Below are 226,705 nucleotides of genomic sequence, written 5' to 3'. Positions count from 1 at the left end.
GGCAGGAAGGTAGAGGCCGTTGAACAGCGCGCACAGGATAAAGAGCACCGCGCCAGCGGCGCAGACCAGACGGAAGTCATACTGCAGCAGCCAGCTTCCCAGCAGGGCGCCGACAACCGCTCCGGCGCTGTCCTGCATCATGAGTATCGAGAAGAAACGGCCACGATGCTGAGGGCGAATCAGCTTCACCACCAGCGCGGTGCGTGGCGGATCGAACAGCGTGCCCCCGATACCGGAGAGGAAACAGGAGAACCAGAGCAGCCAGGGCTCGTGGGCGACCGCCATGGTGGCAAACCCTGCCGCGCGCAGCAGCATACCGGTCACGATCATCGGCTTAGCGCCAAAGCGGTCAGCGATGGCCCCGCCAAAGACGCCCAGACCCTGCTGGACAAACTGGCGTAACCCCAGGGCAATACCAACCATGAGTGCCGCCCAGCCCATTTGATCGACAAAGCGGATCGAGATGAGCGGAAAAACGACAAAAAAGCCGAGCACGACCAGCATGTTATCGACGAGCAGGAAATATTTACCCAGGCTCCTGGCCTGTGATACGCGGGACATTTTCCCTCCAGGGAAAATAAGAAGGTGAGCACGCTAACATTCTGCGGTGTCGCCGCACGTTTTCCCACCCCCGGAGGTGACAATATTTTTTTATCAAAAGGGTGCTTTGATAGAGAGTTCTCATCGAAAATGGTGAAAAGAGCGCAAAATGGTATGTCACTGTTTTCACAGACGGCGCAGGCGCAGGTATAGTAAAGCTAATGGGTGAGCAGAAGTGACGGGAAGGAGTGGTATCGATGTTTGGCTATCGCAGTAATGTGCCAAAAGTGCGTCTGACAACGGACAGGCTGGTCGTTCGTCTGGTGCACGAGCGTGATGCCTGGCGTCTGGCGGATTATTACGCCGAGAATCGCCAGTTTTTAAAACCCTGGGAACCCGTTCGGGACGAGAGCCATTGTTACCCTTCCGGCTGGCAGGCGCGGCTCAGCATGATCGCGGAATTTCACAAGCAGGGCAGCGCGTTTTATTTTGCGCTGCTGGATCCAGAAGAGAAAGAGATTATCGGGATCGCCAATTTTTCAAACGTGGTGCGGGGATCGTTTCACGCCTGCTACCTTGGCTACTCCATCGGCCAGAAATGGCAGGGGCAGGGGCTGATGTACGAGGCGCTGACGGTGGCGATCCGCTATATGCAACGCACGCAGCACGTCCATCGCATTATGGCGAACTATATGCCGCATAACCAGCGCAGCGGCAATTTGCTGGCGCGTTTAGGGTTTGAGAAAGAGGGTTACGCCAAAGACTATCTGCTGATAGACGGAGAGTGGCGCGACCACGTTCTGACGGCGTTAACCACCCGGGACTGGACCGCAGGTCGTTAAGGAGAAAAGATGAAGTATCAGCTAAACGCTACAGAAGCGCGCGTGATTGGGTGCTTGCTCGAAAAACAGGTCACCACGCCGGAGCAGTATCCGCTCTCCGTCAACGCCGTGACCATGGCCTGCAACCAGAAGACCAACCGCGAGCCGGTGATGAACCTCAGCGAGCATGACGTTCAGGACGTGCTGGATGCACTGGTAAAACGCCACTATCTGCGCACCGTCAGCGGCTTCGGCAACCGCGTGACCAAATACGAGCAGCGCTTCTGTAACTCCGAGTTTGGCGACCTGAAGCTGAGCAGTGCGGAAGTGGCGGTCATCACCACGCTGCTGCTGCGCGGGGCGCAAACCCCGGGCGAACTGCGCACGCGCGCGTCGCGTATGCACGAGTTCAGCGATATGCAGGAAGTCGAGCAGACCCTGGAAGGGCTGGCGGCGCGTGAAAACGGCCCCTATGTGGTGCGTCTGCCGCGCGAGCCGGGCAAGCGTGAAAGCCGCTATATGCACCTCTTCAGCGGTGACGTCGAGGTCGCTAGTGTTGAGAGCGACGCGGGATCTTTAGCAAGCAACGACACGCTTGCCGCGCGCGTGGAGGCGCTTGAAGAAGAGGTCGCTGGGCTGAAACAGCGTCTGGACGCGTTGCTGGCACATTTGGGAGACTAACATTGAAAAAATTACGCATTGGCGCGGTGGGGCTGGGTGGTATCGCGCAAAAAGCCTGGCTTCCGGTTTTAGGGGCAGCGACGGACTGGACCCTGCAAGGGGCATGGTCGCCCACCCGAGAAAAGGCAGAACGGATCTGCGAAACCTGGCGCATCCCTTATGCGGCATCGCTGCAGGATCTGGCCCGCGAGTGCGATGCGGTCTTTGTGCATACGTCGACGGCCACCCACTATCAGGTGGTGAGCGAGTTGCTCAACGCGGGCGTCCACGTCTGCGTGGATAAACCGCTGGCGGAAAATGTTCAGGATGCCGAGCGGCTGATTGAGCTGGCGGCGCGCAAAAAACTGACGCTGATGGTGGGCTTCAACCGCCGCTTCGCGCCGCTTTATCAGCAGCTAAAGGCGCAGTCGGGCACGCTCGCTTCGCTTAGGATGGATAAGCACCGCACCGACAGCGTAGGGCCAAACGATCTGCGCTTTACGCTTCTGGATGACTATCTGCACGTTGTGGATACGGCGCTGTGGCTGAGCAACGGCGAAGCGCTGCTGAAAAGCGGTACCCTGGTGACGAACGACCAGGGGCAGATGGTCTACGCGGAACACCACTTTGCCGTTGAGCATCTTCAGATTACCACCAGCATGCACCGTCGGGCGGGAAGTCAGCGCGAATCGGTGCAGGCGGTGACCGACGGCGCGCTCTATGACATTACGGACATGCGCGAGTGGCGGGAAGAGAAGGGCAACGGCGTGGTGACGCTCCCGGCGCCGGGCTGGCAGAGCACCCTTGAGCAGCGCGGTTTCGCAGGATGCGCCCGCCACTTTATCACCTGCGTGCAAAATCAGACGGTTCCTGAAACGTCCGGCGAGCAGGCCATTATGGCCCAGCGCATTGTGGAAAGGCTCTGGCGCGAGGCCATGAGCGAATAATTCGCTGTAACATCTGCGGATAGTAATTCGTTGAAATCCGGTTAGACTAAGCGCCGCTTGTTGGCTTTGCCGGGCGGCGCTTACGCTTGTCCGGCCTATACATCCGTATGGTTCTGGAAATTCACGTTAATGAACTTATTAAAATCGCTGGCGGCCGTCAGCTCGATGACCATGTTTTCCCGCGTGCTCGGTTTTGCGCGCGACGCCATTGTGGCAAGGGTATTTGGTGCAGGGATGGCCACGGACGCTTTCTTCGTCGCGTTCAAATTGCCGAACCTGCTGCGTCGTATTTTTGCGGAAGGGGCGTTCTCCCAGGCATTCGTTCCAATCCTGGCGGAATATAAAAGCAAGCAGGGTGAGGACGCCACGCGCGTTTTTGTCTCGTATGTCTCCGGCCTGCTGACCCTGGCGCTGGCGGTGGTGACCGTCGTTGGGATGCTGGCCGCGCCCTGGGTGATTATGGTGACCGCGCCCGGTTTTGCCGATACGGCTGACAAATTTGCCCTGACCTCGCAGCTGCTGCGCATTACCTTCCCCTATATTCTGCTCATCTCGCTGGCCTCGCTGGTGGGGGCGATCCTCAATACCTGGAACCGCTTCTCCGTTCCGGCGTTTGCGCCGACGTTTCTCAACGTCAGCATGATCGGTTTTGCCCTGTTCGCCGCGCCGCACTTCAATCCGCCGGTGCTGGCGCTGGCCTGGGCGGTCACCGTCGGCGGCGTGCTGCAGCTGGCGTATCAGTTGCCGCACCTGAAAAAAATCGGCATGCTGGTGCTGCCGCGCATCAATCTCAAAGATGCCGGAGCGATGCGCGTGATTAAGCAGATGGGACCCGCCATTCTCGGCGTCTCCGTCAGCCAGATCTCGCTGATTATCAACACCATCTTTGCCTCTTTCCTGGTGTCCGGCTCGGTGTCGTGGATGTACTACGCCGACCGTCTGATGGAGTTCCCGTCCGGGGTGCTGGGCGTGGCGCTGGGGACCATTCTGCTGCCGTCGCTGTCGAAAAGCTTTGCCAGCGGCAACCATGATGAATATTGCCGCCTGATGGACTGGGGTTTGCGTCTCTGCTTCCTGCTGGCCCTACCCAGCGCGGTGGCGCTGGGTATTCTGGCCAAACCGCTGACGGTATCGCTCTTCCAGTACGGCAAATTCACCGCTTTCGATGCGGCAATGACCCAGCGCGCGCTGATTGCCTACTCGGTCGGACTGATGGGGCTTATCGTAGTTAAAGTGCTGGCACCGGGGTTCTATTCCCGTCAGGACATCAAAACGCCGGTAAAAATTGCTATCGTGACGCTGATTATGACGCAGCTGATGAACCTGGCGTTTATCGGCCCGCTGAAGCATGCCGGCCTGTCGCTGTCTATTGGTCTGGCGGCCTGTCTGAACGCCGGGCTGCTGTACTGGCAGCTGCGCAAGCAGGATATCTTTACGCCGCAGCCGGGCTGGGCGAGCTTCCTGGTGCGTTTGATTATTGCGGTGCTGGTGATGTCTGCGGCATTGCTCGGCATGATGTACGTCATGCCGGAGTGGTCTCAGGGCACCATGCCCTTCCGTCTGATGCGGCTGATGGCCGTGGTGGGCGTCGGGGTGGTGGCGTACTTTGCCACGCTCGCGGTGCTGGGCTTCAAGGTCAAAGAGTTCGCCCGCCGTACGGCATAAACGCCAAAAGGGGAGTTCACCTTAGGGTGCTCCCCACTGCATGATTTGTCGCTGATGCGTCAAATCGAAATCTTTTTAACTCCCGCAATACGCGCCGTCGCTGTCTGGCCGTCCGCACCGTACAGTCCGGTTTCTTTATGCGGTTTCAGTACCTCAAGCGCCTGCTGATTTCGCTCAATCTGACCTTCCAGCAGCCAGCCGTTGTGCTGGTTAAGATCGCGCAGGAGCTGGGTTTTTTCGGTAATGGTCTGCCAGCGCTCAACAATATCGTCATTGGCGCTGCGCTTGGGATCTTGCTCAGCGCGACGCTGTTGCTCAAGATAATCCAGCGTTGCCAGAAGCGAACTTTTGTCTTCAGTAATACGCTGCAGCGCGCTGCCGTTGATGTGGCCGGAAGAGAGATGCTGTTGCTCAGCGTCCATTACCGTTTTCAGGTCGTTCAGGACAACCGTCATTTGGTCCAGTATTTCTGACAGTCGACTCATACGGTTAGTTACTCTGCAAGAAACTCTGAGCTTCCTGAATCAGGGCATCAGCAATCTTGCTGGTATCCATTTTCAGCTCACCGTTACGAATAGCCGTTTTCAACGCTTCAACACGTTCCATATTGATATCGTTGGTGCCTGGCTGCATCAGTTTTGCCTGGGCGTCGCTCAGGGTCACGCTGGTGCTGTTGGACGTTGACGGTTTTTCCAGACGCGTTTTCTGCGCAGGAGCGTCATTCGTTTCGCGAGGCTGTACAGCGCTTACCGGCTTCAGGGCTGATGTACGATCAATGCTCATAGTGTTGTCCTCATCGAGGGTTCGCGGCGTTTGCGCCTGACATCATCATTAATGGAATATTTATCGGCACGCGCCGCGAAATCTTTAAAAAGATTATAGGTTAATCAGAATATTCCCATCAGAATCGACGGTTCCGCTCACCACCTGGCCTGAAGACATTCTGACGCGGGCGTTTTGCGCCACCGCGGCATTGTTTAACGCTTTCCCTTCACTGTTGATGCTAAAGCCCTCTCCGTTGGCCACCACCATCACCTGTTGACCCGCTTTTACCCGCCAGGCCTGGCGCAGCATCGAGAGCTGTATCGGCTGGCCGGGTGCGACATCGCGCAGGCTTACGGCGTCCTGGGCCTGGTTCATTTCCAGCATGGTGCGGGGCGGGAGCTGATCCAGACGCCCACGCTTCAGCGTCACGCTGTTCGGCTGCAGCACGCTGCCGCGCGCAATGGGCACGGCGGCAACAACATAATTGCCCGTCGCCTGAACGGCAACCTGTAAATAGCGTTTTTCACCGGCGCAGCGTGCCAGCACGTTCACATTCCCCCACAGCCGGGTGGTCCCCGTCACGCTGAATGACGGCTGGTCGCAGGTCGGGTAGAGATTCGGCGGCGTGCGCACGGTAACGTTAACCTCATCGCTAAAGCCCGCCAGCTTTTCCGCAAAGAAAGCCGTTAACCGATCCTGCAAGCCTTCAGCCTGCACCAGCGGGCTAAACAGCAAGAAAGTTGCCATCAGGCCACGTTTTAACGTTTGCATCGCAAGTTCCACCGTTTCCAGAGTTGAATGAATTCTACCTGCAGCGGTTTTGCATCAACGGAATAAATAGCGACGCATTTTGCGCTTATTCCGTCGATAGGGGAGACCGGGTGAGATTTAAGCTGTGAACTGAAATTTTGCCATCAGCGGAGGAGACATGCTCGATAAACTCGACGCCGCGTTACGTTTTCAGCAGGAAGCGCTCAATTTACGCGCCCAGCGGCAGGAGATTTTAGCCGCCAACATCGCTAACGCCGATACCCCGGGGTTTCAGGCGCGCGATATTGATTTTTCCAGTGAACTCAAAAAGGTGATGGAGCGTGGACGTGCCGAAGGAACGGGTGTTGCACTTGCCATGACATCCTCTCGCCATATTCCTGCTCAGGCGATGACCGCGCCAGCGACCGATTTACTTTACCGCATTCCCGATCAGCCCTCACTCGACGGTAACACCGTAGATATGGACCGGGAGCGTACGCAGTTTGCCGATAACAGCCTGAAATACCAGACGGGCCTGACCGTACTCGGCGGACAAATCAAAGGCATGATGAACGTCCTGCAGGGGGGGAACTGATAGATGGCCTTGTTGAATATTTTTGATATTGCCGGTTCGGCGTTAACCGCCCAGTCCAAACGTCTGAACGTGGCGGCCAGTAACCTGGCGAATGCCGACAGCGTAACCGGACCCGACGGTCAGCCCTATCGAGCCAAACAGGTTGTCTTTCAGGTCGACGCTGCGCCAGGCGCGGCGACGGGCGGCGTGAAGGTCTCTGATGTGGTTGAGAGCCAGGCGCCGGACAGGCTGGTGTATGAGCCGGGTAACCCGCTCGCGGATGCCAGCGGTTACGTGAAAATGCCGAACGTAGATGTGGTGGGGGAGATGGTGAACTCCATGTCGGCATCCCGCAGCTACCAGGCCAACGTCGAAGTGCTTAATACCGTGAAGAGCATGATGCTCAAAACACTCACTCTCGGCCAGTAAAGGAGACACGCATGTCCATTGCCGTCAATGTGAACGATCCCACGAACACGGGTGTTAACAACACAAAGAGTTCGACAGGGTCTAACTCCCTGACCGGGAGTAATGCCGCCGATCTGCAGGGCAGCTTTCTGACGCTGCTGGTGGCGCAGCTGAAGAATCAGGATCCCACCAACCCAATGCAGAACAACGAACTGACCACGCAGCTTGCGCAGATCAGTACCGTCAGCGGCATTGAGAAGCTCAACACCACCCTCGGTTCCGTCTCCGGCCAGATCGACAGCGCCCAGTCTCTGCAGGCAGCCAGCCTGATTGGCCACGGGGTGATGATCCCGGGCACCACGATTCTGGCGGGTACCAGCACCACCGAAGGCAACACCACAACGACCACCACGCCGTTTGGCGTTGAACTGCAGCAGGCCGCTGACAAAGTGACCGCGACGATCACCGACTCGACCGGCGCCGTGGTTCGCACCATCGACATCGGCGAGCTGAAGGCGGGTGTTCATACCTTTACCTGGGATGGCAGCCTGACCGACGGCACGAAAGCACCAAACGGTTCCTACAAGGTGGCCATCAGCGCCAGCAATGGGACAACCCAGCTGGTGGCGCAGCCGCTGCAGTTCGCGCTGGTTCAGGGCGTGATCAAAGGAAGCGACGGCAACAAACTGGATTTGGGAACCTCGGGTTCCACCACGCTCGACGAAGTTCGGCAGATTATCTAAGCCTTAACACTTATCAGGAGTAAGTCATGGCCTTTTCTCAAGCGGTCAGCGGCCTGAATGCTGCGGCCACCAACCTGGACGTCATTGGCAACAACATCGCCAACTCCGCGACCTATGGTTTTAAATCCGGTTCTGCTTCCTTTGCAGACATGTTTGCCGGTTCCAAAGTGGGCCTGGGCGTGAAGGTTGCGGGCATCACTCAGGACTTTACCGACGGCACCACCACCAACACCGGGCGCGGCCTGGACGTTGCCATCAGCCAGAACGGTTTCTTCCGTATGGTCGATGCAAACGGCTCGGTGTTTTACAGCCGTAACGGCCAGTTCAAGCTGGACGAAAACCGTAACCTGGTAAACATGCAGGGGATGCAATTAACCGGTTATCCGGTGGCCGGGACGCCGTCAACGGTTCAGACCGGTGCGAACCCGCAGGCGATCAATATCCCGACCACGCTGATGGCGGCGAAGTCCACCACCACGGCATCCCAGCAGATTAACCTCAACTCCACCGATACCGCACCGACCACCGCCTTTGATCCGGCTAACCCGGATACCTACAACAAAAAAGGCACCGTCACCGTCTTTGACAGCCAGGGTAATGCGCACAACATGAACCTGTTTTACGTCAAGGATGCGACCCCGGCCAACTCCTGGAAAGTCTATGCCCAGGACGGCAGCGTGGCAGGCAGCACGGCGGCACTGGCCACCACGCTGACCTTTGATAATAACGGTACGTTGACCGGCGGTGGAAACATCAACATCACTACCGGCACCATCCCGGGTGCGACGCCTGCAACCTTCGCCATGAGTTTTGCTAACTCCATGCAGCAGAACACCGGTGCGAACAATATCGTGGCGACCAGCCAGAACGGCTTCAAGCCGGGCGACCTGGTGAGCTATCAGATTAACGATGACGGCACCGTAGTCGGGAACTATTCCAACGAACAGACTCAGGTGCTGGGTCAGATCGTGCTGGCAAACTTTGCCAACAACGAAGGCCTGAAGTCGGAAGGCGATAACGTATGGTCGGCTACCCAGTCCTCCGGCGTGGCGCTGCTGGGCACGGCGGGAAGCGGCAACTTTGGTACGCTGACCAACGGCGCGCTGGAAGCCTCCAACGTGGATCTGAGTAAAGAACTGGTGAACATGATTGTCGCGCAGCGTAACTATCAGTCGAACGCGCAGACCATCAAAACCCAGGACCAGATCCTCAACACGCTGGTTAACCTGCGTTAAGCGGCTAACGGGAAAGCGCAATGGATCACGCAATATATACCGCGATGGGCGCGGCAAGTCAGACGCTCAATCAACAGGCCGTTACCGCCAGCAACCTGGCAAACGCCTCGACGCCGGGCTTTCGCGCTCAGCTTAATGCGCTGCGCGCGGTGCCGGTGGAAGGGCTTTCCCTGCCGACCCGCACGCTGGTGACGGCATCGACCCCTGGCGCAGATATGACGCCTGGGCAGATGGACTACACCTCACGCCCGCTGGACGTTGCCCTGCAGCAGGACGGCTGGCTGGCGGTGCAAACGGCGGACGGTAGCGAAGGCTATACCCGTAACGGGAATATTCAGGTGAGCGCGACGGGCCAGCTGACGATTCAGGGGCATCCGGTGATGGGGGAAGCGGGTCCGCTGACCGTGCCGGAAGGCTCTGAGCTGACCATCGCCGCGGACGGCACTATCTCGGCGCTGAACCCGGGCGATCCGGCCAATACCGTTGCGCCAGTTGGCCGTCTGAAGCTGGTTAAGGCGGAAGCCAAAGACGTGCAGCGTGGCGACGACGGCATGTTCCGCCTGACCCAGGCGGCTCAGGCGACGCGGGGGGCCACGTTACAGCCCGACCCGAGCATCCGCGTGATGTCCGGCGTTCTCGAAGGCAGTAACGTCAAGCCGGTCGAAGCCATGACCGACATGATCGCCAGCGCCCGCCGTTTTGAAATGCAGATGAAGATCATCAGCAGCGTGGATGAAAACGCGGGCAAGGCTAACCAACTTCTGGCTATGAGTTAACAGGACTCCTTATGATCAGTTCTTTATGGATCGCGAAAACTGGCCTGGACGCCCAGCAAACCAATATGGACGTGATTGCCAACAACCTGGCAAACGTGAGCACCAATGGTTTCAAGCGTCAGCGTGCCGTTTTCGAAGATTTGCTTTATCAAACCATCCGCCAGCCGGGCGCGCAGTCTTCTGAACAGACGACGCTGCCTTCCGGCCTGCAGATCGGTACCGGCGTTCGCCCGGTGGCGACCGAGCGTCTGCACAGCCAGGGCAACCTGTCTCAGACCAACAACAGCAAAGACGTGGCAATCAAAGGCCAGGGTTTCTTCCAGGTGCAGCTGCCTGACGGAACCTCTGCCTATACCCGCGACGGCTCGTTCCAGGTCGATCAGAACGGCCAGCTGGTCACCGCGGGCGGTTTCCAGGTGCAGCCTGCGATCACCATCCCGGCGAACGCCCTGAGCATCACCATCGGACGTGACGGCGTGGTGAGCGTAACCCAGCAGGGGCAGGCCGCGCCGGTTCAGGTTGGACAGCTTAACCTGACGACCTTCATGAACGATACCGGTCTGGAAAGCATTGGTGAGAACCTCTATACCGAAACGCAATCCTCCGGTACGCCAAATGAGAGCACCCCGGGCCTGAACGGCGCGGGCCTGCTGTACCAGGGCTATGTAGAAACCTCCAACGTGAACGTGGCGGAAGAGCTGGTGAATATGATCCAGGTCCAGCGCGCGTATGAAATTAACAGTAAAGCAGTGTCGACGACCGACCAGATGCTGCAGAAGCTGACGCAACTCTAAGGTGCAGTCCGGTGCGGTAAACGCCGCGCCGGCTCCCTGTTTTCGAAGATGAAGGCAATGCAAAAAAACGCGGCGTTTCGTTATCCGATACTGACTGTTCTGGCCGTCACCCTCAGCGGGTGTGCTTTGATTCCGTCTAAACCATTGGTCCAGGGTGCGACGACTGCCCAACCCGTTCCTGGCCCCGCGCCAGTGGTAAACGGCTCCATTTTCCAGACCGCGCAGCCGATTAATTACGGTTATCAGCCGCTGTTTGAAGATCGCCGCCCGCGTAATGTCGGCGATACATTGACCATTGTGCTGCAGGAAAACGTCAGCGCGAGCAAGAGCTCGTCGGCGAACGCCAGCCGCGATGGCAAAACGAATTTTGGCTTCGATACCGTCCCGCGCTACCTGCAGGGACTGTTTGGCAACGCGCGAGCAGATGTCGATGCCTCTGGCGGCAATACCTTTAACGGTAAAGGCGGTGCGAACGCCAGCAACACCTTCAGCGGCACGCTGACGGTGACGGTTGACCAGGTGCTGGTTAATGGCAACCTGCACGTTGTGGGTGAAAAACAGATCGCCATTAACCAGGGCACTGAGTTCATTCGCTTCTCGGGCGTGGTTAACCCTCGCACCATCAGCGGCACCAACACCGTTCCGTCCACCCAGGTGGCGGATGCGCGCATTGAGTACGTCGGGAACGGCTATATCAATGAAGCGCAAAATATGGGTTGGCTGCAGCGCTTCTTCCTTAACTTATCGCCGATGTAAGCGAGGTGACCCATGTTTAAATCGATCTTCGCCGTGGCGCTCGCGCTGGTGGCTACCTTTGCCCAGGCTGACCGTATTCGCGATCTCACCAGCGTCCAGGGCGTGCGTGAAAACTCGCTGATTGGCTATGGTCTGGTGGTGGGGCTGGACGGTACCGGTGACCAGACGACCCAGACTCCCTTTACCACCCAAAGCCTGAACAACATGCTTTCCCAGCTCGGCATTACCGTGCCAGCGGGAACTAATATGCAGCTGAAAAACGTGGCGGCAGTAATGGTCACCGCGTCCTACCCGGCGTTTGCGCGCCAGGGACAGACCATTGACGTGGTGGTCTCCTCAATGGGTAACGCAAAAAGCCTGCGAGGCGGTACGCTGCTGATGACCCCGCTGAAAGGCGTCGACAGCCAGGTTTATGCGCTGGCGCAGGGGAACATTCTGGTCGGCGGTGCGGGGGCATCCGCAGGCGGAAGCAGCGTGCAGGTGAACCAGCTCAACGGTGGACGTATTACCAACGGAGCGATCATTGAGCGCGAACTGCCGACCCAGTTTGGTACGGGCAATACCATCAATCTCCAGCTGAATAATGAAGACTTCACGATGGCGCAGCAGATTGCCGATACCATCAACCGCAGCCGCGGCTACGGTAATGCGACGGCACTTGATGCGCGCACCGTGCAGATCCGCACCTCAACCGGCAGCAGCAACCAGGTGCGCATGCTGGCGGATATCCAGAATATGGAAGTGAACGTTCCGGTTCAGGATGCGAAGGTGATCATCAACTCCCGTACCGGCTCGGTGGTCATGAACCGGGAAGTGTCGCTCGACAGCTGCGCCGTGGCGCAGGGGAACCTCTCCGTGACGGTAAACCGCTCCGCGAACGTGAGCCAGCCGAATACGCCATTTGGTGGCGGTCAGACGGTGGTGACGCCGCAAACGCAGATTGATATGCGCCAGAGCGGCGGGTCACTGCAAAGCGTGCGCTCCAGCGCCAACCTGAATAGCGTGGTGCGTGCTCTGAACGCCCTGGGGGCAACGCCGATGGATCTGATGTCCATCCTGCAATCGATGCAAAGCGCGGGCTGCCTGCGCGCCAAACTGGAAATCATCTAATGCTGACCGATAGCAAACTGCTGACCAGTGCAGCCTGGGACGCCCAGTCGCTGAACGAACTGAAAACCAAAGCGGGAAAAGACCCGGCGGCAAACATCCGCCCGGTCGCCCGCCAGGTGGAAGGGATGTTTGTACAGATGATGCTGAAGAGCATGCGTGAAACCCTGCCGAAAGACGGGATGTTCAGCAGCGATTCAACGCGTCTCTACACCAGCATGTACGATCAGCAGATTGCGCAGCAGATGACCGCCGGTAAAGGCCTCGGTCTGGCTGACATGATTGTCAAACAGACCGAAGCGGCGCAGGGCATTCAGCCTCAGGAGCAGCCGCAGCAGGTGCCGATGAAGTTCGACCTGGAAACGGTGACCAGTTATCAGAACCAGGCTCTGACGCAAATGGTGCGTAAAGCCATGCCGAAAGCCACGGGCAGCGGCGATGAGCCGCTCTCGGGTGACAGCAAAGACTTCCTGGCGCAGCTTTCTCTGCCTGCGCGCCTTGCCAGCGAACAGAGCGGAGTGCCCCATCACCTGATTCTGGCCCAGGCCGCGCTGGAGTCAGGCTGGGGGCAGCGCCAGATCCGCAAGGAAAACGGCGAGCCGAGCTTCAACATCTTCGGCGTGAAGGCTACCTCCAGCTGGAAGGGGCCGACAACGGAGATCACCACCACCGAATACGAGAACGGCGCGGCGGTGAAGGTGAAAGCCAAATTCCGCGTCTACAGCTCGTATCTGGAAGCCTTGTCCGATTATGTTGGCCTGCTGAGCCGAAATCCGCGCTATACCGCCGTGACGCAGGCGGCGACGGCGGAGCAGGGCGCTCAGGCGCTGCAAAACGCGGGCTACGCAACTGACCCGAACTATGCCCGCAAGCTCACCAGCATGATCCAGCAGCTGAAATCGATGGGCGAGAAGGTCAGCAAAGCCTATAGCACAGATATTGAAAATCTGTTCTGAAAGTTCTCAAGTCCCGGTGGAGGTTGCCGATAACCTTCATCAGGACTCGTGTCTGAACGTATAAAAGGAACCCCCATGTCCAGTTTGATTAACAGCGCCATGAGTGGCCTCAGTGCTGCGCAGTCGGCACTCAATACCGTCAGTAATAATATTTCAAGCTATAACGTGGCAGGTTACACCCGCCAGACCACGGTGCTGGGCGCTTCTAACAGCACGCTGACCGGCGGTGGCTGGGTGGGTAACGGGGTGTATGTCTCCGGTGTCCAGCGTGAGTATGACGCCTTCATTACCAACCAGCTGCGCGCCGCGCAGACGCAGAGCAGCGGCCTGACGACGCGCTATCAGCAGATGTCAAAAATTGACGACGTGCTCTCCGATACCACCAACTCGCTCTCTACCACCCTGCAGGACTTCTTCAAAAGCCTGCAAACCCTGGTGAGCAACGCCGAAGATCCGGCTGCACGCCAGACGGTGCTGGGTAAAGCGGACGGCCTGGTCAATCAGTTCAAAACCAACGATCAGTATCTGCGTGACCAGGATTCGCAGGTGAATACCGCGATTTCTTCCAGCGTCGATCAGATCAATAACTATGCGAAGCAGATTGCCAATCTGAACGATCAGATTTCCCGTCTGACCGGCGTCGGTGCGGGCGCATCGCCGAACGATCTGCTCGATCAGCGCGATCAGCTTGTTACCGAGCTGAACAAAATCGTGGGTGTGGAAGTCTCCGTTCAGGATAGCGGTACGTACAACATCTCTTTCGGCAACGGTTACAGCCTGGTGCAGGGCAGCAAAGCTAACCAGCTGGCGGCCGTGAAGTCCAGCGCGGATCCGTCCCGTACCACTATCGCCTATGTTGATGACGTGGCGGGAAGTGTCGAGATCCCTGAGAAGATGGTCACTACCGGCTCGTTAGGTGGGTTAATGACGTTCCGCTCTGAAGATCTGGATAAGGCCCGTAATACCCTGAACCAGATGGCGCTGGCCTTTGCTGATGCGATGAACACGCAGCATGAAGCCGGCTTTGATGCGAACGGCGACGCGGGCGGTAAACTGTTCGACTTTGGTTCGCCGGCGGTGCTTTCCAACAGCAAGAACGGCGGTTCTGCCGTTGTCACGGCTTCCGTGGCGGACAGCAAACAGGTTCAGGCAACGGACTATAAGCTGCAGTTTAACGGTACCGACTGGACCATCACCCGTTCCTCGGACAAGACCAGCTTTACGATGAGCCCGGATGCCAGCGGCAATCTGTCGTTTGATGGCCTCAACGTCAACGTAAGCGGTTCGGCAAACGCCAAAGACAGCTTTATCGTGAAGCCGGTTTCCGATGTCATCATGAACATGGATCTGGCGATCAGCGACGAGTCTAAACTGGCCATGGCCTCGGTGCAGAACGACGGCGAAAGTGATAACCGTAACGGCCAAAAACTGCTTGATCTGCAAAACGCGAAAGTAGTGGGTGGGAATAAAACCTTCAATGATGCGTATGCCTCGCTGGTCAGTACCGTCGGAAGCACAACCGCCTCATTGAAAGTAAGCAGTGAAACGAAAGCCAACGTGGAAACGCAGTTAACCAAGCAACAGCAGTCCATCTCAGGGGTAAACCTTGACGAAGAGTATGGCAATTTGCAGCGTTATCAGCAGTATTACCTTGCGAACGCGCAGGTGTTACAAACTGCTAGCACGCTCTTCGACGCAATTATCAATATTCGCTAAGGTTGAGGTGAACAATGCGTATTAGCACCCAGATGATGTACGACCAGAATATGCGGGGGATCACCGATTCCCAGAGCAAATGGCTGAGTTACGGTGAGCAGATGACTACCGGTAAGCGCGTCAATCGTCCATCGGACGATCCTATCGCCGCGTCGCAGGCCATTGTTCTGTCTCAGGCTCAGGCGCAGAATAGTCAATTCGATCTTGCTCGCACCTTTGCCACGCAGAAAGTATCGCTTGAGGAGAGTGTCCTTTCACAGGTTACGACGGCCATTCAGAGCGCTCAGGAAAAAGTCGTCTATGCGAGGAATGGGACATTAAGTGACAGCGATCGGGCATCTCTGGCGACGGACCTGCAAGGCATCCGGGATCAGCTGATGAACCTCGCCAACAGCACTGACGGTAATGGACGATATATCTTCGCAGGCTATAAGACGGAGAATGCCCCTTTTGACCAAACCAGCGGCAATTATATCGGTGGTTCTACTCCGGTTAATCAACAGGTGGATTCTGCGCGAAATATGCAGATCAGCCACACTGGCACAGAGGTATTCGCCACGTTTACCAGCAATGCAACGCCAGAGCCGGGTGGTGGAACACCGGAAAAGAATTTGTTCAAGATACTGGATAACGCTATCACCTCGTTGAATACGCCCGTCGGAGACGATCAAGCAAAGGTCGATCAGGAGAATGCTGCTATTGATGCTGCGAACCGGGGGTTGCGTAACTCGCTTGATAATGTATTAACCGTACGGGCAGACTTGGGTACTAAGCTGAACGAGCTGGATAAACTGAACACGTTGAGTAGCGACCGGTCACTCTCTCAGACCAAACAAATGAGCGACCTTGTGGACGTTGACTGGAATGCGGCAATTTCCTCTTACACTATGCAGCAGGCGGCCTTGCAGGCGTCTTATAAAGCGTTTAGCGATATGCAGGGCATGTCTCTGTTCCAGCTGAACAAATAACATCTTGACCTCTTAGAGCATGTCTTGAAACTGGGCATTTTTTTTATGCAACGTCTGCTGATGCGGAAGCGACACGGGCGCTTTCAATCAGACGGATTGCCAGCGCAATGGCACCGCAGACGGTCGCCAGCGCGACCACACCCGTCCAGCCAGCCAGCGAGTAGATATGGCTGCCCAACGCGGAACCCAGCGCCATCCCGATAAAGACCACCGTAAAGAGCAGGGCGTTGAGACGACCACGCGCCTGCGGTTCAAGGCTGTAAACCAGGTTCTGGTGGGCGACCAGGCTGGACTGCAGGCCCAGGTCGAACCCGACGGCGGAGAGGGCGATCAGCATCAGCTGTCCATGAACGCTCAGCGCGGGCATCAGGAACATCAGGGCGAAAGAGACGGTTACCAGGACTGCACCAAGCTGCGTGACTTTTCCTGCGCCCAGCCTGTCTGCTAAACCGCCTGCCAGCGGCGCGGCTAGCGCACCGGCGGCACCGGCAATCCCAAAACCTCCCGCGACGGCACTGCCAAGGTGATAGCGTTCCAGCAGCATGACCGCAAGCGTTGACCAGAAGGCGCTAAAGGCAATCGACAGGAAACCCTGGGCCAGCGCCGCGCGGCGCAGCGCCGGATAACGACGCCACAGATGTTCCATGGAGCGCATCAGCGCGGGGTAGCTCAGCGTGGAGTGAATCGCAAAACGGGGAAGTACGAACCACATCACCACGCCGATGAACGCAATGCTCGCCGCCGCCAGCTGGTACATGACGCGCCAGCCAAACGCTTCGCCCACCACGCCGCTCACGGTTCTTGATAATAAGATCCCCATCAGCAGACCGGTCATTACCGTGCCCACGGTTTTGCCCTGTTTACCCTCCGGCGCAAGAATGGCCGCCGCAGGGACGATATCCTGTGCCATGGTGGCGGCCATGCCGATGAGCAGGCTTGCCAGCAGCAGAGAGTGGATCTGTCCGGTCAGGCTACAGCCAAGAAGGAACAGCGCCAGCGCCGCGCTCTTTATCAGGATTAACGTTCTGCGGTCGTGGCGATCGCCAAGCGGCAGCAGGAACAGAATACCCAGGGCATATCCCGCCTGGGTGAGCGTTGGGACCATGCCCATGCCTTCGATACTCAGGTGAAGGTCTGCGCCCATCAGCGGCAGCAGAGGCTGGGCATAATAGATAGATGCCACGCTGAAGCCAGCCCCGATCGCCAGCATGAAGATGACCCAGCGGCTCACGGCATGGGCGGCGGTTGTTGTGTTCATAAGATGTTCCTCATTCGTCGTGTGAGGCTATTTTTTATCAGGACGCCTTGCGACGGTAGCGGGCCCGGTGGTAAAACGCTTATACGTTGGACGTATAAATGAAAATGCGATGAAAAGAGCTGAGCGTATAGACAGGGTGGAGTTAATGCGGACGTTCGTTCGTATTGTTGAGGCCGGTTCCCTCTCAGCGGCGGCACGGCAGCTGGCCACAACCCAGGCAACGGTAAGCAGACGGTTGCAGTCGCTTGAGACCATGCTGGGCGTGCGCCTAATGTTGCGCACCACCCACACGACGCGGCTGACGGATGACGGCGAGCGCTGCTATCAGCACGCTCGTCGGGTGATTGACAGCTGGCTGGCGCTGGAAGATGAGGTGGGGCAGACGGAAGATGAGCCTGTAGGCGTGCTGCGGGTGCGGGCACCCCACGCGTTTGGTCAGGATCAGCTGCTGAAACCCGTAACCGAATTTTTGCAACGCTATCCGCAGCTTTCGATTGAGTGGATGCTCAACGATCGGTCGGCGGATTTCCTGGGGGATAACCTCGACTGCGCCATTCGGGTGGGCATGGAAGTCGATCCGGCAACCGTGTCCGTGCTGCTGGCCGAAGTGCCGCGCTCGGTGGTGGCGTCTCCGGCACTGCTGGCCCGCTTCCCGGCGGTGAATACGCCGGAAGATTTGCAACAGCTTCCCTGGATTGCGATCAGCTCATTCTACCAGCGCCACGTAGAGCTTTTTCACGATGCAACTCCTGACGCCGCGCGAGTGGCGATTACCCCACGCCTCAGCACCGACAGCCTGTATGTTGCACGCAATACGGCGCTCACCGGCCTTGGCGTGGCGGTAGTGTCCAGCTGGACGGTACAGGAGGATATTCGGGAAGGGCGGCTGGTACATTTGCTGCCGGAGTGGCAGCCGGCGGCGCTACCGGTGCACCTGGTTTATCCCTGGTCACGCTATTATCCGGCACGCTTGCGGCGTTTTCTTGAGCTAATGCGGCAGGTCATGCCGGAGGTCACCGGGATGAGAACGCCCGTGCAGCAGCCATAAAAAAAGCCGACCCGAAGGTCGGCTTTTTACTTTCAGCGTCGTTATTCGACGGACTGCGGACGGGTTGCCGGTGCAGTTGCCTGATGCGTTGCACTGTGGCCGCCTGCAGCGCCTTTACCGTCGAAGGTGAAGGCCGGGCGCACCCAGTCGCTGTGACGCGGGGCTTCAGGCACGTAATCCGGCGCCGGAGCGCGCGTCATTGGCGCTGTCGCCACGTGGGCAGCGGCCGGTGCAGAAACAACCGGTTCAGGCTTCACTTCTGGCGCTTTCGGTTCTTCAACAACCGGTTCAACCTCAATCTCAACGTCCTGAGCGACTTCTTCAGGTACCGCTTCGACGACGGTTTCAGCGGCCTCTTCCACTGCGGCAACAGGTTCAGCCTCTGCAGCAATTTCTTCAGCTACCGCGACATCTTCTTCAGCGATAAGCTGCGGAGCGGCTTCAACCGGCGCGGCAATCACTTCCGGATGAGCGGTTTCGACATCCACCGGCTGCGGTGCTTCAGCTTCAACAACCTGAGGTTCAACCACGGTTGCCGCTTCTGCCACCACTTCTTCAACCGCGGCGACAGGGGCAATCACCTCTTCGGCTACAGGCTGCTCTTCTACAGCCTGCTCCGGGCGCGCTACCGGGTAGCGGATCCAGACTTTACCGGAGGCCATCTCTGGCGAAGCACAGGCAATGGTCAGCGGCATTGGAGACTGAGTCGGGTAACGCTCGTCACGATAGCGACGACGGCGCTGGCCGCTGACGCGCAGATGACGTGGCGAACGGCGTGAACGGCGCGGCATGCCGGCGTTATCACGGTTTTCACCGTTGTCATCCTGCTCTGCGCTGTTTTCAACGACCGCAGGCAGGTCAACTTTCGCCACCTGCGTACCGGTTGTGCTCTCGCTGGATTCAACCGCGACAAGGGTTGACTCTTCGGCTGCTTCAGAAGCGAAGCGAACTTTCTGAGCAAGCTGGCGCTGCTTGCGGCGCGGCATAACCTGAGTACGTTCTTCCTGCTCGCCGTCCTGCTGTTCAACAGGCTCTTCGCGGTTCAGGTTTTTGACTTCCTGCTGTGCCTGACGCTTCTCGTCGTTACGGCGACGGTTGCGTTCACGGCGCGGCTGCTGGTCGTCACGCTGTTTGCTCTTCTCAGACTCATCGCCCGCCTGCTGGCGAATTTCACGATCTTCAACATTCTGCTGCTGTTTCTCGCGACGGTTGCGACGGTTGTCTTCGCGCTGCTCGCGGCCTTCGCCATTCTCAGAGCGATTGTCACGGTTGTCACGACGGTCATTGCGCTCATTACGGTCGCTGCGGTCGTTACGATCGCGGCGGTTGTTCTGACGCTTACGACGGTCCTGCTGACGCTCTGGCTTGGCCGCTTTTGGCTCTTCTTTCGGCTGCTCTGGCTGAACCTCTTCTTCGCCAGCAAACATCTTCTTCAGCGCGCCAAAGAAGCGGCTCAGCAGACCCGGCTGTTCTGCCGGCTGGGCTTTCGCCACTGCGGCTTCTGGTTTTTGTGCCGCAGGCTTGGCCGCAGGTTTTTCCAGGGCCGCTTCCGGCGGTGCTTCAGGCATGATGAAGGTCGCTAACGCAGGCTGCTCTGGCAGTTTGCGCTCGGCTGGCTCTTCATCGGAAGGCAGGGCCATCTCTTCTTCATGCAGCTTCGGCAGCAGGTAGCTGAGCGTGGACGTCTCTTCGCCTTTACGGACGCGCAGCACGTGATAGTGCGGGGTTTCCATCTGATCGTTTGGCACGATGATGCAGCGAACGCCGCCCTGACGTGCCTCAATGGCGCTGACCGCTGCACGTTTTTCGTTCAGCAGGTAGGAGGCAATCGGCACAGGAACAATCGCGTGAACCTCTTTGGTATTCTCCTTCAGCGCTTCTTCTTCAATCAGACGCAGGATGGAGAGAGACAGAGATTCGTTATCACGCACGGTACCGGTGCCGGAACAGCGCGGACAAACGTGATGGCTGGATTCACCCAGCGACGGGCTCAGACGCTGACGGGACATTTCCAGCAGGCCAAAGCGGGAGATATGGCTAATCTGGATACGCGCGCGATCCTGACGCACCGCTTCACGCAGGCGGTTTTCAACCGCACGCTGGTGGCGAACAGGGGTCATGTCGATGAAGTCGATAACAATCAGACCACCCAGATCGCGCAGGCGGAGCTGGCGGGCGATTTCATCAGCGGCTTCGAGGTTGGTGTTGAAGGCCGTCTCTTCGATGTCACCGCCGCGTGTGGCGCGAGCGGAGTTGATGTCGATAGCGGTCAGCGCTTCAGTGGAGTCGATAACGATAGAGCCGCCGGAAGGCAGGCGCACTTCACGCTGGAAGGCGGACTCAATCTGGGATTCGATCTGGTAGTGGCTGAACAGCGGGATTTCACCGGTGTACAGTTTAATTTTGCTGGTGAAATCCGGACGACCCAGCGCGGCAATGTGCTGGCGAGCCAGCTCAAGTACTTTCGGGTTGTCGATCAGAATCTCGCCGATGTCCTGACGCAGGTAGTCACGGAAGGCACGCACGATCACGTTGCTTTCCTGGTGGATCAGGAACGGAGCAGGGCGGCTTTCTGCAGCTTTCTGGATAGCTTCCCAGTGCTTCAGACGGAAGCTCAGGTCCCACTGCAGCGCTTCGGCTGATTTGCCAACGCCTGCGGTACGCACGATAAGCCCCATGCCGTCCGGCAGCTCAAGGCTTGCCAGCGCTTCCTTCAGCTCGGTACGGTCATCCCCTTCGATACGGCGAGAGATGCCACCCGCACGCGGGTTGTTAGGCATCAGCACCAGATAGCTCCCTGCCAGGCTGATAAAGGTAGTCAGTGCGGCACCTTTGTTGCCACGCTCTTCTTTATCAATCTGAACGATAACTTCCTGACCTTCGCGCAGCACATCTTTGATGTTTGGGCGGCCATGGGCGTTGTAGTTTGCAGGGAAATATTCGCGGGAGATTTCTTTCAGAGGGAGGAAACCATGACGCTCAGCACCGTAATCGACAAATGCAGCTTCAAGGCTTGGTTCAATGCGGGTGATTTTACCTTTGTAAATGTTCGCTTTTTTCTGTTCGTGTCCAGGACTTTCGATATCCAGATCGTACAGGCGCTGCCCATCCACAAGGGCGACACGCAACTCTTCTTGCTGAGTTGCGTTGATTAACATTCTTTTCATCGTAACTTACTCGTTATTCTTACATTGACGACAAAGCTGCGGGCAAGGTGACGCTTTCCGGGGTATGAACCGATGGCCTCGTGTCTGTTCACGTCGCCAACCTCACGGTTGTCGCTCGCTTAAGAGGCGCAGAGTGTCGGTTGCCTGTATTTCATACGGAAACACAGCGCAATTATCAGGGGAATTGCCTGGGTAGAACTCTCCAGAGAACAATCCTTATACCGGGAAGTACTGCAACCCGCAGCCCGCTAACTGCCTGAAAGATCAATACGTCTTACGCCATTGCTGCGTGGATGATCGGTCAGGCAAAATTGGTCATTCCGTCGACATCCTTACGTAACCAGGATTTAACACGGAAAACGGCTTCATTATTCCACTGCTCGCCGGGTTATAGCAAGATGACTTTTACCAATTATCACCCGGTTACTCACAGTTTCTTCACTTCAAGGTGGTGATTGGTTTAATAACCACCAAATCGATTGCGCAAAACGGAAGAGTGCCCGGATAAAAGTAAATATAAGCATAGAAAAATGAGTGGCGCTAATGGCTGACGATATTTAGAATCGCCAACCATGAAAACAGAGACTCCAGCCGTAAAAATGGTTGCTATCGCCGAAGATGACGCGGGGCAACGTATCGACAACTTTTTGCGTACCCAACTGAAAGGGGTACCGAAGAGCATGATTTACCGCATCCTGCGTAAGGGCGAGGTGCGGGTTAACAAAAAACGCGTGAAGCCCGAGTACAAACTCGAGGCGGGCGATGAAGTGCGTATTCCGCCGGTGCGCGTTGCGGAGCGTGAAGAAGAGACCGTTTCGCCGAAGCTACAGAAAGTCGCCGCCCTGAGCGATGTCATCCTGTATGAGGATGATCACATTCTGGTGCTGAATAAACCGTCAGGAACGGCTGTTCATGGCGGTAGCGGTCTGAGCTTCGGCGTGATTGAAGGGCTGCGTGCCCTGCGCCCGGAAGCGCGTTTCCTCGAACTGGTTCACCGTCTCGATCGCGATACCTCCGGCGTGCTGCTGGTGGCGAAAAAGCGTTCCGCGCTGCGCTCTCTGCATGAACAGCTGCGCGAGAAAGGCATGCAGAAAGACTACCTGGCGCTGGTGCGCGGCCAGTGGCAGTCTCATGTAAAAGTGGTACAGGCGCCGCTGCTGAAGAACATTCTGCAAAGCGGTGAGCGTATTGTCCGGGTGAGCCAGGAAGGGAAACCGTCTGAGACGCGTTTCAAAGTTGAAGAACGCTACGAGTTTGCCACGCTGGTGCGCTGCAGCCCGGTGACCGGCCGTACCCACCAGATCCGCGTGCATACGCAGTTTGCAGGGCACCCCATCGCCTTTGATGACCGCTATGGCGACCGCGAGTTTGATAAGCAGCTGGCGGGAACGGGCCTGTCGCGTCTGTTCCTGCATGCGGCAGCGCTGAAGTTTACCCATCCTAATACGGGCGAAGTCATCCGTATTGAAGCGCCGCTGGATGAGCAGTTGAAACGCTGTCTTAAGGTCCTTCGCGGCTGATTTTGCTTTCCTCCCTCTCCCTGTGGGAGAGGGCCGGGGTGAGGGCATCAGGCCGCAGTGTAGTAGGCCCATGCAAGCGAAGCGCCGCTGGGCAAAAATCACATGGCCAGCGGATTACACTCTTCACGCCGTAACATCTGACACAAGGCAATCAGCGGTAACCCTACCAGCGTATTCGGATCCCGTCCGTCCAGCTTGTCGAACAGCGCAATTCCCAGTCCTTCACTTTTAAAGCTCCCCGCGCAGTTCAGCGGCCGTTCCCGGCGCACGTAATCCATTATCTCTTGCTCGCTGAGACGGCGGAAGTGTACGTCGAACGGCTCGCATTCGGTTTGCAGATGGCCTGAGGCGGAGTTATAGAGGGCAAGGCCGGTATAAAAGGTCACGATAGTGCCTCGCGCACGCATCAGCTGCTGGCAGGCGTTCTCCTCCGTATGGGGCTTGCCGGTGATTTCGCCGTCCAGCACGCAAACCTGATCGGAGCCTATAATCAAATGTGAAGGATAGCGTGTGGCCAGCGACTGCGCTTTCTCCTTTGCAAGGCGCGTCACCAGATGACGCGGTGATTCACCCGGCTGTGGCGTCTCATCCACCTCTGGCGCGGCGCATTCAAACGGGATCCCGAGCTTTTCCAGCAGCATTCGGCGGTAGGGAGACGTGGAAGCAAGGACGAGATTTGGCATATTTTTATCACCAGATATAGCGTATCGATGCCAGCCATTTTAAACTACAGGCCGCAATGTGTGCGAATAATTGGCAAAAGGCAGCTCTGGTTGCCTTTTTCTTTGACTCTATGACGTTACAAAGTTAATATGCGCGCCCTATGCAAAAGGTAAAATTACCCCTGACTCTTGATCCGGTTCGTACGGCTCAAAAACGCCTCGATTACGAAGGTATCTATACTTCCGATCAGGCCGAGCGTATTGCCGAATCCGTAGTCAGTGTGGACAGTGATGTAGAATGCTCCATGTCGTTCGCTATCGACAACCAGCGTCTCGCCGTTTTAACCGGTGATGCAAAGGTGACGGTAACGCTCGAGTGTCAGCGTTGCGGGAAACCGTTTGTACAGCATGTTCACACAACGTATTGTTTTAGTCCGGTTCGTTCTGACGAACAGGCTGAAGCACTCCCGGAAGCGTATGAGCCGATTGAGGTTAACGAATTCGGTGAAATCGATCTTCTGGCTCTGGTTGAAGATGAAATCATCCTCACCTTGCCAGTGGTTCCGGTGCATGATTCTGAACACTGTGAAGTGTCCGAGGCGGACATGGTCTTTGGGGAACTGCCTGATGAAGCGCAAAAACCAAACCCATTTGCCGTATTAGCCAGCTTAAAGCGTAAGTAATTGAGGAGTAAGGTCCATGGCCGTACAACAGAATAAACCAACCCGTTCCAAACGTGGCATGCGTCGTTCCCATGACGCGCTGACTGCAGTTACCAGCCTGTCTGTAGACAAGACTTCTGGTGAGAAACACCTGCGTCACCACATCACCGCTGACGGTTTCTACCGCGGCCGCAAGGTTATCACTAAGTAATCACGCGCAAGCGTGATTAGGCTTAGTGAGGATTTCCCCGTGCAAGCGGGGAATTTACCGAACCAGGCTGCGACGATACCTTGACACGTCTAACCCTGGCGTTAGATGTCATGGGGGGAGATTTTGGCCCTTCCGTGACAGTGCCTGCAGCATTGCAGGCACTGAATTCTAATTCGCAACTCACACTTCTTTTAGTCGGCAATCCCGACACAATCACGCCATTACTCGCAAAAGCTGACTTTGAACAACGTTCACGTCTGCAGATTATTCCTGCGCAGTCAGTTATTGCCAGTGATGCCCGACCCTCGCAGGCGATTCGCAATAGTCGTGGCAGCTCGATGCGGATAGCGCTGGAGCTGGTGAAAGAAGGGCGAGCTCAGGCTTGCGTCAGCGCAGGGAATACCGGCGCGCTGATGGGGCTGTCGAAATTGCTGCTCAAACCGATTGACGGTATTGAGCGCCCGGCGCTGGTGACGGTGTTACCGCATCAGCAGAAGGGCAAGACGGTAGTGCTCGATTTGGGCGCTAACGTCGACTGTGATAGTACTATGCTGGCCCAGTTTGCCGTGATGGGATCGGTGCTGGCAGAAGAAGTGGTCGGGATCAACACTCCCCGTGTTGCGTTACTGAACATTGGTGAAGAAGAGACCAAAGGCCTGGACAGCATTCGCGAAGCGGCTGAATTGCTCAAACAGGTTCCCTCCATCAACTATATTGGTTATCTCGAAGCCAATGAGTTGTTGACGGGGAAAACGGATGTTCTGGTGTGCGATGGCTTCACCGGAAACGTCACGTTGAAGACCATGGAAGGGGTCGTGCGCATGTTTCTTTCTCTGCTGAAATCTCAGGGAGAAGGCAAAAAAAGCGCCTGGTGGCTAATTTTATTGAAGCGTTGGTTACAAAAAAGCCTGACGCGGCGATTCAGTCACCTCAACCCCGACCAGTATAATGGCGCCTGTCTGTTAGGATTGCGCGGCATCGTGATTAAGAGTCATGGCGCCGCCAATCAGCGAGCATTTGCTGTCGCGATTGAACAGGCAGTGCAGGCGGTGCAGCGACAAGTCCCTCAGCGGATTGCCGCTCGCCTGGAATCTGTATTAGCTAAAAGTGACTGAGCGTACATGTATACGAAGATTTTAGGTACCGGCAGCTACCTGCCAAAACAAGTGCGTACCAACGCCGATCTGGAAAAAATGGTAGATACGTCTGACGAGTGGATTGTCACGCGCACAGGTATCCGTGAACGTCGTATTGCCGCGCCAGACGAAACCGTGTCGACCATGGGTTACGAAGCCGCACAGCGTGCTATCGAAATGGCGGGTATTGATAAAGAACAGATTGGCCTGATCGTGGTTGCCACGACGTCTGCCACGCACGCTTTCCCAAGCGCAGCGTGCCAGGTGCAGAACATGCTCGGTATTAAAGGCTGCCCGGCGTTTGACGTCGCTGCCGCGTGTGCAGGCTTCACCTATGCGCTGAGCGTTGCCGATCAGTACGTGAAATCCGGTGCCGTTAAATATGCGCTGGTGATCGGTGCTGACGTGCTGGCGCGCACCTGCGATCCTACCGATCGTGGAACGATCATTATTTTTGGTGATGGTGCGGGCGCGGTGCTGCTGGGGCAGTCCGAAGAGCCGGGTATCATCTCTACGCATCTGCATGCTGATGGCAGCTATGGCGAACTGTTGACTCTGCCCAACGCCGATCGCGTGAATCCGGACAACTCAATCTACCTGACCATGGCAGGGAACGAGGTGTTCAAGGTGGCAGTGACTGAGCTTGCGCACATCGTTGATGAAACGCTGGAAGCGAATAACCTTGAGCGCTCCGTGCTTGACTGGCTGGTTCCGCATCAGGCGAACTTGCGTATCATCAGCGCGACCGCGAAAAAGCTGGGCATGTCGATGGATAACGTTGTGGTGACGCTGGATCGTCACGGCAACACCTCTGCGGCGTCGGTACCGTGCGCATTTGATGAAGCGGTACGCGATGGACGAATCAAACGGGGCCAGCTGGTCTTGCTTGAAGCCTTCGGTGGCGGGTTCACCTGGGGTTCCGCGCTGGTTCGTTTCTAGTATAAGGAATAAAAAATGACGCAATTTGCTTTTGTGTTCCCGGGCCAGGGCTCTCAGACCGTTGGGATGTTGTCTGAAATGGCAGCTCACTATCCGGTCATTGAAGAGACTTTCCGTGAAGCTTCTGATGCACTGGGTTATGATTTATGGGCGCTGACCCAGCAGGGTCCGGCCGAAGAACTGAACAAAACCTGGCAGACGCAGCCCGCGCTGCTGACCGCCTCCGTTGCGCTGTGGCGCGTCTGGCAGCAGCAGGGCGGTAAAGCGCCAGCCCTGCTCGCCGGTCATAGCCTGGGTGAATACTCTGCCCTGGTCTGTGCCGGTGTGATCGCGTTCGCTGACGCGGTACGTCTGGTGGAGCTGCGCGGTAAATTCATGCAGGAAGCGGTGCCGGAAGGCACGGGCGGCATGTCTGCCATTATCGGTCTGGATGATGCGTCCATTGCAAAAGCGTGTGAAGAGTCTGCTGAAGGTCAGGTTGTCTCTCCGGTAAACTTCAACTCGCCGGGCCAGGTGGTTATTGCTGGTCATAAAGAGGCGGTTGAACGTGCGGGTGCGGCCTGTAAAGCAGCCGGTGCTAAACGTGCGCTGCCGCTGCCGGTCAGCGTGCCGTCCCACTGTGCACTGATGAAGCCTGCTGCCGAGAAGCTGGCGGTTGAGCTGGAAAAAATGACGTTTAACGCACCGACGATTTCCGTTGTGAACAACGTCGATGTGAAATGCGAAACCGCGCCGGAAGCGATCCGCGATGCGCTGGTTCGCCAGCTCTACAGCCCGGTACAGTGGACCAAAACCGTTGAGTTTATGGCCGCGGAAGGCGTTGAGCATCTGTATGAAGTCGGTCCAGGTAAAGTCCTCACCGGTCTGACAAAACGTATTGTTGACACCCTGACAGCCTCGGCGATTAACGAGCCGGAAGCCATGTCAGCGGCACTCTCGCAATAAAAGAGGAATACCATGAGTTTTGAAGGAAAAATCGCCCTGGTCACTGGCGCAAGCCGCGGTATCGGGCGTGCAATTGCTGAAACACTGGTAGCGCGCGGCGCGAAGGTGATTGGTACAGCAACCAGCGAGAATGGCGCACAGGCCATCAGCGAGTATCTGGGTGCAAACGGTAAAGGTCTGGTACTGAATGTGACTGAACCTGCATCTATCGAATCTGTTCTGGAAAATATTCGCGCAGAGTTTGGCGAAGTGGACATTCTGGTAAACAATGCCGGGATCACTCGCGATAACCTGTTAATGCGAATGAAAGACGACGAGTGGAACGATATCATCGAAACCAACCTGTCATCTGTATTCCGTCTGTCAAAAGCGGTAATGCGCGCTATGATGAAAAAGCGTCATGGTCGTATTATCACTGTCGGTTCTGTGGTTGGTACCATGGGAAATGCTGGTCAGGCTAACTACGCTGCGGCGAAAGCGGGTCTGATCGGTTTCAGTAAGTCGCTGGCGCGTGAAGTTGCGTCCCGCGGTATTACGGTAAACGTTGTTGCTCCGGGCTTTATTGAAACGGACATGACGCGTGCGCTGACGGATGATCAGCGTGCGGGTACGCTGGCGGCAGTTCCGGCGGGTCGTCTTGGCGACCCTAAAGAAATCGCCAGTGCGGTTGCATTTTTAGCCTCTGACGAAGCGGGTTACATCACTGGTGAGACCCTCCACGTCAACGGCGGGATGTACATGGTTTAATCACGATGAAAAATATTTGCGTTATTAGGGCGAATGGCCTCAAAATAACGTAAAATCGTGGTAAGAACTGCCGGGATTTAGTTGCAAATTTTTCAACATTTTATACACTACGAAAACCATCGCGAAAGCGAGTTTTGATAGGAAATTTAAGAGTATGAGCACTATCGAAGAACGCGTTAAGAAAATTATCGGCGAACAGCTGGGCGTTAAGCAGGAAGAAGTTGTGAACTCCGCTTCCTTCGTTGAAGACCTGGGCGCAGATTCTCTTGACACCGTTGAGCTGGTAATGGCTCTGGAAGAAGAGTTTGATACTGAGATTCCGGACGAAGAAGCTGAGAAGATCACCACCGTTCAGGCTGCCATTGATTACATCAACGGTCACCAGGCGTAAGTGAACATCTCCAGGCGGTCATTCGACCGCCTGAGTTTTATCTTTTTTAGTCCCACGAATCTCTTTTTTTATCCCTCCCTGGAGGACAAACGTGTCTAAGCGTCGTGTAGTTGTGACCGGACTTGGCATGTTGTCTCCTGTCGGCAATACCGTAGAGTCCACCTGGAAAGCTCTCCTTGCCGGTCAGAGCGGCATCAGCCTAATCGACCATTTCGATACTAGCGCCTATGCAACGAAATTTGCTGGCTTAGTAAAGGATTTTAACTGTGAAGAGATCATCTCGCGCAAAGAACAGCGCAAGATGGATGCCTTCATTCAATATGGAATTGTCGCTGGCGTTCAGGCCATGCAGGATTCTGGCCTTGAGATTACGGAAGAGAACGCAACCCGTATCGGCGCCGCTATCGGCTCCGGGATTGGCGGTCTTGGCCTGATCGAGGAAAACCATACATCTCTGATGAATGGCGGCCCGCGTAAGATCAGCCCGTTCTTCGTTCCGTCCACGATTGTTAACATGGTGGCGGGTCACCTGACCATTATGTTCGGCCTGCGTGGGCCAAGCATTTCTATCGCGACCGCCTGTACGTCTGGCGTACATAACATCGGCCAGGCCGCGCGCATAATCGCGTACGGCGATGCAGATGCTATGGTTGCGGGCGGTGCTGAAAAAGCCAGTACCCCACTGGGCGTCGGCGGTTTTGGTGCGGCGCGTGCGCTGTCTACCCGCAATGATAACCCGCAGGCGGCGAGCCGTCCGTGGGATAAAGACCGTGACGGCTTCGTGCTGGGCGACGGGGCGGGCATGATCGTACTGGAAGAGTACGAACACGCGAAAAAACGCGGTGCGAAAATTTATGCTGAAGTCGTTGGCTTTGGTATGAGCAGCGATGCGTATCACATGACGTCTCCTCCGGAGAACGGTGCGGGTGCCGCGCTGGCAATGGAAAACGCGATTCGTGATGCGGGTATTACCCCAGCACAAATTGGCTACGTGAACGCGCACGGCACCTCTACGCCTGCAGGCGATAAGGCTGAAGCTCAGGCGGTTAAGTCTATCTTCGGCGAATCTGCCAGCCGCGTTCTGGTGAGCTCGACGAAGTCCATGACCGGTCACCTGTTGGGTGCGGCGGGTGCGGTAGAGTCTATCTACTCTATCCTTGCGCTGCGCGATCAGGCTGTTCCGCCAACCATCAACCTGGATAACCCGGATGAAGGTTGCGATCTGGACTTCGTGCCTCACGAGGCGCGTCAGGTTAGCGGTATGGAGTACACCCTGTGTAACTCCTTCGGCTTCGGCGGCACCAACGGTTCTCTGATCTTCAAAAAGATCTGATCCTGACGTCCCGATAGCATTTAAAAAGGTCCGCTTGCCGGGCCTTTTTTATTAAGCCTAATCTTCTTGTCGGCTGCATGACATCCTGCCAGACTAAACGCCCACGCATAAGGAGCCACCATGTTTTTAATCAATGGCCTTGAGCAGGACACGCTGCCTGCCAGCGACAGGGCGATACAGTTCGGTGATGGTTGCTTTACGACGGCGCGCATTCTGGACGGCGAGGTCTGCCTGCTTGAGGCGCACATTCGACGCCTGCAGCATGGCTGTGAAAAGCTAATGATCCCCTTTACGCTTTGGGACGCACTGCGCCAGGAAATGTGCCAGCTCGCATCCGGGAAGCCCAGCGGCGTACTCAAGGTTATCATCAGCCGCGGCAGCGGTGGTCGGGGTTACAGCGCCGCATCGTGTCTTAGCCCCACGCGTATCCTCTCCGTATCTGCTTATCCTTCACATTACTCGCGCTGGCGAGAAGACGGCGTCACGCTGACGCTGAGCCCGATACGGCTGGGACGAAATCCGATGCTGGCCGGGCTTAAGCATCTCAATCGCCTTGAGCAGGTGCTTATTCGTACTCATCTTGAACAGACGGACGCCGATGAGGCGCTGGTTCTTGACAGCGAAGGGCTCATTACGGAATGCTGTGCGGCTAATTTATTCTGGCGACAGGGGGGAGAGGTGTTTACGCCGTCGCTGGAACAGGCTGGCGTAAATGGGTTGATGCGTCAGTTTTGTCTGGCTCAGCTGGCACGCTCTGGCTTTCGCGTTGTCGAAGTTAGCGCAGGAGAAGCCGCCCTACAGACCGCAGATGAAGTCATCATCTGCAATGCGCTGATGCCTGTTGTACCGGTCCGTGAGTATGGCCAACAACGCTGGTCTTCGCGCGAGCTGTTTCAGTTTTTAGCCCCGATATGTGAGCAAACCAGATAGTCATGAAAAAAATGTTGCGCTTTGTCCTTATCCTCATCGTTGTGCTGGGCGTCGCTGGCGGAGCAGGCGTATGGAAAGTTCGCCAGCTGGCGGACAGCAAGATCCTGATTAAAGACGAAACGATCTTCACCCTGAAAGCGGGAACCGGCCGTCAGGCGCTTGGGGAACAGCTTTATGGCGACAGGATTATTAATCGTCCACGGGTATTCCAGTGGCTATTGCGCGTTGAACCGGAGCTGTCACATTTCAAGGCCGGGACCTATCGCTTTACGCCGGGAATGACCGTCAGAGAGATGCTGCAGCTGCTGGAAAGCGGCAAAGAGGCCCAGTTTCCCCTGCGGTTTGTGGAAGGGATGCGCCTGAGCGATTACCTTAAACAGCTGCGCGATGCGCCGTATATCAAGCATACGCTAAAAGACGATAGCTATCAGACGGTGGCTGAAGCCCTGAAGCTTGAGCATCCTGAATGGGTAGAAGGCTGGTTCTGGCCCGACACCTGGATGTACACGGCAGGCACGTCCGATGTGGCGATCCTGAAGCGGGCGCACAAAAAAATGGTCGCCGCTGTCGATGCCGCCTGGGAAGGCCGAATGGAAGGATTGCCTTACAGCGATCGGAATCAGTTCGTAACCATGGCCTCGATCATCGAGAAAGAGACGGCCGTGGCTGCCGAGCGCGATCGCGTGGCGTCAGTATTTATCAACCGTCTGCGCATCGGCATGCGCCTGCAAACCGATCCTACCGTTATTTACGGCATGGGCGAGAGTTACAGCGGAAAGATTTCGAGGAAAGATCTCGAGACGCCAACGGCGTATAATACCTACGTCATTAACGGCCTGCCGCCAGGCCCGATTGCCACGCCGAGCGAAGCGTCACTCAAAGCCGCCGCGCATCCGGCGAAAACACCGTATCTCTATTTTGTGGCTGATGGAAAAGGGGGGCATACCTTTAACACCAACCTTGCCAGCCACAATCGCTCTGTTCAGGATTATCTGAAGGCACTTAAGGAAAAAAATGCGCAGTAAATATATCGTCATTGAGGGACTCGAAGGGGCGGGTAAAACCACCGCCCGCAACGTGGTGGTGGATACGCTCAACGCGCTTGGCGTGGCGGACATGGTATTTACCCGCGAGCCGGGCGGCACGCAGCTGGCTGAAAAGCTGCGCAGCCTGGTGCTGGATATTAAATCCGTCGGCGACGAGATTATCACTGACAAAGCCGAAGTGCTGATGTTTTACGCGGCACGCGTTCAGCTGGTTGAGACGGTTATCAAGCCTGCCCTGGCCGACGGCAAGTGGGTGATCGGCGATCGTCACGATCTGTCCACTCAGGCGTATCAGGGCGGAGGTCGCGGTATTGACCAGACCATGCTGGCAACGCTGCGTAATGCCGTATTAGGTGATTTTCGCCCCGACCTGACGCTCTATCTGGATGTGACTCCGGAAGTGGGTCTCAAACGCGCCCGCGCGCGCGGCGAGCTCGACCGCATTGAGCAAGAGTCGTTTGATTTCTTTAACCGCACCCGCGCGCGCTATCTTGAGCTGGCCGCGCAGGACAGCTCCATTCGTACCATCGATGCAACGCAATCCCTGGCCGACGTCACGCGTGACATTCAGAAAACCGTGACGCAGTGGGTGCAGGAGCAGCTGGCATGAAATGGTATCCATGGTTGCGCCCGCACTTTGAACAGCTGATCGGCAGCTATCAGGCGGGACGGGGGCATCATGCGTTACTGATTCAGGCCCTGCCGGGAATGGGCGACGATGCGCTGATTTACGCCATCACCCGTTTTCTGATGTGTCAGCAGCCGGAAGGGCACAAGAGCTGTGGCAAATGCCGCGGCTGCCAGCTGATGCAGGCGGGCACGCATCCTGACTACTACACGCTCGAGCCTGAGAAGGGTAAAAGCGCGCTCGGTATTGATGCCGTGCGTGAAGTCAGTGAAAAACTGTATGAACACGCGCGGCTGGGCGGCGCGAAGGTGGTCTGGCTTAAAGACGCTACGCTGCTTACCGAGGCGGCGGCTAACGCCCTGCTTAAAACGCTGGAAGAGCCGCCGGTAAAAACGTGGTTCTTCCTCTCATGCCGCGACCCGGGACGATTACTGGCGACGTTGCGCAGTCGTTGTCGTCTTCATCACCTGGCGGTGCCTCAGGAATCGTGGGCGCTGAGCTGGCTTGCGCGAGAGGTGACAACGTCACCAGAAAGCGCGCTATCCGCGTTACGCCTGAGCAGCGGTGCGCCCGCGGCGGCGCTGGCACTGCTGCAAGCTGACGTCTGGTCAGAGCGTGAAGCGCTTTGCCGGGCCGTTGAAGCAGCGCTGGATAACCATGACTGGCTCAGTTTACTGCCTGCGCTTAACAGCGATCGGGTAGTGGAGCGTCTGCACTGGCTGGCCTCCCTGCTGTTGGATGCGCTTAAAACCCAGCAGGGGGCTACGCTTCTGACCAACCCGGACGCGTGGCCGCTGGTGAATACGCTGGCGAACCGCCTCTCAGGGGCGATTCTGCGCGCGATGCTTCATGAAGTTTGCCAGAGCCGTGAACAGCTTTTAACCGTGACGGGTCTTAATCGAGAGCTTTTACTGACCGACCAGTTACTGCGTATTGAACACTACCTGCAACCCGGCGTTACGCCGCCGGTTTCCCATCTCTGAGAGAGACATTATGTTTTTAGTCGACTCACACTGCCATCTTGATGGCCTGGATTATCAATCTCTGCATAAAAACGTGGATGACGTGCTGGAAAAAGCCGCCGCCCGCGATGTGAAATTCTGCCTTGCGGTGGCGACGACGCTGCCGGGTTATCGCACGATGCGCGAGCTGGTGGGCGTGCGCGATAACGTGGTGTTCTCCTGCGGCGTGCACCCGTTAAATCAGGACGAGGCGTACGACGTTGAGGATCTGCGCCGACTGGCAGCGGAAGAGGGCGTGGTGGCAATGGGCGAGACCGGGCTGGACTATTTTTACACGCCGGAAACCAAACCGCGCCAGCAGGAGTCTTTCCGCAACCATATTCGCATTGGCCGCGAGCTGAACAAGCCGGTTATCGTCCACACTCGCGATGCGCGTGCGGATACCCTGGCGATCCTCCGGGAAGAAAACGTGACGGATTGCGGTGGCGTACTACACTGTTTCACAGAAGACAGAGAAACGGCGGGTAAGCTGCTTGATTTGGGCTTTTATATCTCGTTTTCCGGGATCGTGACGTTCCGTAACGCTGAGCAGCTGCGTGATGCTGCACGTTATGTTCCACTCGATCGCATCCTGGTGGAGACCGATTCTCCGTATCTGGCGCCGGTTCCGCATCGTGGTAAAGAGAATCAGCCCGCGATGACGCGAGACGTGGCGGAGTACATGGCCGTACTGAAGGGCGTCAGCATCGAAGAGCTGGCCCGCGTCACGACGGAAAACTTCTCCACGCTGTTCCATATTGACCCCGCCCGCCTGCAATCTGTCTGATACACCTGTTTTTTTTAGGCTCGTAATTAATAAACAAAGCGAGTAAAGTTCACCGCCTCATTTGGGGCGGTGAGGGTGTATTTAGAAACATCCAGACATGCTTTTTGTAAATAACTGCAAGTTTTTCGACCGCCTTAAGCTGAAACGTGATAGCCGTCAAACAAACTCAGAGGGAATTATTTTACTCTGTGTAATAAATAAAGGGCGCTTAGATGTCCTGTCCACGGCACGGTACTCCCCCCGGGCCAATGCGTGAAAGCGTAAAAAAAGCACAAATACTCAGGAGCACTCTCAATTATGTTTAAGAATGCATTTGCTAACCTGCAAAAGGTCGGTAAATCGCTGATGCTGCCAGTATCCGTACTGCCTATCGCAGGTATCCTGCTGGGTGTCGGTTCTGCAAACTTCAGCTGGCTGCCAGCCGTAGTGTCCCACGTGATGGCCGAAGCAGGCGGTTCTGTCTTTGCTAACATGCCACTGATCTTCGCGATCGGTGTGGCTCTGGGCTTCACCAATAACGACGGCGTATCTGCGCTGGCTGCAGTGGTAGCTTACGGCATCATGGTGAAAACCATGGCTGTGGTTGCGCCGCTGGTTCTGCATTTACCGGCAGAAGAGATTGCCGCGAAACACCTGGCAGACACCGGTGTTCTGGGCGGTATCATCTCCGGTGCGATTGCAGCGTACATGTTCAACCGCTTCTATCGCATCAAGCTGCCTGAGTATCTGGGCTTCTTCGCGGGCAAGCGTTTCGTTCCGATCATCTCTGGTCTGGCAGCGATTTTCACTGGCGTGATCCTGTCCTTCATCTGGCCACCAATCGGTTCCGCTATCCAGACCTTCTCTCAGTGGGCTGCTTACCAGAACCCGGTTGTGGCGTTTGGTATCTACGGCTTCATCGAGCGTTGCCTGGTGCCATTCGGTCTGCACCATATCTGGAACGTTCCATTCCAGATGCAGATTGGTGAATTCACCAACGCGGCAGGCCAGGTATTCCACGGCGATATCCCACGTTACATGGCGGGCGACCCAACTGCAGGTAAACTGTCCGGTGGCTTCCTGTTCAAAATGTACGGTCTGCCGGCTGCTGCGATTGCAATCTGGCACTCTGCTAAACCAGAGAACCGTGCAAAAGTGGGCGGTATCATGATCTCCGCAGCGTTGACCTCGTTCCTGACCGGTATCACCGAGCCGATCGAGTTCTCCTTCATGTTCGTTGCGCCGATCCTGTACGTTATCCACGCGATTCTGGCGGGTCTGGCGTTCCCAATCTGTATCCTGCTGGGTATGCGTGACGGTACGTCCTTCTCTCACGGCCTGATCGACTTTATCGTTCTGTCTGGTAACAGCAGCAAACTGTGGCTGTTCCCAATCGTCGGTGCGTGCTATGCCGTTGTTTACTACACCATCTTCCGCGTGCTGATCAAAGCACTGGACCTGAAAACCCCAGGCCGTGAAGATGCAACAGAAGACAGCAAAGCAGGTGCGACCAGCGAAATGGCGCCAGCACTGGTTGCCGCGTTCGGTGGTAAAGAGAACATCACTAACCTGGACGCGTGTATCACTCGTCTGCGCGTGAGCGTTGCCGACGTAGCCAAAGTAGACCAGCCGGGTCTGAAAAAACTGGGCGCAGCGGGCGTGGTTGTTGCAGGTTCTGGTGTTCAGGCAATCTTCGGTACCAAATCCGATAACCTGAAAACCGAAATGGATGAGTACATCCGCAACAGCTAAGCTGTGACCTGGGGAGACTAAGGCAGCCGAATGGCTGCCTTTTTTATTAGTGCGGTTTGTTGTGCCGGGTGGCGGCTACGCCTTACCCGGCCTACGTGATGAGTAGGCCCGGTAAGCGTAGCGCCACCTGGCTTCTGTCACTCAAAAATCGTAACTCGCGCTCACCGATACGTTCAGCGGCGCGCCATAGACCACATAAGAGCCGACGTAATCGTAGTACTCTTTGTCGAACAGGTTGTTGACGTTCGCCTGAACGGCAAAATCTTTGGTAACCTGATAGCGGCTGAACAGGTTAACCAGCCCGTAGCTGCCTTGCTCTGCGCGGGATTGTCCCGCCGGGCCGCCATCCACATCCGTCCACACTTTGTTCTGCCAGTTTACGCCACCACCCACGGTCAGCGCGGGCAGCATCGGCAGTTGATAACGGGTGAACAGCTTCATGGTGGTGCGCGGCTGATCGGAACTTACCGCGTTGCCGTTCTTATCTTCAGCAATGTAGCGGGTTGCGCCGAAGGTCAGCTGCCAGTTATCGGTTAACGCGCCGTTCAGCTCGAACTCAATCCCTTTACTCACCACGCCGTCCAGCGATTCATAAATTGATTCGCCGCTCGGCATGTAGGTATAGGTATTGCTCGCCACGTTATCCTGTTCAATGCGGAATATGGCCAGCGAGGTGGTCAGGCGGGTATTGAACCAGTCTGCCTTCACACCGGCTTCGTAGCTTTTTCCCGTGGTGGGGTCGAGATAGCGTCCGCTGGCGTCACGCTTGTCCTGCGGCTGGAAGATGGAGGTATAGCTGACGTAGGTCGACCAGTCTTCATTAATGTCGTAGACCAGGCCCGCGTAAGGCGTCACGTCATCTTTGGTACTTTCCAGGCGGGTGTCCGGGGAGCCTGCCGGATTATAGCGAATGTTATAATTGGTATAGCGCGCGCCGAGGATCAGATGCAGCGGATCGGCCAGCGAGAAGCGGGCGGAGGTATACGCTGAGGACTGGCGGATGTCGTCCTGGCTGTAGAGCTTCCACGGCGTCCACTGCGGGTCGGCAATGTTACCATTCCAGTTCTTAAAGTTACCTACGTCAACCATGCCGTACAGCGCATCCGGCATCGTATTGTCATAATGGTTGCGCTGGCGGCTAAAGCTGCCGCCGAACATCATTTCGTGCTGGCGGCCAAAGAGATCGAAATCGCCGCGCAGGAAAGCGTCAACGGCATCCTGTTTACGTTCGCCACGGTTCCAGCCGCCGTATCCCACCATGCCCGCGCCGGTCTCTTTATCCGGATAGCCGGACATATACATCAGCTTGCTGTCGAAGTTGGTCTCCGCGTGCATGCCGTTTACGTGCGCTTCCCAGCCGTTGTCGAAACGCTGGGTCAGGTTAGCGAAGATGCGGGTGCTGTCCTTGTCCGAATAGGCCCAGTCAGGTGCGACGGTCTGGCTACGATCGTAATGGGTTTTGCTCCCGTCGCTGTACCAGGTCGGCAGCCCACCCCAGGTCGGACTGTCGGTGTTGCTTTCCTGATATTCATATCCCACAGAAAGGGTCGTGCTGTCGGTGACGTCCGCATCCATCACGCCGTAGAGGAATTTCTTCCGGTAATGATAGTTATCCACGAAGCTGTCGTTATCCTGATAACCCGTAATCAGGCGGCCCCGCACCTTACCGGACTCCACCAGCGGCGCCTGGAGATCCAGCACGTAGCGCTGCTTGTCCCAGCTGCCGTAGCTGGCCGAGACATTCCCTTTGAATTCATTGCTGTCCGCATGCTTACGCACCATGTTGACGTACGCCGCCGGGTTGCCCGTGCCGGACATCAGGCCGGTTGCGCCGCGCACCACTTCGATACGGTCGTAAATCGCGGTATCGGCAGCGGTATCACCAAAGTTCCACACTTCGCTGATGGAGGTGGGCAGGTCGTCATAGGCGTAGTTACTGACGAAAAATCCGCGCGAGTAAAATACGGTTCGGCCGCTGTCCTGTACCTGCGCCGTTACGCCCGTGGTATTGGTTAACACCTGACCGATGGACTGCAGGTTCTGATCGGCCATGCGCTGCTGGCTAATCACGCTGACGGACTGCGGAATATCGCGGGGAACCAGCAGCAGTTTGGTGCCGGTGGTGGTGGTTTTTACGCTGTAATCTTGCTCCTGGCTTGCGGAAGGATCCTGTGTGTTGTCAAAACCGCCGTCTACGACAACAGTATCTTCGGTTGTTGAATCAGCGAAAGCGGCGGCTGGCGTCAATGCCATAGCAATGCAGGCTGCCAGCAACGAAGGCGTTGCGACAGGCTGATGTTGCCCATCCCTGGTGTGATTAATAAAAGACATGATCAAACCCTTATGAACGGTGAAGGGGGTATGCGTCAGTCCCGCGGTGACGGGCTGGCGTCGTTTTCTATGTTAAAAATGCGCATGAAAATGCAAATGCGAAATATACGCATTGCTATTAATGCTGTAAACAGATGTGTCGACCCGATCTGAAATAATGTTTCAGCCCGTTTAGCTCCGCGAGCGGTCACTCTTCAGTCAGCTGATGGCTATTCAGGAAAGAAATCGAGGGAGGAGGTTGAAAGGACAGGAGAAACTCGCTCATACTCTTGAATTGTGTCACACGCTCATTCAGAGAGTGTGTTTACAGCGGACGCATTGCGCCAGATTAAACAAAAAAGGAAAAGGTCATGGCTGAAGAAACGATTTTCAGTAAAATTATCCGCCGCGAAATTCCGTCGGATATCGTCTATCAGGATGAACTGGTAACGGCTTTCCGGGACATTTCACCTCAGGCCCCGACGCACATCCTTATCATTCCCAATATTCTGATTCCGACTGTAAACGACGTAAAAACCGAGCACGAAGTGGCGTTAGGACGTATGCTGACGGTGGCCGCGAAAATTGCTGAGCAGGAAGGGATTGCAGAAGACGGTTATCGTCTGATCATGAACTGCAACCGTCATGGCGGCCAGGAAGTTTATCATATTCACATGCATCTGCTGGGTGGACGTCCTCTGGGGCCGATGCTGGCACATAAAGGTCTTTGATATGCGTAAAGGGCGTATTGCAGCGCTGCTAATGGCGATGATGATTGTGGGATGCAGCTCGCGTCCGGCGATCCCCGTGAATGATGAACAGACGCTGGTCATGGAATCTTCCGTGCTTGCCGCGGGCATCACGGCGCAACAGCCCGCGTTGACCATCAGTGAAATTAACTCGTCTGCCTCCTCTACGCTCTTTAATGAAAGACACGAACCCGTGACGGTCCACTACCGTTTTTTCTGGTATGACGTAAGAGGTCTCGAAATGCATCCGCTGGAGGCGCCGCGCAGCGTCACCATTCCGGCCCGATCGTCGGTAACGCTTTATGGCAGCGCCAACTATCTGGGTGCGCATAAGGTGAGACTTTATCTTTATCTCTGAGGGGTGAACCTTGATTAAAAACTTGAGCCGCTATGCGCTCGTGACAGCTTTTGCTCTGTTTCTGGCAGGGTGTGTGACCCGAACTGAACAGCCTGCGCCTGTGGAAGAGGCGAAGCCGGGTACGGAACAGCCGACGCAACCCGCGCAGCCGCAGCCAACCGTGCCGTCCGTACCGTCCATTCCGGCACAGCCTGGCCCGATTGAGCACCCGGACCAGACGTCACAGCCTACGCCGCGCGTGCGCCATTATGACTGGAACGGCGCAATGCAGCCGATGGTCGGTAAAATGCTGCAGGCACAGGGCGTGACGGCGGGCAGCGTGCTGCTGGTCGATAGCGTGAACAACCGTACCAACGGTTCGCTGAACGCGGGTGAAGCGACGGAAACGCTGCGCAACGCGCTGGCTAACAACGGCAAGTTTACGCTGGTCTCGGCTCAGCAGCTCGCGGTAGCCAAACAGCAGCTGGGCCTGTCGCCGCAGGATAGCCTGGGTACGCGCAGCAAGGCGATCGGCATCGCCCGTAACGTTGGCGCCCAGTATGTGCTTTACTCTAACGCCACCGGCAACGTGAATACACCAGCCCTGCAGATGCAGCTGATGCTGGTTCAGACAGGCGAAATTATCTGGTCAGGTAAAGGTGCGGTTACGCAACAATGACGGCACGCGTGACGAGATTCTGACGCGCTATTTTCCTCAGTACCGTCTTATCGCGCCGCAGGCCCACTCCGGGCTTGGCGGCGCGAGCTGCATTATCGCGCAGGGCGAGCGTCGCCTGGTCTTGCGGCAACATCACGATCCCGACGCGCCAGCTTCCCACTTCCTCCGTCATTTTCGCGCCCTCAAACGTCTTCCATCAGATCTCGTGCCTGCCCCGCGTTTTTTCAGTCAGGGCTGGATGGCCGTCGACTATCTGGACGGCGACGTTAAAAGCGCGCTGCCGGACACGTCAGAGCTTGCGGCGATGCTGTATCATCTGCACCGGCAGCCGCGTCTGGGATGGCGAATCACGTTATCTCCGCTGCTTGAACGCTACTGGCAGCAGGCTTCGCCTGACAGACGCACGCCAGCGTGGCTGGCTCATCTCAGGCGGTTGCGTAAAACCGGCGAGCCGCAGCCGATTCGGCTCGCGCCGCTGCATATGGATGTTCATGCCGGAAATATTGTCCATACGTCCGCGGGCATCAGACTTATCGACTGGGAATATGCCGGAGATGGCGATGTGGCGCTGGAGCTGGCGGCCGTCTGGTCGGAGAGTGACGCCGCGCGGCAGACGCTTATCAGGAATTACGCCGAGGTGGCACACATTAACGTCGACGCGCTGAGGCGTCAGGTCAAACGCTGGCGACCCTGGGTCGTCATGTTAATGGCGGGCTGGTTTGAAATGCGCTATCGGCAGTCCAGAGACAAACAATTTATTGCGCTGGCAGACGATGCCTGGCGTCAGTTACAAACGAAAGGATAAGAGAGGTGGATGTGGGTCCAGTCATGTTGGATGTAGAAGGGTTTGAGCTGGATGCGGAGGAGCGTGAAATTCTGGCGCATCCGCTGGTGGGTGGCCTGATCCTGTTTACCCGCAACTATCACGATCCGGCGCAGCTGCGCGAGCTGGTGCGTCAGATCCGCGCCGCGTCGCGCAATCATCTGGTGGTCGCCGTCGATCAGGAAGGCGGGCGCGTGCAGCGTTTTCGCGACGGTTTTACCCGCCTGCCCGCAGCCCAGTCTTTTGCCGCGCTGCTCGGAACGGAGGAGGGGGGCACGCTGGCACAGGAGGCCGGTTGGCTGATGGCCAGTGAAATGATTGCCATGGATATCGACATCAGCTTCGCCCCGGTGCTGGATGTAGGGCATATCAGCGCTGCCATCGGCGAGCGCTCATACCATGACGATCCGCGTATTGCGCTCGCCATGGCGACCCGGTTCATTGACGGCATGCACGATGCCGGGATGAAAACCACCGGGAAACACTTCCCGGGGCACGGAGCGGTAACGGCGGATTCCCATAAAGAGACCCCGCGCGATCCGCGCCCGGAAGCGGAAATTCGCGCCAAGGATATGTCTGTATTCAGGTCGCTTATCACCGACAACAGGCTGGATGCCATTATGCCCGCGCACGTGATTTACAGCGACGTTGACCCGCGCCCAGCCAGCGGTTCACCGCACTGGCTGAAAACCGTGCTGCGCCAGGAGCTGGGCTTCAATGGGGTGATCTTCTCTGACGATTTATCGATGGAAGGCGCCGCGATTATGGGCAGCTACGCTGAACGCGGTCAGGCGTCGCTGGATGCGGGTTGCGATATGATCCTGGTCTGCAATAATCGTAAAGGTGCCGTTAGCGTGCTGGATAACCTGTCACCGATCAATGCAGAGCGTGTTACGCAATTGTATCATAAAGGTTCATTTAGCCGTCAGGAGCTGATGGATTCGGCGCGCTGGAAGAAGGTCAACGCCCGGCTTGAAGACCTGAATGAGCGCTGGCAGGCCCATAAAGCCAGCCTGTAAACCCTCCCGGAAGGCGTAGCGTGGTGAGAAGACGATGATCATCTATTTACACGGTTTTGACTCAAACAGTCCTGGTAATCATGAGAAGGTGCTGCAGCTGCAGTTTATCGATCCGGATGTACGGTTGATCAGCTACAGCACGCGCCATCCGAAGCATGATATGCAGCATCTGCTCAAAGAGGTGGACAAGATGCTGCAGCTCAACGTCGACGATCGCCCGCTGATTTGCGGCGTGGGGCTGGGCGGCTACTGGGCGGAGCGGATTGGCTTCCTGTGCGACATTCGCCAGGTGGTATTCAATCCCAACCTTTTCCCGAACGAAAACATGGAAGGCAAAATCGACCGCCCGGAAGAGTATGTCGATATTGCGACCAAGTGCGTCAGCAATTTTCGTGAGAAAAACCGTGACCGCTGCCTGGCGATCCTGTCGCGTAATGATGAGGCGCTCAACAGCCACCGGTCAGCAGAACTGCTGCATCATTACTATGAGATCGTCTGGGACGAAGAACAGACCCACAAGTTCAAAAACATCTCCCCGCACCTGCAGCGTATCAAAGCGTTTAAAACGCTGGGATAACCCCATGCCCACAGGCGTATAAGCCCGGCCGCGAAAGCGTGCCGGGCTTTCTTTTTGTCCAGAATTGTCTACTTTTAAGCCATCAAAACTTGATGCATATCAATTTTGGTATGACCAATGCGCCTGACGTGGTATTCTCAATGCACCTGAATGGTTTCAGTGCTGTAACCTGTTGTTAATTAAGGGTTATTTTCATAACTTTTAATTAACAATTGGTTAATAATTTGAGGGGGTCACGTTGACTACGCCATTGAAAAAGATAGTGATTGTAGGCGGTGGTGCTGGCGGGCTGGAGCTGGCTACGCAGCTGGGTAAGAAGCTGGGTCGCGGTAAAAAAGCCAAAATCACGCTGGTGGATCGTAACCACAGCCACCTGTGGAAACCGCTGCTGCACGAAGTGGCGACCGGCTCTCTGGATGAGGGCGTGGACGCGCTCAGCTATCTGGCGCACGCGCGTAACCATCATTTCCAGTTCCAGCTGGGCTCGGTGGTGGACATCAACCGTGAAAGCAAAACCATTACCCTGGCAGAGCTGCGCGATGAAAAAGGGGAGCTGCTGGTTCCAGAGCGTAAGCTGGCGTATGACACGCTGGTCATGGCGCTGGGCAGTACCTCCAACGATTTCAACACGCCGGGCGTAAAAGAGCACTGTATCTTCCTCGATAACCCGCACCAGGCGCGTCGTTTCCATCAGGAAATGCTGAACCTGTTCCTGAAGTACACCAGCAATATGGGTGCAAACGGTAAGGTGAATATCGCTATTGTCGGCGGCGGGGCAACGGGCGTTGAGCTGTCTGCGGAGCTGCACAATGCGGTGAAGCAGCTGCACAGCTACGGTTACAAAGGGTTAACGAATGACGCGCTGAACGTCACGCTGGTTGAAGCAGGTGAACGCATTCTGCCCGCGCTGCCTCCGCGTATTTCCGGCGCGGCGCACAACGAACTCACCAAGCTGGGCGTGCGGGTGCTGACGCAGACCATGGTGACCAGCGCCGACGAAGGCGGCCTGCACACTAAAGACGGCGAGTACATCAAAGCGGATCTGATGGTCTGGGCGGCGGGCATCAAAGCTCCTGACTTTATGAAAGATATCGGCGGCCTGGAAACCAACCGCATTAATCAGCTAATGACGGAGCCTACGCTGCAAACCACGCGCGATCCTGAGATCTTTGCCATCGGCGACTGTGCCTCCTGCGCCCGTCCTGAGGGGGGATTCGTGCCGCCGCGCGCGCAGGCCGCTCACCAGATGGCAAGCCTGGTGCTGCACAACATTCTGGCGCAGTACAAAGGCAAGCCGATGAAAGCCTATGTCTATAAAGACCACGGTTCACTGGTGTCACTGTCCAACTTCTCCACCGTCGGCAGCCTGATGGGCAACCTGATGCGCGGCTCGATGATGGTAGAAGGGCGCATTGCCCGCTTCGTGTATATCTCCCTGTACCGTATGCACCAGATTGCGCTGCACGGCTACTTCAAAACCGGTCTGATGATGCTGGTGGGCAGAATCAACCGCGTGATCCGCCCGCGTCTGAAGCTGCACTAATCTTTCACTCCCTCCGGGCCCTCCGGAGGGAGTTATTAGCATTTCATGCTGTAGATCACAGATTGAGTGCTTAAGAGTTCTCCTAAATAGAATATATCTCCTCTCAACGCCCGTATTTTGATCCTTTATCTGATTGGCGCAGCGTTGCTTCCATAGCAAAATTGTTACCAATAGCAACAAAGGAGGAAGTCCCGTGAATAAATCAATGTTGGCGGGTATAGGGATTGGCGTCGCGGCTGCGTTAGGTGTGGCTGCCGTTGCCAGTCTCAACGTATTAGATCGCGGCCCGCAGTATGCTCAGGTGGTTTCTGCAACACCGATTAAAGAAACCGTAAAAACCCCTCGCCAGGAGTGCCGTAACGTCTCCGTGACGCATCGTCGTCCGGTGCAGGACGAAAACCGCATCGCCGGTTCTGTTCTGGGGGCGGTAGCGGGTGGCGTAATTGGTCACCAGTTTGGCGGCGGCCGGGGTAAGGATGTCGCGACCGTGGTCGGCGCGCTGGGCGGTGGCTATGCCGGTAACCAGGTGCAGGGCGCGATGCAGGATAACGATACCTACACCACGACTCAGCAACGCTGTAAAACCGTCTATGACAAGTCGGAAAAAATGCTGGGCTATGACGTAACGTACAAAATTGGCGATCAGCAGGGCAAAATCCGCATGGATAAAGACCCGGGCACGCAAATTCCACTGGATGGAAACGGCCAGCTGGTTCTGAATAACAAAGTGTAAAAAAGATGTTCTCTGAATTTAGCTCCTCATGCGCTCAGGCTGAGGAGCTTTTTTTGCTTCAGATTTTCAGTAGCTCAGGCCACAGCCGAAGCGTGGTTTCACTGATATTCTGCAGTTTTTCCAGCGTGGCCCCTTCGCGGGCGCTGATGGACATACCCTGCAAAATGCAGCTCAGGTATTGCGCCAGACGCTGAGGATTGCACTGGGCTGGAATTTCACCACGCTGCTGGCGCTGAGCCAGAAATGCGCAGAGCGTCTCCTCCTGCATGGCATGACGCGATTTCACCGTTTTGGCAATCTCTTTTGACGATGCCGCCAGGGTGGCAGAGGTGTTAATCATAAAGCAGCCCGCAGGCGTATCATTACTGGTGAAGCAGGTGGCGACGGCGGTAAAGTAGTCCCGCAGCGCCTGTTCCACGCTTTTCTCTTCACAAAAAAGCTGGGCTTCGTGTTTCGCCGCAAAGCGGGAAATATACCTGTCCAGCACCGCCCTGAACAGTCCCTCTTTATTGGTGAATTCCGCATACAGCGTTGGCGCTTTGGCTCCGGTCGCTTCGACCAGATCGGAAAGCGAGGTCGCTTCATACCCGTATTGCCAGAAGAGCGTCATGGCCTTATCAAGCGCGGCATCCCTGTCAAACACTTTTGGTCGGCCACGGCTTTTCTTCGCACAACTCGTGACGTCGGTTGTCATTTGCCATTGGTCCTCTGTTGGTTTGGTGAATGATCATTATAAAAATAAACGCAACCCACGACCAGTGCAGATTGCTTAAAAATAAATTAATCATATCTGTATGAAAAACAACATATTTAAAATTTAATTAATGCTCGTTATAAAATTATATTGACGTGTGACATAGATCACACTTATGATTTACCTATCGATCGTTAACTAAATGATTAACGACCTCCAAATTCATCTGCTATAGGTAAACATCATGAAAAACGTAAAAACTCTTATCGCTGCCGCTGTTCTGAGCTCACTCTCTTTCGCAAGCTTTGCTGCTGTACAGGTTCAATCCACCCCTGCCGATCAGCATAAAGTAGGTACAATTTCCGCGTCTGCCGGGACTAACCTGGGTTCCCTGGAAGATCAGCTGGCACAAAAAGCGCAGGAGATGGGTGCAAAATCTTACCGCATCACCTCTGTGACCGGGCCTAACACCCTGCATGGCACCGCCGTCATCTACAAATAAGCGGACATAAAAACCCTCATTTATGCCACTGCAATAAAAAACGCCTTGTACATGTGCAGTAATGCCAATCGTTTAAGTACACTTGAGCGATCCTGCCAGTAAGAGACAATCCGGGTTCAGCCCCTCTGAGCCCGGTTTTTCTATTTCTGAACACGATATGGACTTCGTGGCGGATGCTTTCCCGTCCGCACTGGATACCTTTTCCCCCTCTTTGTATGCGTCCAGCCTGAGCCGTCTGGTCTTAATCTGATGCTTAGGAAAAGTGGTGCCCACCAAATAAGTGGCGTGTATCAAAGTGTTAGATATACGGAAAAATGTGCTCCCGGTAGGCGAAAAGGCTGCCCTGATTATTCTCTTGAGTTTAAGCAGCAGTTCTTTGCTGCCTCCTGCGAATACGGGATACCGGGACGGATTTTATCCCCATATACTGGCGGCAGATAAAATCCCCCTTACGAAAACTGCCGTATATTCTTATCAGACGGCGAACCAGTTTAATATTTATTGCTGTTCGCGAGGGAAGAGCGCGTCGTCCATATTGTTGTTAATGATTGAATTATTATATATGAGCCGGGTATTATCCCTGGTCTTTTTTTTATTTATGGTATGAATATTTACTGTTTTATTTATTTTTAAATCGAATGATATGTATTTTGTAACATTCTGTGATGTGTTACGTAATGGCATGTTATTCAATGGCCTGGGGGTGTATTGTTATTTTAATAAATAGTCATTCTATATCAGGGATATTTGACGATGGCAGGACCGTCAGGCATTATTCAGCAACAGAATACGTTAAACCGTTATTTACTGTATTTTCCACGAAACAAATCTTTTTTACCGGATGTTCACTCTTTTACCGGGGAAGAAGAACTCAGTAAGCCCTATCGTTACACCATCCGCTTTACCAGCCCGGCATCACACATTGCAGTCAACGATGTCCTCAATCAGAGGGCGGAGTTTATTCTGCGTGCCCCAAATCCGAAGGCTGGCTGGCATAAACAGGAGCCCTGGCTGCCGGTGCGCCAGATTAATGGGGTGATCACGTCGTTTGCCCGTTTGAAGTCATCTGCCGATGAAGCCCTTTACGAGTGTGTGCTGGAGCATGATCTGGCGCTGCTGGACCGGAATTACCGTTCGGCCGTATACATGAATGCGACAGTGCCAGAGCTTGTCACGAAGCTGATGAAGGAGAGCGGGCATTTTCAAGGTTACAACATTGATTTTGACCAGTTGAGCCACAGCTACCCCAGCCGTGAAATGATTATTCACTGGAAGGAAACCGATCTCCAGTTTATCCGCCGTCTGCTGGCCGAGGTAGGGATCTGGTTCCGCTTTGAAAACCATGACAAGGTACAAGGCGAAACGGTGGTTGTCTTTGGAGATGGTGGCCGCCGCTATGTCTTCAGCGATAAGAAGCTTCCGTACGTTCGCCATTCCGGCATGACCAGCCATGGAGAATACATTACCGAGCTCGAAGAACAATACGAACTCATTCCCGAAAGCGTGCTGGTGCGTACGTATAACTACCGCAATCCCTTTTCGCCACAGGCGGATAAAACCATTTTCGATAATGATATTCCCGACGGGATAACCCGCGGCAAACAGTATCACTATGCCGATCATTATCTGGAAGACGGCGATTTTTACGGTGAAGAGGCGGAAACAGCCACGTTCTGCGCACGCCTGCGCTATGAGCGCCTGCTGAACAAACAGAGTGTGCTGGGAGGGACAACCAGTGACCCGGCACTGTTGCCGGGTGTGATGTTCCACCTGATAGGGGATATTCCTGACGGGTTTAAACACGGTTTTCTTGTCACCACAATGACGCTATCCGGCAGTCGCGCACAGCACTACCGCGCCATCCTGAAGGGGATCCCTTATCTGAACGGCTACAGCTATCGTCCGGAATATCTGCCGCGACCGGTGATTCCCGGTACGGTACCTGGGCGCGTGGCGGCCATCAATCAAGATCACACTTATGCCGGAGTCGATGCCCAGGGCCGATACCGCGTGAAGTTTGATTTTGACCTCGACGAGAAACGTGACGGATTTGAAAGTGCGCTGATGCGTCTGGGCAGACCGTACGGTGGGGATGTGTTTGGTTTTCATTTCCCGCTGCTGGACGGCACAGAAGTGGCTGTAGCCTTTGAAGGCGGCGATCCGGACCGGCCCTTTATTGCGCACGTCATGCATGACGGCAAGCACCCTGATCTGGTTACAAACCGCAACGACACCCGCAATGTGATCCGCACTGCTGCTTCAAACAAAATCCGCCTGGAGGACCGCCGCGGTCAGGAACACATCAAGATTTCCACGGAGTACGGCAAGAGTCAGGTTAGCGCTGGCCACCTCGTTGACGCGGAGGGAAAACAGCGCGGTGAAGGTGTGGAAGCGCGTACTGACAATCACATGGCGCTCCGTGCCGCGAAAGGAGTGATGATCACTACGGAGGCGCAGCCGCGTGCTGCGGGTAAGCAACTGGATATGACGGCCGCCATTGCGCAGCTGGAGAAAGCGTTGTCGCTGGCAATGACGCTGCAACAAAGCGCACTGACAGCCGGGGCCAGTAATGTGGAAACCGACCGGCAAAGTCAACTGAGCCAGACACTGGCTAACCTTACCGGCGCGGGCCTGCTGACCTATGCCGACAAAGGTCAGGCGCACGTCACGCCGGACAGTCTGCAACTGTCTGCCGGGAAAGATGTGATTATTACGGCAGGCCAGGATACCAGCGTAAACGTGGTGAAAAAGTTCTCGCTGGCCGTCGGGGAAAAATTCTCGCTGTTTGCCCGCAAGCTTGGCATTCAGATGATTGCCGGGGCCGGTGATATCACGACGCAGGCTCAGCGCGGTGCCATGCACATGCTCTCGCAGAATGATTTCACGATGGCGAGTACCGACGGGCAACTGAACGGCAGCGCCAGACAGGGCATACAGCTGGTCTGTGGTGGAGGCGGGATACGCATCAGTCCGAACGGACTGGTCACTATCTTCTCGCCAACGGGAATTGAACTGAAAGGACCCAGTCTGAAGTATGACGGCCCGGAAAGCGCACAGGTCACGGTCCCGCCGTTCAATAAGGGGGCATATAAGCTCCGCTACCAGCTGCATGCCGGAGACGATCCGGAGCAAATTCTCGCAAACAAAAAATTCCGGCTGACCAGCTCGGCCGGAAAAGTGGTGGAAGGCATAACGGACAGCAACGGTCATTCATCGTTACTCGATGCTGATGACCTGGACACCTACAAAATGGAGTTAATGGAATGACGGAAGCCAGACAAAGCCCGTATGCTCCAAGGGTCATATCAGAAGGGGACATTCCTGTACACAAAGATTTGGGTGAGGTGGCCCAGACCCGTCGCGTTGGCGTGCCGCGTCCGATGCCGGGAATTGTGATTCTGGTCCATGGCGTAAACGACGTGGGTGAGGCGTACCAGAATCAGGAGAAGGGCATTCTTGCGGGCCTGAGTAAGCGTCTTAATCGTCAGGATTTTTACGCGCATGAGTGGGGAGAGTACCGCATTACCCGTCCTGGGCGCTCGCCCGTGATCCCGTTTTACTGGGGGTATAAGCCGGTCACCCATGCTGATTATGTTGCAGACCAGAAGCGATACCGGGAAGAGGTTTACAAGCAGGGAGACAATGCACACCTGCCGTTTGATGCTTATCAGGAGGATAACGAGAAGAACAAAGCGGCGCTGGGTAACGACGGCAAAGGTGCGTTTAAGTACCAGAACGATAATTTCAAAAACGCCCTCGATACGAATTTTGCCAAAGGTGGAGGGACGTTTGCCAATGCGACAACCAACATTCCCGATATGCTGGGTCCGGGGGCTGGTGGCGCTGCGCTGGCCGCCGCTGGTTTTGCCTCGCTGCACATGAACGGTGGCGATTACACACACCCCATTTTTCCGAATCCGCACCGCATCTATCAATTCTTTGCCGCGCAGCGGCTGGCGGATCTGATTCTGACGATCCGTCGTAATCCGGTGACGGCAAAGGATGTGATTAACGTGGTGGCACACAGTCAGGGCACGATTATCACCATGCTGGCTAATATGCTGGTTAAAAAAGAAATAATGGATCCAGTGAACTGCGTCATCCTGAATCATTCGCCGTATTCAATGGAGGGGCGTCTCAGTGAAGACGCTCAGCCCGGCCATCACCAGACGGCATTTGCCCGCCAGGAAACGTTTAAACACTTCTGCGCACTGATGGCGACCCAGTACAAAGGCGGAGAACTGTCAGAGGCAGATATGCTGGCGATGGAAGCCAGTTGTGCTTCGCGCAAGTCTTCTGATAACCCGTTACGCGAGGACGCCAGATATCGTCGTGATAATAACGGGAAGGTTTATAACTACTGGTGTCCGCAGGATGGCACGGTATCCCTGCAAAATATCCAGGGATTCGGCTGGCGGGGCATTCCCGATAAGTTAGCTGCTGGCATTCCTAACCTGCGTCAGCGTGTATTCTGCCAGCACCGCTGGGTCGGCCGTCTGGAGACGGAGCCGTTTAAGATGACACCGGAGCGAAAGGGGGATTTCAGTACCACGCCGGTGATGAACGCAGGCTACTCGTACAGCGATGTGGTGATTAACGGCGAAGAGCTGCCGGAGCCGTTTATATTCAAACTCATGGGTCAGGATAACCATCCGGATAATGATCCAAAGACCAGTGATAAACCATACACGGCTTACATCGATCCGGACAGCCCGGATGCTTACATTTCCTATTCGGCTAAAGCCAGTGCCATTTCGCGCACGGCATCGGCTACCTATGCGCTTAGTAACTATCAGCGTATCAGCTGGCAACCGGGTCATGTATTAACGCCGAATGAACTGCAGGTGGAAAGTTTTGACCGGGGGCATGAAGTTATTCGCGGTGAAGTGACGGGAACGAGAGATTTTTCTCAACTGACGCTGACCTGGCTTAAATCCCGTGATGAACTTGAAAAGGAGTGGCAGAAAACCGATCCGGTAGGCTACAGCCAGCATTCTTCTATTGTCGCCAGTGAATTTGCACCGTCGCACGCGATGGCATTCGACCTGGCAATTGGTCAGTGCAAGTCGTTTGACTATCAGGCAGGGAAATTCTGGGAGGGATTGTTACACCGTGCGGACTGGCGTGATCCCCAAAATGGTTATCCTTTCGCTAAAGAATATTACCTAACCGGTAAGCTGGATAACGTGACGACAAAATTTTTCATGAACAAACCAGATGACATTCTGCCAAAAGGTGAGTTCGGTGTGGAAAATCAGTTTAACAACGCGACAACTGTCAAGCCGTCCCGTGACTTAGCTGCCGGGAATCAGGAGGTGACAAATCTACAATGGGATATGCCGAAGCCAAAATCTGACAGTGACCTGGGAATAGCGAAACAAAAATCGTGGTGGGAATCATGACAGGGAGACAGATATGAGTCTGAAATATACAACGGGTATTGCCTTAGCTGCGGTACTGATAGGTTCCGGCTGTCAGGCGAAAGAACCGCCGACTCAGGTAGTTTACCGTTTTGATGACCATCGTTACCTGGAGTTAAAGGGCTGGGACTGTGAAGGTGAACTCTGGTACACCGATACACAACGGGGTATTCACTCTGAGCCTGTCAGTCAGTTTTACCGGATTTACACCAAAAAATTTATTCATCCCTCTGAACGTTATATTGCTATTCCTGCCTGGGATTCTCCTGGGGCTATGGTTTCGAAAGATTATGGACAAACCTGGTATCCTTCTTCGTTTGCTCCCAGAGAAAATGAATCTAATGGTGATTCATCACCTCCTTACGACGATATTATTTCTTTCACCGTCGTCAACGATCAGGGTTTTTTGCAGACCAAACATCGACTGTATATGTCGTCCAAACCGTTTGATGACCCGCGCATTCAGCCCGGTGGTCCTGGGATTGAATACACCGTGGATGATGGTATGGGAGGTAAGGTAAACGGCAAGCTGGAGCCAAGCAATGCTGGCCCAGCCTGGGGGCTGGACTACATAACTAAACAAGGTCTGAAAGAGGATACAGCCCAGTTTAAGGCTAACTATCAGGGCTTACCCGATAAAGTACCGGAAGTGAAAGATTATACCGGCTGGGACCATATGCAATGCAATATGGATGCAGGGAGATAGCCATGAAAGGACTATGTGCAGGTCTGGCTGTCAACGTTTTTTTACAGGCTGCAAGCTGCCAGGCTTCAGAGCCGCCGACGCAGGTGGTTTATCGGTTTGACGATCATCGCTACCTGGAGCTAAAGGACTGGGACTGCGAAGGTGAACTTTGGTATACGGATACGACGCGGGGTATTCACTCACAGCCTTATTTTCAGTTTTACCGAATATTTACCCATGAATTTATTCACCCTTCAGAGCGCTATATTTCAATCCCCAACTGGGAGGTCGATGGATTCCTTGTTTCGAAAGATTATGGCGAAACATGGAGGTCAGTAGGATTTTCCCCATCACCTAATGAATTGAATGGTGATAACAGAGCACCCGCAGAAGATGCTGTGTCTTTCACTGTCGTCAACGATCAGGGTTTTTTGCAAACCAAACACCGGCTGTATATGTCGTCAAAGCCGTTTGATGATCCGCGTCTTGCCGCTGGCGGTCCTGGGATTGAATATACAGTGGATGACGGTATGGGGAACGAAGTTCACAGTAATCTGGAACCTCGTTTCCCCGGCCCCGCCTGGGGGCTGGATTACATCACCAAACAAGGTCTGAAAGAAAATACTGCGCAGTTTAAGACCAACTATCAGGGCTTACCCGACAAAGTACCGGAGGTGAAGGGGTATACGGGCTGGGATCACATGCGCTGTGATATGGACGCAGGAAGGAAGGGAAACTGATGAATGGTGTAATCCGACTGAATGACCCGCTGGTGAGTGGCGGAAAAGTAATTAAAGCGTCCGGCGCAGACTTTATGGGAAAACCTGTGGCCCTGAAAGACGATATGGTGACGTGCCCTGAGCATAAAGGAACGTTCCCTATCAACGAATGTCATCCGACATGGACGATGAACGGCCGGGGCGTGGTCATTGATGGCTGTAAAGCGGTGTGCGGCTGCGCTATTTGCACCACACTCCCCACTGCGGGGGCTGTATGATGAACTGGTGGCTTTATCCTAAGCAGAACGAATTTAAACATGACTTTCCCACCATTGGTGTCTGTGTTGTCTATGTGCTCGTGGTGATTGTTTGTATTGGTATCCGGGCTGTCACCTGGCCGGGTAATAAACATGTTGATTCAGGTTTTCTTATTGATGCCGTGGTAATACCTGTCGCTGCAGTAACCTTTTTAGTACAGGCGTTCTGTATGGCGTATAACGCGAACAGACACTACATAGAAACGCGGTTATTAATCGCGGCACGGCAGGAATACAAGGTTGTCAGCTATGCCAGGAGTAACATCATCCTGGCTGGTTGGTCGATACTGACCCCGCCAAAGGCAACAAAGGAGTTGGCACTGAACATGTTGAAACTGGAGGGGGAGTTTCCGCTGGCCGCCAAAATGCCGTTGAAAATTGACCTGGATAAATCATTCGATTTCACGCGGGTCGGGCAGGCTATTATCTACGTCCTGGAGCCGATGATGGATACACTCTCCCGGTACAGGCAGATTGAAGCGCTTGTATGGGTGCGAGGTGGGAATGAATCCTGTAGCGACGAACTCCGGCGTGTGCTTGAACGTCTCGGGATCTCGACCAAAAAAATCACATTTTTGCCTGAATGCCCGGACTATACGTTAGTCACAGAGTGGATAAAACAAACGAACGGCAATGTCGTTGAACGCCTACTTATCTGTGTAGATTTGCATTCTGAAGAAGGGGAATGCAAGTGGATGGAGAATGCTACCGCACTTCTCCTGACGAATTACTACGTTAAAACGGAAGGAGAAAAACCTGTTTATCTTTATCAACCTATGACGGGAGTTATTGACGTAGAAGGAGCAATACCTGTTTATCTGCGTGCGGAGGCTGTCAGTAAACCCAAACAGCTCTGGTATACCGGTTTATCGCGCACAGAGAAGTATCCGTTGCTGGAAGTGCTGGACGAAAAAAAAGTCGTACCGGATCGACTGGAGCTTGAAACGTCGCTCGGTGAGCATTCTGCAGGGTATCCGTGGCTGGCGCTGGCATCAGATGCAGTAACGTATGCACAGGGCGACCAGTTTGTGGCGGCCTCCGAACATAAAAAGTTATCTATTACGGCGGTATCATCCAGATTAACCCCTCAGCCCGATTATCCGGCAGAAAAAATATACACTCCACCGTGGTCTTCCGCCGGAATATCCGGAGTGATGTTATTTTTCGCTGTTATATTAACTCTGTGTAGTTTAAGCGGTAACGAGGGTAAAGATATTTCTGGCTGGTTCTTGGTTATTCTTTTTTTAATATGTACTGGATTGTTTACGGCTGCAGGGATATTTATTACCTGGCTGCAGGGTGATAAGGCTTACCAGCACATGGGGATGTAATGATGAATGAACTAATTGCTCTCATTTTACCTCATAAATCTGTATTTTATTATGATGGTCTTGCCCTAGGTGCACTGCTTGCGTTAATGGCAGCGTATACTGATTTGTCTTTTTATTTCAGGAATAAAAAGCATTGGTGTGCACATAATAAATTAGAATCATTGAAGGACTCTCCAGAAATCTACCACTTATATATGTCGATACGTATCCCTTCCAGACGGAAATACTATAGTAGTGTGCCACTGAAAGTTTTCACAGATTATAAGGTTTTTTTAATGATATTGATTATGTATCTGGGAGTGACTGTGTTAACTATGTCTTACGTTATATATCATTGATAGATGTAGCTGGCTTTGTGCCTGCTCTCATTGCATGTCTGAAAATGTTAAAGCCTTTATCCTGCCGGAAAAAAGAAAGCACTGACGATACGATCGTTCAGTGCTTTATGTGCCGCCTGAATATCCGTTCAGCTTTAAGACACGTGAGCCTTAAGTGAACGGCATTACTGCACACGTGCAGGGCGTTTTTCTTTCTGATTTACATCGACTGCTGGACAACATCGTGATGCCGAGTGACGTCGGTCGGCATGCCTGACCGGGCCTCCATGGCCCGCTCCATCACCACGCTGTTGGTATTCACATTGGTTTTGAAACTTACCATCGCAGCATTCAGGTTAATGGGCAGCGTCTGCGGATCGTCGCCGATATTTTTCGATAGCGGCTGGTGAATCTCAACCAGCCGCACGCCGCCCGGCTCCTCAGAAACCTTGATCGGCGTATTGATAATATTGACTTTGGTTCCCGGCGTAACGACGTTAAACAGCGTTTTGATATCGTCATCGCGCAGGCGAATACAGCCGGAGCTGACGCGCATGCCGATGCCAAAGTCGGCATTCGTTCCGTGCAGCAGGTAAACGCCGCCGTAGGCCGCCAGGCGGATCGCGTGGTGCCCCATCGGGTTATCCGGGCCAGCCGGAACAACCGCGGGAAGATCGATGCCCTGAGCCTTATAGCGTGCACGAATGTTGGCCGTCGGGGTCCAGGTTGGATTCGCGCGTTTATCCGAGACGGTGGTGACCATCGTCGGCGTCAGCGTATCGCCGCCAAGCTGACCAATACCGATAGGGTAGACGGTCACTTCGTTTTTGCCCGGTGGATAATAGTACAGACGCAGTTCGGCCAGGTTTATCACAATCCCCTCGCGCGGCGCGTCCGGCAGGATAGTCTGTAACGGGATGGTCAGTACGCTGCCCGCGCGCGGGACATACGGGTCGACGCCGGGGTTCGCCTGCAGCAGGGCCAGAAAACCTACGTTGTATTTTTTGGCTATCGCTTCCAGTGAGCCACCATTGTTTTCAACCACATGAAAGCGGTTTTCGCCCACGACCTTGCTGCCGGGCGGGGGAAGGGGCCAGGTATTTGCGCGAGCGGGTAGCGCCACCGCGACGGTGGCTACCAGCGCAACCAGTGTTAACCAGCGAGTAAAACGGGAAGAGGTCATCATCACCATAATCCATGTAAATGTTAAGGTTATTGTTTTATAAGGCGTTAACGGTAATTATGGCGAAGGGGTGTGTCGGGAAGATCGGGTGAAGTGCAAAGAGTTTGTAAATTGTCCCCCGTTAGCGTTGGCTAGCGGGGGAAGGGAATTTATGCGATCGCGTTCTCTTCCAGCTGCCGCATAAAGTTACGCACCCAGTCCATACGGGTTTTGCGCTCCGTCAGCTCCTGGGTAAATTTGAGACGGGTTGGGCCATCCAGACGGAAATGCTGCGGCTGTTTTTGCAGCAGGCCGATCAGCCACATCGGGTTGACGTGATTCTTCTCGGCGAATTCAATCACCCCGCCTTTTTCATTGCCTTCGAGCCTGCGGATCCCAAGCTTTTGCGCCTGCTGGCGCAGCCTCGCGATATCCAGCAGGTTTCGCGCCGCATCGGGCAGCAGGCCAAAGCGGTCAATCAGCTCAACCTTGATCTCTTCCAGCTCGTTTTCCGTCTTCGCGCTGGCGATGCGCTTGTAGAACGACAGTCTTGTATTCACGTCCGGAATGAAATCGTCCGGCAGCAGGGAAGGCATGCGCAATTCGACCTCGGTCTGCTGGCTGGTGAGATCCTCCAGCGACGGCTCGCGCCCTGCCTTCAGGGCATCAACCGCGTTTTCCAGCAGCTCCATATAGAGCGAGAAGCCGATGGTCTCCATCGAGCCGCTCTGGTCCTCACCCAGCAGCTCGCCAGCCCCGCGGATCTCGAGATCGTGCGTCGCCAGCGCAAAGCCTGCGCCGAGGTCTTCCAGCGAGGCGATGGCTTCCAGACGCTTCTGCGCGTCGGTGGTCATTGCTTTCGGATGCGGCGTCAGCAGCCAGGCGTAGGCCTGATGGTGCGAACGCCCGACGCGGCCGCGCAGCTGGTGAAGCTGCGCCAGGCCAAAGTGATCCGCGCGTTCAATGATGATGGTGTTCGCCGTCGGAATGTCGATCCCGGTTTCGATGATGGTGGTGCACACCAGCACGTTAAAGCGCTGGTGGTGGAAGTCGTTCATTACCCGTTCCAGCTCGCGCTCGCGCATCTGCCCGTGGCCGATCGCAATGCGCGCTTCCGGCACCAGCTCCGCCAGCCTGTCGGCGGCTTTCTGGATGTTTTCCACGTCGTTGTAGAGGTAATAGACCTGACCCCCGCGCAGTACTTCACGCAGGATCGCCTCGCGCACTACCAGGTTATCGTACTCGCGGACAAAGGTTTTCACCGCCAGGCGGCGCGCCGGCGGCGTGGCAATAATCGACAGATCGCGCATGCCGCTCATCGCCATGTTCAGGGTTCGCGGGATTGGCGTGGCGGTCAGGGTCAGGATATCGACGTCGGCGCGCATCGCTTTGATGCGTTCTTTATGGCGTACCCCGAAGCGGTGCTCTTCATCGACGATCAGCAGCCCCAGATCTTTCCACTTCACGTCGCTTTGCAGCAGCTTATGGGTGCCGATCAGAATATCGATTTTGCCTTCGCTGGCCTGTTCGAGGATCTGCGTCTGCTCTTTGGCGCTGCGAAAACGCGACAGCATCTCGATGCGCACCGGCCAGTTGGCGAAGCGGTCGCGGAAGTTGTCGAAGTGCTGCTGGGCGAGCAGGGTAGTCGGCACCAGTACCGCCACCTGCTTGTTGTTTTCCACCGCCAGGAAGGCGGCGCGCATTGCCACCTCGGTTTTGCCGAAGCCGACGTCGCCGCAGACTAAGCGGTCCATTGCCAGCGGCTGGCACATGTCGCTCAGCACGGCGTTAATAGCCTGAGCCTGGTCCGGCGTGGTTTCAAACGGGAAGCTGTCGCAGAACAGCTGGTACTGCTCTTTATCATGCTTAAAGGCGAAGCCCTCTTTGGCCGCGCGCTGGGCGTAGATATCCAGCAGCTCGGCCGCCACGTCGCGCACTTTTTCCGCGGCCTTCTGGCGCGCGCGCGCCCAGGCGTCGCCGCCCAGCTTGTGCAGCGGCGCATTCTCTTCGGCACCGCCCGCGTAGCGGCTGATCAGATGCAGGGACGACACCGGGACATACAGTTTGGCGTCGTTGGCGTAGGTCAGCATCAGGTATTCACCCTTAATGCCGCCCGCTTCCAGCGTGGTCATTCCCTGATAGCGCCCAACGCCATGCTCCAGGTGAACAATCGGCTGGCCCGGATGCAGCTCGGCCAGGTTACGGATCAGCGTGTCCGGGTTGATGGTGCGACGGCTGTCCTGACGACGACGCGCGACGCGCTCGCCCAGCAGGTCGCTTTCGCAAATCAGCGCCAGGTTGTTGAGCGTATCAATAAACCCGTGTTCGGCGGCGCCAATCATCAGGTAACGACCGTTTCCGGTCGCTTCGCTCAGGCGCAGGATGCGCTTCGGCGCCACCTTAATGCGTCCCAGCAGCTCACCTAACGCTTCGCGGCGGCCTTCACTCTCAACGGAGAACACTACTGGCCCAGTAAATGGCTCCAGGAACTTGCGCAGATTATCCAGCGGGGATTTCTGCTGCGCCTGAACGGCCAGGTCCGGCAGCGTCCGGAAGGCGAGGTTGGTATTGGCGGCCTTATCGGCGAGCGAGTCGGTTTTCAGCTGCATGCGCGGCCAGCGCTTTAGCTCGGCGTTGAGCTCGTCGGTGCGCAGCCACAGCGCTTCCGGCGGCAGCAGTGGGCGCATCGGATCAACGCCCCGGTTTTCGAAGCGCGCGCGGGTTTCGCTTTCAAAGCGGCTGGCGCTGGCGTCGATGTCGCCGGTGTTCACAATCAGCGTGTTCGCCGGGAAGTAGCTGAACAGGGCGGGCAGCGGCTCGTTAAAGAACAGCGGCTGCCAGTATTCGATCCCGGCAGGAAGCGTCCCTTTGCTGACCTGCTGGTAAATATGTTCCGCGTCGCGCTTGACCTCGAACTTATCGCGCCACTGGCTGCGGAACAGTTCAATAGCGGTTTTGTCCGTGGGGAACTCATGCGCGGGCAGTAAGTTAATGGACTCCACTTCCTCCAGCGTGCGCTGCGTGTCGGCGTCGAATACGCGCAGGCTGTCGATTTCGTCATCGAAGAAGTCCAGACGATACGGCTGGTCGCTGCCCATCGGGTAAAGGTCTAGCAGCGCGCCGCGGGTCGCGTATTCCCCGTGCTCCATCACCTGATCGACATGGCGATAGCCCGCACCGTCAAGCTGCGCGCGCAGGGCATCGCGGGACAGGCGCTGGCCTTTTTTCATCACCAGCGCGTGACCGTGCAGATAGCTGTGCGGACAGACGCGCTGCATCAGGGTATTTACCGGCACAATCAACACGCCGCGCTGCATGGTCGGCAGCTGGTAAAGCGTCGACAGGCGCGAGGAGATGATCTCCTGGTGCGGCGAGAAGCTGTCATACGGCAGCGTTTCCCAGTCGGCCAGGCTGAACACCAGGCTATCGGTGAACTGGCGGATTTCGTCGTGCAGGCGCAGGGCGTTTTGCATATCCGGGGCAACCAGGATCACCGGGCCTGGATGACGCTCGGCGATTTCCGCCACCAGCGTGGCGCACGCCGCGCCGGTGAGTTCGCCCAGCTGGCGCTGGTCGCCCGCTTTGACAGGCAAGGAATAACGATAGTGTTCAGGCATGGCTATGTCAGAGTCTCTTATGGATATACCAACAGTATTGGGGCATATCACTGATACGCAATGTCTTTATTATCCTCGATCGTTTTACATAAGCAAATCGTAACCGCACGGCTGGGCTAAACGCCCCCGAAACGGGGGCGGAGAGGGCATTAACGCGTCGACGGTGACAGGGTCAGCGTAGCGGGAGGTGAGAAGAAAACGTCGCCAAACAGCGCGGTGGAGAGTTTACGCACTCCGAGCCCGGCAAGGGTGCAGATAAGCAGGCTGGCAAACGGGTAGACCAGAATTAAGCCCAGCTCTGCCCAGACCGGCCAGTACGCGGCATTCATCTCGCCAATCAGGAACAGGCTAAAGGCCTCAATCAGGATGCGGTGGGTGGTATAAATCGCAATGGTGTTTGAGCCAATCACGTTCAGCAGATTGTTCGGGTGAACGGCATAGCGCTGCTCAAGGCTATAGAACAGCTTCATGATCAACACAATCGACAGCAATGAGAGCAGCAGCGGAACGTTAGCAAACCACAGCACCACGGAGACGGCGGCGAATGCGCACGTCGCTAGCCAGATGCGGCGCAGGTTGACGCTTTTCATCCACGCCATCAGCGCTGCGCCATACCACGCCCCGAGGCTGTAGTAGATCATGTTGCGGACCACGCTGTTCATTCCCCACCACGGCAGCGGCAGGAAGTTGATCGCGATGCTTGCCAGCGCCAGCAGTCCCAGTACCGGCAGCTTCCAGCGGCTCAGCAGCTTGCACAGCGTGAAGTAGACCACCAGCGCATACAGATACCACAGGCTGGTGCTGGCGGTGAGCATGCCTCGTACAAATCCCGAGAGCGAGTCGGCATAGGCCGCGTTCGACGCGGTGGCAAGCTCACGCTCGGGGGCCAGCCAGGCATTCAGGTGTGTCAGCGCCTGCCATTGCAGAATCCCCCACAGCGCCAGGACCCAGACAATGCTCAGGACCCGTTTGTCGAGGCTGGATCGCCAGTCCACCTCGTCAATATAGCGACGGATCAGATAGCCGGAGATAAAGAAGAAGACCGGCATACGAAACGGTGCGAGATAGAGGTTAAAATAGACCCAGCATTTGGCGAGAAGGCCGGAGAGCGGGTGTTGCAGCCCGATCAGATGCGGGTAAAACGTGATAACCGAGTGATAGATAACCACCAGGCAGATACACAGCCCTTTTATCTGGTTAATCCATAATGCTTTTTGCTTCATTGTTCGCCAGTACCTTATTGCCATAAACGAACGGGCAATTGTTGTAAAACGACGTCAGGATGTAACGGGTAACAGTCTGTATCAGGAGGTTTTTCGGAAAAGGTGGAGGTGGCGAGGCGAACATTCAGACAATAGCACCCTGATTTATCTGAATTTTTCGGAAAAATGATTACCAAAGCTTACGGTTTCAGTCATTTACGCTTAGCGGATTCGCTTATATACTCGTGGGTCTGCTATCAGCAAACAGACGGACTTCATGTATCAACCTGTCGCACTCTTTATAGGCTTACGTTACATGCGTGGGCGCGCCGCGGACCGCTTCGGTCGCTTTGTCTCCTGGCTTTCGACTATTGGCATTACGCTTGGCGTGATGGCTCTGGTGACGGTGCTTTCCGTCATGAATGGCTTCGAGCGCGAGCTGCAAAACAACATCCTGGGGCTGATGCCGCAGGCCGTTCTCTCATCCTCCAACGGGTCGGTTAACCCGCAACAGCTGCCGGAAAGCGCGGCGAAGTTACAGGGCGTCACGCGCGTAGCGCCGTTGACCACCGGCGATGTAGTGCTGCAAAGCGCCCGCAGCGTGGCAGTCGGCGTGATGCTGGGTATCGACCCGGCGCAAAAAGACCCGCTCACGCCCTACCTGGTGAACGTGAAGCAGACCGATCTGGAAGCCGGAAAATACAACGTGATTCTGGGCGAACAGCTTGCCGGACAGCTTGGCGTTAACCGCGGCGACCAGCTGCGCGTGATGGTGCCTTCAGCCAGCCAGTTTACCCCGATGGGGCGTTTGCCAAGCCAGCGCCTGTTTAACGTGATTGGTACCTTTGCTGCCAACAGCGAGGTTGACGGCTACCAGATGCTGGTTAACATCCAGGACGCTTCCCGCCTGATGCGCTACCCGGCAGGGAATATCACCGGCTGGCGCCTGTGGCTCGACGCGCCGCTGAAGGTGGATACCCTCAGCCAGCAAAAACTGCCGGACGGCACCAAATGGCAGGACTGGCGCGAGCGTAAAGGCGAGCTGTTCCAGGCCGTGCGGATGGAAAAAAACATGATGGGGCTGCTGCTGAGCCTGATCGTCGCCGTGGCCGCATTTAACATCATCACCTCGCTGGGCCTGATGGTGATGGAGAAGCAGGGCGAGGTCGCCATCCTGCAAACCCAGGGGCTGACGCCGCGCCAGATCATGGCCGTCTTTATGGTGCAGGGTGCCAGCGCCGGTATCATCGGCGCGCTGCTCGGTGCCGTGCTGGGGGCACTGCTTGCCAGCCAGCTCAACAACCTAATGCCGATTATCGGCGCGCTGCTTGACGGCGCGGCGCTGCCGGTGGCTATCGAGCCGCTGCAGGTGGTCGGTATTGCGCTGGCCGCGATGGCCATTGCGCTGCTTTCTACGCTTTATCCTTCCTGGCGCGCTGCCGCCACTCAACCCGCTGAGGCTTTACGTTATGAATAAGATCCTGTTGCAATGCGACAACCTGTCCAAACGCTATCAGGAAGGCACTGTGCAAACCGACGTGCTGCACAATGTGAGCTTTAGCGTAGGCGAAGGCGAGATGATGGCGATTGTCGGCAGCTCCGGTTCGGGCAAAAGTACGCTGCTGCATCTGCTGGGCGGGCTGGATACCCCAACCAACGGCGACGTGATTTTCTCCGGCCAGCCGATGAGCAAAATGTCCTCAGCGGCGAAGGCCGAGCTGCGCAACCGCGAGCTGGGCTTTATCTACCAGTTCCACCACCTGCTGCCGGATTTCACGGCGCTGGAAAACGTGGCGATGCCGCTGCTGATTGGCAAAAAGAAGCCGGCAGAAATAAACGCCCGCGCCAGCGACATGCTGAAAGCGGTAGGGCTGGGCCATCGCGGTAACCACCGTCCGTCGGAGCTGTCCGGCGGCGAACGCCAGCGCGTGGCGATTGCCCGCGCGCTGGTCAACAACCCGCGTCTGGTGCTGGCGGATGAGCCTACCGGTAACCTGGATGCCCGCAACGCGGACAGTATTTTCCAGCTTCTCGGCGAGCTGAACGCCTCGCAGGGGACCGCGTTCCTGGTGGTGACCCACGATCTGCAGCTGGCAAAACGCATGGGGCGCCAGCTTGAGATGCGCGACGGCCATCTGAACGCGGAACTGACCCTGATGGGAGCAGAGTAATGGCGTCACCGTTATCGTTACTCATCGGTTTACGTTTTAGCCGCGGACGCCGTCGCGGCGGCATGGTGTCGCTGATCTCCGTCATCTCGACCATCGGTATTGCGCTGGGCGTGGCGGTGCTGATTGTCGGCCTGAGCGCCATGAACGGTTTCGAGCGCGAGCTGAATAACCGCATTCTGGCGGTGGTGCCGCACGGAGAGATCGAACCGGTTAACCAGCCGTGGACGAACTGGAGCGATGCGCTCACCAAAGTTGAAAAAGTGCCGGGCATCGCCGCGGCCGCACCCTACATTAACTTTACCGGGCTGGTGGAGAGCGGGGTAAACCTGCGCGCCATTCAGGTGAAAGGGGTGAACCCGGCGCAGGAAGCGCGTCTCAGCGCGCTGCCGAACTATGTGCAAAACGGTGCGTGGGCCAACTTCAGGGCGGGCGAGCAGCAGATCATCATGGGCAAAGGCGTCGCCGATGCCCTGAAGGTGAAGCAGGGCGACTGGGTGTCAATCATGATCCCGAACGCCAGCGCCGACCACAAGCTGCAGCAGCCAAAACGCGTGCGCCTGCACGTTACCGGTATTCTTCAGCTGAGCGGCCAGCTTGACCACAGCTTTGCGATGGTGCCGATGGAGGATGCGCGCCAGTATCTCGACATGGGCGACAGCGTGACGGGCATTGCAATTAAGGTGAACGACGTCTTTAACGCCAACAAACTGGTGCGGGACGCGGGCAGCGTGACCAATAACTATGTCTACATCAAAAGCTGGATCGGCACTTACGGGTATATGTACCGTGATATCCAGATGATCCGCGCCATTATGTATCTGGCGATGGTGCTGGTCATTGGCGTCGCGTGCTTTAATATCGTCTCGACGCTGGTGATGGCGGTCAAGGACAAGAGCGGCGACATCGCCGTGCTGCGTACCCTCGGAGCAAAAGACGGTCTTATTCGCGCCATCTTCGTCTGGTACGGTTTGCTGGCGGGCCTTTTCGGCAGCCTGTGCGGCGTGGCGATCGGCGTGGTGGTTTCCCTGCAGCTGACCCCCATCATCAACGGGATTGAAAAGCTTATTGGTCACCAGTTCCTGTCGGGTGATATCTATTTTATTGACTTCCTGCCGTCTGAGCTGCACTGGCTGGATGTTTTTTATGTGCTGGTTACAGCACTTTTACTGAGTCTGCTGGCAAGCTGGTATCCGGCGCGTCGCGCAAGCCGAATCGATCCGGCGAGGGTATTAAGTGGCCAGTAATTACGTCATGATCTAGCGGCTTTCGGGCCGCCAGGTCAAAAGAGGAATGCACTATGTATTATGGATTTGATATTGGCGGCACCAAGATTGCGCTCGGCGTGTTTGATAAAGACCTCAAGCTGCAGTGGGAAACTCGCGTTCCTACGCCGCGCGAAAGCTACGACGAATTTTTAACCGCCATTGCCGCGATGGTGGCGCAGGCGGATGAACGCTTTGGCGTGAAAGGCAGCGTCGGCATCGGTATTCCGGGGATGCCCGAAACCGACGACGGCACGCTGTACGCCGCCAACGTACCTGCCGCCAGCGGCAAGCCGCTGCGCGCCGATCTCTCCGCCCTCCTTGAACGCGACGTGCGTTTAGATAACGATGCCAACTGCTTTGCGCTCTCCGAGGCCTGGGATGATGAATTCCGTCAGTATCCATTGGTGATGGGACTGATCCTCGGCACCGGCGTCGGCGGGGGAATTGTGATCAACGGTAAGCCTATTACCGGGCTCAGCTACATCACCGGCGAGTTTGGCCATATCCGCCTGCCGGTGGACGCCCTCGAGGTGGTAGGACGTGATTTCCCGCTGACCCGCTGCGGCTGCGGCCAGCACGGCTGTATTGAGAACTACCTCTCCGGCCGCGGGTTTGCATGGCTTTACGAACACTTCTATCATCAGAAACTTGAGGCCCCTCAAATCATTACCCTGTGGGAGCAGGGGGATGCGCAGGCGCGCGAGCACGTCGAGCGCTATCTGGATCTGCTGGCGGTGTGTCTGGGCAATATTCTCACCATCGTCGACCCGGATCTGCTGGCGATCGGGGGAGGGCTCTCAAACTTTACCGCGATTACGGAACGATTGTCCGGGCGTTTGCCCCGACACTTATTGCCGGTTGCCCGCGTGCCGCGTATTGAACGCGCGCGACACGGGGACGCAGGAGGCATGCGCGGAGCCGCATTCCTTCATCTCACCGATTAGTTTACGAGGTTTCTATGCTGTCGCGTCGCCAGGGTCGACTCAGCCGTTTTCGCAAAAACAAACGCCGCTTGCGCGAGCGTCTGCGCCAGCGGATCTTTTTCAGAGACAGAATCATGCCAGAAGCGATGGATAAACCCAGAGTGGTGGTGCTGACCGGGGCGGGGATTTCCGCCGAGTCAGGAATTCGAACCTTCCGCGCGGCGGACGGGCTATGGGAAGAGCACCGCGTGGAGGATGTGGCCACGCCGGAAGGCTTTGCCCGCGACCCGGATCTCGTGCAGGCGTTTTACAACGCCCGCCGCCGTCAGCTGCTCCAGCCTGAGATTGCGCCCAATGCGGCGCATCTGGCTCTGGCGAAGCTGGAAGAGGCGCTCGGCGATCGCTTCCTGCTGGTGACGCAGAATATTGACAACCTGCACGAGCGGGCCGGTAACAAGAACATCATCCACATGCACGGCGAGCTGCTCAAGGTTCGCTGCGCCTGGAGCGGTCAGGTGCTGGACTGGAAAGAGGACGTGCTGCCAGAGGATAAGTGCCACTGCTGCCAGTTCCCGTCGCGCCTGCGTCCGCACGTGGTCTGGTTCGGCGAAATGCCGCTGGGCATGGATGAGATCTACAGCGCGCTGGCGATGGCGGACGTGTTTATCGCCATCGGCACATCCGGCCACGTTTACCCGGCGGCCGGGTTTGTCCATGAAGCGCGACTGCACGGCGCGCATACGGTAGAACTCAATCTTGAGCCAAGCCAGGTGGGCAGCGAGTTTGAAGAGAAACACTACGGGCTGGCAAGTACGGTCGTCCCGGCGTTTGTCGACAAGCTGCTGAAAGGGCTGTAGCGCCAATCGCGTGAAAAGGCACCCGTCCAGCGGGTGCCTGCTTATTTATGAATGGAAGAACGCCAGCGTCTTCTCCAGCGATTTAGCCTGCTCGTCCAGCGAGAGCGCTGCGGCAGAGATCTGCTGAACCAGAGAGGCGTTCTGCTGGGTGGTGCTGTCCATCTGATTAACGGCGGTGCTGACCTGGCTAATCCCCCGATTCTGCTCGTCCAGCGCCTGAACGATGTCGTTAATGACCAGATGCACGTGCGACACGGCTTCAATGACCTGTTTCATCATCACGCCGGTTTCATTGACCAGCGCAACGCCTTTGCTTACTCGGCCTGAGGACTCGGCAATCAGCTGAGAGATCTCTTTTGCCGCGTTAGCGCTTCGCTGGGCAAGGTTACGAACTTCACCTGCAACGACCGCGAAGCCGCGCCCCTGTTCGCCAGCTCGCGCGGCTTCAACGGCCGCATTCAGCGCCAGAATATTGGTCTGGAAGGCGATGCCGTCGACGATGCTGTTAATCTCACCGATCTTGCGCGCGCTCTCGTCAATCTCCCCAATCACCACGACCACGTCGTTCACCAGCGTTTCGCCATGCCCGGCAAGGCTCGCGGCGCGATCGGTCAGCGTGGTCGCCTTGTGGGCGTTGTCGGCATTGTTCTTCACCGTAACCGAAATCTCTTCCATGCTGGCTGCCGTTTCAACAATCGCCGCCGCCTGTTCTTCGGTACGCGAGGCGAGGTCAAGGTTACCCGCCGAAATTTCGCTGGTGCCGCCGTGCACGGAATGGCTGGCTTCGCTGATGTTGCCGACGATGCGCTTGAGCTGCGTCTGCATGGTGTGCAGGGCATAAAAAATGCTGCGGGTATCCCCGGAACGCACCGGGATGATGTTGTTCAACTCTCCCCGCGCAACGGCCAGGGCGATACCGGCGGCTTCAGAAGGTTCACCCCCGACAGGGCGGTCAACTTTGCGGGTAAAGATCTGCGCCATCACCATGCTAACAGCGACGATGCTTAACGCCATCAGGACGACGGCTTTCAGTAAAAATGCGCGCGCTTCAGCCATCACTTCGCTCACCGGAGTGATAATGGCGAGTTTCCACGGCGTCTGGCTATTCCCGACGGCAATGTCCTGCCAGGTGATAAACGCCTCTTCCTTCAGGAGCGGATCGTCGACCCGAGTGACCTCATGACCGGTAATCTGACCGGCGTAAGGCTTGCCTGCGGCGCGCTTGTCCGGACTGGACACCACGCTATTGCCCGCCGAGAGGAGCAGAGCGTAGCCCGTGCCGTTCCACGGTTTAATCGCGCCGATCGTCGATTGCAGCGTGGCGAGCGAGAAGTCAGAGGTGACCGAGCCCAGAAACTGACCGTCCCGCATGATGGGGGCGGCAATAGAGGTAAGCATCACGTCCACGCCGTTGTAGGGATAAATATAGGGCTCGATGATCACCTCTTTTTGCCGCTGTTTCGGCAGCAGATAGTAATCGCCGCTGCCGGGCGTTTCGAGGTCCGTCAGCAGGTGCAGGGCGGGTTTACCAGAGGCATCGCGGTCGACATAGCGGGCATAGCGTCCGGCAGGATCTTCACCGCTCTGACCGGCAAAGGCGGCATCTTTATCGTCAAACGCGTTGGGCTCAAAGGCCATCGACATAGAGAGAAACTGAGGATGCGCCAACAGATAGTGGATGAGCAGCTGGTTCAGGCTCTGGCGATCGGCCACGCCCGCCTCGCGCAGCGCCAGGGCGCTATTACCCATATCCCGGGCGGCCGTCAGGGCGGAATCCAGCTGTTTGCTGACCTGTAGCGATTGCACCTCGGCTATCTGGCGGATATGTTTTTTGGCCAGCACCTCCTGCTGCGCCATCCACTGCCACATCATAAACCCGATCGTTGCCGTAAAACCCACCGTCACGGTGAGGAAAATGGACAATAGCATCAACGTCTTGACTCTTATTTTCGGTCCTCGGACCATGGCGTCTCTCATTCTCTTCTCCCGTAATATTGTGCCTGTCGGGCAGGCACCTATTCCTTATCGGATATTTTTTCCGCTTTCTGTAGATCGCCAGGTCTATTTAATTTAAATTCTGAACATATAAATCCCGTTAATTAGTGTGGATGCTTTTATTTTGTGCATCCAATCAAAATAGTGCTCGATAATACTCGTTATCGTCGTGTAGAAAGAGGATGCTAATAAATATAAAGTGGTAGAGGAGGATGGGATATGTACGGATTTATTGCGCGACAACCCATTTTTAACCCTGAGATGAAGACGGTGGCCTATGAGCTGCTCTTCCGGGATGGGATGACAAACCGATTTCCGGATGTGTCGGCGGAATATGCCACGTCCAGAATGATATCCGATCAGTTTTTATGCGTGCCGTCCCAGCGCATTGCCGGGTCGCATACGTCGTTTATTAATTTCCCGTCCCGGATGGTCATAGACCGCAGCGGAGAAGCGCTGGATAAAGAGAGCGTGGTCATTGAGATCCTTGAAGACGCGGTGCCTGGGGCGGAACTGCTGCAGGCCGTCAGGGAGATGAATGCGCTCGGTTATCAATTTGCGCTTGATGATTTCACCCTTGCTCCAGAATGGGATGCTTTTTTACCCTATATTTCGATACTGAAATTCGACGTCAGAAATTATACCTTAGCGCAAATTAAAGCGTATCTGAAAGAGCATAAACATCTGACCGGGCATATTAAATATCTCGCTGAAAAAATTGAGACTAAAGAGGAATTCAACCAGTACAGGGAAGAGGGATTCTCGCTGTTTCAGGGCTATTTTTTCTGCCGTCCAGAGGTCATTAAATATAAACGGCTATCGCAAAATCAGCTGGCGATTTTTCGGCTGCAAATGGAGGTCGGACGCAATAAGCCTGATTTCCGGATCGTCGAGTCGTTGATTAAAAGCGATCTTACGCTGTCATATAAAATCATGCGCTACATGAAACACACCGCTTTTAAACATATCGGTGCCTGCAACTTCAGCAAGTTGACCCTGAGTGAAGTGCTCCGATACCTCGGGGAAAATCAGCTGAGACGCTTCGTTGCCGTCGTGGTTCTCGCCAGCGCGGGCAACGACACCGTGAGCGAGCTCTACCCGTTGAGTATGATGCGCGGCAAGTTCTGCGAGCTGATCGCACAGACCATGAAAGAACCGGCGCTGGCTGAAAATGCCTTCATGTGCGGCCTGTTTTCACTGCTCGATACCCTCCTTGAGCTGCCGATGGCCGAGTTGATGAAGCAAATTGCGGTGCCGCAGAGCGTGAGCAACGCGCTGTGCCATCAGGAGGGGCGGCTAGCCGATATGGTGAGCCTGTGCCGATACTATGAACAGCAGCAGTGGGACGAGGCGGACAGGGTTCGTCAGGCGCTGGGCCTGTCGGATGAAGAGGTGGTTGAGGCGATGAGAAAGGCGACCATCTGGGCAGGGGAGAATGCGGTCAGCTGATCCTTCCCCACGCCGCGCGGGCGGCGTGGGGAAGAACGCGATACCGTTTATCGGCCCGCTTTTAATTTCTGGTAATACTCTTCGTAGAGGCGGCTGGCGTCACCGACATCGTTCTGCCATTCCCCTTTGCTGATGGTTTCGGCATCCGGGTAGAGCGTTTTATCGTTGGCCACTTCAGGCTTCAGCAGCTTGCGTGCGGCGAGGTTTGGCGTCGGGTAGCCAATCGTCTCGGCAACCTGTTTCGCCACGTCAGGGCGCAGCAGGAAGTTGATCAGCTTCAGGGCGCCATCCACGTTTTTCGCGTTGGCCGGAATCGACAGGCTATCCATCCAGAAGATCCCGCCTTCCTTCGGCCAGACCACCTTAAGCGGCGTACCGGCCTGGCGGGCAACGTACGCCGAGCCATTCCACACCATCCCCAGATTCACTTCGCCTTCCATGTACGGGTTTGCCGGGTTGTCCGAGTTGAAGGCCGCCACGTTAGGCATCAGCTTCTTCAGCTCGTTATACGCCGCTTCGATCTCTTTAGGATCCGTCGTGTTGCCCGAGTAGCCCAGCTTGCGCAGCGCCACCTGGAACACTTCACGCGCGTCGTCGGTCAACAGCAGGCTACTTTTATATTCGGGTTTCCACAGGTCGGCCCAGCCTGTCACCGATTTCGGATCGACGGCATCGCTATTGACGCCAATCGCGGTCGCACCCCAGATATACGGGATGGAGTAGTCGTTATTCGGGTCGAACGGCTTGTTGAGCATCTCCGGATCGAGGTTTGAAAAATTGCTCAGCTTCGTTTTATCGATCTTCTGGATCATGCCCTCTTTGCGCATTTTGTCGACAAAGTAGGTAGAGGGAACGACCAGATCGTACGCGCCGTCCTTGTAGGTTTTCAGCTTGGCGTACATGGTTTCATTCGACTCGTAGGTCGAGTAGATCACCTTGATGCCCGTCTCCCTGGTGAACTGTTCAAGCAGACCTGGCGGCACGTATTCGGTCCAGTTGTAGAAGTAGAGCGTTTTACCGTCATCAGCGTGCGCGGCACCCATGCCGAGCACCAGCGCCGCAGCGGCGAGTATTTTTTTCATTTCATTGTCCCCTGAGATTTTGTTTTATCACGAGCAATAACCTGGCTGGCGATCACCAGAATCAGCGACAGCATCAGCAGAATGGTCGCCAGCGCGTTCACCTCGGGTGAAACGCCGACTTTCACCATCGAATAGATCTTCAACGGCAGAATTTCATAACTCGGTCCGGTGACGAAGGAGGACACGACCACGTCGTCCATCGACAGGGTGAAGCTCAGCAGCCATCCGGCCGCCACGGCGGGCATCGCCAGCGGCAGGATGATTTTGCGCAGGATCGTCATCTCGCTGGCGCCCAGATCTTTTGCCGCCTCCAGCATGCGCACGTCGAATCCTTTCAGGCGCGCGAAGACGGTGACCACCACAAACGGCAGGCAGAAGGTGATATGGGAAAACAGCAGCGACCAGAAGCCCAACTGAACGCCCAGCAGCATAAACAGCACCAGCAGCGAAATTGCCATCACGATGTCCGGCGACATCATCACCACAAACAGCATGCCGCTAACGAACGGCTTGCCGCGAAAGCGGTAACGATACAGCGCCACGGCGGTGAGCGAGCCAATCAGCGTGGCGAAGGTGGCGGAGAAGATCGCCATCGTCAGCGAGTGCTGCGCCGCCTGCAGCAGGCTGTCGTTGTTCATCAGCAGGCTGTACCAGTCGGTGGTAAAGCCCTGCCAGCTGATCCCGAACCGCGAGCTGTTAAACGAGTTCACGATCAAAATGATAATCGGAATATACAGATAGGCGTAAATGGCGGTCATAAAACCGCCGCGAAGCAGTCGACCGATCATTCGAGTTCCACCTTTTTATTCAGCAAGCGTGAGGCGCGCCAGTAGACCAGCAGCATCAGCCCCATGACCACCGTCAGCGTAATGCTGGTCGCGGACCCGAACGGCCAGTCCCGGATGTTAAGGAACTGACTCTTGATCACGTTACCGATCAGCAGGTTTTTCGCCCCGCCCATCAGGTCAGAAACGTAGAACAGTCCCATCGCCGGGAGCATCACCAGCAGACAGCCCGCGATAATGCCCGGCATCGTCAGCGGAATAATGATGCGGATAAACGTCTGCAGCCTGCTGGCGCCCAGATCTTTTGCCGCTTCCAGCAGCGGTTTATCCAGCTTCTCAATGCTGGAGTAGAGCGGCATCACCATAAACGGCAGCAGGATATAGACCAGACCCACAATCACCGCGCTCGGGGTGAACATGATGCGGATCGGCGTATCAATTACCCCTAGCCACAGCAGAAACGCGTTGAGATAGCCCTTGGTGCTGAGGAAGATCTTCAGGCCATAAATACGGATGAGCGAGTTGGTCCAGAAGGGAACAATCAGTAAAAACAGCAGCAGGGGACGCACCTTTTGCTGCAGGCCAGCGAGGAACCAGGCGAAAGGATAACCGAGCACCAGGCAGGCGACGGTAGCAATCAGCGCCATATTGAGCGAGTGCAGCAGCACGTCGAAATAGAGCGGATCGAGCAGGCGCGCGTAGTTGTCCAGCGTAAAGACCAGCGAAACGAAGTTTGCATCGTCGCGGGTCAGGAAGCTGGTGGCGATAATTATCAGGTTGGGTAAAAAGACGAACAGCACAAGCCAACCGACGATCGTGGCAATCACCACATTCTGGAACTTACTTGTGTTCTTCATCAGCCAGCACAACCTCCCAGCTTTCTACCCAGTTGATAACCATTTTCTGGTCGAGAGAGTGGTCGAAGTCAGGGTCGTCTTCGTTAAAGAATTCGCTGACCATCACCGTTTTGCCGTTCTCCAGCTCGACGACAGACTCCAGCGTCATCCCTTTATAGTTGCGCTCGCGGATATAGCCGATTAACCCTTCGGCCTCGGTACTGCCGTGGATTTCATCAACCCGCAGGTCTTCCGGACGCAGCAGAACGTTGAGCTTTTGCCCCTTTTCGACGGGGAAATTGACGGTGATATTGCACTCGCGTCCTTCGACGCTGGCGCGCACGCGCTGGTCGTCCAGACGTTCGATCACCGTGGCGTCGAAGATATTGATCTCGCCAATGAAGCTGGCGACAAACAGGTTTTTCGGCTCTTCGTAGATTTCACGCGGCGTGCCGTCCTGCTCGATTTTGCCGTCGCGCATCACCACGATGCGGTCGGACATGGTCAGGGCTTCTTCCTGATCGTGGGTGACGAAGACAAAGGTAATGCCAAGCTTGCGCTGCAGGGCTTTGAGCTCGTTCTGCATCTGTTTGCGCAGCTTATAGTCGAGCGCGGAGAGGGATTCATCCAGCAGGAGCAGACGCGGCTTGTTGACCACGGCGCGGGCGATAGCCACGCGCTGCTGCTGGCCGCCGGAAAGCTGGTGGGGTTTTCGCTGGGCAAACGTCTCAAGCTGCACCATGCGCAGGGCTTCGGTAACGCGCGGCTCGATCTCGCTTGCCGGGGTTTTTTGCATCCGCAGGCCAAACGCCACGTTTTCAAACACGGTCATGTGCGGGAAGAGGGCATAGCTCTGAAAGACGGTATTGACGTGGCGATCTTCGGCAGGAACCTGGGTAATGTCCTGATTCTCAAGATGGATGTGGCCATTATCGACGCTTTCCAGCCCGGCGATAAGGCGCAGTACGGTTGTTTTGCCGCAGCCGGAGGGGCCAAGCAGCGTCAGAAACTCACCGTCATTGATGGTGAGAGTGAGGTCAGAAATAACGTCTTTACCATCAAAACGTTTACGAATTCGTTCCAGTTGCACCAGCGGCGAACGTGAACGGGATTGTGTATTCAATTTTTGCGCTGTCCCATATAGACGCCTCAGGCAGCAGACTGAAGCGGGGTTTGTGTGTAACCACCTTGGTGACTCGTAATGAGGGCGGACATTCTACGGCAATCCCCCGGAATCGCCAATCCTTGTCACTGATTCATAAGCTACATTTATTAACGCATAACGATATAAACGGAAAATATTCTCGTTTGCGGGATAAAAGTGACCTGACGCAATATTTGCGTTTTGATGCTTATTGATAATGTTGTCACGAAAAGTGAGGGTGACTGCATGGATAAATTACTTGAGCGTTTTTTACAGTACGTTTCGCTGGATACCCAATCTAAGCCGGGTGTTCGCCAGGTGCCGAGCACCGAAGGCCAGTGGAAGCTATTAAACCTGCTTAAAGAGCAGCTTGACGCCATGGGGCTGGTCAACGTCACGCTAAGCGAAAAAGGCACTGTGATGGCAACGCTGCCGGCGAATGTCCAGGGCGACATTCCGGCGATTGGCTTTATCTCCCATGTCGACACCTCTCCGGATTTTAGCGGTAAAAACGTGAACCCGCAGATTGTGGAAAACTACCGCGGCGGCGACATTGCGCTGGGCATTGGCGACGAAGTGCTTTCGCCGGTGATGTTCCCGGTGCTGCACCAGCTGCTCGGCCAGACGCTGATCACCACAGACGGGAAAACGCTGCTGGGGGCGGATGACAAGGCGGGCATCGCGGAGATCGTGACGGCGCTGGCGGTGCTGAAAGAGAAAAATATCCCGCACGGGGATATCCGCGTGGCCTTTACGCCGGACGAAGAGGTGGGCAAGGGGGCGAAGCATTTCGACGTGGAAGCCTTTAACGCGCAGTGGGCCTACACCGTTGACGGTGGCGGCGTCGGTGAGCTGGAGTATGAAAACTTTAACGCGGCGTCGGTGACCATCAAAATTGTCGGCAACAACGTTCACCCCGGCTCGGCGAAAGGCGTGATGGTGAACGCGCTGTCGCTGGCATCCCGCATTCACGCGGAAGTCCCGGCGGAAGAGAGCCCCGAACAGACCGAGGGATATGAAGGTTTTTATCACCTGACCAGCATCAAGGGCACCGTGGACAGCGCGCAGATGCACTACATCATCCGCGATTTCGACCGTAAGGCCTTCGAGGCGCGCAAGCGTAAGATGATGGAGATCGCGAAGAAGGTGGGTAAAGGATTACACCCTGATTGCTATATTGAGCTGATCATTGAAGACAGCTATTACAATATGCGCGAGAAGGTGATGGCGCATCCGCATATTCTCGATATCGCCCAGCAGGCGATGCGCGACTGTGATATTGAACCGCAGCTGAAGCCGATTCGCGGCGGTACCGACGGTTCTCAGCTGTCGTTTATGGGATTGCCGTGCCCGAACCTGTTTACCGGTGGCTATAACTACCACGGCAAGCATGAGTTTGTGACGCTGGAAGGGATGGAAAAAGCGGTGAAGGTGATTGTGCGGATCGCGGAGTTGACCGCGAAGCGGTAAAAAAACGCCCGGTAAGCGTAGCGCCACCGGGCAGAAAGGCAAGGAGTGCCCATGTCAAACTACCGTCGCCATTACGTCCCCGGTGGAACCTGGTTCTTCACCGTCAACCTGCAAAATCGTCAGAGCGATTTGCTTACCCGTCATATCGATAGCCTGCGTTCCGCCGTCTCAACGGTTAAGCGTGCGAAGCCCTTCACCATCAACGCGTGGGTTATTCTGCCTGAACACATGCACTGTATCTGGACCCTACCGGAAGGAGACAGTGATTTTTCTGCTCGCTGGCGGGATATCAAAAAGACGTTCAGCCGCAACATCGACATGCGCCATATCTGGCAACCACGATTCTGGGAACACACTATCCGTAACGAAGAGGACTACCGGCGGCATGTGGATTACATTTACATCAATCCGCTGAAGCACGGCTATGTGGGTAAAGTCATCGACTGGCCGTTTTCAACGTTTCATCGGGACGTGCAGGAGGGATTGTATCCGGTGGATTGGGCCGGCGAGATCGAGGATTTTGCGGCGGGTGAGCGGAAGTGAAAAGCCGGGTGGCGGCTACGCCTTACCCGGCCTACATTCGGATCGTAGGCCCGGTAAGCGGAGCGCCACCGGGCATTACAGAGACTCAGTCCTCAAAGAACCAGTACCCGCTGTTGACCAGCGCGGCCAGCATTGCGAGGAAGGACGGATCTTCCAGCGCATCGCCAAAGGTGTCGGCAGTCAACACCAGATGGCTGGCAATGGCCTCCAGCGCCGGACGGTGCGGAGAGTCAAGCTTCTCGCCGTTAACGAACACCTCCTCGCCGATGCGCAGTACGCGCAACCCGCCCAGACGCGTCAGCTTGTCGCCCTGCTGAAGGGCATCATAAATCTCGTCAGCCTGATAAGGCGGTTCCGGCGGCGCAACGTCCAGCTCATGACGAGACTGGCTGATAAACTCGCCAAACCACTGTTTGAAGTGCTCCGGTTCGTTGATTAGATCCAGCATCATGCCGCGCAGCTTGTCCAGCTCCGCTGGCAGAATATCGGCCGGATGCTCGCGGGCAGGCACGTCAGGATCGCTGTAACGATAGCTGCCCAGCTCGCGTTGCAGAACATAGTCGGCAAATCCGCTGATCATCTCGCGGCCGCTTGGCGCACGGAACCCGACGGAGTAGTTAAGTGAGTTTTCCAGGGAGTAACCCTCGTGCGGGAACCCCGGCGGAATGTAGAGAATATCACCCGGCTCCAGCTCTTCGTCGATAATGCCTTCGAACGGATCGACCTGAAGCAGATCCGGATGCGGGCAGTGCTGCTTCATGGGCACTTTTTCGCCCACGCGCCAGCGGCGGCGACCCGTTCCCTGAATAATAAACACGTCGTACTGGTCCAGGTGCGGACCCACGCCACCGCCCGGCACGGAGAAGGAGATCATCAGATCGTCCATGCGCCAGTCGGGCAGGGCGCGGAACGGGCGCATTAAGGCGGCCGTTGGCTCGTGCCAGTGGTTGACCGCCTGCACCAGCAGAGACCAGTTGTTTTCACCAAGGTGATCGTAGCTTTCGAAAGGACCGTGGCTAACCTGCCATTTCCCGTCCTGGTGGCTGACCAGGCGGCTGTCGACTTCGTTTTCCATGGCCAGACCGGCCAGTTCGTCAGGGGAGATGGGGTCGACAAAATTGCTGAACCCGCGTTTCAGAACCACCGGGCGTTTTTGCCAGTAACGTTCAATAAACTCGGGCCAGTTAAGCGTTAAGTGATAATCCATATTTATTTATTCCGCAGGTTCTTACTGACTCGGATTATAACGGAAGCTCAGGCCCCCGGCTGCGAGATCCTCGCATTTTTCACATAACGGGTTAACTATCGTTCGATGTGGGCTGCTGGCGACCGAAAATGACCTCCATCCGGGCGCCGCCCAGCAAGCTTTCGCTGGTTTCGATTTTTCCGTCGTACTGGTCAACAATCTCGCGGGCAACGGCTAAACCTACGCCCTGGCCTGGGCGTAGCGTATCGGCGCGCTGACCGCGATCGAACACCACGTCACGCTTGTTGCGCGGGATCCCCGGACCATCATCCTCAACGATGATGTGCAGTTCATTTTCCGTCTGACGCGCGGACACTTCCACGAACTCCAGACAGTATTTGCAGGCGTTGTCCAGCATGTTGCCCATCACTTCCATGAAGTCATTTTTTTCCCCGACAAAGCTTATCTCGGGCGAGATATCGAGGCTAATGTTCACCCCTTTACGCTGATACACCTTGTTGAGGGCGGATGTGAGGTTATCCAGAAGCGGGGCGACCGGGTGCAGCTCGCGGCTCAGCAGGGCGCTGCCGGAACGCATGCTGGCGCGGTGCAGGTAATAGCCAATTTGCTGCGAAATGCGGCTGATCTGTTCCAGCATCACCGGCTCGGCATCATCGACGCTCAGCTTTGAACTGCGCATTGAACGCAGGGTGCTTTGCATGACGGCCAGCGGGGTTTTCAGGCTGTGGGTCAGGTCGGTAAGGGTGGTACGGTACTTATCATAGCGTTCGCGTTCGCTTTTCAGCAGGCGATTGAGGTTACGCACCAGGCTGGTGAGCTCGCGGGTCGTTTCCGGATTCAGCTTCTCGCGATGATGTTCTTCCAGCTCACGCACCTCTTTCGCCAGTGATTCAATGGGGCGCAAGCTCCACCATGCCGCCACCCACAGCAGTGGGATCACCAGCAGGAGATTCGCAGCCAGAACGTAGATGAACCAGCTCCAGACCATATAAGAACGCTTGAGCTCGACCGGAATGGTGTCGATCACCACGATGGTTAGCTGAGGCATGTTCAGCGTCGCCGGGTAGAGGTTAATTGCAACGGAGTGCGTCATCTCCGTTTCGGCATCATCCGCGCGGATCTCGTTCAGCTTTTGCTGCAGGGAGCGATCTTCACGTATCAGCGAGCTGGTGGTGTTGAGGTCGGCTTCAATTTCATGAAAACCGTTGGTTTTAAGCCATTCAGGACGAATACTTTTAACCAGCCACGGGATGTCACGCTGCGCCCACAGTAACTTACCCTTCTCGTCATAGATCAGGGCCAGCGTGGGGCTTTGCTGGTTGAGGTTTTCCGGCATTTCGACGGTGATGCGGTTGTTTTCCCACTTCGCCAGGGTATAAAACAGATTGCTTTCGCCACGCAGCAGCCGGAAGGTGGTTTTATCAAAGCTGACGCTGTAGCCCACCAGGGCGACCATGCCGTAGGAAAGCGACAGCACCAGCACCACGGCGGCCGTTGCCAGCAGAAAACGTACCCGCAGCGAAAGGGGCAGAATATGGCGCAGGATCCGTCTCATTTAGCGTAATTCGAACAGGTAGCCCTGGCCACGGACGGTGGTAATCACATCCTGCGGATACTGCGCCTGAATTTTCTTGCGCAAGCGGCCCATCAGCACGTCAATGGTATGGCTCTCGCGCAGCTCCGCATCGGGATAAAGCTGGAGCATTAAGGAATCTTTACTCACCACTTTGCCATTGTTACGGATCAGCGTCTCCATGATGGTGTATTCGAAGGCGGTGAGCTTGATCACTTCATCATTGATGGATAATTCCCGGCGGGAGAGGTCGACCTGGAAAGGCGGGATGGAAATAACCTGTGACGCCAGCCCGCTGTTGCGGCGTAATAGCGCCTGCATGCGTGCCGCCACCTCTTCAATATGAAACGGCTTGGTGACGTAATCATCTGCACCCGCGCTGAGCACCTCAACCTTATCCTGCCAGCCTTCACGGGCGGTCAGCACCAGTACCGGCAGGGAGACATCGTGGCTGCGCCAGCGGCGAATTAACGACAGACCGTCTTCGTCAGGCAACCCTAAATCGACAATGGCGATATCCGGCAGGTGTTCATTGAGATAATAATCGGCTTCTTTTGCATCTTCAGCATCGTCCACCTGATGTCCCATCTCCTGAAGCTGAACCTTCAGGTGATGGCGTAGCAATGCGTTATCCTCAACAACCAGTACGCGCATCATCTCTTCTCCCTAAATAATTGGTATGAATAGTTTAACGCTGATTATGTTGTTGTGGGGATAAACATTGAGTAAACCGGGAAAAAGCATCCCCCTTTTCGGGCGAAAAGGGGGAGAGGGGCGTTATTTCAGCTCGTCGACCATAGTGATGGCGCGGCCAATGTAGTTCGCCGGGGTCATCGCCTTCAGGCGGGTTTTCTCTTCTTCCGGCAGCGCCAGACCGTCGATAAACTGCTTCATGCCTTCGGCGTCAACGCGCTTGCCGCGGGTCAGTTCTTTCAGCTTTTCGTACGGTTTTTCGATGCCGTAACGGCGCATCACGGTCTGGATCGGCTCCGCCAGCACTTCCCAGTTGTGATCCAGCTCGTCCAGCAGACGGTCGCGGTTCACTTCCAGCTTGCTCACGCCTTTCAGGGTGGACTGGTACGCAATCAGCGCGTAGCCAATGCCCACGCCCAGGTTGCGCAGCACGGTGGAGTCGGTCAGGTCGCGCTGCCAGCGGGATACCGGCAGTTTGCTCGCCATATGCTGCAGCACGGCGTTGGCCAGGCCCAGGTTGCCTTCGGAGTTTTCGAAGTCGATGGGGTTCACCTTGTGCGGCATGGTGGAAGAGCCGATTTCACCGGCGATGGTTTTCTGCTTGAAGTGGTTCAGGGCGATGTAGCCCCACACGTCACGATCGAAGTCGATCAGGATGGTGTTGAAGCGCGCGATGCAGTCAAACAGCTCGGCGATATAGTCGTGCGGTTCGATCTGGGTGGTGTACGGGTTCCACTGAATGCCCAGCGAGGTCACGAACTCTTCGCTGAACTGGTGCCAGTCCACTTCCGGATAGGCGGCGATGTGGGCGTTATAGTTACCGACCGCGCCGTTGATTTTGCCGAGAATTTCAACCTGCTCCAGCTGACGGTACTGGCGCTCCATGCGGTACGCGACGTTCGCCATCTCTTTCCCCATGGTGGAAGGGGTGGCTGGCTGGCCATGAGTACGGGAAAGCAGCGGAATGTCGCGGTATTCCACGGACAGCGCTTTCACCGCGTCGATGATTTTACGCCAGTAAGGCAGCACCACCTCTTTGCGCGCGGTAGAGAGCATCAGCGCATGAGACAGGTTGTTGATATCTTCAGAGGTACAGGCGAAGTGAATGAACTCAGACACGGCGTGCAGGGCAGGGACGCTTTCCACTTTTTCTTTCAGGAAATACTCAACCGCCTTCACGTCGTGGTTGGTGGTGCGTTCAATGGTCTTAATGCGCGCGGCGTCTTGTTCGCTAAATTCGGCAACGATTTTATCAAGGTAATCGTTTGCCTTTTCGTCAAAAGCAGGAACTTCCTTGATTGCTGCCTGGGCGGCCAGCTTTTGCAGCCAGCGTACTTCAACCTGAACACGGAACTTCAGCAAACCATATTCGCTGAAGATCCCGCGCAGCGCGCTGACTTTATCGCCGTAGCGTCCATCGACAGGGGATACGGCGGTCAGTGAGGATAATTCCATAATTCGCAACTCCGGGAGGTTAACAATGAGCAAGAATTTGTTTTGCCTGAGTGGTCAGGCGATTACGAGAAAACATTAACTGCAGGCGGCCACCGCCAACCTGGTGCCACAGCACGGCGGCGCGGATCCCTGCCAGCAGGGACGCACGCACTTTTGCCTGCACCTGTGGACTTTGCAGCACGGCAGGGGAGCCGGTGACCTGAATGCGCGGGCCGAGCGGGCTGATGACGTCAACGTAAATACCGGCCATGGCGCTGAGCAGCGTGTCGGACTGCAGGTCAAAATGGTCAAGCTGGCGCTGTAGCCCGGCAATGCGATCGCCCAGGGTATTGAGCGCGCCTTTTGCGGCGCTCAGCTTGCGCTCCAGCACCATCAGGCTCAACGTGTAGCGGGTCAGCTCTGCGTTTAATCCCTGACGGCTGCTGGCGTTAAGCACGCCAAGCAGGGTTTCAAGACCGAGACGAAGATTGGTTTCACTGCCGCCGAACACGCCCAGGGTCGAACCAGGGTTGAGATCGATAACGCTGTTCAGTGAAACGTGCAGGGCGTCAGCGTCGCAATGACCCTGATGCGCAAGCTGTTGCACCAGACGGGCAGACTGGCAAATTCCCGCCAGCGCCAGGGTGATGTCATAGTAGTTCTTCGCCACACGGTCTCCTTTATGTGAGCAATCGTATTAAACAGCAGGCAGCGGCAGGCGCTGTTCAATGATCCCGCCGCCCAGGCAGATTTCGCCGCTGTAGAAGACAGCAGACTGGCCCGGCGTGACGGCGGCAACCGGCTCGTCGAAGCGCACGTCAATGCGATCGTCATCGAGCGCGGTAATGGTGCAAGGAATATCGGTCTGACGGTAGCGTGTTTTCACCGTGCAGCGCAGCGTGCCCTTCAGCGGCTCGCGATCGACCCAGTGCAGCTGCTGCGCGATAAGGCCAACGGACATCAGACGCGGATGATCGTGACCCTGAGCAACAACCAGAATATTGTTTTCGACGTCTTTGTCGACCACGTACCACGGATCTTCGCTACCTTCTTTGGTGCCGCCGATGCCCAGGCCTTTACGCTGGCCTAAGGTGTGGTACATCAGCCCCTGATGCTGGCCAATCTCGTCACCGTCGACGGTGACGATTTTACCCGGCTGTGCGGGCAGGTAGCGGCCGAGGAAATCGCGGAATTTGCGCTCGCCGATGAAGCAGATGCCGGTAGAGTCTTTTTTCTTCGCGGTGATCAGGCCCAGCTCTTCGGCGATTTTACGCACCTGCGGCTTTTCCAGTTCGCCGACCGGGAACAGGCTCTGGGCGATTTGCTCGTGGCTCAGCGTGTAGAGGAAGTAGCTCTGATCTTTGTTGCCGTCCAGACCGCGCAGCAGCTGGCTTTTGCCGTTCACGTCTGCGCGACGCACGTAGTGGCCGGTCGCGATGTAGTCAGCGCCCAGGTCTTCCGCGGCGAATTCCAGGAAGGCCTTAAATTTGATCTCTTTGTTGCACAGGATATCCGGGTTCGGGGTGCGGCCCGCTTTGTACTCTTCAAGGAAGAGTTCAAACACGTTGTCCCAGTATTCTGCGGCAAAGTTAACGGTGTGCAGTTCAATGCCGAGCTTGTCGCAGACGGCCTGCGCGTCAGCGAGATCCGCTGCGGCAGTGCAGTATTCCTCACCATCGTCTTCCTCCCAGTTCTTCATGAACAGGCCCTCCACCTTATAGCCCTGTTGCTGCAACAGGTAGGCGGAAACGGAGGAATCGACACCGCCGGACATGCCGACGATCACTTTTTTTGGGCTATCTGACATTGGAATACTCACGACATTGAACTTCAAGGCGGCGTATTCTATCACGCCCCCCCACCATTGGCACCCTCTGTAAACGGCCAGTTAAATGCGCCGATGACATCCAGCGGCAAGCGGTCGGCGGACTGCCAGCAGCGAATGCTTTCCGCAACCAGCGGCGAGCGCAGGTTTGGCGCGTTCAGGATCTCGTCGGCAGTGACCCACAGGCAGCGGTCGATATCGTCATCCTGCGGCTCTGTGGCGCACGTTTCGCTAAGCTCGACGGCGAATAAGAAGCGCAGGAACGGAGTGCTATCGGGGGCGATCCACTGGTGCATGCGGATGAAGTGCTGGGGCTCTGCGTGAATGCCGGTCTCCTCCCACAGCTCGCGTTTCGCGGCCTGCAGGAGCGTCTCGTTGGCTTCAAGGTGTCCGGCAGGCTGGTTCCACAGCGCTTTGCCGTTAATGCTCTCTTCAACAACAAGGAATTTACCCCGGGCGTGGACCACGCAGGCAACCGTGACATGAGGTTTAAACATAGTGACTCCTTAAGGGGTAACGTCTCGCCATTCACCGTTTGCCAGCGTTTCCAGGGTGTAGCTACCCATAGCGTAGCGAATCAGACGCAGGGTAGGGAAACCGACGTGGGCGGTCATGCGCCGGACCTGACGGTTGCGGCCTTCATAAAGGGTAATTTTGAGCCAGGTGGTCGGAATGGATTTACGTTCGCGAATCGGTGGATTGCGCGGCCACAGCCACGCCGGTTCATTCACGCGTTCAATACCTGCGGGCAGGGTGGGACCGTCGTTCAGCGTCACGCCGCTGCGCAATTTTTCCAGCGCTTCTTCATCCGGCTCGCCTTCGACCTGGACGAAGTAAATTTTGCCGGTGCGTTTCCCCGGCTGCGTGAGCTTCGCCTGTAGGGCGCCGTCGTTGGTCAGGACCAGCAGGCCCTCGCTGTCGCGGTCCAGACGCCCGGCCGCGTAAACCCCCTGAACAGGGATGTAGTCCTTCAGCGTGCTGCGCCCGGCTTCATCGGTAAACTGCGGCAAAACATCATAGGGTTTATTGAATAAAATAACCCGCTTCGGCTGGGTTTCCTGCGGTCGTCTGGCGGCTTGTCGGGAGCTGAATCGCTCAACCCGGTGTTTTGTAAAAGAAGTTTTCTTCATGGTATTTTCAGGCGTTATCAATTGCCGCATTATAGCCTAATAACGAAGACCTTTCATGGCGCAGGACAATCAGGTACTATCGAAGGGCTCATTACAATTTATTAACATAAGATCAGTAACAACCAGAAGCGCTCGAAGGAGAGGTTAATGGAAAGCAAAGTAGTTGTTCCGGCGGAAGGTAAAAAGATCACCCTGCAAAACGGCAAGATTAACGTTCCTCACAATCCGATTATCCCGTTCATCGAAGGTGACGGTATCGGTGTAGACGTTACCCCGGCAATGCTGAAAGTGGTTGATGCCGCTGTTGAGAAAGCCTACAAAGGCGAGCGTAAAATTTCCTGGATGGAAATTTACACCGGTGAGAAATCGACTCAAGTTTATGGCCAGGACGTCTGGCTGCCAGCCGAAACGCTGGACCTGATCCGCGACTACCGCGTTGCTATTAAAGGCCCACTGACCACCCCAGTCGGCGGCGGTATCCGTTCCCTGAACGTGGCGCTGCGCCAGGAGCTGGACCTGTACGTGTGTCTGCGTCCGGTTCGTTACTATCAGGGCACCCCAAGCCCGGTTAAGCACCCTGAACTGACCGACATGGTTATCTTCCGCGAAAACTCAGAAGACATCTACGCGGGTATCGAATGGAAAGCGGACTCTGCAGACGCAGAAAAAGTGATTAAATTCCTGCGCGAAGAGATGGGCGTGAAGAAAATTCGCTTCCCTGAGCATTGCGGTATCGGCATCAAGCCGTGCTCCGAAGAAGGGACCAAGCGTCTGGTGCGTGCGGCGATCGAATATGCGATCACCAACGACCGCGACTCAGTGACCCTGGTGCACAAAGGCAACATCATGAAGTTCACCGAAGGCGCGTTCAAAGACTGGGGCTACCAGTTGGCGACCGAAGAGTTCGGCGGCAAGCTGATTGATGGCGGTCCATGGCAGAAAATTAAGAACCCGAACACCGGCAAAGAGATCGTCATTAAAGACGTGATCGCCGATGCGTTCCTGCAGCAGATCCTGCTGCGTCCTGCCGAATACGATGTGATTGCCTGTATGAACCTGAACGGGGACTACATCTCTGACGCCCTGGCGGCACAGGTTGGCGGTATCGGTATCGCCCCTGGCGCGAACATCGGCGACGAGTGCGCCCTGTTCGAAGCAACTCACGGTACTGCACCAAAATACGCAGGTCAGGACAAAGTAAACCCAGGCTCTATCATCCTGTCCGCAGAGATGATGCTGCGCCATATGGAATGGTTCGAAGCCGCAGACCTGATCGTTAAAGGTATGGAAGGCGCGATCAACGCGAAAACCGTAACTTACGATTTCGAACGTCTGATGGAAGGCGCTAAGCTGCTGAAATGCTCAGAGTTTGGCGACGCGATTATCGCGAACATGTAATCCAGACTCTGGGTTAAACAAGAGCGGGGGCCTGAGGGTTCCCGTTTTTTTTGCCTCTGCCTGCGGGAGACAACACGATGCTAGCCACCGTCCTTATCGCTGTCGTTGCACTCATCCATCTCTACATTCTCGTGCTGGAAATGTTCCTCTGGAATACCAAAACGGGACACAAGGCCTTTAATCTGCGTCCCGACTTTGCGCACGACACCCGCGTGCTGGCGGCGAATCAGGGGCTGTATAACGGCTTTCTGGCGGCGGGCCTGCTCTGGAGCCTCTGGCTCGGCGAAAAGGGCATTCAGGTGGCTATCTTCTTCCTGGCCTGCGTGCTGATCGCCGGGCTCTTTGGCGCAGCCACCGCCAGCCGGAAAATTTTGTATGTGCAGGCTTTACCCGCGCTCGCAGCGCTGCTTGCGTTACTTATCTGAAGCAACGCTTTGGTTGAGGTAACGCGTCCGATATACTCGTGACGTTACCTTCCTGGCTAGAGACGAGACTGCTATGCACAACGATATCCCACTGAAATACTATGACATTACCGATGAATACGCGACGGAAGCCGCAGAGCAGGTAGCGGAGTCAGAGCGCGACGCGCTGGCACACTATTTCCAGCTGCTGCTCACCCGCTTAGCGAATAATGAGGAGATCAGCGAGGAAGCCCAGCAGGAGATGGCCGCAGAGGCCGGGATCCGTGCGGGTCGCATTGATGATGTTGCGAATTTCCTCAATCAGTGGGGAAATGAATAGCCTGCCTCAAAAACCGTTATGCTGATGCTTTGCGATACAGCTCAGCATCACGCTATCGGACCACATGCATTTTTTTCGCAGAATATGCGAAGCAGGCTGGTCGATAAACAGCACGTAAATGACGGCCAGAAAAAAGAGAGCCATTGGGAAAAGTAAGGATAATTTCACATTTTTAACCAAAGTAAGCGTGTATTTCCCGGTAATCTACCGTCTGATTGTGACGACTATATGATTTTGCGTAAAAAATGGAAACGCCAAATTTAAAAAAGATCGCGCCGGGCTTCTGGTTATCGTGCGACACCGGTGAGCCGCTTCGCCAGCTCGCTTCGGGTAAGGGCTTTTGAGAAATACCATCCCTGGATCAGGGCATCGGGATATCTGTCAGCAATAAAGCGATATTGAATTTCATTTTCCACGCCCTCGAAAACAAGCGTTTTGTTTAGCTTCGCGAGGGCATCGCTAAAGATAACAAAGATGTTTTGCTTATAGTGCTCGCTAATGCCATCCACCAGCGACTTATCAATTTTTATCTCATCATATTCAAGCAGCGACAGGCGGGCGAGGTTTGAATTTTGCACGCCAAAATCATCAATTGATATTTTAACGCCGAGCGACGTCAGCTCCTGACAGAATCCCTCAAGGATATCCGCCGCGGAAACGGCTTTCTCGGAAAGCTCCACCTTCATCAGGGAGAGGGGGAGCTGGTTGGCTAAACACTCGCGACGCAAAAGGTGAATAAACTGACCGTCTTCGATTTCCTTGCGCCCAACGTTGAGCGAAACGATCAGCTGATGCTTTATTGCCAGCGGGGCAATTTCTGAAAGCGATTTCCCGATAATATTGCTGTAGTATTTTTTATACAGACCAATTTTCTTAATTAATGGGATAAACAGCTCCGGCGAGACGTCTCCGTGCTTCTGGTCCCGCCATCGCGACAGAACTTCAACGCCCACGATTTTTTGATCGCGAATGCGAATAATGGGCTGGTAATTAACGCTAAGGGTATTGGTTAACACGGCTTTGATCAGCGTGCGTTCCAGTGAAAAACGGTCTTCATAAATACGGAAGATAAATAGCGTTATCGCGAGCCAGATTAAATAAAGAATGACGGCAAGAAACGTAAAGATAAACGGGGGTAAGGAGGCCAGTCCAGCATCGTGATGTTTAACAATCACGCATAAATCCCACAAGGCGCTGCACTGTGTAATAGTCAGGGTGAACAGCGTCGAATGCAGCCAGCTTTGCGGCTGAAGCTCAGGGGCGGCGGCAAAAAAGGTCCGGCCAAAGTCCTTTGTGGTGGCACTCAGAGAATAGCTTGCGGTAACCGGCGTGAATTTATCGTAGGCATAGCGCGAGGTGAAGATAATAATATTATTATAAATGGCCGCATTGCCCGTGAAAAAGTCTTTCTTCGAAAACTGCGCCAGAAGAAAGCCTCTCGGCGTTTTATGCAGTTCTTCAGGAAGCGCTACGGGCGTCGCGAGCTTACCCCAAAAAGCGGTACAAACTATTTTTCCCTTTTCGATAAAGCCGATATCGCCGAAATAGAGGCTGTTGAGCTTTATTTGTCTGTAGCTATCAAGACTGGCTTTATCACATCCCTGCGTCGTAATGCTTTTGAGGCCCAGCGCCACGCTTTCGGACAGGTCTTCTGAATAACGTAATAGGGTACGGGATATTTCGAGCTGTTTGGTTTTCTGCTGGCCGATGATAACCGCATTGACCGCATACAGAGACAGGATGACCAGAAGCGTGGAAACGATCGCAACGGCAATGAGCTTTTTCATTTTCCAGTTATCCTGTCAGCTCCCTGATTTCACAAATCTTAACACAGCCAGGGCAGGGTACAAGCCTGATAGTCACAGCAGGTAATCACATTCAGGTGGGTGAACTCATGCGAAAGTATCAGTTTTTTGAGATAAATCTTAACTAAACTTTTTACATTACTGCAGCAATGCCGGGAGAGCCAAAGCCGCTTTTTCCAGATCTTCCATGCTTGTTTTTTCTATTAAGGAAAACATCGTGCGCAACGTGACGATCCCCCTTCTCAGCGCCCTGTTTCTTTTTCTGGGCGGCATGCTGATTATTAACTGGCAGCTATGGCAGATGGCGAAAGCGAGTAATATCCACGCCGCTACGGTGAGCATCCGAAAAATTGAAAACATTCTTACTGAAGCGGCCAGCGCGGCCAATACGGCGAGGCGCGTTGCGGCTCAAGGATGTACCCCCAGTGGACAGCTGGCGCTGGGGACAGAAGCCGCGCTAAAACCGCATCTGCGCGCCATCATGATCCAGCAGCAGGGTAAAATCATCTGTACTTCACTTCCCGGGAACGGCGTGTTGATTATTCATCCGGAGACGTTACCTGAGGAAAAATTAATGCTGTTAACGGGTAATCGACAGGTGAACGGCATTCCGGTGCTTGTCTTCCAGATGCCCATTGCGGGAGGGCGCGTTATCGTCAGCGTCAGTGACGCGCATTTGCAGGACGTCATCGCGAACGCATCAAACAGCGTTGACCTGGGGCTGGTGGTTGGCGAAAAAGTGCTTACGCGCAACGGTGACGTGACCAGCTGGAAAGCGGCCTCCCGGGCGGGCTCACTTACCTCATCAACGCAATTCCCCTTTAGTCTGGTATGGCAATCACCGGCCTTTTTTAGCCTGACGCGGCTGCTGCAGCAGGGTTGGAGCCTGATACTGCTTATTCTTGCGCTATCGGTGGCGGTAGGCATTTTGATCCGCCGTTACGCGGGCAAAAGCACCTCATTTGAAGACGATTTGCGCAAGGCCATTACGCAGGGAGAGATCGAGCCTTATTACCAGCCGATCGTGAACGGGGACACAGGCGGGTTGTACGGCGTCGAAGTGCTGGCAAGGTGGAAGCATCCAAGGTCAGGCTTTATTCCGCCGGACGTCTTTATTCCGATTGCTGAACGTAGCGGGTTGATTATTCCGCTGACCAAAGGGCTGATGGCGAAAGTTGTTACGCAGCTTAAGCCGCTTTTGCCTAAGCTACCGGACGGGTTTCATATCGGGGTGAACATCAGCGCCAGGCACATCAATGCGCCTTCTTTTATCGGTGACTGTCGCGTTTTCGGCAAGGGATTTCAGGGTAAAGAAGTCAAGCTGGTTCTTGAGGTGACCGAGCGTGAACCGCTGATCGATAATCCTCATCTGGTTGAAAATCTTAACAGGCTGCATAACGCCGGTTTTGTCATCGCCCTGGATGATTTTGGTACAGGCTATTCAGGGCTGTCATGCCTTAATGCGCTCGCCATTGATTATATTAAAATAGATAAAAGCTTTGTGAACCGGGTTTCGGATGAAAAGGACTCGACGATCCTGCTGGACTGCGTCATTGATCTGGCGAAAAAACTCTCATTACGCATTGTGGCTGAGGGCGTAGAAACAAAAGCGCAGCTGGAGTATCTCAACCGTAATGAAATTACGCTGTTGCAGGGTTATTATTTTGGTAAGCCTGTCTCCTATATCGATTTTATTAAAGTCATTTTATCTAAGCCTAGGGAGACCGTAAGTTTATAAAACGAATTTAAGACGAGCTTCTGTAGTATGCTTAAGTGCAATTCATTTTCCTCTTATCCTGAGCTTTGTTACAGTGACAAGAGTTGTCAGCCAGGGATGTCAGGCGTGATAAGGTGGAATAGCTCGTGCATGTGAAAAATACTTTTTACACAACAACCATTACCGTCATTATTGTCTCATTGATCATCTCGCTGTCGATTGCCGTCCAAATTGCCACGTCCAGACAGCAGTCAATCCAGCAAATAAATACCGGCGTCGCTAACCTGAGCCATACCCTCGATGTCTACACCGAGGGGATCATGCGCCAGAGTGAAATGGTAATTACTACCGTTTCCGACATAATCGAAATTTATGGTATGACCCCGCAGCAGGCGACCCATATTCAGCAGATGCTTAATAATCAGGATAATTTTCTTACCCAGATTAATAATGTGGTTGTTTACGATGCCAGGGGAGATATCTTTACCGCACTGCACGAAAGTTTTACCGGGCCACGCAAAGGTTCGGACAGAGAGTTTTTTATCTATCACAAGGAAAATAAAAGTCAGCAGATTTTTATTGGGGAGCCGGTGGTCAGCCGCACCAACGGTAAATGGGTTATCACCATCAGCCGACGCCTTGAAACCCCCGCCGGGGCATTTAACGGCGTCGTGGTCGTGACGCTGGGTATCGAAAATTTTCTGGCGCTCTACGGGCAAATTAATATCGGTCACTCGGGCGTCATCGGCTTAACGACGCAGTCAGGCGTTCTGCTGGTCCGTTATCCCTTTAAGAATACCTATATCGGCACGATTGTTTCTGATTCACCTCTCTTCAGGAAATACCTCAAGGTACAAAATACCGGGATAGCCCGTTCCGTTTCGCGGTTTGATAAAATCGAACGCATTTATGCCTATGAGAAAAACAGCCGCTACGGGCTGGTTACCACCGTGGCCGTCAGCATTGATGAAGCCCTTGAACCCTGGCGCAAGCAGGCGATTCAGCTGGCGGTACTCATTTTCGTGTTCACGGCGATACTCATCGTGGCGTCATACTTCCTGTATTCCGACCTGTCCCGAAAAGCAAGGGACAACAAGGCGCTAAAGATTATTGCCTCAGAAGATGCCTTGACGGGGCTGTACAACCGCCGCATTTTTGATGAAAAAATCCTCTCGGAAATCGCGCGTTGTGCCGCACATGAAGCACCGATTTCGATACTGATCGTGGACGTGGACTACTTCAAAAAATATAACGATAACTATGGTCATCCGGAAGGGGACCGTTGCCTGGCGCTGCTGGGAAATAGCCTCAGGGAGAGCCTGACCCATGATAACCAGATTGTGGCGCGATATGGCGGAGAGGAATTTGCGCTGATATTGCCGGAAACGAATATTCAGGAGGCAATTCGCCTGGCGCAGACGATTATTCGCAGTGTGTTCTCGCTCGAGATCGCCCATGCTTTCAGCCCCTTCGGACGGGTGACGGTAAGCGTCGGAATTTCAACCGCGCGCGCCGTCGACATCGCGGGCAGCCAGCAGAATATCATTATTGCCGCGGACCAGGCGCTCTATCAGGCAAAACGGGCAGGGCGTAACCGCTACGCGTTTGTTGGGGTCTGAGCAAAAAAAAGCCCACTCTACGGTGGGCAAGAAATACTGGAAGCAATGTGAGCAATGTCGTACTGAATACCCGAGTGTTTAACTCAACTATTCGGTGTTGAGAAAGATAATCTTTCTCAACAAAAGATGCAACCCCACAGTTTATGTGCCACGTTATTTTTTAGTGATGAAGAATTGCGCACTCTCTCATTGTGATGCCTATCACAAATTTCCTTTCTGAAATCCTGTGCTATTCTTTTTTGTGTCGTTGATTTAATGACAAAAACCATACAGAGAGGAAAGTTATGGGAATTTTATCCTGGATTATCTTTGGGCTTATTGCGGGTATTCTGGCGAAGTGGATCATGCCGGGCAAAGATGGCGGTGGGTTTATCGTCACCGTAATACTGGGTATTGTCGGCGCGGTAGTTGGTGGCTGGATCAGTACGCTGTTCGGTTTTGGCAAGGTCGATGGCTTTAACTTCGGCAGTTTCGCCGTGGCGGTGATCGGTGCGCTGGTTGTTCTGTTTATCTACAGAAAAATCAAAAGCTAAGGCTTACAGGCGTTGAAAAAGGCTGCCGAATGGCGGCCTTTTTACCTCCTGGCGTTTACCACCAGCCAAGCTGCGTGCCGGCAAATGCCGCGATGGCAACGAGCAGCATAATGACGGTTGTTTTCCGCATTTATGCCCCCGGAGCCGCGTAACCGCCGACAAAAAACCATGCTAAAAAAACCACCGCCGTGATAAATATCACGACCGGGAAGAGGATCCCTATTCTCATACCATCACCTGTTTCGGTTCCAATAACGCCGTAGAGTGTACGGGGTTAATCCATAGTGAGAAAGCGTGTTTTGCTTTTTCCTTTCTTATCCTGATACATCGCGACGTCCGCGGCGCGTAACGCGCTGTCTGGATCGGTTGCGGCGGGGTCCACTTCAATAACGCCGAGACTGGCTCCCGGATAAATAATATGAACGCTGCCCAGCCAGTATTCGCCAGCAATGCAGGCGCTGAGGCGCGTTTTGAGCAGCGTAATCCGCGCGTTATCCCCGTCCTCGTGGGGCTGGCTCAGCGACGCGACGAGAAACTCATCACCGCCCAGCCGGCCAATAATATCGTCCTGCTGTTTCTCTTCGGTCAAACGCTTGCCCACTTCAATCAGGAACTGGTCGCCAGCCTCGTGGCCGTAACGATCGTTAATCAGCTTGAAGTCATCCAGATCGATGAACGCAATGAGGGCATTTCGCTTAAGGTGCCGTGCCAGTGAAAAGAGGGTAGTCAGATCCTCAAAGATGGCGCGACGGTTGGGTAAACCGGTCAGCGCATCCGTGTAGGAGTGCGCGATGAGGGCCGCATTGGCTTCGCGAAGCTGGGTCACCAGCGACTCTTTCTGAATGGACTGGGCAATCAGCCCGGCGAAGAGCTTCAGCACCTGTTCACCGCGCTCGCTAAGCGGCTTTTTGGACGTGCTGGTGGCGCAGAGCGTTCCGTAGAGTGAACCATCCGCGAGATGGACAGGAATACTCATGTAGCTGGTAATGCCGAGCGCTTTCGCCGCTTCGCAGTCAGGCCAGCGCTCGGGAACGTCGTTGCTGAAAAGCGTATCGCTATCAAGCGCGCGCTTGCACAGCGTCTCATCCCATGGAACGCTCAGCCCCTCGGGTATTGTCATCTGCTTGCTGTTGCGGGCGTAGAGGATATGCTGCAGCCGCGCTTCGATATCCACCTTCGTCAGGTAGGTCGACTCCATGTCGGTGACAATCTCCAGCATCTCCAGCAGCTGGCGAACGAGGCTTTCAAGGGATTGCTCGGTGGCAAGGGTTTCTGAAACGCGAGCGAGGATAATATCCGACATGACGTAGAATGACTCCCAGGCAGAAGACGTCTGCATCTGCATGTTATGCTGAGTTTTTAGGCTTCAGGCATAGTAAAACATGAATACAGGAAATTTAATATATGCCGGGAGGGGGCAGCAGCAGAGAAAAAAGCCCCGTTGTTGAGACCGGGGCAAAGACATCTTGATTACGGAATGATGTTCTCTGGTCATATCGAGAACACGCCACACTATAGTGCTGAAAAGTGCAGTTAAAATGGAGAAATCATGGAGAACGCGGCGATGACCCGTTACCCTTAGACTGTAACGATGTCAAAAGGATCAATAAGATGAGATTTCTGCTTCTGGCGCTTGCGCTTCCCCTGGCGGCCTGCACCGCGAAAACCACGCCACCCGATGCGCCGAAACCGCCGCACGCTATAGGTATGGCGAACCCGGCTTCCGTGTACTGTCTGGAGAAAGGCGGGGAACAGGTCCCGGTTCAAAGCCCGCAGGGCGTACGCACGGAGTGCAAATTACCGGGCGGCGAAACGATCGATGAATGGACGCTCTATCGTCGCGATCATCCGCAACCCACCAGGTGACAGACCTATAGCGCCTGCGATACACTTCTCTTTAGGATTAATCTTAGCCAGTTTCTGGCGTTCGTTACCGCGAGAGAAGTATGTTTCAGCTAAAACCGGGCAGCATGGCAATGATCGTGGGTGCCCGCACGGCGTCTGGTCGTCGCAATATTGGTAAATCTGTTGAGCTGTTTGGCCTGTGCCAGCCTGGCCAGCGTTTCGTTAACCCGGTCAACGGCGTGATGACGCAATTACCGGCCACCGCCGACCGCGCGCTCTGGCTGGTGACGGGTGATGTTTACGCTTTTGACAACCAGCACGGCTTTGCGTTTGTCCGCGCCGAACATCTGATGCCGCTCACCCCGGATGACGCGCCGCAAATCCAGGATGAGCTGACCATCGGCTGATTACAGGCGGCGCAGCCAGTCGGCCAGGACCCGGGCGTGATTTTGCTCCGTGTTTTTGGCAGCAAAGAGCAGGGTGACGGTCTGCCCGTTCGCCAGCGTCGCCAGTCGCCTTCCCTCATCAGCATGCTGCGCCAGCTCTTCCCGATAGGCCTGACTGAAGGCGGCGAAATCAAGGGTCTCGCTATGAAAGGCCTTGCGTAATTCATTCGAGGGAGTGAGCGTTTTACACCACTCATCATAGGCGAGGTCCGTTTTCTTAACCCCGCGCGGCCACAGCCTGTCCACCAGTACCCGATAGCCGTCGTCCGGGTCTGCCTGTTCGTATACCCGCTTGCACTGAATCATGATTCCGCCCTCCCAATTTAAGGTATTGTGATAATTGCAAAAGATCGGTAGTCTGAGGTTCCTTATGTTATCTGATAATACTCTGGCATAAGGAACCTTTCATGGAACACCTCCCGGTTAAAACGACGCTGCGCATTGCCCTGGTTGGCGATTACAATCCCGCCGTTATTGCGCATCAGGCAATCCCGTTGGCCATTGACGACGCCGCCGCCGTCCTTGACCTCACCGCCGATTACGACTGGCTTGCCACCACGGAGCTGACAAGCCCCGAAGACCTGGTGGGCTACGATGCCATCTGGCTGGTTCCAGCCAGCCCCTATAAAAACACCGGGGCGGCCTTTATCGCCGCGCGCTACGCCCGTGAAAACAGCATTCCGTTTCTTGGTACCTGCGGTGGGTTCCAGCATGCGCTGATTGAGTATGCCCGCAATGTGCTGGGCTGGGCTGATGCGGCACACGCCGAGACGGATACCGAAGGCACCATGGTGATTGCGCCGCTGACCTGCTCGCTGGTGGAAAAAACCGATGCGGTTGAGCTGCGCAAAAATACGCTGATTGCGAAAGCGTACGGCAAGCCGGAGATTGAAGAGGGGTATCACTGCAACTATGGCGTGTCGCCGGAATTTGCCCGGGCGCTGGAGAGCGGTGATATGCGCGTGACGGGCTGGGACGACCAGGGGGAAATTCGCGCCGCGGAACTGGTTACGCACCCGTTCTTCGTGATCACCTTGTTCCAGCACGAGCGTGCTGCGCTGGAAGGGCGCCCGGTGGTGCTGGTGCAGGCCATGCTGCGCGCGGCGCGCGATTCATAATGCCGTCGTTTTTTTGCCGGGTGGCGCTGCGCTTGCCCGGCCTACATTTAGCGCGGCGCAATCTCCCGATCTCGCCCGGCCAGAACGCCGCAAAGAGCCATTATCACGGCGGCCAGGGCGCAGCCCAGAAGCGGGATTTGCCAGTCTCCCGCGCTGTCGTGAATTTTTCCCATCAGCGGCGGGCCGCAGGCGGCGAGCAGGTAGCCGATCGATTGTGCCATGCCGGACAGCGCCGCAGCCTGGTGCGCCGAGCTGGCGCGCAGGCCGATAAACGTCAGGCCGAGGATCATCGTTGCCCCGGAGCCAAAGCCAAACACCAGCGTCCACATTACCGCCAGATCGGGCATAAACCATAACCCCGCCGCGCTTACCGCACACATCAGCGCCGCCGCGCCGGCAATGCCCCGCTGATCTTTCAGACGGTGGAGGATTAGCGGCACGGCAAGCCCCGGCACCGCCGTGGCCAGCTGCAACAGCCCGTGAACCGAGCCAGCCTGCGCTTCACTGTAGCCGTGACTAAGCAGTATCGCCGGCAGCCAGCCGATGATGACGTAGTAAATCAGCGAGTTAATTCCCAAAAAGAGCGTTACCTGCCAGGCGAGCGCCGAGCGCCAGATCGCGCGATTGTGCAGCGCGCCAGCGCCCGTTACCGTCGCAACGTGTTTTTGTCGCCACTGCGGCAGCCAGAGCAGCAGCGCGATCAGCGGGAACACCATCAGCATCAGCAGCGCGCCGTGCCAGCCCGAATTCCCCTGCGCCAAAGGAACAATCAGCGCCGAGCCAAACGCCGCCGAGACGCCCATCGTCAGGGAGTAGGCGCCGGTGAGCTTCGCCACATGGCCCGGAAAGTCGCGTTTAATTAATCCGGGTAACAGCACGTTCCCGAGCGCAATACCGCAGCCGATGACTGCCGTTCCGATGAAAAGCAATGCGGCGGAGGGCAGGGAGCGAACGGCAATCCCGGCGCAAATCAGCAGCAGGGCGATAAACAGGCTGCGCTCCATGCCGATACGCCGGGCAACGCCTGCGGCGAGCGGCGAGACGAGGGCGAAAGCCAGCAGGGGAAGGGTGGTTAGCAAACCGGTTTGCGCCGTGCTTAAGCCATAATCAAGACGAATAGCGTCGAGCAGCGGGGCTGCCCCGGTAAAGGTGACGCGAAGCGTGGTGGCAATCATCAGGATGCCTGCAATCAACAGCGCGCCGTGTTTTCCTGAGGTGCGAATAGCAGTAGTCATTTTGTTCTCATACGTTCAAGCGAGCGCATACAATACCGAGTTTTCCGGTGGTTGAAATCAGGCTAAAATGACAGTTTATCGCTAATATCGGACAAACTGATGATTGGTCTGGGACTGGACGGCTACGATCCCGATAGCCAGCACGATGCGGCCGCCGCGTTTCGCATCCGCGTGGTGGCGGAGGAACAGTATATTCCCCGACACCATCACCGTAAGGGGCAGCTGATTCTGGCTCTCGGCGGCGCGATCACCTGCGAAGTGGAAAATGCCATGCTGATGGTTCCGCCCCAGTATGCCGTCTGGATCCCCGGTCAAATGCCGCACAGCAACCGGGCCACGCCGGGCGCGCAGCTCTGCTTTTTGTTCATTGAACCGGGGGCGACAGGCTTGCCCGACCGCTGCTGCACCCTGAAAATCTCTCCCCTGGTGCGGGAGCTGATTTTGTCCCTCGCGGAAAAAACGCGTGAGCAGCTCTCTCTTGCGGCCACATCGCGCCTGGTGGACGTCCTGTTTGACGAGCTGCCGCTCCAGCGTCAGGAGCATCTGCAGCTGCCCGTTTCACCTCATCCTAAAATCAGGCTGATGAGCGAGAAGATGGCGGACGATCCCGCCGCCTGGCAGACGCTGGCGCAGTGGGCAAGCCACTTTGCCATGAGCGAACGCAACCTGGCGCGGCTGGTGGTGAAAGAGACCGGTTTAAGCTTTCGCCGCTGGCGCCACCAGCTACAGCTCATTGTGGCCCTTCAGCATCTGATCGGCGGGAAATCGGTCCAGCAGGTGGCCCACTCGCTGGGCTATGACTCGACCACCGCGTTTATCACCATGTTCAAGAAGGGGCTGGGCCAGACGCCGGCGCGTTATATGGCCAGCCTGACTACGACTTCCCAATAAGCAGCGAGACAAGGCCAGCCGCAATCAGCGGGCCGACCGGCACGCCGCGAAAGAGCGCCACGCCCAGAACGGTGCCCACCAGCAGACCCGCCACCAGCGAGGGCTGGCTGCTCATCAGCGTGACGCCGCGACCGCCCAGCCACGAGACAAAAATTCCGACCGCGATCGCCACCAGCGATTTCCAGTTTACGAACGAGTGCAGCAGCGTTGAGGCAGGAAGCGTGCCGCTGGCGATGGGCGCCATCACCCCAATGGTTAAGATGATGATCCCGATGGTGAGGCCCTGTTTTTCTATCCACGGGAAAAAGGTGTTAAGCGGGGTCACGCGCACAATGATAAGCACCAGAATCGAGATGGCGACGGTGGTGTTATGGCTGACAAAGCCAAGCGCGGCGAGTGCCAGAAGAATAAGCAGAGTAGGGTCAAACATAGGGAATCCTTGCCAGAATAATTAACCTGTTTACTGTACGCGCAAACGCGGCGGAGAACAGTTTCAAAAAGATTTTATCGTTGTCATAACCTTGTCATTTACGCGGATTAAAACGAAAGCAGATATCGCAAAAGGGTCGCCATCATGAACGATCACATGTTTGTGGAAACGCTAATTATCTCCTCATCGTTTTTCGCTATTGCCGTTATTCTCGTCGCCTCCGTGCTGTTCCTGGAAAGAAACGGCTGACGGGGTGCCAGCCAATACGGTTACGCTTTATGGAAGGTCACCAGCTCAGGACGGGCAATGCGCAGGTAATCCTGAGTATCCATAATCACGGATTTCTCCAGCAGGCCGGCGTTAAACGCGATCTCGTCGAAGCGCTCGAACAAAAGCGGGTCGGCAACCAGCGCCAGGTCAGGATGGAAGCTAAAGGGCGGGATAGCGCCGAAAACGCAGGCGGTCAGGGCATCGACTTCCGCCGGGCTGGCGAGGGAAGCCTTTAGTCCGCCAAAATGGCCGGCAAGCCGGCTCAGGTCAGCCTGCAGATCGGCGGCGAGGATCGCCAGAACGTGTTTTTTTACGCCGTTTCCCTTCACCTTGCACACCAGCGCTTTTGCACCCTGGCGCAGGTCGGTTCCGCGAATTTCACTTACCGCTTCACATTTCCCGACCGCCTCGTGCTCCATAACGCGAAAGCGCGCGCCCTGCTCGGTGAGTAAGGCAATCAGCTGCTGGTGAGTGTCTGTTCCAATAACGTCGTCAGTCATAACGATTTTCCCGGTGATAATTCAGTACGCGACTGCCTACATTAGCACGGGATGAACGGGGTCGAAAGAAAACAGCCAGCGGGTTCGCTGGCTGTGGGGTTAGGCGTTGCTGGTCGCAGACTGCTTGTGGAACAGCTCCCTGAACACCGGATAAATGTCATCCTGATCGCGGATGTGCTGCATGGCAAAATTATCAAACATCGACTGCAGATGTTCATACTCCCGCCACAGGGTCTGGTGCGCGCGACGGGTGATTTCGATATAGCTGTAGTAACGCACCACCGGCAGAATTTTCTTCGCCAGAATTTCGTGGCACAGCGGCGAGTCGTCGGCCCAGTTATCGCCGTCCGAGGCCTGGGCAGCATAGATATTCCACTGCGACGGGTCGTAACGCTCTTTCACCACCTCATCCATCAGCTTCAGGGCGCTCGAGACGATGGTGCCCCCGGTCTCCTGCGAGTAGAAGAACTCATGCTCATCCACCTCCTTCGCCTGGGTGTGGTGACGGATATAGACCACCTCCACGTTCTTATAGGTTCTGCTCAGGAACAGATAGAGCAGAATATAAAAACGCTTCGCCATATCTTTGGTGGCCTGATCCATCGAGCCGGACACGTCCATCAGACAGAACATTACCGCCTGGCTGGAGGGCTCGGGACGTTTTTCGTAGTTCTTGTAGCGCAGGTCGAAGGTGTCGATAAACGGTACCCGTTCGATCTTCGCTCTTAGCTCAGCAATCTCTTTACGCAGGCGCTCCTCTTCCAGCAGTTGCGCCGGTTCCGTGTTTTCCACCACCTTCAGGCTGCTCTCCAGCTCGCGCAGTTCGCGACGTTTGCCTGCCGTCATGGCCGTGCGTCGCGCCAGCGAATTCTGCAACGAACGCACGACGCTGATGTTGGCGGGCACGCCGTTGGCGGTATAGCCCGCGCGATGGGTTTTATACTCATTAAGCTGACGATGCTGATTCTTTTTCAGATTCGGTAGCGCCAGGTCTTCGAACAGCAGGTCGAGATATTCATCTTTTGAAATCTGGAAGACGAATTCGTCCTGACCTTCACCGTCCTGGCTGGCCTGTCCCTGACCGCTTCCTGAACCACCGCCGCCGCCCTGAGGGCGCTCAATTCTGTCGTTCTGAACGAAGTGGTCGTTACCTGGGTGTACGCGATGGCGCAGGCCGCCTCGCCCCTGATGAAACATCGGTTCGCTGATGTCATCGGTGGGGATGGAGACAGACTCGCCGCTGTCGACGTCGGTCACCGAGCGTTTGTTGATGGCCTCGGAGATAGACTGTTTAATTTGCGCTTTATAACGGCGCAAGAAGCGCTGGCGGTTTACCGTGCTCTTGTTTTTGCCGTTAAGACGCCGGTCAATAAACCAGGTCATATACCCCCCGTACTGCATTTGCCAACTCTATGCTGCGCGTGTAGTGCCGGATGCGCGGCGCGTATCCGGCCTACGGTTCGTTATTGCAGGCCCCGGCGTGGAGCCTTTTGTTTTAAGACGATTTACGCACGCGCAGGTACCATTCGCACAGCAGGCGGACCTGCTTGCGGGTATAGCCTTTTTCCATCATACGGTCGACAAAATCGTCGTGCTTTTTCTGCTCATCGGTTGAGGTTTTGGCATTAAACGAGATCACCGGCAGCAGCTCTTCGGTATTGGAGAACATTTTCTTCTCAATGACCGTGCGCAGCTTCTCGTAGCTGGTCCAGTTCGGATTGCGCCCGTTGTTATGCGCTCTGGCGCGCAGGACGAAGTTCACAATCTCGTTACGGAAGTCTTTCGGGTTGCTGATCCCGGCAGGCTTCTCGATTTTTTCCAGCTCCGCGTTCAGGGATTCACGGTCAAACAGCTGGCCGGTATCCGGGTCGCGGTACTCCTGATCCTGGATCCAGAAGTCAGCGTAGGTGACATAACGGTCGAAAATGTTCTGCCCGTATTCTGAATAGGATTCCAGGTAGGCCGTCTGGATCTCTTTGCCAATGAACTCGGCGTATTTCGGGATCAGGTAACCTTTCAGGAACTCAAGGTAGCGCTCAGCCTGCTCCTGCGGGAACTGTTCGCGCTCGATTTGCTGCTCCAGCACGTAGAACAGATGCACCGGGTTGGCCGCCACTTCCGCATGGTCGAAGTTAAAGACGCGGGAGAGGATCTTAAACGCAAAACGCGTGGACAGACCGTTCATCCCCTCATCAACCCCGGCGTAGTCGCGGTACTCCTGATACGACTTCGCTTTCGGGTCGGTATCTTTCAGGCTTTCTCCGTCATAGACGCGCATTTTCGAATAGATGCTGGAGTTTTCCGGCTCTTTCAGACGCGAAAGGATTGAGAAGCGTGACAGCGTTTCCAGCGTGCCGGGCGCGCAAGGCGCGTGCACCAGCTCACTGTGGTTAAGCAGTTTCTCGTAAATTTTGATCTCTTCGGAGATCCGCAGGCAATAAGGCACCTTGACGATGTACACGCGGTCAAGGAAGGCCTCGTTGTTTTTGTTGTTACGGAAGGTCACCCATTCAGATTCGTTCGAGTGGGCGAGAATAATCCCGTTAAACGGCAGGGCGGAAATACCTTCCGTCCCGTTGTAGTTTCCTTCCTGCGTTGCCGTCAGCAGCGGGTGAAGCACCTTGATAGGCGCTTTAAACATCTCGACGAATTCCATAATCCCCTGGTTAGCACGGCACAGCGCGCCCGAGTAACCGTAGGCATCCGGATCGTTTTGCGCGAAGTTTTCCAGCTTACGAATGTCGACTTTACCCACCAGCGCCGAGATGTCCTGGTTGTTCTCATCACCCGGTTCCGTTTTGGCAATCGCGATCTGTTCCAGGATAGACGGCCACACTTTCACCACGCGGAATTTGGTAATGTCGCCACCAAACTCGTGCAGACGTTTTGCCGCCCACGGCGACATGATGGTGCCGAGATAGCGACGCGGGATGCCGTACTCTTTATCCAGAATTTGTGCATCCTCCTGCGGATTGAACAGGCACAGGGGATGGTCATTCACCGGGCTGCGCTCGCCGTTGGCGCTGAGCACGTAGATAGGCACGCGCTGCATCAGCGACTTCAGGCGTTCCGCCAGCGAGGACTTACCGCCGCCCACGGGGCCGAGTAAATAGAGGATCTGTTTCTTCTCTTCCAGACCCTGAGCGGCATGCTTCAGATAGGAGACAATCTGTTCGATAGCGTCTTCCATTCCATAGAATTCTTCGAACGCCGGATATCGGGCGACCACCCGATTCGAAAAGAGACGGGAAAGCCGTGGCTCCAGGGCAGTGTCAACCATGTTTGGCTCACCAATAGCCATCAATAGCCGTTCTGCCGCATTGGCATAGGCACTGCGATCTTGCCGACAGATGGTAAGAAACTCCTGCAGTGCGAACTCTTCGTCCTTGGCAGCTTCATAGCGCTGGCGATAGTGATCGAATATATTCATGGCATGCCGTCCTTTCGTTTTTTAGCACAGGATAAGAGCCGTTCGTATGAGTAGTGGAGGCTCCCGGAAGAGAATCTCTCGCACCTCACTGCCAGAGCAGCAACCTGTGTGCCAGGTCGGACGCTAAGAACCGCAGGGTGTTCAGGAAAACTCTTCTTAAATTAAAGCGTAGATGGCATTTGCAAAACTTGCATGCCCATAAAATCTACTTTCAATGACATATCAATAACTCATCCAAAAATTTCCACCGTCGTTCTAAGACAAAAGCACGTTTTTCATTCAGCGGTCATATAAATGAAAGCAGGCTGTCATCTGTAAAGTTAAAAATAACGGGTTAATCAGACTGATTAGCAGGCAAAAAATTTTGGGATGTACGGGATTGGCGGTTACACTTCACACGCTGATTATTTGACTACAGGAAAGAATGGATTGTGACCAAACTCAAACTTCTGGCATTGGGCATCCTTGCCGCGACCGCAGTAAGCACCGCGCAGGCGGAAAGTCAGTGGACGGTTGGCGCGGGTGTTGGCGTCATTAACAGCCCGTACAAACAGTATGACCGTGACGTTTACCCTGTTCCCGTTATCACCTATGAAGGGGATAACTTCTGGTTCCGCGGGCTGGGCGGCGGCTACTATCTCTGGAACGATACGGCCGATAAGCTCTCCATCATGGCCTACTATGATCCGACGCACTTCAAGCCGGGTGACAGCGACAGCAACGCGCTTCGCCGACTCGACAAGCGTAAAAGCTCGATGATGGCCGGGCTATCCTATGTACATAATACCGAATATGGCTTCCTGCGTACTGCCCTGGCGGGTGACACGCTGGATAACAGCAACGGCTTTATCTGGGACCTGGCGTGGCTGTATCGCTACACCAACGGTGGGTTTACCCTGACGCCGGGTATCGGTGTGCTTTACAGCAGCGAGAACTACAACGACTACTACTATGGCGTCTCTAAAAATGAGTCCCGTCGCAGCGGTCTGAAGAGCTACAGCGCAGACGACGGCTGGGATCCGTACCTGGAGCTGACCGCGAGCTATAACTTCCTCGGCGACTGGAGCGTGTACGGCACCGGCCGTTATGAGCGCCTGAGCGACGAAGTGAAGGATAGCCCGATGGTCGATAAGTCCTGGGCTGGTATCTTCTCTGTGGGCGTGACCTACAAGTTCTGATTGTGCATTAATTCAGTGCAATCATTGCATCAAAACGGGGCGCTTGCGCCCCGTTTGCTTTTTTGTGGTGCGGGGTGATTAACGCTTCACAATGCGAATCGTCTGCCCTAAACGAGACGGCTTTTCTTCGCTCGCTTTCTGAGGGGCGGTCACGCAGGCCGTTTCCACGCAGACGAACGTTTTGTATCCGTCATCCGGAACGTCGGCCATGCTGACAGACAATGCCGGGCCCGGGTTCCAGCCCACCACGTTGCTGTGATGATGATGAACCACCTCAATGCCGCGGTTCAGGGCACCGTCGTGGATCATGCTGCACGCTTCCGGGTGCAGATAGACGCGGTCGGTGCGGTCAGGGAACGCCTGAACGCCATCGCTCAGCTTGCCTTCCTTCGCGTTATCAACTTTGTCGATGAACGTATCGCCGAGGCCGCTCACCTTCACGGCGTTGATGTCGCCCACGTTGAAGTAGGTGTGCAGGGCAGAGGTGGTTTCGAACTCACCGTGGGCTTCCAGCTCAATTTCGCAGGTTTTACCCAGCTTGAAGCGGGCGTACAGCGTGAAATCATGCGGCCACAGGGCGCGGGTTTCATCGTTAGCCTGCAGCTCAAAGGTTAGCACGGCGCCGTTGTCGTCTTCGTTGTGCGCCTTCAGCGTCCACTGCTGGTTACGGGCAAAACCGTGAGAAGGCAAACCCGGCTGCGCAGACGGACCGAACCACGGCCAGCAGATCGGTACGCCACCGCGAATGGCAGCCCCTTTTTTGAAGGAGGTGGCATCGCTCAGCCACAGGCCTTCGGCTTCGCCTTCCGGTTTCCAGGAGAGCAGGTGAGCGCCGTTCAGCGCTACGGAGGCTTTGACGCGCGGGTGGTCAACGACGATCACGTCGGCACCGTCAATCTGACGGCGGGAGAGCACAGGGGTAAGTTGTTCGACTACCGGAAGTGCAAAAATTTTATTAATCATTAAGCAATCCTCTGTCTAAAAAACAATAAAAAAGGCGACCGAAGTCGCCTTTTTGGATCAAACACTCATCTCAACTTATTTGGAGATGTGAGCGATCAGGTCCAGTACTTTGTTAGAGTAGCCGGTTTCGTTGTCGTACCAGGATACCAGCTTAACGAAGTTGTCGTTCAGTGCGATACCTGCTTTAGCATCGAACACGGAAGTGCACACTTCGCCGTTGAAATCGGTAGAAACAACGTCATCTTCGGTGTAGCCCAGAACGCCTTTCATTGCGCCTTCGGAAGCAGCTTTGATTGCTTTCTTAATTTCTTCATAAGAAGCAGCTTTTTCCAGACGAACGGTCAGGTCAACAACGGATACGTTAGGGGTTGGAACGCGGAACGCCATACCGGTCAGTTTGCCATTCAGTTCTGGCAGTACTTTACCTACAGCTTTAGCAGCACCGGTAGAAGATGGGATGATGTTCTGCGCTGCGCCACGGCCGCCGCGCCAGTCTTTGTGAGACGGGCCATCAACGGTTTTCTGAGTCGCGGTGGTCGCGTGAACGGTAGTCATCAGACCTTCGATGATGCCGAAGTTGTCGTTGATAACTTTAGCCAGCGGTGCCAGGCAGTTGGTGGTGCAGGATGCGTTAGACACGATATCCTGGCCAGCGTAAGTTTCGAAGTTTGCACCACGAACGAACATTGGGGTGTTGTCTTTGGAAGGACCGGTCAGAACAACTTTCTTCGCGCCTGCAGTGATGTGTTTACGTGCAGTTTCGTCGGTCAGGAAGATACCGGTTGCTTCAGCAACAACGTCAACACCGATTTCGTTCCATTTCAGGTTAGCTGGGTCTTTTTCAGCAGTAACGCGGATGGTTTTGCCATTAACAACCAGGTGGCCGTCTTTCACTTCAACGGTGCCGTCGAAACGACCGTGAGTTGAGTCGTACTTCAGCATGTACGCCATGTATTCAGCGTCCAGGAGATCGTTGATACCAACGATTTCGATGTCAGAACGTTTCTGAGCAGCACGGAAAACAATACGGCCGATACGGCCAAAACCGTTGATACCTACTTTGATAGTCATATATTCCACCAGCTATTTGTTAGTGAATAAAAGGTTGCCTGTAAAATTACAAAAACCTTACGCAGCGTCAAGCGGAATCGTGTCAATCATTGCGACAAATCAATCCTGTGACTAACGTTTGTGCGACTGACTCGCCTCACTTTCCCTTTGAGCTTGCAACCACATGGGGGCTGCGCCCGGGATTTTAAAGTCCTCGCAGGATAAAAATGTGAGCATGGTCACAATTGCCTGACTGCCTTTTCGCGACACATAAGTTTAGAACAAAAGTGCACGCAAGGGTGTTAATGTTTTGTTAGAATCCGGGTTAAAAGATGTCTGTTTCTACAGCGAGATGTAAGCATATGTCGAACCAACGTAACCCTGATGATTTGAAAAAAAACCTCACAGAAATGCAGTTTTACGTGACGCAGAACCACGGCACGGAACCGCCGTTCACCGGGCGTTTACTGCACAACAAGCGAGACGGCGTCTACCACTGTCTGGTCTGCGATGCCCCGCTGTTTAACTCACAAACGAAGTTTGATTCCGGCTGCGGCTGGCCGAGCTTTTACGAGCCGGTGAGCGATGAGGCCATCCGCTATCTGACCGACTCGTCGCACGGCATGGTGCGCACGGAAATTCGCTGCGGCAACTGCGATGCGCACCTTGGCCACGTCTTCCCGGATGGCCCTCAGCCCACGGGCGAGCGTTTCTGCGTGAACTCTGCCTCAATGAGCTTCACTGACGACGAAAACGGCGACCAGGTGAAGGGTTGAAAAAACGATTCAGCAAATTATTCCTCTAAAAGGGCGCGAGTGTGAATATTGATGACATGATTAGCGGTATGACGCCGGAGATTTATCAGCGTCTGGTGACCGCCGTAGAGCTGGGAAAATGGCCCGATGGCGTCGCGCTGACGCCGGAGCAAAAAGAGAACAGCCTGCAGCTGGTGATGCTGTGGCAGGCGCGCAATAACACCGACGCGCAGCACATGACGATCGACACCCAGGGCCAGATGGTGATGAAGAGCAAGCGCGAGCTGAAAGAGGACTTCGGCATCGCGCCGAAGCCGATTGCGACGATGAAAATGCAATAACGGTGCGGGAGGATGCCCTCACCCAACCCTCTCCCACGGGGAGAGGGCTTGATTGTCTTACTACTTATGCGGGATCTCGAGCGACGCCGCCAGCTGCTTCGCTAACTGGTTTTCGTCGTCCGCGCCGTACTCCCAGAACATGGCTCCGGCGAGACCCTTCTTCTTGATGTAGTCAGCTTTGACCGCCACAGAACGCGGGTTCTCATACGAAATCGCAAACAGCGCGCTGCCATCGGCACCCTTCACCGAGAGCCACGGCACTTTCGCCTGGTCGTCCCAGTGCTCGGTAAAGCGCTTCTGCGGATCGTTCAGCAGCTTCTTCACGATATCGTTGTACTTCACGTAGGTATCTTTGGTCAGGTCATAGCCAAGAGACTTGAACAGCCCGATCTCCTGAGGGCCAAAGTAGGGCTGGGTCACCGGATTTTTTTGCGCATCCGGTTTGGTCCAGTCGATCCCCGGTTCCACGGCGCGTTTCGGCACGCGGCCATAGAAACCTATCCCCAGGTTCATCTGCTGCGGCTTCAGCCCGGCGGCCAGATAGTTGTTGACCACAAAATCGACGCTGTATTTGTCAGCGGCAGCCACCGTCGGCCAGGCGCTGGAGTCATACAGGTTGGCATTGAAGTACTGCGTACCGTACGCCATGTCGTAGGTCATCAGGTTGATGTAGTCGAGCAGGGGGGCGATGGCGTTGATATCCACCCAGCTTTTCGGACTTTCCGCATTCGCGCCTACCGCAATGGTGACCAGCTTTTTATGTCCGAACGCGTCGCGCATCTCTTTCAGCAGGGCGGTAAAGTTATCCCGGTCGGCAGGCGTGCTGGCAACCAGGCCCCAGGCGCCGTTGACCGGATACTCCCAGTCGAGGTCGATCCCGTCCAGACCGTATTTATCGACAATCTCCTGCGCGGAGCGGATGAACACCGCGCGCGTCTCCTTAGTCGCCGCCGCACCCGAGAAGCCGCGAGCGCCCCAGCCGCCAACGGAGAGCAGCACCTTAAGGTTTGGATTTTGCTTGCGCAGGGTTGGGATTAACGTGAGATCGGATGCCACTTTTGGCGATAGCCAGATCTGATGCAGCTTCGCCGGATCTTTCAGCGCGGCGTTGGTTTCGTCTTTTTCGTCGTTATAGACCAGACCAAACGAGTAGTTCAGGTGAGTAATCTGGCGAACGTCCAGTTTGTTGATATCGCCGCCCGGTCCGGCGGTGACGTCGCCACCCCCATTGAAGTAGCCCACCGACATCAGGGGCGCAGCGAAAGCAAGTGACGTGCAAAGCAGGGGTAATGCTGCCAGCAAGGGCAAACGTTTCATATAAGTTCCTCTTTGACTTAATAAAATTAACCACGCCACGGAAAAGGCGTGGCGAAAAAACAGCCTGGAGAGAATAGCATTGCCGCTTCGCTGAGGATGCGAGGGAGTTCACTTTATGGGAGAACGGAGTGGGTTGTTTTGCTACAAAACCAGAGAAAGTAGGCCGGGTAAGGCGAAGCCGCCACCCGGCTAAAAGGCTTACGCCTGCGTTTCCAGCCAGTCTTCAAGCGTATACAGCGTCGCGCCTTCCGCCGCCATATCCATAAACGCCTGAGCGCTGTCCTGCGGGTGAATGTTCACCCCGCGGCAGCCGTCGGTGATGACGCTGACGGTATAGCCCAACTGGAGCGCATCCAGCACGGTGAACTTCACGCAGTAGTCCGTTGCCAGGCCCAGCACGATCAGCTCCGTGATTTCGTGGTGACGTAACCACGCGTCCAGGGCCGTTTTCTGACGATGCCCGTTATCGAAAAACGCGCTGTAGCTGTCGATAGCCGGGTTTTCGCCTTTGTGGAACACCGCGTCGATGGCCTTCTGATTCAGGAGCGGATGCAGCGCCGCACCTTCCGTCTGCTGTACGCAGTGATCCGGCCAGAAGGTTTGCGCCAGCCCGTCGAGTTCACCCTGGGTGAAAGGCTCGACGTCGTGCTGGCTGGCAAAGCTGCCGTGGTTCACCGGATGCCAGTCCTGGCTTGCGACAACCGCTTCACCGCGGGCTTTGCACCAGTCGAGCAGCGTGTTGGCCACGTCAACGGTGCTGTCACCCTCGGCGACGGCCAGCGCGCCGCCCGCGCAGAAATCATTTTGCAAATCGACCAGCAGCAGGGCGCGTTGCTTCATGAGGCCTCCTTATTCGTCAGGCGTCAGTTCGCCGCGCAGGTTTTGCATCATCGCGCTGCGAATGGACTGAATGTCCAGATCCTGACTCAGTAAATAGTGAAGTTTAGTCAGCGTTGCCTCAACGGTCATATCGAAGCCGCTGATCACCCCCGCATGCGCCAGCGCGTTACCGGTGGCATAGCCGCCCATATTCACTTTACCGGACATACACTGGGTCAAGTTCACCACCACAATTCCGCGCTCGCTGGCTTCCTGAAGCTCCTTCAGGAACTCGCCGTTCTGCGGCGCATTGCCCACGCCGTAGGAGCGCAGGATCAGCGCCTTCACCGGCTGGCGCAGAAAGTTACGCACCACGTCGGCAGAGATACCCGGGTAGATGGTGACCACGCCAATCGGCTGTGGGGTAATCGGATGCACAATCAGCTCGCCCGCGGTATTCGGTGCAGGAGGCGTTCCCAGACGACGGATATGGATCCCGGCCTCCAGCAGCGGCTGCAGGTTAGGGGAGGCGAAGGCGTCAAAACCGTCGGCGTGGGCTTTGGTGGTGCGGTTGCCGCGATACAGACGGTTGTTAAAGAACAGCGACACTTCGTTAATCGGGTAATTCGCCGCCACGTAGAGGGAGTTCAGCAGGTTGATCTGCCCGTCAGAGCGCAGCTCCGCCAGCGGGATTTGCGACCCGGTGACGATGACCGGCTTGCTCAGGTTCTCCAGCATGAAGGAGAGCGCCGAGGCGGTAAACGCCATGGTGTCGGTGCCGTGCAGGATCACGAAGCCGTCGTACTGGTCGTAATGGGCTTTAATATCATCCGCGATGTGCTGCCAGTCCTCCGGCGTCATGTCGGAGGAGTCCATCAGCGGCTCGTATTCGTGGATAGTAAAGTCAGGCATTTCCGGGCGGTGGAACTCAGGCATCAGCGCAAGCTGACGCTGAAGGTGCCCGGAGACGGGGATATAGCCATTTTCAGAGCGCTGCATACCGATGGTACCGCCAGTGTAGGCTACATAAATCGATTTCTTCTGCATGGTAGTGAGTTCTTGTTCTTCAAAAGAAAAAAATCCCCTCTTCGCGGGAAGAGGGGACGGTTTTTAGCGGACGTTCGCGCAGGTCAGGCAAAACGCGTAACGACTCTGTGGATCGTTAAAGGCCGCAAGCTTGTCGCTCTCTGCCTTCATCGCTTTTGCCGCCGTGGCGACCGGCGCAGGCAGGTAAGCCTGCAGCGCTTCCGGCAGCATGGCGCGTACCGAGCCGGACATGCTGTTCATGACCATATCGAAGAACGACGGTTCGTCCTGGTAATACTCGATATGCCACTGCTTCAGCTTCGCCAGTTCGGCGGCTTTCTTCACCGCGTCATCGAAGTCGCCCAGGCTGTCCACCAGACCGTTGCTCTTCGCATCCTGACCGGTCCAGACGTGGCCCTGCGCAATCTGGTCGATCTGCTCAGGCGTCTTTTTACGCGAGTCGGCCACCAGGGTGATAAAGCGTTTATAGCCGTTCTCAATGCTGAGCTGCATCATCTCCGAGACTTCCGGCGGCAGGGATTTGGTCACCGACACATCCGCCAGCGGAGAGGTCGCTACGCCATCGGTATGCACGCCCAGATAATCCAGGCTGTTCTCTACGGTGTTGATCACCCCGAAGATGCCAATCGAGCCGGTCAGCGTGCTTGGGTTAGCCACGATGTAGTTGGCTGGCGTGGAGATCCAGTAACCTCCGGAAGCGGCCATTCCGCCCATCGACACCACCACCGGCTTGCCGGCGGCGCGCGCTGCGGCCAGCTCAGCACGGATCACCTCGGAGGCGCTGACGCTGCCGCCAGGGCTGTTGACCCGCAGGACAATCGCCTTCACTTTCGGATCCAGGCGCGCATCGCGAATTTGTGACGCGGTCGTATCGCCGCCCACGTTCCCCGGAGTCTCCTGACCGTCCATGATGGCGCCGTTGGCAAAGACCACCGCGACGCTGTCACCGCGGTCGTCCGGTTTTTTCGCAGCGTAATCATACATGCTGATGGCGCTGTAATTTTTGTCCTCTTTGCTCCAGCCAAACTGTTTGCTCAGGGATTTTTCAATCTCGGCGCTGGTGCCCAGGGCATCAACCAGTTTGTTATCGAGGGCATATTTCGCGGTGTCGCCGTCAACTTTACGCAGGCCTTCCAGCACGCCCTGCGCGCCCGGGAACACCTGCTCGGGCGTCATCTGGCGGTTCGCGGCAACGGTGCCCAGATAGTTCTGCCACAGCTCGCCAATCCAGCGGCTGTCCGCTTCGCGGGCGGCAGGGGACATGTCGTCGCGGATAAACGGCTCGACGGCAGACTTATACGTGCCGACGCGGAAGACGTGGGTGGTGACCTTCAGCTTGTCGAGGAGCGATTTGTAGTACAGGCCGTTGGTGGCAAAGCCGTGCAGATCGACCGTACCCTGCGGGGAGAGCCAGATTTTATTGGCGAAGCTCGCCAGATAATATTGCCCCTGACTGTAGCTGTCGCCCACGGCAATCACCGGCTTGCCGCTGTCGCGGAATTCGCGCAGCGCTTTACCGATATACTGCATAGAAGGCTGATCGCCGCCGGCAAAATCTTTCAGATCCAGCACGATGCCGGTGATGTTGCGGTCGTCTTTGGCCTGGCGGATGGTGTCCACGATATCGAACAGGGAGTTTTCCTGCAGACGGTCTGACGTGGCGCCAAACAGCTGACGGCTGATGACGCCCAGACGGTTGCTGGCTGACGGTTTATCCACGATTACGCCGGTGATATCCAGTAACAGCGCCCCGCGAGTGGAATGCTGCGCCTGATTCGCGTTACTGATATGCATCCAGATGCCCGCGCAAACCAGAACCAGGAAGATGAAGAAGATGTTCATCACCAGGTTGCGGACGAAGTTGAGCAGTCTCCACGTCCATTTAAAGAAACCGGCAATGATTCGCCAAAGGGTTCGCATGTATTCTCCCTAACCAGAAAATGACTGTTTCCGTCGCCACTGGACGGTAATGTTGAGTTATCGTAATGACCCAACCGCCACTTGTCAGCAGGAATCGCCTGCCAGGCTGTAACAAAATCTGCCGCCGTGTTAATTTTGTGAGTAAATTTCAAGAAAGGAGTTAACCAATGGACGCACTCGAACTGCTTGTTAACCGCCGTAGCGCTTCCCGTCTGGCCGAACCTGCCCCGGCAGGCGAGCAGCTGGAGAACATTCTGCGTGCCGGCATGCGTGCCCCCGATCACGGCACGCTGCAGCCGTGGCACTTCTTTGTGATTGAAGGCGAAGGCCGCGATCGTTTCAGCCAGCTGCTGGAGCAGGGCGCGATTGCCGCCGGGCAGGATGAGAAAGGCATCGACAAGGCGCGCAATGCTCCGTTCCGCGCGCCGATGATTATCGCCGTCGTGGCGAAATGCCATGCGGACCATAAGGTGCCGGTCTGGGAGCAGGAAATGTCCGCAGGCTGTGCGGTGATGGCGATGCAGATGGCCGCCGTCGCGCAAGGGTTTAACGGCATCTGGCGCACCGGTGCGCTGACCGAAAGCCCGGCGGTTCGCGACGGTTTTGGCTGCGGCGAGCACGACAAAATTGTCGGTTTCCTCTACCTCGGTACCCCGCAGCTTAAAGCCTCCAGCACCATCAGCGTGCCGGACACCACGCCTTTCGTCAGCCGCTTCTGATAACCCGCGCTAAACTGTCTGGATTCTGAGCATCCGCCGCAGAATTCAGACAGTCATACTTACCTCTTTATGGAATGAGCGCTACCATAGCGCGATTGAGATGACAGGAGACGTCCATGAGCGAGCAAACCATTCGTTTAACGCAGTACAGCCACGGAGCCGGTTGCGGTTGTAAAATTTCCCCTAAAGTGCTGGAGACCATCCTGCACAGCGAACAGGCGAAGTTTGTCGACCCGAACCTGCTTGTCGGCAATGAAACGCGTGACGATGCTGCAGTTTATGACTTAGGTAACGGCACCAGCATTATCAGCACCACCGACTTCTTTATGCCGATTGTCGATAACCCGTTCGACTTCGGGCGCATTGCGGCCACCAACGCCATCAGCGATATCTTCGCCATGGGCGGTAAGCCGATCATGGCGATTGCCATTCTGGGCTGGCCGATCAACACCATCCCGCCGGAAGTCGCCCGCGAGGTGATTGATGGCGGGCGTTTCGCCTGCCAGCAGGCGGGAATTGCGCTGGCCGGCGGTCACTCGATTGATGCCCCTGAACCTATCTTCGGCCTGGCCGTTACCGGGGTGGTGCCGACCGAGCGCGTGAAGCGCAACAGCACCGCGCAGGCGGGCTGCAGGCTGTTCCTCACCAAGCCGCTGGGCATTGGCGTGCTGACCACCGCCGAGAAAAAATCCCTGCTGAAGCCGGAGCACAAAGGGCTGGCAACCGAAGTCATGTGCCAGATGAACCTCGCCGGTGCGGCATTCGCCAATATCGACGGCGTGAAGGCGATGACCGACGTCACCGGTTTTGGTCTGCTGGGGCACCTCTCGGAAGTGTGTCAGGGCGCGGGCGTGCAGGCGCAGGTCTGGTATCAGGACGTGCCGAAGCTGCCGGGCGTGGAAGCGTATATTGCGCAGGGCGCCGTTCCGGGCGGTACCCAGCGCAACTTCGCCAGCTACGGTCACCTGATGGGCGAAATGCCTGAGGAGTGGCGCAACCTGCTGTGCGATCCGCAAACCTCCGGCGGCCTGCTGCTGGCGGTCACGCCGGAATCCGAAGCCGAGGTTCAGGCGACCGCTGCGGAGTTCGGTATCACCCTGACGGCGATCGGCGAGCTGGTGAGCGCGCGCGGTGGCCGACCGATGATTGAGATCCGTTAATTCGATGCGGTTGTTTATTGCCGAAAAGCCGAGCCTGGCCCGCGCCATTGCCGACGTGCTGCCTAAGCCGCACCGAAAGGGCGACGGCTTTATCGAATGCGGTAACGGGCAGGTGGTCACCTGGTGTATTGGTCACCTGCTTGAGCAGGCGCAGCCGGACGTCTACGACAGCCGCTACGCCCGCTGGAATTTGAACGATCTGCCCATCGTGCCGGAAAAATGGCGCCTGCAGCCCCGTCCCTCCGTCACCAAACAGCTCAACGTGATCAAGCGCTTCCTGCATGAAGCCGATGAAATCGTGCACGCGGGTGACCCGGACAGGGAAGGTCAGCTGCTGGTGGATGAGGTGCTGGACTACCTTGAGCTGGCGGCGGAAAAGCGCCAGCAGGTGCAGCGCTGCCTGATTAACGACCTCAACCCGCAGGCGGTGGAGCGAGCCATTTCGCGCCTGCGCGCCAACAGCGAGTTTATCCCGCTCTGCGTCTCGGCGCTTGCACGCGCTCGCGCCGACTGGCTGTACGGTATCAACATGACCCGCGCCTACACCATTCTTGGGCGTAACGCGGGCTATCAGGGCGTACTCTCCGTGGGCCGCGTGCAGACGCCGGTGCTGGGGCTGGTCGTGCGTCGCGACGAAGAGATCGAGAACTTCGTCCCCAAAGATTTCTTTGAAGTGAAGGCGCATATCGTCACGCCGAAAGACGAGCGCTTTACCGCCGTCTGGCAGCCGAGCGACGCCTGCGAGTCTTACCAGGATGAAGAGGGGCGGTTGCTGCATCGTCCGCTGGCGGAGCATGTGGTTAACCGCATCACCGGTCAGCCCGCTATCGTGACCAGCTATAACGATAAACGGGAATCAGAACCTGCGCCGCTGCCGTTTTCGCTGTCGGCCCTGCAGATTGAGGCCGCGAAGCGCTTTGGCCTGAGCGCGCAGAACGTGCTGGACATCTGCCAGAAGCTCTATGAAACCCACAAGCTCATCACCTACCCGCGTTCGGACAGCCGCTATCTGCCGGAAGAGCATTTTGCCGGTCGCCATTCGGTGATGAACGCCATTAGCGTGCACGCGCCGGACCTGCTGCCGCAGCCGGCGGTGAACCCGGACACCCATAACCGCTGCTGGGACGATAAAAAGGTGGATGCCCACCACGCGATTATCCCGACGGCGCGCGCCAGCGGCGTTAACCTGACGGATAACGAAGCGAAGGTCTATAACCTGATCGCCCGACAGTACCTGATGCAGTTCTGCCCGGACGCCGTATTCCGTAAGTGCGTGATTGAGCTGGAGATTGCTAAAGGCAAATTCATTGCCAAAGCGCGCTTCCTCGCGGAAGCCGGCTGGCGCACGCTGCTGGGGAATAAAGAGCGTGACGAAGAGAACGACGGCACGCCGCTGCCGGTGGTCGCCAAAGATGACGAACTGCTGTGCGAAAAGGGCGAAGTGGTTGAACGTCAGACCCAGCCGCCGCGCCATTTCACCGATGCGACGCTGCTGTCGGCGATGACCGGGATCGCCCGCTTTGTGCAGGATAAAGATCTGAAGAAGATCCTCCGCGCCACCGACGGTCTGGGGACGGAAGCAACGCGCGCGGGGATCATCGAGCTGCTCTTTAAGCGCGGTTTTCTCGAGAAAAAAGGGCGCTATATCCATTCGACAGAGCCGGGCCGCGCGCTGATTCACTCGCTGCCGGAGCTGGCCGCCAGGCCGGACATGACGGCGCACTGGGAATCGGTGCTGACGCAGATCAGCGAGAAGCAGTGCCGCTATCAGGACTTTATGCAGCCGCTGGTCGGGACGCTTTATCAGCTGATCGATCAGGCGCGCAGCACGCCGGTGAAAACGTTCAGAGGAATGGTTGCACCCGGTGGCGGCGCGAAGAAACCGTTTAAAAAGAAGAAAAGCGCGGCCTGATACGCCCGGTTTTCGCCCTCTCCCTGTGGGAGAGGGCGCCCGGCCGCATGATATAAACTTTAAATCACGCCCTGCCCAATCATCGCGTCCGCCACCTTCACGAACCCGGCGATATTCGCCCCGCGCACGTAGTTGGTTTGCGACGCTTCACCGCCGTACTCCACGCAGGCGTGATGAATATCGAGCATGATGTGGTGCAGGCGCGCATCCACCTTTTCCGCCTTCCAGCCGAGACGCGCGGCGTTTTGCGCCATCTCGAGCCCGGAGGTCGCCACGCCGCCTGCGTTAGCGGCCTTGCCCGGTGCAAACAGCACGCCCGCTTCCAGGAACAGATCCGTCGCGTCTATGGTGGTCGGCATATTCGCCCCTTCGGCCACCGCTTTTACGCCGTTGCTAATCAACGTACGCGCGGCCTCCACGTCCAGCTCGTTCTGCGTGGCGCACGGCAGGGCGATATCCACCGGCACGCCCCACGGCTGTTTCCCTTCCAGATAGGTCAGGCCAAACTCGCGGGCATAATCCGCCACCCGGCCGTCGCGGCTGGCTTTGATGTCACACAGGCGCGCCAGTTTTTCCGCCGTGAAGCCCGCTTCATCCACCACCGTGCCGCTGGAGTCAGAGGCGGTCACCACGCGAGCGCCAAACTGCATCGCTTTCTCAATGGCGTACTGCGCCACGTTACCGGAGCCGGACACCGCGACGCGCATCCCTTCAAAGCCTAAACCGTGACGCTTGAGCATGGCCTCGGTGAAGTAGACCAGCCCATAGCCCGTGGCTTCCGGGCGGATCAGGCTCCCGCCAAACGACAGCCCCTTGCCGGTAAAGACGCAGGCGCTGTTGTTCGAGAGCTTTTTCATCATCCCGGCCATAAAGCCCACTTCGCGTCCGCCCACGCCGATATCACCGGCAGGCACGTCGGTATCCGGGCCGAGATGGCGCCAGAGTTCGGTCATCAGCGCCTGGCAGAAACGCATGACTTCACCTTCGCTTTTGCCCTTCGGGTCGAAATCGCTGCCGCCTTTCCCGCCGCCCATCGGCAGCGTGGTGAGGGCGTTTTTAAAGGTCTGCTCGAAGCCGAGGAATTTCAGGATCGACAGGTTGACGGAGGGATGAAAACGCATGCCCCCCTTAAACGGACCAATGGCCGAGTTAAACTGCACGCGCCACGCGCGGTTGACCTGCACCTGGTTGCGATCGTCCACCCAGGCCACGCGGAACTGGATCACCCGCTCGGGCTCGACAAGGCGTTCAAGCAGCGACATCTGGCGATAACGCGGGTTTTGTTCAAGGAAGGGCCACAGGGTGGTCATCACTTCACGCACGGCCTGCGCGAACTCGCTTTGGTGCGGGTCGCGCTGCTGAACGTGGGCAAGGAAACTTTCCAGAGAGCGTGTCTGATCCATAGATATAAGAACCTCTTATAATAATGTTTGCCTATGACTTATGCGATTTGTGTTGTTTTTTTGACTATACCACCCGTACTGCTTTGTGAGGCAAGCATAAATTTATAAGGAAAGGGAAATTAATGACCCGAGTCGGGTCATAACAAAAAGCGATGATGCGTTAAATTAAAGGTTCTGCGCGATTTACCGTTATAGTCATTATCAGGACATAACAGGAAGGTAAGTCTATGAACCGTTACGTAATGGGCGCGTTAGCCTTAATGCTGACCGCAGGCGCGCAGGCTGACCGCCTTCGCCCGGATGTGGAAGTGAATGTACCGCCGGAGGTGTTTAGCGCCAGCGGCCAGAATCAAACGGTGCAGCCCTGCAATCAGTGCTGTATCTATCAGAATCAGAACTACTCTGAGGGGGCGGTGGTGAAAGCGGAGGGCGTGCTGCTGCAGTGCCAGCGCGACGAGCGCACTGTCAGCACGAACCCGCTCGTCTGGCGTCGCGTAAAGCAATAAACGCTTCCAGGAGCGGAATATCCGCGGGGGCTAAGGCGTAGCTAAACGCCTCTTCCGGCGTACACCACGCGAGCGCGCTGTGGTAGTGCGCCGTGAGCTCGCCGCGAAAGGCAGGAACGTGCCAGGCGTGCAGGTTGATTACGCGCTGCGAGACTTCCCGCTGGTGGCTTGCCACGTATTGTCCCGGCAGGGCGTCAATCCCCAGCTCCTCACGCAGCTCGCGGACAAGCGCCTCGGGCTGGGTTTCACCCGCCTCCACTTTGCCGCCGGCAAATTCCCACATTCCGGGCTGGTCGGCGTGGGCAGGGCGCTGCGCGAGTAAAATGTTGTCGTCTTTTTCGATGATGGCGGCAACGACATCGAGTGTTTTCAGCATGGTCGTCAATAATTGATGGCAAAAAAAGACATATTATCGTGCCCTTTCTCAGAGTCCAGCTATCAGGAGAATCAGGTGAAAGAGACGAACGCCTGGGTTGCCCCCCTCGAATCCCTTCCCGCCAGCCTTAAGCCAATTGCCGCCATGCAGAAAAAGCATTTTGGCGCGGTGCTGAATCCCACCCGCTGGTGGGGGCGCATGCCTCGTCTGTTCTGGCTGGTGGCGCTGTTCGTCGGCTTTCTGGAGCGTCGCCGCGCGCGCCTGACGCCCGCGCTTCGTTCGCTGCTCATGACGCGGGTGTCCCAGCTCTGCCACTGCGCGTTCTGTATTGATGCCAACAGCCTGCGGCTGGCCGAGCGCTGCGGGGCGCTGGATAAGGTGCAGGCCGTGGGCGACTGGCAAAATTCCGCCTTGTTTACGGAGCAGGAGCGCGCGGCGCTGGCCTACGCCGAGGCGGTGACCGCCACGCCGCCCCATGTGGACGAGGCCATCAGAACGGCGCTGAAGCGCCACTTTACGGATGACGCCATCACCGAGATGACGGCGCTCATTGCCTTTCAGAATCTCTCCGCCCGCTTTAACGCCGCGCTGGATATTCCGGCGCAGGGGCTGTGCGCCACGTTTACAGGGAAGCCCGATGCTTGACCGTCACCTCCACCCGCGGGTTAAGCCCGTTCTGCATCGTCTGGTTTCCGTGCTGGATAAGCCGGGCATCACCCCCGACGGCTTAACCCTGACCGGGTTTGCCGTTGGCGTGCTGGCGCTGCCGTTTCTGGCCCTCGGCTGGTATCCGGCGGCGCTGGTCGCCATCGTCCTGAACCGCCTGCTGGACGGTCTGGACGGCGCGCTGGCGCGCCGCAGAGGATTAACAGATGCGGGAGGGTTTCTCGATATTGCGCTCGATTTTCTGTTCTACGCCCTCGTGCCGTTTGGCTTTGCGCTGGCAGCACCCGCTGAGAACGCGCTGGCGGCCGCCTGGCTGCTGTTTGCGTTTATCGGGACCGGCAGCAGCTTTCTGGCCTTTGCGGCGCTGGCGGCAAAACACGACATCGACAACCCCGGCTATGCGCACAAGTCGTTTTACTATATCGGCGGGTTAACGGAGGGAACGGAGACTATCGCGCTGTTCGTGCTGTGCTGCCTCTTCCCGGCGCACTTTACGCTGTTCGCGTGGGTATTCGGCGCGCTGTGCTGGCTGACCACCACAACGCGCGTCTGGAGCGGCTACGTGACGCTGAGGTCACTTAATTCTTAGCGCTATCTGGCCCGCGTTCACCGGTGGTCACCGGGTTTTGCGGGTGGCTGCTCCATTCGTACCACCCGCCGTCATAGACGGCGACGTTTTTCCAGCCCATCGCCCGGGCGTACATAAAGGTTTCGGACGCCCGCCAGCCGGTGCCGCAGTAAAACGCGACCTGCTGTTCCGGCAGGATATGCCACGTTTTCCACATGGCGGCGATGTCGTCAGCGCTGCGCATGGTGCCATCCGGGTTATGGAAATCCTCCATGTGGGTGGCATCGCTGCCCGCGTGACCCCAGCGGGCACCGGCAATCTCACCTTTTGGCTTGATGTAGCTGTAGCCGCTGGTTTCGCCGATGAACTCCGGCCACGAACGAATGCTGACCAGGGAGGCGTCCTGACGGTGCAGCATGCCGCGCGCCTGGTCCATATCGACCATCAGCTGCGGCTGGCCGGGGATCGGCGCGCCGAAATCGGGCGCAGGCGTCACGTTCGCGGGCGTGCCGCGCTCAACCGGCAGACCGGCATCTGACCACGCCTTCCAGCCGCCGTCGAGAATACGCACGTCCTTCACGCCCGCATACAGCATAATCTGCGCCACGCGCGCGGCGGCGTAGACGTCGCGGCCATACAAAATGACGGTGGTATCGTGGCGGATCCCGTGCTTCGCCAGCATCGCTTTCAGCCTGTCGTCGGAGACTTTATTCCACAGCGGCTCGCTTTCCACCTCGTTGGTATCGATATAGCCCGCGCCGGGAATGTGGCTCAGCAGGTAAAGCTTCGGCGCGCCCCAGGCGGCTTCAATCACTTTCCAGTCACCCGCAGGCGCGGCGGTCACGGGTTTACCCTGCTGGAGGCGCTGGATCCACTGCGGGTAAACCAGCTGTTCAAAATGGGGCAGGCGCTGAAGGCGGTCGGGCGTCTGCAGCGCGTCGCTGAGCAGCGAAACGTGGCGGAAACCGGCTTTCTCCAGGCGGGCTTTCACCGCCCGGTTATCGGTCTCGTCGCCGTAGAGCGCGATGGCCGCTGCGGGCGTCAGCTGATGCTGTTTTGCCCAGCGCGCAATCTGCTCGTCGCTCATTGCGCTAAGCCAGCTGGCCGCAAGGTTAAGGGCGGCGGGTTCATGCCCGGAGGGGCCGCTCAGGGTCTGCGGCCAGCCGTTGTAGAAGGCGCTGGGGCGGGTGTCGACGGGCGTGCCGTGCTGCGCCTGAAGCTGGGACAGCGTCATCGCGTTGGGCATATCAGCCGCCAGAGAGGAAAAAGAGGCGAGGCCGCAGAGCAGGGCCTGCGCGGTCAGTTGAGAAACACGTTTCATCGAATAGCCTGACGTCAGTAAAAGAGGGGGGCATTGTCGTCTCTCCCGAAACGGAAAACATTGCGTTAGCACATTATTGCCAGCGAGAAATCTCAATCAGCTCGCCGCCGGGCGGAATATCGTCCTCATCGTGCGTGACCAGCACCACCGGGATATTGCGCGCGCGCAGGGTGTCAAATACCCAGGCGCGAAACGTCGTGCGCAACGCTTTATCGAGGCGGCTGAACGGTTCATCCAGCAGCAGCGCCTGCGGCTCGGCGAGCAGGGCGCGCAGCAGGCTGACCCGGGCGCGCTCTCCGCCGGAAAGGGTGGCCGGATCGCTGGCGTAATGACCGCTCAGCCCGGCGGAATCCAGCGCCTGCTCGACCGCTTCGCGCCGCGCGCGTCCGGCGATGCGCCCGGGCAAGGCCAGCAGCAAATTCTGCCCGACGCTAAAAGCGTCAAACAGCAGCGCGTCCTGAAAGAGAATGCCCAGCCCGCGGGATGCAACGGGAAGACCGTCGCAGCGCCGCGCGTCGAGCCACAGTTCGCCCCGTGCCTGAAAGTCGTCTGACAGCGCGCCGACCATCCAGGCAAAAAGGGTCGATTTGCCGCTGCCGGACGGCCCCATCAGGGTAACGATCTCCCCGCGGGGAACGCAAAAACTGACCCCGCGGAAAAGCGGTTCGATGGTGAGATTGTTGACCTTCAGCATTAACGTAACCCTTGTCGGTAGCGGCCCACGAGCCGGGATAGCAGGGCGGCAAGACCAAATACCGTGCCCGTGACCAGCAGTAATCCCAGCGCCCGGTTCGCGAGAATGGGGATACTGCCTCCGCTGCTGAGCGCGACGGTTTCGGTGGTCAGCGTGGCGAACCGCCCCGCGCCCAGCCACAGCGTCGGCATGTATTGCGCCATGCTGACGGAAAAGCCTGTGGCAAAGGCCAGCAGCGCAGGGCGCACCAGCAGAGGGCACTTCAGCAGTAAGAATATTTTTTCCCGTCGCCAGCCGAGCGTTCTGGCGGTAAGGATAAGCCGGGGATCGAGCCTTTGCCAGGCGGGCTGGAGCACCAAAAGCGTCCACGGGAATACCCACAGCAGGTGGCTCCAGAGCACGGCGGCATAGCGCCCGTCGACGCCCAGGCGCAACGCAATCGCGTACTGGCCGGTCACGAGCGGCAGCGCCGGAAGGGCGAGCGGTGACCACACCCACAGCGCGCCGCACTGCGGGCCCCATTCCAGCCAGAGCAGGCCGACGGCCAGGGCAATCAGGCCTGAAAGCAGGCCGAAGGAAAGGCTGGTCCCCACCGGGCCAACGTCATCCCGCTGCGCCAGCATCAGCAGCACCGCGGCGCACAGGACGCCGCACGCGGGCAGAAACCCGCCCAGTGCCCGCTCTGGCAGGACGAGCGGCGTCCGGGGACGCGTTCCGCTTAGATCGAGAAACGTGCGGCGCCATGCCTTCCAGAGGCCGTATCCGAGGAGGGCTAGCGCGGCCAGCAGCAGAAGGAGAAGCAGGCACAGCAGCGTCCCTTTTGCCTGCTGCTGCGCGTCGCCCTGGCTCAGCCACTGCCAGGCCAGCACGGCCAGGGTCGGCGGGTTGCCGGGCCCGAGAACGATCGCCACGTCCACGACCGACAGCGACCACGCCAGCACCGCCAGCATCACCGCGCCGAGTACCGGCGCGATCGCCGGAAGGAGCAGCCAGTTAAGCGCCTGAAAACGCCCGTAGCCGAAGGTTTGCAGAACGATCTTCTGCTGCGCGAGCCGTTGTTCCGGCAGCACGGCGTAAATGGCCCACAGAACAAACGCGCTCTCTTTGACCGCGAGCGTCAGGCCCAGTCCGATGCCGTAGCGGTCAAATGTAGGCGAGCAGACGGTGCAGATCTGATAAAACAGGCCGCCTTCGGCAAACAGCAGCAGCGCGCTGGTGGCGAAAGCGACATGGGGCACGGCCAGCAGCCACGGCAGGCGCGTACTGAGACGCCGCCAGCGTTTGCCAGGCCAGAAAAGGGCTACGAGAGAAAGGGCGATAAACAACGCCCCCAGCGTGGCGATAAGCGTTGAAACCAGCGTGGCGATGGCGGCCTGAGGCAATTGTGGGTCGTTCAGCAGCCACTGCCAGTTAACGACAGAAAACGCCGGGGCAAGCAGCATGGCGCTGGCGGGCAGGAGCGGCAGATAAATGACCGCCATCGCCAGCCAGACGAGCCAGCTTAGCGGGTGCCGTAGCGACGCAGCCATTCCTGCTCCAGCGCGTTCACCCAGGCGGACTGCGGCTCGGCAAGCACCTTCGGCAGCCCCTGAGGCGTGTGGGCTAGCAGCCGTTTCGCTTCACCTTCGGGCAGCGTTTTTGCATCCAGCACGCTCGGATCGCCCCAGATGGCCGGGTCGGCCTTGCGGATTTGCGCCTGCGGCGACAGCAGGAAATTGGCGACCACTTTCGCCCCCGCGCTCGCGCCGGCATTGGCCGGAATCGCCACAAAATGGACGTTACCGAGCATTCCGCTCTGGAAACCAAAGCTGTAGCTGTCGGCGGGCAGTTCGCCGCTCGCCACTTTCTGCTGGGCATGCGCCGGGTTAAAGGTCAGCGACAGGTTCAGGCTGCCGCTGGCAAGCAGGGTATCCATGCGCGCAGGGGAAGGCGGGAAATCTTTTCCTTCACGCCACAGCAGCGGGTGCAGTTTATCGAGGTAGGCCCAGAGCGGCGAGGTCACCTGGGCAAAGGTGTCATCGGGGGCTTTTTTCAGCGCCTGCGGATGCGCGGTGAGCGTCATCAGCAGCTGCTCAAGGAACGCGGTACCGGTAAAATCGGGCGGGCGAGGGTAGCTCACTTTGCCCGGGTGCTGCTGCGCGTAAGCCAGCAGCGCCTGAGGATCCTCCGGTGGCGTCGGCATGCTGGCTTTGCGGGCGATAAAGGTCAGCTGCGCGCCGCCCCACGGCGATTCCGCGCCGTCTGTGGGAAGCGCAAAATCCTCCGTGACGGGCTTGCGGGTATCGACATAGCGCCAGTTTGGCAACGTCTGCGCCCAACCGGTTTGCAGCAGGTTCGCCTCTTTCAGCGTGCGGAAGTTTTCGCCGTTGACCCACAGCAGGTCAACCGAGCCGTTGGTCTTGCGCCCCGCGGCGGCTTCGGTCTGGATCCGTTTTACCGCATCGGCAGCGTCCGCCAGCGGGACGATTTTGAGGGTTATGGCATAGTGCGTTTGCATCTCACCGCTCACCCACGCCAGATAGCGGTTGACCGCCGGATCGCCGCCCCAGCCGTTAAGCCAGACGGTCTGGCCTTTGGCCTGTTGCTGAATGGCCTGCCAGCCGTCGGCGGCATAGAGAGGGGCTGCCAGCAGCAGCCCGGTCAGAAACGTGCAGAAACGCACACGGCGCATAATGCCTCACTTTTTGAACGAAGAGGTGTAACGGGAAAACAGCCAGCGGGTAGCCAGCGGCAATAACCCCAGTAGTGTAAAGGCGAATACCATGCCCGGCGACACAATATCGTGCAGCGATGCCAATTTCCCCAGCTCGCGCCCGGCGTTGAGAAAGACCACCGTCGCGGGCAGCATGGCGATCTGGCTGACCCACCAGTAGCGGTAAACGCGAATGCGGGTCAGGCCCATCAGCAAATTGACCAGGAAAAACGGGAACAGCGGCATCAGGCGCAGGGCAAAAAGATAGCCCGCGCCGTCACGCGCCATCCCGGCATTCACCGTTTTCATCTGCTGAGCAAACCGCCGCTGGACAACGTCGCGCAGCAGGTAGCGGCTGGCGAGCATCGCCAGCGTGGCCCCGAACGTGGAGGCAAACGACACCAGCAGGGTGCCTTCCCACAGGCTAAATAACGCCCCGCCAAGCAGGGTGAGGATCGCCGCGCCGGGGATCGACAGGGCGGAAACCGCCACATAGAGCGCAAAAAAGATCAGCGCGCTTTGCAGGGGTTTCTGTTCAACGTGGGAGAGGAGCGCCTGCTGGTGCGGTTTAATCCCTTCCAGGGAGAGTGTGCCCGGGGGAAGCATGACAAACATAAGAATAAATGCGCCCAGAAGGGCGCACAGGAAGATCGTTTTTGGAATGTTCACGCGTCATTACAGCTTGAATTTAGCCCACACCGGCGCGTGGTCAGACGGTTTTTCCATGCTGCGGATATCGTAGTCGATCCCGGTTTCGACGCAGCGCTCGGCCAGCGGAGAGCTGGCCAGCAGCAGGTCGATACGCAGGCCGCGGTTGTCGTCAAAGCCTTTTGAGCGGTAGTCAAACCAGGAGAAGCGGTCCTGCGTTTCCGGGTTGGCATTGCGGAACGTATCCACCAGGCCCCAGCCCAGCAGGCGCTCCATCCACTCACGCTCTTCCGGCAGGAAGGAGCATTTGCCGGTGCGCAGCCAGCGCTTGCGGTTTTCTTCGCCGATACCGATATCGAGATCCGTCGGGCTGATGTTCACATCACCCATGATCAGCACCGGATTGTCTTTGTTGAGCTCGGTGGTCAGATAGTCCTGCAGATCCTGATAAAACTTGGCTTTAGCCGGGAATTTGGTTGGATGGTCGCGGCTTTCGCCCTGGGGAAAGTAACCATTGATCACGGTAATGTTCCCAAGCGGGGAAGGCAGCTCCGCCATGATGATGCGGCGCTGTGCTTCTTCACCGTCGCCCGGGAAGCCGCGACGCACGGAAACCGGCGTCTCTTTGGTCAGCAGCGCGACGCCATAGTGACCTTTCTGGCCGTGATAAAAGACGTTGTAACCGAGTTTTGCCACCTCTTCGAGGGGGAACATGTCGTCGTGAACCTTCGTCTCCTGCAAACCAATCACGTCTGGCTGATGTTGCTCAACGATAGCTTCAAGCTGGTGGGGGCGGGCACGCAGGCCGTTGATATTAAAAGAGACAAATTTCATAGTCGCTGCCAGTGCAAGGTGAATAGTGCAAGGATGGTAGCAGAATTTGCGTCATCTGTTACCGGGTATGGCCAATAACTGCAACAGATCATGCCGGTGGTGCAATATTTGCACCATTCTGACGCGCTTCGCCCCCAAACGGAGCATAAATGGACGATAAATTTCGCGAGCGATCACAATTCCAGAATTATATTTGGCCTCTGCATACTCTTTCTTATTTTCATGCGGCAAAGCGCCGCTTGTCGTAAAGATATTCACTTTTTATGCACTAACAGTGAATAGCTCCATATTGTAACTTATTGATATTCTGTTACCTCAACCCGTTTATGCATTTTTATCGCTGGCTGGCACGAAGGCTGCAATCTACATTCACAGTGCAAGCACTCAATTATTTAACATTCAAATAACTTTTTATTTACCGGATGAGGTCGCTATGTCTCTGTCAATTACGCGTGAAAATTTCGATGAATGGATGATGCCGGTTTACGCTCCGGCGGCTTTTATTCCGGTTCGTGGGGAAGGCTCGCGCCTGTGGGATCAGCAGGGTAAAGAGTATATCGACTTTGCCGGTGGGATTGCGGTTAACGCGCTGGGCCATGCGCACCCGGCGCTGCGTCAGGCCCTGAATGACCAGGCGGCGAAGTTCTGGCATACCGGAAACGGCTTTACCAACGAGCCCGCGCTGCGCCTGGCGAAAAAGCTGATCGACGCGACGTTTGCGGAGAAGGTCTTTTTCTGTAACTCCGGGGCGGAAGCGAACGAAGCGGCGCTGAAGCTGGCGCGCAAATATGCCCACGATAAATTTGGTACCCACAAGAGCGGTATCGTGGCGTTTAAGAATGCCTTCCACGGGCGCACGCTGTTTACCGTCAGCGCGGGCGGTCAGCCCTCCTACTCGCAGGATTTCGCCCCCCTGCCGCCGGATATTCGCCACGGCGTTTATAACGATCTGCTGTCCGCCAGCGAGCTGATTAACGACACCACCTGCGCGGTGATCGTCGAGCCGATGCAGGGCGAGGGCGGCGTGCTTCCGGCGCAAAAAGCCTTCCTGCAGGGGCTACGCGAGCTGTGCGATCGTCACAACGCGGTGCTGATTTTCGACGAAGTGCAGACCGGCGTGGGCCGCACCGGCGAGCTGTATGCCTATATGCACTACGGCGTCACGCCGGACGTGCTTTCCACCGCCAAAGCGCTGGGCGGCGGCTTCCCGATTGGCGCCACGCTGACCACCGATAAATTCGCCAGCGTGATGACCGTGGGCACCCACGGCACCACCTACGGCGGCAACCCGCTGGCGACCGCCGTGGCCGGACAGGTGCTCGACATCATCAACACCCCTGAGGTGCTAAAGGGCGTTAAGCAGCGTCACGAGTGGTTTGTTGAGCGCCTGAACGCCATCAACGGCAAAACCGGGCTGTTCAAGGAAATTCGCGGCCTGGGGCTTTTAATCGGCTGCGAGCTCACCCCTGAATTTGCCGGAAAAGCGAAACTGATCTCACAGGAAGCGGCAAAAGTGGGCGTTATGGTGCTGATTGCCGGCGCCAACGTGGTGCGTTTTGCGCCCGCGCTGATCGTCAGCGAGGAAGAGGTGCAAACCGGTCTGGACCGTTTTGCGCTGGCGTGTGAAAAGGTGAAGTCCGGGGTGTCATCATGATGGTCATCCGTCCCGTTGAGCGCGGCGATCTCGCCGGGCTCATGCAGCTTGCCGGTAAGACGGGAGGCGGGCTGACCTCGCTTCCTGCCGATGAAAAAACGCTGTCGGCGCGCATTGAGCGCGCCCTGCAAACCTGGCAGGGGACGTTGCCAAAAAGCGAACAGGGCTATGTGTTCGTGCTGGAAGACACCGACACGGGAACCGTGGCCGGGATCTGCGCCATTGAAGTGGCCGTCGGGCTTAACGACCCGTGGTACAACTACCGCGTCGGCACCATGGTTCATGCCTCGAAAGAGCTGAACGTCTATAACGCGCTGCCCACGCTGTTTCTCTGTAATGACCACACGGGCGCCAGCGAGCTGTGCACGCTGTTCCTCGACCCGGCGTGGCGCAAAGAGGGCAACGGCTATCTGCTCTCCAAATCGCGCTTTATGTTTATGGCCGCCTTCCGCGATCGCTTCAACGAAAAAGTGGTCGCCGAGATGCGCGGCGTGATCGACGACACCGGCTACTCGCCGTTCTGGGAGAGCCTGGGCGAGCGCTTCTTCTCGATGGAGTTCAGCCGGGCGGACTATCTCTGCGGCACCGGGCAGAAAGCCTTTATCGCCGAACTGATGCCGAAGCATCCTATCTATACCCATTTCCTCAGCCCGGAAGCGCAGGCGGTGATTGGCGAAGTCCATCCGCAAACCGCGCCTGCCCGCGCGGTGCTGGAGAAAGAAGGCTTCCGCTACCGCAACTATGTCGACATCTTCGACGGCGGGCCTACGCTTGAGTGCGATATCGACCGCGTTCGCGCCATCCGTAAAAGCCGTCTGGTTGAGGTCTCTGAAGGCCAGCCCGCGCCGGGCGACTGGCCCGCGTGTCTGGTGTCGAACGAAAATTACGCCAACTTCCGCGCCATGCTGGTGCGGACCAACCCGAAATGTGAACGTCTGGTGCTGACGGCTGCAGAACTGGATGCCCTGAAATGTAACGCCGGCGATACGGTTCGCCTGGTGCGTCTCTGCCCTGAGGAGAAAACAGCATGACATTATGGATTAACGGTGACTGGGTCACGGGCGAAGGCGAAGAGCGCGTAAAGAGCAATCCGGTTGGAAAAGAGGTGCTCTGGAAGGGGCATGACGCCAGCGCCATGCAGGTAGAACAAGCCTGCCGCGCCGCTCGCCGCGCGTTTCCGGCGTGGGCAAAACAGCCTTTCGCCGCGCGTCAGGCCATTGTTGAAAAGTTTGCCGGACTGCTGGAGGCCAACAAGGCCGAGCTGACGCGCATCATCGCGTCTGAAACCAGCAAGCCGCGCTGGGAAGCGACAACCGAAGTGACGGCGATGATCAACAAAATCGCCATTTCGGTGAAGGCGTACCACACCCGCACCGGCGAACAGCACACCGAGATGCCGGACGGCGCGGCCACGCTGCGCCACCGTCCGCACGGCGTGCTGGCGGTATTTGGCCCGTATAACTTCCCGGGGCATCTGCCGAATGGCCACATCGTGCCCGCGCTGCTGGCGGGCAATACCGTCATCTTCAAACCGAGCGAGCTCACGCCCTTAACCGGCGAGGCGGTAGTGAAGCTGTGGGAACAGGCCGGCCTGCCGCCGGGCGTGCTGAACCTGGTGCAGGGCGGGCGCGAAACCGGCCAGGCGCTAAGCGCCCTGAGCGATATCGACGGCCTGCTGTTTACCGGCAGCGCCGGAACGGGCTACCAGCTGCACCGCCAGCTGGCGGGACAGCCGGAGAAAATTCTGGCGCTGGAGATGGGCGGCAACAACCCGCTGATTGTGGAAGATCCTGATGATATCGACGCCGCGGTGCACCTGACGATTCAGTCCGCCTTTATCACCGCCGGACAGCGCTGCACCTGCGCCCGCCGCCTGCTGGTGAAACGGGGCGCGCAGGGCGATGCCTTCCTGAAGCGTCTGGTCGAGGTGAGCGCGCGCCTGGTGCCAGCCGCGTGGGATGCCGACCCGCAGCCGTTTATCGGCGGGCTGATTTCCGAACAGGCCGCGCAGAACGTGCTGAAGGCCTGGCAGGACCACGTCGCGCGCGGCGCGAAAACCCTGCTGGAGCCGAAGCCGGTTCAGCCGGGTACCTCGCTGCTGACGCCGGGCATCGTTGAGATGAGCGGGGCGAACAGCGTGCCGGACGAAGAGGTCTTTGGCCCGCTGCTGTGCGTCTGGCGCTATGACGATTTTGATGCGGCGATTGCGATGGCCAATAACACCCGCTACGGCCTGTCGAGCGGGCTGATTTCGCCGCAGCGCGAGAAGTTTGAACAACTGCTGCTGGAAGCCCGCGCCGGGATCGTCAACTGGAACAAGCCGCTGACCGGCGCCGCGAGCACCGCGCCGTTTGGCGGCGTGGGCGCGTCGGGCAACCATCGCGCCAGCGCGTGGTATGCCGCCGATTACTGCGCATGGCCGATGGCGAGCCTGGAAACCCCGGCGCTGACGCTGCCGGAGACGCTTAATCCGGGGCTGGACTTTACCGGAGGGGATCGTCATGAAAGCGCGTGAGGTCAACTTTGACGGGCTGGTGGGGCTGACCCACCACTATGCCGGTCTCTCTTTTGGTAATGAAGCCTCGACGAAGCACCGCTTTCAGGTCTCTAATCCGAAGCTGGCGGCGAAGCAGGGGCTGCTGAAGATGAAGGCGCTGGCGGATGCCGGTTTCCCGCAGGCGGTGATCCCGCCGCAGGAGCGTCCGAACGTCGCGGTGCTGCGTCAGCTCGGCTTTAGCGGCACCGATGAGCAGGTGGTTGAAAAAGCGGGTACGCAGACGCCGCACCTGCTCTCGGAGGCAAGCTCGGCTTCCTCTATGTGGGTGGCAAACGCCGCGACCGTCGCGCCGTCAGCCGATACGCTGGATGGCAAAGTCCACCTGACGGTGGCGAATCTGAACAATAAATTCCACCGCGCCACCGAAGCGGAAACGACCGAGCGCGTGCTGCGCGCTATTTTTAACCATGACGCCCACTTTGCGGTGCATTCGGCCCTGCCGCAGGTGGCGATGTTTGGCGACGAAGGCGCGGCCAACCATAACCGCCTGGGGGGCGATTATGGCGAGCCGGGGCTGCAGCTGTTTATCTACGGGCGAGAAGAGGGGGGCCACGCCGCGCCAGCCCGCTATCCTGCGCGTCAGACGCTCGCAGCCAGCCAGGCGGTTGCCCGCCTCAACCAGGTTAACCCTTCCCAGGTGGTTTTTGCCCAGCAGAACCCGCATGTGATCGACCAGGGGGTGTTCCATAACGACGTCATTGCCGTCTCCAATCGCCAGGTGCTGTTCTGCCACGAGCAGGCGTTTGCCCACCAGGAGAAGCTGCTCGCCACGCTGCACGAGCGCGTGCGCGGCTTTACCCCAGTTCAGGTGCCAACGGAGGCGGTGAGCGTGCAGGACGCGGTCGAAACGTATCTGTTCAATAGCCAGCTGCTCAGCCGCGACGACGGCAGCATGATGCTGGTCCTGCCGCAGGAGTCCCGGGATCATCAGGGCGTCTGGCGCTACCTGACGGAGCTGGTGAAGGCCGATAACCCGATTGACGAACTGCGCGTGTTTGATCTGCGTGAAAGCATGGCCAACGGCGGGGGGCCCGCCTGCTTACGTCTGCGCGTGGTCCTGACCCAGGACGAGATGCAGGCGGTGAATCCGGCGGTCATGATGAACGATACCCTCTTTGCGCGGCTGAATGACTGGGTCGATCGCTACTATCGCGATCGCCTGACGCAGGCCGATCTGGTTGACCCGCAGCTTCTGCGTGAAGGTCGCGAGGCGCTGGACGCGTTATCGACAATCCTGCAGCTGGGATCGGTTTATCCGTTCCAGCGCTAAAGGAGTGGATATGGAAAACTTACTGGCGCTAACCCTGGCCGATGAGACGCCGGAACAGACAGAGGGGCAGGGCCCCTCCTTTCGCTGGCGGTGGCTGGGGCGCGGGGTGCTTGAGCTGACGCCGAACGCAAAAAGCGATCTCTCGCTGCTGCTTTCAACGGGTATTCACGGCAATGAAACGGCTCCCGTCGAGATTGTCGATCTGCTGCTGCGCGCGCTCTTTCGCAATGAAATTGCCCTGACGTGCCGCGTGCTGGTGGTGCTCGGCAATCCGCCTGCGCTCGCGCAAAACAAACGCTACCTGGTCAGCGACCTTAACCGCATGTTCGGCGGGCGCTGGGCGCAGTTTCCGCAAAGTGACGAAACGGCGCGGGCCGCGTGGCTGGAGAACGTGGTGTCCGCGTTTTTTGCCGCTGCGGGGCCCGCGCGCTGGCATCTGGATCTGCATACGGCCATTCGCGCGTCCTACCATGTCCGCTTCGGCGTTCTGCCGCAGCGCAATCAGCCGTGGGAGGAAGATTTCCTGAGCTGGCTGGGCGACGCCGGGCTGGAGGCGCTGGTGTTTCACCAGTCGCCGGGCGGAACCTTTACCCACTTTACCTGTGAGAACTTCGGCGCGCTGGCCTGTACGCTGGAGCTGGGAAAAGCGCTGCCGTTTGGCCAAAACGATCTCACCCGCTTTGCGCTAACGCATCTTGCCCTGCGGGCGCTGCTGGGCGGAACCGCTCCCGAGCACGCGCATCAGTCCGTCGAGCGGTATCGGGTCGTACAGCAGATCACGCGGCGCAGCGACGCCTTCCTGCTGCATATGGCCGCGCATACCCTGAACTTCACGCCGTTCCGCAAAGGGGCGCTGCTGGCGGAGGATGGTGATGAACGTTATGAGGTGCAGAAAACCACCGAATATGTTTTATTCCCTAACCCCACCGTGGCGTTTGGCCTGCGTGCCGGGCTGATGCTGGAAAAAATAACCTGAACCGTTCCCCTCTCATCATCCGGGAGGGGACGCTAAATATTTTTCTTAACGATAAAAGCGCGCTCGCGTATTTTGCAGAATATTCCTGGTGAATTGCTTTATTATTCACCTTCACTTCGCTATACTTCTGCTAAATTGCTTTAAAATCATCGTATTGAATATTTTTGGTTGCAACTCTCCACGTTTTATCCTTATTTCCTCCACATTTGGCGAAAATTTGTTTTTTATACTTTCATTGTTTTACCGTTGCTCTGACTAATTGACGATAAACCCCGTAAAGTTAATCTCGTCAACACGGCATAGCGCCGAAGAATAACTGAAAGAAAGGAAATAAATTATGCGTAAGTTTACTGCACTGTTTGTTGCTTCTACCCTGGCTCTGGGCGCTACCAGCATGGCGTTCGCCGCAGATACTGCGACCACCGCTGCCGCGCCTGCTGAAGGCAAAATGATGATGCATCATAAAGGCCCGGGTATGCATAACGAGATGATGATGTTTAAGGATCTCAACCTGACGGATGCGCAGAAACAGCAGATCCGCGACATCCGGAAAGGCGAGCGCGACCAGATGAAACGCCCTCCGCTGGAAGAGCGTCGTGCGATGCATGACATCATCGCCAGCGACACCTTCGACAAGGCGAAAGCCGAAGCGCAGATCGACAAAATGGCCGAGCAGCACAAAGCCCGCATGCTGGCTCACATGGAAACCCAGAACAAGATCTACAACATTCTGACCCCGGAACAGAAAAAACAATTTAATGCGAATTTTGAGAAGCGTCTGACAGAACGTCCGGCGATGGCAGGTAAAATGCCAGCACCAACCGAATAATCGGTTCACACTCTTAAGACCGCCGGGATCCTGTCCACAAAAGCGCAAACGCTGTGGGCAGGACCGGCGGTTTTTCTTTTCTGCCCTCTTGTCTGCCGCCGCCAGCGCGGTATGCTCCTGTAGTCGCATCAGAGAACGTGTGTAGAGTCATGGCGTTAGAATTTTTATTAACGTTTCGCTAAGGCCTGCCCGCTCTGCTGCCGATACTGTGTCTGGGAATACCTAACGATAACAAACAAGACAGCAACGATAGCAATATCTTTGCCCTGGCACGGGTTGTGCCATTCAGGAGTGGTGATGGAGTTCTTTGATATCCGTAAGATGCCGGTCAGCCTCTGGCGCAATGGTGCGGGTGAAACGCGTGAGATTTGCTGCTTCCCGCCCGCTACGCGGGATTTTCAGTGGCGTGCCAGTATCGCAACTATCGCCAGCAACGGCGAATTCTCCGCCTTTCCCGGCGTCGATCGGGTGATTACCTTGCTGGAAGGGGGGGAGGTGACGCTGGACGCGGGTCAGGCGTTCTTTCATACCCTGAAGCATCATCAGCCCTACTGTTTTACCGGCGATTTACCGGTGAAAGCGCTGCTTTCCGGTGGGCGTATGGCGATGGACTTTAACATCATGACCCGGCGCGACTGCTGCCAGGCAAAGGTGCGGGTTGCTGACCGAACCTTTACCACCCTTGGATCGCGCGGGGGCGTGGTGTTTGTGTTAAGCGGGGCCTGGCAGCTGGGCGATAAATTGCTGACGGCCGATCAGGGTGCCAGCTGGCAGGAGGGGACCCACACGCTGCGTCTGCTCGAGTCTCAGGGTACCTTATTGTTCAGCGAAATCACGTGGCTGCCAGGTCATTGAGCACAACGATCTCAAACTTACCGGCTAGCACCGGTTTACAGAGAATTTTGTAGCCATCGTGGTCAAATCCGGCGGGCGTGCGCAGCAGGGTTGCCGCGTCGTTGATGTTGTCGACAGCGCCCAGCCAGAGCCAGTTGTTGACGATGTGATACTGGGTCATCGTCTCACCCACTTCTTTTAGCGCAACGGCACCTTCCCAGGGCCAGCAGTTCACGCTGATGGCCGCCAGACCGGCGAGGAGCCGGGCGTGGTGCGCCTCAACGCTCTCTTTTCCGCAGCAGGCACCGGCGCAGCGCTTCAGCGCGGAGCGGAAACAGGCACGCCCGCGCGTGGTGCCCTCTAAACCCAAAAGGCTATAGCAAAGCTGCAGCTCGTCCGCCAGGGTCTGCAGCGCCTGAAGTGCGGCACGTTTATTGGCGAACAGCCCATAGAGATTCGGGGCATGTGAAAAATCGACCTCGCGCGCGTAGACGACCTGCGGCTTGCCGTCGTCGATCTGCAGGGAGCAGAGCTGGCGGTTGCGGCGCAGGCGCTTGTTGAACAGCGGTTGCTGCTCTTTAATCAAACGCGCTTCAAGCAACAGCGCGCCCATTTCTCCCGCCGTCTGGAACCAGGTAATACGTCGCGACTGGCGCAGCATGGCGGCCTCGTCCGGCGTGCGAAGATGGGATAACACCCGGCTGCGAATGTTCACGCTTTTGCCGATATAGAGCGGCAGGGTGTCGCTTTCGCCGTGAAAAATGTACACACCAGGCTGTTTAGGCAGCGCCTCAAGCCAGGGGCGAAGGTGCTCGGGATATTCATAGATAGCCGCCGCTTCAAATTCAAGACGCGGGGCGGATTGACGCCTGCTCACATATCACTCCGTATACTGTTCAGGCATACAGTGTAGCAGGAGTGTGGTGGTTAAAAAAGAGCCGGGTGGCGGCACGCCTTACCCGGCCTACGAAAACGGGTTACCGTTTTGCGTTTATTTCCAGAAATCGTCAAACACCGTAATCGGCGTGTGGCGCTTGTGCTCGGTTTTCAGATACCAGCCTTCGATGATTTTCGCGATACCTTCATCCAGTTTTTTACCTTCCAGATAATCATCAATGTTGTCATAGGTGACGCCAAGGGCCGCTTCATCAGGTAGAGAAGGGCGATCGTCTTCAAGGTCCGCGGTCGGCGCTTTCTTATACAGATGCTCAGGGCAGCCCAGCGCGGCAAGCAGCTGCTTACCCTGACGCTTGTTCAGGCGGAAGATCGGGTTAATGTCGGTGCCGCCGTCGCCATATTTGGTGAAGAAACCGGTGATCGCTTCTGCCGCATGGTCAGTGCCGACGACGACGCCTTTAGTCATCCCGGCGATGCTGTACTGCGCTTTCATGCGCTCGCGGGCTTTCTCGTTACCGCGAACAAAATCGCTCAGTTCAATGCCCGCTTCGCGAAGCGCCTGCTCGCTGGCCAGCACCGAGCCCTTAATATTAACGGTAAGCACGCGGTCAGGCTGAATGAAGGCAATCGCATCCTGACAATCCTGCTCGTCCGCCTGTACGCCGTAAGGAAGACGCACGGCGATAAACTGCAGCGTCTCATCGCCCGTCTCTTCGCGAAGCTCTGAAATTGCCATCTGGCAGAGTTTACCGGTCAGGGTAGAGTCCTGGCCGCCGCTGATGCCCAGCACCAGGGATTTCAGGAAAGCGTTCTTTTTTAAGTACGATTTTAAAAAATCCACGCTGCGGCGGATCTCTTCTTGTGCATCTACCGTGGGCTTCGCGCCCAGTGCCTGAATGATCTCTTGTTGCAGAGCCATCACGCCCTCCATAAGCAGTACATAAACAGAATGTGTAGCTGTTAAAACTAACCCTTTGGGCGAGAAACGACAAGGATCACAGTTTCGAGTGCGCTAATTTGCGCCGATTTAGCAGGTTATCGTTGTTTTATTAGAATTTTCCGAAATTCGTCTGGCGGAACTCGCAAAGTTGAACAATAGTACTTTTTATCCCATGCTTAGATAACACGCTGATAAACAAGAGGACGGAATATGAACAAGAACGTAGCAGGAATTCTTAGCGCAGCGGCGGTACTGACTATGCTGGCAGGGTGTACGGCTTACGATCGCACCAAGGATCAGTTTACGCAACCCGTCGTAAAAGACGTTAAAAAAGGGATGACCCGTTCGCAGGTGGCTGCGATCGCCGGCAAACCTTCTTCTGAAATAACAATGATTCATGCGAAAGGGACCTGCCAGACCTATATCCTGGGTCAACGTGATGGTAAGGCAGAAACCTACTTTGTCGCGCTGGATAATACCGGTCATGTGATGAACTCCGGTTACCAGACCTGTGCTGAATATGACACCGATCCGCAGGCACCTAAGGCGCAGTAACCCTGCTTGCCTGAGGATGTTAACTAACCGGCCTTTGGGCCGGTTTTTTTATGCATCATAAAATCTTATTTCTTTGCGCGAATTATTTGCCCGAAATGTGAAGGGAGTCAACAAGCCAGGTCAATGAGAGACAATTTGAGTCTGTTCAGAATTATCCCCCGTCTGTACCATTGCGTATACTCACTCCAACGATAAACAACAGTACGCAAGCTACCTGCCTGCCGGGACAGCGAGTCGAGTGATAGCGCGATGGCAGGTAGTCAGACAAGAGGGAAATTACGATGGAAAAGAAACATATCTACCTGTTCTGCTCAGCGGGCATGTCAACGTCGCTTCTGGTGTCCAAGATGCGTGCACAGGCTGAAAAGTATGAAGTTCCCGTGGTGATTGAAGCGTTTCCAGAGACGCTGGCGGGCGAAAAAGGCCAGACCGCCGATGTTGTTTTGCTGGGGCCGCAAATTGCCTATATGTTGCCAGAAATTCAACGACTGTTACCGAATAAACCGGTCGAAGTGATCGACTCCGGGCTGTACGGCAAGATTGATGGTTTAGGTGTTCTTAAAGCTGCTGTGGCAGCCATTAAAAAAGCTGCTAATTAATTTTTATTTTTCCCGTCAAAGAGTTATTTCACACACAATACGCCGTAACATGCGTTACGGCATTTAAGGGTATTTACCTATGAGTAAAGTCATCGCTTCACTTGAAAAGGTACTCCTTCCTTTTGCTGTTAAAATAGGAAAGCAGCCTCACGTTAACGCCATTAAAAACGGCTTTATTAAATTAATGCCGTTGACGCTGGCCGGGGCCATGTTCGTTTTAATTAACAACGTTTTTCTGAGCTTTGGTGAAGGATCCTTCTTTTATTCATTAGGCATTCGGTTAGACGCTTCAACAATTGAAACCCTTAATGGTTTTAAAGCCATCGGCGGCAACGTCTATAACGGTACGTTGGGGATAATGTCGCTGATGGCGCCTTTCTTTATTGGGATGGCGCTGGCAGAAGAGCGTAAGGTGGATCCGCTGGCCGCCGGGTTATTATCCGTCGCCGCCTTCATGACCGTGACGCCTTACAGCGTGGGGGAAGCCTATGCCGTCGGCGCCAACTGGCTGGGTGGCGCCAACATCATCTCCGGTATTGTTATCGGTCTGGTGGTCGCGGAGATGTTCACCTTTATTATTCGTCGCAACTGGGTTATCCGCCTGCCGGATAGCGTACCGGCTTCCGTTTCTCGTTCATTTTCCGCGTTGATTCCAGGCTTTATTATTCTCTCCATTATGGGGATTATCGCCTGGGCGCTCTCCCACTGGGGCACAAACTTCCACCAGATCATCATGGACTCTATCTCTACGCCGCTGGCGTCGATGGGTGGCGTGGTCGGTTGGGCGTATGTGATCTTCACCTCTCTGCTGTGGTTCTTTGGCGTGCATGGTTCACTGGCACTGGCCGCGCTGGACAGCGGGATTATGACCCCCTGGGCACTGGAAAACGTTGCGCTTTACCAGCAGTACGGCTCCGTTGACGCGGCGCTGGCGGCGGGTAAAACCTTCCATGTGTGGGCGAAGCCGATGCTTGACTCCTATATCTTCCTGGGCGGTACCGGGGCGACCTTGGGTCTGATCATCGCGGTCTTTATTGTCTCCCGTCGCGCTGACTACCGTCAGGTTGCCAAGCTGGCGCTGCCGTCAGGTATCTTCCAGATTAACGAACCGATTCTGTTCGGTCTGCCAATCATCATGAACCCGGTGATGTTCATTCCGTTCATCCTGGTACAGCCGCTGCTGGCCGCCATTACCCTGACGGCGTATTACATGGGCATCATTCCACCGGTCACCAACATTGCCCCGTGGACCATGCCGGCGGGTCTGGGCGCGTTCTTCAACACTAACGGCAGCGTTGCGGCCTTCCTGCTGGCGATATTCAACCTCGGGATTGCCACCCTGCTGTACATGCCGTTCGTGGCGATTGCCAACAAAGCCGCCACCATTATTGATGAAGAAGAGAGCGAAGAGGATATCGCCCTCTCACTGAAATTCTAAGATTGCCCGGCGCGGGGAAGCCCGCGCCAGCCATAAGGAGCTGAAAAATGTTAGATTTGGATAGTATTGTCGCAGACGAAGCCGTTGAGAACGATCTCGAAGAAGTGGTGATGGGGCTTATCATCAACTCCGGACAGGCGCGCAGCCTCGCCTATGCCGCACTCAAGCAGGCCAAGCAGGGGGATTTCGCCGCCGCGAAAACCATGATGGAACAGTCCCGCACGGCGCTCAACGAAGCGCACCTGGTGCAGACAAAGCTGATTGAGAGCGATCAGGGCGAAGGCAAGATGAAGGTCAGCCTGGTGCTGGTCCACGCGCAGGATCACCTGATGACCTCGATGCTGGCGCGCGAGCTGGTGGCGGAGCTCATCGAGCTTCACGAGAAAATGCAGTAAGTCAGACTGGGTAGCAGGAGGTCAGCACGATGGAAATCAAAACCGCACTTGAACAGCAGCTGTTTAACGGCAAAAATTTTCACGTGGTTATCTACAACAAGACGGAGAGCGCCAGCGGTCTGCACCAGCATGACTACTACGAGTTCACGATTGTTCTGACCGGCCGTTACTACCAGGAGATCAACGGTAAGCGCGTTCTGCTTGAGCGGGGGGATTTTGTCTTCCTGCCGATGGGGTCTTATCACCAGAGCTTTTACGAATTTGGTGCCACCCGCATTCTGAACGTGGGCGTCAGCAGACGCTTCTTCGAGAAGCACTATCTGCCGCTGGTGCCGTTCTGCTTTGTGGCCTCCCAGGTCTATCGGGTCAAAAACGAGTTTATGACCTGGATTGAAACGGTGATCGCCTCGCTTAACTTCCGCGACAATGAATTTGATGAGTTTATTGAAACGGTGACCTTCTACGTGATGAACCGGCTGCGCCATCACCGTGAAGAGCAGCAGGTGACGGACGATATCCCGCAATGGCTGCGCGGCACCGTTGAGCTGATGCACGATAAAGGCCGGTTCAGCGAAAATGCGCTGGAAAACATGGTCTCCCTGTCGGGCAAATCCCAGGAATATCTGACCCGCGCAACGCAGCGTTATTATCGTAAAACGCCCGTGCAAATTATTAATGAAATCCGCATTAATTTTGCTAAGAAACAGCTGGAAATTACTAACTATTCTGTCACCGATATCGCTTACGAGTCAGGATACAGCAGCCCCAGCCTGTTTATTAAAACCTTTAAGAAGTTAACGTCATTCACACCGAACAGTTACCGGAAAAATTTAACGGTAATTAATTAACTTTCGGCGGATTACCCGCCACGAATATTGCTTTAATGGCTTGCCCAAATAGCGGGAAGAGTACGCTATACCTTGCAGGCGATTAACCTGATACGCTAAGGGAGATATTATGCAGAAGAAATTAAAAGTCGTAACCATTGGTGGCGGCAGCAGCTATACCCCGGAATTACTGGAAGGTTTCCTGAAACGCTATCATGAATTACCGGTCAGCGAATTATGGCTGGTGGACGTTGAGGAAGGTCAGGAGAAGCTGGATATTATTTTCGACCTGTGCCAGCGCATGGTGGAAAAAGCGGGCGTGCCGCTGACCGTGCATAAAACCCTCGATCGTCGTCTGGCGCTGAAAGATGCAGATTTCGTCACCACCCAGCTGCGCGTCGGCCAGCTGAAGGCGCGCGAGCTGGACGAGCGTATTCCGTTGAGCCACGGCTATCTTGGCCAGGAGACCAACGGCGCGGGCGGCCTGTTCAAAGGCCTGCGCACCATTCCGGTGATTTTCGACATCGTCAAAGACGTGCAGGAGATCTGCCCGAACGCGTGGGTGATTAACTTCACCAACCCGGCCGGCATGGTCACTGAAGCGGTTTATCGTCATACCGGCTTCAAGCGCTTTATCGGCGTCTGTAATATTCCGATCGGCATGAAGATGTTTATCCGCGACGTGCTGGCGCTGACCGAAAACGATGATCTCTCCATCGATCTGTTCGGCCTGAACCACATGGTATTTATTAAAGATGTTATCGTGAACGGAAAATCGCGCTTTGCCGAACTTCTCGACGGCGTGGCCTCCGGTCGCCTGACGGCGGCATCGGTGAAAAACATCTTTGACCTGCCGTTCAGCGAAGGGCTGATCCGCTCGCTGAATCTGCTGCCTTGCTCGTACCTGCTTTACTACTTCAAGCAGAAAGAGATGCTGGCCATCGAAATGGGCGAGTACTATAAGGGCGGCGCGCGCGCGCAGATCGTGCAGAAGGTCGAAAAGCAGCTGTTCGAGCTGTATAAAGATCCGAACCTGAACGTTAAGCCGAAAGAGCTGGAGCAGCGCGGCGGGGCCTACTACTCCGATGCGGCGTGTGAAGTGATCAACGCCATCTATAACGACAAGCAGGCGGAGCACTATGTTAACGTGCCGCATCATGGCCATATCGACAATATCCCGGCTGACTGGGCCGTCGAGATGACCTGCATCCTGGGACGCGATGGCGCTAAGCCGCACCCGCGTATCACCCACTTCGATGACAAGGTCATGGGGCTGATCCACACCATCAAAGGCTTTGAAGTGGCGGCAAGCAACGCGGCGCTGAGCGGTGAATTCAATGACGTGCTGCTGGCGCTGAACCTTAGCCCGCTGGTGCATTCCGACCGCGATGCGGAGCAGCTGGCCAGCGAAATGATCCTGGCGCATGAAAAATGGTTGCCGAACTTTGCCGCCACGATCGAGAAGCTGAAGTTCAAACAGCACTAAGAGGACGCACAATGGAACACCTGCTGATCGTTAATGCTGATGATTTTGGCCTGTCGAAAGGTCAGAACTACGGCATTGTTGAAGCCTGTCGCCGGGGAGTTGTGACCTCTACCACGGCGCTGGTAAATGGTGAGGCGGTTGAACACGCGGCGCAACTGAGCCGCGAAGTGCCGGAGCTGGGCGTCGGCATGCACTTTGTGCTGACGCTCGGGATGCCGCTGTCGTCAATGCCGGGCCTGACGCGGGACGGCCTGCTGGGTAAATGGATTTGGGAACTGGCGGAGCAGGGCGCTCTGCCGCTCGAAGAGATTGCCCGCGAGCTTGACTGTCAGTTCAACCGCTTCGTCGCTCTGTTTGGAAAGTCGCCGACGCACATTGACAGCCATCACCACGTGCACATGATCCCGGCGATTTTCCCGCTTGTTGCCGAGTTTGCCCGGCGCAAAGGCGTGGCGATGCGGGTGGATCGTGAGGTGCAAGGGTTACCGGACTGCGACGTCATAACCACGGCGGGGTTCAGCAGCGCGTTTTACGGCGAGGCGATCGACGAAACGCTGTTCCTGAAGGTGCTGGATGATTCCGCCGCGCGAGGGGAACGCTCGCTGGAGGTGATGGCGCACCCTGCGTTTGTCGACAACATCGTGCGTAAAAGCGCCTACTGCTGGCCGCGACTGGCGGAGCTGGACGTGCTGACGTCGCCGTCGCTGAAATACGCGATTGCCGAGCGCGGGTATCGGTTGGGGACGTTCGGGGATCTTTGAGAAATTCCCCCTCACCCTAACCCTCTCCCCAAAGGGGCGAGGGGACTGTGCGGTGCGGTCTGTAATGCCAGCACAGGTCTGCATTTCTCCCTCTCCCTTTCAGGGAGAGGGTCGGGGTGAGGGTTTTTTTTACGCCGGGATCTGGTCAATCTTGCTGCTGCGCGACCAGACGCGGTGCGCGGCGAGCAACTCAAACAGCTTCGTCATGAAGGCATCGTCAACGCTGTCGCCCTCGACAATGCCGTCCTCACCCTTATCGGCCACCTTAAGCTGCGCCTTAAACTGGCGCGCGTCGCCGGACAGCGCGATGGGTTTCAGGTGCTTATAAGCTTCCAGCAGATAATAGACGGCGTCGCCGTTGCTCAGCAGGCTGGCAATATCCCCGCACGGCACAATCACCGCATCGACGGTCAGCGATGGCGCACCGGCAAACGTCGCGGCCACCGGCAGCACGGAACCGTCGTCGGCGGTCACTTCCCCCATGCGGGAATAGAGCAGTTTGGCATGCACGCCCTGAGTTTTAAGCGCCTGCATAATCCCCAGCACGTCGCTGGCGCGGGTGCTGTCGTTCAGCAGAATGGCGACTACGCGGCCTTTAATCGAGCCGCCAGGCACCGCATACAGGCTCAGCGACGGATCTTTCTTCACGCCGTTTACCTCTTTCGGCGGCGCAAGGTTACGTTGCTCATCGGTCAGCGTAATGCCCAGATTATCCGCGACGCTCTGGGCAAGCTGGATATCGATATGCGCCAGCTGATCGACCACGCGCTCGCGAATGTAGGTGCGCACTACTTTACTCAGCTCAAAGCTGAAGCCACCGATGATGTGCTGTTGCTCAATCGGCGTCTGGCTGTTCCAGAACAGGCGAGGCTGGGCGTAATACTCGCCGAACGAGGGGCTGCGCTCGCGAATTTTATTGCCATCGACGCGCTCCTGATACGATTCGAATCCACCGCGTTTTGGTCCGGGAGGCGTTTCGCGCGGCCAGTTATCGTTGATGGAGTTCGGCTCATAGTTCGCCGGGTTGGTGTCAATATCCTGACGATGCATGCCGTCGCGCTGGAAATTGTGGTACGGGCAGGTTGGGCGGTTGATCGGAATTTCGTGGAAGTTCGGTCCACCAAGACGGCTGATCTGCGTATCGGTATACGAGAACAAACGTCCCTGCAAGAGCGGATCGTTGGTGAAATCCAGGCCCGGTACGATATGCCCCGGGTGAAACGCGACCTGTTCGTTTTCGGCAAAGAAATTATCCGGGTTGCGGTTAAGTACCATTTTGCCCACCAGCTGAACCGGCACCAGCTCTTCCGGGATCAGCTTCGTCGGGTCAAGCAGGTCGAAATCGAACTTAAATTCGTCCTCTTCCGGAATGAGCTGCAGGCCCAGTTCGTATTCCGGGAAGTCGCCCGCTTCAATGGACTCCCACAGTTCGCGGCGATGGAAGTCCGGATCGCGGCCGGTCAGCTTCTGCGCTTCATCCCATACCAGCGAGGCTTTTCCCGCCACCGGCTTCCAGTGGAAGCGGACAAACGTGGCTTTACCCTCGGCGTTGATCAAGCGGAAGGTATGAATGCCAAACCCTTCCATGGTGCGATAGCTGCGCGGAATGCCGCGGTCAGACATCGCCCACATCACGTTGTGTAAGGTTTCAGGCTGCAGGGAGACGTAGTCCCAGAAAGTGTCGTGCGCACTTTGTCCCTGCGGTATCGCCCAGTGGGGCTCCGGTTTTACCGCATGGACAAAGTCAGGGAATTTATGCGCATCCTGAATGAAGAACACCGGGGTGTTATTGCCCACCAGATCGAAAATACCCTCTTCGGTATAAAACTTGGTGGCAAAGCCGCGGATATCTCGTACGGTATCCGCCGAGCCCGCGCCGCCCTGTACGGTCGAGAAGCGCACAAACACCGGGGTGATTTTTTTCGGGTCGGAGAGGAAATCCGCTTTGGTGATCGCTTTCAGGCTCTTGTAGGGCTGGAAGTAGCCATGCGCAGCCGAGCCGCGCGCGTGAACGATACGCTCAGGAATCCGCTCGTGGTCGAAGTGGGTAATTTTTTCCCGCAGGATAAAGTCTTCCAGCAGGGTGGGGCCACGGCTCCCGGCGCGCAGGGAGTTTTGATCGTCGGCGATGCGCACGCCCTGGTTGGTGGTCAGCGCATGGCCTTCCCCCCCTTTACGATGAGGGTCAAGGGATTTCAGTTTTTCGTTCTTCGCATCGGGTGATTTGAAGCTCCCCGGTGCGGTAGGCTGTTCGCCGGGTGCGGAAGGACCGGGTGAAGGTTGATGAGATCCGTCAGCAGGCGCGAGTGAGTCCATTCCCGGTTGCGATTCTTCAGCGCCATGAATGGGCGATCGATCGGTTTTATCTTTGTTCGACATTGCACGCTTCTCCTTTATCCATTGCTAAAAACCCTATTAAGGATAGAACAATGTCGTGAGACGGTTCGCGAACTAAGAGTTTTCACATAACGCTATTGGCAAAAGACGCTATCTCACCCACTCGGGGCGCGACGGAAGGCTGCAGGATCGGCTATCATAGAGTTTTCCTGCTTCAAGAATTTGCTTTAGTGAACCAGTCGCTTATGAAACCTCTTCGTCAACAAAACCGCCAGGTTATTAGCTATGTGCCCCGCGTTGAGCCCGCGCCGCCAGACCATGCCCTGAAAGTGGAGGGTTTTCGCGATGTGTGGCTGTTACGGGGGAAATACGTGGCCTTTGTGCTGATCGGCGAGCATTTCCGTCGCTCTCCCACCTTTACGGTACCGGAGTCCGCGCAGCGGTGGGCGATGCAGATTCGCCAGGATGAAGAGGTTGAAGAATAACAGCCATAAAAAAACCGCCGGTCAGGCGGTTTTTTTATTTCTACGGTAATTAACGGTGCGCCAGCTCGGCGTCGTCTTCACTTTCCAGGATTGCCTTGTCGGTCTGCTTCAGCCACTGGCTGGTCAGCGTACCGGCGGTCATGGAGCCGCTCACGTTCAGGGCGGTACGGCCCATGTCGATCAGCGGCTCAACGGAGATCAGCAGCGCGACCAGCGTCACCGGCAGACCTAGCGCAGGCAGCACAATCAGCGCGGCGAAGGTAGCACCGCCACCGACGCCGGCAACGCCTGCGGAACTGATGGTCACAATCCCAACCAGGGTCGCGATCCAGACCGGATCCAGCGGGTTGATGCCTACGGTCGGGGCAACCATCACCGCCAGCATCGCCGGGTAGAGACCCGCACAGCCGTTCTGGCCGATGGTGGCACCGAAGGACGCAGAGAAGCTGGCGATGGATTCCGGCACGCCCAGGCGACGGGTTTGCGCTTCAACGTTCAGCGGAATAGACGCGGCGCTGGAGCGGCTGGTGAAGGCAAAGGTCAGTACCGGCCAGACTTTACGGAAATATTTCAGCGGGCTGACGCCGTTGACGCCCAGCAGGATGCCGTGCACCACGAACATAATGCCCAGGCCCAGATAAGAGGCGACAACGAAGCTGCCCAGCTTAATGATGTCCTGCAGGTTAGAACCGGCAACCACTTTGGTCATCAGCGCCAGCACGCCGTAAGGGGTGAGCTGCATGACCAGACGAACCAGCTTCATCACCCAGCTTTGCAGGGTGTCAATTGCGGTCAGCACGCGTTCGCCTTTTGGCGCATCGTCTTTCAGCAACTTCAGCGCCGCTACGCCCAGGAACGCGGCGAAAATCACCACGCTGATGATCGAGGTTGGGCTCGCACCGGTCAGGTCAGCAAACGGGTTCTTCGGAATGAAGGAGAGCACCATCTGCGGCACGGTCAGATCGGCCACTTTACCCACGTAGTTGGTCTGAATCGCGGTCAGACGCGCTGTTTCAGCGGTACCCTGCACCAGACCTTCTGCGGTCAGGCCAAACAGGTTGGTCACCAGCACACCCACCAGCGCGGCAATCAGCGTGGTGAACAGCAGCGTACCAATGGTCAGGAAGCTGATTTTTCCCAGCTGGGTCGCGTTGTGGAGGCGGGCAACGGCGCTCAGAATTGAGGCGAACACCAGCGGCATAACGATCATCTGCAGCAGCTGAACATAGCCGTTACCGACAATGTTGAACCACTGAATGGAATCTTTCAGAACTGGATTATCGGAGCCATAAATTGCCTGTAATGCCAGACCAAATACGACACCCATGGCCAGACCAACCAGCACCTTTTTCGCCAGGCTCCACTGTTTGTGGCGCGCCTGCGCGAGAAGCAATAGCAGTACAGCGAACACAACGACGTTCGCGATGAGTGGAAAATTCATCCCCGTTCTCCTGATTTATTATTGGCTCGGCTTTTACCGATCCTGTTGGCGGAAGGTTAGCAGAAGTGTGATGTCGCGCTTATATCCAAATGGAATGGGTTATGACAAATGGGATAGTTTTGTCTGTTTACTGTTCAATCTGGTGATGAATAAAGCGATTGAACTGAAATTGCAGCGAATTAATCATCTGGGAAGACCAGCGGACTGCACTGTTTTCGGGCAGGGTTTGCGGCATCCAGACGGCGTAAGCAAACAGCGCCATGCACAGCACGCGCTCAAGCTGGTTCCCTTTCTGCGGGGCCAGGATGGGAAAACGGAAGCGCCAGCGGCAGGGCCACAGCAGCGGTACGCCAGCTGGCGTCAGCATATCGGCCAGGATATGGCTTAAATAGCCCAGCACCATCCCCTGGATGGCGTCGGCGGGGACGATCCAGCTTTCGGGCACTTTTAAATAGAAAAGCGTCAGCAGGCCAAACACGGCCAGCAGGCTGTGCGTAAATCCCCGGTGGCCGAACGCGCGGGCGATGGGTTTTGACACCCACTTCAGACGCTGCCCGAGGAAGGATTTAGGGTGGTCAATGTCGGGCAGCAGACAGGTCAAAACGGCGGAAGGGACAACATGCCACCAGTCCCCCTGTGCCAGCACGGGGGTGAGTTCAGCGTTTTTGGCAAATACTGCGCACGCGATAGAAAAAAGCAGGTGGCCTTCCGCCGTCATGATAAAACCCACAAAACTGTCAATTCATACAGTATAGGGTTTTTATACAGTAGGCGGAAGAGGTGACGGTGTAACTGTTTGTCACAAACCGGAGAAGGGCGTTAACCGCCCTTGAGTGCCTGCGCCGTCAGTTCTGCCAGCGAATTCAGCTTCACATCGGCAAGCGCAAACCGGGGATCGTGACGGCCTTCTTCCGCAGGCACCACAATGGAGCGCATCCGCGCGGCTTTAGAGGCCACCATGCCGTTAACAGAATCCTCCAGCGCAACGCAGTTGAGGGGATCGAGTCCCAGCTTTGCGGCGCAGTCCAGGTAGACCTGCGGATGGGGCTTGCTGTAAGGCAGTTTCTCCGCGGACGCCAGGGCGTCGAAACCGTCGCGCAGTTCAAACATCGTGAGCACTTTTTCCAGCATATGCAGCGGCGACGCCGAGGCCAGTCCCACCTTCAGTCCCTGTGCCTTGCACAGCGCCACGGCCTCGCGCACGCCGGGCAGCAATGGTCTGTTCTCTTCCACTAAAGAGATGGCGCGGCTGATAATGCGCGCGGTCACCTCATCGCGATCGGGACCCACCCACGGCTGTTGGGCAAACCAAAGGTCAACCACCATATCGATGCGCAGGCCCAGCGTATCGGGGAGTTCATTACGGCGGCTGATATCCACGCCCAGGCTGGCCATAACGTCCAGTTCGGCGCGATCCCACAGCGGTTCGGAATCGATCAGTAATCCATCCATGTCAAAAATTGCGGCAAGAATTTTGCGCGGTGTCGACATCACAACGTCTCCTTATCCAGGGTGTTCGACAGACGATACGTGCTAAGCACACTCTGCAATTTAGCATATTGCCTTTAAAGAGCGGGCGAAATTGATGACCAGCAGGTAGACTTAGGCACAAATAACGCGTCTTTATGAAGAGGAACTGATGACGTATCAACAAGCTGGACGCATTGCGGTCTTAAAACGTATTGCTGGCTGGGTGATTTTTATTCCTGCCGTCATTTCTACGCTGATTTCCGTGCTCAAATTTATGTACGATCACAGCGAAAAACAGCCGGGTATCAATGCGGTAATGCTTGATTTCGCGCATGTCATGATTGAGATGATGCGTTTTAATACGCCATTTTTAAATGTCTTCTGGTTTAACTCACCCACCCCGGATTTTCATCAACAGCTAAATATCGGCTTTTGGGTGATATACGCCCTGATCTTTGTCGCGCTGGCCTTGCAGGCCTCTGGCGCGAGAATGAGCCGCCAGACGCGCTTTTTACGCGAGGGGGTTGAGGATCAGTTGATTCTGGAGCAGGCCAAAGGCCCGGAGGGCATGAGCCGGGAGCAGATTGAATCCCGCATTGTTGTGCCGCGCCACTCCATTTTCCTGCAAATTTTCCCGCTGTATATTCTTCCCGCGATTATCATTGTGGCGGGATACTTTTTCTTCTCACTGCTCGGTTTTCTTTAACCGATACGGGTGGCGGCAAGGCCACCCGTTCGCGTCTCAGGCGGCAAGCATGCGCTCAAGCGCCCGCTGGGCGTTAACCAGGTGTTCTCCGCCAAAAAGAATGGCACGGTTCATCAGCGTATAAAGCTGATACACTGGCTGGCGGTCGAGGAAGCCGGGCGGCAGAGGGGAGACAGACTGATATCCGTCGTAAATTTGCGGCGGTTGCTCAGGATGCAGCGGCAGCATGGCCAGATCGCACTCCCTGTCACCCCAGTAGCAGGCCGGGTCGAAGATGTAGGGGCCGTTAGGGCCCAGCGCGCAGTTATCGGACCACAAATCGCCGTGAAGCAAAGACGCCTGAGGCTGGTGGGATGCCAGGCGCTGCTGAACGTGCTCGACGATGGCATCAATATTGCCAAATTCCAGCCCTTTCTCGGCGGCCAGCTCTAGCTGCCAGCCGATGCGCTGCTCGGCAAAAAATGTCGACCAGCGGCGCTGCCAGGCATTGGGCTGTGGCGTGGTGGAGAGGTCGTTGTCAAAATCGAGACCAAACTGCGGCTGGTCACTCCATTGATGCAGGCGCGCGAGCTGTTGCCCGAGGATAAACGCATTATGGGCATCCAGCGGTCGGGCGGGGAGATATTCCATGACCAGGAAACTGTAGTCGCGGTCGCTTCCAACGGCCAGAACCTGCGGAACCGTCACCGTTTTACTGCGCGATAAGAGCTCCAGCTGGTCGGCTTCGGCGGTGAATATCGCAAGCAGCTCGCGCTCGTCGCATTTAACGAAGAGATCGCGTCCTGCGTAGCGCAAATGCCACGCGGCGTGGATCTCACCGCCCGGCAGTTCGTTACGCAGTTCAATTTCACCTTCGCCAAGTTGCTCACGTAAAAGATGACTGATAGCCTGCCACATGTTGTCTCTCCCATGTTGTCTGCCAGATCATAAAGTTAGCGCATAACAGCGGTAAAAAAATACGAACTAACGCACACCTGAGCGGTTTACATTCATGCTGCGCACTTATTGTTCTTTTTTCCGCCAGTTCTCCCAGGTATCCACGTCAATGTCGGCAGGCTTGTCGGTCACGCTCTCCACCAGGCTGGCGGCCAGCGCATGAACCTCTTCCTGGCTCAGGGCGCTGATGAGACCAAATGCCAGCGTGCCTAAATCATGAATATTGCCCTCGTCATCCGTCAGCGTGAGGAGAAAATTAGCCCGGGTGAAGGCGTTATTGAGCTCGTTGAGCTCGGTCAGGGATGCTTCATGAAGGTTGATGGTCACGACGTAACGTGTGATGTCACCACTGCTCATAATTCACCTCATTGTTATCATGGAAGTTTTCTTAGCATAGTCGATAGTTTACGTTTGGCGACTCGGCGAGTGCATTCCCCTTCGTAAACACGAAGGGGAACCGGCGTTAATTTCGGGACAGGTAATCGACGATTTTTTGGGTATCGGCAAGCGAACAGAGGCGCGTGCCCTGGTTGATGGTCGCGGCGCTACCCGCGGCCACGCCGTAGCGCGTCATTTCCAGCAGAGAGGCGCCCTGCGCCAGTTTTAGCGTCATCGCGCCCACCATGCTGTCGCCAGCGCCAACCGTGCTCTGGCTCTTCATCGGCGGTGGGACAACCTGAACGGACGAGGTTTCGTCGACGGCCAGCGCCCCCTGAGGCCCGAGGGAGACGACGACGCGTCGCGCTTTGCCGCTGCGTACCAGCTCCTGCGCGGCGGTGCGAACATCATCAGGCTGCGTCAGTTCGCGCTTGACCAGCGCGCTTAACTCTTTCTGGTTGGGTTTAACCAGTTCCAGATTGCCCGGCACCAGCGCCGCCTCGAGGGCCGCGCCGCTGCTGTCGACAATGCAGCGGATACCGCGCTGCTGCGCGGCCTGAATCAGCGCCGTGAAATTTTCCGTACTAACGCCGGGCGGCAGGCTGCCGCTAACCACCAGCAGCGCGCCGCTTTCTATCGTCAACACTTTCTCTTCAAGCTGACGAAACTCGTCATCGCTCAGTTTTGCGCCCGGCATGACGAAACGGTACTGCTCGCCGCTTGATTCGACGTGGACATGCAGGTTTTGCCGCGTCCAGTCTTTGGCTTCGACGGTCTCGACGGCCACCTGTTCATCTGCCAGCAGAGAGACCAGGTGCTCACCGGTGGCACCGCCCGCGGGGAAAATGGCCGTGGCTTTGCCGCCGAGGTGCGTTATGGCGCGCGCCACGTTGATACCTCCGCCGCCGGGTTCAAAGACCGGGGCGCTACAGCGCAATTTACCTTCCGGGTAAATCTGCGGCGTCAGGGTAGCGGAGTCAAGGGAAGGGGAGAGCGTCAGGGTGTAGATAGAAACCATCATTACCTCCTTTTAGCATGGGTTACTTTTAGTCTGGCACCATTTATCAGGAAGGCAATGTAAATAACAGTATGATTTTAAATATGAATACTGAATAAAATTAAGACTGGAGATATATAAAATAAAACGCTTTTTGGGATCGTTCTTATTCAAAAAATGAAATAAGAAATCATTGCTATGTTATTTGCGGCTTTTTATAATTTGTTACCTTTCTCTGGACGCCTTGTCATTGATCCTCAAGAAAGATTCCGGGACCGTGTGGTCTCTTTTTTTGTTGTACGGACTCCTTAATAAAATGAAGCTTTTAAAGACAGTGCCCGCTGCATTGATGCTGGCGGGTGGCGTGTTTGCGGCTATGAACGCGACCGCCGATGATTCCGTTTTTACTGTCATGGACGATCCTTCCTCCGCGAAAAAACCGTTTGAAGGTAACCTGAACGCTGGGTACCTGGCACAATCCGGTAACACCAAAAGCTCTTCTCTGACGGCGGACAGTACGCTCACCTGGTACGGTAACACCACCGCCTGGTCTCTGTGGGGTAACGCCAGTAATACTTCCGCTAATGACGAACGTTCTTCCGAGAAATATGCGGTTGGCGGACGTAGCCGTTACAACATGACCGACTATGACTACCTGTTTGGGCAGGCGAGCTGGTTAACCGACCGTTACAACGGTTATCGCCAGCGCGATGTGTTCACCGCCGGTTACGGTCGCCAGTTCCTGAACGGTCCGGTACACAGCCTGCGCTTTGAATTCGGTCCGGGCGTGCGTTATGACGAGTACACCAATGGCGATACCAAAACCCAGCCGCTCGGTTACGCTTCCGGTACCTACGCCTGGCAGATGACTGACAACACCAAATTTACCCAGGGTGTTTCTGTCTTTGGTGCCGACGATACGACGCTGAACTCTGAAACGGCGCTGAACGTGGCTATCAACGAACACTTTGGTCTTAAAGTGGCCTACAACGTCACCTGGAACTCTTCCCCACCAGAATCTGCGCCGGATCACACCGATCGCAGAACCACGGTTTCACTCGGTTATAGAATGTAATAAAGGCGGGCCGACGATAATGTCGGCCCGTTTAGTGTCTGTGGTCTTGTGGCGTCCCTTCTGCTGACCCGTATGCGCCCCTAGCCCCAAATCATTGCCGCCCAACGGAGTAGCAGCATTGCGCCGCAGATGGCAATCAGCACCAGCACCATTTTCCAGTGTTTTACGGCAAATCGTTTTGTTGGCATAACCTAATCCTTGTTCGTTGATATCCTCAGTCTACCAAACAGGGCCGAAATATGCCCCTTCTCAGGAACGATTGGGTTATGCCAGCGCAGGGGTTAGCTCAGAACCAGTGGAATCGTTCGGCGAGAATCAACAATAAACCGGTGGCGGAAAGGATGTTCAATATCACAACCGTTCTACTGGATACGTTCATGGTATGCACCTTTGGGTTTAAAGACCTGTTCAAGAGTAGCCCAGCATCGCGAGAATGCGAGGGGCGGGAATATGCGACCTGCAAATTCATGCAAACGTGCCAGCAGATCAATCTGCCGGCAGAGGGTGCAATCTCCCTTTTGTTAGTGTTAACATTGCAAGGCTTACCGTAAATTCGACGTTGTCTGATTTTTCGGCAGGTGAATGATGACGAACCAATTTGACGATTGTTGGTCAGATGGTGTCGTAATCTATTGTCAAATCACGATTATTTTCTTTGTATATGCTCTTATGTGTGGGGCATCACTGCAAATAAGGATATAAAATGCCTGTAATTACTCTTCCTGACGGCAGTCAACGCCATTTCGACCGTCCTGTTAGCCCAATGGATGTTGCCCTGGACATTGGTCCGGGTCTCGCAAAAGCGACTATCGCTGGCCGTGTTAACGGTGAGCTGGTGGATGCCTCCGATCCGATCGAAAACGATGCGACGCTCGCTATCATCACCGCGAAAGACGAAGACGGTCTGGAGATCATTCGTCACTCCTGCGCGCACCTGTTAGGCCATGCTATCAAGCAGCTGTGGCCAAACACCAAAATGGCGATCGGTCCGGTTATCGACAATGGTTTCTACTACGACGTTGACCTTGACCACACCCTGACTCAGGAAGATATCGACGCGCTCGAAAAACGCATGCACGAGCTCGCCGAAACCAACTATGACGTCATCAAGAAGAAAGTCAGCTGGCACGAAGCGCGTGAAACCTTCGTGAAGCGCGGCGAGAGCTACAAGGTCTCTATTCTTGACGAAAACATTTCGCATGATGACAAGCCTGGCTTGTACCATCACGAAGAATACGTCGACATGTGCCGTGGGCCGCACGTGCCGAACATGCGCTTCTGTCATCACTTTAAGCTGATGAAGATCGCAGGCGCCTACTGGCGTGGCGACAGCAACAACAAAATGTTGCAGCGTATTTATGGTACCGCGTGGGCCGATAAAAAAGCCCTGAACGCGTACCTGCTGCGCCTGGAAGAGGCGGCGAAGCGTGACCACCGTAAAATCGGTAAGCAGCTTGACCTGTATCACATGCAGGAAGAAGCGCCGGGTATGGTGTTCTGGCATAACGACGGCTGGACCATCTTCCGTGAACTGGAAACTTTCGTACGCTCCAAGCTGAAAGAGTACCAGTATCAGGAAGTGAAAGGCCCGTTCATGATGGACCGTGTGCTGTGGGAAAAAACCGGCCACTGGGACAACTACAAAGATGCGATGTTTACCACCTCGTCTGAGAACCGTGAATACTGCATCAAGCCAATGAACTGCCCGGGCCACGTTCAGATCTTCAACCAGGGTCTGAAATCCTACCGCGACCTGCCGCTGCGTATGGCGGAGTTCGGTAGCTGCCACCGTAACGAGCCATCAGGTGCGCTGCACGGTCTGATGCGTGTACGTGGCTTTACGCAGGATGATGCGCATATCTTCTGTACTGAAGATCAGGTTCGTGACGAAGTTAACGCCTGTATTCGTATGGTCTACGATATGTACAGCACCTTTGGCTTCGAGAAGATCGTGGTCAAACTCTCAACGCGTCCGGAAAAACGTATCGGTAGCGATGAGACATGGGATCGCGCGGAAGCGGATCTCGCCGTGGCGCTGGAAGAGAACGGCATTCCGTTCGAATACCAGCTGGGCGAGGGCGCATTCTACGGTCCGAAAATTGAATTTACCCTGTATGACTGCCTCGATCGCGCATGGCAGTGCGGTACTGTACAGCTGGACTTCTCCCTGCCGCAGCGTTTAAGCGCCTCTTATGTTGGCGAAGACAACGAGCGTCAGGTACCGGTTATGATTCACCGTGCGATTCTCGGTTCCCTGGAGCGCTTCATCGGCATCCTGACCGAAGAGTTCGCCGGCTTCTTCCCAACCTGGCTTGCGCCAGTGCAGGTGGTGGTGATGAACATTACCGATTCTCAGGCAGATTACGTTAAAGAATTGACGCAGAAACTACAAAATGCGGGCATTCGCGTAAAAGCAGACTTGAGAAATGAGAAGATTGGCTTTAAAATCCGCGAGCACACTTTACGTCGTGTCCCGTATATGTTGGTCTGTGGTGATAAAGAGGTGGAAGCAGGCAAAGTTGCCGTTCGCACCCGCCGTGGTAAAGACCTGGGCAGCCTGGACGTAAGTGAAGTGATTGAGAAGCTGCAACAAGAGATTCGCAGCCGCAGTCTTCAACAACTGGAGGAATAAGGTATTAAAGGCGGAAAACGAGTTCAAACGGCACGTCCGAATCGTATCAATGGCGAGATTCGCGCCCAGGAAGTTCGCTTAACAGGTCTGGAAGGCGAGCAGCTGGGGATTGTGAGTCTGAGAGAAGCAATCGAAAAGGCTGAAGAAGCTGGAGTAGATTTAGTTGAAATCAGCCCTAACGCCGAACCGCCAGTTTGTCGTATCATGGACTACGGCAAGTTCCTTTATGAAAAGAGTAAGTCTTCTAAGGAACAGAAGAAGAAGCAAAAAGTTATCCAGGTTAAGGAAATCAAATTCCGTCCTGGTACCGACGATGGCGATTATCAGGTAAAACTCCGCAGCCTGATTCGCTTTCTGGAAGATGGCGATAAGGCCAAGATCACACTGCGTTTCCGCGGTCGTGAGATGGCCCACCAACAGATTGGTATGGAAGTGCTTAACCGCGTCCGTGACGATCTGAGTGAACTGGCAGTAGTCGAATCCTTCCCTACGAAGATCGAAGGCCGCCAGATGATCATGGTGCTCGCTCCTAAGAAGAAACAGTAAGGCCTTCAAGCAGCAAAATCTGTGGAGCCTTCGGGTTTCATAGGTTTTGTTCGCCTATGTTTCGTTTATTTAACAATGCGAAGTGGAAGTTATTAAGATGCCAAAAATTAAGACCGTACGCGGTGCTGCTAAGCGCTTCAAAAAAACCGGTGGTGGTGGATTTAAGCGTAAGCACGCAAACCTGCGTCATATTCTGACCAAAAAATCTACTAAGCGTAAACGTCACCTGCGTCCAAAAGGCCTTGTTTCTAAAGGCGATCTGGGTCTGGTTATCGCGTGCCTGCCGTACGCATAAGCCGTTAACGTTTAATTTTTTTACTAAGAATATAGATACAGGAGAGCACATATGGCTCGCGTAAAACGTGGTGTAATTGCACGTGCACGTCACAAGAAAATTTTGAAACAAGCTAAAGGCTACTACGGTGCGCGTTCACGCGTTTACCGCGTTGCCTTCCAGGCTGTTATCAAAGCAGGTCAGTACGCTTACCGTGACCGTCGTCAGCGTAAGCGTCAGTTCCGTCAACTGTGGATTGCGCGTATCAACGCAGCAGCACGTCAGAACGGTATTTCTTACAGCAAATTCATCAACGGCCTGAAAAAAGCCTCTGTTGAAATCGACCGTAAGATCCTGGCTGACATCGCAGTATTCGACAAAGTAGCGTTCACCGCTCTGGTCGAAAAAGCGAAAGCAGCACTGGCATAAGCCAGTTGAGAGAGGGAGCCTTGCTCCCTCTTTTCATTTAACACCATCAGAACATTGACTTTTACCCGTCCAGGCTTTTCAATAAGGTCTTAACGGTTTTTACCAGACAAGGTAACGCAAGCATGAATGCTGCTAATTTCCGCTTCTTCTTTTACTTTAGCACCTGATTTCAGGAGGCTAGCGCGTGAAAGATGAAACGAAAAACAGCGCCAGATAAGCCTCCCGATGGAGGCTTTTTTTGTGCCTGAATTTGAGAGAATAACTCCACCAAATCGGTGTCTGCACCGACATAATGAGGAAAATCATGTCACATCTCGCAGAGCTGGTTGCCAGTGCAACAGCCGCCATTAATCAGGCCTCAGATGTTGCCGCGTTAGACAATGTCCGCGTCGAATATCTTGGGAAGAAAGGGCACCTGACCCTTCAGATGACAACCCTGCGTGAGCTGCCGCCAGAAGAGCGTCCGGCAGCGGGTGCGGTGATTAACGAAGCCAAAGAGCAGGTACAGCAGGCGCTGAACGCGCGCAAAGCCGAGCTGGAAAGCGCGGTGTTGAATGCGCGTCTGGCCGCAGAGACGATCGACGTTTCCCTGCCGGGTCGCCGTATTGAAAACGGTGGTCTGCATCCGGTTACCCGCACCATCGACCGCATTGAAAGTTTCTTCGGTGAGCTCGGCTTTACCGTGGCGACTGGCCCGGAAATCGAAGATGATTACCATAACTTCGACGCCCTGAACATTCCTGGCCATCATCCGGCACGCGCTGACCACGACACTTTCTGGTTCGACGCTACGCGTCTTCTGCGTACTCAGACCTCCGGCGTTCAGATCCGTACCATGAAGGATCAGGAGCCACCCATCCGCATTATCGCGCCGGGCCGCGTCTATCGTAACGACTACGATCAGACCCATACCCCAATGTTCCACCAGATGGAAGGTCTGATTGTTGATAAAAACATCAGCTTCACCAACCTGAAGGGCACGCTGCACGATTTCCTGAACAACTTCTTTGAGGAGGATCTGCAGGTTCGTTTCCGTCCGTCCTACTTCCCGTTCACCGAACCGTCTGCGGAAGTTGACGTGATGGGCAAAAACGGCAAATGGCTGGAAGTGCTGGGCTGCGGCATGGTGCATCCAAACGTGCTGCGCAACGTGGGTATCGATCCGGAAGTCTACTCCGGCTTTGCCTTCGGCATGGGCATGGAGCGTCTGACCATGCTGCGCTACGGCGTTACCGACTTACGTGCATTCTTCGAAAACGATCTGCGTTTCCTCAAACAGTTTAAATAAGGGCAGGACAGAACAATGAAATTCAGTGAACTGTGGTTACGCGAATGGGTGAACACCACGCTGGACAGCGACGCGCTGTCTAACCAGATCACCATGGCGGGCCTGGAAGTGGACGGCGTTGAGCCTGTTTCCGGCGCCTTCAACGGCGTCGTCGTCGGCGAAGTGGTCGAGTGCGGCCAGCACCCTAACGCTGACAAACTGCGCGTGACAAAAGTTAACGTGGGCGGTGACCGCCTGCTGGATATCGTCTGCGGTGCGCCAAACTGCCGTCAGGGCCTCAAGGTGGCCGTGGCGACCGTCGGTGCAGTGCTGCCGGGCGATTTCAAAATTAAAGCGGCTAAGCTGCGCGGTGAGCCATCTGAAGGCATGCTGTGCTCCTTCTCCGAGCTGGGTATTTCCGACGATCACAACGGCATCATTGAGCTGCCGCTGGATGCGCCCGTTGGCACCGATATCCGTGAATACCTGAAGCTTGACGACAACACCATCGAAATCAGCGTCACGCCAAACCGTGCTGACTGCTTAGGCATCATCGGCGTGGCGCGCGACGTGGCCGTGCTGAACCAGACCGAGCTGAACGCGCCGGACATTGCGCCGGTTGAAGCAACCATCAGTGACGTGCTGCCTATTCAGGTTGACGCTCCGGATGCGTGCCCGCGCTACCTCGGCCGCGTGGTGAAAGGCATCAACGTGAAAGCCCCAACCCCGCTGTGGATGAAAGAGAAGCTGCGCCGCTGCGGCATCCGCTCTATCGACGCCGTGGTTGACGTGACCAACTACGTACTGATGGAGCTGGGCCAGCCAATGCACGCGTTCGATAAAGATCGCATCGACGGCGGCATCGTTGTGCGCATGGCGAAAGAGGGCGAAACCCTGGTTCTGCTGGACGGCAACGAAGCGAAGCTGAACGCCGATACCCTGGTGATTGCTGACCATAGCAAAGCGCTGGCAATGGGCGGTATCTTCGGGGGCGAACATTCAGGCGTTAATGACGAGACGCAAAACGTCCTGCTGGAGTGCGCGTTCTTCAGCCCGCTCTCCATCACCGGTCGCGCGCGCCGTCACGGCCTGCACACCGATGCGTCTCACCGCTACGAGCGCGGCGTTGACCCGGCGCTGCAGTACAACGCGATGGAGCGTGCAACCCGCCTGCTGATCGACATCTGCGGCGGCGAAGCGGGCCCGGTTATTGACGTTACCCACGAAGAGGCCCTGCCGAAGCGCGCGACCATCACCCTGCGCCGCAGCAAGCTGGACCGCCTGATTGGTCACCACGTTGCCGATGCGCAGGTGACCGACATTCTGACGCGTCTGGGCTGCGAAGTAACCGAAGGCCAGGACGAGTGGAAAGCCGTTGCGCCATCCTGGCGTTTCGACATGGAAATTGAAGAAGACCTGGTGGAAGAAGTGGCCCGCGTTTACGGCTACAACAACATCCCTGACGAGCCAGTCCAGGCCGGTCTGGTGATGGGCAAACACCGTGAAGCCGACCTGTCCCTGAAGCGTGTGAAAACCATGCTTAACGACAAAGGCTACCAGGAAGTGATCACCTACAGCTTTGTTGATCCTAAGCTGCAGCAGCTGATCCACCCGGGCCAGGAGGCGTTGATCCTGCCAAGCCCAATTTCCAGCGAAATGTCCGCGATGCGTCTGTCCCTGTGGACGGGGCTGCTGGGCACAGTTGTTTACAACCAGAATCGTCAGCAAAACCGCGTGCGAATTTTCGAAAGCGGTTTGCGCTTTGTACCGGATAATCAGGCAAATTTAGGCATCCGTCAGGATCTCATGCTGGCTGGCGCCATCAGCGGAAACCGCTATGAAGAGCACTGGGACCTGGCAAAAGGCACGGTTGATTTCTACGATATGAAGGGCGACCTGGAAGCGATTCTGGATCTGACCGGTAAATTATCCGAAATTGAATTCCGCGCAGAAGCCATTCCGGCCCTGCATCCGGGCCAGAGCGCAGCCATCTATTTAGACGGCAAACGCGTTGGTTTCATTGGGGTTGTTCACCCTGAGCTGGAGCGTAAGCTGGACCTGAACGGCCGCACCATCGTGTTCGAGCTGGAGTGGAGCCCGGTAGCAGACCGCGTGATTCCTCAGGCTCAGGACGTCTCCCGCTTCCCTGCAAACCGCCGTGATATCGCGGTTGTGGTCGCGGAAAACGTGCCCGCAGCAGATATTTTGGCCGAATGTAAGAAAGTTGGCGTAAATCAGGTAGTTGGCGTAAACTTATTTGACGTGTACCGCGGCAAGGGCGTAGCTGAAGGTTTCAAGAGCCTCGCTATTAGCCTTATCCTTCAGGATACCAGCCGTACACTCGAAGAAGAGGAGATTGCCGCTACCGTCGCCAAATGTGTAGAGGCATTAAAAGAGCGATTCCAGGCATCATTGAGGGATTGAACCTATGGCGCTTACAAAAGCTGAAATGTCAGAATATCTGTTTGATAAGCTTGGGCTTAGCAAACGGGATGCCAAAGAGCTGGTAGAGCTGTTTTTCGAAGAGATCCGTCGTGCTCTGGAAAATGGTGAGCAGGTAAAACTCTCCGGTTTTGGCAATTTTGATTTGCGAGACAAAAACCAACGTCCGGGCCGCAACCCGAAGACGGGGGAAGATATTCCCATTACAGCCCGCCGCGTGGTGACCTTCAGACCCGGCCAGAAGTTAAAAAGCCGCGTCGAAAACGCAACGCCCAAAGCAGAGTAATATGAACTAACCAAAAAGGCCGCCCACGCGGCCTTTTTTCTTTGCGCTCTCCGGCAAACCCGCCGTAAAATCAATGATATCTCACGCTACTATAGCCTTACACATGCTTGATTATGCCCATCTACAGTACCGTTCCGATCGGCGTCGCCTGCTTTTGCTGGTGCTGTTACTTATTGCCGCCGCGGCCGTGAGCCTCTGCGCCGGAGACAGATGGATTGGGCCCGAAAGCTGGTGGGGGCCTGACGGGCAGCTCTTCGTCTGGCAAATTCGCCTCCCGCGCACCGTCGCGGTGGTACTGGTCGGTGCCGCGCTGGCGCTGTGCGGCACCATTATGCAGGCGTTGTTTGAAAACCCTCTGGCAGAGCCCGGCCTGCTCGGCGTGTCGAACGGTGCAGGCGTGGGGCTGATTGCGGCGGTGATGCTGGGCGGGGGAGAACTTTCCGGATGGAGCATTAGCCTGAGCGCCATTCTCGGCGCATTGCTGATCACCGCGATCCTGCTTCGCTTCGCCAGACGACACCTGTCGACCAGCCGCCTGCTGCTTGCCGGCGTGGCGCTGGGGATTATCTGCAGCGCGCTGATGACCTGGGCGGTCTACTTCTCTACCGCCTTTGACCTGCGTCAGCTGATGTACTGGATGATGGGCGGCTTTGGGGGCGTTGACTGGCACCAGGGCTGGCTGATGGCTCTGCTGGTACCGGCCATCGTATGGGCGGCCCTGCAGGCGCAGCCGCTGAATATGCTCGCGCTGGGTGAAACCTCTGCCCGCCAGCTCGGCATGCCGATTGGGTTCTGGCGTAACGTGCTGGTGATCGTCATTGGCTGGCTGGTCGGCGTCAGCGTGGCGCTGGCGGGCGCGATCGGCTTTATCGGGCTGGTTATACCCCACATGCTGCGCCTGTGTGGCCTCACGGACCATCGAACCCTGCTTCCGGCCTCTGCGGTGGCCGGAGCCGTCACGCTGCTGGTGGCCGATATCATCGCCCGGCTTGCCCTGACGGCCGCGGAGCTGCCGATTGGCGTGGTTACCGCCACGCTGGGCGCGCCGGTGTTTATCTGGCTACTATTAAAATCCGGACGTTAAAAAACGACCTGTAAAACAACCTGAGGGAATGCTATGCAGTCAGATATCCTGAATACCGAAGTGACCACCATTGACGGCGATAAAACTACGCTGGAAGGCTACAGAGGCAACGTGTTGCTTATCGTCAACGTGGCATCCAAATGCGGCCTGACGCCGCAGTACGAGCAGCTGGAAAATATTCAGAAGGCCTGGGAGAAAGACGGTTTCACCGTGCTGGGCTTCCCGTGCAACCAGTTCCTCGGCCAGGAGCCGGGCAGCGAAGAGGAGATCAAAACCTTCTGCAGCACCACCTATGGCGTGACGTTCCCGATGTTCAGCAAAATTGACGTCAACGGCGAGGACCGCCATCCGCTGTATGCGAAGCTGATCGCTGCCGCTCCTAAGGCCGTTGCGCCGGAAGACAGCGGTTTTTATGAACGTATGGCCAGCAAAGGTCGCGCGCCGCTTTACCCGGACGATATCCTGTGGAATTTTGAGAAATTCCTGATTGGTCGCGACGGTCAGGTCGTTCAGCGTTTTTCGCCGGATATGACGCCTGAAGATCCGATCGTCATGGAGTCGATCAAGCTGGCGCTGGCAAAATAATGTCATTGCTGATGCAGCTCACGGACGTTGCCGAGAGGGGACGTCTGGAGCCGATAACCGGTACCGTCAATGCGGGAGAGATCCTGCATCTTGTCGGGCCAAACGGTGCAGGGAAGAGCACGCTGCTGGCGCGGATGGCGGGCATGACCGACGGAGAAGGGCAGATAACGCTGCTGGAGCATACGCTTGCCGACTGGTCACCGGTCTCGCTGGCGCATCGGCGCAGCTACCTCGTACAGCAGCAGGTGCCGCCCTTTGCGATGCCGGTCTGGCACTATCTGATGCTGCATCTGCACGACAAACAGCAGACGGCGCTGCTGACGGACGTGGCGGCGGCCCTTGGGCTGCAAGATAAACTCTCCCGGCATGCCAGCCGGCTTTCCGGCGGAGAGTGGCAGCGGGTGCGCCTGGCGGCCGTCATCGTTCAGATCCACCCGGCAGGCAATCCTCACGGGCGGATGCTGCTTCTCGACGAGCCCATGAGCGGTCTGGACGTTGCGCAGCAGGCGGCTCTGGATACGCTGCTAAGCGCCCTGAGCCAAAAGGGCATCGCCGTGGTGATGAGCAGTCATGACCTCAACCATACCCTGCGTCATGCCCACCGGGTGTGGCTGCTGTCGCAGGGTAACATGATCGCCAGCGGTGCGCGCGACCGGGTCCTTACCCCACCCAACCTTGCCCGCGCGTACAACATGTCCTTCCGCAGGCTGGATATAGAGGGCCATAAGATGCTGATTTCTACCGGGCAGACGTAACCGTTTCTTGCCTGTAGGCACAATTGCACGCTAAATTACGAAAAGAACAAAAAAAGCAGAGGATTCGTCTGGAAATGCGATTCTGGTTTCTCCTGATGACAGCACTTTTTCTTACGGGATGCAGCAGCCATCGTGCCCCGCCGCCTAACCCACGGCTTTCAGATTCGATCACCGTCATTGCTAGCCTGAACGATCAGCTGAGCAACTGGCGCGGCACGCCTTATCGCTACGGCGGCATGAGTCGCGGCGGCGTGGATTGCTCCGGCTTCGTTCTGATGACGTTTCGCGACAAGTTTGATTTACAGCTTCCGCGCGAAACGCGCAAGCAGGCGGAAATTGGCACTGAAATTGATAAAGACGATCTTCTGCCCGGAGACCTGGTTTTCTTCAAAACCGGCTCGGGTGAAAGCGGTCTCCACGTTGGCATATATGATACAGACAATCAGTTCATTCATGCCTCGACCAGTCGCGGGGTGATGCGCTCTTCTCTTGATAATGTTTACTGGCGTAAAAACTTCTGGCAGGCGCGACGTATATAGTCTTTGTCGGATACTTCTCTTATGGCGGCATGGTGAGTAATAAATCATGCCGTTTTTCTCAAATAAGATGCTTAAAGTTAAATTTACCTACAATTAGCGAATCCTGCATGTGTCTGTTTTATCTAAAACTGGCTATTATTTTGCAATCAGGATAAAATTATTTTAGATTCAGGGATAAATCTGAAAATTAATACGGAACTAATGAAATTAATCTTATTAAAATCAAGCCAGTGGAATTGTGTCGGCAATTGCTCCAGGATGTCCTCTCTCATCTTTAATGCGGGGCGAGTGCAATGATTATTACGCTAGATAATGCTTACCAGTCTGAACTGCTGCTCCTGCCTGCCCGTAATAGCGCAGGTGAGCTGAAAGGTTTAGAAATGCTGGTTAACTTTACTGGCGTCGGCAGCGAGGTACGGATCCCCACTGAGCTTGTTATCCCTCGGCTTTCAGCGGCCGAAGAGTTAGCGTTGTTTAACGAAAAACTGCAATTGCTTGATACCTGTAAACTGTTTTTTATTCAGCATCAGTTAATTGCGTGGATCAATATTACGCCTACAATTGTTGAATTTTTATTAACTAATGGAAACGCTGTTTCAATCCTTGAGCGTTATCCGTTTCTTGAGTTTACTGTTAATGAGAATTATCCAGGTTTAAATAACGGAAAGGACGATCTGCAGCTGGCGAGAATGGCGATCCATTTCCCGCTGGTCCTGGCAAACTTTGGCGCTGGCGCTGCGTCGCTCAAAGCGGTGTATGATGGATTATTTAAACGGGTCATTCTCGATAAAGGATTCATTCAGCAGCGCGCCCCGGAGCTCTCTTTTGAGCCGTTTATGCGCGCTATTCTCTGGCAAATCACGCCTCACTGCCAGTCTGTGATCGTCTCAGGCATTGATGACCACGGCCTGCTGCAACGCGTGTTGCCCTTCAATTTTGGCGCTATGCAGGGCGCGCTCTGGCCTGCGGTCGCCGCGGAGCACGTCACGACGCTGGTTCAGCAGCGATAACCCTTGCTTTCGCCCGTGTTTAAGTCAGAGGAAACCCTCTACACTAAAAGCAGGAGGACTTATGACCCTGTCTTTTACTGCTCGCTGGCACGATGAGTTGCCGGAATTTTACACCGCACTCAAACCCACACCGTTACACCATTCACGCCTTATCTGGCATAACGATCGGCTGGCAGAAGAACTGGCCATTCCACCTGAGCTGTTTCAGCGCTCAGATAGCGCTGGCGTCTGGGGAGGCGAAACGCTTCTCGCCGGTATGCAACCCCTGGCTCAGGTCTATAGCGGACACCAGTTTGGCGTCTGGGCGGGACAGCTGGGCGACGGCCGGGGGATCCTGCTCGGTGAACAACAGCTTCCCAACGGGGAGACGGTTGACTGGCACCTGAAAGGTGCGGGCCTGACGCCCTATTCGCGAATGGGGGACGGGCGTGCGGTACTGCGGTCAACGATTCGCGAGTGTCTGGGCTGTGAAGCGATGCATGCGCTAGGGATCCCCACCACCCGCGCGCTCTCGATCGTCACCAGCGAGACGCCGGTTATGCGTGAATCCGTGGAAAAGGGCGCAATGCTGATGCGTATCGCGCAGAGCCACCTGCGCTTTGGTCATTTCGAGCACTTTTACTATCGCCGCGAGCCGGAAAAGGTGCGCCAGCTGGCGGACTTTGCCATTCGTCACCACTGGGCGCATGTGCAGGATGAGGCGGATAAATACGTTCTCTGGTTCAGGGATGTGGTTGCCCGCACCGCAACCCTGATTGCCCGCTGGCAAACGGTCGGCTTTGCCCATGGCGTCATGAATACGGACAACATGTCGCTTCTCGGACTGACCTTTGATTACGGTCCGTTTGGCTTCCTGGACGATTATCAGCCTGGGTATATCTGCAACCACTCTGACTATCAGGGACGTTACAGCTTTGACAATCAGCCCGCGGTAGGCCTGTGGAACCTGCAGCGGCTTGCGCAAACCCTGTCGCCGTTTATCGACGTTGATGCACTCAACGATGCGCTCGACAGCTATCAGGACATCCTTCTGCGGGAATATGGCACGCTGATGCGCAACAAGCTGGGACTCATGACGCAGGAGAAAGGCGATAACGACCTTCTCAACGGTCTGTTTGCCCTGATGGCGCGCGAGGGCAGCGATTATACCCGCACCTTCCGGATGCTGGGACAGACGGAGCAGCACAGTGCCGCCTCGCCGCTGCGCGATGAGTTTATTGACCGACAGGCGTTTGACGACTGGTTTGCATCCTACCGCTCGCGGCTGCAGCAGGAGCAGGTGGACGACGCGACCCGTCAGGCGAGTATGAATGCAGCGAATCCCGCGATGGTGTTGCGCAACTGGCTGGCGCAGCGGGCGATTGAGCAGGCCGAGCAGGGCGAGTACGGCGAGCTGCACCGTCTGCACGTAGCGTTGCGCACGCCGTTTGCCGACCGGGATGATGACTACGTCAGCCGCCCGCCCGACTGGGGCAAGCGGCTGGAGGTGAGCTGCTCAAGCTAGGGCGCGAGAAACACCTGCGGCGCGTCGTGAGCCGGATGGCTGCCGACGAGGACCTGCGCGCCGTACCAGCGGGCCAGCGCATCGGCCTGCAAAACGGTTTCCGGTTCTCCCTGGGAGACGATGCTGCCGCCATGCAGCAGCAGGATGCGGTCCGCCCACAGCGCCGCCAGATTCAGGTCGTGCAGCACCGCGCAAACGTGCAGATGTCCCCGGCGGGTCAGGGATTTCAGCAGGCGCAGCAGATGCTGCTGGTGATAGAGATCCAGCGCGGACGTGGGTTCATCAAGGAACAGCCAGCCGCGCGGGGCGCCCTCGCACCAGAGCTGGGCCAGCGCGCGGGCGAGCTGGACGCGCTGCTGCTCGCCGCCGGAGAGGGCGGCAAACTGCCTGCCCGCCAGCGGTAAGCAGCCAGTGATGGCCATGACCTCCTCAATCACCGACGCTTCAGGCGTGCGGGTCCAGGGCGCGCGACCCATACCGACGACCGCCTCAACCGGCCAGTCAAATCCGAGCTGGGTATTCTGGCGCATCACCGCCCGGTAGCGTGCGAGTCTGTTCGGCTGCCAGTCTGCAAGCGGCGTGCTCGCCAGGCTGCACCGTCCGCCCGCAGGGTTAAGATAGCCGGTAAGCAGCCGCATTAGCGTTGATTTTCCGGCGCCGTTAGGGCCAATCAGCGCCACCAGTTCGCCCTGAGATAAGGTCAGCGACACGTCGTTAATCAGCGTGCGTTGCCCGGCGCGAAAAACAAGATTTTCTGCACAATAGCGTTCAGCCATGCGCGCCTCCGCGACGAAAGATAAGCCACAGGAACCACGGCGCGCCGAGAAGGCTGGTCAATAAGCCGACCGGCATTTCCGCCGGGGCGACCAGGCTGCGCGCCAGCGTATCGGCCACCAGCAGAAGCAGCGCGCCGGCCAGCACCGAACCGGGGAGCGCCGCCCGGTGATCGGCGCCCAGCCACATGCGCACCAGGTGCGGTACCACCAGGCCGACAAAGCCGATCACGCCGCTGACCGCAACGGCGGCGGCCACCAGCAGGGCGCTGCACAGCAGCAGGATCCGCTGCACGGCGGCAACCTCCACGCCGAGGTAGTGCGCCTCTTCGTCGCCCAGCTGCAGCAGGTTGAGGGCACCTGCCAGACGCCAGATAACCAGCGCGGTGGGAACCATCAGCGACGCGACGGCCAGCAGCGTTGACCACTGCGCCTGGCCGAGGCTGCCCATTCCCCAGAGCGAAAGCTGGCGAAGCTGGGCATCGTTGCTGAGCCATGACAGCACGCCGACGGCCGCGCCGCACAGCGCGTTGATGGCAATGCCCACCAGCAGCAGGCGCGACAGGGACGCGTCACGCTGCCGGCTGAGCAGGAAAATCACGAAGGTGGCGGCCAGCGCGCCGAGAAACGCCGCCAGCATCGGGGCATACAGCATCACCAGCGCAGGCAGCGAGAGCGGGAGCACCACCCACAGCGCAACCGCAAGCGCCGCGCCGCTGCTGATGCCGAGCAGGCCAGGGTCCGCCAGCGGGTTGCGAAACAGCCCCTGCATCACGCAGCCCGCCAGCGCCAGCGAACCGCCAATCGCCAGCGCCAGCAGCACGCGAGGCAGACGGATCGTCAGCCAGATCTGGCGCAGCGCCTCGTCGGTGCCGTTCCACAGCAGGCTTACCGGCAGACGCAGCGCGCCAATACCGCTGGCCGTCAGCGTCATGACGACCAGCAGCGCGGCCAGCATCCACAGTGACAATGCGGCTCGCCGGGACATCAGGGCAGCTGCTCCGCTTTGGCCCGCAGCTGCCGGATGGCTTCCGGCGTTCGCACGCTGAAGCCCAGCAGCGCCATATCGTCAATCGCCAGCACCTGCTTATTCCGTCCCGCCGGAGTTTGCGCCAGGCCGGGCAGCGTCCACAGATTCGCTTCACCGCCCAGGGCGTTGAGGCCGTCCTGAGAAATCACCACCAGATCGGGGCGGCTGGCGATCGTGCCTTCCTGAGACAGCGGCTGATAGCGGGTAAACCCCTGCATCGCGTTCTGCAGCCCCGCCGCACGAATGGCCGCGTCCGCGCCGGTCTGTTGTCCGGCCGCCATGGCGGTCATTCCGCCGTGGTTGAGAATAAACAGTACCCGTTTATTGAGCGGTGACGCGGGCAGCTCCGTGAGCGACTGACGCAGCGCGCTGCGCAGGGCTTCCCCTTCGGCCTCGCGGTGCGTCGCTTCAGCGACGATCCGCACCTTTTCGTCAATGACGCTCAGGTCGTTACGGGCAGGCACCGCGATAACCCTGACGTGGCTTTGCTCAACCTGCTTAAGCGCCAGAGAGGGCTGCGCCTGGGCGCTGGCCAACACCAGCGTAGGGCGCATGGACAAGATCCCTTCCGCGTTGAGCTGGCGCAGATAGCCCACGTCCGGCAGCGCGGTCGCCGCCTGCGGCCACTGGCTGGTGCTGTCGCGGGCCACCAGCGAAGACGCCGCGCCGAGGGCGTAGACAATCTCGGTGACGTCGCCGCCGAGGGTCACGATTTTCTCCTGCGGCGCGGCAAACGCCATCAGGGGCAGGGCGCTGAGCAGGGCAAGCCACCGTTTCATGCGGCCAGCCCTTTCGCCGTTAAGGCGTCAATCTGGCTGCGCCACTGGCTCTGCTCCGGTTCGCCTTCGGTACGCTGTCCGTACAGCTGGGCGATTTGCGTTCCGTCGGCGGCAAACAGCTCCAGGCTGGTAACATGCCCATCCGCGGTCGGTTTGCGCGTGACCCACGTCTCGGCAATGGCGTCTTCAAGCAGGTGCAGGGTAAAGGTTGGGTTGAATATATTCAGCCAGCCTTTCATCGGCGCCAGCTTTTCCACTACGCCGGTGAAAATCTGCACGCAGCCGCGGTTGCCGACGAAGACCATGATTTCATTGCCGTCCCGACGCGCCGTCTCCAGCAGCTGCGCCAGCGCGCTGTTCTCTACCCGGCAGGCCAGATCGTCACCCACCAGGCGAAACGCCTGCTGGCGGCTGAGGTTATGGCGCTTGAGCAGGCTGAAGAACTGGTGCACGTCGGTCATGGCGCGCCACTCTTTGTCCACGAGAGCGGCTTGTGCATTTTCCTCGTGAGCAGGCGCATCGGGCACCTTCAGCGCCAGCGATGGATTATCGGCAATGATGAAGCGGGTCAGCACGTCGCCCCAGGCGGAAACGTCGGTGTTGTCCGTGGCGTAGACCTTGAGCAGGGCATCGCCCTGGTGGTCGAAGAACTGGATGCTCTGCCGCTCGCCGCGGGCGGTGGCTTCACTGACGTGAAACGCGCTCGCCCACTGGTTGAGGAACAGGCGCAGATCCAGCGCGCGCGGGTTCAGCACCAGCCCGGCGTGGCCGTTCAGGTGCTGGTTGGTAAAGCTCCCGACCTGCTCGTGCACGGCGTAGTCGTTGCGGCAGATGCATTTGGTTTCGCCCACCGCCTCCAGCGCGCCTAAAATCTCGCGGATCTCACCGCGCAGTCGCCAGGCGTCGTGGCCCACGCGGGCAAAGGCCAGCTCTGCTTCACTGATGTTCATTAACCCTGCTATGTCGCGCGCGTACTGACCGGGATTGGCCTCTTTTAGCTCAAGCCAGCGCGTGTAGTGATTCATTATCTTATCCTTCTGCATAGTTGGCCCAACGGGCGTTACCATTGATAGCTTACGAAAATCTTGCCGTTACGGCCGTCCTGCGGAATGCCCTGCGGCGACCAGTATTCCTTGTCAAAGGCGTTGCCGAGTACCAGCGTGGTGGTCACGCCTTTTAGCTGCTCCTGGCCTTTGTAGCTCACGTAAAAATCATTCACCGCATAGCCCGGCTGCTTGCTGTAGCTGCTGATATGCGTTGAGCGATCGACAAAGGTGCCAATCCAGCCGACGGAAAAACCGCTTTGCGCTACCGGAATGTCCAGCCTGCTGGTGACGGTATCCGGGTTGATGCTGGAGATGTACTCGCCCGTATCGGTATCTTTCCCGCGCGTACGGTTATAGGCCAGGTCGAGGTTGAAGAGATCGGCCGTGTATTTTGCCATCACGTCCCACCCCCAGATTTTGGCGTTCGGGACGTTATAGGACATGGTGGTCGCGGCGGCAAAATCGACGGTGGTGGAGATATAGTCCCTGGCTTTGGTATCGAAGTAGCTGGCTTTAAACTCCAGCGCATCGTTGGCAAGCAGCAGATCGTCAAAGCGCAGGCCAAAACCAAACTCCTGCGTTTCGTTGGTTTCCGGGCGCAGGTTCGGGTTCGGCACCCAGTAGTTGGTATAGAACCGGCCAATGGAGAAGTGTTTGGCGTCGTTGTACATCTCGCCCATGGTCGGCGCGCGGAAGGCCTGCGCGTAAGAGCCAAACAGCATCAGCCAGTCGGTCGGGCTGACGGTCAACCCGGCGCGGGAGGACCACTTATCGGCATCCACGTCGTCGTAGCCATTGCTGCTGCCGCGGTAATTGTCATACCGCGTGCCGCCCAGCAGGGTAACGGGCAGATCGCGAAGGGTGATTTCATCCTGCAGCCAGCCGGAGCTGAAGTCGATCTTCGCCTCCGGGAAGCCGGTGGTTGTCCCGCCCGGATGCTGCTTCTGACGAGAGTATTCCCCGCCGTAGGTCAGAAGGTGTGCTGCAAAGGTGTCGCTGAACAGGCGGGTGCGGTTTTCCACCTTGCCGCCTTGGGTGGTCTGCTTGCGGAACTCACCGCTCCCGTCGATATTCTGGGCATTAATGCGCGCTTCGGACCAGTAGACCTTCGCGTCGGCGTTCAGCCAGTCGTTACCTTCCGGGGCGATGTGATAGCCCACCTGCGCGTCACGCTGAATGGTGGAGCGATCGGTCATCGGGTTGCTGCTGTCCGCCCCGGGGGTTTGCGGGTTTTTCGGTTCCCGTGCGGCGTTGTTGTAATAGCGCAGAGAGCCGCTCAGGGTCTGGGCCGGGTCGATTTTCCAGCTGCCTTTCGCCAGCATATTATTGATGGATTCGTCGTTCGGCGCGGTTGCACCGTCGCTCTGGCGGATATCACCGCGATCGCGGCTGGACCAGGAGACCAGACCGTCCAGCGTATCGGTGCGGCCGTAGGCGCTGGCGCCCATCCCGAGGCTGCTGTCGCCCGTCGCACCCGTACCAAACACGCGGTAACCGCTGTGTTTACCCGGTTCCAGCAGGTCTTTGGCGTCAACGGTGTCATAGGAAATCACGCCGCCCAGCGCGCCGCTGCCGTACAGCAGGGCCGACGGGCCGCGAACCACTTCGATACGCTTAATCAGGGCCGGATCGAGGAACGTGCTGTTCAGGTGGCCGGTGTCGGTGCCCTGAGGCACGCCGTCAACCAGCACCAGCACGCCGCGACGGTCATAGCCGCGCAGGTTCACGTCCTGCCCGTTGGTGCGCCCGGTACCGTCCAGCGTCAGGCCGGGGACGTTACGCAGCAGGTCGGCCGCCGAGCTGGCGGTCTGTTTCTCGGGCGCGCTGGCGTCAATCACGCTCACCATCATGGGGGCTTCAAAGGCGCTGCGGGCGTTGCCCGTGGCGGTGACGGTAATATCGTCCGTGGCGGCAACTGCCGCAGTCGGCAGGGCGCTGACGATCGCCAGCGCCAGAAGTGACGGGCGTAAAGACGCGGAAGGCAGGTGTGGCATAGCAACTCTCCATAAAGAATCGAAAGCGCTGGCTGCCTGGGGATAACCTGGGTGGCTGGCGAATGTTTTGGTTTATTTTGTGAGGATCAGTTTTCCGGCATTCGTCTGGCGCAGCAGGTAGTGCTGGCCGTGATGCACGATAATGACCCGGCCCTCATCGCCGAGCAGGGTTTTGCTGTCAATCCGACGCTCGGTAGGGGCTGGTGCTGTGTCTGTTTTTACTGGCGTTGCCGGGCTGTTATCCGTACGTGACATAATGTTTATAAATAACAATCAATGTAACAATGATAATCATTATCAATAAACTGCAAATTCACGGCAAGCGTTTTTGTGAAAAAAGGGTGAGGGGATCAAATTTTGAGGGAAGGTGCGGGCTGGTGCCCTCATCCCGCCCCTCTCCCACAGGGAGAGGGAGAAGGGCACGAACCGTAGGTCGGGCAAGCGCAGCGCCACCCGACGAGGGGTTAGAAGCGTGTATCGACCGCAGACGCCAGCTTATCCAACAGCAGCTCGCTGTCTTCCCAGCTCAGGCACGGATCGGTAATTGACTGGCCGTACACCATCTGCTGGCCAGCAACGATTTTCTGCGTGCCTTCTTTGATAAAGCTTTCCGCCATAATTCCGGCAACGGCGGTCGATCCGCTGCGGATCTGCTGGCAGATCTCATCGCAGACGTCCAGCTGGCGGCGATGCTGCTTCTGGCAGTTGCCGTGGCTGAAGTCCACCACCAGATGTTCCGGCAGGTCGAACTCGGCCAGCGTTTCACAGGCCGCCGCAATATCCTGTGCATGGTAATTGGGTTTCTTGCCACCGCGCATAATGATGTGCCCGTACGGGTTACCGCTGGTCTGGTAGATGGTCATCTGGCCGCTTTTATCCGGCGACAGGAACATGTGGCTCGCACGGGCAGCGCGGATGGCATCAACCGCGATGCGGGTGTTGCCATCGGTGCCGTTTTTAAAGCCGACCGGACAGGAGAGGGCGGAGGCCATCTCGCGGTGGATCTGGCTTTCGGTGGTGCGCGCGCCAATCGCGCCCCAGCTGATGAGATCGGCAATAAACTGCCCGGTCACCATATCGAGAAACTCGGTCGCCGTCGGCACGCCCAGCTCGTTGACCTGCAAAAGCAGCTTGCGCGCCAGCTCGATACCGTGGTTAACGCGGTAGCTGCCGTTGAGATCGGGATCGGAAATCAGCCCTTTCCAGCCCACCACGGTACGCGGTTTTTCAAAGTAGGTGCGCATCACAATTTCAAGGCGATGCTGATATTTATCCCGCAGGCCCTGAAGCCGTTTGGCATAATCCATCGCGGCATCCAGATCGTGGATGGAGCAGGGCCCAATCACCACCAGAAGACGCTTGTCTTCACCATTGAGGATTTTTTCAATGCGGCGGCGGGAAGCCGTCACGTGTTCCGCGACGGAGGCGGAAACAGGATGCCGCTGGGCCAGTTCAGCCGGCGTGACCAGGCTGTCAATGCGCGCAGTGCGGAGTTCATCGGTTTTATTCATGGAATGTCTCAGAAAATTTTTGCTTCATCGGCAGACTACCGGGAAGTGATGGGCATCACCTTAAACCAATCCCTGCTGATTTCAAGTTCGGGGCGACACCGCCCCGTGGTTGCCGATGATGATACCTGAATCTGAGTTAATGTACTAGCATATTAGTACATGCGGCGATTAAGCCCCATGATATCGAGAATCTTGGTGGCAATTTCTTCTACCGAATAGTTGGTGCTGTTCAGCCACGGGATCTGATTTTTGCGGTACAGCGCTTCCACTTCCGAGACCTCCATCCGGCACTGGCGCATGGAGGCGTAGCGGCTGTTCTCGCGGCGCTCTTCGCGGATGGCCGCTAGGCGCTCCGGGTTGATCGTCAGGCCAAACAGCTTGTGCTGCAGCGGCTTAAGGGCGGCGGGCAGCACCAGGTTATCCATGTCGTCAGCGATAAACGGGTAGTTGGCGGCGCGAATGCCGAACTGCATCGCCAGATAGAGGCTGGTCGGGGTTTTGCCGCAGCGCGAAACGCCAAGCAGGATCACCTGCGCCTGGTCGAGATTACGCAGCGAGATACCGTCGTCGTGGGCAAGGGTGTAGTCAATGGCGGCGATACGCGCGTCGTACTTGGTCAGGTTCCCGGGGTTCAGGCCGTGGGTACGGTGGGCGATGGGGGTCGGGTCGAGCTTCAGCTCGCTCTGCAGCGGCGCCACCAGCGCCTGCACGATATCCTGACAGAAGCCTTCGCTTTGAAGGATGATGGTGCGGATCTCGGGGATCACGATGGAGTAAAACACCAGCGGGCGAACGCCGGTCTGCTGGTAGATGGCGTCGATCTGGTCCTTCACCGCTCTGGCGCGGCTCTCATTTTCGACAAACGGCAGCGTAATGCTGTTGATCGATACGGGAAACTGCGACATCACCGCGTGGCCCAGCACCTCGGCGGTGATCGCCGTACCATCAGAAATATAAAAAACGTGACGATCCACAGCATTATCCATTTTACCCACCCTGAATATCATACGTAATTGTCTGAAAGCATAAATTAAAAAAGTAATTTACACAGCAAAGAACTTATCTGAATTATGAATGAAACGCTGTTTTTGATTTTACTGAAAAGTGGATTTCATTTTTCAAATAGCGACTTTATTTTTGTGGTTAACGGCTGAATATAGAGGAATCATTGGGTTAATCGCTGGTGGGAAAGTATCCGAAAAGTTGAAATTTTAAATTGCTTACACGATTCACCGTTTTTTTAGCGGAAATAAATATGCCAGTATAAATACGTAGTCAGGTGTTACTTACTCCGATCAAATATCACAAAAGGATTGTTTCGATGTCCAACAATGGCTCGTCACCGCTGGTGCTTTGGTATAACCAACTCGGCATGAATGATGTAGACAGAGTTGGGGGCAAAAATGCCTCCCTGGGTGAAATGATTACAAATCTGTCGGGTATGGGTGTCTCCGTACCGAACGGGTTTGCCACCACCGCCGATGCCTTTAACCTGTTTTTAGACCAGAGCGGTGTTAACCAGCGCATTTACGACCTGCTGGATAAAACGGATATTGATGACGTTACCGAGCTTGCCAAAGCCGGGGCGCAGATCCGCCAGTGGATCATCGACACACCTTTCCAGCCGGAACTGGAAAAAGCCATTCACGACGCGTACAACCAGCTCTCCGCTGACGATGCGCAGGCCTCCTTTGCCGTGCGCTCTTCTGCCACCGCAGAAGATATGCCGGACGCCTCGTTTGCCGGGCAGCAGGAAACCTTCCTCAACGTCCAGGGTTACGACGCGGTGCTGGTGGCGGTGAAGCACGTATTTGCTTCCCTGTTCAACGACCGTGCTATTTCCTATCGCGTGCACCAGGGCTATGACCATCGCGGCGTGGCGCTCTCCGCTGGCGTGCAGCGCATGGTGCGCTCCGACGTGGGCTCATCCGGCGTGATGTTCTCCATTGATACCGAGTCCGGCTTCGACCAGGTGGTGTTTATCACCTCCGCATGGGGTCTGGGTGAGATGGTGGTGCAGGGCGCGGTCAACCCTGACGAATTCTACGTTCACAAGCCGACGCTGGCCGCGGGCCGTCCGGCGGTGGTGCGCCGCACCATGGGCTCGAAAAAAATCCGCATGATCTATGCCCCAACCCAGGAGCATGGCAAGCAGGTTAAGATTGAAGATGTGCCGCAGGAGCAGCGCGACCGCTTCTCCCTGACCGACGCCGAAGTGCAGGAGCTGGCGAAGCAGGCGGTGCAGATTGAAAAACACTACGGCCGTCCGATGGATATCGAATGGGCGAAGGACGGTAACACCGGCAAGCTGTTTATCGTCCAGGCGCGTCCTGAAACCGTCCGCTCGCGCGGCCAGGTGATGGAGCGCTATACGCTGCACGCCCAGGGCAAAATCGTCGCGGAAGGCCGCGCCATCGGTCACCGCATCGGTGCCGGTCCGGTCAAAGTGATCCACGACATCAGCGAGATGAACCGCATTGAGCCAGGCGACGTGCTGGTAACCGACATGACCGACCCGGACTGGGAACCGATCATGAAGAAAGCGGCGGCTATCGTGACCAACCGCGGCGGACGTACCTGCCACGCGGCGATCATTGCCCGCGAGCTGGGTATCCCTGCGGTCGTCGGCTGCGGTGACGCTACCGAACGCATGAAGGACGGGCAGAACGTAACCGTCTCCTGTGCCGAAGGCGATACCGGCTACGTGTATGCCGATATCCTCGACTTCAGCGTGAAAAGCTCCAGCGTGGATACCATGCCGGACCTGCCGCTGAAGATCATGATGAACGTCGGCAACCCGGACCGCGCGTTCGACTTCGCCTGCCTGCCGAACGAAGGCGTGGGCCTGGCACGCCTGGAATTTATCATCAACCGCATGATCGGCGTCCACCCGCGCGCGCTGCTGGAGTTTGACGATCAGGATCCCAAGCTGCAGAACGAAATCCGCGAGATGATGAAAGGCTACGACTCGCCGAAAGAGTTCTACGTTGGCCGTCTGACCGAAGGGATCGCCACGCTGGGCGCCGCCTTCTATCCGAAACGCGTGATCGTGCGTCTGTCTGACTTTAAGTCTAACGAATACGCTAACCTGGTCGGCGGCGAGCGCTACGAGCCGGAAGAAGAGAACCCGATGCTGGGCTTCCGCGGGGCCGGACGCTACGTGTCCGACAGCTTCCGCGACTGCTTCGCGCTGGAGTGCGAGGCGGTGAAGCGCGTGCGCAACGACATGGGGCTGACCAACGTCGAAATCATGATCCCGTTCGTGCGTACCGTGGATCAGGCGAAAGCGGTAGTGGACGAGCTGGCGCGTCAGGGGCTCAAGCGCGGCGAGAACGGGCTGAAGATCATCATGATGTGTGAAATCCCGTCCAACGCCCTGCTGGCCGAGCAGTTCCTGGAGCACTTCGACGGCTTCTCTATCGGCTCAAACGACATGACGCAGCTGACGCTGGGTCTGGACCGCGACTCCGGCGTGGTTTCCGAGCTGTTCGATGAGCGCAACGAGGCGGTAAAAGCGCTGCTCTCGATGTCCATCCGCGCGGCGAAAAAGCAGGGTAAATACGTCGGGATTTGCGGTCAGGGTCCATCCGACCATGAAGACTTTGCCGCCTGGCTGATGGAAGAGGGGATTGATAGCCTGTCCCTGAACCCGGACACCGTGGTGCAGACCTGGCTGAGCCTGGCGGAACTGAACAAGTAACGCCACGCTGACCGGAAAAGGCGAGGATATTATTCCTCGCCTTTATTATTTCCGTCCGAATATGCTCCCCATCACAAATAAAACAAAAAACCAAATATCATAATTTGTCTGTCAATTTAGACAATTGTTAGCGCGCAAACCGTTGCTAATACTTGGGCCTTACTGCGCATTTCCCTTAAGAAGATGCGCAACTGGTTGAAATACGTTTTAACCTGATAAAAAGGCAAATAACAATGACACTCTCCTCTGTATTGCGTACCAAAGATAAAATAGGTTATGGCTTAGGCGATATGGCCAGCGCGCTGGTCTGGCAAACGGCCACGTTATTTCTTGCTTATTTCTATACGGACGTTTTCGGTTTACCTGCGGCCATTATGGGTACCATGTTTTTAGTGGTGCGCGTGGTGGATGCGTTTGTCGACCCGTGCATTGGCGCGCTGGTGGATCGCACTCAAACGCGTCACGGCCGTTTTCGTCCCTGGCTGCTGTGGTTTGCCATTCCGTTTGGCGTGAGCTGTCTTATCACTTTCTATGTACCCGACGTGGGGCCGACGGCAAAAATCGTTTATGCCTGCCTGACCTATGCGATCTTAAGCCTGATTTACTCCGCGATTAACGTGCCTTACTGCGCCATGCCGGGCGCGCTGACGCTGGATCCGCGCGAGCGCCACTCCCTGCAGTCGTGGCGCTTTGGCCTGTCGTTTATCGGCGGATTGATTGTGACGGTAATCGCCCTGCCGCTGGTCTCACTGTTAGGCCAGGGCAACGTGCAGAAAGGCTATTTCTATGCCATGAGCCTGATGGGGCTGCTGGGCATTGTGCTCTTTTTCTGCTGCTTCCTGATGACCCGCGAGCGGTATTCTCCGCGCAACGATACCTCCGGCTCCATGCTTACCGATTTAAAACTGCTGGGCCGCAACAGCCAGTGGCGCATCGTCTTCCTGTTTAATATTTTGCTGTTAACGGCGGTGGTGACGCGCGGCTCCGCCACGATGTATTACGTGAACTATGTGCTGCTGCGTCCGGATCTGGTTTTTGCCTTTATTGTTTCCGGCATGGTGGCCTCCTTAAGCGGGGCATTATTATCCGAACGGCTGCTGGGGAAATTTGACCGCGTCCGCGCCTACCAGTGGACGATTATTTCCTTCGTTATCTTCGGCGCGCTGATTTTCTTCCTGCCGCCTTCGCAGGTGTGGCTCATCTTTGGCCTCAACATCGTCTTTAGCTTTATTCAAAACCTCACCACGCCGCTGCAGTGGACCATGTTCTCCGATGTGGTCGACTACGAAGAGCACCGCAGCGGTCGTCGCCTGGACGGCCTGGTCTTCTCCACCGCGCTGTTTGCCATTAAGTTTGGCCTGGCGCTGGGCGGGGCGGTGGTCGGCTGGGTGCTGGGCATGGTGGATTACGCCCCGGGCCAGGCCAGCCAGGCGCCGCACGTGCTCTCGACCATCAACGCGCTGTTCACTCTCATCCCGTGCGCGTTGTTCCTCTGCATGGTCGCGCTGCTTGCTATCTACAAACTCAACAGCCGGCTGGTGGATTCCATCGCCCGGGAGCTGGCCAGCAAGCGTGACGTCAGACCCGAAGCGGGGCAGCTCAGCCCGGCAACCCCTTCCGCACTACAGGAGTAAAACATGACGGCTATCTATAAGGACGCGGGACGTCCCGTGCACGAGCGCGTTGCCGATTTACTGGCGCGCATGACCCCGGAAGAGAAGTTCGCCCAGATGCATGCGTACTGGCTGATCCTCGATGAAAACGGTCATCACCGCGAGCGAAGCGATCTGAGCGACGAATTCGCCGGCGTAAGCGAGCAGGCGTCGCTGAGCGAACGGCTGAAGCTGGGCGTCGGGCAGATCACCCGCCCGCTGGGCACCCATATTGTTGACGCAAAAACCGGCGTTCGCGCCGCCAACCGCCTGCAGCGCATGATGATGGAAGAGACGCGTCTCGGCATCCCGGCGCTGTTCCACGAAGAGTGCCTGGTGGGGCTGCTGTGCAAAGACGCCACGCTGTTTCCTTCGTCGCTGAACTACGGCTCCACCTGGGATCCTGAACTGGTACAGCGGGCGGCAGAGCAGATTGGCAAAGAGGCGCGCTCCGTGGGCTGCCAGCAGGGGCTTGCGCCGGTGCTGGACGTCTCCCGCGACGTGCGCTGGGGGCGCACCGAAGAGACCTTCGGGGAAGATCCCTGGCTGGTGGGCGTAATGGCAACCGCCTACGTGAAAGGGTTACAGGGCGATAGGCGCGACCTGCTGGCGACGCTCAAGCACTACGTGGGCCACTCGTTCAGCGAAGGGGCGCGCAACCATGCCCCGGTCCACCTGGGGTTTAGCGAGCTGAACGACACCTTCCTGCTGCCGTTTGAAATGGCGGTCAAGCTGGCCAATGCCGGTTCGGTGATGCCTGCTTACCACGACATCGACAATCAGCCGGGGCACAGCGACAGCTTCCTGCTGACCACCGTCCTGCGCGAACGGTGGGGCTTCGACGGCATCATTGTGGCGGACTACGGCGGCGTCAGCCTGCTGCACCAGCACCACGGGATTTCCCACGATGCGGCCGAATCCGCCGCGCTGGCGTTTAACGCCGGGCTTGACGTCGAGCTGCCGAAAGACGACTGCGCGCGCCGTCTGGCGGACGCGGTTGAGCGCGGGCTGATCGCTATGACCAAAGTGGATGAGATCGTGGCGCGCGTGCTGACCGAAAAATTCCGTCTGGGGCTGTTTGAAAAGCCGTATGCCGATGAAAACGGTATCGATCTGCAAAATGACGCTACCCGGCAGGTCGCACGGGAGGTGGCGACAAAATCGGTCACGCTGCTGGAAAACAACGGCATTCTTCCGCTCGGCGGTAAGCCCCGCGTCGCGGTGGTGGGGCCGACGGCAGACGATCCGCTGGCGTTGCTCAGCGGCTACAGCTTCCCGGTGCATCTGATCATCAGCGATATGGTTGAAGAGACCTCCCAGGTGACGACCCCGCGCGCGGCGCTGGAGCAGTATCTCGGCGCGTCGCAGATCCGCTATGCCAAAGGGTGCCACATCATCGAAAAACGGATGGCGGGCGCGCCGGTCTTCCCGGGCGACAGCGGCGGCAAGCCGATGCAGAAGTCGCCGGTATCGCAAAGTACCGCCCTGATTCCCGAGGCGGTAAACGCCGCGCAGGAGAGTGACGTGGTGGTGGCCTGCGTGGGCGATCTCGCCGGGCTGTTCCAGAGCGGGACCGTGGGGGAAGGTTCCGACACCGATTCCCTGAACCTGCCGGGCGTGCAGCAACAGCTGCTGGAGGCGCTGGTGGCGACGGGTAAACCGGTGATTGTCGTGATGACCGGGGGGCGTCCGTACAACCTGCAGGGGCTGGAGGACAAGGTCGCGGCGCTGCTGATGGCATGGGCGCCGGGGCAGGAAGGCGGCTGGGCGATTGCGGATGTGTTAACCGGGCGTGCGGAGCCGCAGGGGCGTCTGGTGGTGAGCGTGCCGAAAAGCGCCGGGGCAATGCCGTATTACTACAATCACAAGCTCAAAAGCGGCGGCACGCCGTTTGCGTTCCACTTCGGTGCCCGCTATCCGTTTGGCTTCGGCCTCGGCTGGACAACGTTTCGCTGGGGGGCTGCCCGCCTTGCCGAAAGCCGCGTGCCGGTCGACGGCGAGGTGACGCTGAGCGTGGATATCACCAACACCGGGGAGCGCAGCGGCAGCGAGGTGGTGCAGGTTTACGTCAGGGATAAGGTCGCCACCCAGGTGCGGCCGCTTCAGGAGCTGAAGGCCTTCCAGCGCGTTACGCTCTCGCCGGGCGAAACCGCCACGCTCACCTTTACGCTGCCGGTTGAGATGTTCAACTTCACGCGCCGGGACGGGAAACGCATCGTTGAGCCGGGCGAGTTTGAGCTGCAGGTTGGCGCATCGTCGGCGAATATCCGCGAGGCGGTGACGGTCAACGTGACGGGGGAGACGCGGGTGCTGCCCGCGGAGTGGCGGATGCTGAGTACCTGTGAGGTTACGCGCGCGTAGTCAGGACAAAAAAAAGCCCATCGTGGGAGATGGGCAAAGACTACACACAGCAATTCGTTGTTTCACTCAGGGGATTTCCATGCTTATAAATCAAGGTGTTGATCTATAACCGTGACCTAATAGTAGGCATTGTAATTTTTAGCGTCGATCGGATTCGTCTCATTAGTTAAAGAGACGTAAAGATTTCCTGAGGATAAGAGCAGATTAAGTGCAGGAATAGCGGGTCTGACCAGTGTGCAACGAATAAATACTTTAGCAGCGTTTAAGTATTACGGGGAAGGATGTAGGCCGGGTAAGCGTTAGCGCCACCCGGCAACATAACTTAATGCGTGTTCTTCTCTTCCAGCTCTTCCAGTTCGCTCAAAATCACGTCCGGATCCGTCCCCGGTGGCGGAATTTCATGCACCCAGGCGGAGAACAGACGCCAGGTGACGGCGAGCAGCACCGGGCCAATAAACAGGCCTATCATGCCAAAGGCAATCAGGCCCCCAATCACCCCGGAGAGGATCAGAATCAGCGGCAGGTCTGCACCCATGCGGATGAGGATTGGGCGAATGACGTTATCCATGGTGCCGACCACGCAGCTCCAGACCAGCAGCACCGTTCCCCACGTGGTATCACCCGTCCAGTACAGCCAGATAATACTAGGGACCAGCACCAGCAGCGGCCCCAGCTGCGCAAGGCAGGTCATCAACATCACAACGGTAAACACGGTGGCGTACGGCACGCCGGAAATCGCCAGACCGATCCCGCCCAGCACCGCCTGCACCAGCGCGGTCACCACCACGCCCAGCGCAACCGCGCGCACGGCCTGCGCGGCCAGCAGGACCGCCGCATCACCGCGCTTGCCCGCCAGGCGGGTGGCAAAGTGGCGAACGCCTAACGCCACCTGCTCGCCGCGCCAGTAGAGCAGGGCGCTGAAGAGCAGCATCAGGGTACAGTGCATCATAAAGCGGCCAATATGCGCGGCCTGACCCACAAACCAGGTGGTGGTAGTGCCAATATACGGCCGCACTTTCGCCATCAGCGCGCTGCCGCCCATCTCTAGCAGGCTATGCCAGCCGCTGTAGAGTTTGGCGCCCACAACAGGGATGCTGTTAAGCCAGGCGAGATCCGGCAGCGTGAGATCGCCACTGGTCACGGCGCGGATCACCGGGCCGCTGGAGTCAACGAGACTGTTTACCAGCAGGGCAATCGGGATGATAAACAGCAGGAACAGCAGGAGCGTCATAACCAGCACGGCGAGCCCGCGGCGGCCAAAAAGCAGCTTCTGCAAACGAAGCAGCAAAGGCCAGGTGGCAACCACAACGGTTCCGGCCCAGGCAAAGCCGAGAATAAACGGTTGTACGATCCACAAGCAGGCAATAATCATGAGGGCCAGGAACAGCACCGACAGCAAAATTTGCGCAACATCCCTGGGCTGGCGAACATTGACCATAAATGAAACTTTCCTTAAAAGAACGCCAGTACGACTGGCGGGAACGGAAACCGCGTCTCTTTAATCATTAATGATCTCAGCGGTTTTTGACAGGCGGATTTTGCCTGTAATTCTACGAAGCACATAAGAAAAAAATGTGATAAAACTTTCCGGACACAACGCAAACGATTTCACATTACTCTAATTAGGGTCGACGGTCATGATCCCACAGATTTCTCAGGCACCTGGCGTCGTTCAGCTGGTGCTTAATTTTTTGCAGGCACTGGAGCAACAGGGTTTTACAGGTGATACCGCCACGAACTATGCCGACAGGCTGACGATGGCCACCGACAACAGTATTTACCAGCTTCTTCCCGATGCCGTGGTTTTCCCTCGCTCAACGGCCGACGTGGCGCTCATCGCCCGGCTGGCCACGCAGGAGCGCTTTGCCTCGCTGGTCTTTACGCCGCGCGGCGGCGGCACCGGGACCAACGGTCAGGCGCTGAACCAGGGCATTATTGTTGATATGTCGCGCTACATGAACCGCATCATTGAGATCAATCCTGAAGAGGGGTGGGTGCGGGTCGAAGCGGGCGTCATCAAAGATCGGCTTAACCAGTACCTTAAGCCTTACGGCTACTTTTTTGCCCCGGAGCTTTCTACCAGTAACCGCGCGACCCTGGGCGGGATGATCAACACGGATGCTTCCGGCCAGGGCTCGCTGGTCTACGGCAAAACCTCCGATCACGTGCTTGGCGTGCGTGCGGTGCTGCTGGGCGGCGATATCCTCGATACCCAGCCGATGCCGGTTGAACTGGCGGAAACGCTGGGCAAAGATAACACGGCCATTGGGCGTATCTATCGTACCGTGCTGGAACGCTGTCGCGACAACCGCCAGCTGATCCTCGATAAATTCCCCAGGCTGAACCGCTTCCTGACCGGGTACGACCTGCGTCACGTCTTTAACGACGATCTGACCCAGTTTGATTTAACCCGCGTATTGACCGGCTCCGAAGGGACGCTGGCGTTTATCACCGAGGCGCGGCTGGATATCACCCGCCTGCCGAAGGTGCGTCGTCTGGTGAACGTCAAATATGACTCCTTCGACTCCGCGCTGCGCAATGCGCCGTTTATGGTGGAAGCGAAAGCGCTGTCGGTTGAGACGGTCGACTCCAAAGTGCTCAACCTGGCCCGGGAAGATATTGTCTGGCATTCCGTTAGCGATCTTATTACCGACGTGCCGGATAAAGAGATGCTCGGCCTCAATATCGTGGAATTTGCCGGCGATGATGGGGAGCTGATAGAGAGCCAGGTCGCCACGCTCTGCCAGCGGCTGGATGAGCTGATTGCGCAGGGCGAAGGCGGCGTGATCGGCTGGCAGCTCTGTAACGATCTGGCCGGGATCGAGCGTATCTACGCCATGCGCAAAAAAGCCGTCGGCCTGCTCGGGAATGCGAAAGGCGCAGCGAAGCCAATTCCCTTTGCCGAAGACACCTGCGTGCCGCCTGAGCATCTGGCGGATTATATCGTTGAGTTTCGCGCCCTGCTGGACAGCCACGGACTGAGCTACGGCATGTTCGGCCACGTCGATGCCGGGGTGCTGCACGTGCGTCCGGCGCTGGACATGTGCGACCCGCAGCAGGAGATCCTGATGAAGCAGATCTCCGACGACGTGGTGGCCTTAACCGCCAAATACGGCGGCCTGCTGTGGGGCGAGCACGGGAAAGGGTTCCGCGCGGAGTACAGCCCGGCCTTCTTCGGCGAACGGCTCTACGCGGAGCTGCGCAAGGTGAAGGCGGCTTTCGATCCGCATAACCGCCTCAACCCGGGGAAAATCTGCCCGCCAGAGGGTGTGGATGCCCCAATGCTGCAGGTGGATGCCGTCAAGCGCGGCACCTACGACAGGCAGATCCCGATCGCGGTGCGCTCCTCCTGGCGCGGCGCGATGGAGTGTAACGGCAACGGCCTGTGCTTTAACTTCGACGTGAAAAGCCCGATGTGCCCGTCGATGAAAATCACCAGCAACCGTATTCATTCGCCGAAAGGGCGGGCGACGCTGGTGCGCGAGTGGCTGCGTCTGCTGGCCGACCGGGGCGTTGATCCGCTCAGGCTGGAGCAGCAGCTGCCGGAAAAACGGGCCAGCCTGCGCGGGCTTATCGAACGCACGCGCAACAGCTGGCATGCCAACAAGGGAGAGTATGATTTCTCCCATGAGGTGAAGGAGGCGATGTCCGGCTGTCTGGCCTGTAAAGCCTGCTCCACCCAGTGCCCGATTAAAATCGACGTGCCGGAGTTCCGCTCGCGCTTCCTGCAGCTCTACCACACGCGCTATCTGCGCCCGGTGCGCGACCATCTGGTAGCGACGGTGGAAAGCTACGCCCCGCTGATGGCGCGCGCGCCTAAAACCTTCAACTTCTTTATCAACCAGCCGCTGGTGCGCAAGTTCTCCGAAAAGCACATCGGCATGGTCGATCTGCCGCTGCTGTCGGTGCCGTCGCTGCAGCGCCAGCTTGTCGGGCACCGCTCGGCGAACATGACCCTGGAGCAGCTCGAGGCGCTCACCCCTGAGCAAAAAGCGAAGGTGGTGCTGGTGGTGCAGGATCCGTTTACCAGCTACTACGATGCGCAGGTGGTGGCGGACTTCATCCGCCTGAGCGAAAAGCTGGGGTATCAGCCGGTGGTGCTGCCGTTCTCGCCCAACGGCAAGGCGCAGCACATCAAGGGCTTCCTGACGCGTTTTGCGAAGACCGCGCAGAAAACCGCGGACTTCCTGAATCGCGTGGCGCAGCTCGGGATACCGATGGTCGGCGTCGATCCGGCGCTGGTGCTGTGCTACCGCGATGAATACAAGCAGACGCTGGGCGACAGGCGCGGCGATTTCCACGTGATGCTTGTGCACGAGTGGCTGCCGACGGCGCTGGAAGATAAGGCTGTTCAGGACGTCAGCGGCGAACCGTGGTATCTGTTTGGACACTGCACGGAAGTCACCGCGCTGCCGGGCGCACCCGCGCAGTGGGCGTCCGTCTTTGCCCGCTTCGGTGCGAAGCTGGAGAGCGTCAGCGTGGGCTGCTGCGGCATGGCCGGCACCTACGGTCACGAAGTGAAAAACCACGCCAGCTCGCTCGGCATCTACGAGCTGTCCTGGCATCAGGCGATGCAGCGTTTGCCGCGAAACCGCTGTCTGGCGACGGGCTACTCCTGCCGCAGCCAGGTGAAACGGGTAGAAGGTAACGGCGTCCGCCACCCGCTGCAGGCTTTACTGGAGATAATTGGATGATCTGGAAACGTGCCGTGACGCTGCAGGCGCTGAACGCCATGGGCGAGGGAAATATGGTGGGGCTGCTGGATATTCAGTTCACCCGCATAGGCGAGGATGAGATTGAGGCCACCATGCCCGTAGACAGTCGCACCCACCAGCCGTTTGGCTTACTGCACGGCGGCGCGTCCGTCGTGCTGGCCGAAACGCTGGGCTCGGTGGCGGGATATCTCTGCACCGAAGGGGAGCAGAAGGTGGTCGGGCTTGAGGTGAATGCTAACCACATTCGCTCGGTGCGCAGCGGGCGCGTGCGCGGCGTGTGCCGCGCGCTGCATGCCGGGAGCCGCCATCAGGTGTGGCAGATAGATATTCTCGACGAGCAGGATCGCCTGTGCTGCTCGTCGCGGCTGACCACGGCGGTTGTGTAAAGTTTTCAGATGTTTTGCCTTTGGTCAAAAACTAGCCAGTGGGTTGTGATATACTGGTCAGGTTTTGTACATAAGCGAGGACATCATGGATACTGAAATAACCCCAACGCAGCTGGCAGTTGAATATTTACGTCGCGATAAGAGCAACCTGTCTCCGGCGCAGTACCTGAAAAAGCTGAAACAGCTTGAGCTGGAATTCACAGATTTGCTGGCGCTCTCTTCTAACGAGCTGAAAGAAGAGATCTACTTTGCCTGGCGGTTGGGCGTTCACGTCCATTGAGTACATGAGAATAAAAGGGCCGCGAGTGCGGCCTTTTTTGTGCCTGACATTCAGTATCGGGCGGGAAGCTTGTTGATTTTAATGAGCCTGCCTTCTTCTATTTCGATAAATCCGCCGGTTTTTAAATCCGCCAGAATGCGCATCACGCCGCTGCGGGAGAGCTGGGTTTTCTCCCTGATATACCTTTCCGCCGTCACGCTGAGCCGATAACCCTCATCTTCTTCCATCAGCGTGAATAGCTGCTGGCGAATCATCTCATAGGCCGTGGGCGCGCCCTGCGGCATCACGTTGTTATAAAGACGGCTATATACAAACATGAGCTGTTGAGAAAGCAGGCCCCACAGCGCCTTCTCCTGGATAATGTCATTCACCCGCTCGGCGGTGAGCGTCCCTATCAGGCACGGGCTGACGGTCTTAATATAATCATTGAAATAGATGTCGGTCAGGTTAGCGAGGCCGAACACGGCGGGGCTGCGCGCCGTAGACAGCATCATGTCATCGCTTCGTCTGTAGATGGCGATCGTCCCCTCAAGAATTAAATAGCACATACCCTGACCGTTAATTTGCAGGTCAAACCGCTCGCCGCGTGCGGCGCGTTGCGTTGTGCACTCGGGCAGCAGGTGTGAAATAAGTTCTTGCGCGTAGGGAGAACCCCGTTGAGACTTTTCTGGAAGGGACATGGTCGCCGACAACCTTAAAAATAACCTGGCTAATTATAGCGCTTCTCCTGGGGACAGGCACGCAGGCTATCAATATTTTCGCGGCAGATGGTGAATCTCCAGCAGCACCCCACGCTCCATGGTGATGTACTTCCCTGTCCTCAGTTCTGCCAGAATACGCATAATTCCACTGCGCGAAAGATAGGTCCGGCTCTTGATCCAGGCGGCCGCCGTCGTATTTTTACGTATGGCGTCGGGCTCCTGCATGAGCTCAACCAGCTGGAAGCGAATGATGTCGTAGGCGGACATTTGGGATATTTGCGCGCAATGCTCATACACCCGTGAGGCCGTATAAATAAGCAGCTTTGAAAAGTGTTCCCATAAATCCTGCTGTGAAACAATCTGGTTAAACGTCTCCAGCGACACGCGGGCAATTTCTGCCGTCTCCAGGGCCCGAACGTAGAGATGTTCCGAAGAAAATTGACTGCTAACGCCAAGAATAAAAGGCGCAGATTCAGAGTTCAACATGATACCGTCGCCGCGACGGTGAAGCGCCACGCTGCCCTGGAGAAGTAAAAAACACTGCCGCACATCGTCTTTATAATAATGCACGGTTTCTCCCCGACTGACGATCGTTCTTTTTGCCGCAGGTAGCACTGAGTTAATCAGCGTTTCTATATGGACAAGCGGTTTTAAACCAAGAACGGTCGAGTTGTGATTATTCAATGACGTGGTTAAACGCGTATTCATACGATACCTCTCGGCGACTACGGAGCGAGCATTTTTTGGATCTGGTGGAGAATTATCTTAAAAATGAAGGGGGCAGGGAATGTTTCTGCAGGGTCTAAAAGTAGACCGATGAGCGCCCGACAACTAACGCGTTGAATGGAAACATAAAGACGAACGGGTCTACTAATAGACCTGAAAAATAAGGCTCCGGCGCACCCGAAAGAAATGTTGAATTTACGTTAAATTAGAGTCTACAGCTAGACCACCAAAGAGTTGTATTCATAAAAATGATTATATAAATTTTAACCAGTCAGTCAGAAAGACCTTAAAGCTTTAATTGAAAAATAGATGAATTCGCCGTGATTCATTTATCAACTTTCTGCTGCGTGAGTTTCGATAATAAATAAAGTTATCCCGTGAACAGGAAAATGAAGATGATGAAAAAGAACATTATTTTAGCGATGGTGGCGACAGGTTCCGCCTTAATGATCGGCAATGCACTTGCTGCTGCAGGAACCGTTAATTTTAACGGTAACATTCTGGATTCCGCCTGCGATGTTGCGGTTGCCTCTCAAAACCAGGTGGTGGTATTAGGTGATTACAATAAAACAGAATTTCAGGCAACAGGCTCCAGAACTGCGGCAACGAAATTCGATATTGTTCTGAAGAACTGCCCGGTCACGGTCTCCAGTGCTAAAGTCCGTTTTGACGGCACGCCTGACCTGACTAACGCCGATCTGCTGGCGATTGATACCTCCGTCGCAGGCGCGGCAACGGGCGTTGCTATCAATTTGATGACCGCCGATAAGGCAGACCTGCCGCTGCACGGCAGTAACAGCTACAGCTATGCGTTAAGCAGCAGCGCCGACAATACGCTCAATTTCTACGCGCAGTATATTTCAACGGCGGCTTCGGTGACTGCCGGTCCTGCAAACTCCGTAGCAAATTTCTCCGTTGTTTATAACTAGTCATTAAGCAGAATCCGAGTCGGTTCCACGACGTTCTGCGCGGGGGCGGCCGCTGCCCCCGTGTTTCAAGAGGTGTAACATGAATTTTATTAGCAAGACCCTGCTCATTGCTGCCGCTTTGACGGCATCGTTTTCGAACGCTTTTGCCGGGGTCATTATTGGCGGTACCCGCGTGATTTTTGACGGTGGAAAAAAGGAGGCCTCAATCAGCATTAATAATGCCGATAGCGTGCCTTACTTAATCCAGTCCTGGGTCGAAATGCCAGAGGGTAATGCTAATAAAGCGCCATTTATTGTTACGCCGCCTTTATATCGACTGGAGGGTGGTCAGCAAAATATTGAGCGTATTTTATTGTCGGGTTCGCTGCCTCAGGAAAAAGAAAGTCTCTTCTGGCTGAATATTAAGGCGATACCGTCTGCCTCGAAACAGGCAAACTCGCTGCAAATTGCCGTGAAAACGCGCATCAAGCTGATTTATCGCCCGGCAGGTTTGAAAGCGTCAACACCGGAAGATCAGGCGAATAAATTAACCTGGTCGCGCAGCGGAAATAAGCTCATGGTCGCCAACCCCACGCCCTATGTTATCAACTTTAATGAAATAAGCGTCGGTAATAAAAAACTGGATGAGGTTTCGTGGGTAGCGCCGGGTGCAATGGCGGCATTTACCTTACCCGCGGGTGCCACGGGTAACCAGATTGCATTCAAAGTCATTAATGATTACGGCAGCCCCGGAATATTACATCAGGCCAGTTTTAATTTATCAGAAGCGGCGATCCTCCTATCAGCTCAGGTTAATGATGATGGCAACAAAAACGAAAATAATGCAGCCTGCGCGTCTGGCAATCTGTATCGCCTTTGCGCTGGTTAATGCAGTGCAGACGGTTTACGCCCGGGACTCGTTCAACGCCGAACTGGTTGAACTGGACAACCCGGGCGCGGGGAAAGCTGATTTATCTGCTTTTGAATCAGGTTCGCAGGCACCAGGGAAATACCACGTTGACATCATTCTTGACGACCAGCTCATCGAGACCCGCGATATTGATTTCACCTCGGTAAAAGAAGGGGAGGAGGGCGATAGCCTCCAGCCCTGTCTGAGTATTGAACAGCTTAGCGGATGGGGAGTCAAAACCGCGCTTTTTCCCGACTTAGCCAGCAAGGGCGCATCCTGCGTCAACCTGCGGGCGATCCCTCACGCCAGCACCGATTTTCAGTTTGCCGCACAGCGGCTGATTATCAGCATTCCCCGGGCCGCGATTGACCTGCCGGCACGCGGGTATGTCTCGCCAGCGCTGTGGGATGAAGGAATTACCGCCGCCATGTTGAATTACAGCCTGAGTGGCGCAAACAGCCGGGCAAAACAAAACGGCAGCGAAAACAGCGACAGTCAGTATGCCAACCTGCGCCCTGGCCTCAACGTTGGCCCCTGGCGACTGCGAAATTACACCACCTGGTCGCGGGGTGAGAACGGCCAGGACCGATGGGATACCGTCTACACCTATGCACAACGGGCCATCATTCCGCTCAGGGCGCAGCTCACCCTGGGGGATAGCTCCGCGCCAGCCGACGTGTTCGACAGTATGCCGTTTCGCGGCGGACAGCTGGCTTCGGATGACGACATGCTCCCGGATTCGCTGAAAGGCTATGCGCCCGTGGTACGGGGAATCGCGCGTACCAATGCCCAGGTGGTGGTGCGTCAAAACGGCTATCAGATTTATCAGACCTACGTGTCGCCGGGCGCTTTTGAGATCGCCGATATGTACCCCACGGGCGGGGCCGGGGATCTGGACGTCACCGTGAAAGAAGCCGACGGCAGCGAGCAGCATTTCACCCTCCCGTACGCTTCATTACCGGTTTTACAGCGCGAAGGACGGCTCAAGTATGCGCTAACAGGCGGGCAATACCGCTCATATAACGGCAGCGTGGAGAAGACGCCTTTCGGGCAAATCACGGGCATTTATGGTCTGCCCTATGGGCTCACGCTCTATGGCGGGCTGCAGGAGTCGAGTAAATATCAGTCGATCGCCACGGGACTCGGGAAAAATATGGGCGAGTTCGGCGCCATTTCTGCGGATATGACCCAGGCCTGGTCTACTCCGCAGGGCGGCGATAAGTCCAACGGTCAGTCCTGGCGCGCGCGCTACAGCAAAAACGTTGTGGGCACCGGCACCCATTTTTCGATAGCGGGCTACCGCTACTCGACCCGCGGTTACTACGGCATGCAGGAGATCCTCGATTCCTGGGGCGACAGCGCCGCGCTTCAGGACCGCCGCCGCAACCGGGCCGAGCTGACGATGAGCCAGACGCTGGGGCCCAGCCTGGGCTCGCTGACGCTGAGCGCGGCCCGCGAAGACTACTGGAATTCGGGTAAAACGATGGCGTCGTACAGCCTCGGTTACAGCAACGACTGGCACAACATCAGCTACGGCATCACCTGGACCTACAGCAAAAACGGCAGTGCGGGCTCAAGTGATGGCAATAAACGCTACGACTACGACCAGCTCCTGGCCTTTAACGTCAGTATTCCTCTTGAGAAGTTTTTTCCGCAAACTTGGGCTAACTATGGCGTGAGCACCAGCAAGAATAGCGGCACCACGCACAATATCGGTCTGAACGGCGTGGCGCTGGAAAACCACGCCCTGAACTGGAACGTGCAGCAGGGATACGGCTCGGACGGCGTTGGCTACACGGGAAATATGAACGGTGATTATAAGGGCACCTACGGTGAAGTCACTGCGGGCTATAGCTATGACAAACACAGCGAGCGCCTCAACTACGGCCTGCAGGGCGGGATCCTGGCCCATCAGGACGGAATGACGCTTTCCCAGCCCCTGGGTGAGACCAATGTTCTGATTCGCGCTCCGGGCGCGCGCGGCGTAGCTATTCGTAATCAACCGGGCGTCAGAACGGATTACCGAGGGTATACGGCGGTCAGTACTCTCTCCGTTTACCGTAAAACGACGTCACGCTTGCCCCGGAAAGCCTGCCGGATGACGTTGAGCTGGATATTAACACCCGAACGGTGACGCCGACGCGTGGCGCGCTCGTTTTGGCGGACTATACGGCGAGGGTGGGGCGACGGGTGTTATTTAACTTAATGCATAACGGCCATCCTGTTCCCTTTGGCGCAATGGCAAGCCTGAAAGGCGCCGACGGCGGCGTTATTGTTGGCGATAAAGGCCAGGCCTACCTCACCGGGCTGGCGAATCAGGGCACCGTCTTCGTCACCTGGGGAGCGGAAAGCGATCGGCAATGCCGCGCGCCTTACGCGCTTCCCCCTGAGTCGGCGGCGGGTGGAATGACCGAAATTAACGTTCCTTGCGTTTAGGATGTCTAAAATGCGCTTAATTTACATGATATTTCTGCTGTGGATCGCAGCAGGCTGGAGCAATGCTCGGGCTGGAACCTGTACGACAATTACGCCGCAGGAATCCACGTTGTCCATCGGCACCCTGACGGTACAGCGCGATGTCGCGGTGGGCACGGTGTTATTTTCGCGCAATGCGACGGTGACGTCGTCGTATTTAACCGGCTGCACCAATCCATTAATGCTGGGATTTAGTATGCGGTACCTCAATGCGACGCTGAGCGCGTATGGTAATCATGTCTATGACACCAACGTAAGCGGCATTGGCGTGCGCTTTTCATCGGGGAATTATTTTGAAAACCCGACCAATACCTTTTCCTATAGTGCGCAGGCCAGCTATGTCGAATGGTGGGGCGGTAAAATAGAACTTATCGTTACCGGACCGGTCTCGTCAGGGGCGTTGACGCCAGGCGTGCTGGGCGTCGTGATGCTGCAGGGCAGTGACGGCGTTTATCGAGAGGGCCTTACGACCACTTTGCTGGGCGGAACCATTAACGTCCTGGCCTGCACGATTACAACGCCGCAGCTGACGTTTCCGATAGGTGATATTTCTGCCGCAGTTTTTGGATCAACGGCAGGCACCACGCCTGCGGGCGCCCAAAATACGCAGAATCTGGGGCTTAACTGCGATGCGGGAGCGAACGTCAACGTATCGCTCAGCGGTATTCAGAATCCGGACGTTGCGACGACGAGCGTGCTGGCGCTGACGGGGCAAGGGAGTACCGGCGCGGCGAAAGGCGTTGGCGTCCAGCTGCTCTATAACGGTACGCCTCTTCAGCTCAATACCCGGCTGCCGTTAAAACTCGCGGCTGGTGGCCAGGAAGCGTTCCCCTTAACGGCGCGCTATTATCAGACGCAAACGACCGTAGAGCCCGGCACCGCAAATGCGTCAGCAACCTTAAATTTGACCTACCAGTAAAGGGGATGGCGATGAATATCATGCGTACGGCAGCGTTCCTCGCGGCGGTAATCAGCGGCCATGTGATTGCCGCGGACAGCGTTAACGTCAGCGTCACCGGCAATATTGTTGCCTCTCCCTGCGTATTTAATGGAGGGAATTCCCGTCTGGACGTTAATCTCGGCAATATTCAGGCGACCAATATGGTTACGCCGGGATCGCTTTCCGATCCGGTGGCCTTTGATTTGTTGTTCACCCTTTGCCCGGCGGGTACCCGCAGCGTAACGGCAACCTTTAGCGGAACGCCCGATCCGGTTGCCGGCGCTGGGTATTACAAGAACAGCGGTACGGCAGAAAACGTTGCCATTGCGATGACGGCGATGGGCAGCGATGCGCTTTTGGGGACGGGATCAAGCCTCACCCAAAATATTGCCGCAGACAGAACGGCGACGTTAGCCATGCAGGCGAGGGTTAAATCGGTTGCGGGCGGTGCAACGCCGGGGACGATAAGCGCGGCTGTCGTTCTTACCCTGCAGTATAACTGATGCGCTTTTGACTAACGGAGATGATATGTATTTTATTCGCCTTATGTTAAAGGGATGTACCGTTCTGATCCTGTTGGCGTCTATTATCTGGGCCTTTAAAGAGCCGGTGATTAAAACGGCTGACTGGGATCAAGGCAATAATGCGCTTGCGAAAATTGAGTGTCATGTGATGACCGATCTGTAATTTAAAAATATTACTTCAACTCTTTATTTTAACAACGCCGTGGCATAAAAATGGTCAATATTTTAATAAGCGAGGCTGATGTCTTATTTCAGTCTGGCTTGCAGTATTTTTTTAGGGATTTTTTTTCACGTGTCGCGCAGCAGGACGTTACATTTACATTTGATTTTACAGCGGACAGCATCAGAGCGGCTGATGTCATCGTGCTTGCGCTGTGCCAGGGAGAATACTTCACCTGTTTTCCCGAGCTGCAGGCGCGGGAGCAGGGCATCATCATCGGTATTGTTGAAGAGGATACCGGCCTGGAAGCGTTGCCATCCTGCTTTCAGGATATTATTTTCATTTCAAGAAGAGCGCCCCTGTCGCAGGTACGTCTTGTGCTCCTTAACGCCTGGCGGATTGCCCTGTTAAATAAATATCGGCGCCCTTCGATTTCGTGTTTCGAGTGCCAGCAGAAAACATTATCACCCCAGCAGATTCGCATTATGGTTGGCTTTTATAAAGGATTGTCGGTCAACGACATAGCGAATGAGTTATGCATCAGTGATAAAACGGTTTTTACGCATAAATATATGCTGATGCACAAATTTCATTTACGAAGCGATTATGAATTAATAAAGCTGCTTAACAGAATGGCAGAGAAGAATAGCTGGGCAAATATCTTTCACCAGTATCTGAACCGATAATTTCCAGGATTGATATGTTGACGCGTTTCGCTAATAGCACGGTGGCGTTTGCCCTCTGCCTTTTTTCATGCCCGGGATTTTCTGCAGGCCTGGTGGTCAACGACCGCGCCCTGCGTGACGATCTGGCATGGTTGTCCGACCGCAAGTTAATCCGCCTTGATCTCTCAACGTGGCCCCTGAGTGAGGCGGAAATCCAAAACGCGCTGTTAACGCTCCGCGCCAGCGAGGATCCCGTTAACCTGCGGGTTATTCACCGGATCCAAAAACGGTTACGGCAGCTCAAATCGTCGGGACAGGTTTCGGCTTTTGCCGCGACGGGTCGCAACCGGCTCCCGGCGGGTATGGACGCCGGGCATACCGCGGGGCAGTCGTTTAGCGCGGCTATCGGCATGAATGATAACGACTGGGATATTACCCTGAAGGGAAATATTGAGAGACGGCAGTGGATCGCTGACGCGTCCAGCGTTAACCCAAACGGCAGCTATGCGGCGTGGCGTCTGGCCAACCAGTGGTTAAGCTTCGGCGAGATCCCGCAGTGGTGGGGCCCTGGAAATGATGCCAGTCTGATCCGCTCTGATTCAGCACGTCCGGTAGTGGGGCTGATGATGCAGCGCGATGATCCCCAGCCTTTCGAGAGCCCCTGGCTTGCAGGGTTAGGGGCCTGGCAATATCAAATTTTCACGGGACAGATCCGACAATATTCGCATCCGGATCGGCCGAAGCTTTCAGGAGCCAGAGTGGCCTTTTCGCCGGGTAACGCGCTGGCGCTGGCGCTATCCCGCGAGATATTGTGGGGGGGAAAAGGGCGCCCGGAAAACTACGCGTCCTTCCGGGATGCGTTATTCGGGCAGGATAATACCGGAAACCAGAAAAGCGATCCGGGAGACCAGCTTGGCGGCATCGATTTTCGCGTGCATTTAGCCAGCCTGCTCGCGATTCCGGTGAGCCTGTATGGCCAGGTTGTGGGTGATGATGAAGCGGGATTTTTGCCCTCCCATAACGCCTGGCTGGGCGGCATAGAAGGGCACAATGTTGCGGGAAATAGCCAGATGAACTGGGCGCTTGAAGCGGCGGATACCCGTTCGCAAATGAAAGAGACCGGGGCGATCTATTATCACTACTGCTATCGCGGCGGTTTTTATCAGCAGGGCTGGCCGCTGGCCGATGCAATGGGCGGTGACGGCACGCGGTTCGCGGCGCGCGTGGAGTGGGTATTTGAGAACGACGAGCGGCTCAGCCTGCGTGGCGTGAGGGCTCGACTGAACCGTACCTCGCAGTCGTTCAACCAGGCCTATCCCCGTAACGAGACGCTGCAAGGGATCGAGGCCTCCTGGCAGACGCCGATATCCGATAGCGTTACGGTAGCCTCAGGAGCGTGGTTCACGCAGAGCGACCGGGAGCGTAACGATACGGGTCTCCAGCTGCAGCTTTTTTTCTCCAGTGAGCCCTGATTTATCGCGAAACCATCGTCAGTGCCGGGCAGGCGCCCCCGCCCGGCATTGTCCTTAGACATTCACGGCATTAATCAACCGCGTTTTCATCGTCTGATAAGAGGATGCGGCAAAATCCTCCGCCCAGCGCTGGTCCTCTATCGCCTCCAGCCGAACCGCGCAATACTTCGTTTCCGGCGTTTTCGAGACGGGATCGAGATTATCCTGAGTCAGCTCGTTGCAGGCGCCAATCCACCACTGGTAGGTCATATAGACGGCCCCGGCGTTGATGCGCTCGCTAATGCTGGCGCGGGTAATCACCTTGCCGCGACGCGAACGCACCCAGACCAGTTGCCCCTCCCTGATGCCCCCTTTTTCCGCGTCGGCAGGATGCATTTGCACCCGCCCCGGCTCGTCGGCCAGGCTCTGCAGCGCGGCGCAGTTACCGGTCATCGAGCGGCAGGAGTAGTGCCCCACTTCACGTACCGTACAGAGCACCAGCGGGAAATCCGCATCCGGGGTTTCCGCCGGGGCGCGCCACGGTGCGGCAAAGAGTTGCCCTTTACCGGTTGGGGTGTCGAACTGATTGCCTTTGTACAGGTACGGCGTGCCGGGATGATCCAGCGTCGGGCACGGCCACTGCACGTGGCCCATCTCGCCCATTTTTTCATACGTCACGCCGTAGAAGAGCGGGCACAGCTCGCGCATCTCATCCCAGATCTGCTGGTTATCCTCGTAGTGCATCGGATAGCCCATCTCGGTGGCGAGCAGGCTAATGATGTCCCAGTCGCGCTTGACGTTGCCGCTGGCTTCAATGGCCTGGCCAAAACGCTGGAATCCCCGGTCGGCGCAGGTAAAGACGCCGCCGTGTTCACCCCAGGAGGTGGCCGGGAGCAGAACGTCCGCCACTTCTGCCGTTTTGGTCATAAAGATGTCCTGCACCACGACGAAATCGAGCGCCTCAAAGCCGCTGCGCACCAGGCCTAGATCGGCTTCGGTCTGAAGCGGATCTTCCCCCATGATGTAATAGGCCCTGATCTTGCCTTCCAGCGCCAGGTGCGGCACTTCGGTGATGCGCGTCCCGACCCGATCGTCCATTTTATTGACGTCGATTCCCCACGCGTCGGCGAACTTCTGCCTGACCGCCGGATCGGTCACCGCCTGATAGCCGGGGAACATGTTCGGCAGCACGCCCATATCGCAGGCGCCCTGGACGTTGTTTTGGCCGCGCACCGGCCCGACGCCGACGGCAGGGCGGCCGAGGTTGCCGGTCAGCAGCGCCAGGCTGGAAAGCCCTTTAACCACGTCCACGGCCTGACCAAACTGGGTCACGCCCATTCCCCACATCACGGTCGCAGAAGAGGCCGCCGCGAAGGTGCGCATCGCCTGGCGAACGTCGCGGGCGGGAATGCCGGTCAGATGTTCGACCTTCTCCGGCGCATAGTCTTTTACCGTTTGTCGGTAGGCCTCCAGCCCTTCCGTAAAGCGCGCCACGTAGTCCTTGTCGTACAGTTCTTCTTCCAGCAGCACGTAGCCAAAGGCGTTAACCAGCGCCATGTTGCTGCCGTTTATCAGCTGCAGATGCTGGTCGGCGATACGCGCCGTTTCAATGCGTCGCGGATCGCAGACGATAATTTTTGCGCCGTTTTCACGCGCTTTCAGCACCCGGCGGGCAACGATAGGGTGGGAATCCGCGCAGTTATAGCCGAACACCAGCAGGCATTTGGAGTGTTCAATATCGTTGATTGAGTTGCTCATCGCGCCGTTGCCGAGCGTTTCCTGTAAACCGGCCACGGAAGGGCCGTGGCAGACGCGCGCGCAGCAGTCCACGTTGTTGGTGTTCAGCACCGCGCGGGCAAATTTTTGCATCACATAGTTTGTTTCATTGCCGGTTCCACGGGAGGAACCGGTGGTCATGATCGACCGCGGCCCGTGCTGCGCTTTAATGCTGCCGAGCCTGTGGGCGGTGTAGCGGATAGCCTCTTCCCAGGTAACGGGGGTAAATGCCTCGCCTTTGCGGTAGCGGATCATCGGCTGGGTCAGGCGTGGGGTGAGCAGACGGGTATCGTTAAGGAAGTCCCAGCCGTAAAATCCTTTCAGACAGAGGGTGCCCTGATTTGTGACGCCCTCTGCGGCTTCGGCTCGGATGATACGGTTATTTTCAACGACAAGGTTTAATTTACAGCCTGCACCACAGTATGGGCAGACGCTGGCGATCTTTTTCATCAATAACAGACCTGTTAAGAAATGAAGCAAAGTTAACTGAAAATTCCAGTCCCGTAAGCGGAGGTAAGCAGGAACCGTGCCAGCTTGATTTTGCTTGTTTTACAGGGCGTTGTGGAGAAGGGCGCGTGTCATCGTCAGACGGATCGTCAGTTTTGACGATGACACGTGAGGGGAAGGTGGAGAGAATGAGCTTACAGATCGTCCATCGTGTAACCCACCACGATTTCCAGCGTTTTACGAATTACATCCGCCTGTACCACGTCGTGGGTGGCTTCAAGCGTCTGGATCAGCCAGAGGATGATCGCTTTGTTAGACAGATGACCTTCTGAGGCCAGGACACAGCGTACTGCAGTAGAAAAAACAGCGGACTCTTCAGCAAAACGATCGCCTGCGTGACGGAAATACTCCGACAGGGCACTGTCCAGAAAAGCAGAATGGTATTCGGGTTGAAGCTGAATATTTTGTCTCATTTGTTCTCACCGTAGCTGTTAAATTGCAGTCAATGTATTTTTTTGGGGTCGGACGGTTTTCCACTTCCAAATAACGGCACTACATTGTCTCTGTTATCGTTGAGAGGTCCCTCTCTTTTCGTTCGTCCTTGCGCGGTTCTGCGACGTGTAAAGGCGATGCTGTTTGAGCCGATTTCGGCAATCACCACCGCAAGTGTCTCCCGCCGCTGGGGATCCTTTTCATGTTCTTTCATTACCCGCAGACGCAGCAGCAATCCTTCGGTTGTCACTGGCCCCCGCTCTTTCAGGAGTGAAAGAACGGCCTCGCCGATAAGCTGGTCGATCAGTCGGTCTGCGTCACTGCTATTCATAACCTTACCGTTCGAAGAGCAGACCAAGCAGCATGTGGTAATGCGCTTCCTCTTCCGGCCCATCGGCCTTTTCGAGGCGGCTCAGCAGTTTGGTACAGAGCGATTTGCGATTAAGGTTTCGCCCGTCGCTGAGAATTTCGACAACAACCTGGCCCAGCGTCTCCTGTTGGGTAGGTAGCGTGGCCTTCTCGAAGTACTGTGCGATAGCTGCTGCGGAATCTGAGACGTAACCTTTCTGCTGCATGTTTCGCTCCTGTAAAATTTTGTAATCACTAACGTTACAATTAAGGTATACATAATTTCTAAATCTGTACATAGAAAATGTACAGATTTTTAATATTTTTATGATATTTTTTATAAAGTCCTTATTATTCATTACATTAAAAGCTTGTCATGAAGCGGTAACGTTACAGAATATATTGTACAAAAAGGCTGGCCGCTGATAAGTTGTACACCACAGAAAAAAGTATCAGTAACTGCCGTAAACGATTGAGATGTAAATTATTTGTCAGCCAATTAATGTGCTATAAATGATTCTTACCCACCTTTTTGGTGGTCAAAACCCTAACCCCAGGAAAAGCATGCTCACTACCATCATTTACCGCAGTCATATCTGCGAGGACGTTCCGGTGAAAGCGCTGGAATCAATGGTCGCTGCTGCAAATAGTAAAAATCGGCAATCCAATGTCACGGGGATCCTGCTGTTTAACGGCACACATTTTTTTCAATTGCTTGAAGGGCCAGTGGAACACGTGTCTGCCATTTATGATCAGATTTGCAACGACCCGCGCCACCATAACGTGGTAGAGCTGATGCGCGATCACGGGCCTGTACGACGCTTTGGCAACGTGGGTATGGAGCTTTTTGATTTGCGCAACTTCGACAGGGATGAGGTACTGCAGCAGGTGCTGGACAAAGGCACGACGCGCTACCAGCTGACGTATAACGATCGCCCTCTGCAGTTTTTCCGCACCTTTGTCGAGGCCACGGAAAAAGCCAACTACTTTGAGCTGCCGCCGGCGGATTCATGGGATTTCGTTCCCGAAGAGACGGCCTTATCCGCGCAGCCGGAGGTGGTCGCGAAGGGGGCAGACTGCAGCTTTGCATTCCAGCCGATAGTTGACCCGTTTATGCAGCAGGTCGTCTCCTGGGAGGCGCTTATCCGCACGCCTGACGGCGACTCGCCGGGAGCCTATTTCGCGCATCGCCCCGACGTCTATGCCTCGGATTTACAAAGCAAACAGGTGGCGCTCGCCATGGCCAGCGCGCTGGGGCTGCAGAACCAGACGCTATCCCTGAACCTGCTGCCCATGACGCTGGTTAACATCCCCAACGCCGTGGATTTTCTGCTCACCGCGATTGAAGCAAACGGATTTGTACCCGAGCAAATTGTGGTGGAGTTTACCGAAAGCGAAGCCATTTCCCGTTTTGACGAATTCACCGATTCGGTCAGGCAGCTTAAAAGCGCGGGCATCAGCGTGACGATCGATCACTTTGGCGCCGGTTTTGCGGGACTCCAGTTGCTGGCCCAGTTCCAGCCGGACAGAATTAAGATTAATCGCGATCTGGTGGCAAACGTGCATAAAAGCGGCCCCCGACAGGCCATTATTCAGTCGATCATCAAATGCTGTTCCTCGCTGGAAATTCAGTTCTGCGCGGTGGGCGTAGAGAAGGCGGAAGAGTGGATGTGGCTGGAATCTGCGGGAATTTCCCAATTCCAGGGACATCTTTTTGCCAGCCCCCGGCACGGCGGCATTCCGGCGATTGCGTGGCCTGAGAAAAAGTTCGAATTTTGATAAAGCTATACACTGCCAGGTAGAGTTAGCTGTACGAATGGCAAATTTTATACAACAATGTACTAACAGGTGAGGGGGAAAGCGGTCCGTTCACCTGAGCAAAATGCGGTCTTAGTTATACAAATGGTATGTACAATCTGATAAGGTTGGTGTAGTTAGGTATGGAAGTTCTGAGCGTGAGGGAGTTAATGGCCTATTACAGTATCGGCGAAGTGGCCGAACGATGCGGTATCAACCCCGTTACGCTGCGTGCCTGGCAGCGCCGTTATGGATTGTTGAAGCCGCAGCGCAGCGAAGGGGGTCATCGTCAGTTTGACGATGAAGATATCCTGCGTATTGAAGAGATCAAACGCCTGATGAAAAGCGGCGTTTCGGTCGGCAAAGTGAAAGCCTTGCTGGAAAATAAGGAAGTGTTGACGCAGGGCAACTGGGTCTCTTTCCAGGAAGAGATGATGACCGTTCTGCGCTACGCCAGCCCGGCAAAGCTGCGCGCCAAAATAGCCGAGTTCCGCCGCGATCACGCGACGGACGCGCTGATTGACAATATCATCTCACCCGTCCGTCAGCGGATGAACCAGGATCAAAATACCGTTCGCCATATGGCGAGCCTGCTCGACGGCGTATTGATTGAATTCGCGATCGCCATCCTGGCGGAGTCCCGAAAAAAAGCCGGTAAAGACGCTCTCCTGATTGGCTGGGAGTGCGACGATCGCACCCACCTGTGGCTGGAAGCCGCGCGCTTATCGCAGAAAGGCTGGCACATTGACGTTCTGGCAGAACCCATTGATTCGCCGCGTCCTGAACTGTTTCCGGGGCAAAAAATCTTTGTCTGGACGGGGAAATCCCCCACGCCCCGGCAGCAGGAACAGCTCGATCACTGGCGTGAGCAGGGATTTGCTGTCACCTTTCATCACTGAGTGTAAGAGGCCTTGAGGGCCTTTTTTTGTTTTTGTTCTTTTCTGAACAGAGGCTATCTCAAAAATAGGCATTTCCGATGCATATTTTACTTTTCTTCTCTTCGCCTCAAACCCCATAACAAAATGCATTATTAATCAATGCATTGAACAATTAAATCCATCCTGCCTGCATCCTGCCACAGGGTCTATGCTTAATAAAAGTAGTCAAAAAGGGCGGTTTAGCCCAATGCCCCTGCTGACAGGGGGTTGAAGTGATAATCGTTATCACTAACATGGCGTTATGCCCTGATGGCTTATCAGATGAGGTGGACCTATGGAACTGCATTCAGAAACCTTTAATCCTGCCGATTTTGCCTGGCGCGGTTTAACGCTCACGCCAGCGGCGGCGGCACATATTCATGAGCTGGTGGCGAAAAAGCCGGAGATCCTCGGCGTGCGTTTGGGCGTCAAACAGACCGGCTGCGCAGGTTTCGGCTACGTGCTCGATACCGTCACCGAACCCGAAAAAGATGACCTCGTATTCGAGACCGACGGCGCGAAGCTGTACGTTGCGCTGCAGGCCATGCCGTTCATAGATGGCACCGAAGTGGACTACGTCCGCGAAGGCTTAAACCAGCTGTTTAAATTTCATAACCCGAAAGCCCAGAACGAATGCGGCTGCGGCGAAAGCTTTGGGGTATAGGCGGAACTATGTCTCGTAATACTGAAGCAACGAGTGAAGTAAATACCTGGAGCGGTGGGCACCTCAACTACAAAGAGGGGTTCTTCACCCAGCTGCAGACCGATGAGCTGGCAAAAGGCATCAATGAAGACGTCGTGCGGGCGATCTCGGCGAAACGTAACGAGCCCGAGTGGATGCTTGAGTTTCGCCTGAGCGCCTTCCGCGCCTGGCTGGAGATGGAAGAGCCGCACTGGCTGAAAGCGCATTATGACAAGCTGAACTATCAGGACTACAGCTACTACTCTGCGCCGTCCTGCGGCAGCTGCGATGACACCTGCGCCTCGCAGCCCGGCGCGGTGCAGCAAACCGGCGCGGACAACGGTTTCCTCAGCAAAGAGGTGGAAGAGGCCTTTAACCAGCTGGGCGTGCCGGTGCGCGAAGGGAAAGAGGTGGCGGTTGACGCTATTTTCGACTCCGTCTCTGTGGCAACTACCTACCGCGAGAAGCTGGCAGAGCAGGGGATCATCTTCTGCTCCTTCGGCGAAGCGATCCACGATCATCCTGAACTGGTGAGAAAGTACATCGGGACCGTGGTGCCCTCTAACGACAACTTCTTTGCGGCGCTCAACGCGGCGGTGGCCTCTGACGGCACCTTTATCTACGTGCCGAAGGGCGTGCGCTGCCCGATGGAGCTTTCCACCTATTTCCGCATCAACGCGGAAAAAACCGGCCAGTTCGAACGGACGATTCTGGTGGCGGATGAAGGCAGCTACGTCAGCTACATCGAAGGGTGTTCCGCCCCGGTCCGCGATAGCTACCAGCTGCACGCTGCGGTGGTAGAGGTCATCATCCACAAAGACGCCGAGGTGAAATACTCCACGGTGCAAAACTGGTTCCCGGGGGACGGCAATACCGGCGGTATCCTGAACTTCGTCACCAAGCGCGCGCTGTGCGAAGGCGAAAACAGCAAGATGTCGTGGACCCAGTCGGAAACCGGCTCCGCCATCACATGGAAATACCCGAGCTGCATCCTGCGCGGGGATAACTCCATCGGCGAGTTTTACTCGGTGGCGCTGACCAGCGGCCATCAGCAGGCCGATACCGGCACCAAGATGATCCACATCGGCAAAAACACCAAATCCACCATCATCTCGAAAGGGATCTCTGCCGGACATAGCCAGAACAGCTATCGCGGGCTGGTGAAAATCATGCCGACGGCGACCAATGCGCGAAACTTTACCCAGTGTGACTCGATGCTGATTGGGGCAGACTGCGGGGCGCATACCTTCCCGTACGTTGAGTGCCGTAACAACACGGCCCAGCTTGAGCACGAGGCGACCACGTCGCGGATTGGGGAAGATCAGCTCTTCTACTGCCTGCAGCGCGGGATCGGCGAAGAAGACGCCATCTCGATGATTGTAAACGGCTTCTGTAAGGACGTGTTCTCTGAACTGCCGCTGGAATTTGCCGTTGAAGCTCAGAAACTCCTCGCCATTAGTCTTGAACACAGCGTCGGTTAAGGAAAGCACATGTTAAGCATTAAAGATTTACAGGTCAGCGTAGAAGATAAAGCCATCCTGCGTGGCCTCAATTTTGACGTCAAGCCGGGCGAAGTTCACGCCATCATGGGGCCGAACGGTTCCGGGAAAAGCACGCTTTCTGCGACGCTGGCGGGCCGCGAAGATTACGAGGTGACCCACGGCTCGGTGGAGTTTAACGGCAAAGATCTGCTGGAGATGTCGCCGGAAGACCGCGCGGGCGAGGGCATCTTTATGGCCTTCCAGTACCCGGTTGAAATTCCGGGCGTCAGCAACCAGTTCTTTCTGCAGACGGCGCTGAACGCGGTGCGAAAATATCGCGGGCTGGAGGCGCTGGACCGCTTCGACTTCCAGGATTTAATGGAAGAGAAAATCAAGCTGCTGAAAATGCCGGAAGATTTGCTCACCCGCTCGGTGAACGTCGGTTTTTCCGGCGGCGAGAAGAAGCGTAACGACATCCTGCAGATGGCGGTTCTGGAGCCCGAGCTGTGCATTCTGGATGAGACCGACTCCGGTCTGGATATCGATGCCCTGAAGATTGTCGCTGACGGGGTAAACGCCCTGCGCGACGGCAGGCGTTCGTTCATTATCGTCACCCACTACCAGCGCATTCTGGACTACATCAAGCCGGATTACGTCCACGTGCTTTACCAGGGGCGTATTGTGAAATCCGGTGATTTCACGCTGGTTAAACAACTGGAGGAGCAGGGCTATGGCTGGCTTACCGAACAGCAGTAATGCGCTCCAGCAGTGGCACAGGCTGTTTGAAGCCCAGGGCGGCACGCGCTCTGAGCAGGCGCAGCAGCATCTGCAGCAGATGCTGCGTCTCGGCCTGCCGACGCGCAAGCATGAGAACTGGAAATACACCCCGCTTGATGGCCTGCTCAACGCCGAGTTCGTGACCCGTCTGGCGGAGCTCGCGCCTGCACAGCGCGACGCGCTTGCTCTGCGCGTGAATGCCGTGTGCCTGGTGTTTGTCGACGGCGAGTACCGTCCGGATCTAAGCGACGCTTCCGAGGCGAGCGGATTTGAGGTTGAGGTCAACGACGATCGCCAGCCCCTGAGCGCCCCGGTTCAGCCCGAAGTGTTCCTGCACCTGACCGAGAGCCTGGCCCGCGGGGTGACGCACATCCGCGTGAAGCGAAACCAGCGTCCGGCAAAGCCGCTGCTGCTGATGCACGTCACCCAGGGTCTGGACGGCGACGAAATTAACACCGCGCACTATCGCCACCATCTTGAGCTGGCGGAGGGGGCAGAGGCCACGGTTATCGAACATTACGTCAGCCTCAACGAGACGCGGCACTTTACCGGGTCGCGTCTGACGATGAACGTTGCCGCTAATGCCCAACTTCACCACGTCAAGCTGGCGTTTGAGAATGCCCAGAGCCACCACTTTGCCCATAACGACATTGTCCTGGGTCAGGATGCCGCCGCGTACAGCCATAGCTTCCTGCTCGGCGGAGCGGTGCTGCGCCACAATACCAGCACGCAGCTTAACGGTGAAAACACCACGCTGCGCATTAATAGCCTTGCGATGCCGGTCAAATCAGAAGTCTGCGACACGCGCACCTGGCTGGAGCACAACAAAGGCTACTGCAACAGCCGCCAGCTGCATAAAACCATCGTCAGCGACAGAGGCCGCGCGGTGTTTAACGGCCTGATCAACGTGGCGCAGCACGCCATTAAAACCGACGGGCAGATGACCAACAACAATCTGCTGCTGGGGCGCCTGGCGGAAGTGGACACTAAGCCGCAGCTGGAGATCTACGCCGACGACGTGAAGTGCAGCCACGGCGCGACGGTGGGGCGCATCGACGACGAGCAGATGTTCTACCTGCGTTCCCGCGGTATCGACCAGCAGGCGGCGCAGAAGATGATTATTTATGCGTTTGCCGCCGAACTGACGGAAGCGCTGCACGATGGTGAGTTAAAACAGCAGGTGCTGGCGCGAATCGGTCAGCGTCTGCCTGGAGGCGAAGCATGAGTTTTCCCGTCGAGAAGGTTCGGGCAGATTTTCCGGTTCTGACCCGTGAAGTTAACGGTCTGCCGCTGGCCTATCTGGACAGCGCGGCCAGCGCCCAGAAGCCGAATCAGGTGGTGGATGCGGAGGCCGAATTTTATCGCCACGGCTACGCCGCCGTGCACCGCGGTATCCACACCCTGAGCGCCGAGGCGACCCAGCGGATGGAAAACGTGCGCACGCAGCTGGCCGCTTTCCTCAATGCCCGTTCGCCTGAAGAGCTGGTCTTCGTGCGCGGAACCACCGAAGGGATCAACCTGGTTGCCAACAGCTGGGGCAACGCGCAGGTCCACGCGGGGGATAACATCATCATCACCCAGATGGAGCACCACGCCAACATCGTGCCGTGGCAGATGCTCTGCGAGCGCGTGGGGGCGCAGCTTCGTGTGATCCCGATGAATGTCGACGGGACGCTGCAGCTCGAGCAGCTTGACGCGCTGCTGGATGACCGCACGCGGCTGGTGGCGGTTACCCAGGTGTCCAACGTGCTGGGAACGGAAAACCCGGTGGCAGAGATTGTTGAGAAAGCCCATCAGGCTGGCGCGAAGGTGCTGATTGACGGCGCCCAGGCGGTGATGCACCACGCCGTTGACGTCCAGGCGCTGGACTGCGATTTCTACGTGTTCTCAGGCCATAAGCTTTACGGGCCGACCGGGATTGGCGTGCTGTACGTGAAAGAAGACATCCTGCAGGCGATGCCGCCGTGGGAAGGTGGCGGGTCGATGATCGCCACCGTCAGCCTGACGGAAGGCACGACCTATGCCCGCGCACCGTGGCGTTTTGAGGCGGGGACGCCCAACACCGGCGGGATTATCGGCCTGGGCGCGGCGGTCTCTTACGTCTCTGCAATTGGCCTTGACGCCATCCAGGAGTACGAACAGCTGCTGATGCACTATGCGCTGGCGGAGCTTGCCAGCGTGCCGGATTTGACCCTTTATGGGCCTGCCGATCGTCAGGGGGTGATTGCGTTTAATCTCGGGAAGCATCACGCCTATGACGTGGGCAGTTTCCTCGATAATTACGGCGTGGCCGTGCGCACCGGTCACCACTGCGCCATGCCGCTGATGGCGTTTTACCAGGTACCGGCCATGTGCCGCGCGTCGCTGGTGATGTACAACACAACGGAAGAAGTCGACAGGCTGGTGGCGGGGCTTAAGCGCATCCACCAGCTGCTGGGCTAACGGAGAGGCATACGATGGCGGAACTGCCGGATAAAGATAAATTGCTGCGTAACTTTTCGCGTTGCGCAAACTGGGAAGAGAAGTATCTCTATATCATTGAGCTGGGGCAGCGCCTGCCGCCGCTCGGCGAAGAGGCGCATAGCCCGGCGAACAGCATTCAGGGCTGTCAGAGCCAGGTGTGGATTGTGATGGCGCAGTCGGATGACGGCACTATCGAATTACGCGGCGACAGCGATGCGGCCATTGTTAAAGGGCTTATTGCGGTCGTCTTCAGCCTTTACCAGCAGATGTCGGCGCAGGATATCGTCGCGTTTGATGTTCGGCCGTGGTTTGAAAAAATGGCCCTGACCCAGCACCTCACGCCGTCCCGTTCTCAGGGACTGGAAGCGATGATTCGCGCCATTCGCGCCAAAGCGGCAATCCTTAGCTAGACTTACAGAACAGCATTCATTCTGTTTCGCGAGGTGGTTCCCGCCTCGCTGGTTTTTCAGCTTTCTGGCGTTCTGTCAGTGAATAAGGAATCTCAGCATGAAGCGCGCGTCTGTTATAACGCTATTACTCCTCAGTTCGCTCGGTGCCGTTAATTCGGCCCGCGCGATGGACTATCCCTTGCCGTCCGCAGGCAGTCGCCTGATTGGGCAAAATCAAACCTACACGATACAGGAAGGGGATAATAAGCTGCAGACCATCGCCCGCCGGTTTAATACGGCGGCGCAGGTGATTCTGGAAACGAACAATACGATAGCGCCGGTCAATCCCGCGCCGGGAACCGTGATTACCATCCCGTCGCAGATGCTGCTGCCGGACACGCCGCGCGAGGGAATTGTCGTCAATCTCGCAGAGCTTCGGCTTTACTACTTCCCGCCGGGTGAAAACATCGTTCAGGTCTTTCCGCTCGGCATCGGACAGCTGGGGCTGGAAACGCCGGTGACGACCACGCGCGTGAGTCAGAAAATCCCTAACCCTACCTGGACGCCCACGCCGGGCATCAGAGCACGCTCTCTCGAGCAGGGCATTAAACTGCCCCCGGTGGTCCCTGCCGGGCCAAATAACCCTCTGGGACGCTTCGCCCTGCGTTTAGGCGTGGGAAATGGGGAATATCTCATTCACGGCACCAGCGCGCCGGACAGCGTCGGCCTGCGCGTCAGCTCCGGCTGTATGCGGATGAATGCCCCGGACATTAAGGCCCTGTTCGAACAGGTGCGGGTGGGCACGCGGGTACAGATTATCAATGAACCCGTGAAGTTTTCCGTGGAGCCGGATGGAAAACGCTATATAGAGGTTCACCGCCCGCTGGCGCAGGTTGAAGGTGAAAATCCGCAGGTTTCGCCCATTACCCATTCCGCAGACTTCGCGACCTTTGTTTCTCAGTCCGGGAGCGATAGGGCGCTGATTGATAAAGCCCTGTCACGTCGTGCCGGGATCCCGGTATTGGTGTCGTCGGGCAGCGGTCCGTCGGCCAGCAATAGCGTGTTGTCGGTGCAGAACAGCCGGGTATCGGCAGCGGTCGCGGAAGAGGAAGGGGAGAAGGTGACGCAGTAGTGGTTTGACGCAGGCAAAAAAAATGGCGCACAATGTGCGCCATTTTATTAACAGGTACTATTACTTACGGTATTTAGTAGCCTGGTTGTCCAGACGCTGGTTAGCGCGAGCTGCGTCGTCTTTAGCAGCCTGAACGTCGGAACGCATTGCGTTCACGTCGTTGCTCAGCTGGTCAACTTTAGCGTTCAGAGTCTGAACGTCAGAAGACAGCTGATCGATTTTAGCGTTGCTGGAGCAACCAGCCAGCAGAGTAGAACCCAGGATTACCGCGCCCAGTACCAGTTTAGTACGATTCATTATTAATACCCTCTAGATTGAGTTAATCTCCATGTAGCGTTACAAGTATTACACAAAGTTTTTTGGGTTGAGAATATTTTTTTGATGGGAATACACCTATTTTTGATCGTTCGCTCAAAGAAGCATCGAATCGACCCTTTTGGAGCAAAAATCTAAGTAAAAAAAGGTATTTATCATCGGATTCGTCTTAGATAATTCGCAATTAAATAGAAAAACCCGATTTGCAATTTGAATGACTTTGGCTAATGCCGGGAATAAAAAAAGCGCCCATTGGGCGCTTTTTATCAAAATTAATTCGTTCGTGAATTATTACAGCACGTGAACGGATGCAGTATTGGTCGTTCCGCTTGGTACCAGCGCACCAGAAACCATAACGACAACGTCGCCTTTCTGCGCCAGGCCGCTTTCCAGCGCCAGTGCTTTACCCTGAATGTAGAAATCGTCAGTAGAGGCGATCTCTTCGACCAGGTGGGCAACGACGCCTTTGCTCAGCACCAGCTGACGCGCGGTGGTTTCGTTGGTGGTCAGGGCCAGGATAGTGGCATCCGGGAAGTATTTACGCACGGCGCGCGCAGATTTACCGCCCTGAGTCGCAACCACAACCAGCGGCGCTTCCAGTTTCTCAGCAGTTTCTACCGCACCGCGGCAGACGGCTTCGGTGATACGCAGCTTGCGGCTGTCGTTGTTGAAGTCCAGACGGCTGGTCATCACGCGGTCGGTACGTTCACAGATGGTCGCCATGATGCCGACCGCTTCCAGTGGATATTTCCCTTTAGCGGATTCGCCGGACAGCATGACCGCATCGGTACCGTCGAGGATGGCGTTAGCCACGTCGCCTGCTTCTGCGCGGGTTGGGCGTGGGTTTTTGATCATCGAGTCCAGCATCTGCGTGGCGGTGATAACCACCTTACGCGCGCGAACGCATTTCTCGATCATCATCTTCTGCGCGAAGATCACTTCTTCAACCGGGATTTCAACGCCCAGGTCGCCACGGGCTACCATGATGCCGTCAGACGCTTCGAGGATTTCGTCGAAGTTGTTCAGGCCTTCCTGGTTTTCGATTTTGGAGATGATCTGGATCTTCTCGCCGCCGTGCGCTTTCAGGTGCTCACGGATCTCAACCACGTCGGAACGCTTACGGATGAAGGACGCTGCAACGAAGTCAACGCCCTGTTCGCAACCGAAGATCAGGTCCTGTTTGTCTTTATCAGCCAGTGCTGGCAGCGCGATAGAAACGCCCGGCAGGTTAACGCCTTTGTTTTCGCCCAGGTCGCCGTTGTTCAGCACTTTACAGATAACTTTATTGCCTTCGATAGCGGTGACTTCCATACCGATCAGACCATCGTCGACCAGCACGGTGTTGCCGACGGACAGATCGCTGGTGAAGCCTTCGTAGGTCACGGCAACGATTTCGCTGTTACCCACAACGGATTTGTCGGTAGTGAAGGTGAAGGTCTGACCCGCTTTCAGAGAGACGTCGTTGCCGCCTTCCAGCTTGATGGTACGGATTTCAGGACCTTTGGTGTCCAGCAGGATGGCGGCTTTTTTACCGGTCTTGCTCATCACGTTGCGCAAGTTCTGGATGCGCTGGCCGTGTTCAGCGTAATCGCCGTGGGAGAAGTTCAGACGCATCACGTTCATGCCGGCGTCCAGCATTTTGCTCAGCATCTCTTCAGATTCGGTTTTCGGGCCGATAGTACAAACAATTTTCGTCTTTTTCATGACAGTCTTAGTCTTTAAGTTGGGAAGGATATGGAAATCTCGCTCCGGGGGCGCACCGCCGCAGAGTCAAACCTGTGTTGCAAAAGAGTATATGACACGCACTAAGGATAGGAGACATCAAATGAGCGTGCAGAAGAAAGTGTGCCTGAGTGACAGCCCAACGAAGGAGAGGAGAAGTTGTACGTTGTTTTTTGTATTCCAAGCGCTGAAACCATTCACCAGGGATTTGGCGCGCATTATACGCTGATTTTAAGATAAAAGGAAAATGGAAACGGTGTTTCAGAAATAATCTGTGCAGTTTCACATAATATTGTTATCAAGGCGTTAAGCCATGATGACAACTTATGGCGGCAGGGGATTGACCTGCCGCATATTGCTTATTTTTGCAGCGCCTGACTGAGGTCGGCAATCAGGTCTTTGGGATCTTCAATCCCCACTGAAAGACGGATCAGCTGCGGCACAATGCCGTTTGCCAGCCGTTGCTCCAGCGGAATCGAGGCGTGCGTCATGCCGTAGGGCTGGCTCACCAGACTTTCCACGCCGCCCAGGCTTTCCGCGAGGGTGAACAACTTCAGGCTGCGGATCACCTCCGTGGCGCGTTGCGCATCGCCTTTGACCACCACGGAAATCATCCCACCGGGGAGCGCCATCTGCGTGCGGGCAAGCTGATACTGCGGATGCGATTCCAGGCCGGGATAGAACACCTTTTCGACCAGAGGATGCCGATCCAGCCATTGCGCAATCGTCAGCGCGTTGCTGCTGTGCTTTTCTACCCGCAACGCCAGCGTGCGAATACCGCGCAGGGTCAGAAAACTGCTGAACGGATCCAGAACGCCCCCCACCGCGTTCTGCAGATAGCCGAGCTTCTCCGCCAGCGCGGGGTTATCTCCGACAATCGCCAGCCCGGCCACCACGTCAGAATGTCCGTTCAGGTATTTGGTGGCGGAGTGCACCACGATATCGAAACCGGACTCCAGCGGACGGTGGATTACCGGCGACGCGAAGGTGTTATCCGCCACGCTGATGACGTTATGATGACGGGCGATCGCCGCGATGGCCGCCAGGTCCGCCAGCTTCAGCAGCGGGTTGGTTGGCGTTTCTACCCATACCATACGGGTATCCGGGCGGATGGCGGCCTCAAGCCCCGCTAAATCGTCCGGCTTAACCCAGCTGACCTGCAGGCCGGCGCTGCGCTTGCGCACGTTTTCAATCAGGCGATACGTCCCGCCGTAAACGTCATCAATGGCGACGATATGGCTGTCTTTGTCCAGCAGCTCAAGCACCGTTGAGATGGCCGCGAGCCCGGAAGCGAAGGCGTAGCCCCGCGTGCCGCCTTCCAGTTCGGCAATGGCGGTTTCCAGCGCGTGGCGGCTCGGGTTGCCGCTGCGGGAATACTCATAGCCGGTATGCTCGCCGGGCGACGGTTGCGCAAACGTCGAGGTAGCGTAGATCGGGGGCATGACGGCGCCGTGCTGGTCGTTGAACTCGCCGCTGTGTACGCTCAGGGTGGCCAGGTTTTTCATCATCTGTTCCTTTATTGCTGAAGACGGTTGCGCCAGGCGGTCAGAACGTCGCTGCGCGTAATCAGACCGAGAAAACGGTCGTTGTCATTAATCACGGCCACCAGGCCGCGGTCGAAGATGGCGTGCAGGGCGCTCTCCGGGGCACGTTTATCAAGAAATTCGACCTGACGCGTCATGGCTGCCGTCACCGGGAGCGCGAAGCGATCGCCGTCGCCGCCGATGTGCCGCAGGAGATCCCACTCGTCGACAATGCCCACTACCTTGCCGTTCTCCAGCACCGGCAGCTGGGAAATGTCGTACAGGCGCATGCGCGCCAGGACGGTTGAGAGCGTGTCGTCCGGGGCGGCGGTGACGGTGGCACCTTCATCGTGGCGCAGGGCAATGTAGTCGGAGAGATCGCCGGCCTGAGGGCGCGTGATGAGCCCCTGCTGGCGCATCCAGTCATCGTTAAACATCTTCGAGAGATATTTATTCCCGCTGTCGCAGGCGAAGGTCACCACGCGCTTCGGCGCGGTCTGCGCCTGGCAATACTTCAGCGCGGCCGCCAGCAGCGTACCGCTCGACGAGCCCGCCAGAATGCCTTCCGTTTTCAGCAGATCGCGCGCGGTGGCGAAGGCCTCGCGGTCGGTGATGCGCCAGGCGCGATTCACCCCTTCGATGTGGGCCAGGGGCGGAATAAAGTCTTCGCCAATTCCCTCAACCAGCCAGGCGCCCGCGTCGCGATAGCGCCCGGTCTCTACCTGGTCGGCCAACACCGATCCGGCCGGGTCAGCCAGCACAAACTCCGTTTGCGGAGAGTGCTCGGCGAACCACGCCTGCAGGCCGCCCAGCGTACCGCCTGAGCCGACGCCAACCACGATGGCGTCAATCTTGCCCTCAAGCTGCTCGTACAGTTCCGGCGCCGTGGTGGTGCGGTGCGCCAGCGGGTTGGCGTCGTTGTTGAACTGGTCGATGTAAAACGCGCCGGGCAGTTCGTTCGCCAGACGCCGGGCGTAATCCTGGTAATAGGCGGGATGGCCCTTGTTAACGTCGGAGCGGGTCAGCACCACCTGGGCACCCAGCGCGCGCAGGTGGAAAATCTTCTCGCGGCTCATTTTGTCCGGCACCACCAGGAGCAGCGAGTAGCCCTTCTGGGCGGCGATCAGGGCCAGACCGAGGCCGGTATTGCCCGCCGTGGCCTCAATAATCGTGCCGCCAGGCTGCAGCTGGCCGGTGCGCTCCGCTTCGTTAATCATCGACAGCGCAACGCGATCCTTAATCGAACCGCCCGGATTTTGGTTTTCCAGCTTCAGAAACAGCGAGCAGGGACCGGTATCAAGCTTATGCAGCTGGATAAGCGGGGTACGGCCAATCAGTTCGGTGACGGAGTGATAAATCGTCATGATGTTTTCCCTTCTGGATGTCATGACGAGATGATAGGGCGGTGAAATTTTGGCAATAAAGAACCCTTCACTGCAGTTTAGAACAGAAAGGAATATAAATGCTATTTCTGGACGTCAGGACAGCAAGACGTAAAGTTGTCTGGATGTGAGGATGGCTATATTGGCATAAAATGCTGCAAAAACGACCGTTTTTCGCGCGCGTCATCCGGCAGATATGCAGTCGGCAGATAATCATTGCTGAAATTGGTCTAAATGCTTTCCCCCATGTAAATCCGCGTTTATTCCCCAAAGTTATAACACATTCTTTTTTGTTCATTTAAAAGCTGATAACGCCTGTTTACACTCGTTTGGACATCCATACTTCTAAACCGCCACGGCGGCACGGATAACGAATAAGAATGATTGTACTGAGCAATATTTCGAAGGTTTTTGACAACGGAAAGGTGGCACTCACTGCCGTTGATAACGTCAATTTGACGATAGCACAGGGACAGATTTACGGAATTATCGGCTACAGCGGGGCAGGTAAAAGCACGCTGATTCGTCTGCTCAATGGTCTGGAAAAACCCAGCACCGGCAGCGTCACCGTTAACGGACAGGACATTTCGGCGGCAAAAGGTGAAGCGCTGCGTCAGGCCCGCCTGAAGATCAGCATGGTGTTTCAGCACTTCAACCTGCTGTGGTCGCGCACGGTGCGCGAAAACATTGCGTTCTCTATGCAGATTGCCGGCGTGCCGAAAGCAAAAATCGCCGCCCGCGTTGCGGAGCTGGTGGAGCTGGTTGGCCTGAAGGGGCGTGAGCATGCCTATCCGTCGCAGCTGAGCGGCGGACAAAAGCAGCGCGTGGGTATTGCCCGTGCCCTGGCGAACAACCCTGACGTGCTGCTCTGCGATGAAGCCACCTCCGCGCTTGACCCGCAGACCACCGATCAGATCCTCGATCTGCTGCTGGATATCAACCGTCGTTTCAACCTGACCATCGTGCTGATCACCCACGAGATGCACGTGGTGCGCAAGATCTGCGACCGCGTGGCGGTAATGGAGAACGGTAAAGTCGTGGAGGAGGGCGACGTGCTGAGCGTCTTTACCCATCCGCAGCAGCCGATTACGCAGCAGTTTGTCCGCCAGGTAAGCCAGTACGCCGAGGAGGAAACCTTCAATACCGAACTGGCAAACGATCTGGAGGGTACGGTCATCCGACTGACCTTTACCGGGCACAGCACGCATAAGCCGATCGTGGGTGAACTGACCCTGCGCTACGGCCTGCCGTTTAACATCCTGCACGGGAAAATGACGCAAACCGCCCACGGCGTTTTCGGGCAACTCTGGGTCCACGTCGCGGCATCCGATGAACAACTGAACAATATCCTCGCCGACCTGCAGCACAGCGATATTGAAGGCGAGGTAATTAAACATGGCTGAGAATCTCTTTCCGCACCTCAAGTGGGATCAGCTCTGGGCGGCGACGCTGGAGACGCTGTATATGACCGCGCTTTCCGGCGTAGCGACCTTTGTGCTGGGCATCGTGCTGGGTCTGACGCTGTTTTTAACCGCGCGCGGCGGGCTGTTCCACAACCGCACGGTGTATAGCGTCATGTCGATCGTGGTGAACGTGTTCCGCTCAATTCCGTTCATCATTCTGATCGTTCTGCTGATCCCGTTTACCAAGACCGTCGTCGGCACCATTCTTGGCGCCAACGCGGCGCTGCCGGCGCTGATAGTCGGTGCCGCACCGTTCTACGCACGCCTGGTGGAAATCGCCCTGCGTGAAGTGGATAAAGGCGTGATAGAAGCGACGCGCTCGATGGGCGCACGGCTCAGCACGCTCGTGTTTCGAGTTTTACTGCCGGAATCATCACCTGCACTGGTATCGGGTATTACGGTGACGCTTATCGCGCTGGTGAGCTACAGCGCCATGGCGGGGGTGATTGGCGCCGGTGGTTTGGGAAATCTGGCTTATCTGGAAGGATTCCAGCGCAACCACGGTGACGTCACGCTGGTGGCAACGGTGACCATTCTGATCATCGTTTTCATTATCCAGTTCTGCGGCGATGTCATTACTTCATTGTTAGACAAAAGATAATCTCTAAAAACACACAGGAACCCATCATGAAAAAAACGCTGACGCTGATCGCCGCCGCAACCCTGAGCGCCCTGAGCTTCGCCTCCTGGGCCGACACCCTGACCGTGGGCGCATCCAACACGCCGCACGCCGAAATTCTGGAGCAGGCAAAGCCGATTCTGGCGAAGCAGGGTATCGACCTGGAGATTAAACCGTTCCAGGACTACATTCTGCCGAACACCGCCCTGGCGGGCCGTGACATCGACGCAAACTATTTCCAGCACATTCCGTACCTGAATAGCGTGCTGAAGGATCATGCGGGCGATAAGGACTACGATTTCGTCAGCGCGGGCGCGATCCACATTGAGCCTATCGGCATCTACTCTAAAAAATACAAGTCGCTGAAGGACCTGCCGGAAGGTGGCAAGATCATCATGCGTGACGCGGTTTCTGAAGAGGGGCGCATTCTCTCCATCTTTGAGAAAGAGGGCGTGATCAAGCTGAAGCCGGGCATTGATAAAGTGACCGCGCGCATCAGCGACATCGTCGAGAACCCGAAAAAGCTGCAGTTCACGCCTAACGTGGAGGCGTCCCTGCTGCCGCAGATGTATAACAACGATGAAGGTGCCGCGGTGGTGATCAACGCCAACTACGCGATTGACGCCGGTCTGGATCCGGTTCACGACCCGATTGCGGTAGAGAGCGGTGAAAACAACCCGTACGCCAACATCATTACCGTGCATCGCGGTGACGAGAAGAAGAAAGATATCGTCGCGCTGGTGAACGTGCTGCACTCGAAAGAGATTCAGGACTGGATCCGCACTAAATACAAAGGCGCGGTCATTCCGGTAAACAACTAATTTACTGATTTTAAAGATGAAGCCCGGCGAGTCTCTCGCCGGGCTTCTTTTTTGTATCCGGCAGGAGAATCATTTAAGCTCAACGTTTAACAGGCAATGGAGTGATGACGATGGGTAACGTGACCAAAGATGAAGCGCTGTACCAGGAGATGTGCCGGGTGGTCGGAAAGGTGGTGCTTGAGATGCGTGATTTAGGGCAGGAGCCAAAGCATATTGTCATCGCCGGCGTCCTGCGCACCGCGCTGGCGAACCAGCGCGTTAAGCGCAGTGCATTGACAACCGAAGCGATGGAAACGGTGGTTAAAGCGCTGGCCGGGTAAGGTGCCAGCGCTTCGCAAGCTGCTCAAGCGAGCAGCAGAGCAGGTAGTAGACCACGCCCGTAAAGATAAAAATGGCCGCCGGGTAGATTTGCACCCGGTTGTTGACCTGTCCTGCCACCGTGGTCAGTTCCGGGACGTTGACGATAAACGCCAGCGACGTATCCTTCAGCAGGCTGATAAAAATTCCCACCAGAGACGGCAGAATATTCCTCAGCGCCTGCGGCAGCAGCACGCGCAGGAGGATTTGCCGGGTGCTGAACCCCTGAGACAGCGCCGCCTCGTGCTGCCCGGAAGGCAGCGCGTTAAGCCCGGCCAGCACCGAGTGCATCACGGTTGCCGCGGTAAACCAGGCCAGCGCCAGCGTGACGGTCAGCGCCCCCGGCAGATCGCCTCCGGCCATCAGCGGCAGGAGATACCACATCCAGAAAATCACGAAGATGAGTGGGATCCCGCGAATCAGCTCAGCCCACAAAAAGAGGGCCTTTCGCACAAGCCCGGTAAAGCGCCAGGCCAGACTCGCGAGCACTATCCCGCCGGGCAGCGCGATGACGGCGGCCCCGGCCGCCATCATTAACGAGAGCAATACGCCTCCCGGTTCACCGGCCGCCGCGCGCCCCCACAGCAGATAATCGAGGTTATCGGTGATGACGTTAAGTCCGGCAATCATGTTTTTCACTCCCTGAGGTGGCGACGTTTGGACGCTGACGTTTCGCCTGGGGGCCAGTGCGAACCAGCACCATCCCCATAACCAGGCCGGTCAGCAGGTAGAGAGCGGTACCGACGGTAAAGGCCTCCAGCGCGTGCGCGTTATAGCTCTCAATCTGCCTGACCTGATAGGTCAGCTCAGCAAAGCCAATTCCGCTGGCGAGCGAGGAGAGCTTCATCAGATTGAGGTACTGCCCCACAACGGGCTGCCAGGCGTTGGCCAGGCCCTGCGGCAGAAGGATGAAGCGAAACAAGCGCCACGTGGAGAATCCCTGGGCGAGCGCCGCCTCCCGCTGCCCGGCGGGCACGGAACGCAATCCTGCTTCCACCTCTTCGATTAAAAACGCCGAGGTAAAAACGCCCAACCCCCAGGCAGAGCATAAAAATTCGGGCGTAAACCACCAGACGTTGCCGGGCAGAATCGACCAGCTGTGATCCGCGTTGACCGCGTCGCGAAACGCCTGCGGCAGCCCGTTCCAGGCGGCAAAATACCAGAACAGTAGCTGCACCAGCAGCGGGGTATTGCGAAAGAGTGATACCCAGCCGCTGACGACCGCGTTCCCGAGTCGTCCGCCGGAAAGGCGCAGGAGCATAAAGAGCAGGGCGAGCAGGCTGGCCAGCATTATCCCGGCAAGCGTGACCCACAGGGTGGTGAGAAATCCGGAGAGTATCCATTGCAGAGGCTGTCCGGTCAGTACCCCCTGCCAGTCGAGCGCGGGCATTAAGGATGCTCCTGATGCAGCGGGTCGAGCACCTTTTGCAGGAACCGCTGCGCGCGCGGATGCGATGGCTGACTGAAAAACTGCGCCGGTGGCGCGGTTTCCAGAATTTGCCCGCCGTCGATAAAGACAATTCGGTCGGCAATTTCCCGGGCAAACTGCATCTCGTGGGTCACGACAATCATGGTGATCCCGCTGTGGGCGAGGGCTTTCATTACGTACAGCACTTCACCAATCATCTCCGGATCCAGCGCGGAGGTGGGTTCATCGAACAGAATAATTTGCGGTGAAGAGGCGAGGGCGCGGGCAATCGCCACGCGCTGCTGTTGTCCACCGGAAAGCTCTGCCGGGAAATGGTGGGCTTTTTCCAGCATGCCGACCTTCTCCAGCAGGGCCAGCGCGCGCTCGTGGGCGGGCTGCGGCTTCCAGCCGTGAACGTGTTCCAGGGCCAGGGTGATGTTCTGGCTGGCGGTGAGATGGGCGTAAAGATTGAACTGCTGGAACACAAACCCCACGCGGCTGCGCAGCTGGCGCAGCCCGGTCCCGGAAAGCGTTCCGGTTGGCTTGTTGTCGACCAGGATCTCCCCGCCGCTCAGGGTTTCAAGCTGGTTGATAAGGCGGATCAGGGTGGATTTTCCGGATCCCGACGGGCCGAGGATGGCAACCACTTCCCCCGGCGTGATGGTGAGATTAATGTCGTTTAACACCTGATGGTCGCCGTAGCGTTTGTCCACATGACGAAACTCGACGCTGGCCTGTTCCAGATGTGAAAAATCCGCGGCACCGGCCGCGGAGTGTGAAAATAAACCTGAGAGCATATTATCTGGCTTCTATTTTAAAGGCGCGAGGCTGGGGTGCTGGGGTGCCTGGACCAAACCAGACGTCGTATATTTTGGCCGCCTGACCGCTCTTCTCGAGATTAATCAGCTCGTCGTTGACGGCCTTCAGCAGCGCGGTTTCCCCTTTTTTCACCCCCACGCCAATCTCTTCTTTACTGAGCAGGTCGGGCAGAATTTTGAAGTTGGCTTTGTCCGGCGCCTGCGCCAGCAGACCCGCCAGAATGGTGCTGTCCTGGGTGATGGCCTGTACGTTACCGTTGCGCAGCGCCGTCAGCGCCAGGGGGATATCGTCATAAGAGAGCACGCGGGACTGCGGGAAACGCTGGTGCAGCGCCTGCTCGCCGGTCGTGCCTTTGACCGCGCCAATGCGCGCCCGGCTATAGTCATCAAGCTTATCCGGTGATTTCGCCGGCACCAGGAACTGCTGGCCGGTCACAAAGTAAGGGGTTGAGAAATCAATCACCTGCGCGCGTTCCGGGGTGATGGTGATATCCGCCACGATCAGATCGGCTTTCCCGGACTGCAGAAGAGGAATACGGTTGGCCGGATTGGTGGCAACCAGCTCAAGCTTCACGCCGAGCGATTTGGCCAGCGCCCTGGCAAAGTCCACGTCGTAACCCACGATTTCATGCGTTTTAGCATCAATCGAGCCAAACGGCGGGTTGGCGTCAAAGGTGGCCACTTTCACTACCCCTGCTGCCTTGATATCCGCCAGCCGATCGGCCTGCGCCTGCGCTGAAAGCAGGCTGCCCGCCGCCAGCAATCCCAGAACCAGTGCCCGTTTGTTGAACCCTTTCATTTTTGCTGCCATAGTCATACGCCATCCCGTTGTTTTTGTTTTACCCCGCTACGCTCCCATAAGGGAAAGCTATCGCCAAATAAGAAATCGTTCTTTGCTATGAGCAAAAAAGCATTAGTGAACAAGGTGTTAATGAAGAGTGAAAAAGGACAGGGCGCTATTTGCAGATCCTGCACATCAACAGTGGATTTTGGTATTTCCCCCGCGCGACGTTTGGGTGTTTAACTGAGATTAGACACGGCGAGAGAGGGTAAGACGATGAAAAAATGGATCAGCACGTTACGGCGGTTCTTTGCGAGCCGACCAGTGAATGCGGAGAACAGCGCGCAACGTGTTCTTGAGTCAATCCTGCCCGTCGCCAGCCTGTATGGCGTGGACGTTGCGAACATTGACCCGGAGTGGTTCCATGATAAAACGTCACGCTGAACTGCGCCGCACGCGCGAAATGTACTGGAATGAGCTGTGCGTGACGTATGTAAAGCCACAATGAGCGGAAAAGTACCCGGTGAATCATTCGGTTAATTAACCCGTTGTTTGTTACCTATAGGTCCTTTCATTAATGGAGATAATGATGAAACGGACCACGTTAACAACGACGCTTTCAGCCCCTGCGCTACTTCTCGCAATGCATGCGGCACACGCTGGGCCACAGGCTCATGTTGTCTGCGGCTACTCCCATACGCTTGGCGATGATGCCATCATGATGTTTGGCAGGCCCAATGAGGCCATGCTGCATGACTTCTTCGGCAATACGCGCACCGATGCCGGCTCGACCCGGGAAACCCTGCGCAAGCGGGAAGACACCACCTGCGATAACAAAGCGGATAGCTCGGCATACTGGGCACCTTCGCTGCGGCTGCCTGACGGCACGATCGTAAAACCTGCGTATCAGAAAACCTACTATCAGGCTTCGAATGTGGAATCCTGGCCGCTGCAGCCTTTCCCGGCGGGGCTCTCGCTGCTGGCGGGAGATCACCACGGCTCTGCGCCCAATCCGCACATCACTTTCCTGTGTGCTAACGGCAAAGGTTACACAACCAAAACGGGGGAGGTTTGCGGGTTACGAAAGGCGGGAGACGCCGTGCAGTTTAATATCGGTATTCAGTTCCCCAACTGCTGGGATGGCGTGAATCTCAAACCCGCTCACGGCATTGCCAACGCGACATACGATACGAAAGGGCAATGCCCGACGGCGTTTCCGGTAAAAATTCCAACCGTGAACATGAACATCGCCTATGTGCTTCCGACCATCACCTCTCTCGATACCGGCAAAGCCGAGCTTTCCCTCGACCCGATTATGCATGGCAACGAGCGCGAAGAGCGCTGGGGAAGTCTTTACACCGCTCATGCTGATTTTATGAACGGCTGGACGGATGAGGGCGCGCGCTTTATGACCGAGCTCTGTATGAATCGCGGACTGGACTGTGGCACGACCGTGCCCTATGCCTATTCAAAAGCGCAGGCAAACGTCTGGCTAAGCAGCCTCGAGCCGGGGCTCTCCCAACCTCAGCCGCAGGTGTTGCTGGTGCAGGATAACTGGCAGAACGGAGGCCGAACCCAAAACAGTGAGACCCTCTCGCTGGTGAAGTTTACGATCCCGCCGCTGCCCGCGGGGCAGGATCCTTCTCTGTTTAAATATCGCGTTCGCATTTACGGCGGTAAGGTAGAAACTGACGGGGCCGATCAGATCTTCTTCTATCCGGCCAGCAGCGACTGGGACCCTGCAACGGTGAGCTGGACTGACCGCCCGGCGTGTAGCTATAAATCCGATGCCGTGCTGTATCTCAATCATTCCAAAGAGTACAGAATGGTGGATGTCGACAAGGCCGTGCGCAAGGCGCTGGCTGAAGGGAAAACCGAAATCTCGTGGTATATCGGCGGCGACCGTCAGGGAAACCATTACCAGTTTGAACCGGCTTCTTCGGCCCAAAGCCTGGTATTGATGTTAACGGGGTTTAAAAAGACGCCCGAACTGTAGCGCTCCGTTGAGTGCCAAAAAAAAGCACCGGCTGACCGGTGCTTTTTTTATCAGATCTTGCAGGCATCACCGCAGTCATCGTCGGCGACAATCGCCTGCGCTTTTTTGTCTGCATCGTCCAGACGTTCCGCATTACGCTCTTCTGCTTCATCCAGACCGCTAAAGACTAAGTTATCGAGATCAATTTCCATGTGGCACCTGCTCTGTTCAGTTTTTGATACTGGCACAGTATAGGGCAAAAAAAGCCAGCAATGAACCTCGCAGCACATAAGGATAATCCCTGCCATACTCAGTGCTTTATCGCTGAGGAGAGCACATGATTACCCTCTGTAAAACCTGCGGAACCGCCTACGATGCCCAGCCGGACAGATGTCCCATTTGCGAAGATGAACGCCAGTATGTTCCTGCCACGGGTCAGGCGTGGACCGATCTCGACGCGCTCACCGCCACGCATAGCAACAAATGGCAGCAGCTGGAGCCGCGGCTGTTCGGAATTAAAACGGTCCCTGCTTTTGCGATTAACCAGCGGGCGCTGCTTCTGCAAACGCCCCACGGCAATATTCTCTGGGACTGCATCGCCAACCTCGATCCCGCAACTAAAACGCTCATCACCGCCCTCGGCGGCATCAGCGCGATAGCGATTTCACATCCTCACTACTACACCACGATGCAGGCGTGGGCTGCGGCGTTTGATGCGCCGGTGTACCTGCACGCCAGCGACAGAGAGTGGGTCATGCGCGACAGTCCGGCCATTCACTTCTGGGAGGGGGATGCGCTGGAGATTTTCCCGTCGGTCACCCTGCTGCGTCTGGGCGGGCATTTTGCCGGTGGAACGGTGCTGCACTGGCAGGAGGAGGGCGGAGTATTGCTGGTGGGCGATATTTTGCAGGTCACGCCGGGTAAAGACGCCGTATCGTTTATGTGGAGCTACCCAAACTATCTCCCGCTACCGGCCCGCGCCGTGGCGTCGGTCGTGCGTCATCTGGAAGGCAGAACGTTTCAACGTCTTTACGGCGCGTTCGAAGGGCAAAACATCCTCGCCAGCGCGGACGAGATTGTCCAGCGGTCGGGCCAGAAATATATTGCTTGTCTGAAGTGAAGCGCGGTGGGTAAACTTTACGAGTGTGATCTTGATCATACCTAAACTAAAACAGATAAAAGAGACATTGCTATGCAACATATCATTGAAGGTTTTCTCAGCTTTCAAAAAGAGATTTTCCCGCAACGTAAAGAGCTCTTCCGCAGTTTAGCGTCCAGCCAGAATCCCAAAGCGCTGTTTATCTCATGCTCCGACAGCCGTCTGGTCCCGGAACTGGTCACCCAGCAAGAGCCGGGACAACTCTTTGTCATTCGTAATGCTGGTAACATTGTGCCGCCGTTCGGGCCGGAGCCTGGCGGCGTCTCCGCCACCATCGAATACGCCGTCGTGGCGCTGGGCGTGACGGATATCGTGATTTGCGGTCACTCCAACTGCGGGGCGATGAAGGCGATTGCCGATAACGCCAACCTGGAGCCAATGCCGGCCGTGTCACACTGGCTGCGCTATTCCGACGCGGCGAAGGCCGTGGTAGAGAAGAAAACCTGGGATAAGCCGATCGATAAGGTCAACGCGATGGTGCAGGAGAACGTGTTTGCGCAGTTGAGCAACATTAAGACCCATCCGTCCGTTGCGGTGGGCCTGCGTAATAATTCCATCCGCCTGCACGGCTGGGTGTACGACATTGAAAGCGGCGAAATCCTTGCGCTGGATAAAGGCACGAAAACCTTCGTTTCGCTGTCTGAAAACCCGGAAGTGTTCTTCGAGTAATCCGCAACAGCAGGGCATGGAAGCCCTGTCAGTCCTCAGTATACGGTAATCTCCGCCGCGATCCCGACGCGGGTCTTTCCGCCGCTTTCGCCATGGCTTTCGCAATTTCCGCACACTCCGCCAGACCCTGAACGAAGGGACGATCGTGCATCAGCCACGGTATTGCGCCGAAGGCAATGCGACCGCGTACGGCGTCAGGCGCGTTCAGGGTGTAATCTTCGCCGATGTCGGGTATCTCTTCGCCCGTGGCTTCCAGCTGTTTTCGCAGCGTTGGAAAGGGCAGATCTTTCGTTTTGAGCGGCTTTTGCCCGCGCGCGTCAATAAAAACGTCGAAACGGTAAACGGTCTCTTTTGTGGTGATAACCGTTCGATCGCTGCCAATATCCAGCGTGTAATCCTCACCGAGCGCCGCCACGCTAATGATGCCCGCTTCACGAAGCGCGAGCAGCCTGCGGATCGACTGCGGAGGGATCGCCGCGTAGTTATCGATAAATACCCGCGCCAGCCCTTGTTTGAAGCGTTTAGCGTCTCGCTCGTTGAGATGGGGTACGATCGCCTGAACCACTTCATGCAGCCGAAGCACGGTATAGCGCCAGGCCACGGTGCGGCGCTCGCGCTTATTTTTTTCCACCTCTTTCAGGTTATCTTCTGCCCAGGTAAAGGGGCCGTGCCGTTTACGATCCTCAAACCAGGCCTCGCGAATGCTGTCCGCATTTAGCGTATGCAGCGATATTTTCTCGCACCACGTCGGGTCGGCGAGCTGCAGCTCTTTGACCATCAGGGTGAAGATGCGGTCGAGCAGGCCATCAGATCCCTTGTAAATCTCGCTTTCGGCCACGCGTTCGGTCAACACCGACAGCGGCTCATAAGGGATAGGGCAGTAAAAATCGGCTTCCGGCAGAATGCCCGTCCGGGACATCAGGACAATCTTCAGCGCCTCGCTGCCTTTATCCAGCACGAACCTATCGTCGCGAAAGGCACCGTGCTGCATCACGACCGCCATGGCCGCGTCGAGACCGCTCAGCGATGTGCCCATAATGCCGACCCGGCAGGCAGGAATGCTGGCGTCCATCAGGCCGGACCAGGGGCTTGGGAAGAACGTGCGCGTGGCTTCCTCCTCCTCTGGCCAGACGTGACCGGTGGCCACCACCGCCAGGTCGAAGCGTTCAGGAAAGGCGCCGTCGTTGACGGAAAGCGTAACGCCTTCTTTCGCGGGTGCGATATCGGTGACCCGGGCGGATTCATGAACATCAACCTGAAATCCCCGCTTTTTCGCCTCTTTTACGATAGACCGGAAGCTGTCGAGGAAATACTCGCCCAGCAGGAGCCGGGGCAGAAACTGCCGGTCGTGCAGGCTGGCTTTATCAACCTTAAAGCGCGCCAGATGGGCGTCGCTCTGGCCCTTAAGCCAGTCGAGGTAGGTCATAAAAATGGGCGGGATTTCAATGCTCGCGATATTTGCCAGCATCAGACGCGAGTTATCGTCGTCGTTATAGGGCATGCCTACGCCCGCTTCATCAGCTTGTTCAAACACGGAGATGGCAAGCGGCTGCGGGTTGTTCAGAAGCGCGTAAAAGGTATAAATCCCTGTTGGGCCGGAACCGATAATGGCGATTTTCTTCATCGACGGTCTTCCTGTTTTTTTCCATGAGGAAAGCGTAGCAGGAGAACGGTAATAAAAATGAAGGATTAGGAAAATTCAGGATATCAGAAGAGGATTTGCACCATTTCAGGACTGAAATGGTGCGTCCGAGTGGACTCGAACCACCGACCCCCACCATGTCAAGGTGGTGCTCTAACCAACTGAGCTACGGACGCAGAATGGTGCGTTCAATTGGACTCGAACCAACGACCCCCACCATGTCAAGGTGGTGCTCTAACCAACTGAGCTATGAACGCAACGTGTTGTCGGTGACAACGGGGACGAATATTAGCGGCACAGCACCGAGGTGGCAAGAGGGAAAATGCAATTTTCTCTCTGATTTCACGCGATTGCTGTATTACCGCGCAAAGTGAAGAGAAAGTAGCCGCCGGGCGGCGGCTACTGCGTATTTAACGTGCAGCGCGTTGCAAAATGATCGTTGATGGCTGGCGCTGCAGGAAGCGCATGCGCATCATCATCATAATTGCCGCCGACGTCAGGCCGATGATAAAGCCCATCCAGAACCCGGCGGGCCCCATGCGCTCAACCACCAGATCGGTCAGGGCCAGGATATAGCCACACGGCAGACCCAACACCCAGTAGGCGATAAAGGTGATAAAGAAGATGGAGCGCGTGTCTTTATAGCCGCGAAGCACGCCGCTGCCAATGACCTGAATGGAGTCAGAAATCTGGTAAATCGCGGCCAGCAGCATCAGGTGCGAAGCCAGCGTGACCACTTCAGGATTGTCGTTGTAGAGCAGGGCAATTTGCTCGCGTAACGCAACGGTAAAGAGCGCCGTACAGACCGCCATGCAGACGCCGACGCCCAGCCCGGTCCGGGCGGCCGTTTGCGCATCCAGCGTTGAGCCCTGACCCAGGCGAAAGCCAACGCGAATCGTTACCGCCGCCGCCAGCGACATCGGCAGGACGAACATCAGAGAGCTGAAGTTGAGCGCAATCTGGTGCCCGGCCACGTTCACAATGCCCAGCGGGGAAACCAGCAGGGCGACCACGGCAAACAGGGTCACCTCAAAGAACAGGGCGAGTGCAATTGGCAACCCTAGCTGCACCAGACGCGTCATGATGTTCCAGTCCGGCGTGCTAAACCTGTTCTCGTTGCGGATATCGCGCATGGAACGGGCGCGTTTTACAAAGACGATCATCGAGAAGAACATCACCCAGTAAACGGCGGCCGTCGCCACGCCGCAGCCGACGCCGCCCAGCTCCGGCATCCCGAAATGACCGTAAATAAAGATATAGTTCACCGGAATATTAACCAGCAAACCGATAAAGCCCATCACCATCCCGGGCTTGGTTTTCGCCAGGCCTTCGCACTGGTTACGCGCCACCTGGAAGAAGAGGTAGCCCGGTGCCCCCCAGAGCAGGGCACGCAGATAGCCCACGGCTTTGTCAGCCAGTGCCGGATCGATGTTATCCATCGCGCGAATGATATGACCGGCGTTCCAGAGCACAACCATAATCAGCACGGAAACAAATCCGGCCAGCCAGAACCCCTGGCGGACCTGATGGGCAATGCGTTCGCGACGCCCCGAACCATTGAGTTGAGCGATAACCGGCGTCAGCGCGAGCAGCAGACCGTGACCGAACAGGATGGCCGGAAGCCAGATTGATGTACCAATGGCGACGGCCGCCATATCGGTGGCGCTGTAGCCGCCGGCCATTACCGTATCCACAAATCCCATTGCGGTCTGGGCAACCTGTGCGACGATCACGGGTATCGCCAGTGCCAATAACTGCCGCGCTTCATTCATGTACTTCTGCACGTGAACACCTTTATATTCTAGTTATTTGAGAGACTAAAAAAGCCGCCGAAACGGGCAGCAAGAAGAAAAAGCAGGGGGGTGCCAGCTATTGTAGCGGGCTTTAGCTATTTATCTAGTGAAAAAATCGCCAGAAAATGCGCTCCGCTGGCAACCTGTTTTTCCAACTGTTATTGTGGTGGGATTAAACGGTGTCACCACCGTCCGGAAAAAACAGGAGTTGTATGCATGTTTACTGGTATTGTACAGGGCACTGCCAAAGTGGTGTCCATTGATGAAAAACCTAATTTTCGTACGCATGTTGTAGAGCTGCCGGAATATATGCTTGAGGGCATCGAAACCGGCGCGTCGATTGCCCATAACGGCTGCTGCCTGACCGTCACCGAAATTAACGGTAACCAGATTAGCTTTGATTTAATGAAAGAGACGCTGCGGATCACCAACCTGGGCGAGCTGGCGGTGGGCGATACCGTCAACGTTGAACGGGCAGCGAAGTTCAGCGATGAGATTGGCGGCCATCTGATGTCGGGGCACATCATGACCACCGCTGAAGTTGCGAAAATCGTCACCTCGGAAAATAACCGTCAAATCTGGTTTAAAATGCAGGATCCGTCATTAATGAAATACATCCTCTATAAAGGATTTATTGGCATTGACGGGATTAGCCTGACGGTGGGGGAAGTGACGCCAACGCGCTTTTGCGTGCATTTAATTCCTGAAACGCTGCAGCGCACTACGCTTGGTGCGAAAAAGCTGGGGCATCGCGTGAATATCGAAATCGATCCGCAAACCCAGGCGGTGGTGGATACGGTTGAGCGCGTGCTGGCGGCAAAAGAAGCGGCAATAATAAAGAACGTAGAAGAAGAATAAAAAATAGCCCCGGTTCAACGGGGCTATTTTTTTAGCGTGCGACCCGCAGGCCGTGTTCAATTCCGCGGCTGAAAACAACCTGCCAGAGCTGAATATCCCGCGCGCGAAACGCCCCCGCGCAGGCATTCAGATAATAGCTAAACATTCGCTTGAATCGTTCAGAATAGTTGTCCGCAATCTCTGGCCAGGCCTCCTGAAAACGCGCATGCCATGCCATTAGCGTGGTGTCGTAATCCGCGCCAAAGTTATGCCAGTCTTCCATGACAAAATGGGATTCACTGGCGTTGGCAATCTGGCGAACGGACGGTAAACAGCCATTCGGAAAGATGTATTTGTTGATCCACGGGTCAACGTTATTGTCGGTCCGCTTAGAGCCGATGGTGTGCAGCAGGAAGATGCCGTCCGGTTTTAAGTTACGATCCACGACCTCAAAATAGGTATCGTAGTTTTTCGGCCCGACGTGCTCGAACATGCCGACGGAAACGATCCGGTCAAACTGCTCGTTCAGATCACGGTAATCCTGCAGGCGGATATCTACGTCGAGGCCCTGGCAGCGTTCCCGAGCCATTTTTTGCTGTTCCGCTGAAATCGTTACGCCGACCACGCTGACGTCATAGTGCTTCGCCATAAAATACGCCAGCCCACCCCAGCCGCAGCCGATATCCAGCACGCGCATGCCGGGCTGTAGCTGCAGTTTTTCGCCGATCAGACGCAGCTTGGCCTGCTGTGCCTCCTCAAGCGTTGACGCGTCTTTCCAGTAGGCACAGGAGTATTGCATGAAAGGGTCCAGCATCCGGCTGAACAGGTCATTGCCCAAATCGTAATGCTCTTTACCGACGATCCATGCGCGTTTTTTATTTTGCAGATTAAACAGTCGGGCAGAGGCGACGCGCAGGGTGTCTTTCAGATGGCGAGGGAGTTGATTTTCCAGACCGGCACGCAGCACGCTGGCGAAAAAGGTATCCAGGCGCTCACACTCCCACCAGCCGTCCATGTAGCTTTCGCCCAGGCCTAACGATCCCTCTCGCAATACGCGTTTAAAAAAGTCGGGATGTTTAACCTGAGGATCGGATGGTGATGAACCATTGATAGTGATGCCTGCTCGACCTAACAGTTCACTGACGATCCGGGACCAGTTGTCGTCCGGAACGCTGACTTCTTCTATACACGATGAACTCATAGCTTCTCCATCACTCTGATGTGATCAGAACCTTCAAACAGCGTAGACGCTTTTTTGGTTTGTGAGAAATCTCACGGTAAAAACCGCGAGGCTAGTATCCGACGTAGAACAGAGGAAGGGAGATAACCCTTGCCGAAATGCCTTCCATGGTAAAACGGGAGCATTCCGGCTCCCGTTAACACTTAATATTTATCGTATTTAATCGAACCAAATTTAGTATAGGCCTCAAAATTTGGTGATTCAATAGAAAATTGTTAGCAACCTAATCACTGAAATGTAACATGATTTCAGGCGCAATCAGGCATGCGAGGTTTCCGCCTGCGAC

At 56.4% G+C, this 226,705-nt stretch carries 223 protein-coding genes, 2 tRNA genes, 1 other RNA gene, 2 pseudogenes and 1 other annotated feature (2 of these 229 cut by a window edge); of the genes and pseudogenes, 137 read left to right on the top strand and 91 right to left on the bottom strand.

The window, feature by feature from the left end:
* A protein-coding gene (gene mdtH, locus L6R44_RS05720) for a multidrug efflux MFS transporter MdtH (protein ID WP_237423535.1) crosses the window boundary here: on the bottom strand, positions 1-561 show its 5' portion. 648 nt of this gene lie to the left of the window's left edge; the window shows 561 of its 1,209 coding nt (coding positions 1-561); the start codon lies at positions 559-561; its stop codon lies off the left edge, out of view.
* Between the two features lie 236 nt (positions 562-797).
* Here mdtH and rimJ point away from each other — a divergent pair, with 236 nt between their 5' ends.
* From rimJ to murJ, 4 genes are all read left to right on the top strand, one after another.
* The gene (gene rimJ / locus L6R44_RS05715) at positions 798-1,382 is read left to right on the top strand and encodes a ribosomal protein S5-alanine N-acetyltransferase (protein WP_032639624.1); all 585 of its coding nucleotides are present in this window, start codon (positions 798-800) and stop codon (positions 1,380-1,382) included.
* A 9-nt stretch (positions 1,383-1,391) separates the two neighbouring features.
* Positions 1,392-2,042: a YceH family protein gene (locus L6R44_RS05710; protein ID WP_237423534.1), complete on the top strand. Its 651-nt coding sequence runs from the start codon at positions 1,392-1,394 to the stop codon at positions 2,040-2,042.
* A gap of 2 nt (positions 2,043-2,044) precedes the next feature.
* The gene (locus L6R44_RS05705; protein ID WP_237423533.1) at positions 2,045-2,968 is read left to right on the top strand and encodes a Gfo/Idh/MocA family protein; all 924 of its coding nucleotides are present in this window, start codon (positions 2,045-2,047) and stop codon (positions 2,966-2,968) included.
* 129 nt (positions 2,969-3,097) lie between these two features.
* Positions 3,098-4,633 carry a murein biosynthesis integral membrane protein MurJ gene (gene murJ, locus L6R44_RS05700; RefSeq protein WP_032639631.1) on the top strand — a complete coding sequence of 512 codons (1,536 nt, stop codon included), beginning with the start codon at positions 3,098-3,100 and terminating at the stop codon, positions 4,631-4,633.
* Positions 4,634-4,692: 59 nt separating this feature from the next.
* Here murJ and flgN read toward each other — a convergent pair whose 3' ends face one another.
* The 3 genes from flgN to flgA all read right to left on the bottom strand — a co-directional run bounded on the left by flgN (position 4,693) and on the right by flgA (position 6,169).
* Positions 4,693-5,118 carry a flagella biosynthesis chaperone FlgN gene (gene flgN, locus L6R44_RS05695; RefSeq protein WP_032639633.1) on the bottom strand — a complete coding sequence of 142 codons (426 nt, stop codon included), beginning with the start codon at positions 5,116-5,118 and terminating at the stop codon, positions 4,693-4,695.
* 4 nt (positions 5,119-5,122) lie between these two features.
* Positions 5,123-5,416 (bottom strand): flagellar biosynthesis anti-sigma factor FlgM, encoded by a 294-nt coding sequence (gene flgM / locus L6R44_RS05690; RefSeq protein WP_032639635.1) that lies wholly within the window; start codon positions 5,414-5,416, stop codon positions 5,123-5,125.
* Between the two features lie 93 nt (positions 5,417-5,509).
* The gene (gene flgA / locus L6R44_RS05685; RefSeq protein ID WP_237423532.1) at positions 5,510-6,169 is read right to left on the bottom strand and encodes a flagellar basal body P-ring formation chaperone FlgA; all 660 of its coding nucleotides are present in this window, start codon (positions 6,167-6,169) and stop codon (positions 5,510-5,512) included.
* A gap of 157 nt (positions 6,170-6,326) precedes the next feature.
* Between flgA and flgB the strand changes: the two genes are divergently transcribed.
* The 11 genes from flgB to flgL all read left to right on the top strand — a co-directional run bounded on the left by flgB (position 6,327) and on the right by flgL (position 16,181).
* Positions 6,327-6,743: a flagellar basal body rod protein FlgB gene (gene flgB, locus L6R44_RS05680; protein WP_023311135.1), complete on the top strand. Its 417-nt coding sequence runs from the start codon at positions 6,327-6,329 to the stop codon at positions 6,741-6,743.
* Positions 6,744-6,746: 3 nt separating this feature from the next.
* On the top strand, positions 6,747-7,151 hold the full coding sequence (flgC, locus tag L6R44_RS05675) for a flagellar basal body rod protein FlgC (protein WP_008500814.1): 405 nt from the start codon (positions 6,747-6,749) through the stop codon (positions 7,149-7,151).
* Between the two features lie 11 nt (positions 7,152-7,162).
* Positions 7,163-7,873: a flagellar hook assembly protein FlgD gene (flgD, locus tag L6R44_RS05670; RefSeq protein ID WP_032639645.1), complete on the top strand. Its 711-nt coding sequence runs from the start codon at positions 7,163-7,165 to the stop codon at positions 7,871-7,873.
* Positions 7,874-7,899: 26 nt separating this feature from the next.
* Entirely contained in the window at positions 7,900-9,108 is a 1,209-nt protein-coding gene (gene flgE / locus L6R44_RS05665; RefSeq protein ID WP_032639648.1) for a flagellar hook protein FlgE, read from the top strand.
* 20 nt (positions 9,109-9,128) lie between these two features.
* Positions 9,129-9,884: a flagellar basal body rod protein FlgF gene (locus L6R44_RS05660; RefSeq protein ID WP_032639650.1), complete on the top strand. Its 756-nt coding sequence runs from the start codon at positions 9,129-9,131 to the stop codon at positions 9,882-9,884.
* A gap of 11 nt (positions 9,885-9,895) precedes the next feature.
* Positions 9,896-10,678: a flagellar basal-body rod protein FlgG gene (gene flgG / locus L6R44_RS05655; protein WP_008500810.1), complete on the top strand. Its 783-nt coding sequence runs from the start codon at positions 9,896-9,898 to the stop codon at positions 10,676-10,678.
* Between the two features lie 57 nt (positions 10,679-10,735).
* A complete protein-coding gene (gene flgH, locus L6R44_RS05650) occupies positions 10,736-11,434 on the top strand; it encodes a flagellar basal body L-ring protein FlgH (protein WP_023335267.1) in 699 nt (232 codons plus the stop codon).
* A gap of 12 nt (positions 11,435-11,446) precedes the next feature.
* Positions 11,447-12,544 carry a flagellar basal body P-ring protein FlgI gene (locus tag L6R44_RS05645; protein ID WP_237423531.1) on the top strand — a complete coding sequence of 366 codons (1,098 nt, stop codon included), beginning with the start codon at positions 11,447-11,449 and terminating at the stop codon, positions 12,542-12,544.
* Positions 12,544-13,497, top strand: a complete 954-nt coding sequence (flgJ, locus tag L6R44_RS05640; protein ID WP_023292791.1) for a flagellar assembly peptidoglycan hydrolase FlgJ — start codon at positions 12,544-12,546, stop codon at positions 13,495-13,497. The genes L6R44_RS05645 and flgJ overlap by 1 nt, the downstream gene beginning before the upstream one ends.
* Positions 13,498-13,572: 75 nt before the next feature.
* Positions 13,573-15,213, top strand: a complete 1,641-nt coding sequence (flgK, locus tag L6R44_RS05635; protein ID WP_237423530.1) for a flagellar hook-associated protein FlgK — start codon at positions 13,573-13,575, stop codon at positions 15,211-15,213.
* 14 nt (positions 15,214-15,227) lie between these two features.
* Positions 15,228-16,181, top strand: a complete 954-nt coding sequence (flgL, locus tag L6R44_RS05630; protein ID WP_045890455.1) for a flagellar hook-associated protein FlgL — start codon at positions 15,228-15,230, stop codon at positions 16,179-16,181.
* Between the two features lie 43 nt (positions 16,182-16,224).
* Here the strand turns inward: flgL and L6R44_RS05625 are convergent, their stop codons facing one another.
* Positions 16,225-17,439: an MFS transporter gene (locus L6R44_RS05625; protein WP_032639659.1), complete on the bottom strand. Its 1,215-nt coding sequence runs from the start codon at positions 17,437-17,439 to the stop codon at positions 16,225-16,227.
* Positions 17,440-17,584: 145 nt separating this feature from the next.
* On the opposite strand from L6R44_RS05625, the gene L6R44_RS05620 reads away from it, so the two are divergent.
* On the top strand, positions 17,585-18,487 hold the full coding sequence (locus L6R44_RS05620) for a LysR family transcriptional regulator (protein ID WP_077064081.1): 903 nt from the start codon (positions 17,585-17,587) through the stop codon (positions 18,485-18,487).
* A 41-nt stretch (positions 18,488-18,528) separates the two neighbouring features.
* On the opposite strand, the gene rne is transcribed toward L6R44_RS05620, so the two are convergent.
* The gene (gene rne / locus L6R44_RS05615; protein ID WP_237423528.1) at positions 18,529-21,654 is read right to left on the bottom strand and encodes a ribonuclease E; all 3,126 of its coding nucleotides are present in this window, start codon (positions 21,652-21,654) and stop codon (positions 18,529-18,531) included.
* A 572-nt stretch (positions 21,655-22,226) separates the two neighbouring features.
* Here rne and rluC point away from each other — a divergent pair.
* The gene (rluC, locus tag L6R44_RS05610; protein ID WP_024909023.1) at positions 22,227-23,174 is read left to right on the top strand and encodes a 23S rRNA pseudouridine(955/2504/2580) synthase RluC; all 948 of its coding nucleotides are present in this window, start codon (positions 22,227-22,229) and stop codon (positions 23,172-23,174) included.
* A 98-nt stretch (positions 23,175-23,272) separates the two neighbouring features.
* Here rluC and L6R44_RS05605 read toward each other — a convergent pair whose 3' ends face one another.
* Positions 23,273-23,857, bottom strand: coding sequence for a Maf family protein (locus L6R44_RS05605; protein ID WP_237423527.1), 585 nt, complete (start codon positions 23,855-23,857; stop codon positions 23,273-23,275).
* Between the two features lie 140 nt (positions 23,858-23,997).
* Here L6R44_RS05605 and yceD point away from each other — a divergent pair, with 140 nt between their 5' ends.
* The 14 genes from yceD to ptsG all read left to right on the top strand — a co-directional run bounded on the left by yceD (position 23,998) and on the right by ptsG (position 36,323).
* On the top strand, positions 23,998-24,519 hold the full coding sequence (gene yceD / locus L6R44_RS05600; protein WP_014883375.1) for a 23S rRNA accumulation protein YceD: 522 nt from the start codon (positions 23,998-24,000) through the stop codon (positions 24,517-24,519).
* A 16-nt stretch (positions 24,520-24,535) separates the two neighbouring features.
* Complete coding sequence (rpmF, locus tag L6R44_RS05595) at positions 24,536-24,709, top strand: 50S ribosomal protein L32 (RefSeq protein ID WP_003857964.1); 174 nt, start codon at positions 24,536-24,538, stop codon at positions 24,707-24,709.
* 80 nt (positions 24,710-24,789) lie between these two features.
* Positions 24,790-25,824 (top strand): phosphate acyltransferase PlsX, encoded by a 1,035-nt coding sequence (gene plsX, locus L6R44_RS05590; RefSeq protein ID WP_065365884.1) that lies wholly within the window; start codon positions 24,790-24,792, stop codon positions 25,822-25,824.
* 6 nt (positions 25,825-25,830) lie between these two features.
* A complete protein-coding gene (locus tag L6R44_RS05585; RefSeq protein WP_237423526.1) occupies positions 25,831-26,784 on the top strand; it encodes a beta-ketoacyl-ACP synthase III in 954 nt (317 codons plus the stop codon).
* A gap of 15 nt (positions 26,785-26,799) precedes the next feature.
* Positions 26,800-27,729, top strand: a complete 930-nt coding sequence (gene fabD / locus L6R44_RS05580) for an ACP S-malonyltransferase (protein ID WP_032639669.1) — start codon at positions 26,800-26,802, stop codon at positions 27,727-27,729.
* A 12-nt stretch (positions 27,730-27,741) separates the two neighbouring features.
* Positions 27,742-28,476 (top strand): 3-oxoacyl-ACP reductase FabG, encoded by a 735-nt coding sequence (fabG, locus tag L6R44_RS05575; protein ID WP_010429699.1) that lies wholly within the window; start codon positions 27,742-27,744, stop codon positions 28,474-28,476.
* A 154-nt stretch (positions 28,477-28,630) separates the two neighbouring features.
* Positions 28,631-28,867 carry an acyl carrier protein gene (gene acpP / locus L6R44_RS05570; protein ID WP_003857954.1) on the top strand — a complete coding sequence of 79 codons (237 nt, stop codon included), beginning with the start codon at positions 28,631-28,633 and terminating at the stop codon, positions 28,865-28,867.
* A gap of 91 nt (positions 28,868-28,958) precedes the next feature.
* Entirely contained in the window at positions 28,959-30,200 is a 1,242-nt protein-coding gene (gene fabF, locus L6R44_RS05565) for a beta-ketoacyl-ACP synthase II (protein WP_032639670.1), read from the top strand.
* A gap of 120 nt (positions 30,201-30,320) precedes the next feature.
* Positions 30,321-31,130 (top strand): aminodeoxychorismate lyase, encoded by an 810-nt coding sequence (pabC, locus tag L6R44_RS05560; protein WP_237423525.1) that lies wholly within the window; start codon positions 30,321-30,323, stop codon positions 31,128-31,130.
* Positions 31,131-31,132: 2 nt separating this feature from the next.
* Positions 31,133-32,155, top strand: a complete 1,023-nt coding sequence (yceG, locus tag L6R44_RS05555) for a cell division protein YceG (protein WP_237423524.1) — start codon at positions 31,133-31,135, stop codon at positions 32,153-32,155.
* Positions 32,145-32,786 carry a dTMP kinase gene (gene tmk / locus L6R44_RS05550; RefSeq protein WP_237423523.1) on the top strand — a complete coding sequence of 214 codons (642 nt, stop codon included), beginning with the start codon at positions 32,145-32,147 and terminating at the stop codon, positions 32,784-32,786. The genes yceG and tmk overlap by 11 nt, the downstream gene beginning before the upstream one ends.
* On the top strand, positions 32,783-33,787 hold the full coding sequence (gene holB, locus L6R44_RS05545) for a DNA polymerase III subunit delta' (RefSeq protein WP_237423522.1): 1,005 nt from the start codon (positions 32,783-32,785) through the stop codon (positions 33,785-33,787). The genes tmk and holB overlap by 4 nt, the downstream gene beginning before the upstream one ends.
* A gap of 10 nt (positions 33,788-33,797) precedes the next feature.
* Positions 33,798-34,592: a metal-dependent hydrolase gene (locus L6R44_RS05540; protein WP_045326972.1), complete on the top strand. Its 795-nt coding sequence runs from the start codon at positions 33,798-33,800 to the stop codon at positions 34,590-34,592.
* A 297-nt stretch (positions 34,593-34,889) separates the two neighbouring features.
* Entirely contained in the window at positions 34,890-36,323 is a 1,434-nt protein-coding gene (gene ptsG, locus L6R44_RS05535; protein ID WP_014831454.1) for a PTS glucose transporter subunit IIBC, read from the top strand.
* Between the two features lie 141 nt (positions 36,324-36,464).
* Here ptsG and fhuE read toward each other — a convergent pair whose 3' ends face one another.
* Positions 36,465-38,654 carry a ferric-rhodotorulic acid/ferric-coprogen receptor FhuE gene (gene fhuE / locus L6R44_RS05530; protein ID WP_237423521.1) on the bottom strand — a complete coding sequence of 730 codons (2,190 nt, stop codon included), beginning with the start codon at positions 38,652-38,654 and terminating at the stop codon, positions 36,465-36,467.
* Positions 38,655-39,004: 350 nt separating this feature from the next.
* Here fhuE and hinT point away from each other — a divergent pair, with 350 nt between their 5' ends.
* The 8 genes from hinT (at position 39,005) to L6R44_RS05490 (ending at position 45,093) form a co-directional block, all read left to right on the top strand.
* Complete coding sequence (gene hinT / locus L6R44_RS05525) at positions 39,005-39,364, top strand: purine nucleoside phosphoramidase (RefSeq protein ID WP_006809243.1); 360 nt, start codon at positions 39,005-39,007, stop codon at positions 39,362-39,364.
* Between the two features lies 1 nt (position 39,365).
* Positions 39,366-39,740 carry a YcfL family protein gene (locus L6R44_RS05520; RefSeq protein WP_032639681.1) on the top strand — a complete coding sequence of 125 codons (375 nt, stop codon included), beginning with the start codon at positions 39,366-39,368 and terminating at the stop codon, positions 39,738-39,740.
* 10 nt (positions 39,741-39,750) lie between these two features.
* The gene (gene lpoB / locus L6R44_RS05515) at positions 39,751-40,398 is read left to right on the top strand and encodes a penicillin-binding protein activator LpoB (RefSeq protein WP_237423520.1); all 648 of its coding nucleotides are present in this window, start codon (positions 39,751-39,753) and stop codon (positions 40,396-40,398) included.
* Complete coding sequence (gene thiK / locus L6R44_RS05510; protein ID WP_237423519.1) at positions 40,379-41,203, top strand: thiamine kinase; 825 nt, start codon at positions 40,379-40,381, stop codon at positions 41,201-41,203. Before lpoB ends, thiK begins: the two co-directional genes overlap by 20 nt.
* A gap of 11 nt (positions 41,204-41,214) precedes the next feature.
* Complete coding sequence (gene nagZ / locus L6R44_RS05505; protein WP_237423560.1) at positions 41,215-42,240, top strand: beta-N-acetylhexosaminidase; 1,026 nt, start codon at positions 41,215-41,217, stop codon at positions 42,238-42,240.
* A 34-nt stretch (positions 42,241-42,274) separates the two neighbouring features.
* Positions 42,275-42,817, top strand: coding sequence for an alpha/beta hydrolase YcfP (gene ycfP / locus L6R44_RS05500; protein WP_032639685.1), 543 nt, complete (start codon positions 42,275-42,277; stop codon positions 42,815-42,817).
* 238 nt (positions 42,818-43,055) lie between these two features.
* On the top strand, positions 43,056-44,360 hold the full coding sequence (locus L6R44_RS05495) for an NAD(P)/FAD-dependent oxidoreductase (protein ID WP_237423518.1): 1,305 nt from the start codon (positions 43,056-43,058) through the stop codon (positions 44,358-44,360).
* 193 nt (positions 44,361-44,553) lie between these two features.
* Complete coding sequence (locus tag L6R44_RS05490) at positions 44,554-45,093, top strand: glycine zipper 2TM domain-containing protein (RefSeq protein ID WP_008500779.1); 540 nt, start codon at positions 44,554-44,556, stop codon at positions 45,091-45,093.
* Between the two features lie 58 nt (positions 45,094-45,151).
* Here the strand turns inward: L6R44_RS05490 and L6R44_RS05485 are convergent, their stop codons facing one another.
* Positions 45,152-45,787, bottom strand: coding sequence for a TetR/AcrR family transcriptional regulator (locus tag L6R44_RS05485; RefSeq protein WP_237423517.1), 636 nt, complete (start codon positions 45,785-45,787; stop codon positions 45,152-45,154).
* A 244-nt stretch (positions 45,788-46,031) separates the two neighbouring features.
* Between L6R44_RS05485 and bhsA the strand changes: the two genes are divergently transcribed.
* The 7 genes from bhsA (at position 46,032) to L6R44_RS05450 (ending at position 54,761) form a co-directional block, all read left to right on the top strand.
* A complete protein-coding gene (bhsA, locus tag L6R44_RS05480) occupies positions 46,032-46,289 on the top strand; it encodes a multiple stress resistance protein BhsA (RefSeq protein WP_023616599.1) in 258 nt (85 codons plus the stop codon).
* A gap of 753 nt (positions 46,290-47,042) precedes the next feature.
* Entirely contained in the window at positions 47,043-49,556 is a 2,514-nt protein-coding gene (locus L6R44_RS05475; protein ID WP_237423516.1) for a type VI secretion system Vgr family protein, read from the top strand.
* Positions 49,553-51,691, top strand: coding sequence for a T6SS effector phospholipase Tle3 domain-containing protein (locus L6R44_RS05470; protein WP_237423515.1), 2,139 nt, complete (start codon positions 49,553-49,555; stop codon positions 51,689-51,691). The genes L6R44_RS05475 and L6R44_RS05470 overlap by 4 nt, the downstream gene beginning before the upstream one ends.
* A 13-nt stretch (positions 51,692-51,704) precedes the next feature.
* A complete protein-coding gene (locus tag L6R44_RS05465) occupies positions 51,705-52,415 on the top strand; it encodes a T6SS immunity protein Tli3 family protein (protein WP_237423514.1) in 711 nt (236 codons plus the stop codon).
* A gap of 2 nt (positions 52,416-52,417) precedes the next feature.
* The gene (locus L6R44_RS05460; RefSeq protein ID WP_237423513.1) at positions 52,418-53,134 is read left to right on the top strand and encodes a T6SS immunity protein Tli3 family protein; all 717 of its coding nucleotides are present in this window, start codon (positions 52,418-52,420) and stop codon (positions 53,132-53,134) included.
* Positions 53,134-53,391, top strand: a complete 258-nt coding sequence (locus tag L6R44_RS05455; protein ID WP_237423512.1) for a PAAR domain-containing protein — start codon at positions 53,134-53,136, stop codon at positions 53,389-53,391. The genes L6R44_RS05460 and L6R44_RS05455 overlap by 1 nt, the downstream gene beginning before the upstream one ends.
* Complete coding sequence (locus L6R44_RS05450) at positions 53,388-54,761, top strand: hypothetical protein (RefSeq protein ID WP_237423511.1); 1,374 nt, start codon at positions 53,388-53,390, stop codon at positions 54,759-54,761. Before L6R44_RS05455 ends, L6R44_RS05450 begins: the two co-directional genes overlap by 4 nt.
* Before the next feature lie 537 nt (positions 54,762-55,298).
* Here L6R44_RS05450 and ldtC read toward each other — a convergent pair.
* The 3 genes from ldtC to L6R44_RS05435 form a co-directional block, all read right to left on the bottom strand.
* On the bottom strand, positions 55,299-56,264 hold the full coding sequence (ldtC, locus tag L6R44_RS05445) for a L,D-transpeptidase LdtC (protein WP_237423510.1): 966 nt from the start codon (positions 56,262-56,264) through the stop codon (positions 55,299-55,301).
* Between the two features lie 146 nt (positions 56,265-56,410).
* A complete protein-coding gene (mfd, locus tag L6R44_RS05440; RefSeq protein ID WP_237423509.1) occupies positions 56,411-59,857 on the bottom strand; it encodes a transcription-repair coupling factor in 3,447 nt (1,148 codons plus the stop codon).
* A 149-nt stretch (positions 59,858-60,006) separates the two neighbouring features.
* Positions 60,007-61,080, bottom strand: coding sequence for an acyltransferase family protein (locus tag L6R44_RS05435; protein ID WP_237423508.1), 1,074 nt, complete (start codon positions 61,078-61,080; stop codon positions 60,007-60,009).
* Positions 61,081-61,336: 256 nt separating this feature from the next.
* Between L6R44_RS05435 and lolC the strand changes: the two genes are divergently transcribed.
* From lolC to cobB, 5 genes are read left to right on the top strand one after another with little or no spacing between them, the layout of a single operon-like run.
* Positions 61,337-62,536 (top strand): lipoprotein-releasing ABC transporter permease subunit LolC, encoded by a 1,200-nt coding sequence (gene lolC / locus L6R44_RS05430; protein ID WP_032639710.1) that lies wholly within the window; start codon positions 61,337-61,339, stop codon positions 62,534-62,536.
* On the top strand, positions 62,529-63,230 hold the full coding sequence (gene lolD, locus L6R44_RS05425; RefSeq protein ID WP_008500772.1) for a lipoprotein-releasing ABC transporter ATP-binding protein LolD: 702 nt from the start codon (positions 62,529-62,531) through the stop codon (positions 63,228-63,230). The genes lolC and lolD overlap by 8 nt, the downstream gene beginning before the upstream one ends.
* A complete protein-coding gene (lolE, locus tag L6R44_RS05420; protein WP_237423507.1) occupies positions 63,230-64,474 on the top strand; it encodes a lipoprotein-releasing ABC transporter permease subunit LolE in 1,245 nt (414 codons plus the stop codon). Before lolD ends, lolE begins: the two co-directional genes overlap by 1 nt.
* Before the next feature lie 53 nt (positions 64,475-64,527).
* Entirely contained in the window at positions 64,528-65,439 is a 912-nt protein-coding gene (gene nagK, locus L6R44_RS05415; protein WP_237423506.1) for an N-acetylglucosamine kinase, read from the top strand.
* A 14-nt stretch (positions 65,440-65,453) separates the two neighbouring features.
* Positions 65,454-66,275, top strand: a complete 822-nt coding sequence (gene cobB / locus L6R44_RS05410) for a Sir2 family NAD+-dependent deacetylase (RefSeq protein ID WP_237423505.1) — start codon at positions 65,454-65,456, stop codon at positions 66,273-66,275.
* 45 nt (positions 66,276-66,320) lie between these two features.
* On the opposite strand, the gene L6R44_RS05405 is transcribed toward cobB, so the two are convergent.
* The gene (locus L6R44_RS05405) at positions 66,321-68,252 is read right to left on the bottom strand and encodes a methyl-accepting chemotaxis protein (protein ID WP_237423504.1); all 1,932 of its coding nucleotides are present in this window, start codon (positions 68,250-68,252) and stop codon (positions 66,321-66,323) included.
* Between the two features lie 237 nt (positions 68,253-68,489).
* Between L6R44_RS05405 and L6R44_RS05400 the strand changes: the two genes are divergently transcribed.
* Positions 68,490-69,719, top strand: coding sequence for an EAL and HDOD domain-containing protein (locus L6R44_RS05400; protein ID WP_237423503.1), 1,230 nt, complete (start codon positions 68,490-68,492; stop codon positions 69,717-69,719).
* 47 nt (positions 69,720-69,766) lie between these two features.
* Here L6R44_RS05400 and potD read toward each other — a convergent pair whose 3' ends face one another.
* Genes potD through potA form a run of 4 tightly spaced genes read right to left on the bottom strand, consistent with a single transcriptional unit; the run spans position 69,767 to position 73,575 of the window.
* Positions 69,767-70,801, bottom strand: a complete 1,035-nt coding sequence (gene potD, locus L6R44_RS05395) for a spermidine/putrescine ABC transporter substrate-binding protein PotD (RefSeq protein WP_237423502.1) — start codon at positions 70,799-70,801, stop codon at positions 69,767-69,769.
* Positions 70,798-71,589 carry a spermidine/putrescine ABC transporter permease PotC gene (potC, locus tag L6R44_RS05390; RefSeq protein ID WP_237423501.1) on the bottom strand — a complete coding sequence of 264 codons (792 nt, stop codon included), beginning with the start codon at positions 71,587-71,589 and terminating at the stop codon, positions 70,798-70,800. Before potC ends, potD begins: the two co-directional genes overlap by 4 nt.
* Entirely contained in the window at positions 71,586-72,443 is an 858-nt protein-coding gene (gene potB, locus L6R44_RS05385; protein ID WP_237423500.1) for a spermidine/putrescine ABC transporter permease PotB, read from the bottom strand. Before potB ends, potC begins: the two co-directional genes overlap by 4 nt.
* Positions 72,427-73,575 carry a spermidine/putrescine ABC transporter ATP-binding protein PotA gene (gene potA / locus L6R44_RS05380; protein ID WP_237423559.1) on the bottom strand — a complete coding sequence of 383 codons (1,149 nt, stop codon included), beginning with the start codon at positions 73,573-73,575 and terminating at the stop codon, positions 72,427-72,429. Before potA ends, potB begins: the two co-directional genes overlap by 17 nt.
* Before the next feature lie 237 nt (positions 73,576-73,812).
* Here potA and pepT point away from each other — a divergent pair, with 237 nt between their 5' ends.
* On the top strand, positions 73,813-75,036 hold the full coding sequence (gene pepT / locus L6R44_RS05375) for a peptidase T (protein WP_237423499.1): 1,224 nt from the start codon (positions 73,813-73,815) through the stop codon (positions 75,034-75,036).
* A gap of 51 nt (positions 75,037-75,087) precedes the next feature.
* Entirely contained in the window at positions 75,088-75,579 is a 492-nt protein-coding gene (locus L6R44_RS05370) for an REP-associated tyrosine transposase (RefSeq protein ID WP_237423498.1), read from the top strand.
* An 85-nt stretch (positions 75,580-75,664) separates the two neighbouring features.
* Here the strand turns inward: L6R44_RS05370 and L6R44_RS05365 are convergent, their stop codons facing one another.
* The 8 genes from L6R44_RS05365 to rluE form a co-directional block, all read right to left on the bottom strand.
* Complete coding sequence (locus tag L6R44_RS05365; protein WP_032639735.1) at positions 75,665-76,786, bottom strand: ribosomal protein uL16 3-hydroxylase; 1,122 nt, start codon at positions 76,784-76,786, stop codon at positions 75,665-75,667.
* A 91-nt stretch (positions 76,787-76,877) separates the two neighbouring features.
* The gene (gene phoQ, locus L6R44_RS05360; protein WP_237423497.1) at positions 76,878-78,341 is read right to left on the bottom strand and encodes a two-component system sensor histidine kinase PhoQ; all 1,464 of its coding nucleotides are present in this window, start codon (positions 78,339-78,341) and stop codon (positions 76,878-76,880) included.
* Complete coding sequence (phoP, locus tag L6R44_RS05355; protein WP_024908594.1) at positions 78,342-79,013, bottom strand: two-component system response regulator PhoP; 672 nt, start codon at positions 79,011-79,013, stop codon at positions 78,342-78,344.
* 123 nt (positions 79,014-79,136) lie between these two features.
* Positions 79,137-80,507, bottom strand: coding sequence for an adenylosuccinate lyase (gene purB, locus L6R44_RS05350; protein ID WP_008500757.1), 1,371 nt, complete (start codon positions 80,505-80,507; stop codon positions 79,137-79,139).
* 19 nt (positions 80,508-80,526) lie between these two features.
* Positions 80,527-81,156 (bottom strand): high frequency lysogenization protein HflD, encoded by a 630-nt coding sequence (gene hflD / locus L6R44_RS05345; RefSeq protein ID WP_008500756.1) that lies wholly within the window; start codon positions 81,154-81,156, stop codon positions 80,527-80,529.
* A gap of 27 nt (positions 81,157-81,183) precedes the next feature.
* Positions 81,184-82,293 carry a tRNA 2-thiouridine(34) synthase MnmA gene (gene mnmA / locus L6R44_RS05340; protein WP_237423496.1) on the bottom strand — a complete coding sequence of 370 codons (1,110 nt, stop codon included), beginning with the start codon at positions 82,291-82,293 and terminating at the stop codon, positions 81,184-81,186.
* Between the two features lie 41 nt (positions 82,294-82,334).
* Complete coding sequence (locus L6R44_RS05335) at positions 82,335-82,808, bottom strand: NUDIX hydrolase (protein WP_045326999.1); 474 nt, start codon at positions 82,806-82,808, stop codon at positions 82,335-82,337.
* 9 nt (positions 82,809-82,817) lie between these two features.
* Positions 82,818-83,471: a 23S rRNA pseudouridine(2457) synthase RluE gene (rluE, locus tag L6R44_RS05330; RefSeq protein ID WP_237423495.1), complete on the bottom strand. Its 654-nt coding sequence runs from the start codon at positions 83,469-83,471 to the stop codon at positions 82,818-82,820.
* 117 nt (positions 83,472-83,588) lie between these two features.
* Here rluE and icd point away from each other — a divergent pair, with 117 nt between their 5' ends.
* From icd to L6R44_RS05315, 3 genes are all read left to right on the top strand, one after another.
* The gene (icd, locus tag L6R44_RS05325) at positions 83,589-84,839 is read left to right on the top strand and encodes an NADP-dependent isocitrate dehydrogenase (RefSeq protein WP_237423494.1); all 1,251 of its coding nucleotides are present in this window, start codon (positions 83,589-83,591) and stop codon (positions 84,837-84,839) included.
* Between the two features lie 77 nt (positions 84,840-84,916).
* Entirely contained in the window at positions 84,917-85,264 is a 348-nt protein-coding gene (locus L6R44_RS05320) for a DUF1304 domain-containing protein (protein WP_237423493.1), read from the top strand.
* Positions 85,265-85,337: 73 nt separating this feature from the next.
* Complete coding sequence (locus tag L6R44_RS05315) at positions 85,338-85,583, top strand: DUF2543 family protein (protein ID WP_237423492.1); 246 nt, start codon at positions 85,338-85,340, stop codon at positions 85,581-85,583.
* A 287-nt stretch (positions 85,584-85,870) separates the two neighbouring features.
* Here L6R44_RS05315 and L6R44_RS05310 read toward each other — a convergent pair whose 3' ends face one another.
* Positions 85,871-87,370 (bottom strand): EAL domain-containing protein, encoded by a 1,500-nt coding sequence (locus L6R44_RS05310; protein ID WP_237423491.1) that lies wholly within the window; start codon positions 87,368-87,370, stop codon positions 85,871-85,873.
* A 235-nt stretch (positions 87,371-87,605) separates the two neighbouring features.
* Between L6R44_RS05310 and L6R44_RS05305 the strand changes: the two genes are divergently transcribed.
* The 3 genes from L6R44_RS05305 to L6R44_RS05295 all read left to right on the top strand — a co-directional run bounded on the left by L6R44_RS05305 (position 87,606) and on the right by L6R44_RS05295 (position 91,257).
* Positions 87,606-89,126, top strand: coding sequence for an EAL domain-containing protein (locus L6R44_RS05305; protein ID WP_237423490.1), 1,521 nt, complete (start codon positions 87,606-87,608; stop codon positions 89,124-89,126).
* 125 nt (positions 89,127-89,251) lie between these two features.
* Positions 89,252-90,724 (top strand): sensor domain-containing diguanylate cyclase, encoded by a 1,473-nt coding sequence (locus tag L6R44_RS05300; RefSeq protein ID WP_442876499.1) that lies wholly within the window; start codon positions 89,252-89,254, stop codon positions 90,722-90,724.
* Positions 90,725-91,008: 284 nt separating this feature from the next.
* Positions 91,009-91,257, top strand: coding sequence for a GlsB/YeaQ/YmgE family stress response membrane protein (locus L6R44_RS05295; protein ID WP_008500746.1), 249 nt, complete (start codon positions 91,009-91,011; stop codon positions 91,255-91,257).
* A 130-nt stretch (positions 91,258-91,387) separates the two neighbouring features.
* Here the strand turns inward: L6R44_RS05295 and L6R44_RS05290 are convergent, their stop codons facing one another.
* Positions 91,388-91,486, bottom strand: coding sequence for a YoaK family small membrane protein (locus L6R44_RS05290; protein WP_014883431.1), 99 nt, complete (start codon positions 91,484-91,486; stop codon positions 91,388-91,390).
* Positions 91,487-91,531: 45 nt separating this feature from the next.
* Positions 91,532-92,560, bottom strand: coding sequence for a sensor domain-containing diguanylate cyclase (locus L6R44_RS05285; protein ID WP_237423558.1), 1,029 nt, complete (start codon positions 92,558-92,560; stop codon positions 91,532-91,534).
* Positions 92,561-92,868: 308 nt separating this feature from the next.
* Here L6R44_RS05285 and L6R44_RS05280 point away from each other — a divergent pair, with 308 nt between their 5' ends.
* A complete protein-coding gene (locus tag L6R44_RS05280) occupies positions 92,869-93,123 on the top strand; it encodes a putative hemolysin (RefSeq protein WP_032639760.1) in 255 nt (84 codons plus the stop codon).
* An 80-nt stretch (positions 93,124-93,203) separates the two neighbouring features.
* Positions 93,204-93,509, top strand: coding sequence for a periplasmic protein (locus L6R44_RS05275; RefSeq protein ID WP_032639762.1), 306 nt, complete (start codon positions 93,204-93,206; stop codon positions 93,507-93,509).
* Here the strand turns inward: L6R44_RS05275 and L6R44_RS05270 are convergent, their stop codons facing one another.
* A complete protein-coding gene (locus L6R44_RS05270) occupies positions 93,510-93,854 on the bottom strand; it encodes a DUF488 domain-containing protein (protein ID WP_237423488.1) in 345 nt (114 codons plus the stop codon). It abuts the gene before it with no gap.
* Between the two features lie 101 nt (positions 93,855-93,955).
* Here L6R44_RS05270 and L6R44_RS05265 point away from each other — a divergent pair, with 101 nt between their 5' ends.
* Positions 93,956-94,666, top strand: a complete 711-nt coding sequence (locus tag L6R44_RS05265) for a CTP synthase C-terminal region-related (seleno)protein (protein ID WP_237423487.1) — start codon at positions 93,956-93,958, stop codon at positions 94,664-94,666.
* A 47-nt stretch (positions 94,667-94,713) separates the two neighbouring features.
* Here the strand turns inward: L6R44_RS05265 and L6R44_RS05260 are convergent, their stop codons facing one another.
* Positions 94,714-95,901, bottom strand: a complete 1,188-nt coding sequence (locus tag L6R44_RS05260; protein ID WP_237423486.1) for a CynX/NimT family MFS transporter — start codon at positions 95,899-95,901, stop codon at positions 94,714-94,716.
* Positions 95,902-96,000: 99 nt separating this feature from the next.
* Here L6R44_RS05260 and L6R44_RS05255 point away from each other — a divergent pair, with 99 nt between their 5' ends.
* On the top strand, positions 96,001-96,792 hold the full coding sequence (locus tag L6R44_RS05255) for an AraC family transcriptional regulator (protein ID WP_032639772.1): 792 nt from the start codon (positions 96,001-96,003) through the stop codon (positions 96,790-96,792).
* On the opposite strand, the gene L6R44_RS05250 is transcribed toward L6R44_RS05255, so the two are convergent.
* A complete protein-coding gene (locus L6R44_RS05250; protein ID WP_032639773.1) occupies positions 96,776-97,222 on the bottom strand; it encodes a DUF441 domain-containing protein in 447 nt (148 codons plus the stop codon). The genes L6R44_RS05255 and L6R44_RS05250 overlap by 17 nt on opposite strands.
* Before the next feature lie 144 nt (positions 97,223-97,366).
* Between L6R44_RS05250 and yoaI the strand changes: the two genes are divergently transcribed.
* A complete protein-coding gene (yoaI, locus tag L6R44_RS05245; protein ID WP_086379903.1) occupies positions 97,367-97,471 on the top strand; it encodes a small membrane protein YoaI in 105 nt (34 codons plus the stop codon).
* 20 nt (positions 97,472-97,491) lie between these two features.
* On the opposite strand, the gene L6R44_RS05240 is transcribed toward yoaI, so the two are convergent.
* The 3 genes from L6R44_RS05240 to yeaG all read right to left on the bottom strand — a co-directional run bounded on the left by L6R44_RS05240 (position 97,492) and on the right by yeaG (position 101,422).
* Positions 97,492-97,992: a YbaK/prolyl-tRNA synthetase associated domain-containing protein gene (locus L6R44_RS05240; protein ID WP_237423485.1), complete on the bottom strand. Its 501-nt coding sequence runs from the start codon at positions 97,990-97,992 to the stop codon at positions 97,492-97,494.
* Positions 97,993-98,091: 99 nt separating this feature from the next.
* Positions 98,092-99,375 (bottom strand): YeaH/YhbH family protein, encoded by a 1,284-nt coding sequence (locus tag L6R44_RS05235; protein WP_045327013.1) that lies wholly within the window; start codon positions 99,373-99,375, stop codon positions 98,092-98,094.
* 112 nt (positions 99,376-99,487) lie between these two features.
* Complete coding sequence (yeaG, locus tag L6R44_RS05230) at positions 99,488-101,422, bottom strand: protein kinase YeaG (RefSeq protein ID WP_237423484.1); 1,935 nt, start codon at positions 101,420-101,422, stop codon at positions 99,488-99,490.
* A gap of 431 nt (positions 101,423-101,853) precedes the next feature.
* Here yeaG and L6R44_RS05225 point away from each other — a divergent pair, with 431 nt between their 5' ends.
* Positions 101,854-102,600 (top strand): MipA/OmpV family protein, encoded by a 747-nt coding sequence (locus tag L6R44_RS05225; RefSeq protein ID WP_032639792.1) that lies wholly within the window; start codon positions 101,854-101,856, stop codon positions 102,598-102,600.
* Positions 102,601-102,678: 78 nt separating this feature from the next.
* Here L6R44_RS05225 and L6R44_RS05220 read toward each other — a convergent pair whose 3' ends face one another.
* Both L6R44_RS05220 and gapA read right to left on the bottom strand, forming a co-directional pair.
* Complete coding sequence (locus L6R44_RS05220; RefSeq protein WP_237423483.1) at positions 102,679-103,563, bottom strand: D-hexose-6-phosphate mutarotase; 885 nt, start codon at positions 103,561-103,563, stop codon at positions 102,679-102,681.
* 75 nt (positions 103,564-103,638) lie between these two features.
* Positions 103,639-104,634: a glyceraldehyde-3-phosphate dehydrogenase gene (gene gapA / locus L6R44_RS05215; RefSeq protein ID WP_014831506.1), complete on the bottom strand. Its 996-nt coding sequence runs from the start codon at positions 104,632-104,634 to the stop codon at positions 103,639-103,641.
* Between the two features lie 341 nt (positions 104,635-104,975).
* Here gapA and msrB point away from each other — a divergent pair, with 341 nt between their 5' ends.
* Positions 104,976-105,389 (top strand): peptide-methionine (R)-S-oxide reductase MsrB, encoded by a 414-nt coding sequence (gene msrB, locus L6R44_RS05210; RefSeq protein WP_029739831.1) that lies wholly within the window; start codon positions 104,976-104,978, stop codon positions 105,387-105,389.
* Between the two features lie 41 nt (positions 105,390-105,430).
* Complete coding sequence (locus L6R44_RS05205; RefSeq protein ID WP_237423482.1) at positions 105,431-105,709, top strand: YeaC family protein; 279 nt, start codon at positions 105,431-105,433, stop codon at positions 105,707-105,709.
* A 60-nt stretch (positions 105,710-105,769) separates the two neighbouring features.
* Here the strand turns inward: L6R44_RS05205 and L6R44_RS05200 are convergent, their stop codons facing one another.
* The 4 genes from L6R44_RS05200 to sppA form a co-directional block, all read right to left on the bottom strand.
* Positions 105,770-107,026 (bottom strand): glycoside hydrolase family 18 protein, encoded by a 1,257-nt coding sequence (locus tag L6R44_RS05200; protein ID WP_237423481.1) that lies wholly within the window; start codon positions 107,024-107,026, stop codon positions 105,770-105,772.
* A gap of 198 nt (positions 107,027-107,224) precedes the next feature.
* Positions 107,225-107,866 carry a bifunctional nicotinamidase/pyrazinamidase gene (gene pncA, locus L6R44_RS05195; RefSeq protein ID WP_237423480.1) on the bottom strand — a complete coding sequence of 214 codons (642 nt, stop codon included), beginning with the start codon at positions 107,864-107,866 and terminating at the stop codon, positions 107,225-107,227.
* Positions 107,867-107,875: 9 nt separating this feature from the next.
* Positions 107,876-108,892 carry an asparaginase gene (gene ansA, locus L6R44_RS05190; RefSeq protein ID WP_008500705.1) on the bottom strand — a complete coding sequence of 339 codons (1,017 nt, stop codon included), beginning with the start codon at positions 108,890-108,892 and terminating at the stop codon, positions 107,876-107,878.
* Positions 108,893-108,955: 63 nt separating this feature from the next.
* Positions 108,956-110,812 carry a signal peptide peptidase SppA gene (gene sppA, locus L6R44_RS05185; protein ID WP_237423479.1) on the bottom strand — a complete coding sequence of 619 codons (1,857 nt, stop codon included), beginning with the start codon at positions 110,810-110,812 and terminating at the stop codon, positions 108,956-108,958.
* Positions 110,813-110,979: 167 nt separating this feature from the next.
* Here sppA and L6R44_RS05180 point away from each other — a divergent pair, with 167 nt between their 5' ends.
* From L6R44_RS05180 to L6R44_RS05170, 3 genes are all read left to right on the top strand, one after another.
* On the top strand, positions 110,980-111,531 hold the full coding sequence (locus L6R44_RS05180; RefSeq protein WP_237423478.1) for an NAD(P)H nitroreductase: 552 nt from the start codon (positions 110,980-110,982) through the stop codon (positions 111,529-111,531).
* A 116-nt stretch (positions 111,532-111,647) separates the two neighbouring features.
* Positions 111,648-112,691, top strand: coding sequence for a selenide, water dikinase SelD (gene selD / locus L6R44_RS05175; RefSeq protein WP_237423477.1), 1,044 nt, complete (start codon positions 111,648-111,650; stop codon positions 112,689-112,691).
* Positions 112,692-112,695: 4 nt separating this feature from the next.
* Positions 112,696-114,603: a DNA topoisomerase III gene (locus tag L6R44_RS05170; RefSeq protein ID WP_237423476.1), complete on the top strand. Its 1,908-nt coding sequence runs from the start codon at positions 112,696-112,698 to the stop codon at positions 114,601-114,603.
* A 59-nt stretch (positions 114,604-114,662) separates the two neighbouring features.
* On the opposite strand, the gene gdhA is transcribed toward L6R44_RS05170, so the two are convergent.
* The gene (gene gdhA, locus L6R44_RS05165; protein WP_032639807.1) at positions 114,663-116,006 is read right to left on the bottom strand and encodes an NADP-specific glutamate dehydrogenase; all 1,344 of its coding nucleotides are present in this window, start codon (positions 116,004-116,006) and stop codon (positions 114,663-114,665) included.
* Positions 116,007-116,233: 227 nt separating this feature from the next.
* On the opposite strand from gdhA, the gene L6R44_RS05160 reads away from it, so the two are divergent.
* Positions 116,234-116,512 carry a YnjH family protein gene (locus L6R44_RS05160; protein WP_032639809.1) on the top strand — a complete coding sequence of 93 codons (279 nt, stop codon included), beginning with the start codon at positions 116,234-116,236 and terminating at the stop codon, positions 116,510-116,512.
* On the opposite strand, the gene L6R44_RS05155 is transcribed toward L6R44_RS05160, so the two are convergent.
* The gene (locus L6R44_RS05155; RefSeq protein ID WP_032639811.1) at positions 116,472-116,888 is read right to left on the bottom strand and encodes a pyrimidine (deoxy)nucleoside triphosphate diphosphatase; all 417 of its coding nucleotides are present in this window, start codon (positions 116,886-116,888) and stop codon (positions 116,472-116,474) included. The two genes, L6R44_RS05160 and L6R44_RS05155, sit on opposite strands and share 41 nt — an antisense overlap.
* 75 nt (positions 116,889-116,963) lie before the next feature.
* Here L6R44_RS05155 and L6R44_RS05150 point away from each other — a divergent pair, with 75 nt between their 5' ends.
* Positions 116,964-117,533, top strand: coding sequence for a carboxymuconolactone decarboxylase family protein (locus L6R44_RS05150; protein WP_237423475.1), 570 nt, complete (start codon positions 116,964-116,966; stop codon positions 117,531-117,533).
* The gene (locus tag L6R44_RS05145) at positions 117,526-118,143 is read left to right on the top strand and encodes a CDP-alcohol phosphatidyltransferase family protein (protein ID WP_045327028.1); all 618 of its coding nucleotides are present in this window, start codon (positions 117,526-117,528) and stop codon (positions 118,141-118,143) included. Before L6R44_RS05150 ends, L6R44_RS05145 begins: the two co-directional genes overlap by 8 nt.
* Here the strand turns inward: L6R44_RS05145 and L6R44_RS05140 are convergent.
* The 6 genes from L6R44_RS05140 to xthA form a co-directional block, all read right to left on the bottom strand.
* A complete protein-coding gene (locus tag L6R44_RS05140; protein WP_237423474.1) occupies positions 118,133-119,443 on the bottom strand; it encodes a sulfurtransferase in 1,311 nt (436 codons plus the stop codon). The genes L6R44_RS05145 and L6R44_RS05140 overlap by 11 nt on opposite strands.
* 73 nt (positions 119,444-119,516) lie before the next feature.
* The gene (locus L6R44_RS05135) at positions 119,517-120,137 is read right to left on the bottom strand and encodes an ATP-binding cassette domain-containing protein (RefSeq protein WP_237423473.1); all 621 of its coding nucleotides are present in this window, start codon (positions 120,135-120,137) and stop codon (positions 119,517-119,519) included.
* Complete coding sequence (locus L6R44_RS05130; RefSeq protein WP_237423472.1) at positions 120,137-121,666, bottom strand: thiamine ABC transporter permease; 1,530 nt, start codon at positions 121,664-121,666, stop codon at positions 120,137-120,139. The genes L6R44_RS05135 and L6R44_RS05130 overlap by 1 nt, the downstream gene beginning before the upstream one ends.
* Positions 121,639-122,799: an ABC transporter substrate-binding protein gene (locus tag L6R44_RS05125; RefSeq protein ID WP_442876500.1), complete on the bottom strand. Its 1,161-nt coding sequence runs from the start codon at positions 122,797-122,799 to the stop codon at positions 121,639-121,641. The genes L6R44_RS05130 and L6R44_RS05125 overlap by 28 nt, the downstream gene beginning before the upstream one ends.
* A gap of 15 nt (positions 122,800-122,814) precedes the next feature.
* Positions 122,815-123,498: a TVP38/TMEM64 family protein gene (locus L6R44_RS05120; RefSeq protein WP_237423470.1), complete on the bottom strand. Its 684-nt coding sequence runs from the start codon at positions 123,496-123,498 to the stop codon at positions 122,815-122,817.
* Between the two features lie 6 nt (positions 123,499-123,504).
* A complete protein-coding gene (gene xthA / locus L6R44_RS05115; RefSeq protein ID WP_032639826.1) occupies positions 123,505-124,311 on the bottom strand; it encodes an exodeoxyribonuclease III in 807 nt (268 codons plus the stop codon).
* 433 nt (positions 124,312-124,744) lie between these two features.
* Here xthA and astC point away from each other — a divergent pair, with 433 nt between their 5' ends.
* The 7 genes from astC (at position 124,745) to ves (ending at position 132,452) form a co-directional block, all read left to right on the top strand.
* The gene (gene astC / locus L6R44_RS05110; protein WP_237423469.1) at positions 124,745-125,965 is read left to right on the top strand and encodes a succinylornithine/acetylornithine transaminase; all 1,221 of its coding nucleotides are present in this window, start codon (positions 124,745-124,747) and stop codon (positions 125,963-125,965) included.
* Complete coding sequence (astA, locus tag L6R44_RS05105) at positions 125,962-126,996, top strand: arginine N-succinyltransferase (RefSeq protein WP_023311275.1); 1,035 nt, start codon at positions 125,962-125,964, stop codon at positions 126,994-126,996. The genes astC and astA overlap by 4 nt, the downstream gene beginning before the upstream one ends.
* On the top strand, positions 126,993-128,480 hold the full coding sequence (gene astD / locus L6R44_RS05100; RefSeq protein ID WP_237423468.1) for a succinylglutamate-semialdehyde dehydrogenase: 1,488 nt from the start codon (positions 126,993-126,995) through the stop codon (positions 128,478-128,480). Before astA ends, astD begins: the two co-directional genes overlap by 4 nt.
* Positions 128,467-129,792 carry an N-succinylarginine dihydrolase gene (astB, locus tag L6R44_RS05095; RefSeq protein WP_237423467.1) on the top strand — a complete coding sequence of 442 codons (1,326 nt, stop codon included), beginning with the start codon at positions 128,467-128,469 and terminating at the stop codon, positions 129,790-129,792. The genes astD and astB overlap by 14 nt, the downstream gene beginning before the upstream one ends.
* A 10-nt stretch (positions 129,793-129,802) precedes the next feature.
* Positions 129,803-130,768 (top strand): succinylglutamate desuccinylase, encoded by a 966-nt coding sequence (gene astE, locus L6R44_RS05090; protein WP_237423466.1) that lies wholly within the window; start codon positions 129,803-129,805, stop codon positions 130,766-130,768.
* 337 nt (positions 130,769-131,105) lie between these two features.
* Complete coding sequence (gene spy / locus L6R44_RS05085; RefSeq protein ID WP_032639836.1) at positions 131,106-131,597, top strand: ATP-independent periplasmic protein-refolding chaperone Spy; 492 nt, start codon at positions 131,106-131,108, stop codon at positions 131,595-131,597.
* Between the two features lie 297 nt (positions 131,598-131,894).
* Positions 131,895-132,452 carry an environmental stress-induced protein Ves gene (ves, locus tag L6R44_RS05080; protein WP_237423465.1) on the top strand — a complete coding sequence of 186 codons (558 nt, stop codon included), beginning with the start codon at positions 131,895-131,897 and terminating at the stop codon, positions 132,450-132,452.
* Here ves and cho read toward each other — a convergent pair.
* Together cho and nadE are read right to left on the bottom strand one after the other, a co-directional pair.
* Complete coding sequence (gene cho, locus L6R44_RS05075) at positions 132,430-133,308, bottom strand: excinuclease Cho (RefSeq protein WP_032639840.1); 879 nt, start codon at positions 133,306-133,308, stop codon at positions 132,430-132,432. The two genes, ves and cho, sit on opposite strands and share 23 nt — an antisense overlap.
* 114 nt (positions 133,309-133,422) lie before the next feature.
* Complete coding sequence (gene nadE, locus L6R44_RS05070) at positions 133,423-134,247, bottom strand: ammonia-dependent NAD(+) synthetase (RefSeq protein WP_032639842.1); 825 nt, start codon at positions 134,245-134,247, stop codon at positions 133,423-133,425.
* A gap of 231 nt (positions 134,248-134,478) precedes the next feature.
* Here nadE and osmE point away from each other — a divergent pair, with 231 nt between their 5' ends.
* The 7 genes from osmE (at position 134,479) to chbG (ending at position 140,329) form a co-directional block, all read left to right on the top strand.
* Positions 134,479-134,823, top strand: coding sequence for an osmotically-inducible lipoprotein OsmE (osmE, locus tag L6R44_RS05065; RefSeq protein WP_032639844.1), 345 nt, complete (start codon positions 134,479-134,481; stop codon positions 134,821-134,823).
* Between the two features lie 281 nt (positions 134,824-135,104).
* Entirely contained in the window at positions 135,105-135,422 is a 318-nt protein-coding gene (gene chbB / locus L6R44_RS05060) for a PTS N,N'-diacetylchitobiose transporter subunit IIB (protein ID WP_008500676.1), read from the top strand.
* Between the two features lie 79 nt (positions 135,423-135,501).
* On the top strand, positions 135,502-136,860 hold the full coding sequence (gene chbC / locus L6R44_RS05055; protein WP_008500675.1) for a PTS N,N'-diacetylchitobiose transporter subunit IIC: 1,359 nt from the start codon (positions 135,502-135,504) through the stop codon (positions 136,858-136,860).
* A 47-nt stretch (positions 136,861-136,907) separates the two neighbouring features.
* Entirely contained in the window at positions 136,908-137,255 is a 348-nt protein-coding gene (gene chbA, locus L6R44_RS05050) for a PTS N,N'-diacetylchitobiose transporter subunit IIA (RefSeq protein ID WP_023335359.1), read from the top strand.
* 29 nt (positions 137,256-137,284) lie between these two features.
* Complete coding sequence (gene chbR / locus L6R44_RS05045) at positions 137,285-138,103, top strand: transcriptional regulator ChbR (RefSeq protein ID WP_032639848.1); 819 nt, start codon at positions 137,285-137,287, stop codon at positions 138,101-138,103.
* Between the two features lie 109 nt (positions 138,104-138,212).
* Positions 138,213-139,568 (top strand): 6-phospho-beta-glucosidase, encoded by a 1,356-nt coding sequence (locus L6R44_RS05040; protein ID WP_237423464.1) that lies wholly within the window; start codon positions 138,213-138,215, stop codon positions 139,566-139,568.
* An 11-nt stretch (positions 139,569-139,579) separates the two neighbouring features.
* Entirely contained in the window at positions 139,580-140,329 is a 750-nt protein-coding gene (gene chbG / locus L6R44_RS05035; RefSeq protein WP_237423463.1) for a chitin disaccharide deacetylase, read from the top strand.
* A gap of 129 nt (positions 140,330-140,458) precedes the next feature.
* Here chbG and katE read toward each other — a convergent pair whose 3' ends face one another.
* Positions 140,459-142,708, bottom strand: coding sequence for a catalase HPII (gene katE, locus L6R44_RS05030; protein WP_237423462.1), 2,250 nt, complete (start codon positions 142,706-142,708; stop codon positions 140,459-140,461).
* 188 nt (positions 142,709-142,896) lie between these two features.
* On the opposite strand from katE, the gene cedA reads away from it, so the two are divergent.
* Entirely contained in the window at positions 142,897-143,151 is a 255-nt protein-coding gene (cedA, locus tag L6R44_RS05025) for a cell division activator CedA (protein WP_072032690.1), read from the top strand.
* Positions 143,152-143,200: 49 nt separating this feature from the next.
* Here the strand turns inward: cedA and L6R44_RS05020 are convergent, their stop codons facing one another.
* The 3 genes from L6R44_RS05020 to hxpB all read right to left on the bottom strand — a co-directional run bounded on the left by L6R44_RS05020 (position 143,201) and on the right by hxpB (position 146,083).
* Positions 143,201-144,592 carry an L-cystine transporter gene (locus tag L6R44_RS05020; RefSeq protein WP_032639856.1) on the bottom strand — a complete coding sequence of 464 codons (1,392 nt, stop codon included), beginning with the start codon at positions 144,590-144,592 and terminating at the stop codon, positions 143,201-143,203.
* Positions 144,593-144,719: 127 nt separating this feature from the next.
* Positions 144,720-145,310 (bottom strand): metal-dependent hydrolase, encoded by a 591-nt coding sequence (locus L6R44_RS05015; RefSeq protein ID WP_032639858.1) that lies wholly within the window; start codon positions 145,308-145,310, stop codon positions 144,720-144,722.
* A gap of 101 nt (positions 145,311-145,411) precedes the next feature.
* Entirely contained in the window at positions 145,412-146,083 is a 672-nt protein-coding gene (hxpB, locus tag L6R44_RS05010) for a hexitol phosphatase HxpB (RefSeq protein WP_237423461.1), read from the bottom strand.
* 148 nt (positions 146,084-146,231) lie between these two features.
* On the opposite strand from hxpB, the gene L6R44_RS05005 reads away from it, so the two are divergent.
* Positions 146,232-146,768 carry a YniB family protein gene (locus L6R44_RS05005; RefSeq protein ID WP_237423460.1) on the top strand — a complete coding sequence of 179 codons (537 nt, stop codon included), beginning with the start codon at positions 146,232-146,234 and terminating at the stop codon, positions 146,766-146,768.
* A 36-nt stretch (positions 146,769-146,804) separates the two neighbouring features.
* Here L6R44_RS05005 and L6R44_RS05000 read toward each other — a convergent pair whose 3' ends face one another.
* The 3 genes from L6R44_RS05000 to pfkB all read right to left on the bottom strand — a co-directional run bounded on the left by L6R44_RS05000 (position 146,805) and on the right by pfkB (position 149,100).
* Entirely contained in the window at positions 146,805-147,665 is an 861-nt protein-coding gene (locus L6R44_RS05000) for a fructosamine kinase family protein (RefSeq protein WP_032639864.1), read from the bottom strand.
* Positions 147,666-147,770: 105 nt separating this feature from the next.
* On the bottom strand, positions 147,771-148,061 hold the full coding sequence (gene ghoS, locus L6R44_RS04995) for a type V toxin-antitoxin system endoribonuclease antitoxin GhoS (protein WP_237423459.1): 291 nt from the start codon (positions 148,059-148,061) through the stop codon (positions 147,771-147,773).
* 106 nt (positions 148,062-148,167) lie between these two features.
* Positions 148,168-149,100, bottom strand: coding sequence for a 6-phosphofructokinase II (gene pfkB / locus L6R44_RS04990; protein ID WP_237423557.1), 933 nt, complete (start codon positions 149,098-149,100; stop codon positions 148,168-148,170).
* A 295-nt stretch (positions 149,101-149,395) separates the two neighbouring features.
* Between pfkB and L6R44_RS04985 the strand changes: the two genes are divergently transcribed.
* Positions 149,396-150,154, top strand: a complete 759-nt coding sequence (locus tag L6R44_RS04985) for a DUF481 domain-containing protein (RefSeq protein ID WP_032639869.1) — start codon at positions 149,396-149,398, stop codon at positions 150,152-150,154.
* Positions 150,155-150,234: 80 nt separating this feature from the next.
* On the opposite strand, the gene yniD is transcribed toward L6R44_RS04985, so the two are convergent.
* Both yniD and yncL read right to left on the bottom strand, forming a co-directional pair.
* Positions 150,235-150,342 (bottom strand): small membrane protein YniD, encoded by a 108-nt coding sequence (gene yniD / locus L6R44_RS04980; RefSeq protein ID WP_008500658.1) that lies wholly within the window; start codon positions 150,340-150,342, stop codon positions 150,235-150,237.
* A 98-nt stretch (positions 150,343-150,440) separates the two neighbouring features.
* The gene (gene yncL / locus L6R44_RS04975) at positions 150,441-150,533 is read right to left on the bottom strand and encodes a stress response membrane protein YncL (protein ID WP_021241082.1); all 93 of its coding nucleotides are present in this window, start codon (positions 150,531-150,533) and stop codon (positions 150,441-150,443) included.
* 324 nt (positions 150,534-150,857) lie between these two features.
* On the opposite strand from yncL, the gene thrS reads away from it, so the two are divergent.
* The 14 genes from thrS (at position 150,858) to selO (ending at position 163,507) form a co-directional block, all read left to right on the top strand.
* Complete coding sequence (thrS, locus tag L6R44_RS04970; protein WP_237423458.1) at positions 150,858-152,786, top strand: threonine--tRNA ligase; 1,929 nt, start codon at positions 150,858-150,860, stop codon at positions 152,784-152,786.
* Between the two features lie 3 nt (positions 152,787-152,789).
* A complete protein-coding gene (gene infC / locus L6R44_RS04965; RefSeq protein ID WP_023616141.1) occupies positions 152,790-153,332 on the top strand; it encodes a translation initiation factor IF-3 in 543 nt (180 codons plus the stop codon).
* Between the two features lie 97 nt (positions 153,333-153,429).
* Positions 153,430-153,627 carry a 50S ribosomal protein L35 gene (gene rpmI / locus L6R44_RS04960; protein WP_003030583.1) on the top strand — a complete coding sequence of 66 codons (198 nt, stop codon included), beginning with the start codon at positions 153,430-153,432 and terminating at the stop codon, positions 153,625-153,627.
* Positions 153,628-153,678: 51 nt separating this feature from the next.
* Positions 153,679-154,035 carry a 50S ribosomal protein L20 gene (rplT, locus tag L6R44_RS04955; RefSeq protein ID WP_000124850.1) on the top strand — a complete coding sequence of 119 codons (357 nt, stop codon included), beginning with the start codon at positions 153,679-153,681 and terminating at the stop codon, positions 154,033-154,035.
* A gap of 117 nt (positions 154,036-154,152) precedes the next feature.
* Positions 154,153-154,277, top strand: a sequence feature (Phe leader region).
* On the top strand, positions 154,158-154,202 hold the full coding sequence (gene pheM, locus L6R44_RS04950) for a pheST operon leader peptide PheM (RefSeq protein ID WP_225376222.1): 45 nt from the start codon (positions 154,158-154,160) through the stop codon (positions 154,200-154,202). It overlaps the preceding feature by 45 nt.
* A gap of 62 nt (positions 154,278-154,339) precedes the next feature.
* A complete protein-coding gene (pheS, locus tag L6R44_RS04945; protein WP_010426091.1) occupies positions 154,340-155,323 on the top strand; it encodes a phenylalanine--tRNA ligase subunit alpha in 984 nt (327 codons plus the stop codon).
* A 15-nt stretch (positions 155,324-155,338) separates the two neighbouring features.
* Positions 155,339-157,726, top strand: coding sequence for a phenylalanine--tRNA ligase subunit beta (pheT, locus tag L6R44_RS04940; RefSeq protein ID WP_237423457.1), 2,388 nt, complete (start codon positions 155,339-155,341; stop codon positions 157,724-157,726).
* A 4-nt stretch (positions 157,727-157,730) separates the two neighbouring features.
* Positions 157,731-158,030 carry an integration host factor subunit alpha gene (gene ihfA / locus L6R44_RS04935; RefSeq protein ID WP_003857805.1) on the top strand — a complete coding sequence of 100 codons (300 nt, stop codon included), beginning with the start codon at positions 157,731-157,733 and terminating at the stop codon, positions 158,028-158,030.
* Positions 158,031-158,133: 103 nt separating this feature from the next.
* Positions 158,134-159,114 carry a vitamin B12 ABC transporter permease BtuC gene (gene btuC, locus L6R44_RS04930; RefSeq protein ID WP_032639877.1) on the top strand — a complete coding sequence of 327 codons (981 nt, stop codon included), beginning with the start codon at positions 158,134-158,136 and terminating at the stop codon, positions 159,112-159,114.
* A 33-nt stretch (positions 159,115-159,147) separates the two neighbouring features.
* A complete protein-coding gene (locus L6R44_RS04925) occupies positions 159,148-159,699 on the top strand; it encodes a glutathione peroxidase (protein WP_237423456.1) in 552 nt (183 codons plus the stop codon).
* Positions 159,699-160,454 carry a vitamin B12 ABC transporter ATP-binding protein BtuD gene (gene btuD, locus L6R44_RS04920; RefSeq protein WP_237423455.1) on the top strand — a complete coding sequence of 252 codons (756 nt, stop codon included), beginning with the start codon at positions 159,699-159,701 and terminating at the stop codon, positions 160,452-160,454. Before L6R44_RS04925 ends, btuD begins: the two co-directional genes overlap by 1 nt.
* Before the next feature lie 74 nt (positions 160,455-160,528).
* Positions 160,529-160,993 (top strand): C40 family peptidase, encoded by a 465-nt coding sequence (locus tag L6R44_RS04915; RefSeq protein ID WP_032639883.1) that lies wholly within the window; start codon positions 160,529-160,531, stop codon positions 160,991-160,993.
* 293 nt (positions 160,994-161,286) lie between these two features.
* Positions 161,287-162,003 carry an EAL domain-containing protein gene (locus tag L6R44_RS04910; protein ID WP_237423454.1) on the top strand — a complete coding sequence of 239 codons (717 nt, stop codon included), beginning with the start codon at positions 161,287-161,289 and terminating at the stop codon, positions 162,001-162,003.
* Positions 162,004-162,064: 61 nt separating this feature from the next.
* Positions 162,065-163,507, top strand: a complete 1,443-nt coding sequence (gene selO / locus L6R44_RS04905) for a protein adenylyltransferase SelO (RefSeq protein WP_237423453.1) — start codon at positions 162,065-162,067, stop codon at positions 163,505-163,507.
* Here selO and L6R44_RS04900 read toward each other — a convergent pair.
* The 8 genes from L6R44_RS04900 to ppsR all read right to left on the bottom strand — a co-directional run bounded on the left by L6R44_RS04900 (position 163,504) and on the right by ppsR (position 171,626).
* On the bottom strand, positions 163,504-164,283 hold the full coding sequence (locus L6R44_RS04900; RefSeq protein ID WP_237423452.1) for a heme ABC transporter ATP-binding protein: 780 nt from the start codon (positions 164,281-164,283) through the stop codon (positions 163,504-163,506). The two genes, selO and L6R44_RS04900, sit on opposite strands and share 4 nt — an antisense overlap.
* Positions 164,276-165,268: a FecCD family ABC transporter permease gene (locus L6R44_RS04895; protein ID WP_237423451.1), complete on the bottom strand. Its 993-nt coding sequence runs from the start codon at positions 165,266-165,268 to the stop codon at positions 164,276-164,278. Before L6R44_RS04895 ends, L6R44_RS04900 begins: the two co-directional genes overlap by 8 nt.
* Positions 165,268-166,089, bottom strand: a complete 822-nt coding sequence (locus tag L6R44_RS04890) for a heme/hemin ABC transporter substrate-binding protein (protein WP_237423450.1) — start codon at positions 166,087-166,089, stop codon at positions 165,268-165,270. The genes L6R44_RS04895 and L6R44_RS04890 overlap by 1 nt, the downstream gene beginning before the upstream one ends.
* Positions 166,086-167,114 carry a hemin-degrading factor gene (gene chuS, locus L6R44_RS04885; protein ID WP_237423449.1) on the bottom strand — a complete coding sequence of 343 codons (1,029 nt, stop codon included), beginning with the start codon at positions 167,112-167,114 and terminating at the stop codon, positions 166,086-166,088. Before chuS ends, L6R44_RS04890 begins: the two co-directional genes overlap by 4 nt.
* A gap of 35 nt (positions 167,115-167,149) precedes the next feature.
* On the bottom strand, positions 167,150-169,129 hold the full coding sequence (locus tag L6R44_RS04880; protein ID WP_237423448.1) for a TonB-dependent hemoglobin/transferrin/lactoferrin family receptor: 1,980 nt from the start codon (positions 169,127-169,129) through the stop codon (positions 167,150-167,152).
* 72 nt (positions 169,130-169,201) lie between these two features.
* Positions 169,202-169,384: a hemin uptake protein HemP gene (gene hemP, locus L6R44_RS04875; RefSeq protein ID WP_237423447.1), complete on the bottom strand. Its 183-nt coding sequence runs from the start codon at positions 169,382-169,384 to the stop codon at positions 169,202-169,204.
* Positions 169,385-169,593: 209 nt separating this feature from the next.
* Positions 169,594-170,640: a 3-deoxy-7-phosphoheptulonate synthase AroH gene (gene aroH / locus L6R44_RS04870; RefSeq protein WP_237423446.1), complete on the bottom strand. Its 1,047-nt coding sequence runs from the start codon at positions 170,638-170,640 to the stop codon at positions 169,594-169,596.
* A 152-nt stretch (positions 170,641-170,792) separates the two neighbouring features.
* Positions 170,793-171,626, bottom strand: coding sequence for a posphoenolpyruvate synthetase regulatory kinase/phosphorylase PpsR (gene ppsR / locus L6R44_RS04865; protein WP_032639894.1), 834 nt, complete (start codon positions 171,624-171,626; stop codon positions 170,793-170,795).
* 335 nt (positions 171,627-171,961) lie between these two features.
* On the opposite strand from ppsR, the gene ppsA reads away from it, so the two are divergent.
* The 3 genes from ppsA (at position 171,962) to L6R44_RS04850 (ending at position 178,353) form a co-directional block, all read left to right on the top strand.
* Positions 171,962-174,340: a phosphoenolpyruvate synthase gene (gene ppsA / locus L6R44_RS04860; protein ID WP_023311316.1), complete on the top strand. Its 2,379-nt coding sequence runs from the start codon at positions 171,962-171,964 to the stop codon at positions 174,338-174,340.
* A 233-nt stretch (positions 174,341-174,573) separates the two neighbouring features.
* Complete coding sequence (locus L6R44_RS04855; protein ID WP_237423445.1) at positions 174,574-175,974, top strand: MFS transporter; 1,401 nt, start codon at positions 174,574-174,576, stop codon at positions 175,972-175,974.
* 3 nt (positions 175,975-175,977) lie between these two features.
* Positions 175,978-178,353, top strand: a complete 2,376-nt coding sequence (locus L6R44_RS04850; RefSeq protein ID WP_237423444.1) for a glycoside hydrolase family 3 N-terminal domain-containing protein — start codon at positions 175,978-175,980, stop codon at positions 178,351-178,353.
* A gap of 5 nt (positions 178,354-178,358) precedes the next feature.
* On the opposite strand, the gene rprA is transcribed toward L6R44_RS04850, so the two are convergent.
* Both rprA and ydiK read right to left on the bottom strand, forming a co-directional pair.
* Positions 178,359-178,466: antisense sRNA RprA (gene rprA / locus L6R44_RS04845), an RNA gene on the bottom strand.
* A gap of 209 nt (positions 178,467-178,675) precedes the next feature.
* On the bottom strand, positions 178,676-179,791 hold the full coding sequence (gene ydiK, locus L6R44_RS04840; protein ID WP_237423443.1) for an AI-2E family transporter YdiK: 1,116 nt from the start codon (positions 179,789-179,791) through the stop codon (positions 178,676-178,678).
* 199 nt (positions 179,792-179,990) lie between these two features.
* On the opposite strand from ydiK, the gene ydiJ reads away from it, so the two are divergent.
* The 3 genes from ydiJ (at position 179,991) to L6R44_RS04825 (ending at position 183,734) form a co-directional block, all read left to right on the top strand.
* Complete coding sequence (gene ydiJ / locus L6R44_RS04835) at positions 179,991-183,047, top strand: D-2-hydroxyglutarate dehydrogenase YdiJ (protein WP_237423442.1); 3,057 nt, start codon at positions 179,991-179,993, stop codon at positions 183,045-183,047.
* Positions 183,044-183,454 carry a 1,4-dihydroxy-2-naphthoyl-CoA hydrolase gene (gene menI, locus L6R44_RS04830; RefSeq protein WP_237423441.1) on the top strand — a complete coding sequence of 137 codons (411 nt, stop codon included), beginning with the start codon at positions 183,044-183,046 and terminating at the stop codon, positions 183,452-183,454. Before ydiJ ends, menI begins: the two co-directional genes overlap by 4 nt.
* Positions 183,455-183,539: 85 nt before the next feature.
* Positions 183,540-183,734, top strand: coding sequence for a YdiH family protein (locus tag L6R44_RS04825; RefSeq protein ID WP_237423440.1), 195 nt, complete (start codon positions 183,540-183,542; stop codon positions 183,732-183,734).
* Positions 183,735-183,784: 50 nt separating this feature from the next.
* Here the strand turns inward: L6R44_RS04825 and L6R44_RS04820 are convergent, their stop codons facing one another.
* Both L6R44_RS04820 and L6R44_RS04815 read right to left on the bottom strand, forming a co-directional pair.
* Positions 183,785-184,414, bottom strand: a complete 630-nt coding sequence (locus L6R44_RS04820) for a helix-turn-helix domain-containing protein (protein WP_237423439.1) — start codon at positions 184,412-184,414, stop codon at positions 183,785-183,787.
* Between the two features lie 69 nt (positions 184,415-184,483).
* Positions 184,484-185,143, bottom strand: coding sequence for a helix-turn-helix domain-containing protein (locus L6R44_RS04815; RefSeq protein WP_237423438.1), 660 nt, complete (start codon positions 185,141-185,143; stop codon positions 184,484-184,486).
* A gap of 416 nt (positions 185,144-185,559) precedes the next feature.
* Between L6R44_RS04815 and L6R44_RS04810 the strand changes: the two genes are divergently transcribed.
* The 8 genes and pseudogenes from L6R44_RS04810 (at position 185,560) to L6R44_RS04775 (ending at position 193,215) form a co-directional block, all read left to right on the top strand.
* Entirely contained in the window at positions 185,560-186,090 is a 531-nt protein-coding gene (locus L6R44_RS04810) for a fimbrial protein (RefSeq protein ID WP_237423556.1), read from the top strand.
* A gap of 79 nt (positions 186,091-186,169) precedes the next feature.
* Positions 186,170-186,841: pseudogene (locus L6R44_RS04805) on the top strand (fimbrial biogenesis chaperone); the annotation flags it as partial.
* 49 nt (positions 186,842-186,890) lie between these two features.
* A pseudogene (locus tag L6R44_RS04800) lies at positions 186,891-189,415 on the top strand (fimbria/pilus outer membrane usher protein).
* 10 nt (positions 189,416-189,425) lie between these two features.
* Positions 189,426-190,373: a fimbrial protein gene (locus tag L6R44_RS04795; protein WP_237423436.1), complete on the top strand. Its 948-nt coding sequence runs from the start codon at positions 189,426-189,428 to the stop codon at positions 190,371-190,373.
* A 5-nt stretch (positions 190,374-190,378) separates the two neighbouring features.
* Complete coding sequence (locus tag L6R44_RS04790; RefSeq protein WP_045890025.1) at positions 190,379-190,897, top strand: fimbrial protein; 519 nt, start codon at positions 190,379-190,381, stop codon at positions 190,895-190,897.
* A 25-nt stretch (positions 190,898-190,922) separates the two neighbouring features.
* Positions 190,923-191,081, top strand: coding sequence for a hypothetical protein (locus tag L6R44_RS04785; RefSeq protein ID WP_154231962.1), 159 nt, complete (start codon positions 190,923-190,925; stop codon positions 191,079-191,081).
* Positions 191,082-191,131: 50 nt separating this feature from the next.
* Positions 191,132-191,764: a helix-turn-helix transcriptional regulator gene (locus tag L6R44_RS04780; RefSeq protein ID WP_237423435.1), complete on the top strand. Its 633-nt coding sequence runs from the start codon at positions 191,132-191,134 to the stop codon at positions 191,762-191,764.
* Between the two features lie 14 nt (positions 191,765-191,778).
* Entirely contained in the window at positions 191,779-193,215 is a 1,437-nt protein-coding gene (locus tag L6R44_RS04775) for a capsule assembly Wzi family protein (protein ID WP_237423434.1), read from the top strand.
* 54 nt (positions 193,216-193,269) lie between these two features.
* On the opposite strand, the gene fdhF is transcribed toward L6R44_RS04775, so the two are convergent.
* From fdhF to ycgZ, 4 genes are all read right to left on the bottom strand, one after another.
* Positions 193,270-195,420 (bottom strand): formate dehydrogenase subunit alpha, encoded by a 2,151-nt coding sequence (fdhF, locus tag L6R44_RS04770; protein WP_237423433.1) that lies wholly within the window; start codon positions 195,418-195,420, stop codon positions 193,270-193,272.
* 191 nt (positions 195,421-195,611) lie between these two features.
* The gene (locus tag L6R44_RS04765) at positions 195,612-195,890 is read right to left on the bottom strand and encodes a biofilm/acid-resistance regulator YmgB/AriR (RefSeq protein ID WP_023311323.1); all 279 of its coding nucleotides are present in this window, start codon (positions 195,888-195,890) and stop codon (positions 195,612-195,614) included.
* Positions 195,891-195,919: 29 nt separating this feature from the next.
* Entirely contained in the window at positions 195,920-196,240 is a 321-nt protein-coding gene (locus L6R44_RS04760; protein ID WP_237423432.1) for a hypothetical protein, read from the bottom strand.
* A gap of 4 nt (positions 196,241-196,244) precedes the next feature.
* Positions 196,245-196,484, bottom strand: a complete 240-nt coding sequence (gene ycgZ, locus L6R44_RS04755) for a regulatory protein YcgZ (RefSeq protein ID WP_032639923.1) — start codon at positions 196,482-196,484, stop codon at positions 196,245-196,247.
* Between the two features lie 337 nt (positions 196,485-196,821).
* Here ycgZ and L6R44_RS04750 point away from each other — a divergent pair, with 337 nt between their 5' ends.
* The 9 genes from L6R44_RS04750 (at position 196,822) to ldtE (ending at position 205,895) form a co-directional block, all read left to right on the top strand.
* A complete protein-coding gene (locus L6R44_RS04750; protein WP_032639925.1) occupies positions 196,822-198,036 on the top strand; it encodes a diguanylate phosphodiesterase in 1,215 nt (404 codons plus the stop codon).
* Between the two features lie 188 nt (positions 198,037-198,224).
* Entirely contained in the window at positions 198,225-198,953 is a 729-nt protein-coding gene (locus L6R44_RS04745; RefSeq protein ID WP_237423431.1) for a MerR family transcriptional regulator, read from the top strand.
* A 313-nt stretch (positions 198,954-199,266) separates the two neighbouring features.
* A complete protein-coding gene (sufA, locus tag L6R44_RS04740) occupies positions 199,267-199,635 on the top strand; it encodes a Fe-S cluster assembly scaffold SufA (RefSeq protein ID WP_008500631.1) in 369 nt (122 codons plus the stop codon).
* An 8-nt stretch (positions 199,636-199,643) separates the two neighbouring features.
* A complete protein-coding gene (gene sufB / locus L6R44_RS04735; protein ID WP_237423430.1) occupies positions 199,644-201,134 on the top strand; it encodes a Fe-S cluster assembly protein SufB in 1,491 nt (496 codons plus the stop codon).
* A 9-nt stretch (positions 201,135-201,143) separates the two neighbouring features.
* Positions 201,144-201,890, top strand: coding sequence for a Fe-S cluster assembly ATPase SufC (gene sufC, locus L6R44_RS04730; protein WP_032639933.1), 747 nt, complete (start codon positions 201,144-201,146; stop codon positions 201,888-201,890).
* Positions 201,865-203,136: a Fe-S cluster assembly protein SufD gene (gene sufD / locus L6R44_RS04725; RefSeq protein WP_237423429.1), complete on the top strand. Its 1,272-nt coding sequence runs from the start codon at positions 201,865-201,867 to the stop codon at positions 203,134-203,136. Before sufC ends, sufD begins: the two co-directional genes overlap by 26 nt.
* Positions 203,133-204,353, top strand: a complete 1,221-nt coding sequence (gene sufS, locus L6R44_RS04720; RefSeq protein ID WP_032639937.1) for a cysteine desulfurase SufS — start codon at positions 203,133-203,135, stop codon at positions 204,351-204,353. The genes sufD and sufS overlap by 4 nt, the downstream gene beginning before the upstream one ends.
* 14 nt (positions 204,354-204,367) lie before the next feature.
* Positions 204,368-204,784: a cysteine desulfuration protein SufE gene (gene sufE, locus L6R44_RS04715; protein WP_032639939.1), complete on the top strand. Its 417-nt coding sequence runs from the start codon at positions 204,368-204,370 to the stop codon at positions 204,782-204,784.
* A gap of 97 nt (positions 204,785-204,881) precedes the next feature.
* Complete coding sequence (gene ldtE / locus L6R44_RS04710) at positions 204,882-205,895, top strand: L,D-transpeptidase LdtE (RefSeq protein ID WP_237423428.1); 1,014 nt, start codon at positions 204,882-204,884, stop codon at positions 205,893-205,895.
* A 60-nt stretch (positions 205,896-205,955) separates the two neighbouring features.
* On the opposite strand, the gene lpp is transcribed toward ldtE, so the two are convergent.
* The 5 genes from lpp to L6R44_RS04690 all read right to left on the bottom strand — a co-directional run bounded on the left by lpp (position 205,956) and on the right by L6R44_RS04690 (position 210,819).
* The gene (lpp, locus tag L6R44_RS04705) at positions 205,956-206,192 is read right to left on the bottom strand and encodes a murein lipoprotein Lpp (protein ID WP_001082307.1); all 237 of its coding nucleotides are present in this window, start codon (positions 206,190-206,192) and stop codon (positions 205,956-205,958) included.
* A gap of 309 nt (positions 206,193-206,501) precedes the next feature.
* Complete coding sequence (gene pykF, locus L6R44_RS04700; protein WP_237423427.1) at positions 206,502-207,914, bottom strand: pyruvate kinase PykF; 1,413 nt, start codon at positions 207,912-207,914, stop codon at positions 206,502-206,504.
* 7 nt (positions 207,915-207,921) lie between these two features.
* Positions 207,922-208,218, bottom strand: coding sequence for a protein YnhH (ynhH, locus tag L6R44_RS24985; RefSeq protein WP_420909240.1), 297 nt, complete (start codon positions 208,216-208,218; stop codon positions 207,922-207,924).
* A gap of 73 nt (positions 208,219-208,291) precedes the next feature.
* Complete coding sequence (locus L6R44_RS04695) at positions 208,292-209,437, bottom strand: trans-sulfuration enzyme family protein (RefSeq protein WP_237423555.1); 1,146 nt, start codon at positions 209,435-209,437, stop codon at positions 208,292-208,294.
* Between the two features lie 11 nt (positions 209,438-209,448).
* Entirely contained in the window at positions 209,449-210,819 is a 1,371-nt protein-coding gene (locus L6R44_RS04690) for a pyridoxal-phosphate dependent enzyme (protein WP_237423426.1), read from the bottom strand.
* 398 nt (positions 210,820-211,217) lie between these two features.
* Between L6R44_RS04690 and L6R44_RS04685 the strand changes: the two genes are divergently transcribed.
* From L6R44_RS04685 to fumD, 4 genes are all read left to right on the top strand, one after another.
* Positions 211,218-212,240, top strand: a complete 1,023-nt coding sequence (locus tag L6R44_RS04685; protein ID WP_032639950.1) for a methionine ABC transporter ATP-binding protein — start codon at positions 211,218-211,220, stop codon at positions 212,238-212,240.
* On the top strand, positions 212,233-212,901 hold the full coding sequence (locus tag L6R44_RS04680) for a methionine ABC transporter permease (RefSeq protein WP_032639952.1): 669 nt from the start codon (positions 212,233-212,235) through the stop codon (positions 212,899-212,901). The genes L6R44_RS04685 and L6R44_RS04680 overlap by 8 nt, the downstream gene beginning before the upstream one ends.
* A gap of 26 nt (positions 212,902-212,927) precedes the next feature.
* Positions 212,928-213,740: a MetQ/NlpA family ABC transporter substrate-binding protein gene (locus L6R44_RS04675; RefSeq protein WP_010430254.1), complete on the top strand. Its 813-nt coding sequence runs from the start codon at positions 212,928-212,930 to the stop codon at positions 213,738-213,740.
* A 110-nt stretch (positions 213,741-213,850) separates the two neighbouring features.
* The gene (fumD, locus tag L6R44_RS04670) at positions 213,851-214,060 is read left to right on the top strand and encodes a fumarate hydratase FumD (RefSeq protein WP_023343959.1); all 210 of its coding nucleotides are present in this window, start codon (positions 213,851-213,853) and stop codon (positions 214,058-214,060) included.
* On the opposite strand, the gene L6R44_RS04665 is transcribed toward fumD, so the two are convergent.
* Genes L6R44_RS04665 through L6R44_RS04650 form a run of 4 tightly spaced genes read right to left on the bottom strand, consistent with a single transcriptional unit; the run spans position 214,041 to position 217,134 of the window.
* Positions 214,041-214,727 (bottom strand): amino acid ABC transporter permease, encoded by a 687-nt coding sequence (locus L6R44_RS04665; protein WP_237423425.1) that lies wholly within the window; start codon positions 214,725-214,727, stop codon positions 214,041-214,043. The genes fumD and L6R44_RS04665 overlap by 20 nt on opposite strands.
* The gene (locus L6R44_RS04660) at positions 214,711-215,487 is read right to left on the bottom strand and encodes an amino acid ABC transporter permease (RefSeq protein WP_237423424.1); all 777 of its coding nucleotides are present in this window, start codon (positions 215,485-215,487) and stop codon (positions 214,711-214,713) included. The genes L6R44_RS04665 and L6R44_RS04660 overlap by 17 nt, the downstream gene beginning before the upstream one ends.
* The gene (locus tag L6R44_RS04655; RefSeq protein ID WP_237423423.1) at positions 215,487-216,302 is read right to left on the bottom strand and encodes an amino acid ABC transporter ATP-binding protein; all 816 of its coding nucleotides are present in this window, start codon (positions 216,300-216,302) and stop codon (positions 215,487-215,489) included. Before L6R44_RS04655 ends, L6R44_RS04660 begins: the two co-directional genes overlap by 1 nt.
* A gap of 1 nt (position 216,303) precedes the next feature.
* Positions 216,304-217,134, bottom strand: coding sequence for an ABC transporter substrate-binding protein (locus L6R44_RS04650; RefSeq protein WP_237423554.1), 831 nt, complete (start codon positions 217,132-217,134; stop codon positions 216,304-216,306).
* 246 nt (positions 217,135-217,380) lie between these two features.
* Between L6R44_RS04650 and L6R44_RS04645 the strand changes: the two genes are divergently transcribed.
* Together L6R44_RS04645 and L6R44_RS04640 are read left to right on the top strand one after the other, a co-directional pair.
* Positions 217,381-217,548: a hypothetical protein gene (locus tag L6R44_RS04645; protein ID WP_032639960.1), complete on the top strand. Its 168-nt coding sequence runs from the start codon at positions 217,381-217,383 to the stop codon at positions 217,546-217,548.
* Positions 217,549-217,693: 145 nt separating this feature from the next.
* Positions 217,694-219,100 (top strand): DUF1996 domain-containing protein, encoded by a 1,407-nt coding sequence (locus tag L6R44_RS04640; protein WP_237423553.1) that lies wholly within the window; start codon positions 217,694-217,696, stop codon positions 219,098-219,100.
* A 50-nt stretch (positions 219,101-219,150) separates the two neighbouring features.
* Here L6R44_RS04640 and L6R44_RS04635 read toward each other — a convergent pair whose 3' ends face one another.
* Positions 219,151-219,291, bottom strand: a complete 141-nt coding sequence (locus L6R44_RS04635) for a hypothetical protein (protein ID WP_032639964.1) — start codon at positions 219,289-219,291, stop codon at positions 219,151-219,153.
* Between the two features lie 125 nt (positions 219,292-219,416).
* On the opposite strand from L6R44_RS04635, the gene L6R44_RS04630 reads away from it, so the two are divergent.
* Positions 219,417-220,199 (top strand): MBL fold metallo-hydrolase, encoded by a 783-nt coding sequence (locus L6R44_RS04630; RefSeq protein WP_237423422.1) that lies wholly within the window; start codon positions 219,417-219,419, stop codon positions 220,197-220,199.
* 72 nt (positions 220,200-220,271) lie between these two features.
* Complete coding sequence (locus L6R44_RS04625) at positions 220,272-220,907, top strand: carbonic anhydrase (RefSeq protein ID WP_025758321.1); 636 nt, start codon at positions 220,272-220,274, stop codon at positions 220,905-220,907.
* A gap of 28 nt (positions 220,908-220,935) precedes the next feature.
* Here L6R44_RS04625 and L6R44_RS04620 read toward each other — a convergent pair whose 3' ends face one another.
* From L6R44_RS04620 to mdtK, 4 genes are all read right to left on the bottom strand, one after another.
* Positions 220,936-222,531: an FAD-NAD(P)-binding protein gene (locus L6R44_RS04620; RefSeq protein ID WP_237423421.1), complete on the bottom strand. Its 1,596-nt coding sequence runs from the start codon at positions 222,529-222,531 to the stop codon at positions 220,936-220,938.
* Between the two features lie 117 nt (positions 222,532-222,648).
* A tRNA-Val gene (locus tag L6R44_RS04615) sits at positions 222,649-222,725 on the bottom strand.
* Between the two features lie 4 nt (positions 222,726-222,729).
* Positions 222,730-222,806, bottom strand: a tRNA-Val gene (locus L6R44_RS04610).
* 153 nt (positions 222,807-222,959) lie between these two features.
* The gene (gene mdtK / locus L6R44_RS04605; protein WP_237423420.1) at positions 222,960-224,333 is read right to left on the bottom strand and encodes an MdtK family multidrug efflux MATE transporter; all 1,374 of its coding nucleotides are present in this window, start codon (positions 224,331-224,333) and stop codon (positions 222,960-222,962) included.
* 225 nt (positions 224,334-224,558) lie between these two features.
* Between mdtK and L6R44_RS04600 the strand changes: the two genes are divergently transcribed.
* Positions 224,559-225,200 carry a riboflavin synthase gene (locus L6R44_RS04600; RefSeq protein ID WP_032639973.1) on the top strand — a complete coding sequence of 214 codons (642 nt, stop codon included), beginning with the start codon at positions 224,559-224,561 and terminating at the stop codon, positions 225,198-225,200.
* A gap of 31 nt (positions 225,201-225,231) precedes the next feature.
* Here the strand turns inward: L6R44_RS04600 and cfa are convergent, their stop codons facing one another.
* Together cfa and punC are read right to left on the bottom strand one after the other, a co-directional pair.
* On the bottom strand, positions 225,232-226,380 hold the full coding sequence (gene cfa / locus L6R44_RS04595) for a cyclopropane fatty acyl phospholipid synthase (RefSeq protein ID WP_237423419.1): 1,149 nt from the start codon (positions 226,378-226,380) through the stop codon (positions 225,232-225,234).
* 297 nt (positions 226,381-226,677) lie between these two features.
* Positions 226,678-226,705 carry the 3' portion of a purine nucleoside transporter PunC gene (punC, locus tag L6R44_RS04590; RefSeq protein ID WP_237423418.1) on the bottom strand. The gene runs 1,172 nt beyond the window's last position, so only the last 28 of its 1,200 coding nucleotides appear in the window; the start codon falls outside the window, past its right edge — the gene reads right to left on this strand; the stop codon is at positions 226,678-226,680.

It is taken from the genome of Enterobacter cloacae complex sp. ECC445 (assembly GCF_021892025.1).
Taxonomy (GTDB): Bacteria; Pseudomonadota; Gammaproteobacteria; order Enterobacterales; family Enterobacteriaceae; genus Enterobacter; species Enterobacter chengduensis.
This window is presented reverse-complemented; position numbering and strand designations above follow the sequence as displayed.

What these genes read in the sequence shown, in the direction of transcription:
- rimJ (WP_032639624.1), top strand. Translation starts at nt 798, where the DNA reads ATGTTTGGCTATCGCAGTAATGTGCCAAAAGTGCGTCTGACAACGGAC.
- L6R44_RS05710 (WP_237423534.1), top strand. Translation starts at nt 1,392, where the DNA reads ATGAAGTATCAGCTAAACGCTACAGAAGCGCGCGTGATTGGGTGCTTG.
- murJ (WP_032639631.1), top strand. Translation starts at nt 3,098, where the DNA reads ATGAACTTATTAAAATCGCTGGCGGCCGTCAGCTCGATGACCATGTTT.
- flgN (WP_032639633.1), bottom strand. Translation starts at nt 5,118, where the DNA reads ATGAGTCGACTGTCAGAAATACTGGACCAAATGACGGTTGTCCTGAAC.
- flgM (WP_032639635.1), bottom strand. Translation starts at nt 5,416, where the DNA reads ATGAGCATTGATCGTACATCAGCCCTGAAGCCGGTAAGCGCTGTACAG.
- flgA (WP_237423532.1), bottom strand. Translation starts at nt 6,169, where the DNA reads ATGCAAACGTTAAAACGTGGCCTGATGGCAACTTTCTTGCTGTTTAGC.
- flgB (WP_023311135.1), top strand. Translation starts at nt 6,327, where the DNA reads ATGCTCGATAAACTCGACGCCGCGTTACGTTTTCAGCAGGAAGCGCTC.
- flgC (WP_008500814.1), top strand. Translation starts at nt 6,747, where the DNA reads ATGGCCTTGTTGAATATTTTTGATATTGCCGGTTCGGCGTTAACCGCC.
- flgD (WP_032639645.1), top strand. Translation starts at nt 7,163, where the DNA reads ATGTCCATTGCCGTCAATGTGAACGATCCCACGAACACGGGTGTTAAC.
- flgE (WP_032639648.1), top strand. Translation starts at nt 7,900, where the DNA reads ATGGCCTTTTCTCAAGCGGTCAGCGGCCTGAATGCTGCGGCCACCAAC.
- L6R44_RS05660 (WP_032639650.1), top strand. Translation starts at nt 9,129, where the DNA reads ATGGATCACGCAATATATACCGCGATGGGCGCGGCAAGTCAGACGCTC.
- flgG (WP_008500810.1), top strand. Translation starts at nt 9,896, where the DNA reads ATGATCAGTTCTTTATGGATCGCGAAAACTGGCCTGGACGCCCAGCAA.
- flgH (WP_023335267.1), top strand. Translation starts at nt 10,736, where the DNA reads ATGCAAAAAAACGCGGCGTTTCGTTATCCGATACTGACTGTTCTGGCC.
- L6R44_RS05645 (WP_237423531.1), top strand. Translation starts at nt 11,447, where the DNA reads ATGTTTAAATCGATCTTCGCCGTGGCGCTCGCGCTGGTGGCTACCTTT.
- flgJ (WP_023292791.1), top strand. Translation starts at nt 12,544, where the DNA reads ATGCTGACCGATAGCAAACTGCTGACCAGTGCAGCCTGGGACGCCCAG.
- flgK (WP_237423530.1), top strand. Translation starts at nt 13,573, where the DNA reads ATGTCCAGTTTGATTAACAGCGCCATGAGTGGCCTCAGTGCTGCGCAG.
- flgL (WP_045890455.1), top strand. Translation starts at nt 15,228, where the DNA reads ATGCGTATTAGCACCCAGATGATGTACGACCAGAATATGCGGGGGATC.
- L6R44_RS05625 (WP_032639659.1), bottom strand. Translation starts at nt 17,439, where the DNA reads ATGAACACAACAACCGCCGCCCATGCCGTGAGCCGCTGGGTCATCTTC.
- L6R44_RS05620 (WP_077064081.1), top strand. Translation starts at nt 17,585, where the DNA reads ATGCGGACGTTCGTTCGTATTGTTGAGGCCGGTTCCCTCTCAGCGGCG.
- rne (WP_237423528.1), bottom strand. Translation starts at nt 21,654, where the DNA reads ATGAAAAGAATGTTAATCAACGCAACTCAGCAAGAAGAGTTGCGTGTC.
- rluC (WP_024909023.1), top strand. Translation starts at nt 22,227, where the DNA reads ATGAAAACAGAGACTCCAGCCGTAAAAATGGTTGCTATCGCCGAAGAT.
- L6R44_RS05605 (WP_237423527.1), bottom strand. Translation starts at nt 23,857, where the DNA reads ATGCCAAATCTCGTCCTTGCTTCCACGTCTCCCTACCGCCGAATGCTG.
- yceD (WP_014883375.1), top strand. Translation starts at nt 23,998, where the DNA reads ATGCAAAAGGTAAAATTACCCCTGACTCTTGATCCGGTTCGTACGGCT.
- rpmF (WP_003857964.1), top strand. Translation starts at nt 24,536, where the DNA reads ATGGCCGTACAACAGAATAAACCAACCCGTTCCAAACGTGGCATGCGT.
- L6R44_RS05585 (WP_237423526.1), top strand. Translation starts at nt 25,831, where the DNA reads ATGTATACGAAGATTTTAGGTACCGGCAGCTACCTGCCAAAACAAGTG.
- fabD (WP_032639669.1), top strand. Translation starts at nt 26,800, where the DNA reads ATGACGCAATTTGCTTTTGTGTTCCCGGGCCAGGGCTCTCAGACCGTT.
- fabG (WP_010429699.1), top strand. Translation starts at nt 27,742, where the DNA reads ATGAGTTTTGAAGGAAAAATCGCCCTGGTCACTGGCGCAAGCCGCGGT.
- acpP (WP_003857954.1), top strand. Translation starts at nt 28,631, where the DNA reads ATGAGCACTATCGAAGAACGCGTTAAGAAAATTATCGGCGAACAGCTG.
- pabC (WP_237423525.1), top strand. Translation starts at nt 30,321, where the DNA reads ATGTTTTTAATCAATGGCCTTGAGCAGGACACGCTGCCTGCCAGCGAC.
- yceG (WP_237423524.1), top strand. Translation starts at nt 31,133, where the DNA reads ATGAAAAAAATGTTGCGCTTTGTCCTTATCCTCATCGTTGTGCTGGGC.
- tmk (WP_237423523.1), top strand. Translation starts at nt 32,145, where the DNA reads ATGCGCAGTAAATATATCGTCATTGAGGGACTCGAAGGGGCGGGTAAA.
- holB (WP_237423522.1), top strand. Translation starts at nt 32,783, where the DNA reads ATGAAATGGTATCCATGGTTGCGCCCGCACTTTGAACAGCTGATCGGC.
- L6R44_RS05540 (WP_045326972.1), top strand. Translation starts at nt 33,798, where the DNA reads ATGTTTTTAGTCGACTCACACTGCCATCTTGATGGCCTGGATTATCAA.
- ptsG (WP_014831454.1), top strand. Translation starts at nt 34,890, where the DNA reads ATGTTTAAGAATGCATTTGCTAACCTGCAAAAGGTCGGTAAATCGCTG.
- fhuE (WP_237423521.1), bottom strand. Translation starts at nt 38,654, where the DNA reads ATGTCTTTTATTAATCACACCAGGGATGGGCAACATCAGCCTGTCGCA.
- hinT (WP_006809243.1), top strand. Translation starts at nt 39,005, where the DNA reads ATGGCTGAAGAAACGATTTTCAGTAAAATTATCCGCCGCGAAATTCCG.
- L6R44_RS05520 (WP_032639681.1), top strand. Translation starts at nt 39,366, where the DNA reads ATGCGTAAAGGGCGTATTGCAGCGCTGCTAATGGCGATGATGATTGTG.
- ycfP (WP_032639685.1), top strand. Translation starts at nt 42,275, where the DNA reads ATGATCATCTATTTACACGGTTTTGACTCAAACAGTCCTGGTAATCAT.
- L6R44_RS05485 (WP_237423517.1), bottom strand. Translation starts at nt 45,787, where the DNA reads ATGACAACCGACGTCACGAGTTGTGCGAAGAAAAGCCGTGGCCGACCA.
- bhsA (WP_023616599.1), top strand. Translation starts at nt 46,032, where the DNA reads ATGAAAAACGTAAAAACTCTTATCGCTGCCGCTGTTCTGAGCTCACTC.
- L6R44_RS05475 (WP_237423516.1), top strand. Translation starts at nt 47,043, where the DNA reads ATGGCAGGACCGTCAGGCATTATTCAGCAACAGAATACGTTAAACCGT.
- L6R44_RS05470 (WP_237423515.1), top strand. Translation starts at nt 49,553, where the DNA reads ATGACGGAAGCCAGACAAAGCCCGTATGCTCCAAGGGTCATATCAGAA.
- L6R44_RS05465 (WP_237423514.1), top strand. Translation starts at nt 51,705, where the DNA reads ATGAGTCTGAAATATACAACGGGTATTGCCTTAGCTGCGGTACTGATA.
- L6R44_RS05460 (WP_237423513.1), top strand. Translation starts at nt 52,418, where the DNA reads ATGAAAGGACTATGTGCAGGTCTGGCTGTCAACGTTTTTTTACAGGCT.
- L6R44_RS05455 (WP_237423512.1), top strand. Translation starts at nt 53,134, where the DNA reads ATGAATGGTGTAATCCGACTGAATGACCCGCTGGTGAGTGGCGGAAAA.
- L6R44_RS05450 (WP_237423511.1), top strand. Translation starts at nt 53,388, where the DNA reads ATGATGAACTGGTGGCTTTATCCTAAGCAGAACGAATTTAAACATGAC.
- ldtC (WP_237423510.1), bottom strand. Translation starts at nt 56,264, where the DNA reads ATGATGACCTCTTCCCGTTTTACTCGCTGGTTAACACTGGTTGCGCTG.
- mfd (WP_237423509.1), bottom strand. Translation starts at nt 59,857, where the DNA reads ATGCCTGAACACTATCGTTATTCCTTGCCTGTCAAAGCGGGCGACCAG.
- L6R44_RS05435 (WP_237423508.1), bottom strand. Translation starts at nt 61,080, where the DNA reads ATGAAGCAAAAAGCATTATGGATTAACCAGATAAAAGGGCTGTGTATC.
- lolC (WP_032639710.1), top strand. Translation starts at nt 61,337, where the DNA reads ATGTATCAACCTGTCGCACTCTTTATAGGCTTACGTTACATGCGTGGG.
- lolD (WP_008500772.1), top strand. Translation starts at nt 62,529, where the DNA reads ATGAATAAGATCCTGTTGCAATGCGACAACCTGTCCAAACGCTATCAG.
- lolE (WP_237423507.1), top strand. Translation starts at nt 63,230, where the DNA reads ATGGCGTCACCGTTATCGTTACTCATCGGTTTACGTTTTAGCCGCGGA.
- nagK (WP_237423506.1), top strand. Translation starts at nt 64,528, where the DNA reads ATGTATTATGGATTTGATATTGGCGGCACCAAGATTGCGCTCGGCGTG.
- cobB (WP_237423505.1), top strand. Translation starts at nt 65,454, where the DNA reads ATGCTGTCGCGTCGCCAGGGTCGACTCAGCCGTTTTCGCAAAAACAAA.
- L6R44_RS05405 (WP_237423504.1), bottom strand. Translation starts at nt 68,252, where the DNA reads ATGAGAGACGCCATGGTCCGAGGACCGAAAATAAGAGTCAAGACGTTG.
- L6R44_RS05400 (WP_237423503.1), top strand. Translation starts at nt 68,490, where the DNA reads ATGTACGGATTTATTGCGCGACAACCCATTTTTAACCCTGAGATGAAG.
- potD (WP_237423502.1), bottom strand. Translation starts at nt 70,801, where the DNA reads ATGAAAAAAATACTCGCCGCTGCGGCGCTGGTGCTCGGCATGGGTGCC.
- potC (WP_237423501.1), bottom strand. Translation starts at nt 71,589, where the DNA reads ATGATCGGTCGACTGCTTCGCGGCGGTTTTATGACCGCCATTTACGCC.
- potB (WP_237423500.1), bottom strand. Translation starts at nt 72,443, where the DNA reads ATGAAGAACACAAGTAAGTTCCAGAATGTGGTGATTGCCACGATCGTC.
- pepT (WP_237423499.1), top strand. Translation starts at nt 73,813, where the DNA reads ATGGATAAATTACTTGAGCGTTTTTTACAGTACGTTTCGCTGGATACC.
- L6R44_RS05370 (WP_237423498.1), top strand. Translation starts at nt 75,088, where the DNA reads ATGTCAAACTACCGTCGCCATTACGTCCCCGGTGGAACCTGGTTCTTC.
- L6R44_RS05365 (WP_032639735.1), bottom strand. Translation starts at nt 76,786, where the DNA reads ATGGATTATCACTTAACGCTTAACTGGCCCGAGTTTATTGAACGTTAC.
- phoQ (WP_237423497.1), bottom strand. Translation starts at nt 78,341, where the DNA reads ATGAGACGGATCCTGCGCCATATTCTGCCCCTTTCGCTGCGGGTACGT.
- phoP (WP_024908594.1), bottom strand. Translation starts at nt 79,013, where the DNA reads ATGCGCGTACTGGTTGTTGAGGATAACGCATTGCTACGCCATCACCTG.
- purB (WP_008500757.1), bottom strand. Translation starts at nt 80,507, where the DNA reads ATGGAATTATCCTCACTGACCGCCGTATCCCCTGTCGATGGACGCTAC.
- mnmA (WP_237423496.1), bottom strand. Translation starts at nt 82,293, where the DNA reads ATGTCAGATAGCCCAAAAAAAGTGATCGTCGGCATGTCCGGCGGTGTC.
- L6R44_RS05335 (WP_045326999.1), bottom strand. Translation starts at nt 82,808, where the DNA reads ATGTTTAAACCTCATGTCACGGTTGCCTGCGTGGTCCACGCCCGGGGT.
- rluE (WP_237423495.1), bottom strand. Translation starts at nt 83,471, where the DNA reads ATGCGGCAATTGATAACGCCTGAAAATACCATGAAGAAAACTTCTTTT.
- icd (WP_237423494.1), top strand. Translation starts at nt 83,589, where the DNA reads ATGGAAAGCAAAGTAGTTGTTCCGGCGGAAGGTAAAAAGATCACCCTG.
- L6R44_RS05320 (WP_237423493.1), top strand. Translation starts at nt 84,917, where the DNA reads ATGCTAGCCACCGTCCTTATCGCTGTCGTTGCACTCATCCATCTCTAC.
- L6R44_RS05315 (WP_237423492.1), top strand. Translation starts at nt 85,338, where the DNA reads ATGCACAACGATATCCCACTGAAATACTATGACATTACCGATGAATAC.
- L6R44_RS05310 (WP_237423491.1), bottom strand. Translation starts at nt 87,370, where the DNA reads ATGAAAAAGCTCATTGCCGTTGCGATCGTTTCCACGCTTCTGGTCATC.
- L6R44_RS05295 (WP_008500746.1), top strand. Translation starts at nt 91,009, where the DNA reads ATGGGAATTTTATCCTGGATTATCTTTGGGCTTATTGCGGGTATTCTG.
- L6R44_RS05290 (WP_014883431.1), bottom strand. Translation starts at nt 91,486, where the DNA reads ATGAGAATAGGGATCCTCTTCCCGGTCGTGATATTTATCACGGCGGTG.
- L6R44_RS05285 (WP_237423558.1), bottom strand. Translation starts at nt 92,560, where the DNA reads ATGTCGGATATTATCCTCGCTCGCGTTTCAGAAACCCTTGCCACCGAG.
- L6R44_RS05280 (WP_032639760.1), top strand. Translation starts at nt 92,869, where the DNA reads ATGAGATTTCTGCTTCTGGCGCTTGCGCTTCCCCTGGCGGCCTGCACC.
- L6R44_RS05275 (WP_032639762.1), top strand. Translation starts at nt 93,204, where the DNA reads ATGTTTCAGCTAAAACCGGGCAGCATGGCAATGATCGTGGGTGCCCGC.
- L6R44_RS05270 (WP_237423488.1), bottom strand. Translation starts at nt 93,854, where the DNA reads ATGATTCAGTGCAAGCGGGTATACGAACAGGCAGACCCGGACGACGGC.
- L6R44_RS05265 (WP_237423487.1), top strand. Translation starts at nt 93,956, where the DNA reads ATGGAACACCTCCCGGTTAAAACGACGCTGCGCATTGCCCTGGTTGGC.
- L6R44_RS05260 (WP_237423486.1), bottom strand. Translation starts at nt 95,901, where the DNA reads ATGACTACTGCTATTCGCACCTCAGGAAAACACGGCGCGCTGTTGATT.
- L6R44_RS05255 (WP_032639772.1), top strand. Translation starts at nt 96,001, where the DNA reads ATGATTGGTCTGGGACTGGACGGCTACGATCCCGATAGCCAGCACGAT.
- L6R44_RS05250 (WP_032639773.1), bottom strand. Translation starts at nt 97,222, where the DNA reads ATGTTTGACCCTACTCTGCTTATTCTTCTGGCACTCGCCGCGCTTGGC.
- yoaI (WP_086379903.1), top strand. Translation starts at nt 97,367, where the DNA reads ATGAACGATCACATGTTTGTGGAAACGCTAATTATCTCCTCATCGTTT.
- L6R44_RS05240 (WP_237423485.1), bottom strand. Translation starts at nt 97,992, where the DNA reads ATGACTGACGACGTTATTGGAACAGACACTCACCAGCAGCTGATTGCC.
- L6R44_RS05235 (WP_045327013.1), bottom strand. Translation starts at nt 99,375, where the DNA reads ATGACCTGGTTTATTGACCGGCGTCTTAACGGCAAAAACAAGAGCACG.
- yeaG (WP_237423484.1), bottom strand. Translation starts at nt 101,422, where the DNA reads ATGAATATATTCGATCACTATCGCCAGCGCTATGAAGCTGCCAAGGAC.
- L6R44_RS05220 (WP_237423483.1), bottom strand. Translation starts at nt 103,563, where the DNA reads ATGATTAATAAAATTTTTGCACTTCCGGTAGTCGAACAACTTACCCCT.
- gapA (WP_014831506.1), bottom strand. Translation starts at nt 104,634, where the DNA reads ATGACTATCAAAGTAGGTATCAACGGTTTTGGCCGTATCGGCCGTATT.
- msrB (WP_029739831.1), top strand. Translation starts at nt 104,976, where the DNA reads ATGTCGAACCAACGTAACCCTGATGATTTGAAAAAAAACCTCACAGAA.
- L6R44_RS05200 (WP_237423481.1), bottom strand. Translation starts at nt 107,026, where the DNA reads ATGAAACGTTTGCCCTTGCTGGCAGCATTACCCCTGCTTTGCACGTCA.
- pncA (WP_237423480.1), bottom strand. Translation starts at nt 107,866, where the DNA reads ATGAAGCAACGCGCCCTGCTGCTGGTCGATTTGCAAAATGATTTCTGC.
- ansA (WP_008500705.1), bottom strand. Translation starts at nt 108,892, where the DNA reads ATGCAGAAGAAATCGATTTATGTAGCCTACACTGGCGGTACCATCGGT.
- sppA (WP_237423479.1), bottom strand. Translation starts at nt 110,812, where the DNA reads ATGCGAACCCTTTGGCGAATCATTGCCGGTTTCTTTAAATGGACGTGG.
- L6R44_RS05180 (WP_237423478.1), top strand. Translation starts at nt 110,980, where the DNA reads ATGGACGCACTCGAACTGCTTGTTAACCGCCGTAGCGCTTCCCGTCTG.
- selD (WP_237423477.1), top strand. Translation starts at nt 111,648, where the DNA reads ATGAGCGAGCAAACCATTCGTTTAACGCAGTACAGCCACGGAGCCGGT.
- L6R44_RS05170 (WP_237423476.1), top strand. Translation starts at nt 112,696, where the DNA reads ATGCGGTTGTTTATTGCCGAAAAGCCGAGCCTGGCCCGCGCCATTGCC.
- gdhA (WP_032639807.1), bottom strand. Translation starts at nt 116,006, where the DNA reads ATGGATCAGACACGCTCTCTGGAAAGTTTCCTTGCCCACGTTCAGCAG.
- L6R44_RS05160 (WP_032639809.1), top strand. Translation starts at nt 116,234, where the DNA reads ATGAACCGTTACGTAATGGGCGCGTTAGCCTTAATGCTGACCGCAGGC.
- L6R44_RS05155 (WP_032639811.1), bottom strand. Translation starts at nt 116,888, where the DNA reads ATGCTGAAAACACTCGATGTCGTTGCCGCCATCATCGAAAAAGACGAC.
- L6R44_RS05145 (WP_045327028.1), top strand. Translation starts at nt 117,526, where the DNA reads ATGCTTGACCGTCACCTCCACCCGCGGGTTAAGCCCGTTCTGCATCGT.
- L6R44_RS05140 (WP_237423474.1), bottom strand. Translation starts at nt 119,443, where the DNA reads ATGAAACGTGTTTCTCAACTGACCGCGCAGGCCCTGCTCTGCGGCCTC.
- L6R44_RS05135 (WP_237423473.1), bottom strand. Translation starts at nt 120,137, where the DNA reads ATGCTGAAGGTCAACAATCTCACCATCGAACCGCTTTTCCGCGGGGTC.
- L6R44_RS05130 (WP_237423472.1), bottom strand. Translation starts at nt 121,666, where the DNA reads ATGGCTGCGTCGCTACGGCACCCGCTAAGCTGGCTCGTCTGGCTGGCG.
- xthA (WP_032639826.1), bottom strand. Translation starts at nt 124,311, where the DNA reads ATGAAATTTGTCTCTTTTAATATCAACGGCCTGCGTGCCCGCCCCCAC.
- astC (WP_237423469.1), top strand. Translation starts at nt 124,745, where the DNA reads ATGTCTCTGTCAATTACGCGTGAAAATTTCGATGAATGGATGATGCCG.
- astA (WP_023311275.1), top strand. Translation starts at nt 125,962, where the DNA reads ATGATGGTCATCCGTCCCGTTGAGCGCGGCGATCTCGCCGGGCTCATG.
- astD (WP_237423468.1), top strand. Translation starts at nt 126,993, where the DNA reads ATGACATTATGGATTAACGGTGACTGGGTCACGGGCGAAGGCGAAGAG.
- astB (WP_237423467.1), top strand. Translation starts at nt 128,467, where the DNA reads ATGAAAGCGCGTGAGGTCAACTTTGACGGGCTGGTGGGGCTGACCCAC.
- astE (WP_237423466.1), top strand. Translation starts at nt 129,803, where the DNA reads ATGGAAAACTTACTGGCGCTAACCCTGGCCGATGAGACGCCGGAACAG.
- spy (WP_032639836.1), top strand. Translation starts at nt 131,106, where the DNA reads ATGCGTAAGTTTACTGCACTGTTTGTTGCTTCTACCCTGGCTCTGGGC.
- ves (WP_237423465.1), top strand. Translation starts at nt 131,895, where the DNA reads ATGGAGTTCTTTGATATCCGTAAGATGCCGGTCAGCCTCTGGCGCAAT.
- nadE (WP_032639842.1), bottom strand. Translation starts at nt 134,247, where the DNA reads ATGGCTCTGCAACAAGAGATCATTCAGGCACTGGGCGCGAAGCCCACG.
- osmE (WP_032639844.1), top strand. Translation starts at nt 134,479, where the DNA reads ATGAACAAGAACGTAGCAGGAATTCTTAGCGCAGCGGCGGTACTGACT.
- chbB (WP_008500676.1), top strand. Translation starts at nt 135,105, where the DNA reads ATGGAAAAGAAACATATCTACCTGTTCTGCTCAGCGGGCATGTCAACG.
- chbC (WP_008500675.1), top strand. Translation starts at nt 135,502, where the DNA reads ATGAGTAAAGTCATCGCTTCACTTGAAAAGGTACTCCTTCCTTTTGCT.
- chbA (WP_023335359.1), top strand. Translation starts at nt 136,908, where the DNA reads ATGTTAGATTTGGATAGTATTGTCGCAGACGAAGCCGTTGAGAACGAT.
- chbR (WP_032639848.1), top strand. Translation starts at nt 137,285, where the DNA reads ATGGAAATCAAAACCGCACTTGAACAGCAGCTGTTTAACGGCAAAAAT.
- L6R44_RS05040 (WP_237423464.1), top strand. Translation starts at nt 138,213, where the DNA reads ATGCAGAAGAAATTAAAAGTCGTAACCATTGGTGGCGGCAGCAGCTAT.
- chbG (WP_237423463.1), top strand. Translation starts at nt 139,580, where the DNA reads ATGGAACACCTGCTGATCGTTAATGCTGATGATTTTGGCCTGTCGAAA.
- katE (WP_237423462.1), bottom strand. Translation starts at nt 142,708, where the DNA reads ATGTCGAACAAAGATAAAACCGATCGATCGCCCATTCATGGCGCTGAA.
- L6R44_RS05020 (WP_032639856.1), bottom strand. Translation starts at nt 144,592, where the DNA reads ATGAATTTTCCACTCATCGCGAACGTCGTTGTGTTCGCTGTACTGCTA.
- L6R44_RS05015 (WP_032639858.1), bottom strand. Translation starts at nt 145,310, where the DNA reads ATGACGGCGGAAGGCCACCTGCTTTTTTCTATCGCGTGCGCAGTATTT.
- hxpB (WP_237423461.1), bottom strand. Translation starts at nt 146,083, where the DNA reads ATGTCGACACCGCGCAAAATTCTTGCCGCAATTTTTGACATGGATGGA.
- L6R44_RS05005 (WP_237423460.1), top strand. Translation starts at nt 146,232, where the DNA reads ATGACGTATCAACAAGCTGGACGCATTGCGGTCTTAAAACGTATTGCT.
- L6R44_RS05000 (WP_032639864.1), bottom strand. Translation starts at nt 147,665, where the DNA reads ATGTGGCAGGCTATCAGTCATCTTTTACGTGAGCAACTTGGCGAAGGT.
- ghoS (WP_237423459.1), bottom strand. Translation starts at nt 148,061, where the DNA reads ATGAGCAGTGGTGACATCACACGTTACGTCGTGACCATCAACCTTCAT.
- pfkB (WP_237423557.1), bottom strand. Translation starts at nt 149,100, where the DNA reads ATGGTTTCTATCTACACCCTGACGCTCTCCCCTTCCCTTGACTCCGCT.
- L6R44_RS04985 (WP_032639869.1), top strand. Translation starts at nt 149,396, where the DNA reads ATGAAGCTTTTAAAGACAGTGCCCGCTGCATTGATGCTGGCGGGTGGC.
- yniD (WP_008500658.1), bottom strand. Translation starts at nt 150,342, where the DNA reads ATGCCAACAAAACGATTTGCCGTAAAACACTGGAAAATGGTGCTGGTG.
- yncL (WP_021241082.1), bottom strand. Translation starts at nt 150,533, where the DNA reads ATGAACGTATCCAGTAGAACGGTTGTGATATTGAACATCCTTTCCGCC.
- thrS (WP_237423458.1), top strand. Translation starts at nt 150,858, where the DNA reads ATGCCTGTAATTACTCTTCCTGACGGCAGTCAACGCCATTTCGACCGT.
- rpmI (WP_003030583.1), top strand. Translation starts at nt 153,430, where the DNA reads ATGCCAAAAATTAAGACCGTACGCGGTGCTGCTAAGCGCTTCAAAAAA.
- rplT (WP_000124850.1), top strand. Translation starts at nt 153,679, where the DNA reads ATGGCTCGCGTAAAACGTGGTGTAATTGCACGTGCACGTCACAAGAAA.
- pheS (WP_010426091.1), top strand. Translation starts at nt 154,340, where the DNA reads ATGTCACATCTCGCAGAGCTGGTTGCCAGTGCAACAGCCGCCATTAAT.
- pheT (WP_237423457.1), top strand. Translation starts at nt 155,339, where the DNA reads ATGAAATTCAGTGAACTGTGGTTACGCGAATGGGTGAACACCACGCTG.
- ihfA (WP_003857805.1), top strand. Translation starts at nt 157,731, where the DNA reads ATGGCGCTTACAAAAGCTGAAATGTCAGAATATCTGTTTGATAAGCTT.
- btuC (WP_032639877.1), top strand. Translation starts at nt 158,134, where the DNA reads ATGCTTGATTATGCCCATCTACAGTACCGTTCCGATCGGCGTCGCCTG.
- L6R44_RS04925 (WP_237423456.1), top strand. Translation starts at nt 159,148, where the DNA reads ATGCAGTCAGATATCCTGAATACCGAAGTGACCACCATTGACGGCGAT.
- btuD (WP_237423455.1), top strand. Translation starts at nt 159,699, where the DNA reads ATGTCATTGCTGATGCAGCTCACGGACGTTGCCGAGAGGGGACGTCTG.
- L6R44_RS04915 (WP_032639883.1), top strand. Translation starts at nt 160,529, where the DNA reads ATGCGATTCTGGTTTCTCCTGATGACAGCACTTTTTCTTACGGGATGC.
- L6R44_RS04910 (WP_237423454.1), top strand. Translation starts at nt 161,287, where the DNA reads ATGATTATTACGCTAGATAATGCTTACCAGTCTGAACTGCTGCTCCTG.
- selO (WP_237423453.1), top strand. Translation starts at nt 162,065, where the DNA reads ATGACCCTGTCTTTTACTGCTCGCTGGCACGATGAGTTGCCGGAATTT.
- L6R44_RS04900 (WP_237423452.1), bottom strand. Translation starts at nt 164,283, where the DNA reads ATGGCTGAACGCTATTGTGCAGAAAATCTTGTTTTTCGCGCCGGGCAA.
- L6R44_RS04895 (WP_237423451.1), bottom strand. Translation starts at nt 165,268, where the DNA reads ATGTCCCGGCGAGCCGCATTGTCACTGTGGATGCTGGCCGCGCTGCTG.
- L6R44_RS04890 (WP_237423450.1), bottom strand. Translation starts at nt 166,089, where the DNA reads ATGAAACGGTGGCTTGCCCTGCTCAGCGCCCTGCCCCTGATGGCGTTT.
- chuS (WP_237423449.1), bottom strand. Translation starts at nt 167,114, where the DNA reads ATGAATCACTACACGCGCTGGCTTGAGCTAAAAGAGGCCAATCCCGGT.
- L6R44_RS04880 (WP_237423448.1), bottom strand. Translation starts at nt 169,129, where the DNA reads ATGCCACACCTGCCTTCCGCGTCTTTACGCCCGTCACTTCTGGCGCTG.
- hemP (WP_237423447.1), bottom strand. Translation starts at nt 169,384, where the DNA reads ATGTCACGTACGGATAACAGCCCGGCAACGCCAGTAAAAACAGACACA.
- aroH (WP_237423446.1), bottom strand. Translation starts at nt 170,640, where the DNA reads ATGAATAAAACCGATGAACTCCGCACTGCGCGCATTGACAGCCTGGTC.
- ppsR (WP_032639894.1), bottom strand. Translation starts at nt 171,626, where the DNA reads ATGGATAATGCTGTGGATCGTCACGTTTTTTATATTTCTGATGGTACG.
- ppsA (WP_023311316.1), top strand. Translation starts at nt 171,962, where the DNA reads ATGTCCAACAATGGCTCGTCACCGCTGGTGCTTTGGTATAACCAACTC.
- L6R44_RS04855 (WP_237423445.1), top strand. Translation starts at nt 174,574, where the DNA reads ATGACACTCTCCTCTGTATTGCGTACCAAAGATAAAATAGGTTATGGC.
- L6R44_RS04850 (WP_237423444.1), top strand. Translation starts at nt 175,978, where the DNA reads ATGACGGCTATCTATAAGGACGCGGGACGTCCCGTGCACGAGCGCGTT.
- ydiK (WP_237423443.1), bottom strand. Translation starts at nt 179,791, where the DNA reads ATGGTCAATGTTCGCCAGCCCAGGGATGTTGCGCAAATTTTGCTGTCG.
- ydiJ (WP_237423442.1), top strand. Translation starts at nt 179,991, where the DNA reads ATGATCCCACAGATTTCTCAGGCACCTGGCGTCGTTCAGCTGGTGCTT.
- menI (WP_237423441.1), top strand. Translation starts at nt 183,044, where the DNA reads ATGATCTGGAAACGTGCCGTGACGCTGCAGGCGCTGAACGCCATGGGC.
- L6R44_RS04825 (WP_237423440.1), top strand. Translation starts at nt 183,540, where the DNA reads ATGGATACTGAAATAACCCCAACGCAGCTGGCAGTTGAATATTTACGT.
- L6R44_RS04820 (WP_237423439.1), bottom strand. Translation starts at nt 184,414, where the DNA reads ATGTCCCTTCCAGAAAAGTCTCAACGGGGTTCTCCCTACGCGCAAGAA.
- L6R44_RS04815 (WP_237423438.1), bottom strand. Translation starts at nt 185,143, where the DNA reads ATGAATACGCGTTTAACCACGTCATTGAATAATCACAACTCGACCGTT.
- L6R44_RS04810 (WP_237423556.1), top strand. Translation starts at nt 185,560, where the DNA reads ATGAAAAAGAACATTATTTTAGCGATGGTGGCGACAGGTTCCGCCTTA.
- L6R44_RS04795 (WP_237423436.1), top strand. Translation starts at nt 189,426, where the DNA reads ATGCGCTTAATTTACATGATATTTCTGCTGTGGATCGCAGCAGGCTGG.
- L6R44_RS04790 (WP_045890025.1), top strand. Translation starts at nt 190,379, where the DNA reads ATGGCGATGAATATCATGCGTACGGCAGCGTTCCTCGCGGCGGTAATC.
- L6R44_RS04785 (WP_154231962.1), top strand. Translation starts at nt 190,923, where the DNA reads ATGTATTTTATTCGCCTTATGTTAAAGGGATGTACCGTTCTGATCCTG.
- L6R44_RS04780 (WP_237423435.1), top strand. Translation starts at nt 191,132, where the DNA reads ATGGTCAATATTTTAATAAGCGAGGCTGATGTCTTATTTCAGTCTGGC.
- L6R44_RS04775 (WP_237423434.1), top strand. Translation starts at nt 191,779, where the DNA reads ATGTTGACGCGTTTCGCTAATAGCACGGTGGCGTTTGCCCTCTGCCTT.
- fdhF (WP_237423433.1), bottom strand. Translation starts at nt 195,420, where the DNA reads ATGAAAAAGATCGCCAGCGTCTGCCCATACTGTGGTGCAGGCTGTAAA.
- L6R44_RS04765 (WP_023311323.1), bottom strand. Translation starts at nt 195,890, where the DNA reads ATGAGACAAAATATTCAGCTTCAACCCGAATACCATTCTGCTTTTCTG.
- L6R44_RS04760 (WP_237423432.1), bottom strand. Translation starts at nt 196,240, where the DNA reads ATGAATAGCAGTGACGCAGACCGACTGATCGACCAGCTTATCGGCGAG.
- ycgZ (WP_032639923.1), bottom strand. Translation starts at nt 196,484, where the DNA reads ATGCAGCAGAAAGGTTACGTCTCAGATTCCGCAGCAGCTATCGCACAG.
- L6R44_RS04750 (WP_032639925.1), top strand. Translation starts at nt 196,822, where the DNA reads ATGCTCACTACCATCATTTACCGCAGTCATATCTGCGAGGACGTTCCG.
- L6R44_RS04745 (WP_237423431.1), top strand. Translation starts at nt 198,225, where the DNA reads ATGGCCTATTACAGTATCGGCGAAGTGGCCGAACGATGCGGTATCAAC.
- sufA (WP_008500631.1), top strand. Translation starts at nt 199,267, where the DNA reads ATGGAACTGCATTCAGAAACCTTTAATCCTGCCGATTTTGCCTGGCGC.
- sufB (WP_237423430.1), top strand. Translation starts at nt 199,644, where the DNA reads ATGTCTCGTAATACTGAAGCAACGAGTGAAGTAAATACCTGGAGCGGT.
- sufC (WP_032639933.1), top strand. Translation starts at nt 201,144, where the DNA reads ATGTTAAGCATTAAAGATTTACAGGTCAGCGTAGAAGATAAAGCCATC.
- sufD (WP_237423429.1), top strand. Translation starts at nt 201,865, where the DNA reads ATGGCTGGCTTACCGAACAGCAGTAATGCGCTCCAGCAGTGGCACAGG.
- sufS (WP_032639937.1), top strand. Translation starts at nt 203,133, where the DNA reads ATGAGTTTTCCCGTCGAGAAGGTTCGGGCAGATTTTCCGGTTCTGACC.
- sufE (WP_032639939.1), top strand. Translation starts at nt 204,368, where the DNA reads ATGGCGGAACTGCCGGATAAAGATAAATTGCTGCGTAACTTTTCGCGT.
- ldtE (WP_237423428.1), top strand. Translation starts at nt 204,882, where the DNA reads ATGAAGCGCGCGTCTGTTATAACGCTATTACTCCTCAGTTCGCTCGGT.
- lpp (WP_001082307.1), bottom strand. Translation starts at nt 206,192, where the DNA reads ATGAATCGTACTAAACTGGTACTGGGCGCGGTAATCCTGGGTTCTACT.
- pykF (WP_237423427.1), bottom strand. Translation starts at nt 207,914, where the DNA reads ATGAAAAAGACGAAAATTGTTTGTACTATCGGCCCGAAAACCGAATCT.
- L6R44_RS04695 (WP_237423555.1), bottom strand. Translation starts at nt 209,437, where the DNA reads ATGAAAAACCTGGCCACCCTGAGCGTACACAGCGGCGAGTTCAACGAC.
- L6R44_RS04690 (WP_237423426.1), bottom strand. Translation starts at nt 210,819, where the DNA reads ATGACGATTTATCACTCCGTCACCGAACTGATTGGCCGTACCCCGCTT.
- L6R44_RS04685 (WP_032639950.1), top strand. Translation starts at nt 211,218, where the DNA reads ATGATTGTACTGAGCAATATTTCGAAGGTTTTTGACAACGGAAAGGTG.
- L6R44_RS04680 (WP_032639952.1), top strand. Translation starts at nt 212,233, where the DNA reads ATGGCTGAGAATCTCTTTCCGCACCTCAAGTGGGATCAGCTCTGGGCG.
- L6R44_RS04675 (WP_010430254.1), top strand. Translation starts at nt 212,928, where the DNA reads ATGAAAAAAACGCTGACGCTGATCGCCGCCGCAACCCTGAGCGCCCTG.
- fumD (WP_023343959.1), top strand. Translation starts at nt 213,851, where the DNA reads ATGGGTAACGTGACCAAAGATGAAGCGCTGTACCAGGAGATGTGCCGG.
- L6R44_RS04665 (WP_237423425.1), bottom strand. Translation starts at nt 214,727, where the DNA reads ATGATTGCCGGACTTAACGTCATCACCGATAACCTCGATTATCTGCTG.
- L6R44_RS04660 (WP_237423424.1), bottom strand. Translation starts at nt 215,487, where the DNA reads ATGCCCGCGCTCGACTGGCAGGGGGTACTGACCGGACAGCCTCTGCAA.
- L6R44_RS04655 (WP_237423423.1), bottom strand. Translation starts at nt 216,302, where the DNA reads ATGCTCTCAGGTTTATTTTCACACTCCGCGGCCGGTGCCGCGGATTTT.
- L6R44_RS04650 (WP_237423554.1), bottom strand. Translation starts at nt 217,134, where the DNA reads ATGGCAGCAAAAATGAAAGGGTTCAACAAACGGGCACTGGTTCTGGGA.
- L6R44_RS04645 (WP_032639960.1), top strand. Translation starts at nt 217,381, where the DNA reads ATGAAAAAATGGATCAGCACGTTACGGCGGTTCTTTGCGAGCCGACCA.
- L6R44_RS04640 (WP_237423553.1), top strand. Translation starts at nt 217,694, where the DNA reads ATGAAACGGACCACGTTAACAACGACGCTTTCAGCCCCTGCGCTACTT.
- L6R44_RS04635 (WP_032639964.1), bottom strand. Translation starts at nt 219,291, where the DNA reads ATGGAAATTGATCTCGATAACTTAGTCTTTAGCGGTCTGGATGAAGCA.
- L6R44_RS04630 (WP_237423422.1), top strand. Translation starts at nt 219,417, where the DNA reads ATGATTACCCTCTGTAAAACCTGCGGAACCGCCTACGATGCCCAGCCG.
- L6R44_RS04625 (WP_025758321.1), top strand. Translation starts at nt 220,272, where the DNA reads ATGCAACATATCATTGAAGGTTTTCTCAGCTTTCAAAAAGAGATTTTC.
- L6R44_RS04620 (WP_237423421.1), bottom strand. Translation starts at nt 222,531, where the DNA reads ATGAAGAAAATCGCCATTATCGGTTCCGGCCCAACAGGGATTTATACC.
- L6R44_RS04600 (WP_032639973.1), top strand. Translation starts at nt 224,559, where the DNA reads ATGTTTACTGGTATTGTACAGGGCACTGCCAAAGTGGTGTCCATTGAT.
- cfa (WP_237423419.1), bottom strand. Translation starts at nt 226,380, where the DNA reads ATGAGTTCATCGTGTATAGAAGAAGTCAGCGTTCCGGACGACAACTGG.